Raw genomic sequence first — 230,686 nt, 5'->3', positions numbered from 1 at the left:
TTGCGCGTTACTCGATGCAATCACGACCCGCGCGCCTTCCTCCACGGCGTACTCCGCGACCGCATAGCCAATCCCTGACGAACCGCCGAGCACGACAATTTTCCTGCCCTCGAGCCGCCCGCTCACATCGATGTTCGTCATGACTCAAGCTCCCTTTTCGATCAGCGATTGCAGCACGGTATCGAGCGGAACACGGCCGCGACGCACCTCGTTTTGACCGCCTTCGAAGCAGATCCATTCTTCGTTGAACCCGTCGATCATCTGCATGCGCGGCAGCGGATTGGTCATGCCCTGCGAGCGGAAAAGGTCTTCCCAAGTATCACGCGGCACGATGTTCATGCGGACATCGCGTCCGAGCAACCGTCCAAGGCTCGCGGCGATCATGTCCGGCGATACGCGCTGCGTCCCCTCAAGCTCGATGACCCGCCGACCCGTCCACGTCTCGCGCAACAAATCTGCCGCGACCCGGCCGATATCGGCGGTGGCGACCATGGGAACGAGTTTGTCGAGCGGCTGAAGGAAGCTCGGGACGACACCCGTTTCACGGGCCGGCGCAATATCCCAGGCTGCGTTTTCGATGAACCACGCAGCACGAAGGAACGCGACCGGCATGGGCAACGTGCCGAGTTCCTGCTCCATGATCTGGAGCTGGTTGAGCAAGTTGGGCTGTGTGGCTTGCGCGCCGATGGTCGAGAGCACCACGACCTTTTTCGGCCTGGCTGCGGCAAGCGCGGCCCGCAGCGAAGCGATCGCCTTGCGCGCCTCGGGAAATCCCTGCGTCGGATCGAAGGTCGGCGGCAATAGGACGAATACGCCTTCCGTGCGTTCGAACGCGTGCTGAAGCGCGTGTTGATCGTTGACGTCGGCGACCGCTACTTCGCAGCCCTCCTTCGCCCACGCTTCTCCTTTTGCTGCATCGCGCACCACGGCGCGGACATCGTGACCCGATGCGAGCAGCAAACGTGCGACGACTCCCCCGACCTGACCCGTGATTCCGGTGATAGCGAACATGGTGTTCTCCTCAAAAGACCTGCAGCGGACGCTGCGTTGAGAAGAAGTGTGGGCGTTAGAAAGGCGTTTAGCGATGACCTACCTGTCATTTCATTAATGACACGATGTCATTTGTCATTTCTTTCATATGCTGTTACAGCAAATACGGAAAAGCCGTTCCAGCGCGAACTGGAACGGCTTTTAAGCGCTTAAAGCAATGCTTACTGGCGCACACCTTCAGCCTGGATATGCAGCGTCGTCTTCATCTTGAAGCCGTATGCCTTGCCGTAGTCCACACCGAAGTCAGCGCGATCGAACGTGCCCGTCGATTCCGTGCCGCACACTTCCTTCTTCATCATCGGGTTCGTGAAGCACTTGAACGATTCGATCTTCAGGTTCACCGGCTTCGTCACGCCATGAAACGTCAGATCGCCGATCACTTCCACCGGCACGTTGCCCTTGAACTTCATCGACGTGCCTTTGTAGGTTGCCGTCGGGAATTTTTCGGTATCGAAGAATTGCGCGCTCTTCAGTTCACCGTCGAGCTTCTCATTGCCGATGTTGATCGACGTCATGTCGATGGTCGCTTCCAGCGTGCCCTTCTTCGCTTCGCGATCGATCGTCACCGTGCCGCTGCTCTTGTCGAACTTGCCGCGCCACACCGAGATGCCGCCGAAGTGATCGGTCTCGAAGCTCGGGTACGTGTGGTTCGGATCGAGTTGGTACGTGACTTCAGCGGCCATTGCGTTAAACGATGCCGCCACGAACAACGCGCCTGCTGCCGCGATCAAAAGGTTCTTTTTCATGTGTTTTCCTGGATAGGTTTGGAAACTGGATTATTTCTTGAGCGTTATTTCTTGACCGCGACGAGATGGAACTTGATGACGACTTCATCGGCGACGACCGACGTGTCTTTCCACTCGCCCGAACCGACATCGAACTGCGTGCGTTTGATGGGCAGCGCACCATCGAAGGTCTGCGTGGCACCCTGCTGCGTGACAGTGACCGGCACCGTGACGTTCTGGGATTTGCCCTTGATGGTCAGCTTGCCGGCCACGTTGAATTTGTTGCCGCCCGCCGGCGCGATGGACGTTGACGCGAAGGTCGCGTTAGGGAAATGCGCGACGTCGAACCAGTCCTTGTCCTGCGCCTGCTTGTTGTAGCTGTCGTCGCCGAGATCGTAGCTGGCGGTATCGATGTTGATGCTCGCGTTGCCGGCAGCCGGCTTGGCAGGGTCGAAGTCGAGGGTTGCGGTGAACTTCTTGAACTTGCCATCCACTGGCACGTTCATCTGCCTGGACGTCGCCGTCACGGTGCTTTTGGCGGTGTCGACCTGGGCCTGGGCGGCGGCGGTCGTGAAAAGCGCTGCAGCGGCGGCCGCCACGAGCAGCCATCGGGAAGTAAAAATGTGCATGGCGGGTCAGAGATGAAGATTGCGTTTCGGTACGGCATGGTAGGTGAGCGGGCGCGCGACACATAGCCGCGCCGCTACAACACATTGTCCCGTCGATGACGCTAATCGAAACGCAGAGCAGGCATTCACGCCGAGCCAATCCTCAAGCTGCGCGATTGCCTTCGATACAGCGGGCTGGCCGACATCGTAGTGTCGTGCGGTCGCGGAGAACGAGCCGGAATCGACCACGCGTATGAAAATCCCGATCGCGGCCAGTCTGTCCTTCGTGATGCCGTTGGCCCTCACGCCGCGCTACGAGGCATCAGGCTATGTGCCCCCGTTAGCCGGCAAGCACGACGCATGGCTCGTTTCGCTCCCGGCAACCTATCTGCTCGATCGCGAAGGCATGATTGTCCTTGCTTTTATTGATGTCGTACCGCAGGCACTTTGAAACAGGATCGCCGCTTGCCGCATTGAGGGCGATGCAGACGAGACACGCTGCGCATCGGCGTGCGGAGCGTCCTTGAATTGCTTAAGGTCGGACACCGGCGTAATACCGGGCCGCAGCATCGATCTCATCCGGTGTCATGTTCCGCGCGACATTACGCATTTGCTCGTTGATATCGTTATGACGCGTTCCGTTCGCAAACGCCTGCAATTGCTCTTTCGAATACGCGTAAGGCATGCCCTCGAGCCAGGGCGTCCCTGCCTTGTGATCGATCCCGCCATGACACGAAGCACACGAAGCGATGTTTCGCATGGGCGAGCCGTGCGCCACGATATCGGGTGCTGACATGGACGCAATGGCATCGGTGCGCGAAGCTGCTGGCTTGGGCAGATACCCATAATACGCAGCCAGGTCACGCATTTCCTGATCGGTAAGGTTGGCGGCCATTGGCGACATGACCGCATTACGCCGCGCGCCCGACTGAAAGTCGAGCAACTGCTTATAGATCACGGACGCAAACTGGCCGGCGAGATTGGGCGAGTTGGCATCGCTCACGCCCATGGCGCCGTGGCACATCGTGCATCGCATGGCCAGGGTCGCGTCACGGCCAATGGAAGCGCTGCTCGGTACACCAAGCAATTGCGGCGTCATTGCGACAAGGCTTGTTTGCGTCAAAGGCACTGGCGTCGCGGCCGTGATGCGCAACCACTGTTGCGGTACGCCGGCTGCGCTGCAGATCGCATTCCAGACGCCCTGGAACGGCTGGTCCTTTTGTGCGGACGGCAACCAGATGAAGCCCACCGCTGCCGAAAACAGGGCCAGCGCCAGCGTACCGCCAACCGTGACAGTGAACCAGCGGTTGCGTAACGAGAACAGGCGTTCTTCGTTCATCGCTGCGGCCCTCCAATTTGAATGGCCGGCACGGACGTGTCCGAGCGCAACACCAGCGATGCAACTGGATAACCGTAATTGAAAAGCGTCAGGCCGATCATCAATGCAAGCCACAAGCCGAAGCTGTTCAGCGCAACAGGAATGGTCTTCGATTCATGCACCGCCGTACTGAAGCGGAACTCTTCCACCACTACACGCGGCCCGCGATGCGCCCGGATAAGCACGGTGAAAAACATTACCGCAGACACCACCAGGATGAACCCGCCAATGGTCGAGATGATCACCGACATGGCCTGCGCGGCAAGCTCGGGATCGGTGTAATCGAAGAAGGCCATGCGTCGCGGCATACCGAGGATGCCGGTGAAATGCCACGGGAACGTCAGCACGATCATGCCGACAAACCACAACCACAATTGCCAGCGCATGAGCCTGAGTTGCGTCATCGCGCGGCCGGTGAGATGCGGCCAGAGATCGTAGGCAATCGCGAAGTACATGATGACGATCGCGCCCGCGAAGATCAGGTGAAAGTGCCCGGTCACCCACTGCGTATTGTGGATCGTGGAGTCGAGCTGATAACTCATGTTGATGATGCCGCCCGCACCGCCAAAGCCAAGCATCACGAATGAGAATGCGAGCGCGAGCATCATCGGGTTCTGCCAGGGCAGCGCCTTGAGCCAGCCGAAGGTTCCCCGTCCGCCGCGCAAACGTGCTGCGATTTCCACAGACGCGCAGATGGTGAATACCGTCAGAAGGGTCGGCACGGCGACCAGTGCGGTGAACACCGAATGCATGAACTTGAAGCCGGAACCTACCTGTGGGTCGGCGAAAAGATGGTGAATGCCGATCGGCATGGAGACCACGAGAAACAGGATGAACGAGATGCGCGCCATGGAATCGCTGTACAAACGGCCGCCGATTGCGCGCGGCATGATGGTGTAATACGCAATGTACGCAGGCATCAGCCAGAAGTAGACGATTGCGTGCAGCGTCCACGAGAAGAACACACGGGCAAGGCCTGCATCGATAGTCGTCTTGAAGCCGAGCGCCACCGGCAGGATCTGGAACAGGATCTCGATGGCCGCGCCCACCGCAGTCCATCCCCAGAGGTATGCGCCTGCAACGCTCGCAAACATGGCGAGCGGCACGGGCACGCCGCGATTCGCACGCTTCCACGCGATCAGGTTGACCGACATGAGTCCAACCCAGATCCACGAGCCGACCACGACCAGCACGATGCCGATATAGAAGAAGGCGTTGCCGATCATCGGCGGATAAAACGTGTACAGCACGGACGCAAGTCCCATCGCGACCGGGACCATTGCGGTGACGGTACCCACTGCAACCAGAATGAAACCGGCCCATGCCCAGCGCACGCCGATCAACGGTTTCTTCAGCGCAAGCTCGGTCACCGCATAGCCGAAACCCATTGCGATCAGCGTGGGAAATACATAGCCCATCGCCGAGCCGTGCGCGGTCACCGAGCGATAGTAAAGCTCCGGATCGTGCAGCCACGGATGCAGCGGGCTGCGCACCCACATCTGCCAGGCGCCCAGCAACAACGCGCCGCCGAAGCTGATAAAGCCGAGCCAGAAATGTGCGAGAACGAGTCGCTTGCTATTTAACACAGCTTAATCTCCGCGAACCGTTAGCGTTTGCCATCTGAAGGAAAGTGGATTTGTCGATGACCTTCACATGCGCCCACATGCCCTGATGCCCTGTGCCGCAGAACTCGTGGCACGGCATCAGGTGCTCGGCCGGTTGCGTGAAGGTCGTCTTGAAGGTCGAGATATAACCAGGCTCGAGCATTGAATTGATGTTCGTGTTCGTGATCAGGAAACCATGCACCACGTCGGCGCTCGTGGCGCGAAACGTGATGGGGGTATCGGCCGGAATCAGCAGGCATTGCGGCGTGAACGAATACTGTTGCGCGACCACTCGGACCGTGACCGACCCATCCGCTTCTACCGCGCTGCCCAGATTGCTTTCGATGAACTCACCGCTTATGTTGAGCGTATCGGGACGCACGGTCTCCACGCGCGAGGGCGGCATCATTGCCCAGTGAAGGCCGGTGAAGATCGTCATGGCGACAAGCACGCACAGGATGATCGCGACAAGCAGCGCCCATTTGCGCTCGATGCGCGCGGCCATGTCCGCCGATGCATGCGACTGGTGTTCATTGCTCATTGGATAACGCCACGCGGCAGGAAGACCAGGAAATAAAACGCGAACCACAAGCCGATCACAATGGCCGTCGCCACGCCGGCAACCGCGATAGCGCCGTGCGGGCCATCGCGGACGATTTCATCGACGGCAGCATCTTCGTTTTCTGAATCAGTCATGACGTCCTCAATAAAGTGGCGCGGAGCGCAACACGTTGACATCTTTCGCGCTTACCGGCGTGCCGTGGTTGCCCCAGGCGGTACGAATGTACGTGACCACGGCCGCGACCTCGACGTCCGAGAGCGACTGCGCAAAAGGCGGCATACCGTAGGGCATGGGATTCTTCTTCGTGCCCGGCGCGTAACCGCCGTTGAGCACCATGCGGATCGGATTCACGGACGACGTCATCTGGATGGACTGATTCGCTGCGAGCGGCGGGAAATGCGGCAGCTTGCCCTCGCCCTGCGTCGCATGACAAACAGCACATTGCGCGTCGTAGATCTTCTTGCCGAGCGGCGACATGGTGTTCTTTTCTTCGGCAAGCGCCGGTGTAGGCGGCGTGATCTTTTCGCCGGCGCGTGAAGGCAGCGTCTTCAGATAGACGGCGACGGAACGAATGTCTTCGTCGGACAGATACTGGAAGCTGTCGTACACGACTTCCGCCATGGGGCCGTACACGGCGCCGCGATTCGATACCCCCGCTTGCAGCAGATCGGAAATGTCTTCGATGGTCCAGTCGCCAAGCCCCGCTTCCTTGTTCGATGTCAACGAAGGCGCATACCAGTTCTGAATCGGGATCAGGCCGCCTTCAAAACGCTTGGACGCCGAGTTGCCGCCCAGCGCGTTGATCGCGGTGTGACACATGGTGCAGTGACCGAGACCTTCAACCAGATACGCGCCACGGTTCCATTCGACCGACTGCGTGGAGTCCGGCTGGTACTCCCCCGCGCGGAAGTACAACGCACGCCAGCCGTATAGCAACGAGCGCTGATTGAACGGAAAACGCAACTCGTGCGCACGGTTAGGCTGCGCAATGGGAGGCGTCGACAAGAGATACGCATAGATCGCATCGGAATCGGTGCGCGTCACTTTCGTATAGGACGCAAACGGCATGGCAGGATAGAGCAGCTCGCCAGTACGCGACTTGCCCGTGTGCATCATGTTGTAGAACTCAGCCGAGCTCCACTTGCCGATACCGCTCTCCTTATCCGACGAAATGTTCGGTGTATAGAGCGTACCGAATGGTGTTTCCATTGGCCGGCCGCCCCCGAAGAGCTTGCCGGCAGGAACGGTATGGCACGCGATGCAATCACCGGCGCGCGCAAGGTATTCGCCACGGGCAATGACTGACGGGTCAGCCGCTTGCGCATTCGACGCCACGACAAACATGCAGAGAAGCAACAGGGTCCGGAAACTGAACACGTCGATTTCCTCGCCTTAAGGGTTAGGGACAGTGCCGCAAGCAAGCGGCATCTTGAGAGAACCGGCCGCGACCGGAACGGGATCGGCCGGAGCCGGCAACGACGCCAGATATGCTGCTATGGCGGTGATATCGCGATCGGCCAGCTTGCTGGTGATGTCATGCATGCAATCGGGCGCAAGCGTCTTGCGCGTGCCGTAACGCCAGGCGCCCAGTTGCGCGGTGATGTAGTCGGCATGCAAGCCAAGCAAGCCCGGGATGGCAGGCTCCATGCCGCTAAGCGCCGCGCCATGACATGCAGCGCACGCAGGAATCTTGCGCGACGGCGCGCCGTTAATCACGAGCGACTTGCCCAGTGCAAGTGTTGCTGCGTCGGCAGTGACAGGCGGGAGTACAGGAAAAGGCGGCCGCTCGCCGGCAAAATGTTCGGCAATCTGATGCAAATAAGCGTCCGGGAGATAAGCCAATAGATAATTCATTGGCGGGTATTGCCGGCGGCCGTCCCTGAAGGCAAGTAACTGGTTGTAGAGATAACCGGCGGGCTTGCCCGAGAGCCGCGGATAATAATCATTGCTCGTACCTTCGCCTTGCGCGCCGTGACACGCGGCGCAAGCAAGAACGCGCGCCTGCATGGTGTCGGGCGCCTTTTCAGCAGGCGGAGCGCCGGCGGCGAATGCACCCGCACTCGATACCGCGAGCAGCACTAGTGAAATGACGACGCTGCGAATGCCCACCGTTGTGTCCTCAATCGGGTTTTTGTGTCTGTAGTCATGGGCTACAGCGAATTGTTATACGACGCTATTGTGTTGACCTGGACTTTGAAGCTTGCGTGAGTGCGGCATCAGCGAAGCTTAAAGCACTTAAAGCTTTTTGCCGAGAGCCAAGATTCACATGACCCCGCGAATTATTAATCATTTAAGTAATGATTCAAAAGCCCGGAATGAAGTGCTTTGACGTTCAATGATCGAGATCAATAAATGCGCGGAATTTCGTTTGAACGAGGCCGATTTGTAAAGTAACTCGTTAGCGAAATGCCGATCAGAAACGTATGCAAACGTTCGAGCGTTGGCGGGCTCAAGCAGTTGCGTCCCTATGACCAAAGGTTTTATTTGAGTCCGAGACGCCTGGCAAGCCGGTTGAGGTTGGCCCGATCGAGCTGCAATTCACGCGCGGTGGACGCCCAGTTCTGATTGTTGCGCACCAAAGCGTTCTGCAGGACCGTTCGCTCAAACGATGTAACCGCCGTGCGGAAATCCTTGACCGGAGTTTGAAGCGTGGGAGCGTCTACCTTCGCGCTTTCCTGTTGGACATCGTCGAGTCCGAGATGAGCTGCAGTCAGGCTCAGGATACGCAGTGGCTCAGCTTGAGACGCGAGCGCTTTCAACGCGCTGCGGCCAATCAGATGTTCGAGTTCGCGCACGTTGCCGGGCCAGGCGTAGTCGAGCAATGCAGCTTGCGCATCGCTTGAAAGACGCAAACCCGACAGACCCAGCCGCGAGCGGTTTTCTTCGAGGAAACTTCCGGCCAGCATCAATACGTCGCGGCCACGCTCACGCAACGGTGGCACCCGCAGCGGATACACGCTGAGCCGATGATAAAAATCCGCTCTGAGCCGCCCCGCTCTCACCTCTTCCGCGAGGTCGCGATTGGTCGCGGCAATCACGCGGACATCGACGGTATGGTCGCGATCCGAACCTATGCGCTGAAGCTGGCCGTTCTGCAGGACGCGCAACAGCTTTGCCTGCACGCTCAGTGAGAGCTCGCCGACCTCGTCGAGGAACAGCGTCCCGCCATCGGCGAGTTCGAACTTTCCACGCCGGTCCGACGACGCGCCCGAAAACGCACCACGTACATGGCCGAACAATTCGCTCTCCACCAGCGTATCGGGTAGCGCCGCGCAATTCAGGCTGATCAGCGGTTTGTTCGCCCGCGGGGACGCCGCGTGAATCGCATTCGCAACGAGCTCCTTGCCAACGCCGGTCTCGCCGGTAATCAACACGGTCAAGTCGCTTCCGGCCACGATGCCGATCTCCTGGATCATGCGTTTGTGTGACTTGCTGTTGCCGATCATCGTGCGGCGGCTCTGGCCGTGCGCTTGCCTGTACGCGTCGGCGCGCCGGCGTTCTTCCTCGCTGGTCCTGGCCAATGTATCGATGCGTTCCACCACGCTGACTGTCGCGGCCGCAAGGCTCAGAAAAGCGCTGAGCGACGACATGTCGATGCTGTCGAAGCGCGCCGGATCCAGCGCATCGAGCGTAAGCAGGCCCCACGGCCGCCCGTTGATCACGAGCGGACACCCAAGGCAATCGTGCACTTCGAGATGACCCGATACCGCCTGGACGAGTCCGTCGTAGGGATCGGGAAGATCGGAATCCGACGCGAATCGCGTAGGCCCGGTGTTGGCGAGCAGTTGCACGAAGCGCGGATGTTCCGCGACACGAAAACGGCGTCCGAGCGTGTCCATGCTCAAACCTTCAGTTGCCAGCGGCACCAGCGTGTCGCCTTCCAGCCGCAATAAAGCGGCGGCATCGGCGGGAAAAAGCGTGCGCATGGTTTGCAGCAAGCGCCTATAACGCTCGGCATCGGAGAGGTCGCGCGACAGGTCCTGCATGAGCGGAACCAGCGCATCGAGTAAAAACCGCGAAGTCATATTGACTTCTTTCGGAGTCTTTTTGACAAGAGTCTTTCTAACCATCCAGTTTCGCAAGCCATTGATTTCAATAGAATGCAAGTGTGGCATGAAACTTGGATAAAGAGGTGGAGCGACTGCCTAAATTGTGCCGCTCAATCTACCAAAAGGAATTCCGCCATGCTGTCTGCAGAACACCGTGCCATCGTCAAGGCGACCGTCCCGCTTCTCGAAACCGGCGGCGAAGCGTTGACCACACACTTTTACGGGCTCCTGATGAACGAGCACCCGGAAGTGCGTCCGTATTTCAACCAGGCGCATCAGGCGAGCGGCGCGCAACCGCGCGCACTGGCCAACGGCGTGTTGATGTACGCCAGGCACATCGATCAGCTCGAACAACTTGGCGATCTGGTTTCCCAGATCGTGAATAAGCACGTCGCGCTCGACATCCTGCCCGAGCACTATCCGCTGGTCGGCTCTTGCCTGCTTCGCTCCGTTCGTGAAGTACTCGGCACAGAGATCGCCACCGATGCCGTGATCGAAGCATGGGCTGCCGCTTACGGCCAACTCGCGAATCTGTTGATCGGTCTTGAGGAATCGATGTACGCCGAGCGTGAAAACACGCCGGGAGGCTGGCGCGGGACGCGCTTGTTCCGCGTCGCGCAAAAGGTCGTGGAAAGCGACGAAATCACATCGTTCTATTTGCGCCCGGATGACGGCGGAGAACTGCTCGCCTTCCAGCCAGGCCAATACATTGGCGTACGACTCGTTCTCGACGGCGAAGAAGTGCGCCGCAACTATTCACTATCGGCAGCGGCAAACGGCCGCGAATATCGCATCAGCGTGAAGCGCGAGCCTTACGGCCGGGTATCGAAGCATCTGCACGAAAATCTCAAGGAGAATGACACCATCGAACTGCTTGCGCCCGCGGGTGACTTCAAGCTGAAGCACACTGAAAAACCGCTCGTGCTGATCACGGGCGGCGTTGGCATCACACCCGCGCTTGCAATGCTCGAAGCCGCGCTTGAAACCGAGCGCCCTGTGTATTTCATTCACGCTGCACGCAATAGCGGTGTTCATGCGTTCCGTGATTTCGTCGATGCACAGGCGGAAAAGCATCCGCGATTGAAGCGTTTTTATTGCTATTCCGAATCGCGTAATGGGGATGCGCCGGCCCATGGCATAGGTTATCTTGATGAAGCGCGACTCGCAAAATGGCTGCCGGAAACACGCGATGTAGACGCTTATTTCCTTGGACCGCTACCGTTCATGAAAGCGATGAAACGGACGTTGAAGGCGCTGGGTGTGCCGGAGGCGCAGACCCGTCATGAATTTTTCGGACCGGCAGCGGCGCTCGAATAAGGCATGCCGTGTAATTAGTCATTTACTGCTTGCTCGACGCTCGCTCAGGCGAATGCGATTGATTGTTTTTCATGTCTGCATTCGCTTAAGCGAGTGAGCGCCCTGCGTCGTGCCTTTGATCAACGAGGAACTGCGAATTACGAACCCGCATAGATATTGCAGAAGCTGACCGGGCCGACACACGCATTACGCCCTTGCGATCCCGTCACGGGCATGCGCGGTGCGCTCACGCTGGAGCCGGACGCAACACCGCCGTACGCGGCAGCGCTTTCCTGACGATTGGCAAACTGACTTTGAAACGCAGGACTGACGTCCGGATACGACGCATCCGTCACGTACTCCGAACCATTTTGTTGCGCTTCGACAAGCTGCTGGCGCACTTCGGCGCGCGTGAGTCCCTGGGCGAAAGCGGTCGATGAAACGAGGACAGCGGCGGACACAGCAAACAGGGCAAGTTTCTTCATTTTCTCTACTCCGGTTGATTGAGGTATCCCAACCTTGTTTCATGCGGTTGGTACAAGGGCTAACCCATTCTTCGCTGTGTTTATTCCTGCGATCTCGAAAATTTGTTCGCGATTCTCGAAGCACGAAGCACGCGCTTTCATCGTGCTGACGGATTGCGAGACTGCAAGCGTTTAAGACATACATGGGGCTTATGAAAAGCCCGCTCGAAGCTTCGGCTTTCAGCGGCTTTGAGCCTGCTTGTTGTTGAACAGATGTTGCTTAAAGGGCCTGCACTTGCACCGCTGCTCCCGGCACGCCCGAGGTCTGCGGGGCGATCACCAGATAACGCCGTTTGTCGCTGGCGGTCTTGGCGCCAGGCACGACCACTTGCCTGATCTGGCCAATAGCGTTGACGATCGCCGACCCCGCTGGATTCGTCATGAACTTCGCAAGCGATTCGATCTTGCCGCTGCCATCGGGGTTATCGGCGAGTCCCAGCACCTAGGGCGACTTGGGCTCCAGGCCCGTCGCCGACGCCTGCAACACTTGCAGCAAGCCCTGGTCGAAGAGTGCAACGCTGGTTGGCGCACCACCGCTTGCATTGCCGCCACCCACCGCCACCATGTTCAAGTGCGCGGTTTCGCCTGCAAGCCCGAGCGGTTGCGTGTTCTGCGTACCATCGCCTTCAGGCACCGCGTCAGGCACGTATGCAACCGCTTGCGGCGCCTGTCCGATTGGAACGGTCGCGATGACCTTGTTCGTCAGCGTATCGATTGCAGCCATGGCGTCGGCATTTTCCAGTCCAACGTAGACACGGGTGCCATCGCCCGATGGCCAGATGCCATGCGGCAAGTTGCCGACATCAATAGTCGCGACCTGCGAGAAGTCATCGGTGCGGAACACCTTCACCTGATTCAATCCGCCGACCGTCACGTAGGCGAACGTGCCGTTGGCGTTATGGACGATGTTCACGTGATTGGTGATCGGACCTGTATCGATCACCTTGAGCGTGGCGAACGGCGGGCGGGCATCGAACACCTGCGTCTTGCCGGTATCTTTCAGCGTGAACCAGACTTGCTTGCCATCGGGCGTCGCCGCGATGTTCGGGCAGAACGGGCTCACCTGCGTGACCTTCCCGACAATCTTGTGATCCGCCACGGAGATGACATCGACTTCCGGATTGAACGATGAACACACGTAACCGTATTTGCCATCGGGCGAGAAGATCTGCATGCCCGGACCCGCCGGCGTAATGATGCGGGTCTTCTCTTCGTAGGTATGTCCATCCAGGACGGACACATAGTTTTCGCCGCGCACTGTCACCCACACTTCGTTGCCGTCCGGCGTGAAGAACGCTTCATGCGGCGCTCGGCCGACATAGGTCACGTGCTTGACCGCGTTCGTCTGGGTATCGATGAACGAAACCGAATTCGAGCCGATGGACACCACCGCGATCGTCTTGTGATCGGGCGAAAAGCCCATGCCGTGCACAAGCACCTGCCCCTTGTACAAAGGGCTGAAATTGCCCGGCGACGGATCGCCCAGACGGATCACGCCGACCAGTTTGTTGTCGACGGGATCGGTGACCGAGACGGTATTGGAGAATTGCTCGGCGGCATAAACGCGATCGTGATGGCTGATCGCCATGTCGGGCGCGGACGCAAGTCCGGGCGCCTGGCCTGCAAACGCAAGCGATGAAACAGCGCTCAATACCGCGCAGAACACATGGGATTTTTTCATTTCGACTCCTGTTGCATGCGCATGGACGACGGCATGGGCATGGTCATTGTTGTAGGTGAAACGGTCGAAGCGGGTGCTTGCGCTTGATCCGGCGCAGGCGCCGAAGGCGGCAATGGCTGGCCCAATGCAAGGCGCATTGCGATGATTTCCTGCTGCTGCTCAACGACGATTTCCTGCGCGATGCGTCGTAGTTGCTCGTTGTGCCCATAGCGCAATTCCGCCTGCGCCATGTCGATGGCGCCCTGGTGATGCGGCAGCATCATGGCCACGAAATCGTGATCGACGTCGCCACTCGGCTTGATCGTCATGGCGTCCATCATGCGCGTCATTGCTTCATCGTTCTCGGCGAGAAATGGCGCTTCGGCGTTTGTTTGCGACGTATCAGCGGCATGCGCGGGCAGGACTCCCAGCCCCAGGGCCATCGCAGCAACAACAGGAACCGCCGCCAACGCAACACAGCGAGCGCGCAAGGCAGTAAGGCAATTGGAAGACATGATGTGCACCTCGTACGAAGGCTTGAAAGGACGGTAATGCCAGCGCTAACCCATTGGCGAAAGGTTTATTCCAGAATATTTTTGCCAAGTGACAGGCGCCATTTATGGACTTGATGTGAATTTGGCGAGATTCGTCGTAATCTTGTATAAGAAGTTGCGGTGAAGACGGACCCAAAAAAAATCCCCACGACAACTGGAGTTGTAGATGACGACCCTTTCCATAAACGGCGACTCTCATACGGTCGATGCCCCACCCGACATGCCCTTGCTCTGGGTGCTTCGCGATCTCGTGGGTCTCACAGGTACAAAATTCGGCTGCGGCATCGCGCAATGCGGCGCATGCACGGTCCATCTCGACGGCGTGGCCGTGCGCTCATGCGTGCTACCGATTGCGGCCTTGGGAAACCGCAAGGTCACGACCATTGAAGCGGTCAGCGCCACGCCCGCCGGCAAGAAAGTGCAGGACGCATGGGTTGCGCTGGATGTCGTGCAGTGCGGTTACTGCCAGTCGGGTCAGGTCATGTCGGCAGCCTCGCTGATTGCCTCGAACCCCGATCCGTCCGATGCCGAAATAGACGCCGCCATGGCCGGCAACATCTGCCGCTGTGGAACCTATAACCGCATTCGCGCCGCCGTCAAGCACGCTGCCAAGGGAGCGTGACATGTCGCGAGGACTGCTGGAAGCACAAAATCGCCGCGCGCCTGCCGGCGTGAACCGGCGTATGTTTTTAAAACTCGGCGTGTCGGTTGGCGCGGCAATGGGCGGTGGCCTGATGCTCGGTTTCAGCCTGCCGGCCGCAAGCCAGGGCGAAGCGCCCAAAGGTAAGTCGGTGATTGGTGGCGATGCCAACGAGGCGCCGCAAAGCGGTGTGTTCGAACCGAACGCATTCATCCAGATCGACGCAAGCGGCAAGGTCACGCTGGTGATTCCCAAGGTCGAGATGGGCCAGGGCATCTACACGTCGATCCCCATGTTGATCGCGGAAGAACTCGAAGTGCCGCTCGAGAACGTGGTGATCGATCACGCGCCGCCCGACGAAAAGCTTTTCACGGATCCGTTGCTCGGCGGCCAACTGACTGGCGGCTCGACGTCCATTCGCTATGCGTGGAAGCCCATGCGCCAAGCCGGCGCGACCGCACGCGTGCTGCTGATCTCCGCCGCGGCGCAACAATGGCAGGTCGAACCGGCAACCTGTCATGCCGAACGTGGCGAAGTGGTGCATGCGGCAACCAGCCGGCGCATTGGCTACGGTCAACTGGCGGATGCCGCATCGAAACTTCCGCCACCTCAAAACGTCACGCTCAAGGATCCTAAGGATTTCAAAATAATCGGCACCGCGCAAAAGCGCCTGGATTCGCCGGAGAAGGTTGACGGCACGGCGGTGTTCGGTCTCGATGTCCGCTTGCCCGGCATGGTGTATGCCGCAATCGTGAACAGCCCGGTGTTCGGCGGCAAGCTGGTTTCAGTCGACGATACCAACGCGAAAAAGATTCCCGGCGTGCGTCAGGTGATCCGGTTCGACAACGGCGTGGCCGTCATTGGCGACCATACGTGGGCTGCAAAACGCGGCGCCGCTGCGCTCGATCTGAAATGGAACGAAGGCCGCGGTGCAGACTTTTCGACAGCGAAGGTCGTTCAGCAACTCGCGGATGCATCGAAGAAAGACGGCGCCGTCGCTCGCAAGGACGGCGATACCAAGAAGGGTTTCAGCGACGCCAAAACCCGCGTCGACGCCGTGTACCAGCAGCCTTTCCTTGCCCACGCGACCATGGAGCCGGTGAATTGCACGGTGTCCGTGCGTGCCGATGGCTGCGATATCTGGGTCGGCACGCAAGTCCCCACCCGCGCCGTCGATACCGCCATGAAAATCACCGGCCTTTCCGCCGACAAGATCACCGTGCATAACCATCTGCTCGGCGGCGGTTTTGGCCGGCGGCTGGAAACAGACTTCATCGAGCAAGCGTTGAAGATCGGCAAGCAGGTCGGCACGCCCGTGAAGGTCACGTACACGCGCGAGGAGGACGTCCAGCACGACATGTATCGCCCGTATTACTACGACGTGATCTCGGCCGGCCTCGATGCAAACGGAAAACCCATCGCCTGGCAACACAGGATCGTGGGCTCGTCGGTCATGGCGCGGTTCGCACCGCCCGCCTTCAAGAACGGGCTCGACCCGGACGCAGTGGAAGTCTCCGCGGACCTGCCCTACGACTTGCCGAATCAGTTCATCGACTACGTGCGCCAGGAACCCATGGACATTCCCACCGCGTTCTGGCGCGGCGTAGGTCCGACGCGCGGTACCTTCGTAGTCGAAAGTTTCATGGACGAACTCGCGGCTCAGGCCAAGGTCGACCCTGTGAAGTACCGCCACGACCTGCTCGGCAAGACACCGCGCGCGCAGAACGTGCTCGATGTCGCCGCGCAGAAAGCCGGCTGGGGCACCGCGTCGCCGAAGGGTCAAGGCCGGGGTGTATCGGTCATGCACGCGTTCGGCAGCTTCTTCGGCATGGTGGTCGACGTAACCGTGGACGGCGACGGCGAAGTGGCCGTCAATCGCGTGGTATGCGCGGTCGATTGTGGCATGGTTGTAAATCCAAATACCGTGGAAGCGCAGATCCAGGGCGGCATCATCTTCGGCATCACGGCGGCGCTTTATAGCGAGATCACGATCAAGGACGGCCGTGTCGAGCAAGCCAACTTCACCGACTACCGCATGTTGCGGATCGACCAGACACCCCCATCGAGGTACACATAGTCAAGAGCAGCGAAGCGCCCGGAGGGATCGGCGAACCGGGGACGGCAGCACTTGCCCCCGCGCTGACCAACGCGATCTACGCCGCTACCGGCAAACGTCTGCGGCAGTTGCCCGTGGGCCGTCAACTGCTGAGCGCGTGAGGGCACACATGATGATCAAACAACTCGTTTCTGCGATCGCCCTCACCTTCAGCTTGCCCATGCTTGCGCATGCTGCTGCGCCGACAGACGACCCGCTTGTCGCCCGTGGTGCGTATCTCGCGAAAGCCGGCGATTGCGTGGCTTGCCATTCCGCGCCCAAGGGCAAACCGTTCGCCGGCGGCCTGCCCATGACCACGCCCATGGGGAAGATCTACACGACCAACATCACACCGGACCCGCAGACGGGCATAGGCAACTGGACCGAGGAGGATTTCGACAAGGCGGTGCGTCAGGGGGTATCGAAGGACGGACACAATCTTTATCCGGCGATGCCCTATCCGTCCTACACCAAGGTTCGCGATGACGACGTCAAGGCGCTCTACGCCTACTTCATGAAGGGCGTGGCGCCCGTCAACCAGGCAAATCGTGCGCCGGATATTCCGTTCCCGCTCAACATGCGCTGGCCGCTCAAATTCTGGAACATGGTGTTCCTCGATAAAGGCGTTTATCGCGACAAGGACGGGAAAGACGTTGCGTGGAATCGCGGTGCGTACCTGATCCAGGGACTCGGGCATTGCGGCTCATGCCATACGCCTCGCGGTATTGCGTTCCAGGAGAAGGCGCTCGATGAAAGCGGTGGCGCATGGCTTACGGGCGGCGTGCTGGACGGCTGGTTTGCATCGAACCTGACTGGCGAGCATAACGTCGGTCTGGGGCGCTGGTCGGATGCGGACCTGACCCAGTTCCTGAAGACCGGAGCGAACGCGCATGCAACGGCGTTCGGGTCCATGACCGACGTGATCAATCACAGCACGCAAGGCATGAACGATCAGGATCTGGCCGCCATGTCCACCTACCTGAAGTCGTTGCCGCCAGCGGGTGGCACCAACGCGACCGCTTACGCATACGATGCGAAGGCGACCACGGCGCTGCTCGCGCATCCCGCCAACGATGCCGGCGCGAAGGTCTACACCGCCTACTGCATGCATTGTCATGGCGTGGACGGCAAGGCGTTCGCCCCGCTGCTTGCACCACTTGCGGGTAATTCGAACCTGATGGAGAAGGATGCTTCGTCGTTGATCAACGTCACGCTGAACGGCACGCAGGATCTCGTGATCCAGGGCATTCCGGCCGCGTACCCAATGCCCAGGTACGCACCGGTCCTGAGCGATCAGCAAATCGCCGATGTGCTGACCTTCATTCGCGCGGGCTGGAACAACGGCGCGCCTGCCGTTGCACCGGCTGATGTTGCGAAGCTGAGAAAATCGACGCAAGCTGCGCAGTAAAAAATGGCGGCGGATGAACTATCCGCCGCCATTTTCTTATTCCGATGCCACCTTCAACAACACTGGCTGGTTCCGATAATACGTAGGATACAGACGCTTGAGATTTTCGACCTTGGGCAGATCGTTGATCGCAATGTAAGGCGCATCCGGGTGCAGCGTCAGGTAATTCTGATGGTAAGACTCGGCCGGATAAAAGCCCTTGAGCGCGTCCGTTCGCGTCACGATCGGCGCTGGAAATACATGCGCTTTGTTTAATTGCGCGATATAGCTTTGCGCCACCTGCTTTTGCATGTCGTTGGCCGGAAAGATCGCCGAACGATATTGCGTGCCGCTATCCGGGCCTTGCCGATTGAGTTCGGTCGGATCGTGCGCAACCGAGAAATAGATCTGCAGCAACTGGCCGTATGTGACTTTGGTTGGATCGTAAGTGATCTGCACCGACTCAGCATGACCGGTCTGGCCGCCGCTTACGGTCTCATACTGCGCAGTACTTGCCTGACCGCCCGCGTACCCGGAAACTACTTTCGTCACACCATTGACGTGCTGGAACACGCCCTGCACGCCCCAAAAGCAGCCGCCAGCCAAGACGGCGGTTTCCTGATGCGTGGCGCCCACGGGTTCATCGACTGCGGGAGGCGCCAACACGACCGCTGCTTCAGAAGAATGCGCAACGTGCATCGAAAGGAACAGGACGGTCGCGCCCAGGCTGATTGCGCTTAGCAAGCCAGCACCGCGCGAGCGCAGGGCGGCCAAGGTTTTTTGCTTTGGGACATTCATGGTGAGCCTCCGGGTTTGGGGCGCTTTGCGAACGGCGCAAGCCGCGCGCAAGGCACCTTTCGCATCATGTTAGCGCGACCGGCAGACGATAAATGCTTGATGACAAAGATGTAATCAAGAGGTCAGAGAAGGGTCAATTGGATGAAAGCGACTCTTGGCCCGGGTAGAGCAGATCGCCGAGCGCGATTGCAATGGTTTTGGTCGCAATCTTCAAGTCGTCGAGCGCCACCCGTTCATCCGCGCGATGTCCATTCGCGTCGAGCAGCGTGCGCGGCCCCGCGCCGTAGATAACGGTCGGCACGCCTGCCTCGCAATACAGGCGGGCATCGGTGTAAAGGGGAACGCCTTCGGTTGGAATGTCGCGCTGCAATGTAACGCGGGCCGCGCGTTGCAGAGCTTGCGACAGGCGCTCGGCGCCAACGAGTGAACGCAGCGGAGAAGTGACGAGCACTTCCTCGATATCCACGTCGATCCCCGGCAAAGCTTTCGCCGAGGCCAGGATCACTGACTTGAGCTCGCGCAGCACGTCTTGCGTATTTTCTTCGGGAACTACGCGGCGATCAAGCCGAAGTGTGACTTTGTCGGGCACTACGTTCGTATTGATCCCGCCCTTGATCAGGCCGACTACCAGCGTCGGATGTTCGATGCCCGGCGTATTCGAGCGGATATCACGCAATTGCGCGCGATGTGCATACAGCGCATTGAGCACCGCCGTCGCGGCTTCCAGCGCGTCATGCCCCGTATCAGGACGTGCGGCGTGCGCCGACTTGCCGCGCACGGTGACTTCGAGGTGGATTGCCCCATTGTGTGCTGTCGTGATCGCGTATGAAAAGCCGGCGCAAATCGCGTAATCCGGCTTGACTATGCCCTGCTTCAGAAGCCATCCGGGTCCTATCAGGCCGCCGGTTTCCTCGTCGTAAGTCAGATGCAGCTCGATGGTGCCTGCCAGCGCCGCGCCGCTGTCGATCAACGCTTTCAGCGCGAACGCATAAGTCGCAAAATCCGACTTCGATACCGCCGCACCACGCCCGTACATGAAGCCATCGCGGATCTCGGCTCCATAAGGCTCGGCGGTCCAGCCATCGCCCGGCGGGACGACATCGCCATGCGCGTTGAGCGCAATCACAGGTCCCGCGCCGAAGCGATGACGAATCACGAGGTTCGTTGCGCTGATCATGCCGGCGCGGTGGACGTCGTTTGCGGGAACTGCGTGGCGCTCGACCTTGAAGCCCATCTGCTCGAGCCATTTCGCGGCCATCTCGGCGTGGTCCGCGCAGTCGCCCGGCGGATTGTCCGATGGTTTTTGCACGAGCGCGGAAAGGAACGCGACTTCCAGGTCGAACTGGCTGTCGACGCGGGCCATCAAGGTTGCGGCAAGGGCGGAATGGGTCATATGTGCGAATGAGTGTCGGGTAAGGGCTGCAAGCCCAAAGCGATCTGGAGCTATAACCACCAGCTTAGCGGACTCGAAGCGCGACTTGCTAGCCACAGGCAAATTCCGCACATAACGGACCGCGTTGAATAACTCTCCTTTAGCAACCAATTAAATCGAACATTGTTGCGGGGCCACGCTAAGGCCGCGCTCCTTTTGCAATCATTTAAAGGCGTTTCTCGGCTAAGCTTGACCTCACTTTCAACAGATTCAATGAGCACTTCAATGAACCACCGAGACGACGCCGCAGCACTGGACCATAACGACCCGCTAGCCGCCTTGCGCGAACAATTCGCGCTGCATGACGGCGTGATCTACCTGGACGGCAATTCGCTCGGCGTGCCGCCTAAGGCCGCCGCTTCACGCGCAGCGGAAATCATCGCGAATGAATGGGGTGACGGCCTGATCCGCTCGTGGAATACGGCAGGATGGTTCGCTTTACCCAAGCGACTTGGCAACCAACTTGCGCCGCTGATCGGCGCTGCGCAAGACGAAGTGGTCGTGACCGACACCATTTCCAGCAATCTCTTCAAGGTGCTCTCGGCTGCTTTGCGCGTGGCAAACGAGCGCGATCCCATGCGTCGCGTGATCGTTTCGGAACGCTCGAATTTCCCTACGGATCTCTACATTGCGCAGGGTTTGATCGAACAACTGGATCGCGGTTACGAATTGCGACTGGTCGATCATGCGTCGGAAATACCCGGCGCCATCGATGAAAACACTGCCCTAGCAATGATCACGCACGTGAACTATCGCACCGGCGCCATGCACGACATGGCCGCGCTCACGCGCATCATTCAAGACAAAGGCGCGCTCGCCGTCTGGGATCTCGCGCATTCGGCAGGCGCCGTTCCGGTCGACCTGAACGGTGCGAACGCGGATTATGCAGTCGGCTGCACCTATAAATACCTGAACGGCGGCCCCGGATCGCCCGGCTTCATCTGGGTGCCAAAGCGTCTCCAGGATGCGTTCTCACAGCCGCTTTCCGGATGGTGGGGCCACAGGAAACCGTTCGATATGGTTCCCGAATACCGGCCGGATAATGGCATCGGCCGCTTCCTGTGCGGCACGCAACCCATCATTTCAATGGGACTCGTCGAATGCGGCCTCGACGTCTTCGCGCAAACCAGCATGGCCGCGCTGCGCCGCAAGTCGCTCGCGCTAAGCGATCTGTTTATCGATCTCGTCGAGACGCGGTGCAGCAAGTTTCCGTTGACGCTCGTGACGCCGCGCACGCATGCCGAGCGCGGATCGCAGGCGAGCTTCGAACATCCGCACGGTTATGAAGTCATGCAGGCGTTGATTGCGCGGAATGTAATCGGCGATTATCGCGAGCCGCGCATCTTGCGTTTCGGATTTACGCCTCTCTATACGCAATACGTCGATGTGTGGGACGCCGTGGAGACCTTGCGCGATGTGCTTGAAACCGAGGCCTGGCGCGCATCCGAATACGCGGAACGCGGCGCGGTAACCTGAGCACGAGGAGAACGCGCGATGACCCAGACAAACGAAAACAATACCAACGGCGCTTGCCCGATGGGCCATGGCGCCACTGCTGAAAAGACAGAAGGTTGGCACGACGCCCAGCTCGACTTCGCGCAGTCCATGAGCTACGGCGATTATCTGTCGCTTGGCACGTTGCTCTCGGCACAACATCCGTTGTCGCCGGATCACAACGAGATGTTGTTCATCGTGCAGCATCAGACGAGCGAGCTCTGGATGAAGCTCGCGCTGTATGAATTGCATGCGGCGCTTGCCGCCGTGCGCCGCGATGAACTTCCTCCGGCGTTCAAGATGCTCGCGCGGGTATCGCGAATACTCGATCAGCTCGTGCAGGCGTGGAGCGTGCTCGCGACCATGACGCCATCTGAATACACCGCCATGCGGCCTTACCTGGGGGCATCGTCGGGATTCCAGTCGCATCAGTACCGGCAAATCGAGTTCCTCCTCGGCAACAAGAACGCGCAGATGCTCAAGCCCCATGCGCACAGGCCGGAGATATTTGCAGAAGTGAAAGCGACGCTCGATGCGCCCTCTTTCTACGATGAAGTCATCCGCTTGCTTGCACGCCGTGGCTTTCCAATTGCGCCCGAACGGCTTGAACGCGACTGGACCCAGGCGACCACGCACGACGCGAGCGTCGAAGCTGCATGGCTCGAGATCTATCGCAATCCGAGTGAGCATTGGGAACTCTACGAGATGGCCGAAGAACTGGTCGATCTCGAAGATTCTTTCCGGCAATGGCGCTTCCGGCATGTGACCACGGTCGAGCGAATCATCGGTTTCAAGCAAGGCACGGGCGGCACGAGCGGCGCACCTTATTTGCGCAAGATGCTCGACGTGGTTCTGTTTCCGGAGCTTTGGCACGTCAGGACCCTGCTTTAGGATCGCACGAAATTCCGAGCGGCGATTGACGGTTCCGGCACGCGCAGCGCGTTCGCCGACTTTCCCCGATAATGACCCGCATGAAAACACTCCCACCGCCCTCCAACGTCCGGCGCCTGTTGCTCGCGCTGCCCGCAGCATGGCTGTTGGCGTCCTGCGCGATGCCCGGCGCCTCGTCGTCAACATCGACCTCCCCATCGCTCGATACCGCCATCGCCGCGCCTCACCGCGGCCAGAAAGCGCAAGCCCGCGATGTCTACCGGCACCCTAAAGAGACCCTCGAGTTCTTCGGGGTTGCGCCAACGCAAAGCGTGCTGGAGATCGCCCCGGGCGGCGGCTGGTACACGGACATCCTCGGGCCTAATCTGAAGGATCGCGGCACCTTGTACGAGGCCGAATACGTTGGCGCGGGCTCGTTGCCTGAAGCCGAAGCCCGCAACAATGCCGCGTTCGAACAAAAGCTTGCATCGAACCCGGCGATATACGGCCGAGTTCCGTTCGGCACGTTGCAGTCTGGACAGTTCGTCGGCTTGCCTGCGGGGTTGCAGGTCGATCGCGTGCTGACCTTTCGCAATATCCACAACTGGATAGAAGACGGCCAGATCGACGCGAACATGCGCGCTTTCTATTCAGTGCTGAAACCCGGGGGCGTGCTTGGTGTGGAAGAGCATCGCGCCAAGCCGGGAACCCCGCTGCAACAGATGATCGATACGGGTTACCTCACCGAAGCCTACGTGATCCAGCATGCGCAAGCCGCCGGTTTCAAGCTCGTCGCAAGCAGCGCGATCAACGACAATCCCCGCGATACGAAGGATTACCCGAACGGCGTCTGGTCACTGCCACCGACATATCGCGGCGGCGATGTGGATCGTGCACGCTTTGCGGCGATCGGCGAATCGGATCGCATGACGCTGCGCTTCGTCAAACCCTGAGCCACCGCCCGCTCATGACCCACGTCATCACATGGACGTCGCCTGCCCGCGTAAGGCGAGGGTTGCTTGCGCTCGGAGCGGTTTTGTCGATAGCGGGCTGTACGGCTAACACCCAGTCCGCTGAACCTCAAGGCACCAGCATGGCTCATCACACGGCTGACGGTTACGAGAACAATTACTCGCCACTGCCACGCGCATCGCTTTTGAAATGGCAATGGGAGCGCCTCGTCAATGGCTTGCCAAAACCGCCGGCAAATGGCTATCACTTCCCCGTGGATCACCCGGATGTTGCCTGGATCAAGGCTAACCGGACCGAGACCACGCTCACGTGGATTGGCCATGCGACCGCACTATTGCAGATGAACGGCGTGAACATCATCACCGATCCCATGTTTTCAAAGCGCGCATCGCCGTTCCAGTTCATCGGTCCGGAACGCAAGGTGCCGCCGGGACTTGCGCTGGCTGATCTGCCGCATATCGATATCGTCCTGATCTCGCACAATCATTACGATCACCTCGATACCGCGAGCGTCGAGCAATTGAACAAACAGGCAGGCGGCCCGCCGCTGTTCCTCGTGCCAATGGGCATCAAGTCATGGATGCACGACAAGGGCATCGACAACGTGCAGGAACTCGACTGGTGGAACGAGACGCACGCATCAGGACTCGAAGTATTTTTCGTTCCGAGCCGGCACTGGTCGGCTCGCGGCATCGGCGACCGGCAAAAAACCCTTTGGGGCGGCTGGGTCGTCAAAGCGCCCGAAGGCAACGCGCATCCGTTCTCGTTTTATTTCGCCGGCGACACCGGATACTCGCCGGACTTCAAGGATATCGGCAATCGGTTTGGCAGCTTTGATCTATCGCTGATTCCGATTGGCGCTTATGCGCCCGAGTGGTTCATGCGTCCGCAGCACGTTTCTTCTAAATCGTCGTAAGCCTTGATGAGTAAGGATTTAAGGGCGATTTAAGACACTTTAAAAACATCGCAAAACATCGGGATACGTCGTAATAGAATCAGTGACTTACAGACCGGTTTTGAACATGCCATTTCACGACTACTGGACACCCAAGCCCTACGACTACGACAAGGCGACGCGCGGCCTCGCCGAGAAGCTGCAGGCGTACATGGACCTTGCTGGCGAGCAGGATGATGAAGCGGTGGCCGAGGGTATCCGCGGGACCGCGCTGCAGATTTACGAGCGGTGGTACCGGTACTCGACGGATGCGGGGAAGCTGAAGGCTGAGGATGATGCGCGGTGCAGGAAGATACTGAAATTGCCGTTATCGTAATAGCGATAACGGCAACTCTTACTCGCCGCCGAACTTTAGCTTCCGCGATAGATGTCGCCTTGCGCGGGTCCGACGGTCACAGTCTGTTGGGAATCGGTTGGCGTCTGAACCGTGGTCGTCGATCCAACCGGCGACGTGACAGCCCCCGGCGCCGTTGCAAACTCAGTGATCGCCGCCTGTTGTTTGACCGCACTGCTTGACGACCCGAAATAGAACTCCTTCGAGCCGAGCACCATCGAGATCAACACACCTTCTAGCGTCGAAATCAACGACATTGCAATCGCATCTACGGCGACGCCGCGTACGATAATCACCAGGTGCGCGGCGATTACCCCGAACAGAGCCAGCGTGTAGAGGTAGGCAAGGTTTCGTGCAGTGTGATCCTTGTCAGACTCAGCAAGCGTTCGAGCGCTTTGGCGGTCGGATGCATCCGCCTGATATTGCGCTGTTTGTGCAGCAAGTGAGTTCTGCTCACGCTGCATGGCAATCTGCGCGAGTTGCGTCTGATTGTCGAGCTCTGCCGTGCGTACCTTGGCAAGCGCATCGGGATCGTTCTTCAACGCCGACATGATCGAATCAGGGTCAGGCGAAGTTCCCAAAGCTGATGCAACAATCGATGCTACGGCTCCAACACCGAGCCCTGCGACTGTGCCGACACCTGGAAGGAGATTCCCTAGAATCGGTGCTGATTTTGCGATGGCAGAAGCCACGTCGCCCCACGTAGACATATCAAACCCCCAAGGCGATCTTCGCCGTTTCCCATCGTTTCAAACGATCATCAAGCCCGTTGAGGCCACCATTTATCCGCTTCGTCAAAGTTTGGAAATCGCCCGAGTCCGCGTATTGATTCAAGTTGTGGCTATTCCAGAACCACGCCGCTGATTGCGCCGCACCGCTCGGCAGTTCAAGCAACTCAGGCGACAACACGAAGTCAATCCCAAGCGAGTCACTCACGGCCTTGTAATTGGCGCGCCCGGTGATTTGGATCAGCCCTCGCCCACGGTACTTACTTCCATCGCCTGGCTGCGTGTTGCCGAGGTCAAGACGGCCTTCATACTTGGATTGCGCGGGTGTCGGCCCCCACAGTTCTTTCGTGAAGACAAAGCTGCCCGACTCGTGACCGACCTGCGCCAAGAACGCAGCAACGCGCGCGGGCGAGTCGATCGCATAGAGCGCCATCGAGGCGGAAACAACAGGGCACCACTTGCTGGCCGTCGATGAAGAAAGCGCCGTCGCTTTCTGGAAAGTCAGAGTGTCCATCAGTGGCCTCCAAAGCCAAACCAACCCTTGCTTGGTTGTGCGGGCGGAGGCGGTGGTGCAAGTTTCTTCTCGACGTTCTGCACGGCGCTTGCGGCCGCATCGACCTTCACGGCTTGCTCGGTCAGTTTCTTGTCGACCTTATCGAGCGATTGCTTCGCCTCGACTGCCGCGGCTGCAGCAGTCCTGGATTGCTTCAGGAGCGCAGCATTGCGCGCGTCCGTAATCTCTGCCCGCTTCCCAAGGAAACGAAGTGTGTAAGCGACGATCTCGTGTGCGTCTTGCACCATTGCCTTGATGTCGCCCGCATCGTCGATCTGCTTTTGCAAACTGGCAATCTTTGTTTCGGACGAGGCGACGCCAGCGGCGTATTCCTCCTTGCGGATCACAGGGATTCGAGCCGTCATTGCTTTGCGCTCAGTGTTGGCTTGTTCGACGCTATCGCGCGCCGACCATTGACCAAGGAAATATCCCGCTGAGAGAACGCCGGCGAGTCCGCCAACCACGCAGACTCCAACGACCCACCATCGCCAATCAGTTACCTTTTGCATCTGCTGCCCTCCGGTTTCCGACTGTCGCTTCCAGTCGATCAATTCGGTTTTTCAATTCGAGTACCTCTGATTCCGCGCGCTGTGCCCGCCGACCCGCTTCGTCTGATCGAATCTCGGCGGCACGCATCAATTCTTCGGCCCGGTCAGCCCGTTGCACCGCTAGCAGCTCGCGCGCTTCGGCGCGGCCCGCGCGCTCTTCAGCCAGCGTTGCTAGGCGTTCAAACCGGGCAATAGCCTCCACCTGTCCTGCGGAGTCGGCCTTAGTAATCCGGGCATCGCCCTCACTCTCAGCCTGGCGCTTCCGGTCGATCTGCCGCCACATGCGGCCGCCGACCCAGAACGTGCCAACGCTCCCGAGAGCGGTCACGATTGACTTCACGCCCTCGTTCCAAAAATCCGACATCTGAGGCCCTCGTTTGCCGGTCATCCGGGCATAAAAAAAGCCCGCCGTAGCGGGCTCGTGCTGCTGCTGTCTTTTACGCCGAGGGCGCTGTCGGCCAAGCCGGATAAGCTTGGGCCAGATCGACCCGATTCACGAGCACGCGATATGTCTTCCATGCTTTTAACGCTGCGGTGTCTGCGTCGGTTGCCATGTCAAGGTCAACTGCGTCTTGAAGTGGAGCGATCGCACTGGTCGCTTGCGAAAGAAGCGTATCGCGAGTACTAGTGTTGCTCGAAAGGATTTCGGCTGGTGTCGGAGGAATCGTCTCTGGAAGAGGCGGTTGCTCATAGACGCCGTCGGCATAGCCAAGTCCGATGTGCGGAACATCCCCGTCTTTGACCTCAATTGCCGTTTGCCCATCAGGCGGGGTCCATGTTGCTAGGTTACCGTCCCAAACAACCACGTTGATGACGATCCCGTTTTCAATCAATGCATATGTCATTTTTATCACCATTCCAGCATTGCAAAACCGGGCATTCCAGCCGATGACGCGCCGCCTCCGCCGCCGATGCTATACGCAGAACCGCCGCCGCCGCCGCCCACACCAAAACCGTTTGCCGCCGATGCCACTACACCTCCACCAGCGCCCGCACGCCCCCCGTGCCCTTCGCCACCAAATGGGCCGCTGCCGCCATCGCCGCCAATTGCCGAGTACGCAGATGTTTGCGCACCACCATCAGGCGCAGTTCCGCCATTAGGAAACCCTACACCACCCGTAGAGCCACCGATATTTCCGGACGCGCCTTGCGCGCCACCCTGCCCGCCGCTGCCACCGCCTAATGTGATGGTGGTTAAACCACTTCCACTTAAAGTCGTTGCCCCGCCACCAACTCCGGGCGATGCAGGCGTAACGCCTTGACCGGCACCCGCGACGGCAGTCCCGCCCGCGCCGATGGTGACCGTATATGTAACGCCAGCTGTAAGCGTAACGGGTTGACGAATGGCAGGAAAACCAGCCCCGCCGCCGCCTCCGCATGTGCCCGCCGTGCCCGCTGAATTGTTACTCCCGCCGCCGCCGCCACTGCCACCCCCACCGCACCCGGAAAAATAATATGTTCCGGTGCTTGGCGCGACGAACGATCCGGTAGACGTGAACCGAGCAATACCCTTTACCGACTTGACCGCAACCAGTAGGTTCGCCAGAAGCGTCGCCGTCGTGCCGTCATCGACCGAATTTGCGCCAGTCTGGTTCGCAATGAACTGCGCAAGCACGGCCGCCATAATCGAAGACTGACGCATCGTCTTATTGATCTGCGCCGATTTCGCAATGCCCGCGGAGTATCCAGCAGCGATTGCCGGAAGCGCCGCATAATCCGATTGTGCGGATACGTTCGCCCCACTGCCTACCGCGAACGGAAGAAAGTCATTCGTTGCCATTGATGCTCCAATTGATCAGGCTGAGACGGCCCACGAGCCGACATCGAATCCAGAAATGTAAAAATTTTCAGTGTCGAAGCCAAACAGCGGCGTGTTCGTGACTGACGGCGTGTAGTAGCCATTGATGTGCACCGCTTCCGGCTTCAACGGGATATACCCGCCGCGCAGCAGCGCAAGGAACACCGCGCTTGGCAACGTGCCTGCAATACCATAGTCAATCGTCATATCGCCGTTATCGACGATGAAGACGTAGGTGCCTGTCGGATAGGCCGTGCTGTGACCGGTCCAGTTCATTACCGCGCCAGCGACCGGGGCAACCGCCAACGTCACCAACGCGGCCGACGAGATCGAATAGTCCGTGATCGTCACGGGCGCGGATGTCGTCGTGATGTAAGGCGTTGCGACTGACCCAACTTCCGCTTGTGCGCCCCACTGATAGATCGTTCCTGGCCTGTCCTGGGGCAAGGTGACAAACGAGTCGCTCGCCATTCCCGACGGCTCAGTGAACGTCACTGAGCAGCGATACCAGCCGTTGCCCATCGGAAGAATCGAGCCGGTTGCCCCTCCGGAGCTGCTGACTACGACACCCGTAAAGAGATTGAACGTAACCAGCGCGGGCGTCGCGAACTTGTCGTTGCCGACGGTGAACTGCGCGCCTACCGTTCCCGCTTTCGCATAAATCGAATACGTTTGCAGCCCTACCGCGTTGTTCAGCAACTGATACAGGTTGCCGCCGGCGCCGGACTGGTACGAGATCAGGGCTGCTGTGTTGCTTCCGTCCGGTGCTGTCCCTGCGTTAGGCGTGATGGTCGTGCCGAGGTAGGCAGAGAAGTTATTGATCGATGCCGAATTGTTCGTTCGTGGCGTCGTAACAAGCTTCTGATTTCCTTGCCAATCGTTTCGATAGATTGTCGCGTCGGTGAATGTGAAGAGCGCCGTGCCTTGATACGACAACTGAAACTGCGTTGCTGAACCGTTTCCCGTCCCAAACGGCTCATTTGTTGCCGTGATCGTTACCGGCGGCGCCGATGAAGCTGATCCACCAAATATAGCGTTGAGGATCGCTGCGGACGTTCCCAATGTTCCGTCCCAGTGATTCGCGCCGATCTTCGCGCGCAGCAGGAGTCGATAGGTATCATCGTCGAGTGACGTGACGCCGCTTGTTGGATCAAACGGTCCCTGCCATACGCCCTGATCGAACCCGAGTCCAGCAGTGTCGAGCGAGAAGTACACCCCGGCTAGCGGCGTGTTGACATTCCGACTGATGCCGACCCATAGGCCAACAGCATCGAGTTGCACGCCGACAGCGTTATCTAAATCGTATTCACTAGGTATCGCAACAAGCCCATTCTGCAGATCGACAAAGCACTGCGCGACCGCCGAGAGCGTAGCCATAAACCGAGGCTTGTCGCTGTGCTCTGACGTAACGAGACCCGTGTAATCGGAGATTGCCGCCATATCAGGAGACCGTGAGTGTGACGCCTGCCGCGGTTGCGACTGCCGATTGATTGAATGCTAGGGGTACGTCTGGCGCACCTGCTCCGCCTGGCCCGGTCAGCGTGAGGGACGTGATCTTGAACGTATTGCCGCCCGCCACACTTTTTGCAGCCGTGATACAAGAATCCCACTCAACAGCCTTCGCCGGACCACCGCCGAGCGCCACCGCATTGATGTAGGCAGCGACAGCGTTTTGCACGAGCACGCCGGTTGCCGACGTGTAGCCGGTGAGCGCCTTCATCGCAATGGCGACGGTCACCGTCTGCTGCGTCGGCCGGAAGAAATTGATCGGGTGCGGAATACCATAGACATCGGTAACTGTTACCGTCGTCGTGCCATACGTGCCGCCGCCTGGCGTCTTCTTCGTGGCGATAGCCGTTGCGATAGCGGTTGCATCACCACCCTCGACGACAAGCGAGATCGTGTGCGCCGGAATTCCGTTTGCGTCCGTGCTACCGGTGTCGTTCTCGTAAGGCGTGAGCCGCGTGACGCCAGCAACGTTCGCAACCGCGCCGTTGATGCCGTCAAGCACAGTCAGGGACGGGATAGCTGTCGAAACAGTCTGACGCTGGCGCAAAGCAGGGTCAAGCTCTACCGGGTTGCCGAGAGCAGCCGCACTAACGTTCGTGACCGTCTGCCATCCGCGCGTCGGCGTAGAAATCTGATTAACCGACCCTGCGACCGCGGCAATTGCGCCGGGTGTCTCGCAAGTCGCGGTGACGACGATAGTGCCGGCCGGCGGAATCGTGACCGACGCGGGCAAATCCCACTTCACCTGATTCGTGTCCTGCACAACGCCGTTCGCAATCGGAATGCCGACTTGTCCGACGATCGTCAGGTCTACAGTCGAGAAACTGGAAACGGCGCGCGCGATGCCGTTTATCTTCACGACGCTGGACAGATTTGCGCCCTGAGCGGTCGCTGGCGAGAACGCGTTGTAGACCGAGATGGCCACAGCGTTCGCGTCGTTGATCGCGCTTGCGATGATCGCGAGGAACTGACCATCCTGCGAGTCTGATTCCAGATAAATATCTGAACCATAGATGCTTTGATATTGCGCTTTCAAAAAAGACAACACGTCAGCATAGGAAGGTGCGGTGATGCCCGTCGCATCGATAGTCGGAGCGGTTGTCGTGATGGTCATAGCGTCGTTTCGACTACCTGCTGGCCGAACTGCGTGGTGATTGTGGCGGCGACCGAGAGAGCCCGTGAGTCGCCGTCGAAAACGCTGGTGTAACTGTCTATCGATGTCACGCCGGGCGTGCCGAGAATTCGATCCTTGATGACGACGTCATACGTGTCCTTCGTGTACTTTCCGAGCACTTCAGTGCGCCATGGGGTGCCGTCGGTCGTATCGAGGAACCACTCTCCACTAAAAAGAGCTAGTCGGGTCTTAACTGCCTGAGATGGAGCCTCCGGCACATCGCGGTAAAAATCGTTCTGCTGGTTGCCGAAGACATAATCGCCGTTCGCGTCCATCTTGCGGTAACGCATTTCTTATCTCACTGTGGTGTTCCACCCAGGCCCGAACCGCCCGAGTTGATGTGCTTATGGCTGTCGTCGATCGCGTGACCGTTCGAAGTGATCGTGCCAAAGAAGTTGACCGCGCCGCTGATACTCGACGCTACGCCGCTTACGATGCTGCCGGTCATGCCCGCGAGCCATGAGAGCAATCCTTGAATGATCACAGCACCACTGAAGTTCGATGCCGGCGCATTCACATAAAACCCGCCTGGAGCGGTGATTGTCACTCGCTGCGTCGCCGGGTTTAGATCAATGGACGTCGAGCCGTCATTGCTGCGCAACTGTGTACTCGCGGTGCTGATTCCGCCAATCTTCGTCGCCTGCGAGAAGAACCCGACGAAGGCGAATCCATCGCTCAGGTCATGCCGCACGGGTTCCATCGGAATCTGAACGCCGCCCGATTGCCACCACGAATGTATCGAACGCGCCGCGAAAACAACCAGGCATTCATCGCCCTTGCTGACGGGAAACGTCAAAGTGCAATTGCCACCACGCGGAAAATGGACCGGCACATCGACAAGTAACGGCATATTCACAAATTGAGCAGTACCATCCGGCCCGGTCACCACTCCCTTGATTGCGATCTGGACTGTCGCCGCTAAGGTCGATGGGTCGAAAGACTCGACGATTCCTGGCATTGATGTCCATAGACCCGTACTCATGCCATGCATAGCGACACGAAGCGCCTCCTCTGGGTCACTGATTCGTTGCCGGTTGTCCATCAATCACCGCGTTTGTAAAGGTAGTCGTTTTAGGAGCGTTGCTCGGGTTGAAGCAAATGATCTGTGTTTCCCACGCGTTGCCGCGCGTATCGCCAGCATGTGTCAATGAATAAACCACATACAGCCCATCGTTGCTAAGGCTCGGGATGTTGTAGTCATCAGGATTCGTCGTTTTCGGGCCGCCTGAATTTGGCGATCCGTCCGAGTTCTTCCCAGCCAATATCGTGGTTTGTGTGATGCTCGCATTGTCGATCTGCACTCGGCCGCCGGTGATGATGTTTGAGTTCATCAAGCAGCGTACGATAACGCCGTCTAGCGTCTGCACCGGGATACCGATCATTCCGGTGTCGGCGCTCAGCACAATGGCTTCGTTAGGCAGATAACCGCTCAGCGGGATAACGTTAAGCAATCCGTCCTGAATGTACCAACGCATTCCAGTCGCTGCGGCGAACTCGCGCATGTACTCGCGCGCCATGCCGAAAAATGGCTTGCCACGCGGGAACACTGTCTTCGGGAAGTCCGCACGATACCCTGCCGTCACTCCATAAGGCGCAAACGTGTCGAGCAGCGACTTGTAGTAGTCGTCGTAGGTCCAGCCCTTCGCGAGCGTGACATTCATCACCGCATAGTTGTACGCCTGGTCTGAATCCTGAGCGACGATGTCCAGATACGTGTCGGTGGCGCTTTCTCGGCCGCGGGAGTATTGAGCCACCGTCCCGCTAAAGATCAGGCCAAAATTGCCGTCATACCCGGCTTGGAGTATCACGCGCGTGAACTCGGTCTGGATACGTTGAACAGTTTCATCGCTTGCGTTGTAAATACGAATGCGTGCGTGCCGCAACGTCTGCGCAGTCGAGCTCCATACCGCGAAATTCAGGTGCAATTCCGACAGGTCTAATCCTTCGCCAGTATCTGATCCAACTAGCAGGCTAACTTTCCGGATATATTGCTGAACCATTAGAGGAGAACACCAATGAAAACCACTATCTCAATATTTTTTGCGCTTTTGTGCGCAAATGCCATCGCGCAACAACAGGTCACATACGACGGCCCGGTTACATTAAATGGGACAGTCGCTATTCTTCCTGCTACTGACATCATGTATGGAAAGGAAGTGCCAACAAAATTCCTTGCCCTTCGGTTAGACGCTGATTTGATCACAGTCTCCGATGGTGCGGTTCCAGACCAGCAACCTGAAAAAACTCGTGTGGTTCAGCTAGTTGTTACAGACTCATCAAGCTATCAGTCAATCAAAGGCTTAAAAGGTCGCCACGCAACGGTGCTGTGTTCCGACATCTCATCAGCTATAACAGCACATCATTTCGCACCCATACTTTGCACGGTAAAGCGCTTAGAGGTCGCAAAAGGAACATCTGATAACCACAGCATGCCTTACTACGATCCAGACAAAATGTGTGAGCATCTCAACAATTTCGGCGGCCATCCATCGCAGATGATGTTTCAACAGTGCATGCAGAACGAGCAAGACGCATATGACGCCATCAAACTCAGGATTGCGTCACTCCCGTCACAAAGTATTTCGACCTGTCAGCACGTTACGGAATTCGGGGGATTTCCTTCTTACGCTATGCTGGACGAGTGCCTAAAAAATGAGTCGCATAGCCAAGAGAACAACTCGTCTTTCCAATTTAATCGGTAATGAAATAGAGATGCGACGTAGAGCCCAAATTTTCGAAGGTCGGAACCTCTGCCGGATCGCCGTCGGTCTGTACCCACAGTTCGCCGCCAATGCCTAGATAAGCGTATTGCTCAAGCAAATCTGCGCCGGTGGTCAAGGGGATGCCACTGACGATCTTGTTCGCAAGCGAGTCGGCGATGTCAAGCACCCACCCGCCCTGTGGGGCGTCTCGCCACTGCAAGGTGAGTTTGTACTGCACGCCGGACAAAGCGATCAGAAACGACTCTGGCACGCCGGAAAGAGGGATTTCGAAAGTAGCCATCAAAAGCCTATCGCCGATTTGATGCTTGTCACCGATTTGTAAAGAATGCTGGCCGTCGCAGCTTGCGGCTGCTTCGTTCCCGAGTTCGCTGTTGAAGCGGTTTTTTCTGGACTTGCCTGCACATCAGTAGGCTGCAACGTCACAGTACTCGTTTGAACAATGATGATCTGCTGAAGCGTTGCGACCACCATAAGCGAATTTTCAGTCGCCGCGTCAGTCGTTACCGCAAGCGTCTTAATCAGCATGTTTTGATACATGCGCTTGCCGGTCACCATATCAAACGGAACACGGCTTTCCTGAAGCGCGAGCAATTGCTTGTACACGTCGTCAGGGCTCGGGCTGCCAATGTCAAAGAAGCCGGAACTGTTGCTCCACCCGTATCGAACCGTGACTTCCGATGGTCGCTTGAATGCATGGTCAGTGATCGCCGCGCCGCGCTCCACCGGATGACTTGTGATGGTCAACTCATCAACGTGCGTTTCTTCGACGACCAGATTCGGCACGATGCCAGCAATCGAACGCCCTTGGCGAAACAAAGCCGTAAGGACGTTCGAACCGACGAGAGCGATGCCATTTGTGATCAGACTCATTGCACCGCGCTCCGCATGTTGCGAACGAGTCGCTGATTGACGCCGTCCTGCTGACCGGCAACGGCTTGCCCAGCTGCTTCTGGATTCGACCCGCCAGCAACGTGAATCGTCGTGCTCTGGCTGATCGACACCGGATTGCTGCCCGGCGCGCCGGCCGCCCCGACACCCGATGCGGCCGCCAGTTGCTCGCGGCTATACGGGTTTCGACCGTTCTCCATCTGGATCACGGCACCCATCACATGATTCAACTGATCCGGGTTTGAAAGATCGATTTTCCCGTCAGCACCGACCCCCACGCTACTGGAAAGCCGATTAACGTAAGCATCGAACGAATCTCTGTTTTCCGACCTTGGCGCATACTTGTTGATGATCGCACTTGCGGTATTCAGCCCGCGCTCGCCGTACCGACGAAGTTGCGATGCCAGAGCTGCCAATCCTTCTTCTGGTGTCCTGAATCGAGCGAAGCGCGCATTCGGATGCGCCTCCAAGGTCGCGCCTTCCTGCCCGACGAAATTCAGATTTCCGGGATTGTTATTCCTGATGCCACGCGGTTGCGATGCATCGGGCACCTCAATAATTGTCCCGAATTCCTCATCGTTCGAAGCATTCGCCGCGTCGACGCGCGCCTGCGCACCTCGTGACAGCTTTACGCCACCATCGGTCTTGTACGCGTCAATCTGCGCTTGAGCGTTACCGCCGCCGACATCCTTGGCTGCAAGCGCGGCCTTTGCCTCTTCCCAGTCCGCAGGGAGCGCACTCCAATTCCCACGCCATGCGTCCTGCGCCATCTTGCCCAGGGCGCGGAGCATATTGCCGAGCTTGGACAGGCCGAACATCGCCTTGTCGATCTGACTCTCCCAAATCGACCAGTCGATCAGCGATTTCCCGCCTTCCTTCCAGACGCGATAGTCGTCATAGAGGGCGAGCAGTGCCGTCGCGAGCAGTGCGAGCCGACCGAGCGGCGTCGACAGAAATACTGCATTGAGCAGCTTCCACCCGCCGATAAGCAATCCGAGCCCGATCAGTACCTTCTTGGTCGAATCGTCGAAACTGTTAAACCAGTCGACGATCGTCCCAATCGCCTGCATCGCGCGAAGCGCAAGCGTGCTGATCGTATCCGCGAGCCAGAGCACGCCAGATATGACCTTGGCAATGACATCCGTGATCTTGTCGAAGTTATCGACCAGACCTTCGCGAAATTTCTTGATGCCGCCGGACAGGCGCGCACTCATCGAGTCCGCAATCTTCTGTCCGAGAATGACGAAGGCCGACCCGAGCGTGCGCGTCTGCACCATGAACTCATGGCTGCGCTTTGTCGCGCCTTCCAAGTCGAGACCCGCCGCGGCGAGCATCTGCTTGTAATCGTCGCCGAAATCGCCGAGGCCTTGACGCAATGCCATCAGCGTCTTTTCGTCGATTCCGAGCGCTTGCGCGTATGCGTTCGCACGGTAATACGGCATGTTGGCGAACTGCTTGCCGAGATCCTGAAGGATCAAGGACGTGTCGCGCAGTTGACCGTTCGCGCCTTGCGTCTGTACGCCGAGGCTTTGAATCAAGCCGTTGGCGCCGGGGCTATTTCGCATGAAGCGCGCGAGGTTCTCGATCGTGTCGAGCGCCGCGCCCGCCGACGAACCCATCTGGCTCATCGAGAAACCGAAAGCACGGATGTTCTCGGCCGATGCCTTCGTGCGCTGCGATGCAAAGTACAGCTTTTCGAGGTTGTCCTCGATCGCGGTCACGCTCGCGAATACGGCCGCCGACGCTGCGGTGATGCCCTTGACGAAAGACTCGAGACCGACCTTATCAATCTTGAACCCAAGTGAAACTAAAAACTCACGAATTATGTCCGTCTCTGCCGCCATGTCTTATCTCTCGGTGAGGGCCCGCGCTTTTTGTCGATTCTCCTCGACCACGTCCAGTGCTTCGTTCATCCGCGCGATGTCATGCATGCCGATCTTTCCGGACAACATGCTCTCGTACAGGCACATGCCCTTGACGCAAGGCCGCATGACCCAGTCCTCACCTTCGGCCATCGCCGCCCAGGTTACACCGGTGCTGGTGGGCTTCCCGCCGCTTGCTTCGCGAGAAGCCCTTGTATAAAAGCACCGAGGTTGTCCCAAATCACCTTCATCGTGATCTGGATCATCATCGGCATTTCGATGTCATCGAACATCAGCGCGCCGTTGTTCCACACGCGCGCCCAATCCTTTCCCTGCTTGCGCTGCACGACCGCCAGGCAGTTCGAGAAGATGTATTCGACGTCGGCCTCGGACATTTCTGCCATGACGTCAGCGACCGGCTGCAGCGCGCCCGCGATGAGAGCAATGTCGTTCTTGCCTTCCTTCTTCGCCGCGATGGAAGCGAATGCAGGGAGCAGCTTCGGAACGAGCGGACCGATCTTGCGCGACACGTGCAATTGCTTGAACGTGTCGAGCTTGCCGCTGCGGTATTCGATACCGCCGATTTCGAATTCGATCATTGCGCGTACTGTCCGAGCATCGAGTCAATTTTGATAACGTCGAAAACCCACTCGACGATGTCGCCGTCTTTCGCGTACTTCAGATCGGGGATCTTCTTGAACGCGCAGTTGCGACCCGTGGTGATGTCGCCCGATGCGCTTTGCGTCACGGTGATGACATTTTGCCCCCAGAGCGAAGAACTCAAGGCCTGCGCCACGGAAAGGGCCATGAGCTTTTGATTGACCGGCGAAGTCTTCAGGTAGCGAAGCGTGATCGTGCCGGATTTGTCGGCGTGCAGGCTATGCATACCTTCACCGTCCGAGCCGATGCGCATCGTGTTCTTGTCGCCGGCGCGCTGGATGTCGATACCTTCTTCTGCCGTTGCTTGACCGTAGCCGAGCTGGAATGCGCCACCCGCACCGACGAGCGATGCTTGGACGTCCATGAAACTGTACGCGTCTCTGCACGAACGGAGTGCCGAATGCCTGCTCGATGCTTTACGCAGCTGCACGACGTGTTGCGCAAGACAAGGGTTTTCGGCGTGGCCTGACGTACATCTTGGACAGCGAAGACGGAGCGAGTTTGCGGGCAGCAGGATGGAAATTACTTTGGACGGTGAAGGGTCGTTCATGGGATACGCCGTCACGCCCACGAACTGACAAGCATCCGACGTGCGACAAGCAAGCATACGGCTGGGGAAGTTGGCCAGCACCGCCCCAGAAACCAGTATGACCGCTCACGTCTCCGCCTTTCTGCAGGTTGCAGCCGTATATTTGGGAGTGAAGCATGAAGGTTCGTCTTAATACGTGGCTGATGACTCAATTCGACCCGCCGCCAGCGATAACGACTGCTCGGACATGGATCACGCAAGGGAAGATATGGCCTGCTCCGGTCAAGGTCGGGCGCGCCTATTATGTTGAAGAAGATGCGACGTTCCAAGACGGAAGCGCTCGCCCCACTCTAGCTCAACGGGTATTCGGACATGGCAGCAAGGCCAAGAATTAAGAAGCGAGCGAACTGGCCCGCTAATCTGCATGAGCCGCGCCCACAATATTACGTGTGGCGTAATCCCATCGATAAGCAGACCCACGTTCTAGGGCGCATCAGCCTGGCTCAGGCGATTCATGAAACTCAAGAGGCCAATGTGATCGCCGAGAAAAGCGTTGCTACAACCACGCTCGCGCAACGGCTGCTACGGACTGAGCGAACGATTGAGCAACTTATCAAGAAGATGAACATGACCGGCATCGCAAAGACGACTGCGGCCGCTCGAAACTCTCAGGACAAGGTCATCGCCGAGAGATTCAAGGGTCGCGCCGTCGAAACAATCACGACGCTTGAGATCTCCGATTTTCTTGAGGAATTCAAAGCGCGCGGGAAGATGCGCTGGGCACAGGTGATGAGAACCCGTCTGATTGAGATTTTCACGAAGGCAACCGCGCTTGGCTGGATTGATCGCAACCCAGCAACGGTGACGGAAAAGATTTCGGTAACGGTAAAGCGGCAGCGCCTGACGTTGGAGCAGTTCAACAAGATACTGGAAAAGGCGCCAGAGGTCGCCGAGTGGCTTCCGAACATGATGCTGCTCGCGCTGGTTTCCGGGCAAGATCGATCGACTGTCGCCTCGTGGCCCCGTAACTCTGTCAAGGATGGCGAGGCACTTGTGTTTCGGCAGAAAACAAAGAAATGGATTGCTATACCTGTCGCCCTTCGGATGGATGCCATCGGTCTTTCTCTGGCGGATGTCATCGCGCGGTGCAAGTCCAACGTGGTTAGCCCATATTTGATCCACCACAAGCGCAACAACGGAACGATCACGCGCGGATCGGCAGTCCATTTGCAGACGATCAGCATGCGCTTTGCATCGGCACGGAAGCTTGCAGGAATACCGGATGAGAATGCGCCTTCCTTCCACGAGATTCGCAGCTTGGCAAAGCGCACATACATGGATCAGGGTGGCATTGACACGAAAGCATTGCTTGCGCATTCGGATGATGCAACGGCCGATCTCTACGCTAACAATCGCGGAATAGAGCCCATAAAAGTGAAGATAAATATGGGGTAGTTTCAAAATCCGGTTAAACGAATTTTAATCAATCCCCGGAAAACCTTTCTGGTGAAGGGTTTGATTTTGAATATACATATGTCCGCAGCACGTCAACCCGTTTGAAGCGGTACAGATTCACGAAGATGTCCATTCGAAGAAATCGATAGGCATTCACTGGGGCACCTTCGAACTCGCCGATGACCCGCTCGACGAACCGCCGCGTCTGTTGAAACAGGCCGTGAAGGAAGCGGGCTTGCCGGAAGATGCGTTCGTGGTCCTGCGTCATGGGCAGATGATCAAGCTTGGCGACGCTAAAACACCGGGACCGTAGCTTGCGGGAAAGAGGGTTCAAACGAATAACACACAAGGTAACCATGATCGAAGTCCATCACCTGAACGAATCACGCTCGCGCCGCATCACCTGGCTACTCGAGGAACTCGGGCTCGACTACACCGTGCATGTGTACAAGCGTGATCCAAAGACGCGGCTCGCACCGCCGGAACTGGAAAAGATCCATCCGCTGGGCAAGGCGCCGGTGATTCGCGATGGCGATGAAGTGGTCTTCGAGTCGGGCGCGATCATCGAGTATCTGATTCGCAAGCATGGCAACGGGCGGCTCGCGCCGGCGCAGGACACGCATGCATTCAACCAGTACCTGCAATTCCTGCACTACGCGGAAGGCTCCGCCATGCTGCCGCTCATGCTCAAGCTTTACACGGGCAGGCTTGGTGAAGGCGCAGCGCCACTGCAGCCGCGCATCGAAAGTGAAATGAAGCGGCACCTGGGCTTTCTCGACAAATCGCTCGAGGGTCACGACTATTTTGTCGGCAATGAACTGACCGGCGCGGATATCCAACTGTCCTTCGCCGTTCAGATGGCCGTGAAATTTTGCGGCGACGACGCCTATCCGAACCTGACCGCGTTTGTGAAGCGCATCGAAGCGCTTCCTGCGTATCGGCGAGCGATAGAGAAATCAGGCGAATAAGCCGCGCTTAATGTGGCCGCCGATGATTCAGCGCAATGAACACGGCCATCAGAACCAGAAACGCAACCACCAGCAAGCTGGCGTTGAGCAGCACATGCGGATACCCAAGCTCGCCGACATCAATGAACGGGTAAGGGTAAAAGTCCGACGTGCTGCCGCGCCATAATGTGACGCACAAGTAGCCTAGTGGATAGATCAGCCAGAGCAGCGTCTTGTGGACGGTCAGATGAAAACGTGGCACGAACAGCACCCAGTACATCGCCGATAAAACCGGCACCACGGTATGCAGGCATTCGTTGAGCACCGCCCGGTATCCCGACGGCGTCCACAGGTATCGCAGCAAGAGGTTATATGCGAGCCCCACGAACACGATATAAACCACGACCGCTGTAACGACCGGAGGCTTGCGGAAAAAACGTCCCACCGGCGTTCCCGCCCTCGCCGCCACGCATGAAAAACAGATGGCGACCGCGAAGATCGTGAGGTTGGTCAGGTAACTGCTCAGACGTTCGATACCGTCGAATACGCCCAGGCCTCGCGACAGCATGCGGTGAACGGTGATGTCGGTTTGCGCGGCGAGCGCGAGCCACGCAATGGTCGCTATCGAGGCCGCCAGAAGCAGTGACGCGAGGCTGGGCGTATGCAATGGCAGATCGTGCTCGACAGGCTGCTGGCGGCTTTGCGAGGGGATAGGCTTCGTCATGCCACGATTTTATACGCGGCAGGTATGCGTTGCAGGCGAACGTTTAATGAGCCTTCAGGAAATCTTGAAGATGTTCTGCGCACCGCGAACGTAGAGGCTTTCGGCTTTCTGCAAAATACGTTCGCGATAAAGATCGAAGGCAGCAAGCACTGCGGATTCATCCGATCCCATCTGCGGATTGAAGCTGGAGAGCGCGGCATCGCCAATCTGGAACGAGATCTCGCGCGAGCCGTCATATCCCCAGAAGCACACACAGTGCCGGGAGGTATCGTAGGAACGGCTGGGATTGGGGAAATTGAGTTTCATGCGCCATCGTAGTCCTATTCCGTCGCGTGCTGCAATTGGAGCAACGGCGAAGTTCATAGTGATTACCCTTAGCGTGTGTTTTCTGCAAAGCCGTACGCCATTTGTAATGAAGCAGCCTGCCGCGCGCTTCAAGTAGACTTTGGTCCCACGCATTTGATCGAACCCACGACGCACTGCCTTGTGAAACCCGTCAATTTCCGCCTGACCGCCGCGATCATCGCAAGCGCCCTCTTCATGCAGAACATGGACGGCACCATCGTAGCCACGGCGTTGCCTTCCATGGCACGCGATCTCGGCGTCGACCCGGTCCATTTGAGCAGCGCGATCACGGCGTATCTCGTCGCACTGACCGTCTTCATTCCCGCAAGCGGCTGGGTCGCCGACCGTTTTGGCGCGAAGCGCGTCTTCATGTGGGCGATCGCCCTGTTCACCGTGTCTTCGGTTGCGTGCGCGGCGGCATCGAGCCTGCCCGAGCTGATCGGCGCGCGCATCGTGCAAGGACTCGGGGGCGCGATGATGGTCCCCGTCGGCCGGCTGATCCTCTTTCGCGGCGTCAAGCGCGAGGAACTTTTGCAGGCGACCACATGGCTCACGATGCCCGCGCTCATTGGCCCGCTGATGGGACCGCCGCTAGGCGGGTTTCTGACCGATGCGCTGTCGTGGCGCAGCATCTTCTGGGTCAACGTGCCGGTGGGTATTGCGGGGATCTTGCTGACGTGGAAGCTGCTGCCGGCCTCTCCGGCCGAACGTCCTGTGCCTCCGGACTTGCGCGGCATGATGATGATCGGCGGTTCGCTGACACTCTTCATGATCGGCATCGAATGCGCCGGGCGCAACGTGTTGCCGCCGTTCGCAGCACCGGCGTGCATTGCTGCGGGCGTACTGCTTTTCTGGCTCGCTGTCAGGCATTGCCGCCGCGTGCCCGACCCTGCTGTCGATTTCTCGCTGCTCGCCATTCCGACGTTCCATGCCGCCACCATAGCGGGCAGCCTGTTTCGTGCGGGCGCGGGGGCCTTGCCGTTTCTCGTGCCGCTCACGCTGCAAACCGGCTTTGGTTATAGCGCGTCCGCCAGCGGACTCGTCACGTTCGCAAGCGCCCTGGGGTCGTTTTGCATGCGGCCGATGACATCGACCGCATTGCGGCATTTCTCCGTACGCACGGTCTTGTGCGCGGGCAGCGTTTCATTTGCAGCGATGCTCGTTGCGTGCTCGTTCATGTCGCAAAGCTGGCCTGCTGCCGCCATATTCATGTTGCTGCTCTTCGGTGGGCTCTCGCGTTCGCTCGGCTTCGCGACCATGGGCGCGCTCGCCTTCGCCGATGTCCCCAAAAGTCAGCTTGCATCGGCGACATCGTTTCAGGGAACCGCGCAGCAACTCATGAAAGCGGTGGGTGTCACGGTTGCCGCCGGCACGATCCAGGTCACCATGATCCTGTCGCCGGGAACGCACGCGCAACGTTGGCAACTGGCTGCGGCGTTTGTCGTGACCGCGATGGTCGTGCTGGCGTCTTATCCGATGTTCGCACGCATGCCGCCCGAAGCGGGCGAAGGCATCTCCGCTGCGCGCGGGCGCGGACGCGGCGCGGCTGCAGAGATGAAGTAGCCCAGGCTCAGGCGCCGATCAGGACGCCCGTCCTGAACGGAACTGCACCGGTCACACGGCCGAGCGGCGCACCAGCGATCACAAAACGAATCGCGCGGCGCATATAGAAGATGCCGTCGTTCTTAGTGGTGAGCGTGGTGACTTCGTCGGTGATCGGATCGACGATATCGAAGACCGGATCGCCCGCCTTCAGGTAAGCGCCAACAGCCGCACGATGCACCAGCACGCCGCTCACGGGCGCAATGAACTGTTCGCTGCCGGCAAGCGGCGTAGCGGGATGATTGAGCGGCGGCAATGCTCGTGCCTCACCTTCTATCACGCCGCGATGCGTCAGGTAATCGATGATCCCTTCGGCGTCCTGCTCCGCGAATTCATAGGTCACATCGCGCTGTCCACGATGCTCGACCGTCAGCGCCACGTTGGGCGCGGAGAGCGGCGCGGTATCGCCCAGAAGCGCACGTACCTCGTTCCATAATTGCGTGTGGACTTCATCGAATGACTGGCCGCCTGAATCTGCTGCGAGCAACACGCCGCTGGCGCCCAGATAACGCGCGAGTGGTTCGACCGCAGGCCAGCTCGCCGGGCTCGTGTAGAGGTGCATGGTGGCTTCGAGCGAACAATGCAGGTCGATGATGAGGTCCGCATCCGCGGCCATGATCATCATCTCGCGGCGCAGCGACTCGAACTCGTTCTTCGGCTTCACTTCAGAGAGCATTTCGCATACTGCGCGCCGCAGCAAACGTGTGTTGCTGTCGGCGTCCTGCGTCCATTGCGTGCCGACGCGTTCCATGAGCGCAGCCGCAGAAGGCAACGGGAAACTGCGATTGAAGTTGTGCCCGCTATTCAACTCGAAACGTCCGAGGAATTGTCCGAGCACATGCTGCGAAAGTCCGATCGGATTTGCGACCGGCACCACGATCACTTCGCCCTTGATGCGCCCCGCATTCTCCAGCTCTTTCAAACGATGCTTCAGACGCCACGCGGTGAGCATGGCGGGCGTTTCGTCGGCATGCAGTGACGCCTGCATATAAACCTTCTCCCCCGCACCGGGCGTGCCGAAGTGAAAGCTGACGAACTCGCGATGAGTGCCGATGGAAGTGGAAACTAGCGGCGTGTGTTGAATGTGCATCGAATGCTCCTGCAGAACTTTTGAAATACAGCTTGATTGCCGCTTAGTTGCCGTACACGTCGAAGTCGAAATACTTGCGCGAGATCTTCTGATAGGTGCCATCCGCGCGCATGCTCGTGATCGCCTGATCAATCTTGGTCTTGAGTGCTGCGTCGTCCTTGCGCATGCCGATACCTGTACCGTGATCGCCCATCTCCAGCGGGCCGCCGACAAAACCAAAGCCCTGGCCTCTCGATGTCTTCAGGAAGCCGTGTTCGGCTTCGACCGATCCCAGCAACGCGGCATCGAGCCTGCCCGACGTCAAATCGTTGAACACACCCTCCTGGCTCTGGTACGCCACGACCTCGGCGCCGCCCGGCTGCCAGTTCTTTTGCGCATACGTTTCGAACTGCGTGCCGCTCTGCACGCCGATGCGCTTGCCGCGCAACCCGTCCGGGCTGACCGTCATCGGCGCGCCTGATTTGGCAATCAGCCGCGACTTGAACTGGAACAGCTTGGTCGAGAACGCGATCTGCTGCATGCGCTTTTCAGTGATCGCCATCGACGAAATGATTGCGTCGATCTTGCGTGCCTGCAGCGCCGGGATCATGCCGGAGAACTCCATTTCGACCCATTCGCAATGCATCGCGATACGGCGGCAGATTTCATCGGCGAGATCGACGTCGAACCCGGCGACGTGGCCGTCCGGCAGTTTTACGTCCATCGGCGGATACGTCGGGTCGATGCCAAGCCGCAATACATTTGCGTCCTTTGCCATGGCCGGCGCGGAAAAAACCATGACTGCGGCCATTGCGATCGCGGCAGCGGCGCGTGCGGGAAGGAAGGGTTTCATCGGCGCTCACTCAAGGGTGGTTGTCAGTCCGTACAGGGCTATTTCGGATAGTAAGAGTCCAAAATGCACTCAAACAGGGGCGATTTACTTATCATGATCACTTTCACATATCACCCGGGCGGTGGTGCGCGTGGAACTGACATTGACTCAACTTCGCGTGTTTGTCGCAGTCGCCGAGGCCGGCAGTTTGCGAGCTGCCGCGCGCCGGCTCGGCATTGCGCAAAGCGGTGTGACACAGCAATTGAGGAAACTCGAGATTACCGCGGGCGGCCCGTTGTTCGAGCGCGGTCATCGCGGGGCGCGGCTGACATCGACTGGGGAGCGTCTCAGGATTCGCGCCGATGTCATCCTCGGCGAATGCGCGAGGACCGAAGAAGAAATGCGCCAGTTGCGCGGCGAGCTGACGGGACAGGTGTCGCTCGGCGTCGCAGCGGAAGCCATGATGCGCCTCTTCCCCGCGCTGCTCGCGAGTTTTCGCGAGCGCTGTCCGCGTATCGACGTGCATCTGACGAGCGCCACGTCGCGCGTGCTGACCGCGTGGGTGCGCGACGGCAGCCTGGATTTCGCGCTCGCGCTGGTGGCGCAAGAGGCCGACATCCACGATCTCGATGCAACCACGCTGTTCGAGTCGCCGGTCGCGGTGATCGCACGGCACGATCACCCGCTGGTCAAATCGAAGTCCTTGCGTGCGTTGCGGCATTGCGACTGGGTCAGCACGCGGGCGCGTCATGCGAGCGATGTCGCCAATCGCCTGTCCACGCTCTTCGACGATGCAGGGTTCGAACCGCCGCGCATTGCCGCCACGACTGAAGCCGTATTCGACACGCTGCACTGCGTGGCGAACAGCGATTATTTATCGCTCGAACCCGTGCGCCTCGCACAACATCCGTTCTTTCGCGAGCATGTATCGGTCGTGCCGATCAGGGAACGCGTGCCGAGCACGCGCGTGTGCCTCCTGAGACGTGCCGGTGTTCCACTGACGCCGGTTGCGCAGGAACTGGCGTCGATGGCGGTATCGTTTGCACGCATGATGCCGGACTCGGGCGCCAAGGCCTGACGAAATGCCGCGCGTTTTAACGGCTATCATGTCGGTCCAGGCGACACCTCCAGCATTTGGACACTTTCATGACAGACAAGAAATCATCAGACGCGGCGCCACGCGAGACCGCGGCAATGCTGCGTCATTGGCACGACACCGTGCCGAACGATCGCCTGGCTCACCTCGTCAAGGACGCAACCCGGGCAATGGTGCGGGCAATGCAACTGCGTCTGGCAGAACATGCCGTGTCGTACGGGCACTGGACCTTCTTGCGGATCCTGTGGGAGACCGACGGCCTGACGCAGCGCGAACTGAGCGCGCAGGCAGGCGTGATGGAACCGACCACGTTCGCGGCCGTGAGGGCAATGGAAGCCATGGGATTTGTCGAGCGCCAGCAAATGCCCGATAACAAGAAGAACGTGCATGTCTTCCTGACCGAGCAAGGGCGCGCACTGAGAGACAAGCTCGTGCCGCTTGCCGAGGAAGTCAACGAGATCAGCGTGGCGGGGATGAGCGAACGCGATATCAAGACCGCGCGCAAGGTGCTGCTCGCCGTGATCGAAAACCTGGCCGGCGATGAACTGGGTTCGACAGATCCGCGCCGACGTGTGCTGTCGACGCGGGAACTCGGGCGGATGGTGGCCGAGCGTGGAGAGGCGGTCGAGGACTAGCGCCGCGACCGCCCTGTTTCAGACCGGCGCCGGGTTACGCTCGGCAAACCCGCTTTGGTGCCAGTACGGATACGGCAGCGTCGTGACGCTGGCTTTATCGAGCGCTGCAATTTGTTCCGCGCTCAACGACCATCCGATACTGCCCAGATTCTCGCGGAACTGCGCTTCATCGCGTGCGCCTACGATGACGTTCGCCACGGTCGGACGCTGCAGCAGCCAGTTCAGCGCAATCTGCGGCACGCTCTTGCCGGTTTCCTTTGCAACGGCATCGAGCGCATCGACGACGTTGTACAGGTATTCATCCGCGACCGGGGGCGCCTTGTCCGCCGTCACGTGCAGACGGCTGTTCGCGTGCAGCGGCGTGCCGCGGCGAATCTTGCCGGTAAGGCGTCCCCATCCCAATGGACTCCATACGATCGTCGAAACCTTCTGGTCGATGCCAAGCGGCATCAGCTCCTGCTCGAAATCGCGGCCAATCAGCGAGTAATAGGCCTGATGCGCCGAGTGCCGCGCAAGCCCCTCACGGTCCGACGCCGACAGTGACTTCATCAAATGCCAGCCCGAAAAATTCGAGCAGCCGATCACGCGGATCTTGCCCGCGCGCACGAAGTCATCGAGCGTACGCAGCGTTTCTTCCACGCGCGTCATCGCATCGAAACCATGAAGCTGGTACACGTCGATGTAGTCGGTGTTCAGGCGCTTCAAACTGCCGTTGATGGCTTCGGTCAGGTGATGCCGGGTCGAGCCGACATCGTTCACACCGGCGCCGGCGCGAAATGTTCCTTTGGTTGACACGATCACTTGCGAGCGGCGCCCTGCAATCGCCTTGCCGAGAATCTCTTCGGCCATGCCGTCAGAATAAACGTCGGCGCTGTCGAACATCGAAACGCCTGCGTCGAGCGCAATGTCGACAAGCCGGCGCGCGCCGTCCGCGTCCGTGCTGCCCCATGCCTTGAAGAAGTCATTGCTGCCGCCAAACGTGCCCGTGCCGAGGCTCAGCACCGGCACCTTGAATCCTGATTCGCCTAACAAGCGATATTCCATTTCCGTTGATTCCTTTCTTGATGAAGGGAGATAAAGTGCCACGGTTTGTCCGTCCGTGGCGCACTGGATTACTTCGAGGCTTCGGGGAAATCGGCGCCGATGGTCGTCTTTTCCCATGTATCGAAGTCATGCTTCAGCAGATCGACCTTCTTGCGCGCGAGTTCGAGCGCGGCCTTGCCGAGCAGCAAACGCAACGGCGGGGTGTCCGACAACGCAGCGTCGATGATCGCCTGTGCCGCGCGAACCGGATCGCCCGCCTGATTGCCGCTGCGTGCTTCGGTCTGCTTGCGGCGCTCGCCGGCGGTGGCGTCATAAGCGTCGATACGCGTGGCCGACTGCTTGATCGACGGACCCGCCCAATTGGTGCGGAACGGTCCCGGCTCGACAATCAGCACATCGATACCCAGCGGTTTCACTTCGAGCGCCAGCGACTCGGAGATGCCTTCCACCGCGTACTTGGTGCCGTGGTAATAGCCCGTCGCCGCGAAGCTGGTGATCCCGCCGATCGATGAAATATTGATTACGATTCCGCTTTTCTGCTCGCGCATGACGGGCAGCACGGCCTTCGTCATGTCGACGAGACCGAATACGTTGGTTTCGAACATCGCGCGCACGGCGTCGTCTTCGCCTTCCTCGATCGCCGCGAGATAACCGTAGCCGGCGTTGTTCACGAGCGCGTCGATCCGTCCGAACTTGTGCTTCGACTGGGCGACCACGTCCTCGATCTGCTTGCGGTTGGTGACATCGAGTTGCAGCGCGAGCGCGGTCTCCGGATACCCTTCGGTCAAGTCCTTGAGCGTCGACGGATCACGTGCGGTGACCACCGCGCGCCAGCCGCGCTCGAGCACGAGCTTCGCGAGTTCACGGCCAAAACCTGTCGAGCAGCCGGTGATCAGCCATACGGGGTTGTTGCGATTCATCATGGAAAGCTCCTGTTCATTTTTCAGAAAGTGGGTTGAATCAATGCAGGGGGTTTTCGCCGGGGCGTTTCGCCGCGAACCATGCGGCGAGAGGCGTGGCAAAGGGATGGGTGTCTGAGTTGATGCGCTGTTTGCGTCGCCAGAACCGTGCCCAGAAATGGACGCCCGGCTAAAGCTTACTCGCGATGCGAGATTGCAGCACAAGCGGCCCGAACGAGCCGGGCACAAGATGAAGGATAAAGTCGGACGCAGGGGGACGCGTTCAGGCGCTTACCAACTCCAGGTGACGCACGGGCGCACGCTTGCAGCCGGGAACGTTCGCCAGTCCGAAGGTCGGCCGCCCATAGTAGAACCCTTGTGTCAGCACGTGCGGCCATTGCGCCAGCCACTTCGCCTGCGACTGCGTTTCAACGCCTTCGACCACGACCGTGAGGCGCAAGGTCTGCAACAGGTTCAGCATCGCCGATACCACCGCGCAAGCACGCGGACACGTGGGCACTTCGACCAGCAGTTCCTTGGCGAGCTTCACCACGTCTATGTCCATTGCGCTCAGCATGGCCAGTGACGAATAGCCCGTGCCGAAGTCATCGATGGCGATGGTCACGCCAATGTCGCGCAAGCCCGCCATCAATCCCTTCGATGCCAGCACGCGCGTCGCATCTTCGGCCTCGGACAACTCGAGCTGCAGCAGTCCGGGTGAGATTCCGTTCGACCGCGCAATCCGCTCGACATGCTGCGTGAAATGCTCGCTCATGGCGACCGACGGGGGCACATTGACGGCTATCGGGAACACGGGGCGCCCCTCGCGCTGCCACTGCCCGAGCTGGCGACTGGTGCTCTTGATGACGAAGTACGTCATGTCGGCCGCAACCCGCGGGTCTTCAATCGCGCTGATGAACGCGTCGGGCAGCAAGGTGCCGTATTCCGGATGCAGCCAGCGAATCAGGGCTTCGGCGCTCGTCAACGCGCCCGTCTTCATTTGGTAGATCCCCTGGAATGCCATAGCAAACTCGCCGGCACGCAATCCTCTCCTGACCCGCTGACACAGCTGCTCTTTTTCTTCGATTTTCATTGTCGTCTCCCGTCAGCTTCGCAATGTGCGGCGCCGCCCTTCGCGCCACGTCCAGCCTGCCTTATGAAAGATTAATGGGCAGAAAATTTCGCAGACCGCCGCCTACCATGCACAAGACGTGCCAACGGATTATCCGGGCGCCAATACATGTGGCGAAGGCAACAGAACCGCATTAACCTCCACCGATTAAGCCATTAGCGGGACTTTCGCCATTGGACCCGGCGTTTGTTCAAGCCTTTCAATGGGCGATGTTACGTAGCGTTTTTCCGCTGTTACGGCGAACACCAAAACCGCGCCCATGCCGACGCACAAGGCGCGGCCGTCCGTCTTCATGGCAGGATGAACCTGCGTCCAAGGCAAATGTTTTAATTCAGTCAGCTTTACGGCATAAAGCCCGGTGATCAGTATCTCTTGCGACACGGCGCACCCGAATATCACGCCCGACTGGCGGATTAAGCAAGGTCGCTTGGCCCTATTAAACAAACCGCACAAATACATTGGTTCATGGCTCACGTGTCGGGCATTTTGGCGGACACATAGTATTTGTATCTCCCACGATGCTTATAACGCGGGCCATTTAATACGGCCCGATTCAAATCAGCAACAAATTCCCGGATTATCGATTTGGATGACAAGACAATGGAAATTTTTCCTTGTACGCTGGTTTTCGTCGATGTCGAAGCGACAGCCAGCCCCAACAGCACAAGTAAAGATCCGCTTTCCTATGCACGCCAGGCGTTGTGCCTGAACAGAAGCCTGCTGCGCGCGGGCATGCCGCGTCTTACCCTTTTCACCAACGCGCCTGATCTTGTCGAATCCTTTTGTTCTGCCGAGCCGGCAGCGCAGCGTCCACACGTGGTCGAGCTGATCACGAGCATCAACGTCCCACGGAACATTGAGTTTTACGGCGCGCATTTCAAGCTGGATCTTCTCGAGCAGGTCGCGAACATGCTCAAGCCGAACACCTTGCTGATGCTGCTGGACTCGGACATCGTTGCCATGGAACCGCTCGACCAGGAGTTACTTCAGCGTTGCTCCGACGTGGGTGTAGGCGCGTTCGACATATCCGATCAAGTCTTTCCCGCGTACGGCAGCGACTGCGTGATCCGGGACCTCGAGATCGTCGCGGGACGGCATCTGCTCAATCCGCGCTGGTTCGGCGGCGAGTTCCTGATCAGCACGCCGGCGTTTCTCACGACGCTGGTGCCGCGCGCCCGCGCGCTTTGCGAACGATATGTCGATCATATTGCGCGTCTTCAGCACCATGGCGATGAATCGTTCGTTTCAGCGGCGCTCAACACACTCGCGGACGAAGGCCAGCAGATCGTCGAACTGGGCGCGTACCAGGCAATCGGCAGGCACTGGACCGGCAACACGCATCGCGATCTCCGATGGTTCCAGCACTGCTCGTTCGTGCACTTGCCCGATGGCAAGGCGCTGATAGAACGCGAGTCGCGTTATGCGGATTTCAATCCGGCCCGGTTCTGGCGGGCGGTATCGAAGGCGCATTTGCTGAACCGCGCACGTTTTGGCATCAAGCTGTGTTTTACGGCGACGTCGGTCGTGCCCCGGCTGCGCAAGATGATCCGCCGCAGCAAGCAGCCCCCCATCGCGCGTGCAGTCCCAGTGCCGTCCGTCGAGACGTTTGCGCCACAAGGTGTGTCGCAACGCGTGGAAGAAAACAGCAAGGAGCCTGTCTCCTGATTGAGTCGGCGCACCTAAACGTCATACAGATTCATCGAATGTTTGATACGGCGAGGCACACGGGTTGCATCCGTGATGCTGCAAACACCGAGAGGAGATATCGATGAGTCAGACATTCAAGGTCAAGGATCACGTGAGCTGGAACAGCCCGCAAGGCGAAACCAGCGGACACGTCACGCGCGTGATCAAGGAGCACACGAAGGTGGACGGACACGTGGTCAACGGCTCGGCCGATGACCCGAGTTACGAAGTCGAAAGCGAGAAGAGCGGCAAACGCGCGGTTCACAAGGGCAGCGCGCTGCATAAGGTGAAAGGCTGACAGGGCTTGCAGCGGCCCGAAGTCAGGCCGCTGCGCTCGCCAGCAGGGAGGCCGCAAGTAACGCCTGCGTGTATGGATGCTCGGGCGCTTGCAGCACTTTCATGGTCTCGCCGATCTCCACAATCCTCCCCGCCTTCATGACGACTACGCGGTGCGCCATTGCGCGCATCACTGCAAGGTCGTGCGTGATGAAGAGGTAACTCAGCGTGTACTTCTTCTGCAGGCGAGTGAGAAGGTTGAGCACCTGCTGCTGTATCGATACATCCAGCGCGCTCGTCGGTTCGTCGAGCACGAGCAATTCCGGCTCGACTGCCAGCGCTCTTGCGATCGCAATACGCTGCCGCTGGCCGCCGGAAAATTCTTGCGGGTAACGCGGCAGCACGTCAGCCGGCAAACCCACTTCTTCGAGCAATTCCACAACACGCCGGCGCCGCGTCGCCGCATCCACTTCCGGGCGATGCAATGCTATTCCTTCGCCCACGATCTGCTCGATCGTCATGCGCGGCGAGAGCGAACCGTACGGGTCCTGGAACACGACCTGCAGCCGCGATGAAACCATCCGCCGCGATTTGGCGCTCTTGAGCGTGGACATGGGCTGCCCGTCGATGTGAATCGCGCCTTGCGACGGCCGCTGCAAACCGAGAATGGTCGCCGCCAGCGTCGACTTGCCCGAACCGGATTCGCCGACCACGCCGAGCGTCTCGCCGCGCCGCAAGGTGATATCGATGTCCTGCAACGCCCTGAACGATGAATGCGTGAACGCGGACCGCCAGCCTTTCGCCGGGGCGCGGTAATCGACTGCGAGACCCTGCACTTCGAGCAGCCTGCGCGCATTTGGCGCGATGGATTCGATCGCGCGCTGAGGCTCGCTGGCGAGCAGACGGCGCGTATAAGGATGTTGCGGATTCGCGAACAGCGCGGCGGTCGTGTTCGTCTCGACCAGCACGCCCCTTTCCATCACTGCGACGCGTTGCGCAAAGCGCTTCACCAGGTTCAGATCATGGGTGATGAGCAGCACTGCCATCCCGCGCTCTGCCGCTTCCTGCTCCTGCAAGCCGATCAGCAGATCCACGATTTGCTGGCGCACGGTGACATCCAGCGCGGTGGTGGGTTCATCGGCGAGAAGGAGGCGCGGACGGCACGCGAGCGCCATGGCGATCATCGCGCGTTGCCGCTGGCCGCCGGACAGTTGATGCGGATAACTGTCTATCCGGCGCTCTGGCTCGGGAATTCCCGTTCGCCTCAACAATTCGATTCCGCGTTCGCGCGCCGCATTCGGCCGCAAGCCTTCGTGAAGACGCAAGCTCTCGGCGATCTGCTTGCCGATGGTGAACAGCGGGTTGAGCGCGGTCATCGGTTCCTGGAAGACCATCGCGACATCGCTGCCACGAATGCCGCGCATCTGCTGCTCGGTCTTTTGCAGGAGGTCGTCGCCGTCTAGCAGGATGCGCCCGGTCTGGCGCGCGCTTTCTACGAGCCCGAGGATCGACAGCGCCGTCACGCTTTTGCCAGATCCCGATTCGCCGACGAGCGCGACACGTTCGCCGCGCGCAATCGAAAGGCTCAGGTCCTGGACGACGGTTTTATCGCCGAAACGGATTGAGAGGTGATCGAGTTGCAACAAGGGCGTCGTCATTTCTGCGCGCCTCCAAAGGCGGAGCCGCGCGTGCGCGTGTCGAGCGCGTTGCGCAATGCGTCGCCCATGAAGGTCAAAAGCAGCAACGTGATCACCAGCGCGCCGAATGCCGCGCCCGAGATCCACCATGCGTCGAGATTGTTCTTGCCTTCAGCGAGCAGTTCGCCAAGGCTCGGTGTTGGCGCAGGCACGCCGAGGCCCAGGAAATCGAGGCTCGTCAGAGCAAGAATGGCCGCGCTCATCCGGAACGGCAGGAATGTGATCACCGGCGTGAGGCTGTTGGGCAGCACATGACGCCACATGATCTGCCAGTTCGAAAGACCCATCGTGCGCGCCGCGCGGACATAATCGAGCGAACGGTTGCGCAGGAATTCAGCGCGGACATAATCGGACAACGTCAGCCATCCGAACGCCGACAACAGGACAAAAAGCAGCCACAGGGTCGGCTCGAATATCGATGCAAAGATGATCAGCAAATACAGGTCTGGCATGGAGCTCCAGATCTCGATCAGGCGTTGCCCGATCAGGTCGGTGCGCCCGCCGTAGAAACCCTGCACCGCGCCCGTCAGAACGCCCAGCAGGATGCCGGATACCGTCAGCGCGAGCGCCATGAGGACGGAGAGACGGAAGCCGTACAAGAGGCGCGAGAACACGTCGCGTCCGAACTGGTCGGTTCCGATCCAGTTGTTGGCGGAGGGGGGCGCGGGATTGGGTCTCGTCGCGAAGTAATCGACCGTGTCGTAGTGAAAATGGATCGGCGGATAGATCGCGAAATTACCCTTCGATTCCAGCCGGTCGCGGATATACGGATCGAGGTAGTTCGTGCGCGCGGGGAAGTCGCCGCCGAAGATCTTCTCCGAATAGTCCTTCACCACCGGAAAGTAGTAGTGCCCCTCATACCGCACGATCAGCGGCCGGTCGTTTGCGAGCACTTCGCCGAGCAGGCTGATTGCGAACAAGACCACGAACACGATTGTGCTCCAGTAGCCAAGCCGCTGGGATTTGAAACGCAGCCATACGCGCCGTCCGGGCGATATCGAACGGGCGAGTTCGGGCGAACTCACGCTCTCACCGGTCCAGCCGGTCGAACTGGATACGGGGGTCGACGAGGACATAACAGACGTCTGCAATGAGCTTGGTCACAAGACCAATCAGGGTGAAGAGGAACAGCGATCCGAGCACGACCGGGTAGTCGCGGCGGATCACCGAGTCGTAGGAAAGCTGGCCCATGCCATCGAGGGAAAAAAGCGTCTCGATCAGCAGGTTGCCATTGAGGAACGCGCCCACGAATGCGGCGGGCAAGCCGGTCAAAAGCGGAATCATCGCGTTGCGCAACACGTGTTTCCACAGCACGTCGCGTTGCGGCGCACCCTTCGCGCGTGCGGTCAGGACGTATTGCCGGCCTATTTCCTCGAGGAACGTGTTCTTCGTCAGAATGGTCACGATCGCAAAGTTCCCGACGACCGATGCGGTGACAGGCAACGCGATATGCCATAGATAATCGAGCACTTTCCCGGCGGTGCTGAGCTGGTCGAAATCATCCGATGTCAGCCCGCGCATGGGGAACACTTGCCACATCGACCCACCGCCGAAAAGCATCAGCAGCAGCACACCGAGCACGAAACCGGGGATGGCGTAACCCGCGAGGACGAGGATGCTGGTGGCGGTATCGAAGCGCGATCCATTACGTATGGCCTTCGAGATGCCGAGCGGCACCGCGATCATATAAGTCAGCAAAATGGTCCAGAGCCCGAGCGTAATGGAAACCGGCAGCTTGGAACGGATCACGGCCCCCACGCTCTGGTGCTGGTAATAGGACTGGCCGAGGTCGAACGTCGCATAGTTCTTCAACATGCTGAAGTAGCGTTCGAGCGGCGGTTTGTCGAAGCCGAATTGTTTTTTTAACTGCTCGACTTGCTGCGGGTCGACGCCCTGCCCGCCGTGATAACCACCGCCTCCGCCCGCCTCGCCGCCATGAGTCGCGCCGTGGCGCAACTGGCTCATCATCTGTTCGACCGGACCGCCCGGCACGAACTGCGTGACCACGAACGTGAGCGTGACCACGCCGATCAGCGTGGGGATCATCAGCAACAGACGTCTCAGGATATAAGCGGCCACGGCAGTCTCAATGTGTTGGGGCGCTGGTTGCCGGCACCGGCTTCACGAACCAGTAATCGAGCAGCCAGTCCTCGGCGTAGTACGACTTCGGCAGGACTGAAGGGAACCCCATGCGCGCCTTGTATCCCACGCGCGTATTCGGCGCATAGTACTCGGGCACGATGTAATAACCGTTGATCAGGATACGGTCGAGCGCGTGCGTGGCGGTCTGCAGATCGGCGAGCGTATTGGCTTTGAGCGCGGCATCGATCATCGCATCGGCGGCTTTCGATTTCACGCCGGGGAAATTTTCCGAACCGGGTTGCGCTGCCGCCGCGCTGCCAAAACGCCGCGTCAGTTCGCCGCCCGGAATGGTCACCGGCGAATAGATATAGGTGGTCATGTCGAAGTCGAACGCGTCCATGCGTTTGCCGTATAGCGCGCTGTCGAGTTCACGCATATGCGCCTGGATACCGAGCGTTTGCAACTGCTGCACGAAGGGCATGATCACGCCGTCCATGCCGGGTTGATCGTCCATGATCTCGATCGACATGGCCGTGCCGTTTGCATCGCGCAACGCACCATCGCGATAATTCCAGCCCGCCTCGTTGAGCAGCGCCTGCGCTTCGCGCAGGTTCGCACGGATTGAATGGGGCGGCGTGGTGTCGGGTTGCCTGAGCATCGGGCCGAACACGGCCGCCGGAAGTTCCGCTCGATACGGCTCGAGCAACGCCAGTTCATTCGCGTCCGGCACGCCGGTCGCACCGAACGGACTGTCCTGGAAGTAACTGCCTGTCCGCCGGTATTGCCCGTAGAACGTCAGCCGGTTCAGCCACTCGTAATCGAACGCGAGCGTGAGCGCGCGACGCACGCGAGGATCGGCGAACTGAGGTCTGCGCGTGTTCATGAAAATGCCCTGCATCTGCGCGGGGCCATCGGGAAAGAGACCTTTCTTCAGCGATTCGTTGGCGATGTTCTTGCCGACGTATTTTCGCGCCCACGTACCCGACGAATACTCCACCCGCATGTCCGTGTGCCCCGCCTTGAAGTCTTCGAGCGAGGTGTAATGGTCGGTGAAGAGGCGAAACGTGATGCGTTTGAAGTGGTACATGCCACGCCGCGCTGGCAGGTCGGCGGCCCAGTAGTCCGGATTGCGCACGTACGTGATCTGCTTGTCGTTCTTGCGCTGCTCGATCAGGTAAGCGCCACTCGCAAGCGGTGGATCGGTCGCAATCTTGTCGAACGAAGGACGCGTGCCGTCCGGCTTCATGCCCCACTTCGGCGAGAACACCCACAGGTCGCCCGCAATCAGTGGCGCGTCGCGGCGTGCTTCCTTGAAATCAAACCGCACGGTAAGACGATCGACCACCGTCGCCTTCGTGATGTTGGCGAATTGCGAGTTGAAGATGGGCGAAACATGGCTGCTCGCAAGCGTGTCGTATGAATACTTCACATCGGCGGCGGTGATCGGGTCACCGTTCGAGAAACGCGCCTTCGGGTTGATGTGAAAAGCCGCCGACTTGCCATCGGGCGCGACGTTCACGTCGTCGGCTATCAACGGATACTCCGACGCCAGCTCGTCCCAGCTTCGCTGCATCAACGTATCGAACATGAGGTTCTTGAGGTCGGGCGCAGGCGCGCCGCGAATCAGGAACGGATTCATGGAATCGTAGCTTTGCAGCTCGTCGTAATTCTGGAAGTTGATGTCGCCGTCGTTTGGCGCCTCGGGGTCCGCGTAGTCGAAGTGCGTGAAGCCCGCCGGATATTTCGGCTCGTCGTATTGCGCTATCGATGGACGCGCGAGCGCCCCCTGTGCCATGAACATCACGCCGAGCGCGAGCGTCACCAGCCTTACTGCTTTACTCATCGTCGCTCGCGGTTGTCTTGAACGAGAACTGCACTTCGCCAACATACGGCTCGGGGTTCTTTTCGCATTTATAGCCCTTGCCGGCCGCGATCACCGCATCGTTGAAGACGGACGTGGGTGGCGAAACGCGCATGATCTTGACGTCGCTGACCTGCCCGTCGGTACCTATCGACAGACGCGCCGTCACCGTCGCCGAGATGCCGTCCTGCAGCGCCTTGCGCGGAATCTGCGGCTGCACGGACTGGCAGTGGCCGCGTCCATCGACCACGCCATGCAAGCCCGGTGCAGGCGCGGGAGTCGGCGCAGCCGCTGCAGCAACAGGCGCTGCAGGCGTCGTGTTCGCCGGGGCCGTCGCGAGCGCAGGCGCGTTGGGCGAGGGATTGGCCGCGGCAGGAATGTTCGCTTCCTTCGGCGCCGGCGCGGGTTTCGCGGGCGGCGGCTTCGGTGTCGGCAACGGTTTCGGCTTGACCGGCGTCGGCTTCGGTTTTTCAACCGGCGTGGGCGCAGGCGGCGGCTCGATCTTCTTTACTTCCGGCGGCGGCGGCGGTGGCGGAGGTGGCGGTGGCGCCATGGTCACGCGCATCTCCTTGGGCGGCGCTTGCACAGGCGCAAAGTTCACATGCGTGAGGCCGTAGATCATCAACACCGTCACGACGACCGCCGCCGCGATGAACACACCCATCGGCTGATGTTTGTGTTCCGCGTGCGCGGACGCCCACAGCGCGCCCTTCAAGGGTTCATGCGAATCGTTCATGACCGGTTCGGGCTCAGTGCTTGATGATGTACAGGTCTTCGCTACGGTAGTGGTCCATCGGATTCTTCGTGGAATAACCGCCCACGTAGCTCTTCACGAGGCGCACGAGCGTGTATTGCAGGAGCGGCAGCATGGGATAGTCTTCCATTGCAACCTTGCCTGCTTCCGTTTGCAGCTTCAGGCGCGTAGCGGGATCGGTGGAGTTCGATGCTTCACGCATCAGCGCATCGGCTTTCGGATTGCAGGCCTGGTTGTCATTTTGCTCCGAGCCGCACTGAACCAGCGTCAGGAACGTGCTGGCGTCGTTGTAGTCGGCGACCCAGCCGTTGCGCGCGATCTGGTAATCGCCATCATGGCGCTTCTTCAGCAAGACCTTGAATTCCATGGCCTGGATGTCGGTATCGAGCCCGAGCTTGCTCTTCCATTCCGACGCCGCGAAGATCGCCATTTTCTTGTGATATTCGCTGGTGTTCATCGCGAACTGCAGCTTGGTGCCAGGCTTCACGCCCGCTTCGGCCAACAGTTTCTTGGCCTCCTCCACGCGCTTTGCCATGGGCCATGACGCCCAGTCGTAGGCGTTCACGTCCGCGCCCTTCACGCCCTTCACAATCACGCCATACGCCGGGATCTGGCCATCGGCCGTGACGCGTTGCGCTAGGATGTCGCGATCAATGACCATCGACAACGCCTTGCGCACGCGTACGTCTTTCAACAACGGGTCCTTGTTGTTGAACGAGTAGTAGCGCAAGCCGAGCATGGGCGCCGCGCGCATCTCGTTCGGATACTCCTGCTTGTAGCGGGCGAACGTGCCAGAGGGCAATTGGTAAACCCAGTCGTTGCCGCCCGACTCGTACTGCTTGACGTCGGTGTTCTCATCTTCGATAGGCAGGTACGTCACCTGGTTCAGTTGTACGTAGCCGGCATTCCAGTAATTCGGGTTCTTCGCGAGCACGAGCCGGTTGTTCACCTGCCAGTCTTTCAGCATGAACGCGCCGTTGCTAACGAGCTTGCCCGGCTTCGTCCAGTCCTTGCCGTTCTTCTCCATCGCGGCCTTGTTGATGGGGCCGAAGTTCGTGTTGGTCATCAGGTCAGGCAGGAACGGTACCGGGTACGGGGTCCTTATCTGCAGCGTGTTTGCGTCGATCGCCGTCACACCAAGCGATGCGACCGGCTTTTTGCCCGCGACGATTTCCGTGCCGTTCAGCAGGAACATGCCATACGTGTTCGCATATGGCGATGCGGTTTTTGGATCGACGAGCCGCTGGGCACTGAAAACGAAATCTCCCGCCGTGACTGGTTCGCCGTTCGACCACTTCGCATTCTTTCGCAGATGAAAGATCCACGTGGTCGAGTCTTTCATTTCCCACTTCTCGGCGACGCCGGGTACCGTTTCACCGTCGGAGCGAACAGCAGTCAAGCCTTCGAAGAGATCCCGCGTAACGTTATTGGCCGGCACGGATTCGGCGACGTTCGGATCGAGCGTCTCGACTTCGCTGCCATTGTTGCGCACCAGCTCCTGCTTCGCGGCGAGTTGCGTGCCGGGCGGGATGATGGCCGCGCTGGCGAGACTGGGGAGGATTGCGGCGCTGAAGAGACACGCGGCCAATAAAGTGGACGACCGGCGCGCAGGAAGAACGGATGAAGAAACGGACGAAGCGAAAAACATCAAGGAAACTCCCGGAATTCATGACTTGCCGCCAATGGCCGATGATCAGTGACCACTCGCGGTTGCAGCGGCCTTCGGCATGTCTCACACACTGAGCGGGACATGCCGAAGGTTTGGTTCAACTTTGTGATGGATCAGATCCAACGAACGCGCATGAAGACGGTCATTCGTCGTCGCTGCTCGGCGCGGTCTTGAACGAGAAGGTCACCTCGCCAACATACGGCTCGGCGTTCTTCTCGCACTTGTACGCCTTGGCTGCAGTCGTGACGGCTTCGTTGAAGACCGAAGTCGGCGGCGTCGTCTTCACGATCTTCACGGCGCCCACGCTGCCGTCCGGATTGATCGTCAGATGCGCGATCACGTCAGCCGAGATGCCGTCCTGCAGCGCCTTGCGCGGAATCTGCGGCTGCACGGACTGGCAATGTCCACGGCCATCCACCACGCCGTGCAAAGCAGGCGGCGCGACAGGCGCGGCGCCCGTTGCGGCCACTGGCGGACTTGGCGGCGAGTTGGACGGCGTGGTGGCCACGGCAGGCGCGTTGGCGGACGGATTCGTTGCAGCCGGGATCTGCGCTTCCTTCGGCGCGGGCGACGGTTTGGCCGGCGGCGGCTTGGGCGTGGGCAACGGCTTCGGCTCGACCTTCTTCGGCACCGGCTTTTGCGGCGTGGGAGCCGGCGGCGGCTCGAGCTTCTTCACCTCGGGCGGCGGCGGTGGCGGAGGCGGCGGTGGCGCCATGCGCACGCGCAGTTCTTTCGGCGGCGGCGGCGCGTCAGGGGTGAAGTTTACGTGCGAGAGACCGGCAATCAGCAACAGTTCGACGAGCAACGCGGCGCCGACCGCGACTTTCATCGATACCTTGCCGTCTTTCGATGCTCCCTTCGACGCCCACAGCGCCCCGTCCAGAGGCACGCGAGGCGTGCTGACCAGATGTACGGGAGCGTTCATGTCGTCGGATTCGTCGCCAGTGCTACAGAGCTGATACCGGCCGCGCGCACCAGGTCCATCACGTGGATGATGTTCTTGTAGCTCGTGCCTTCGTCGCCGGAGATGGCGACATCGACTTTCTTCGAATCGCTCACGAGGCCCTTCAGCCGCGTGGTGAGTTCGTCGGGCGTGATGGGCTTCGCGTCCAGGTAAAGCTCGTCGGTCTTCGTCACGCCGATCGATACCTTGATGGTCTGCTGCAACGCTTCGGCGGTACTGGATTGCGGCAGGTCCAGCTTGATGCCCGCACCCTGGATCATCTTGAGCGTGGCGAGCATAAAGAAGACCAGCAGGAACATCATGATGTCGATCATCGGGATGATCTCGATGCGTGCCTTCTCTTCCGCGCCCAGATAATGACTGCGGTGATTTCTACTCATCTCAAACCTCTTCTGTTTCCAAACGACATTGATGCATGCGGCAAACGGCTCGAGAGCCCTCTATGCAGCAACTCATGCGGCAATTTCAGGGCGCACGTCGGCGCTGCGGCGAACCGGCGCGGAGAAACGCGAGACCAGCAGCGACTTGATCAGGTCGAACTGATTGACCGTCATGCGGATGCGTTTGTTGAAGTAGTTGAGAAAGATCACGCAGATGATGGCGATAACAAGACCGCAGGCCGTGGCTGTCAGCGCATGGCCGATACCGCCCGTCACACCATTGGGATTTGCCGTGCCGCTCGCGCCCAGCACATTGAACGACTCCACCATGCCGATGATCGTGCCTAGCAGCCCGAGCAACGGTCCGAGCGTGACGGCGGTATCGAGCACCCACAGGTTACGGTCCAGACGCGGCATCTGAAACATGATCGCCTCTTCCACTTCGCGCTCGACGACTGCCTCGTCGCGGCCGCTGACCTTCATGGCCGTCTTCACGAGTTCGGCCTGCACGGTCGAGTCGTAATGCTTGACGAGCTTTGCGGCGTCTTCCGGATGATTGGCCTTCAGAAGTTTCAGATCGTGTTCGATAGTCTTGCCTGCGCGCACTGCTCTAGCGAAGAACACCAGACGCTCGATGATCACGGCCATGCCCAGCAGGAAGATGACGCCGAGAAGGGGAATGAGGCCCATCGACTGGACCGAATAATTAATGAGGGTATTCAGCACTGCGGACTCCGGTTAGGACAAAAGATGCTAATCATTTTGTGGATGACGGTATTTCTTAAAGCGGGCGGCTTCGTTTTCGACGCCACCCGCAAAAGCGCGACTCTCTAAGCAACGGCTATGCCAAGCGATAACCCGCTTTTGATCTGCTGCTCGTCCACACTCATGCGGCGCCTTGATCTTACGGCGAATTTCCCGAATTAGAGAAGTGCGTCTTTTGTCACGCAGATTTCTGTTCGGTACCGCTAGCTCAATCTTGATCCTTCGAAATACGCTTAAAGCCTGCCATCAAGCTGGCTCAACCCAATAAACCCTTTATTTGTGCACCGAATGATTACGCTGGTGCTAATGAAAGATTTGTGTAATATACATGCGCGAGTCATCTTTTAGATTATCGATGGTTCTACATACTCCCAAACCCTAGGCTGCCCCGTGCAGCTCAATCCCGCCATGGCAAAGAGTTTGCGCAGGGGTATTACATAAGCGCATTGCTTATGTTTATACTGTGCACACACGCCGTGATAACCCCTCACAATGGCTTTCAAACCGTAATGCACAGTGTGATGCAATCTGTTCCCTTTCAAGGTGCAGCGATTGCACCACATTAATTAGACTAACTCCTCTAACTCACCTTACAAACAACAGCGCGCCAAAATAAAGGGTGTTATTGCGATATGAAAAAGCCGTTTTACTTTAATCGCTAAACAGCAATTGGCAATAAAAAATAAAACGCATTCATTTCAAATTCTTACTGCAGAAATAAATGGCCGTATCCGGCTCATCTGTTTATTCCCTTTCGCAAATTGGCATAACTCGTGCTCTTGGTGCAGCCGCTTATCAACGGCGCCTTTCAACACGATTGAGATTGCGCCTTGACTGACGATGTTCAAACGACGCAACCAGCGTTTAGCGCGCCCCGCAATAAAAAGCGTCGACAAACATCGCATGACCGGTCCGTGCAACTCGCACGAGCCGGCCGGTTGGTTCGATCAAATATGCTCACTGACAAGAGGGAGAGCACGTGAAACAGAAGAGATTGGTAACGGCGATCAAGGGCATCATTGGCGCCGAACTCGTGCTGAGCGCCGCATTCATTCCGATGGCGCACGCACAGACCGTCGACCAGAGCGGCACAGGCGGCGCGTCGGGTACGACTTCCACAACGGCCACGACACCCGCTGCAGCGACGTCCGCGGCTCCGACCAAGCTTGAAAAAGTGGAAGTCACGGGCTCGCTGATCCGTACGTCGGACAAGGTAGGCAACACGGAAGTCCAGACTGTGACAGCCAAGGAGATCGAACAAAGCGGCTACACCACCGTTGCCGATTTTCTGCGCGGCGTGTCGGCAAACTCGGCCAGCAGCTGGTCGCAATCGACGATGAACAGCACCGCTCCAGGCGGCGCCGGCATTGCATTGCGTGGTCTGTCCGAGAAATACACGCTGGTGCTGGTCGACGGCCAGCGCGTCGCCAACTACGCGCAAGCGGTGAACTTCACCGACACATTCTTCGACATCAACACGATCCCGCTGAACACCATCGACCGGATCGAAATCGTGAAGACGGGCGCGGTATCGCAGTACGGTTCGGACGCCATCGCGGGCGTGGTCAACATCATCACGAAGAAGAATTTCCAGGGCTTCCAGATCGACAGCCAGCTCGGCAAGGCGCAACATCCGGGCGATGCACAAGGCAGCTTCAGCGTGCTCGGCGGCTTCGGCAATCTTGCTACGGACCGCTTCAACGTCACGGGTTCGGCGAGCTGGTTTCGCGATTCGGGCTCGACCCTCGCTGACCGCGACATGACCAGCAGCCAGGACTTCACGCGCTTCGGCGGCAACAACCTGCCCGCCGGCAACAACCAGCAGAGCTTCTGGACCCAGCCGGACGGCACCAACGTCCCGCTCAACCCCTGCCCGCCGAACACCACGACCGGCCGCACCGCCGGCAGCACGTGTACCTACAACACGGCGCATGACTACTCGCTGGTTCCGTCGACCACACGCCTGAACGCCAAGGTGCGCGGCACGTTCCAGATCAACGACGACATGCAGGCGTACGCCGAGTTCTGGGGCAGCCGCGACGAGACCGTGCAGTACGGCGGCCTGCAGTCGGCGAGCAGCTTGTCGAACGTGTACAACCCGCAGAGCAACAGCATCTCGCCGCTCAACCGCACGGTGCCGGGCGGCAATCCGTTCAACCCGTTCGGCGTCGATACCCCGATCAACTACACCTTCCCGACCGCGGGCGTGGGCGTGGACACGGTCTCGACGTTCTGGAAGGCGTCGACCGGGATCAAGGGCTCGTTCACCACGCCGAAGCTGGGCGACTGGGACTGGTCAGTCGATGCAGGCCATTCGCAAAGCACGGTGGACAGCCACTTCTACAACTCGCTGGATGTGGCGGGCTGGCAGAACGTGCTGCAAAACGGCGGGTACAACTTCCTGAACCCGGGTTCGACGCCGAACGGTCTGGACGGCGTGTTCCATGACGACTACCAGCAGGCCATCACGAAGCTCGATACGGTCAGCGCGAAGACCTCGACATCAAACCTTTTCACGCTGCCCACAGGCAACGTTGGCCTGGGTCTCGGTACCGAGTTCCGTCACGAAAGCTCGATCATCAACCCGCGCACGTATTCGTCGCTGGGTATCGTCTCGCCGGCGCAGATCCAGACGGTGGACGGTTCGCGCAACGTGGCGGCCGTGTTCTACCAGGTCGAGATTCCGATCATCCGCGCATTGACGTTCACGCAGTCGGGCCGCTATGACCACTACAGCGACTTCGGCGGCGCGTTCTCACCGAGCTTCGCATTGCGCTATCAGCCTGTGCAGGCATTCACGACCTTCGCGTCGTTCAGCCGCGGATTCCGTGCACCGACGCTGGTCGAAAACTCGCAGGCTTCATACACGGGTCACCAGAACCTGACCGACCCGTACGATCCGCGTGGTCCGACCAAAGCCTTCACGACCGAGTTCACGAACGGCAACCCGAACCTTCAGCCTGAGCACACGAAGAACTACAACATCGGCTTCCAGTTGTCGCCGGATGCTACGTCGGATGTCGGCGCAGGCTTCTACAAGGTCCGCATTGACGGTGTGATCGGCACGGAAGATCCGGTCGCGGAACTTGCAGCCAACGATCCGAGCCAGGTGATTCGCAACCCGGACGGCACGCTGCGCTACATCACGTCGCAGTTCATCAACCTGGGCTCGCTCGATACCGATGGCTTCGACTTCAACTGGCGCAAGACGGTCGGCACGCCGGTCGGTTCGTTCACGCTGTCCGGTGACTGGGCCTACGTGTGGCACTTCAAGCTCCACAGCCCGGGCGCTGCAACGGCAGATTTCGCCGGCAACAACCTGGCGCTGAACCAGCCGTTCGGTGCATCGAATCCGCGCTGGAAGGGCAACACGGACCTGACCTGGGATTACCACAAGTTCACGACCACGCTGACCTGGCAATACACGGGTCCGTACACGAACGCGATTGCGGATATCAACGGGGACACGCCGTTGTCGGTGGCGTCGTATAGCCAGTTCAACCTGTTCACGAGCTATCGCGGCTTCAAGAACTGGACGATCTATGCGGGCATCAACAACCTGTTCGACAAAAAGCCGCCGTTCGATGCCGAATGGACCTCGGGTGCAGACCTGACCGGCTACGACCAGTCGCTGTACACCGACGTGGGCCGCTTCTTCCAGATCGGGGCGACGTACCGGTTCAAATAAGTTGCTTGAGTGTTTCTCCGGCGTCATGGCCGGAATCTGTCCGGGGCACGGAAGTTTTTCGTGTCCCGGACAGTGCATTTACGGCTGCTGGTTTTCATCGCCGCCAGCCCAGACCATTCGGATGCCGTAGTAGTCGCTGTTATCCGCCACGTGAGCGTCACTATCGGCCAGGTTATGTGCGCAAGCCCACACAGCCGTTGATGCCGCCCCATGAAAGTGTCGCCGATGCGCATCAATGCGGCCTACAAAACATACCGAGGTACTAACTTCTGAACTAATTGCACTATTCTTATATGAACAATCCGGCTCGCCTGATCGCTATCGAGCCGGCATAGACACCTGCCCAGAGGGCTTCGGCATGAGCCTGTTATCTTTTCGCGCGCCAGTCCTGTATGCGGCCTGCCATCATTGCGGCAATGCGCTGACCCACGGCGAACCTGAATGCCCGCATTGCGGCACGAACCAGTCACGCGCACTGCGTACAGTGGGTGCGCCCAATTCGGTCGACTACGGCAACAACGTCGTGCTGATGCCCGGCCGCATGCTCGTTCCCTACCCGAGCGTCCCCGACGAACTCGATACCGCGATGAACATCGCGCGTGAAAGAAAACGCGTGTTGAAGCGCGTCGCGTTCTATCTGGCAAGCGCCGGGATGCTTGCGATGGCGCTGGGGCTGGCCTATGCACCGGCGCTGAGATCGCCCGTTGTGCAACGGCTGGCGGCGTTGCCCGAGCCCGCGACACGCAAGGCGGTGGTCGCCCCGATCGTGCCTGTTGCGCCTGAGGACAATGCGGACGTTGCCGCTGCGGCGAGCGCGACGGTGCTTGCGGCGGCGAGTGCGCCGGCCGTTCAAACGGTCACGCCCGCGCCTCAAGCGGTTGTATCGACGGTTGCGCAAGCGACGGTCGCGCCGCCCCAGGTCGCGCCTGCGATCGTGCCGTCGAAGCCGGCAAGCCAACCTGTTGCGCCTGTGGTTGTTAAGCAAGCCGCCGTGGACAAACCGGCGACCGTCACACAGCCTACGGTAATAGCACCCAAGCCCGTTGCGCCGCCTGTCGTTGCGGTTGCATCGCCGGAGCCGACGGCCGATACGAGCCCCTCTGTCTCTGCAATGGCAATCAGCGCGCTGGCAGCGGCGGAAGCGCAGGCTCACGCGTTCAACGACACAGTCTCGGACACTTACAGCAAGCTGCTCGCATTGGCTGAAACAACGATCCATCCGCCGCCGGCACCGGTATCGGTGCCTGAGGAAACCACGCTGGCGAGCAAGCCTGAGACCATCGTCGCGCCAAGCCCGGCGGCTCTTGAAAGCAAACCGGCTGCGGTTGCCAAGGCCGTCGCCCCCGCGCCCGTGGTCACCGCAAACACCACGACGCTCACGCCAACAGTCAGCCAGGCGCCAGCCAAAACGCCTGCTGTGATCGCGGCCGCAGCACCGGTCCGTCCCGCGCCGCCCGTCCCCAACCCGACGGCTACTGCCGATGTCCCTATCGCGAGCCACGCGCCGGAACCCTCCGCGCTGACTGAGAACGGGCTGCCGCGCATGTCGACGGCGCCCATCTCGCCCGCCATGACCGCCGAACGTCCGCCTGCCGGCAGTCCCGGCGAGACGCTGTACATCGCGCGTCTGGCGCTGCTTACGAACGACCTGAGCGCCGCGCGCAAGAATCTTGCAGAAGTGCCTTCGTCAATGGCCAACGATGTCGAAGCAAAACGCATCCGCGAAGAACTCACGCAGCGTGAAAGCGCACGCGATACCGCCATGCAACACGCCCGCGCCTGCGACGCTGCGTCGTCATGGCGCTGCGCACGCCGTTACGCGAAGGAAGCGACAACGATCGATGCCAGCTATCCGGACTCGCGCGTCCTGCTCAAGCGTGTGAATTCCAAGGCAGCACAAGCGAAGAAAGCCGCCGATGCCGCCGCGCTTCAGGCCGCAGAGAATGCAGCGCACCCGCCAGTGCATTCGGCGCCGATCCGCGAGGCTGTTGCGGTGTCCGCGGCCCCGCGGGTTGTCACGCCGAGCGCAGCGCTACAGAACACCTATATCGCGCCGTCATCGCAGTCCGCCGGCAGCAGCGCACCGCATCTGTTCGCATCGCCACCCGTGCGCGCAACGCACGAATCACACGTGATTCATGACGCACGCGAAACGCGCCCGATCGTTGAAACCCGCGAACCCATCGTGGTAGCGGCGCCCGCGAAAAGTCCGGAGCCGGCGGAACCGGAGTCACGTGTGTTCGGCGGTGGCGTACCCATCCGCCCACCTGGCCGCGGCGATGCACATTGACGCTTCACAGGGACGCTAATTCGCCGGGATCGTCACGATCGGCGTCTTGGCGTCCTGATTGGATTCCGCGAGAGCCATCAGCATCTGCACCACGGTGAACGCGTACTTCGAATCGAAATCCCCCCGGTCGATCCAGTATTGCGAAGGCCCGTACTGGATATCGATGTATGCATCCTCCGGCGGTTTCTTGCCGACATGAACCACGATCGTCGGCCGCGTCTCCACACCGATCAAGCCGATGGTCGGCTTCGTCGAGCCATGCTCCACGAGTTCCTTCGGCACATCGACCTGGGCGCCGAGGTCGGTGAGGATGCCGAGCACGGAGCGCGTGACCATTGGAATGCGTTCGCCGCGCAGGGCCGATTGCCCGTAGACGACTTCATACGTTTTGGTCTTCGGCGATAACTTCAGCAGCCGGCGCACGAGCATCAGATCCTTCGACGTCTCCTCGTTCTCGCCGCTCGTGGTCGCGCCGAGCGTGATGTACACGCGGCTCACGTGGTCTTCATCGCGCGTTTCCACGTTCAACTGACCGGCGAGCTGAAGCCGCCGGAACGCCTGGATCAACTCAAAGAAACCGACGCTGCCGTTCGCGTTCGGGCCGCCCATCGCGTTTGCATTCTGCAAACCGCCAATGGATTGCGCGGTTATACGCAACAACAAGTCGATGGGGATTGCGCTTTCAGCCAGCGGCAGCACGAGCCCAGGCGCGAGCGGACGAATGTATGCGGTGGCGAAAGCCTGGCCGGTCGTCGGTGTGAAGGTGAACGTAGGATGGTTCGAGTAAGACACGCTGCCCGTTGCGGCGGCAAAGTTCTGCGTGGTATCGCCGGCGCTGAAGGTGGAACCGGCGGTGGCGTCGAAGGTGTATGCGGCGATGATCTGGGTGACGCTCAGGAACGCTGGCGAATCAGCGAAGCGGATGCCCACGAGGGCCGCAAGTATTTCGCGTTTTTTCGCTTCGCCAAGGGCTCTTGCGTAATCGACCTGATCGGCCTTGAGCCGTTTCGGACCGATGGCGGAGCAGCCTCCAGCGGTAATGCAGACGCACAACATAGCGGACAGAAGGGCTTTTCTTCTCATTCAGCTTGGGCCACGGTAGTGCGGGCAGCACAGCGCCGCCCGGCGAACCGCTGCCGCTGCAACTTTCATTCCCCGACCCGCAATTCCTCTGCAGAAACGCTGCGGATTACTGCGGCGTGGACGGCGACATTTTCTTGCTTGAGCTAGTAGAGCCCGTCGCACCGGAGCCGTACGTTGCCTTCTCTGCACGCTGGATATCGTTCGGATAGCTGGGATCGTTCGCTGTTGGCTGGTAGCCGTGCGCTTCGAGGTTCTTCAAATCCGCCTTCTCTGATGCGCGCGTCACCGGCGCATTGTTCGGCTGCGTAGTTTGTGCCTGGGCCGACGCGACCGTTGCAATAGTCAACGTCATGGCTACAAAACTCGTACGTACAAGATGAAATTTCGACATGGTGGCCTCCGGGCTATAACCATCAAGGCGCATTGCGCGTGCCCGGCCTACTGGCCGGTCTGGCCATGTTCGGCGTTGACCTTGCTCTGCGCTTTTTGCAGATCCTCGGGGTATTCGTTGTGATCCGAACCCGGGTTATAGCCGTTCTTCTCCAGTTCGCCCAGCTCCGCCGAGTTCTTCGCGCGCACCGCTTTCCTGTCGGCCTTGCGTTGCGCTTTCTGGGCCTGTTTCGACATCGGCTGCGCAGCCGATGCGGCGTCCGCGCTCTGGGCGAAAGAATCGGGCGTGGCGCCCACGATGATTCCCAGTGACGCAAGCAGTGTGATCAATGCAATCCGGACGCGTGACATGACGGCGGTCTCCCAGTGAAAAGCACGCCGTCGTGAAGCCGGAAATTATCGATACCGGCCGTCGAGGCGTTATGGATTCAATCGCGCAGCCGCACGCTTGACGATCTCCGTGCGAATTGCGCGCCCTGCTTCACCACGATTCCACACAAGGTCGAATACTGCCTTCGGCGCGGTGTCGGGCGTGCCGGAATCGAAGGGCGGCGCGGGCGCGTATTCCAGTTGAAGCTGGATGGCTTGCGCCTCGGTCTCACCAATCAAATCGGTCAATAGCGTCAGCGCAAAATCGATGCCCGCCGTCACGCCCCCTCCGGTCATCAGGTTCCCGTCCTGCACCACGCGCGCCTTGACAGGAATCGCGCCGAACTGATCGAGCAAATGATGAAGCGCCCAGTGCGTGGTTGCACGGCGCCCGCGCAGCAATCCGGCTGCGCCGAGAACCAGTGCGCCCGTGCAGACCGACGTCACGAAACGCGCGTTCGCAGCCTGCCGCTTGATGAAGTCGAGCGCGGGCTCGTCTTCCATCAGTTCGCCAACACCAATGCCACCCGGCACGCAGATCACGTCGAGCTGCGGGCAATCGGCAAAGGTGATGGAGGGCGTGAGCCACAGTCCGCTGCTCGACTTCACGGGCTCGAGCGTCTTGTTGATCAGATAGACCTGTGTGCCGGAAACGGATGCAAAGACATCGTGGGGACCGGTCAGATCCAGTTGCTGGACCCCGGGGAAAACAAGGAAGCCGATATGCAGAGTCATGGTGAAAAGCCCTACGAAAAAGGTGGACGATCGAACTGGACGCCTTGACGATACCCCGCTACGATTTGGCGAAATAGTCAATTAACCCTCGTTTCACGCCAATGGTTACGCGGGCCACAGATGAATCGCTTGCCTCGCCGTATTGATATCTACGCATTTCCCGACGTCCAGTTACTCGATGTCTCAGGCCCGCTGCAGGTTTTTGCATCGGCGAACGAACTCTCGATTGCGGCGGGATTCAGCGCGCCTTACGTGCCACGGGTCATCGCCGCGGTTTCGGGTGAGGTCCACAGCACTGCCGGACTTGGGCTCGTTGCGCATCCATTGCCGGCGGCAGACGAACCGACCGACACGTTGATCATCGCGGGCGGCCGGGGCGTGCATGCGGCATCGAAAGATGCGGCGCAGGTCGCATGGGTAAAGGAACGCGCGTCGCAAGTGCGGCGAGTGGCGTCGGTATGTACGGGCGCGTTCCTGCTCGCCGCCGCGGGTCTGCTCGACAGACGCCGCGCCGTCACGCACTGGGCGCATTGCGAACTGCTTGGCGAACGCTACCCGAACGTGCGCGTGGACGCCGCGCCCATCTTCATCCGCGACGGCGCGGTGTGGACGTCGGCGGGCGTGACAGCGGGCATCGATCTCGCGCTTGCGCTAGTCGAGGATGACCTCGGCCGCGCACTCGCACTCGATGTCGCCCGCGAACTCGTGGTGTTTCTCAAGCGTCCCGGCGGCCAGGCGCAATTTAGCGCGACGTTGTCGCTGCAAACAGCCGGTGACCGTTTTGGCGAACTGCATGCGTGGATCGCGGAAAACATGGCGTCGGATTTATCGATCGCGACGCTCGCCGAACGCGCCGGCATGAGCGAGCGCAGTTTCGTGCGGCACTACAGGGCGCAAACCGGCGTGACGCCCGCGCGCGCGATCGACCAGTTGCGTCTTGAAGCGGCACGGCGCCTGCTCGGCGACACCGCGTTCCCCATCAAACGGGTCGCGGCGCGCTGCGGGTTTGGATCCGAGGAAACCATGCGGCGCAGCTTCTTGCGCTCGACAGGCGTATCGCCGCAGGCATACCGCGAGAGATTTTCGGCTTACGGCGGAGATCCGGATTCGGGGACGCAGTCATAACGCAACGCGGCGGTGCAACAAACTACACAAAGCCGAAATTCCGCGGGTTGCGCCGTGCCATCGCCTTGAAAAATGGGGATAATGCTGCATTGCGCGCGCTTTAACCCATATTTCCCGCCCCATGTCCATTATCGATATCCCGAACGACCCGCTGGGCCGTGTCATCGCCCCCTATGGCGCCGGTCCGGCCGAAGTTGCGCTTGCTGTCGGCGGCCTGGCAATCGGCACGGGTGAATTCGCTTCGATGACCATACTGCCGATCATCGCGCACGGCCTCGATACATCCCTGCCCACCATGGGCCACATCATCAGCGCGTATGCGCTCGGGGTGGTGATCGGCGCGCCGCTCATCACCATCTTTTTTGCCAAGATCCCGCGCCGCGCCATGCTGATCGGCCTGATGCTGATGTTCGCGTTCGGCAACCTGCTAAGCGCGCTCGCACCGAATTACACGCTGCTGCTGGTCGCGCGCTTTATTTCGGGCGTACCGCACGGCGCGTATTTCGGCGTGGCCGCGTTGACGGCGGCGTCTCTCGTCCCGCCCGACCGCCGTGCGCGGGCCGTCGGACGTGTGATGCTCGGATTGACCATCGCGAATATTTTCGGCGTGCCGCTCGCGACATGGCTCGGCCAATGGCTTGGCTGGCGCGCGGATTTCCTGCTCGTCGGCACGCTCGGCATTCTCACGATGATCGGCGTGCGCGTGTTCCTCCCGCCCATTCATGCAGGCGGCGCCACGCCCCGGCGCGAACTTGGCGTGTTCCGTCGCGCGCAGGTCTGGCTGACCCTTTCGGTGATCGCAGTGGGCTTTGGCGGACTGTTCGCCGTCTACACCTACATCACGCCCACGCTGCTCAACGTGACGCATGTCGCGCCGTGGCGGGTGCCCTTGCTGCTTGGCGCGCTGGGCGTCGGCATGACGGCCGGCAGCCTGATCGGCGGCGTGCTCGCCGACAAATCGCGCCTCTGGACCATCTTCGGCATGCTGATCTGGAATGCGGCGGCGCTGGCGGCGTTCGCGTACACATCGGCTAACGAATGGACCGCGACGCTCAACCTCTTCGCCATGGGACTCGGCATTGCGGTTGTCCCCGCCGTGCAAACGCGCCTGATGGATGTGGCCGGCGACGCGCAGACCGTGGCCGCCGCGCTCAACCATTCGGCCTTCAACATCGCCAATGCGCTTGGTGCGTGGGCCGGCGGCGTGGTCGTCGCGCTCGGTTTCGGCCTCGAAGCCACCGGCTGGACGGGCGCGATCCTCGCGTGCGGCGGCATCGTGCTGCTGGGCGTTTCTGTTGCGGTGGAGCGGCGCTCGCTGCTGCCCGGCCCGCGGACAGCGGGCGCATACGCCGAATAAGTCTCCGGCCGTATCCAACTCCTTTTGCACGTCGCATAATGCGGCTCTTGACGCTGGCCGAACAACAGGCCCGCAACGATTCCTTACGGAGTCCCTCAAGCCGAATGCCGCATTTGCCGTAAATACACCTAAGTCCGGCAATTTAAGGGGTGCTTACTCAGACACCTTGCGAGCCGGTTATTTACGTCGACATCGAACAAAAGTGAGTCAAGAGCCGGCTAACGCCGCCGGCTCGGAGCGCCGATGAACGTCCATTCCGACAAGCTGGCCACGCTCGTGGCGGATGAAAGCGGCGATGCATCCGTCGCGGCCTTCGCACGCCCTGCGCCCGATGCGCCCATGCGTGCAACGATGGATACGTGCATCGATTCGCTGTTGCGCAACGCCGCCACGCTAGCCGATACACCCTGCTGGGCCTGGTATCAGCCCGGCGCCGGCATGCACCTCGCGGCGCAGGGATCGCTCGACAATGCTTGGCCCGCCGTTCTTTCCGTCGACGAGTTTCACGCCTACTGCACGACTCATCGCCTGTGTCTCTGGCCAACCGGCAGCGGCGAAAACATTCTTGGCTGGCTGCTCGCACCGGCTGCCGAAGCCGCGAACTCCACGCTGGCCGACTTCGCGCGAAGTCTCGGCGAGGCATTGCAAACCGATGCTCTCGCGCGCGCCCGGACCACGCAGCGCGTGCTCTACGAGATCGCGTATCTCGCGAGTTCGGTGCGCGATCGTTCCGAATTCCTGCTCGGCGTGCATCGGCAACTTGCAACGCTGATCGATGCAGAAAACTTTTATCTCGCGCTCTACGACCCCTCGAACAACGAGATCACGTACCCGTATTACGTCGATGTCATCGATACCTGCGCGCTCGATCCCGCCGCCTACGACACGCTGGATCCGTCGTGCCTGTCGCTCACCGGCCAGGTTCTGACCACGGGCCAGCCGCTCCTGATCGATGCCGCCGGCATTGCCACGGCCGAAGCCGAAGGACGCTTCTTCTGCGTGGGCGACCGGCCGGAATTCTGGATGGGCGCGCCGCTCAAGAACGCATCCGACGAAGTGTTCGGCATGATCGCGATGCAGGTCTACCACGTCGCGCGAGTCTATAGCGTGGAGGATCGCGCGCTCTTCCTGGTGGTTGCGCGGCACGTGGCCATGGCGCTCGACCGGATCCTGCATCGCGCGGATCTCGAGGAGACCGTGTCGCGCCGTACGGCCGAACTGTCCGAAGTGAACCGCGCGCTGCGCCTTGAAATCGCGGAACGAAAACGCGCCGAGCATTTGCAGGGCGCGTTGTTCCAGATCGCCGAGTTGTCGAGCCGGCATGGCGACATGCTGGAGTTTTTCCGCAGCCTGCACGGGATCGTTGGCGAGTTGCTGTATGCACGAAACTTCTACGTCGCGCTGGTCGATATTGCTTCGGAGAACGTGTCGTTCCCCTATTACGTCGACGAACTCGTGAACACCATTCCGGCTCCGCGACGCGGCCGGCGCGGCCTCACCGAATACGTGATTCGCGAACGCCGTCCATGTCTCGTCGATCATGCCGAAGCCGAACGGCTCGTGGACACGGGCGAAATTGAAAGCGCGGGTGAAAGCATCAAGCTGCGTTCCTGGCTCGGCATTCCGCTGTTCGACGGCGACCAGGTGCGCGGTGTGCTCGCGGTGCAAAGTTATTCGTCTCGCGTGCGTTATTCGAAGCGCGACCAGGAGTTGCTGACCTTCGTATCGCGCCATATCGATACCGCGCTGTCGCGACGCAGCGCGGCCGAAGCGCTGCACGCGGCTAACCTCGAACTCGAGGAGCGCGTGCAGAACCGCACCCGCGAACTCGACGACGCCAACGCGCGCCTGCAACACGAGAATTCGCACGATGCGCTGACTGGACTTCCCAACCGCAGTCATATGCTGCACCGGTTGCAGCAGGCATGGCGCGATCATCATCGCGACGGCGAGCAACTGGCGGTGATGTTTATCGACCTTGACCGGTTCAAGGTGGTGAACGACAGCCTCGGCCATCATTTCGGCGACATGCTGCTGGTGCAGGCCGCGAGCCGTCTGCGCGGTTGCCTGCGCGACACCGACCTGCTCGCGCGGCTCGGCGGCGACGAGTTCGCGGTGCTGTCGCCGGGTGCATCGCTTGAGACCGCGGTCGGCATTGCCGAGAGAATCCTTGCCGCGTTCGACTTGCCGTTTCACATCGACGACCATGTGGTTTTTTCATCGTGCAGCATTGGCATCGTGAGCCCGGACGAGCAGTTTCACAAGGAACCCGCCGACCTGCTTCGCGACGCCGATACCGCCATGTATCGCGTGAAGAACGGTGGACGCGACAGCTTCGTGGTCTTCAACCATGAGCTTCGGCGTGAGGTATCGGACCAGGTCGAACGCGAGGGCGCGCTGCGCAATGCGCTCAAACGCGACGACGAACTCGTACCCTACTTCCAGCCCATCGTCTGCGCGAGGTCGGGTCAACTCGTCGCGCTCGAAGCGTTGATCCGATGGCGCCAGCCCGACGGCAGCGTCATCGCGCCCGGCGAATTCCTGCCGGCCGTAGAGGGTCTGCGCCTGATCGGGCGGCTCGACCTCTACATGCTCACGCGCGTGGCGATCATCCTCGCGCAGCCCGAGCATGCTGACTGGCCGCCGGTCCACGTGAACTGTTCGAGCTACAGCATGACGAGGGCCGAATTTGCCGACGATGTCCTCGCGCTGCTCGCGCGTCATGGCGTGGCGCCCTCGCGCATTTGCCTCGAACTGACGGAAGGCGCGCTCGTTGCCGAACCCGATCTCGCACGACGTTCCATGCAGCGTCTCGCCGATCACGGCATGTCGGTCGTGCTCGATGACTTCGGCGCCGGGTTTTCATCGCTGAGTTATGTGCATCAGTATCGCTTTAGCGGCTTGAAGATCGACCGGTCGTTCATCTTCGAGCTGACCACGAGTCCGCGCAGCCGGGCAATCGTGCGTGCCATCGTGCGGATGGCGGAGTCGCTCGACCTGACCGTGGTCGCGGAAGGCGTGGAAGACGCGGCGACGCTTGCCGTGCTGTGCGAGATGGGCGCGGCGCAGGCGCAGGGTTATTACTTCGCCCGTCCCATGCCATTGGAAGACCTCCTGCTCACCACGCTCGCGCCCCGCCTGCAGGTGCTGGCCCAGGAACCCTGACCGTATGCCAGTCGATGCGCTGCGCCGACAGCTCTTGTTGCTCGCCGCGAGCGGCACATTGCTGCCCTTCGCTGCCCGCCAGGCCTACGCACAGACATCCACGATGAACAAGCGCGCGATTCCATCGACGGGGGAAATGTTGCCCGTGGTCGGCTGCGGCACATGGCGCACCTTCGATGTGGGCAACGACCCTGCAGCCCAGGCCCGGCTCGCGGACGTGCTGCAGATTCTCTTCGATAACGGCGGCTCGGTCATCGATTCATCGCCTATGTATGGCTCTTCGGAAGCCGTTGCGGGGTCGGTGCTGACGCGCATCGACGGGCACAAGCGCGCGTTCGTTGCAACCAAGGTCTGGACCGAGGGACGCGATGCCGGCATCGCGCAGATGGAGAACTCCTTGCGTCTCTGGCAACAGCCGCGCATCGACCTGATGCAGATCCACAACCTGCTCGACTGGCAGACGCAACTCGCCACGCTGCGCGACTGGAAAGCGCGTGGACGGATTCGTTATATTGGTGTGACGCATTACACGTCGAGTGCCTTCAGTGAAGTGGAAGCAGTGATGCGCTCGGAGAAGATCGATTTCGTGCAGATCAACTACGCCGCCGATGACCGCGCGGCCGAGGAGACCTTGCTGCCGCTGGCGAAGGAACGGGGCATTGGTGTGATCGTCAACCAGCCTTTTGGCGGCGGCGGTCTGCTTGGGCGGCTGAAAGACAAACCCGTGCCCGAGTGGAGCAAGGAGATCGGATGCACGACGTGGGCGCAACTGCTCCTCAAGTTCGTGCTCGCGCATCCGGCAGTGACGTGCGTAATTCCCGGGACCGGCCGGCCAGAATATATGCGTGACAACGTGCGCGCGGGGTTCGGTAGTTATCCGGATGAAGGGATGAGAAGGCGGATCGCGGAACTGGCCGCTTGATCATGCCTACCCCGGTTCACGCGCCTTATCCGCCACCGCCCTTGCAACCGGAAGCACTTGCTCATCCGCCGGCTGCTTCGACTCCGATACCTGCTTGAGCAGATTATCCGCCGCCGGCTCGATCACGTCGGTAAGCGGTTTCGGGAAAACGCCAACTGCCAGCACGAGGATCGCCAGCGCCCCGAGCGTCACGAACTCGCGCGTGCCGAGGTCAGGCAACTCTGCAACGCGATCGTTCCCAAGCGGTCCATAGATCGTGCGCTTGTACATCCATAGCGTGTACGACGCGCTCAGCACGAGCGTGGTGCAGGCGAGCGCACCAATCCAGAAGTTGAACTTGATCGCGCCCATGATCACCATGAACTCGCCGACAAAGCCCGACGTGCCCGGCAAGCCGACGTTGGCCATCGAAAACAGCATCATGAAAACGGCGAAGCGCGGCATCACATTGGCGACCCCGCCGTAAGCATGTATGGAACGCGTGTGCATGCGCTCCCACAACATGCCGATACCCAGAAACATCGCGCCCGAAACGAAACCGTACGAGATCATCTGCACGATCGCGCCGTCGAGACCGATCTGGTTGAACAGGAAGATGCCGAGCGTGACGAGACCCATGTGCGCGATCGCGGAATATGCGAGCAGCCGGCTCATGTCGGTCTGCGCCAGCGCGACGAGACTCGCATAGATCACCGCAATCAGCGACAACACAATGATGGTCGGCGCAAAGAAATGCGCGGCGTCGGGCGTGACCGGCAATGAAAACCGGATGAACCCATAAGCGCCGAGCTTGAGCATGCCGAGCACCACGGACGCGCCCGTAGGCGCTTCCAGATGCACTTGCGGCAACCATGTGTGGATGGGCCACATCGGCACCTTGACGGCGAACGCGGCAAAAAATGCGATGAACAGCAAGACCTGCGCCGTGAAACCCAGGGGCAAAGCCTGCCATGCCGCAAGATCGAATGTATGCGAGCGATGAAACAGGTACAGCATCGCCATCAGCAACATGAGCGAGCCGCCGAGCGAAAAGAAGAAGAACCTGAACGCCGCCATCGCGCGGTCCTTGCCGCCCCACGAACCGATCAACAGGTACATCGGGATCAGCGTGGCTTCGAAGAATATGAAGAACAGCATGCCGTCGAGCGACGTGAACACACCCACCATCAGCCCGGACAAGAACATGAACGACGCGAGGTACTGGCTGCACCGTGTCCTGATTGCAGACCACGATGCAAGCACCACGATCAGCGTGGTGAATGCGGTGAGCACCGTCAGCCACATGGAGATGCCGTCGACGCCGAGATGGTACGAAATGTCGAAATCGGGCAGCCAGTTGATCCGCTCGACGAACTGCATGGAGGACGAATGCTTGTTGAACGCGGCGATCAACGGCAAGGTAATGGCAAAGCTCAGCGCAGCGCCGGCAAGTGCAAGCCAGCGGGCAGGCATGGGATTGGCGTCTGAGCCGATCGCCAGGATCGCCACGCCGAAGGCCATGGGAATCCAGATTGCGAGACTGAGCAGCGGTATGAAGTGCATCTTCTTGATCGACCTTGGGAAACTGCGGTAACTGGACACATTGCAGAACCGCTGCGCCCGTGGCATGACCCCGCGCTGCAATCGGCGGCGCAATCATAGAGACGTTAAAAAGTGCGCGCATCTCCATTGAAACTTTCATATTCCTTTCCGATCCGGCATTGAACCCGTCGTCCCGGACATCCTCCCAGATGCCGCCTTCGGACTAAATCATTGATGCACTAGGTAAAAACCCTTAATACGTTTATGGGTCAAAAGTAATGCAAATGAAACAAAGCGAATAACCGTCCATCCGGTCTTCCTATTTGGTGCGACACTATGCCGCGGTCAGTTAACGCTAATTTCAACGGGTAATATTTCGTGATAAAAAATCCACACGAAATTCACTAAAACTTGGATGTCAATAAAGCTGCGACACCGCGCCGCAGTTTTTCGAGGGCAATTCATTTTTGCGGGAATTGGCACTAATCGTATCGATTCCGAAACGTTACCCTTCGGTCCGGAATAATAAAAATAATGGCGGAGACTGGAGATCCGACCTTCGGGATTTATATAGATGAATGTAAAACTTTTAAAACCAATCTGTAATTATCTGCCTGCCCTTGCTTCGTTTCTCGTGTCTGGCTGCGATCTCGACGTTTTGAATCCCAAAGGCAGTGTTGGCGTAGCCGAGAAGTCGCTGATCGTGGATTCGACCATTGCGATGCTCATCGTGGTCGTGCCGGTGATTGCACTGACGGCGTGGTTCGCTTGGCGATATCGGGCATCGAACAAGACGGCGGCATACCTGCCGAAGTGGGCGCATTCCAACAAGATCGAAGTAGTGGTCTGGACGGTGCCGACCCTGATCATTGCGTATCTGGCCATATTGACGTGGAACAGCACTCACGCTCTCGATCCATATAAACCACTTCAATCTCAAATCAAGCCAATTAATGTGGAAGTCGTGGCGCTCGACTGGAAATGGCTGTTCATTTATCCGGATCTGGGTATTGCTTCAGTTAATCAGCTTGAGTTTCCAGTTGGCACACCGGTTAATTTCCGGATCACGTCTGACTCAGTGATGAATTCGTTCTTTATTCCGCAACTGGGCGGCCAGATTTATGCCATGGCCGGAATGCAGACTCAATTACATTTGATAGCGAATGAAGCCGGTGACTACGCGGGCGAATCCGCGAATTTCAGCGGCAGAGGATTTTCGGATATGAAATTCCGCGCCATTGCGACATCGAATGCCGACTTTGAATCCTGGGTTCGCAAGGTGAAGGCATCGCCAACGCCACTCGACGCCGACGTGTACGGCGTCCTCGCCGCGCCAAGCGAAAAGAATCCGGTCGCCTATTACTCGCATGTCGGTCCGGTTTTGTTCAACAACATCATCGCAAAGTACAACAACGGGAACGTCCGCAGCACGACCGACCCGCGATGCGACACGAAGGGGTAAGACGTGGCAATCCTATTCGGCAAGCTGACATGGGCGGCGATTCCGTTCGACCAGCCCATCATCATGGGCGCGGGCGTCATGATGGTTATCGCGGCGCTGGCCGTGCTGGTCCCGGTGACCTATTACAAGAAGTGGGGTTATCTGTGGAATGAATGGCTGACGAGCGTCGATCACAAGAAGATCGGCGTGATGTATATCGTCATTGCGTTCATCATGCTTTTGCGCGGTTTCGCCGACGCCATCATGATGCGCACGCAACTCGCGCTCGCTTATCACTCACCCGGTTATCTGCCGCCTCATCATTACGACCAGATCTTCACGGCGCATGGCGTGATCATGATTTTCTTCATGGCCATGACCTTCATGGTCGGCCTGATGAATATCGTGGTGCCGCTTCAGATCGGCGCGCGTGATGTCGCTTTCCCGTTCATCAACTCACTGAGCTTCTGGATGACCGCGGTGAGCGTGGTGCTCATCAATATGTCGCTCGTGATCGGCGAGTTCGCGCAAACCGGATGGCTCGCTTATCCGCCGTTATCCGAACTGCAATTCAGCCCGGGCGTCGGCGTGGATTATTACTTGTGGAGCCTGCAGCTTTCGGGCGTCGGCACGCTGCTGACCGGTGTCAACTTCTTCGTCACCATCGTGAAGATGCGCGCGCCCGGCATGAGCTGGATGAAGATTCCCGTCTTCACTTGGACGGCGCTCTGCACGAACGTGCTGATCATGGCGTCGTTCCCCATCCTGACGGTCACGCTTGCGTTGCTCGGCCTCGACCGCTATCTCGGCATGCACTTCTTCACGAACACGGCTGGCGGCAACCCCATGCTTTACCTCAACCTGATCTGGGCATGGGGACATCCGGAGGTGTACATCCTGATCCTGCCCGCCTTCGGCATCTTCTCGGAGGTGATTGCGACTCACGCGAAGAAGGCGTTGTTCGGCTACAAGACCATGGTCTACGCGACCTGCTCGATCATGTTCCTCTCGTTCGTGGTGTGGCTGCACCACTTCTTCACGATGGGTTCAGGCGCCAACGTGAATTCGTTCTTCGGCATCGTGACCATGATCATCGCGATTCCAACGGGCGTGAAGGTATTCAACTGGCTCTTCACCATCTACAAGGGCCGGCTCGAATACAAACCGGCGGTACTGTGGACCATCGGCTTCATGATCACGTTCACCATAGGCGGCATGACGGGCGTGATGATGGCCATTCCAGGCGCGGACTTCGTGCTGCACAACAGCCTCTTTTTGATCGCGCACTTTCATAACGTGATCATCGGCGGCGTGTTGTTCGGGTACCTCGCGGGCTTCAATTACTGGTTCCCGAAGGCCTTTGGTTTCAAGCTCAACGAAAAGCTCGGCAAACGCGCGTTCTGGTTCTGGCTGGTCGGTTTCTACGTGGCGTTCCTGCCGCTTTACGTGCTTGGATTCATGGGCATGACACGCCGCCTGAATCACTACGACAACCCGCAATGGCATCCGTGGCTACTGCTCGCGGAGGTGGGCGCGGTGCTGATCGCGATCGGGATTGCGCATCAACTGGCTCAGCTCTACGTCAGCATTCGCGACCGCAACCTGCCGGAGAATCGCGACCTGAGCGGCGATCCGTGGGATGGGCGCACGCTCGAATGGGCGACCAGTTCGCCGCCGGCGCCGTATAACTTCGCGGTCATCCCGCACGTTCACGGACTCGATGAATTCATGCATCGCAAGGAATCGGGCGAGCTGGCAACGCCGGTGCATTTCGACGATATCCATATGCCCTCCAACACGGCTGCGGGTTTGTTTATCGGCGTGTTCAGCCTGATGCTCGGCTTTGCCGGCGTCTGGCATATCTGGTGGCTTGCGATCGTCGGCCTGATCGGGATCGTGCTGAGCGTGATCGTGCATTCGAGCATTGAGGACGGTGGTTACTTCATCCCGGCGGAAACGGTTCGCCGGATTGAAGAAGGCCGCGGCCATGCGGCGCTTGCGCAGGAGGTGAAGTAATGCTTCAAAAAGTAAATACGGTGCATCTCGCCGACGAGGATCCCTCGGCGCACCATCATCCCGAGTCGCATAGCGTGTTCGGCTTCTGGTTGTATCTGATGACCGACTGCGTGATTTTCGCAGCCCTCTTTGCGGTGTTCGCGGTGATGAGCCATCAGTTCGCTGGCGGCGCGAGCGGGAAGGATCTCTTCGAGATCAAGGGTGTTGCGATCGAAACGGCAATCCTTCTGGTGAGCAGCATCACCTTCGGCTTTGGCATGATCGGTGCGCAAAAGCAGAATCGCGGAGCGTTGTTGTTCTGGCTTGCGGTGACGTTCATGCTGGGGCTGTCATTTATCGTGCTCGAGATTCGCGAGTTCTCGCATCTTGTAGCCGAGGGCAACGGGCCGGATCGCAGCGCGTTCCTGTCGTCGTTCTTTACGCTGGTCGGCACGCACGGTTTGCACGTGACCCTGGGTCTGATCTGGATGGTCGTGCTTGCGGGCCAGGTGATCTTCAAGGGGCAGCTCAGCGAAACCATGCTGCGCCGCCTGACATGCCTGAGCCTTTTCTGGCACTTCCTGGACGTAGTATGGATCTGCGTCTTTACGTTTGTCTATCTCGCGAGCGTGGCCTGAATGTCGAACTCAAATGTGCATAGTGGTGGCGAGGCGCACGGCAGCGTGCGCTCTTATCTGATTGGTTTCGCGCTGTCGGTGATCCTGACGGCGGCGTCGTTTTTCATCGTGATGGGGCACGGCATGGAGACCAGCACGGCCATCTTGCTGATCGCCACGCTCGCGCTGATCCAGGTGGTCGTGCATCTGGTTTATTTCCTGCACCTGAATGCATCGTCGGAACAATCATGGAACGTGATGGCGTTCGGATTCACCGTGATGACGGCGGTGGTCCTGATCGGCGGGTCGATCTGGATCATGCACAACGTCAGCATGAACATGATGTCGCGTTGATCACGCGTCAGGTTTGACGTGCCGCCGTGAGTTCGCTGGAACGGGTCTCGTGATTCATTGAAGACGCAGCGGCACGCCCCGAACGCAATGCAAACAACGACATCGCACCCGCCAGACGGGCGCGAATTTCATCGATCGCAGCGATGTGACTTGCGCCGCGCGCTGTAAGCCCGGTCAGTTCCCGCGCGGTCTGCACGCATGCAAAGAGTGGTCCGATAGCAAGCTCCATCTGCGTATTCCATGCAAACACACGCTGCGTGCGCAAGGGGCGCAACGCCGCTTGCAACTCGTGCCAGCGACGGTCGAGCGTGCGCATGGACGCGATGCTTGCGTGCGCATCAAATGATGCTTCGGTTAGACGCGTGATCTCATTGAGCGCGGCGAGCACGCTCTCCACTTTCGCATCGATGTGATGCGACGTCCGCAGCGGCATCATCAGTACGGCCACCGCCACGGCCACCACGCAGCCAACGAACACTTCCTCCACGCGCATTTCGACCAGTGGGCCGATCGCGAATCCCAATTCGCCATAGATCAGCCCCACCAGCACAGTGATGAAAAACACACCTTGCCCGTAGGAGGTCAGGATGAAGTACGCCCAGCCGAAGACACACAGGATCATCGCGATGACGATCAACACCGGCACGCCATGAAGCAGTTCGACCAGCATCGCGCTGACCGCAACGCCGGCCAGCGTGCCGGCTACGCGCTCCCCGGTCTTGCGGATCGTGTCGCCCCGCGAACGTGTGCCGAGGAAAACGACGAAGGTAGTGATGACCGCCCAGAACCAGCGTTCAGGCGAAACCGAATGTCCGATCAGCATGGCGATCAACGCCGCCGTCGTGGCCCGGCTTGCTGGCAGCCATGAAAGAAGCCCGCGCCACGAGGCAATGGATTTCTTCGATGCCGCTGCGCGCATGGTCGAACTTCCCGCATCCCGGCCCGCACGCGCAAGACGCCTTAGCGCGATTCGCAAGCGTTCATCGGTTTGTTCGAGCCGCGCGCCTTCCCGTGCATGCAGGGCGGCGGCGATTTCCACCTCGATCAACCTCGCGCGCAGCCGCTGTGCGCCAGCGAAATCGAGCAGATCGAGTTGCTCTTCGACGGCGAGCGCCGCTTCGTTGAGGGACGATAAATGGGCGATCGCCTGCGCTTCATCAGCGCGACGGTCAGCGAGAACGAGCGCCGCGCGCTGCGCAACCGTGCTCAGTGCGCGCTGCAGTGTGGCGCGCGGACGCGTGGGTACGAGTACGCGCCCGGTGAGCACGACAATGGCGACGCCTGCGGTCGATAACGCCAGCGTCATGCACGCATGCGCAAACGTCGGATGCAGATAAAGCCCGAGATAGAACGCGACGACAGCGGTCATCGCACTGCCGAGCGCACGCGGCCCGCACGCCTGTACCAGCATGCCGGTGAAGAGCACGGCGAGAAAGGCGGCATCGGCGGCAAGCGGCCAAGGGGCAAGCGCAGTGGCGGCCACGAAACTCGCGCATCCCGCGCCGTAGATTGCTGCAAGGGAACGCAACCAGCCGCGCCATCCGGCATCGCGCAGAAACAGCGGTGCGATCATCGCGAACAACAATGCGAATGCCGCGAGCGTCGGCGGCCGATGCGTCGCGACGGTCCAGCCGATCGTCACGAACCCGGTCAGCAAACACGCAAACGCGCTGCGCAACGCGGTATGAAAGCGCAACAGTCCGGGATCGGAGCCAAGCAGGAGGGACAGCAGGCGTGATGAGGAAACGGGAGCAACAGCGGCACAAGACGCGCCGGCAGCAGGCTGGAAGCGATGCGCACGATAAAAAACCTGCGCAATGGAAGCGATGGACATGTGTAATACCCGGGGCAAGTGCCGGTAACGGCTTGTGACCGCTTCCGATACGACGAGTCCGCCGCAGCGGACTCTCCTGTTTGCGTCGGGCAAGGGAGTCAGCCGGGATCGCCGGCGAACGTCTTGCCACGGGACGCGCACGAAACGCAAGGCGTTTCGCGTATACCCGAATACTACCGCGTCAAAATTATGATCTTCGGGGTTTACCCGATTTGTTCTGGCCGGCGCATCTCATCGACCGCCTCGCACGCTTCTGCCACCACCTGTGCAAGTTCGACGAGTTCGGTCTCCGCCGTGGTCGTGGCCTCGACAAGCGACGCCACCGCTGCATCCAGTTCGCCAGCGGTGCCCGTCTCGTTCGAAAAATACTTCAGAGGCAGACTTGCAAGCGCTTCGGCGTTCGCCGACGCCTCGTCGGTCAGCGCGCATAAACGCACGAGGTTTTCGCACAGCAGCTCGAGCGCCTTTGTCGCGTATTCGCATAGAGCCGGGTCACTCGCCGGATCGTGCGCCATGAAGTCCAGCACGCCTCGCGAGCGCTCGACCTCGCGTGCGAGTGCGTAGCTCCGATCGCGCGCCGCGCTGAGCCGCTTCGCATAGTCGCCAAGCTGCATGACCTGCTGCGCCGTGTCGATTGCCATATGTTCTCCCGTGCTCTCTGCCCGCAGCATTGTTTTATGGTCACGTCCGCGTTCGCCTGTGTCTGACCAAGGCCCCGGTGCGGAGTTGTCGCGGTGTTTGCAAGCTGCCGCTGACAACGTTTTTACGGCATGTAAGGGAGAAGCTTTAACGAATTCTTCATATACATGCGCCCCCACGTACCGGCCTTGGTGAGCAAACGTTCGCGGTTCGCGCGGGTGGGCAAGGGCGCGCTTATGCGGCAAGATCGAGTGTCCTGAAACGCGTTGGAGCTCGCTTTGAAACTGTCGCCCGCCATCCCTATCTTCCGAATTTTTTCCATCGATAAAGCCAGGGAGTTTTACGTCGATTTCCTTGGCTTCAAATGGGAATGGGAACACCGGTTTTCGGAAGACGCACCGCTTTACGCACAGATTTCGCGCGATGCAATGACGCTGCATCTGAGCGAACATTTCGGCGATGCCACGCCGGGCTCCGCACTGTTCGTCCCCATGAAAGGTATCGATGAATGGCATGCCGAGTTGACGCAAAAGAACTACCGGCATGCGCGGCCGGGCGTCGAGACCATGCCATGGGGTCGCGTGCTCTCAGTGTCCGATCCGTTCGGCAATCGCATCAGTTTCTGCGAACGCGCTGAATAAGAAACGCCCGGTCCGCATTCCGCGAACCGGGCGTTGGATTTCAACCGCCGATGATCAGTCGGGCAAGCGGTCCAGTGCCTCAGGCTCGTGCATGGGGCAGCCGTTGAACTGGCCCCGGAATCCCGCGGACATTTCATAGGCGGGTTTGCGCGAGCGCTGCACCCCGCCAATTGGCCGATGCGCACTCAGGCCATGCCACGGGCGGAAAGCGAGGCCGTCATCGACCGCTATCGAACGCGCATCGGTCCATGCCGGCTGAGAGACCACCCGGATGCGCGCGACCGTGACGAACGGACTTTCTTCCTCCGACCATTTCTTCGATGCATCTTCAACCGGCATCTTCTCTATGTCGGTTGCTAGCTGCACGCGCACTTCCCACTCGCCGCCGGTAGTCGCGAAAAATTCATTGACCGCTTCGCGCAGGCCATTGGGTTTGTCGTCGAGATCCACAGGCGCATCTTTCAGCGCGACGAGTTCCGGCGATACCGGCACGATCGCAACCTTCCCGTAATACGAGCCATACAGGACCGGCACGACCGTGGAGTAGGTCTCGCCAAGCAGGTTTGTTTTCGGGTGCCCGCCGAGGCTCTTCAGCGTGCCGCTCTCGCCGCCCAGTGCCTCGACAGCGGACTCGGTGCCGCGCAATACCGCCGATAACGCCTGCTTAAGGCCAGGCGCTTTATCGGTTGTCTTCGCTAGCGCCTTGAGCGTGGTGAGAAACGCCTTCGGCGTCGCGGCGGTAAACGCAAGCGCGTTCTGCATCACGAAGTCCTGCGTCACCTGGCCTTCGGCGCCGGGCAAACGCTCTCCTTGCACGCCGATGATTTTCAACGCGAGGCCACGCGGCGTGGAAACCTTGTCATCGAGGATATCGCCGGGGTTAGTCGAAAACCGCATGACGACAGGGAACGTTCCGGGCTTGGCAAACGCGCCTTGTGCGAGCTCGAGCGGCAAACCTTCCGGCACGGTCAGCTCGCCTTGCAGCAAGCCGTGACTTTTTGCGTGGACGCTGCGCACGGCATGACCATAGTCGGCGGAAGTGGTTTCAATGATGCCTCGCAGCGTCTTGACGAGGTCCTGCGTTGTCTCGGCTTCGTCGGCGGGGATCTGCTCGAAAGTGGAATCGAACAGCAAGGGGCGGATGCTGAGTGGCGTGGACATGTGGGGGCGTTCCGGTGGATTTCTCGGGACTAACTAGTCAATTAATGCAGAAGGCCTGCGCAATCTGTGTTCCCGGGACATGCAGCATGACGACGCCCCAAACCTTCCTTAAGCCGACGACTAAATTACGTTGTCGTTACGGCAATCGATTATTTCCTTTATTTAATAATTCCTACACGTGTAATTTCTATCCTCTCGCTAGTTCATTTGGTGTCATGCCGTGCAATGCCCTCGCAAAGCGTTCGCGCATGACAACGTTTGCCTTCCGTCCAGAGGACGCTTGTGTTCAAGAGATCCGTCACCGTCGCCTGGATGCTGTGCGCGATGCTTGGTTGCCCGATGCTCGCGGCCTGTGGCGATCACGACGCGCCATCGTCGGCCGCTCCATCCTCCTTACCGCAAACCGATACTGCCGCGCCGCTCCCGGCAAGTTCATCGGACATCCAGAACTGGGCATTGCAGCAGACGCAGCCTTCCACGGCTGTGTCGAGCCTTGGCCCGCCGAAAGAATCACCCGCCTCGCCTGCGTCCGACCCCCTGCTGCCTCCCGTGATTCACGAGGCGGAGTGATTTCGATGTACGACCTGCAATCTCCACTCTCTCCCCCCCACCCCGACCGATAAAAACCCATGACCTTAAAAAGCCGACGTGACTTCCTCAGGGCCGCTGTTCAGGCCGCCGGTTCCGCCACTGCAATGGGCGTCGTGCCCGCAGGCATTCGCAACGCACTCGCCATCCCCGCCAACAATGTGCACGGCAGCATCCAGGACGTCGAGCACATCGTCGTGCTGATGCAGGAAAATCGTTCATTCGATCATTACTTCGGCACGCTGCAAGGCGTACGCGGGTTCGGCGATACACGCGCCGTCACGCTGCCCAACGGCAAGCCGGTGTTCAATCAGCCGCTGGCTGCAGGCCTCGGCGAAGTGCTGCCCTTCCGTCCCAGCGCGCCGGATCTCGGCAACCAGTTCATCCAGGACTTGCCGCATGACTGGAAGTCGGGCAAAGGCGCTTACAACGACGGCCGCTACGACCAATGGGTGCCCTACAAGGGTACGACGACCATGGCGTATCTGACGCGCGAGGACATTCCATTTCACTACCAGCTCGCCGATGCCTTCACGATCTGCGATGCATACCACTGCTCGATCAATTCATCGACCGATCCGAATCGCTATTACATGTGGACCGGCTGGGTCGGCAACGACGGCAACGGCGGCGGACCGGTCATCGACAATGCAGAAGTCGGCTATAGCTGGGGGTCTTATCCCGAGGTGCTGGAGAAGGCAAACATCTCGTGGAAGATCTATCAGGACGCGGGCACGGGACTCGACGCCAACGGTTCGTGGGGCTGGACCAACGACCCGTACATTGGCAACTATGGCGACAACGCACTGCTTTACCTGAACCAGTATCGCAACGCGCAGCCGGGTAGCGCGCTGTATCAGAAGGCGCGTACGGGCACGAACGCCCAAGCAGGCGACGGATACTTCGATATCCTCAAGCGCGATGTCCAGAACAACGCGTTGCCGCAGGTTTCGTGGATCGTTGCGCCCGAAGCGTTCTCGGAGCATCCGAACTGGCCGGCGAACTACGGCGCGTGGTACGTCGACCAGGTGCTGCAGATCCTCACGTCGAATCCGGCGGTCTGGAGCAAGACGGTCTTGCTGATCAACTATGACGAGAACGATGGTTTCTTCGATCACGTCGTGCCGCCGTTTCCGCCCGCGTCTGCGTCCGACGGCAAGTCCACGGTCAGTATCGTCAACGAGATCTTCCCGGGCAGCTCGACCTACCAGAGCGGTGCATACGGCCTGGGGACGCGGGTGCCGATGCTGGTCGTTTCGCCATGGTCGAAAGGCGGTTTCGTGTGCTCGGAGGTCTTCGATCATACGTCCGTGATTCAATTCATCGAGAAGCGTTTTGGTTCGCGTCCGAATGTCATCGAATCGAACATCACGCCATGGCGCCGGGCGATCTGCGGTGACCTGACATCCGCGTTCAACTTCAAGAACCCGAACGCAACCCTGCCGACGTTGCCCGATACAAGCGGTTACGCCCCGGTTCAGAAAATTCGTCATCCCGACTATGTTCCGGTGCCGCCCGCCATCCAGGCCGTACCGAAACAGGAAGCCGGTGTACGTCAGGCGCGTGCGCTGCCTTATGAGTTGTTCGTTCACGCGCATGCAGGCACCACCAACGGCGTCACGTTCGATTTCATCAACACGGGCAGCGTGGGCGCGACGTTTTTGGTTTTCACCGCGAACAGCACGACAGCGCCAAGCTGCTATACGGTCGAAGCCGGAAAGCGTCTGCGTGATGATTTGCCGCTGGCGGCTTCCAACGCATACGACTACGTGATCCACGGTCCCAATGGTTTCTTGCGGCGCTTTGCCGGCAAGGCTGTGGAGCAGCATTGGTGGAGTGACAATCAGGCGATCGCCGAAGTGGTCGAAGGCTACGATGTCGCGAATGGCAACCTTCAACTGCGCCTGAAGAATCTCGGAACCGGGAAATGCAACTTTACGATCACCAGCGCTTATAAAACCGGCGCCACGATCAAGCAGCCGATTCGCGGCGGCGGGACGGAGACGGTTTATCTGGATCTGCGTGAAGCGTTCGGGTGGTATGACGTGACGATTACCATCGATACGGACAGCTCGTTCGTGCGGCGATTTGCCGGGCATGTGGAGACCGGCAAGAGCAGCATGACGGATCCTGCGCTGGGGAGTTAAGGGGTGTCGCCGGGGGCGCTGCAAGGAGTTTTTGGTGTGGCGCTTCCGGGATTGTTTTGGCGAGTGCGTCACTTGCTTGCGATGCCACGCTTTTTATTTAGTCGAATCTCGTTGTTGAGACACCTCACGCTAACGCACTTTTCCGCGCGCTCATCTGAGAATGGGCGCCCGGCGTGACCGTCGGGTAATCTCGGATTTAAAGCAACAGACGGACATAGGCGAGCACAGCGATAGACGCTAACCCGCTTTGAGGCATTACGCCCGCGGTCGCCCGATCTCCGACGCCTTGCGCATATGGCGATTCACCACACGCGTTACGCCTGCTCCGTCACGCGCCGGTGTAACCCACGGGCAACGTCGCGTTCGCCTTGGCCACGCCGGCGTTCTTCGACACCACGTACAACGGTGCTTCAGTCAAATTCAACGACACCACACCGTTGCCATAGGCAACGCTCGAAGCATTGCCCATCCAGTCCAGCACCTGCACCGTACCGCTCGTGCCCGGGGCATCGACCGCGAGCGTATAGTCCACGCTATAGGTTTGGCTAAAGCCCCCGCTTGCACTCCAGACCGCATTGTTGTGGGTCCACAAGGCCGTCACCGCATTGCCCGTCCCGCGCTGCTCGAACGCATAGGCGTAGACGCCCGAAGGCGTACCGCTCACGGGACCGAGCGTGATCGTCCCGTCGAGCACGCGTGTCATCGCCGCGACCGCCAGCGCCGCGGGCTTTGGACTGACGTTGCTAGCGCCAAACGATCCCTGTGCGTTCGATAAATCGAAGAACGTGCCGTAACCGGTCTCCCCCGGATAGTCCGCACCGTAGAACACATAGGTCTGATCCGCGCCTTCACCCAGCAGAATGATGTGGGTGCGCGCGACAATCGCGCCCTGCGCAAACAGCACGTTCGATGTCGGATAGTCAGGTCCGTACGACGTCCCGAGGTCGTAGCTGATACCCGTTTCAGTGGCAAACAGCTTCATGCCCGGCCGATAATCCGCCTGCATCTCCTGACGCAAGTTACGCATCTCGTTCATCAGCGCATTGGCGGCATTGGCCGGATCGGGATCGGTGGCAAGACGCTCCGGCGGATGCGACGGCGATGTGCCGGCATCGTAATACCCGTGGGTCGCGATGCCGTCCAGATACTGTGCGAGACCGAGCGGCGCCATGGCTTTGAGCCGATTCGTGGTCAGCGATGGAAACGCGCCTGTCGGTCCCATCACGACCGCGTTGGGGTCCGTCGCATGAAGTCCCGTGTAGGCAAGCTTGTATAGCGTCACGAAATCTGCGCTCGATCCCAGCCACGTCTGGTCCGGCTCCCACGTGACCTGATAGTAGTTGCTGGTCATCGCCGGAAAGTACTTTCTGCGCATTGCTTCGGTTTCCGAACCAACCTGGTTCAGATAAGACTGATACCCTGCCTGATCCTTCGGCAAGTACGCGCTGTCGTTGAACGCGCCGGTCGGGCTGGCCCATGCCGGGATGCCGTCCAGGCGCACGAGCCGCATGATCTGGCCGCTTGAATAACCGGTATCGGTCGTCGTGGCCGCCGCGGCGAAGCTGTTGGGGCCATTCGGCTCCGTGCTGGACAGCTGGCGGTCATCGATTGTCGAGCTGATTCCGAGCGCGCCCAGCATCGCTGTCCAGCCGTTGAATCCCTGCATGCCGAACCGGTGCTGCTCCTGATGCGCATAGGTGGGCGCCGGCAGGCTTGGAGTGACATCGGGCAGAACACCGAAGGTTGCGAAACCGGTCGGGCGCGTGCCTGCCGTCGGGACGCTGCCACCCGCTTTTGCAAGCGTCGCCGATACCGCGAAGTAACCCGCCACTGTCGACGTGCAATTGAGCGTCGTCGTACTGCCGCCCGATGGGGCCGCGAAGTTGCCGCTCGCCACAGTCTTGCCGAGCGCATCGTTGACGGTCCATGCAAGCGTGTCGGCACCCGGAGGGTTTGCCGCGATCGCGAGCTGGAAGGTCGAACCGGATGCGAACATGCGTGTGCCATCGGCGCTGGGGGTGTCGACTGCGATCAATCCGCCGCCCGATGACGCCGCGCTCGTGACCGGCGCCGCGCACGTCATTACCAAGGCCGCGTTCGACACCACCGATGGCGAGACCACTGCGGGGGTCGCGCCGGCGACTACACCCGTGTTGCCGGTTGTCCCTGCAGGGCCGCTTGCCGGGTTACCCGAAGCCGGTGCGGACGTGCCGGAAGCGGTGACTGAACCGTTCCCGCTTGCAGCGGCAGCCGCGCCGCCACCGCTGGCGGCGTTGCTGGAACCGCCGCCTCCTCCGCCGCCGCATGCGGCCAACGACAGCAGAACTGAATAAATTGAATAGCTGAGTAGCGCGTTCGTTTTCATTCGATGATCGCCTGGTCGTAGCGGTGAAGCCGGGATCGGGCACAGCAGTGCCCCCAAGCGCCCAACAAGGGAACTCGGCGAAGGATGGAATTTGGAGAAAAGGCTCGCAGCGATGGCGTATCGCAAAAACAGAATCGCTTAAGTGCAAGCACCACGCACGCTGAAATCCGAAATGATGTTACATAGACGAAACGTTTTAAACCAGTAATATCGACGTAACAATTTGTAACGCGACATGAAAAATCGGTAATTACATAATCATCAGATTATTTGGGTTAGATGCCACGCGACTTAAGCGAAATGGTCAACCGCTCCAATATCAATGCGCTGAATATTCATACTATATGAAAATAACGGGGTGTTTCAGAAGTGAACCGTTTCTGCCGTTACAGTGCCGTGCGTTGGCCCGCTGGCTCCGCACTACAAACAAGCGCTTTCAACTCGCTACGTCTACGCGTCCACCGCCCGGATATAAAGCCATGGCTCAAAGTCCTCGTAAAGATCTCGTCCGAAATTTTGCATACTGCCAATGCTGATTAACGGACGGCTTATTCAGAACTTGAGCGTTGGTTTTACTGATAGCCTCGATGTCTGCCATTGAACCGATCAGGCTCTTTTCAACGCATGTCCGAAGATTCGCTCCAGCCTCACCGAGTCGAAACGCGTTTTCCGCAAACCGGAGCCTTGCCGGACGCCGCCCGTTCTGCCCGTGCTTGTCCGCGTTGCCTTTATAATCCGCCATGATTCCAATTTCCTGCCTCCCTGCCTTCCGCCCTCTTCGCGATTCCCGCGAAGTCCTTTCCTGTGCGGCGGCCTCATGAAAACACCAAAAAGACTGCTGCCATTGCTGGAAGAAGGGCTGATCGACGAGGTCATCGGCCAGTTGATGAGCGGCAAGGAAGCGACCGTATACGTGGTACGAAGCGGCGATTCCACCCGTTGCGCGAAGGTCTATAAGGACGCGAAGCAGCGCAGCTTCCGTCAGGCGGCGTCTTATCGCGAGGGACGCACGGTGAAGAACAGCCGGCAAGCGCGTGCGATGGAAAAAGGCACGCGCTACGGCCGGCAAATGCAGGAAGAGGCGTGGCAGAACGCCGAAGTCGATGCGCTGTTCCGGCTGGCGAATGCCGGCGTTCGTGTACCGCAGCCGTACATATGCACCGACGGCGTGTTGCTGATGGAACTCGTGGTGGACGCGCAAGGCGACGTCGCGCCGCGACTGAACGACGTGGACATGAGTCACGACCGCGCGCTCGAATTGCACGCCGCGCTGCTGCGTGAAGTGGTGCGCATGCTGTGTGCGGGCATGATTCACGGCGACTTGTCCGAGTACAACATCCTGCTTGCATCGGACGGTCCGGTGATCATCGACTTGCCGCAGGCCGTCGACGCCGCCGGGAACAACGAAGCGTCCGCCATGCTGCAGCGTGACGTGGACAATCTCGCGACCTACTTCGGCCAGTTCGCGCCGGAATTGCTCAAGTCGAACTACGGCAAGGAAATGTGGACGCTCTACGAAGCGGGACTGCTCACCGTGGATACGAAGCTCACAGGCCACGTCGAAGCCGATACAACCCCGGTCGATCTCGAAGCCGTGATGCAGGAGATCGAGGACATCCGGCTTGAAGAAGAAGCGCGCATCCGGCGCGAGCAGGAACAGGGCAACTGATTACCGGTTGCCTTCGAGCGCATCGGCCAGGCCGGACAGCACCGGCCCGCATTGGGCTTCGACCTTGAACTGCAGGAGCGCATCCGCCCGGGTGTGCCCCAAATTGACCGCCGCGATGGGCTTGCCGGCACGCGCCGCCCATTCGCAAAACCGAAAACCCGAATACACCATCAGCGACGAGCCGAGCACGAGCATGGCATCGGCCTGATCGAGCGCTTTTGCTGCTGCATCCACGCGCGTGCGCGGCACGCCCTCGCCGAAAAACACGACGTCAGGCTTCAACATCCCGCCGCAGCGCGTGCAAGGCGGCACCTGGACCGCGTTGAAATCGTAGCCTTCCAGTTGCGCATCGCCGTCTGCCACCGGCAATGCTGCCAATCCAACGAAGCCCGGGTTATCCGCAATGAGCCGCTGCTGCAGCGCCGCACGCGGCGTCTCGTCACCGCATGTCATGCAGCGCACCCGGCCAATGTTGCCATGCAGTTCGATCACGTCCGTGTTGCCCGCGCTCGTATGAAGTCCGTCGACATTTTGCGTGACGAGCCGTTCGAAAACACCCAGCCGTTCCAGCCGCGCTACCGCCAGATGCGCCGCATTGGGCGCGGCGCCCGCGAGCATCGGCCAGCCGATCATGCTGCGCGCCCAGTAGCGCCTGCGCGCGAACTCGGAGCCGAGAAAATCCTTCAGCAGGATGGGCGCGCGACCCGTGCGCTGACCTTCCTTGTCGCGATAGCAAGGTATTCCGGATTCCGTACTAATACCGGCACCGGTCAGAACGAACAGTTGCGGATACCGTTCGACAAACTCCAGAAGCGGATTGGAGAGCGCGGAAGATGCGCTTGGGAAGGGAGTATTCATTGCTGAAATAGTAACGGCAATGCGTATTGTTTGCTTGGGCGGCGAGCCGACGGTATTTCATTTTCCGTGCGCCCGAAAGGGTACGTTACCAGCAAAAAGCGAGCTCACCACGGCGGCCTTTCTTTGCGTTAGCCTTGGCTTGACTGCAGAAGACAAGCGGTTGCCAACCTTTCGTTCGCAGCATCTTTTTGCCCGATAGCGAACAGTCCCTTAACAAAACACAACCCGATAAGTGAATAGTGTCCGCGTCCAGGCTCGCTAACCGAAACAGACTCGGTGGATCGTTTTGCACATCGATATTGACCGGCGCATTATCTGCGGCACTAACGTTTTCGGTTTCAACTCATGCCCAGGAACTGAATATTGTTGCCGGCCCGCTGATCAGCCGAGGCGAGAATTCCTACTCGTGGGAAGGGAGTTATCGCGAAGGACTCGGGCGCCATGCGGCATGGAGTTTCTCGTGGATCAACGAAGGACACATTCCCGACCATCATCGCGATGGACAGACCGTTCAACTCTGGGGCCGCCTGCCGCTGTGGCGCGACCGGGTGGAGTTATCGGCGGGAGCGGGACCTTACAGGTACTTCGATACCACCGCCGCGGGCGCAGGCGGCACTTATTCGAATACGCATGGCTGGGGCGTGGTGTGGAGCGCGCGGGCGGCTTATTACTTCGAGCGCAGGTGGATCGCGCAGATGCAAGTGAATCACGTGCAGGCGTTCGGCGGTCCCGATACGACCGCGCTGCTCTTCGGCGTGGGTTATCAGCTCGATGCAAACGGCGAACCCGGTCCGCGGCAGACGCCGACACCGAGAACCTCCCGCGTCACCGGCAACGAGCTGACCATCCTGCTCGGCAGATCGATACTGAACAGCTACGACTCGCAGAGCTCGTTTGCGCAGAGCGTGGAGTACCGGCGGGGGCTCGCGCGCTATATTGACGGGACCGTGTCTTACATCCATGAGGCCAGCAACACGCAACCCCGCCGCGACGGCGTTGCATTGCAGCTGTGGGCGACGCGCGGGTTCTTCGACGACCGCTTTACGCTCGCGGTCGGCGCCGGTCCATACATCGCTGTCACGCAAAACGACAACCTTCCCGGGAATCGTACGGGCGATGGCCGCGTTTCCGGATTGATATCGATGTCGGCAAGTTATCGGCTGGGAAAATACTGGCTCACACGGCTTACATGGAACCGTGTCATCACGCGCTACGACCGCGATACCGATTTGATCGAAGCGGGCATAGGCGTGAGGTTCTAGCGGTCAAACGCATACGGGTTTCAGCTTTTGCCCGGCTTTGGAAACAACGGATACGCGACCAGCGCACAGGAAGCCGCGACCAGCCAGACCACCCCCCACGATCCCGCCGCGAGCAGATGCGGGATCGACAAGGGCGTGACGAACAAACCCACGTACACGGCGGTATTCGTCATCCCAAGCGCGGTTCCCGCACGGTCTTTCCCGCTGAGCGTGGCGAGTTCGGTATAAGCCACGCCATGCCACGCCGATACGCAAATCCCCGCGAACACGATAAACCCAATCAGCCAGCCTTCGGATAACCCATACCCCGTCCCTACCGCGAGCACGATGAACGCACCAACCGCGATCAGCGTCGACACTTTTGTATAAGCGCGGCGGTTGCCGTGTTTATCGGTGAACCGGCCGCTCCAGACGCGCATGATCATTGCGCCGAGCTGGACGGCGACCATCGTGGCCGTGATGCCGGGCAGGCCGACATGCGCGAAGTCGTGCAGGAAAACCGTGGCGAACGTGAGCACGGCAAATTGCGGAATGCACAGGATGCCGATGCCCAGCACCACGCGCCAGATCATCGCGTCACGCAGCGGGCTGACGGCTGCAGCAACCGCAACGTTCGATGCGGACACTGCGGGCGCGGGTGTTTCAGGTGGCTCATGAAGCCAGCGCCATGCGAGCCACCCTGCGGCCGTGCACATGGCCGCCAGCACGCCATAGACGAGCCGGAAGCCGCCTGTGGATGCAAGCCACGGCAGGATCAGCGCGCCGAGGCCGCCGCCGAGCGGCACGGCGGTCTGGCGGATGCTCATCGCGAGGCCGCGCTCGCCTTCCTGAAACCAGCGCATGATCGCGCGTCCGCTCGATCCGTTGACGCTGCCGCCGAGCAGACCGACGCCGCACATCGATAACACCAGCCACAGCAACGAAGGCACCGACGCCGCCGATGGCACCACGAGCAGCATCATCGCGAGGAACGCAGCCGCCACGGTCGCCAGGCCGGTGAGAAGGATCGGACGGTCACCCCACCGGTCAGTCGCCACGCCCCATGGCAGTTCGGAGATCGCCACGCCCAGGCCCATCGCGCCGAGCGCCAGTCCAAGCGCCGAGTTGCCGAGGTGATAATCCGCGCGCAACCAGACGGCCGTGGTCGGAATGCCCGCGATCGCCGCCGAAAAACTGACGTTCGCCGCCACGCCAACGCCGAGCACCTTCCAGCGATGGGAGGCGCCAAGACCACGTCCCACCCCTGCCGCCAAGGGAATTGCGCATTGAGTTTGCATCGCTGTATGGCATCCGTTCAGTTTCGATGCACACAGTGTGACGCACCGCGATGGTCCTGAATATCAAGTAATATCGAACCAACACTTCGACAAAACAGGACGGTTCGACATGTCGCAAACCAATTTCGAAATCGCGTCGCTGCGCACATTCGTGGTCGGCATGGAGCTTGGGAGCTTTGCGAAGGCGGCGGACCGGATTGGGCGTTCGACTTCGGCCGTCAGTGCCCAGATCAGGAAGCTGGAAGAGCAGGCTGGCGCGCCGTTGTTCAAGAAGGCGGGCCGCAACCTTGCGTTGACCGACGCCGGCGAGACCATGCTGCGCTTTGCGCGCCGCCTCGTCGATCTCAACGACGAAGCGGCCGTCGCCGTGCGCGGCCCCGATCTGGAGGGATGGATCAGGCTCGGGCTGCAGGAGGACTTCGGCGAGATCATGCTGCCCGACGTGCTCGGCCGGTTTTCTCGCGCGCATCCGAAGGTCCGTATTGAAGCGCGCGTGGCGCGCAATACGGAACTGTTCGAGCGTATCGATTCGAACGAACTCGACCTTGCGCTGGTGTGGGGCGATCCGTCATCGGCCGCGCGGGAAAGCCGGCCCGGCGTCCAGCATGAACTGATTGCCCAGGCGCAGATGTGCTGGATCGGTTCGTCCACCCTGCCCTGGAATCCGGCCGCCGATGAACCGTTGCCGCTGGTCGCCTTCGATCGCGCATGCCTTTTTTTCAGCGCGGCAACGGCGGAACTCGATCGCGCGAACATCCGCTGGCGCGTCGCGTTCACGAGTCCGAGCCTGTCCGGTTTGTGGGCCGCTGCCGCTGCGGGACTCGGGCTGACAGTGCGGACGCAATACGGCTTGCCAAGGTCGGTTTGCGCGCTCGACGCACACGCCGCAGGGCTGCCCGATTTGCCGTCATTGCCGCTGTCGCTCATGCGGGCGTCGATCAAATCTGCGCCGCCTGTCGAACGGCTTGCATCGATCATTCTCGATTCCGTGCGCGGCGGGGCGGCATCGTTCGAGCGCATGGCGGCCTGATCACCCTTCGCGCCTTGTCCTTCGCCTTCGCCTTGTCCCGACGGCCCGCTTTTTGCTGAACCGTCGTGAACGACAGACGGGAGCGCGACATGGCAGGTCCGATGCAGCAAGCAGCACGGCTGGACGACATTCCCGAGGACCACGGCATACGGGTGACGCTGTCCGATACCCCAATCCTCCTCGTGCGGCAAGGTGACGACGTCCACGCGTTTTCGGCGGACTGCCCGCACGCCGGCGCGCCGCTCGAGGAAGGCGCCGTGTGCAACGGGCGCATCGTGTGTCCTTGGCACAAGGGCACGTTCGCAATCGATGATGGCCGCGTAATCGAGCCGCCGGCGCTGATCGGCTTGAAACGCTACCCGGTGTCGGTGGAACACGGCAACGTGCTGGTTTCGTCGGAAGCCGAAGAACCGCCCGCGAGTTTTCCATCCGCCGATACACGCATGTTTGCGATCATCGGCGCGGGCGCGGCCGGTGCTGCTGCATGCACCGCGCTACGTGAAGGCGGCTTTCACGGACGTATCGTATTGATCGGGCCAGAGTCCGGCGAGCCGTACGACCGCACGGCGTTAAGCAAATTCGTTGCCTCCGGCGATATGCCGCCCGGCGAAGTTCCGTCGCTACTGCCCGAAGGTTTCGCCACGAAGCGGCGCATCGAGCGCATTGAAGCTCAGGTCATCAAACTCGATGCCGCCGATAAACGTATCGACCTGCCCAACGAACTCACGCTGCATTACGACGCGGCGCTGATCTGCACGGGTGGTACTCCCAAACCCATGGACGTCCCCGGCGCGAACTTGAAGCGCGTGCATTTGCTGCGTTCACGCGACGACGCTGCAACGCTCGACGCATCGCTCAAGGACGCGAAAAAAGCGGTCATCGTGGGGGCGAGTTTTATCGGGCTGGAGGTGGCCTCATCGCTTAAAAAACGCGGTCTCGACGTGGCCGTGGTCGCGCCCGGCAAGATCCCGCTCGCTACGCAATTCGGCGATGAACTCGGCCTGATGTTCAAGCGGCTGCACGAGAAGAACGGCGTCGAGTTCCGGATGGAATCGAAGGTGAAGGCGTTGATTGGCGACGACGCCGTTCACGCTGTCGAGCTTGACGGCGGCGAGACGATTCCGGCGGATGTGGTGATCGTAGGAACAGGCGTAAGGCCGGCGACCGACTTCCTGCAAGGCATTGCGCTCGCGCATGACGGCGGCATCGAGGTCGACAGCGCCATGCGCGCCGCGCCCGGACTGTACGCTGCCGGAGACGTCGCGCAGTTTCCGCTGCCACGTTCTGATGCGGACCTGCGCATAGAACACTGGCGCGTCGCTCAGCAACATGCACGCGTTGCCGCGCTGAACATGGCCGGTGGCGACGAGCACTACACCGGCGTGCCTTATTTCTGGACCTATCACTTCAGCAAGCGCTTCGAATACCTCGGCCACGCAAGCGAGCATGACGATGTCCTGATCGACGGCGATCTCGACTCGCAGGCTTTCATCGCTTATCTGATAAAGGACGGCAAGGTCGCGGCAATTGTTGCGTGCGATCGGGAAGCGCCGACGGCAAAGCTCGCAGAAGCGATGCGTGCAACCCTCACGCTCGATGAAGCCCGCAGCGTTGCAGGTAACCAAAGCTGAGACGATCATGGCAACCAAGCCTATCGGCATGTTTCCGGATCAGCACCCGGAGCGGCTCGACCAGTGCCGCCGATGCATGCTGTGGGAAGCCGCAACGCAAACAGTGCCGGGCATCGGTCCGCATCATGCACCGTTGATGATGGTCGGCGAACAGCCCGGCGATCAGGAGGACCTGCAGGGCAAGCCATTCGTGGGACCGGCCGGCGCCCTGCTCGACAACGCGCTTCATGAGGCCGGCGTGCAACGCTCGCAGGTCTACGTGACCAACGCGGTGAAGCATTTCAAATGGGAACCGCGAGGCAAGCGCCGGCTGCATAAAACACCGGCGCAACGCGAAGTCGATGCATGTCATTACTGGATCGAACGCGAGCTTGCGGAACATGATCCGAAGGTGATCGTTGCGTTGGGCGCAACCGCGTTGAAGTCGGTCCTGCAGAAATCGACCGTAAAACTTCAGGCATCGATGGGCCAAGCAATCGAGCACGACGGACGTCTGGTGATTGCAACCTTTCATCCATCGTATGCGCTTCGGGCGCCCGATGCCGGGACGCGCGAAGCCGCATTTCGCGCGATCGTAGACGCGTTGAAACATGCGCATCGGCTGATCGGCGAGCACAGCAAATAAGGAGGACACAGCATGGCACCCGCTTCGAAAACTGCAGGCAAACGCAACACGACGCGCCAGAAACATGCTCGGGCAAAACCGAAACCATCGGGTTCGAAACGCTGGTCGCGTCACGTGATGGAAACCAGCGACGCGATGGACATCAAGAGGGACATCTTCAAGGAGGGCAATGCGCAGGAGATTGCGGACTCGCTGAAGAAGTCGTCCACGCGCAGCAACCGGCGCAAGGGCACGCCGTTCCAGTCGGCCATGTCGATGCTGAATTTCTATATCAATCGCGCGGGGCGCAATTTGCCGAAGTCGCGCCGAACCGTACTCGACAACGCGAAAAAGAGACTCCGCGAAGCATTCGGCCGCAAGCCTTGAGGAACGTTACTTGCTGTCGCACGTTACTTGCTGCCGTATCTAGCCGGCACCCGCAAAGCCGCCGGCTGCGACTGTATGAATCACCAAGGAGACGTCATGCCTGAAAACACGGATCTCAATCCCGGCGATGAAGCCGCCCCCGGCACACCGGGCACCGGAGAAAACATCTGCCCGGCTTGCAGCGGTTCGGGCAAGAAGGACGGGCAGACATGCGCGACATGCGACGGCACGGGCAAGGTCACGGAAGGGATCGGCGGTGCGTGATTACATGCTTCGCGCTTCGTTTTGCGGCATCGCAATGCTTACTGGTGTGCTGGCCGGGTGCGCCAATGCCGCATCGGATGGATCGATCGGCTTCGGCCCGTCCCCTACGCTGCCGCCGCCTCACACTACGCTCCTTCCCACGCTCAACGTGGCGCCTGCCAATCCGTGGCCCGAAGGCACCATGCCTACAGCGGCCAACGGATTCGCGGTGAACGCATTTGCAAGAGGGCTCGACCATCCGCGCTGGCTTACCACCTTGCCCAACGGCGATGTGCTTGTGGCAGAAAGCAACACGCCTGCGCAACACGATCCTGACAAGGGCATCAAGGGGTGGATCACGAAGCAGTTTCAAAAACGCGCGGGAGCAGGCGTTGCAAGCCCGGATCGCATCATCCTCTTGCGCGATACGAAGGGCGACGGCGTGGCCGACATGCAAAGCGTCTTCATCGACAAGCTGCACTCGCCGTTCGGCATGGTGCTGGTCGGCGACGATCTCTACGTTGCGAACACGGACGCCGTTTTGCACTTCAAGTACCACACGGGAGATACATCGATCAGCGGACCGGGTGAAAAGCTGACCGACCTGCCGGGTGGTCCTATCGATCATCACTGGACCAAGAACCTCATTGCAAGCCGTGACGGCAAACTGCTCTATGCCACCGTCGGCTCAAACAGCAATGCGGGCGAAAACGGCATCGAGGCGGAAGAAGGCCGCGCGGCCATCGTGGAGATCGACCGGGTCACAGGCAAGTCGCGGATATTTGCATCGGGCTTGCGCAATCCCAACGGCATGTCGTGGAACCCCGAAAGCGGAGCCCTCTGGACCGTGGTCAACGAGCGCGACGAATTGGGTAACGACCTGGTGCCCGACTACATGACGTCGGTGAAAGACGGGGCCTTTTATGGCTTCCCGTATAGCTACTATGGCCAGCATGTCGATACCCGCGTGAAACCGCAAAACCCGGAGATGGTCGCGAAAGCCATTCCTCCGGATTACGCGCTCGGGTCGCACACGGCGTCGCTCGGTCTCACGTTTTACGATGCAACGCTGTTTCCGCAAAAGTACCGGAACGGGGCGTTCATAGGACAGCATGGCTCGTGGAACCGCAAGCCTCGCAGCGGTTACAAAGTCATTTTTGTACCTTTTTCAGAAGGCAAACCATCGGGGGCGCCTGAAGATATCCTGACCGGATTTCTATCGCCCGATGGCGATGCGCGCGGCCGCCCCGTCTGCGTCACGCTCGACCACTCGGGCGCCTTGCTCGTCGCCGATGACGTCGGCAACTCCGTCTGGCGTGTCACGCCGGCGCAGAGCGCGGCCGGGAACTGATGGCACGGCGCGCTGCATCGGGAAATGGTTTGTTCGCCGTGGCCGAAGCCACGCTGATCAGCCTGTACGATGGCGGCGTGCTGTCGCCAGCCGTTCTCGAACGCGTGATCGCGGGCTTTGCGAACAGCGCGATCGACTGGCATTCAGCGCCTGGAAGCAAGAGCGTGGATGGAAGATCGCTGCACGAAGTTGTCGCCATTACCATGATGCCCGGGCGCGCGATCCGCAATCCATCGAAGGAGTTCTTCGCGGTGGTCGAGCACGTCGGAGGCCGCAGCATTGCAGCGCGGGATGCTAAAGAAGAACCTGAGGAATCGCCCGAAACCGAACCCGAGGATGAACCGGACGACGAACTCATGAGTCAGCTTGCAGGCGCCGGCCGCAAAGGTAGCGCCGGAGCCAAAAAAGCCGGGAAAACCGCACGAAAGTCAGCACCATCCCCCGGTTTCAATCCCCTCTTTCACGCTACTCCACCGGGCCGCGCCCGCAAGTCATAGCAATGTCCTTGACTCATGTCATGGTGGAATCACAACGCAATCCCCCTACACGCGGCACAATAGCAACTGCCAGATCGATAGCGACCCGCATCAGTGACCCGGCCCAGGCACGACCCGGCCGAACCAGAGTGACACCGCAACTTCCTTTCAATGGATATCAACGGACACGACATGGACACACAGGCAACCTCCACTTCCCCGCGCCTTTCCCCCGACGAATTACGCAAGATCGATGCATATTGGCGCGCGTGCAATTACTTGTCGGTAGGCATGATTTATCTGCGTGCCAACCCGTTGCTGCGCGAACCGCTGCAAACCGAACACATCAAACGGCGACTTCTCGGGCACTGGGGCTCCGACCCGGGCCAGTCCTTTACGTGGGTCCATTTGAACCGGCTGATCATCAAGGATGACCTGAACGTAATGTTCGTCTCGGGTCCGGGTCATGGCGCACCGGCGACGTTGTCGAACTCGTATCTGGAAGGGTATTACTCCGAGGTCTATCCGGATCGCAGCGCCGATGAAACCGGCATGCTGCGCCTCTTCAGGTTGTTTTCGTCACCGGGGGGAATCGGGTCGCATTGCACGCCCGAAACGCCCGGATCGATCCACGAAGGCGGCGAGCTGGGCTATAGCCTTTCGCATGGCTTCGGCGCGGCTTTCGATAACCCGGATCTGATCGTGGCTGTGATGGTCGGCGACGGCGAAGCTGAAACCGGACCACTTGCAACGTCATGGCATTCGAACAAATTCCTGAATCCCGTCGTTGACGGCGCGGTACTGCCGATCCTGCATCTGAACGGCTACAAGATCGCGAACCCGACCATCCTCGCGCGCATTCCGCAGGAAGAGCTCGAAGCGCTGATGACGGGTTACGGATACAAGCCGCATTTCGTCTCAGGCTCGGACCCCGCGACCATGCACGAACTGATGGCGCAGACGCTTGAGACGTGCATCGGCGAGATTCGCGCGATTCAGGCGCATGCACGTTCGACGGGCGACACCACGCGTCCGCGCTGGCCAATGATCGTCTTGCGTTCGCCCAAGGGCTGGACCGGTCCAAAGGAAGTCGATGGTCACAAGGTCGAGGATTTCTGGCGCGCGCATCAGGTGCCCGTGCTCGATCCGGCGACCAACGCAAAGAGTCTGAAGCTGGTGGAAGCGTGGATGCGCAGCTACAAGCCCGAAGAGCTCTTCGATGAAAACGGCACCCTGATAGAAGAGCTGCGCGAGATGGCGCCGAAGGGCGAGCGTCGCATCAGCGCGAATCCGCATGCAAACGGCGGACGTCTGCGCCGTTCACTCGACCTGCCGGACATCCGCGACTATGCCTACAAGGTCAAGGCCCCTGGCGGCACGTACCAATCGCCAACGGCGGTGCTTGCCACATGGCTGCGTGATGTCATCAAGCGCAACATGAATTCGTTCAAGCTGTTCGGCCCCGATGAAACCGCGAGCAACAAGCTCGACGGCGTGTACGAAGCATCGGGCAAGCGCTGGATTGCCGAGTACAAGCCTGAGGACAGCGACGGCGGCGCTTTGGCGACCGACGGCCGCGTGATGGAAATGCTCAGCGAACACACGCTTGAAGGCTGGTTCGAAGGGTATGTCCTGACTGGACGTCACGGTCTTTTCGCGACCTACGAAGCGTTCGTGCATGTGATCGATTCGATGTTCAACCAGCACGCGAAGTGGCTCGAGAAGTCGAAGCTGGAGCTCGACTGGCGCGCACCCGTGCCTTCGGTGAACCTGCTGATCACGTCGCTGGTATGGCGTCAGGATCACAACGGTTTCACACACCAGGACCCGGGTTTCCTCGATGTCGTCACGAACAAGAGTCCCGAAGTCGTGCGCATCTATTTGCCGCCCGATGCGAACTGTCTGCTGAGCGTGATGGACCATTGCCTGCGTTCGCGCGACTACGTGAACGTGATCGTCGCGGACAAGCAACCGCACTTGCAATACCTCGACACGGAAGCAGCGCTCGCGCATTGCGCGAAGGGCATTGGCATCTGGGACTGGGCATCGACGGATCAGAACAGTGAACCTGACGTGGTAATGGCGTGCGCCGGCGACATCGCGACCATGGAGTCATTGGCCGCCGTCGAGATCCTGAAGGAGCGGTTTCCCGATCTCAAGATCCGCTTTGTCAACGTGGTCGACCTGTTCCGCCTGATGCCCGATACCGATCATCCGCACGGCTTGTCGAATCGTGATTTCGATTCCATCTTTTCGCGCGAAAAACCGGTCATCTTCAACTTTCACTCGTATCCGACGCTGGTCCACAAGCTCACGTACAACCGCACGAATCACGAGAACATGCACGTGCACGGGTATCGTGAACGCGGCAACATCAATACGCCGTTCGAGCTCGCCATCATCAACCAGGTGGACCGCTTTTCGTTGTGTATCGATGTAATCGATCGTGTGCCGCGCCTGCGCGATACCGGTGCGCATACGAAGAACTGGCTGAAGGACCAGATCAACGAGAGCATTGGGTACGCGCACGCGGAAGGCATCGATCGCGATGAAATCCGCAACTGGGCGTGGAAAGGCTGACGCCATGGCACAGGACATCCTCGTGTTGAACAGCGGGTCGTCGTCGCTCAAGTTCGGCGTGTATGCGCCCGACAGCGGCGACGAAAAAGCGTGGCTGACGGGAAGCGCAAAAGGCATTGGCCGTGACGACGGGTCGTTGACCATGCGTTCGCTCGACGGCTCCATCAACGTTCAGCAAAGTCATGTGATGGAGTCGCAGCACGACGCGCTGCAACGCATGGCCGACGCCTTGCACGAGCATCTCGATCAGCCGCTGGCGGGCGTCGGTCATCGTATCGTGCATGGCGGTCCACACTTGAGAACGCACGCGCTGATCACGGACCAAGTCAAGCAAACCCTTCGCGATGCGGTGCAGTTCGCGCCTTTGCATTTGCCGCAATCGCTCGCGCTGCTCGAACAGGCACAGGACATTTTCCGGGACGTGCCGCATTACGCCTGTCTCGATACCGCGTTCCACCAGACCATGCCGGCACGCGCCACGCATCTGAGCTTGCCCAAGCACTTCGCCGGCGAAGGCGTGGTGCGCTACGGCTTTCACGGGTTGTCGTACGAATCGATCGTGGCGAGCCTCGGCAACGATCTCCCCGAGCGGCTCGTGGTCGCGCACCTGGGCAGCGGTGCAAGTCTTTGCGCGATCCACAACGGCCATTCAATCGATACCACCATGGGCCTGACGCCTACCGGCGGTATCCCCATGGCGACGCGCACCGGCGATCTCGATCCCGGTGTGTTCGTCTATCTGATGCGAACCGGCGGCATGGATGCCGACTCACTCGAACAACTGATCAACAAGGAGAGCGGCCTCAAGGGTCTTTCCGACTCGAACGACGACATGCAGTCCCTTCTGAAACGCACCGACGCGGACGCGGAACTTGCCATCGATATCTTTTGCACGGCGGTGCGCAAGACAATCGGCGCGTATGCGGCATTGATGGGTGGCCTGGACCGGGTCGTGTTCACGGGCGGTATCGGCGAACATGCCGACGCCATACGCGAACGCATTTGCCAGGGACTCGAGTTCCTCGACGTCCAGTTCGATGTCATCGAGACGCAGGAAGAGCGGCAGATCGCCCGTCATTGCCGAACGCTCCTGACTGAAAGTATTTAGTAGGGTACGTGGATTGCTCACGGCTTGATCGAGCCAGTGTCGACCGAGCCGGAGCAATCGATGCCACACCGCCACCCCTCACCGCGCACTAGCCGCAAACCGACATGCCGTTGACGGCGGCGGAGTCAGCGCACGCGGGCGACAGCGCGCCGCTGAACTATTTTCTTCACGCGGCCGGGCCGGCTGCAGCGCCTACCCTCACTCTGGACTGGATCTTCACGACAATTTGCGTGGCGGTCTGCGTGATCGTCGGCGGCTTGCTTGCTGTCGCAATCTTCCGGCGCCGTCCCGACGCACCGCTCGATCAACTGGTCCAGGGCAACAGCGGCTTGCGATGGATCGTGATCGGCGTGGCGCTTTCCGTGCCTGTGCTCGTCGCGATGCTGGTCTACGCACTTGTCACGCTCAACCGGGTTGCATCGCCCGCAGAAACTCCTGCTTTGACGATCACCGTGACCGCCTACGACTGGTGGTGGAAAGTCGCCTACGACGACGCCGCCGATTCGACGCTGCGTTTCGTCACCGCCAACGAGATCCACATTCCCGCCGGCGAACCCGTACGCATCAAGCTGAAAAGCGCTGACGTGATCCACACGTTCTGGGTTCCGAAACTTGCGGGCAAGACCCAGGCGATACCCGGCCAGACCAACGAGCAATGGATCCAGGCCGATGCGCCCGGGGTGTATCGCGGGCAATGTTCGCAGTTTTGCGGCGCGCAGCACGCACACATGGCTTTTGAAGTCGTCGCAGAAAGCCGCGCGGATTTTGCTGCGTGGAGCACGGAGCAAGCCCAGGTGGCGGCTTCATCGAACAATCTGAGCGTCGCCGCCGGCAAGACTCTCTTCCTCGACAAATGCGCGGGCTGTCATGCAATCCGTGGCTCGGACGCACAAGGCGCGCAAGCGCCCGACCTTACCCATCTCGACTCGCGCCGGCTCATAGCCGCGGGCACGCTGACGAATACTGCAGGGAATCAGCTTGCCTGGATCACGGGCGCGCAACGCATCAAGCCTGACTCGCTGATGCCGAGCATTGCGTTGGGACGCGACGAAGCGGCGAACCTCGCCGCGTATCTCGCGACACTGAAATAGGTAGAGAGGAGCGACGCTTTCATGAGCGAACTGTCATCGTCCGATGCGCGTGTCCCCGAATACGGCCGCGTGCCCGAGGGAAGTGCGCGCGAAAAACGCCTTGCCGGGATATGGGAGACGGCGCCGGGCTGGCGCGGATGGATATCGACGGTCGATCATAAAAGCATCGGCCTGCGCTATCTCGTGACGGCGTTCATCTTCCTGCTGATGGGCGGCGTGGAAGCGTTGATCATGCGCGTGCAACTCGCCCGCCCCGACGCAACAGTGCTCACGCCCGAGCAGTACAGCCAGCTCTTCACCATGCACGGCGTGACGATGATCTTCCTCTACGCCCTGCCCGTGCTCTCGGGATTTTCGAACTATCTGTGGCCGCTGATCCTCGGTGCGCGCGACATGGCATTCCCGCGCCTGAATGCGCTTTCATACTGGTTATTCCTGTTCGCGGGCATCTTTCTCTATTCGAGTTTCCCGTTCGGGCAAGCGCCGAACGCCGGATGGTTCAACTATGTGCCGCTGTCAGGACTCGAATACAACACGGGTCCGAACATCGATATCTATGCGCTCGGCATGGTGCTGCTCGGGGCATCGACCACGGTGGGTTCCGCGAATTTCGTCGTCACGCTGATCCGCATGCGTGCGCCGGGCATGTCGATCGATCGCGTGCCGGTGCTCGTATGGGGCACGCTGACTGCGTCCGGCGGCAACCTGCTGGCAGTGCCCGCGGTCAGCCTCGCGTTTTTCCTGCTGTGGCTCGACCGTCAGTTCGGCACGCACTTCTTCGATGTCCTCAACGGCGGCCGCCCCTTGCTCTGGCAGCATCTGTTCTGGATGTTCGCGCATCCGTGGGTGTACGCAATCGTGCTCCCCGCAATGGGTATCGTCTCCGATGCGTTGCCCGTCTTCTGCCGTCGCCGGCTGGTCGGTTATACGCCCGTGGCGTTGTCGACCGTTGCAACCATGGTGGTTGGTTTTATCGTGTGGATCCATCACATGTTCGCAACGGGTATTCCGGCGCTGGCGCTCGCGTTCTTCGGCTCCGCGAGCATGGTCATCGCGATCCCGAGCGCGGTCGCGACCTTCGCGTGGATCGCGACGATCTGGACTGGACGTCCCGTGTTCAAGGTTCCGTTCCTCTACTTCGCCGGTTTCGTGCTGCTGTTCGTGATCGGCGGTGTATCGGGCGTGATGACGGCCGCAGTGCCGCTCGACTGGCAACTCAACGATACCTATTTCGTCATTGCGCATCTGCATTACGTGCTCCTCGGCATCAACGTGTTTCCGGTGATCGGCGGCGTGGTGTTCTGGTTTCCTAAGTTCACTGGCCGGATGATGAGCGAACGGTTCGGCAAGATCACGTTCTGGGTGATGTTCATCGGCTTCAATCTCGGCTTCTTCCCGATGCACATTGCAGGACTTCTCGGTATGCCGCGCCGCATCTATACCTACTCCGGCGACATGGGGTGGGACACGGTGAACATGGTGACGTCCATTGGCTCGTTCGTGTTCGCGGCAGGCGTGCTGATGTTTCTCTGCGATCTTGTCTGGAGCTATAAACGCGGACCTGTGGCCGGCAAGAATCCGTGGGATGCGCCCACGCTCGAGTGGTCGGTCTCGTCGCCGCCACCGCCCTACAACTTCGCGACCATACCTGTGGTGGAGAGCGGTCACCCCTTATGGGAAGACCGCCTGGGGCAGGAGCATCCGACAGCACGCCGTAGTCAACTCGACGAGGGCATGATCCTCGATCACGGCCGCGAGGCGCTCGCGACCCGCGCGCTCGACGGCCGCCCCGACGCCATCCTGAAGATGCCCGGCGACTCCTACGCGCCCTTCTTTCTGGGCCTCGCCTCCACGCTGATGTTCGCCGCCATGCTGCTGCACATCTGGTGGCTTGCACTCGTCATGCTGGCAGGTTTCGCCGCTTCACTCGTGGCATGGATGTGGCCCGAACGTGCGCTCATGCAACGCGAACCGCAAGGAGGCGCACTTGGCTGATGTCGCCGACGACGCCGTGAATGCCGACCGTCCGCTGCCCATCGGCACGTCAGGAAGGCATTCGGGCGGATGGTGGGGCATGTGGATGCTGATCGCCACGGAAGCGGCGTTGTTCGGCTACCTGATCTTCAGTTACCTGTATCTGTTTTCGCAAGGTGGCGGCAAGTGGCCACCCGACGGCCTGCCGAAGATGGGCCCGGCGCTCTTCAATACCGCCGTGCTGCTGACCAGCAGCGTGTTTGTAGTGTTGTGCGAGCACGCAGTGAAACGTGAACGGCGTCGTCTTGCGGTGATCTGGATGAGCATCGCGATCGTGCTGGGCGCGCTTTTCGTGGGCGTGCAGTTGAAGGAGTGGCACGACCATCCTTATGGACCCGCATCGCATTTGTACGGATCGCTTTACTTCACCATCACGGGCTTTCATATGTTGCACGTGGTGGCCGGTCTGATCGTGCTTGCCGTGCTGCTCACCTGGACCGCGCTCGGTTTTTTCGATGACCGGCGTCACACCGTGCTGACCATCGGCGGGATGTACTGGCATTTCGTCGATATCGTCTGGCTCCTCATCTTCACCACGCTGTACATCAGCCCCTACGTGCTCTAGGAGATACGCCGTGACGGCACCTCGACTGCCCCTTCTCCACGCCATGCAGCAGGTCTACGCGCTGCTCGGCGCGCCGCTCGCATGGATCGTGCAGATTTGCGTTTGCGAGGCGCTTGCCGCGCAGTCGTGTTATCCCGCGCAAGACCCGTTGCCGCATCCGAAGATGCCCGCTTTGCACGCGTACATCGGCGCGGTGAGCCTGGTTGCGCTGGCTGTCGCGCTGGGTGGCCTTGCCGCCGCGTGGCGCGGGTGGCGATCAACCGGCGAGGGCAAGGAGCCGAATCCGGATCGCAGGGCCGCACGCTTTGTTTATCGCGTCGCAATGCTCGCCAGTCCGATGTTCGTGCTCGGCCTGATCGTGACGGCGATGGCAGCGCTGATCGTCTCGCCGTGCAAGCCATGGTGAACCCGATGAGATCCGCCCTCGTCATCGTCACGTGCCTGCTTTCGTTTGCAAGACAGGCGTGCGGCCAGACCGCCGATCAGGCCTTGATTGCGCGCGGCGAGTATCTGGCGAAGGCAGGCGATTGCGCCGGTTGCCATACCGCACCGAAAGGTGGCGCGCCGTTCGCGGGCGGCCTTGGCATGGCGTCGCCATTCGGAACCATAGTCAGCAGCAACATCACGCCCGACAAACAATACGGAATCGGCGAGTACACCTATGACGACTTCGCGCGGACCTTGCGTGAAGGCGTGGCGCGCGACGGCAAGCATCTTTATCCCGCGATGCCGTATCCCTCGTTCTCGAAGATCGATGACGACGACATGCACGCCCTCTACGCGTATTTCCTGCATGGCGTTCAGCCCGTCGCAAAGGCTGCAGCGCCCACGCGCCTCCCATTCCCGTTCAATCAACGCTGGGCCCTTGCGTTCTGGAACTTCGCTTTTGCACCGAAGGGACGCTATGCCGTTCGCACGGACCACGACGCGCAATGGAACCGTGGCGCGTATCTCGTGCAATCGCTGGGACATTGCGGCGCGTGCCATACGCCTCGCGGTCCTGCTTACGAGGAACGCGGCTACACGGAGTCGTCGCGGTTATACCTGACGGGCGGGACCAACGATCACTGGTTCGCCCCGAACCTCACCGGCGACCCCGGCGCGGGTCTCGGCCGCGTGCACGAAGCAGAGATCGCGGCGTTCCTGAAGTCGGGACACGGCGGCGATCTGGTCACGTTCGGCAGCATGGTGCAGGTCGTGGAAGACAGCATGCAGTACATGAACGACGATGACCTGAATGCCATCGCGCATTATCTGAAGAGCCTGCCGGCAGAACAGCCTTCCGGGGCCTACGGGCCTCGATCGCTCGGTGCGCAGCAAACAACGGCTGCGGCGCGCACGGGTAACATCGAACGGCCGGGCGCCGGGATCTACCTCTCGTATTGCGCGAAATGCCACGGCGGCGAGGCGCAAGGCATGCCGCAAAAGTATCCGAAGCTCGCAGGCAATCCGTCCGTCCTGAGCCCCGACACCACGTCGCTAATCCGGCTGATGATCGAAGGCGGCAATTCGCCCGACACGCAGCACGGGCCGCCACGAAAAAACATGCCCGCATATGCGGGCATGTTCACGGACACCGAGATCGCGCAAGTGCTGACGTTCATCCGCACGACATGGGGTAACAACGCGTCGGCGGTCACCACGCGCGATGTCATCCGGTTGCGCGACGACATCCACAAGTAGCGTTCGCCTTATGCCTTGTTATGCGCGCCGCGCCAGAAAAGGACCTGCTCGGCAGCGGCGATCAATGCATCGAGCGCGACGGGTTTCGTCAGGGACAAATCGAACCCCTTCGCCAGCGTGCGATTCTCATCCGCACTGCTCGTAAATCCTGTCAGCGCAATCGCGGGCAAGCTCGCAAGCCGTGAGTTCGACCGCACCTGATCGATGAGTTCGTAACCGTCCATGCCGGGCATGCTGATGTCGCAGAGCATCAGGTCGACGGATTCGTGATCGAGGTACGCGAGCGCCTCGCTGCCGCTGTGCGCGGTTGCCACCACAGCACCTTCGAGCTGCAGCAACGCGGCGAACGCGCTGGCGGTTTCCGAGTCGTCGTCGACCACCAGTATGCGTACACCGGCAAGCAAACCGTTGCGGTCGTGCGCAGTGTCGTTGTGCCCCGGGCCGCCGTCGACGATTGGCAGCCAGACACGCATCAGAGTTCCGCGCCCGGCGCCTTCGGATTGCGCGAGTACGCGCCCCGCATGCATTTCCGCAAGTTGCTTGACGAGTGCGAGCCCGATACCCATGCCGCCGCCCGTCTTGCGCCGCGCTTCGATTCCCTGCGAGAACATCTCGAAGATATGCGGCAACAGCGGCGCTTCGATGCCGAGGCCGGTATCGGCGACATCGATGCACAGTTCCTCACCTTCCTGCGTCAGCCGCACGGAAACCGTCCCACCGCGTGGCGTGAACTTCAGCGCGTTGGAAAGCAGGTTCCACACGATCTGATCGAAGCGTACGGGATCGACCTTGGTCCAGAGCGGCTCGGCGAGGCCATCGAATGAAAGCGTTATGCCGCGCAACGCCGCTTCGGACTCAATGGCGTCCGCAATGGTCGCAAGCATCTGCGAGACGTCGCTCATCGCGAGATTGAGCGCGAGCTTGCCGGTGCGTACGCGCGACAAATCGAGCAAGTCGTCGATGATCTTCGCCTGTCCCAGCACCGCCCGCTGAATAGCGTCCGCCGCGAGCTGGATGGCCGCCACGCCACGCGCTTCCGGAATGCGCGGCAACATCTCCGCCTTCACGTGAATCAGGTTGAGCGGATGCTTCAACTCGTGCGACAGCACAGCCAGGAAATCGTCCTTCAGCCTGTTGGCGGCCTCGGCCTGCGCCCGCACCGCACGCTCTTCAGCAAGCTGCGTCTGGCGCGCGTCCTCCTGCGTCTTGCGGTCGGTCAGGTCGCGCACGATCTTCGCGTATCCGGTGAATTTCGGATCGTTCAACGGCGTCACCACGCCGCTGCAATAAACCTTGCGGCCGCCCTTCGCGAGATGCCAGCGTTCGTCGTCGGCGCGGCCATCGTGCTGGGCGATATCACGCTCGCGCTCAGGCACGCCTTCCTCGTTATCCTTCGAGGTGTAGATCACATCGATGTTCTGCCCCACCGCCTCGTGCTCCGAGTATCCGAACACGCGCTCGGCCCCAGCGTTCCAGCTCACGATACGGCCATCCGGGTCCTGCACGATGATCGCGAAGTCGTTGGTCGTCTGGGCCGCCAGCCGCAGGCGTTCTTCGCCGGCGCGCACACTCGCTTCGGCACGGCGTCTCGCGGTGGTTTCAACGAGACTCAGCACCGCGCCGTCGATACGATCGTCCGCCGTCCGGTACGGAAGCAAGCGCGCGAGGAACCAGCGGCCGTCGTTGGTCGCCACTTCGCGTTCGATCAGACGCAGCGACTGGAAGGTGGCGCTGACGTCATCGGCGAGTTCAGGATATTTCAGCTTGTGCGTGATGTCGAAAAGCGAACGCCCCACGTCGGCGCCAATCAGGTTGAACACCGTGGTTGCGCTCGGCGTGTAGCGCTTGATGCACATCGCGCGATCCACGAAGACGGTTGCAATGTCCGTGGACGTGATCAGGTTCTGCAGGTCGTCGTTGGCCTTGCCGGTTTCCTCAATCTTGGCCTGCAGCTCCGCATTGACCGTGATGAGTTCTTCATTGACGGATTGCAGTTCTTCCTTGCTCGTCTCGAGTTCTTCCGTCGCCGATCTCAGCTCTTCGTTGATGGCCTGCAATTCTTCATTCGACGCCTTCAGTTCTTCGGTCGATGTTTCGTACTGCTCGATAGTCGTCTGCAACTGCTCCTTGCTCAGGTGCAGTTCCTGTTCGAGCTGCTGCATCACCGTGTCGTGACCCGCGTGGTGCTCCGTTGCCACCGCGTTTTCGGTCATCGCTTCCTGTACCTCGTCGAACAGCACGAGGATGAAGTCGGCGTCGGCGGCGGCATCGTGAAAGGGACGCACGGTCATGTTCACGAACGACGGATGACCATCGCGCTGCAGCTTCACGCGTCGCGCTTCCACGCTGTTGCCGGTTTGCACGGCCTGAAACAGCGCCGTGCGCAGATCGAGCCGCAACTCGGGCAGGACCACGGCAATCAGGTTGCTCGAAGGCTCGCCGCCGACGTAACGCAGGAAACGGCCGGCGTTGTCGGACATATGCACGATCTTCGAGTCGCGATTCACGATCACGCTGGGTGGCGCGTATTGCTCCAGCACGCGCTGGTGCAACGCGCTGAACGAGAAATTGCGGCGCCCTGGAATCAGCGCATACCCCTCTTCTTCGACGTTCGTGTAGCGTCCCTGGTTCGACATGCTCGGCGTAGTAAGCGCAGGCCGGTTCGGCAACTTGGCGGCCTTCGCGCGATACACGCGGTTCTTCTTGTCCACGACCGTAAACAGGTCTTCGACCGAATCGGCGGACTCGGAGCTGCCCAGGAACAGATACCCGTTGGGATAAAGCGCATAGTGAAACATCTCGAGCACCTGATGCTGCACGCTGCGATCGAGATAGATCAGCAAGTTGCGGCACGAGACCATGTCGAGCCGCGAGAACGGCGGATCGCGCAGCACGTTGTGCATGGCGAACAGGATCTTCTCGCGAATGCTTTTCACGACCTCGTAGTGCGCGCCCGTCTTGACGAAGAACTGCCGCAACGAAGACGGCGGCACGTCCGACATGATCGATTCCGGATACACGCCGGCACGCGCACGGGCGACCGCGCTTTCATCGATATCCGTGGCGAACACCTGGATGTTTGCGGTGGAGCGCAGCAACTCCCGCTGCTCCGTCAGCAGCATGGCGAGCGAATACGCTTCTTCTCCCGACGAACATCCTGCAACCCACGCCCTGACCTGATCGCCGTCGTTCTTGCCATGAAACAGCGCGGGCAGCACATTGCGCTCGACCGACTCGAAGGCTTCACGATCGCGGAAGAAACTCGTCACGCCGATCAGCATGTCCTTCAGCAACGCGCCCGTTTCCCGCGGATTTTCCCGTAGCAGGTTGCGATACTTGATCAGGTCCGGCACGCCGTTCACCTGCAGGCGGCGCTCGATACGGCGCAACATGGTCGCGCGCTTGTAGAAGCGGAAGTCGTGGCCGGTACGCGAGCGCAGCGTGGACAGGATGTCCTGCAGCGCAACCTCTGCCTCGCCACGCCGGTCGGCCCGGTCGTTCAGAGTCAACGCGGGTGCATCGATGTCCGGCAACGCGATACGTTTGGCGTTGTTCCAGATATCCAGCAGTCGTTGCGGCATTTCGACGACCGGCAGAATCAGATCGACTTGATCCGTCTGAATTGCGTTCTGTGGCATCTCACCGTATTCGGCGTCGTTCGGTTCTTGCGCGAGCGTCACGCCGCCGCGCTCCTTGACGGTGGCGATCCCAACCGCGCCGTCGCTGCCGGTACCCGACATGACAATGCACATGACATGCTGGCCATGTGCCTCCGCGAGACTGCGGAACATCCTGTCGATGCTGACCGGGCGCCCCGTCTGAGACTCGGCATCGCTCGCGTCCAGATGCCCGTCCGTCATGGTCAGGCTCTTGCCCGGCGCGATGACGTACACGTGGTTTGGTTCGATGGGAGTCGGCCCGCTGACCTGCAACACCCGCATGCGGGTCACGTTCTGCAAGACCTTGTCCGCGCTGCTGACGTGCTTGGCAGAGAGGTGCAACACGACGACGAACGCCATGCCCATATCCGCCGGCGCATTTTCGAAAAAGCGCAGCAGCGCCTGGACGCCGCCTGCGGACGCGCCTATGCCGACCACCGGAAAGCTTAGTGTACTCGACCGGTGCGCAGCTCCCGGACCGTCCCCGGTTGCGTTCTCACGGCTCGCGTCATCGCCAGGTGGCGGCGCCGTTGATGTTGGTGTCTCACTCACTCCGTGGGCCTCGGTTCATGACGCTTCAATGGTCGATAGGTGCCGGTTCGCTTGCTTGAACGCGCGCGCGGCAACGATGATCCTGGCAGGCACATCAATGCGAATACCACGGGAGGAAAACGCCCCGATGCTCGTTCTTTTACGACCTTCTTGAATCTGGAAGCGTGTTGCCCGATCAGGCAAGGACGGTGGCCATTATATTCAAACAGCATTTTTTAGGGACAGAAGCACATGATTTCAAAGGTGATTCGTACCTATGTTGCCGTCGTGTCCGCCAGGTCTGGCGGCTGCCGCGCGTCGAGTTCGCCGCCGGTGTCAGATGGCGGCTCCTGCACCAACGGTTCTACGTCCGGCGCTCCTCCGGTCAAGCTGCCTTGGCCGACCCGGGCTGTCCCGCTGTTACGTTTTCAGATCCATCGACAATTTTAACTCCTATGTGGGTTCAGCCGGCACAAACACCGAATGCAGGGCGCAATGCATGTTCTGCCGGGCGACCGCGTTGCCCCGATGCATGGAATCCGGCAGTTGTATGGACGGTCGGAAAAACCTGCATGACCCCACTTTTCTTTTTGATCCGCGCCCAATTTTTGGCGTCAACTTTTCCGTCGGGTGCCCGTTAATTCACTGGAAGCAGGTTGAAACTCCGAATCACTCGATGGAACCCGCACCATGGCATCACTCCCTCTTTTCGACCATTCCCCACAGACCAATTTTGTGGCGCCGAGCCGCCTCGAACTAAACCAACGCGAACAACGGCTCGTCGCAGACATGCGCGACAGCCTTGCCGCAACGTTTACGCTCGCCATTGCAGGGGTGCTTGCGAGCGTCATGTTGGAGGCCTGGGACCTTCCCGCTACGTTCATCCTCGGTCTCCAGGAAATCGTGGGCGTGGTTGTGTTCGCGACATGCACCTGGTTAATGTATGAACGCGGCGAGAAAAAACTCCGCCTGTACTCCTTCGAACCGGCAGACCATACGATGACCGGCGAAATCCGTGCGCTGCTAAACCGTCTGCCGGACGGCGCGGCTTATCAGCGAGCAATCGACGCCGAACAGCGTCCGTACACGACCGGCGAACTCGAAGAGATTCGCACACGCGCGAGGGCGTTCTTGCCAGCCGAATAAACCTTGGCGTCTTCGCTGCGGGATACGTCCTGTCGAACGCGGACCTGAAATCGTGGGAGAGCATCCCGGCATCAGGTCCGCGTTTTGCGTTTTCGGTCGGACCATGTCAGCCCGAAGACGCCATGCCAGAAAATATCTCGCACCCGTTGGTCGTGTCCCCGCACTTTGACGACGCCGTATTCAGTTGTGGTGCTTTCATCGCGGCGCATCCGGGGTCGGTGGTCCATACCGTCTTCTCTGGATGCCCTGCTGAAGACGTGACAACTGACTGGGACCAGCACTGCGGCTTTACTAACGCAGCAGAGGCGATGCGTGAACGCGCATGCGAAGACGATTTCGCGCTGGAAATCCTGGGTGCGGTCGCTGAGCGCGGCGACTTTCTCGATGCGCAATATGCTCCTTACGGGACGGCTCCGACCGTCGAATCAATCGCGAGCAAGCTTGGCGTAGCAGTGCGTCTTCATGCTGCTCGCACCCTTCTTGTTCCCCTGGGCCTGTTTCATTCGGATCACGAACTCGTGCACCGCGCATGCATCGATGTGTGGAATGCAAGCCCTGCGCTCATGTGCTTCGCTTACGAAGACGCCCTCTACCGCCGCATGTCGGGCCTGTTGCAGGCGCGTCTCGCGGATCTTGCCGCACGAGGGATCAGTGCGACGCCTGAGCCCGGACATTGGCGCGCGAACCAGCACGACCAGGCGCTAAAACGCGAGGCGGTCAAAGCGTACGCAAGTCAGCTCAAGGCGTTCGGACCGGAGGGCTACGACGATGTCTTTTGTACCGAACGTTGCTGGAAGCTCGAACTAGCCAAATGAAAAGCGATGCGCCTAATATTGATTTCGAGCCCGTACCCGAAACGGCAGCAAGGGCAAGGATATCGGTGGTGGTGCTCACCTACAACCGCTGCGCGCAGGTGCTCGAAACGCTCAGCCGGCTTTGCGCGCTGCCGGAGCAGCCGCGCGTGGTGGTCGTCGACAACGGCTCGACCGATGGCACCCCGCAGCAGATTGCCGAATGCTTCCCCTATGTGACGCTCATCATTGCGCAGACGAATCTCGGCGCAGCGGGGCGCAATGTCGGCGTGAGCAGCGTCACCACGGAGTACGTAGCATTTTGCGACGACGACACGTGGTGGCACGCCGGATCGCTGCAACGGGCGGTACAACTGCTGGACAGCGCGCCGCGGGTAGGCGTGCTCAATGCCCGTATTCTCGTGAATGAGGCCGGCGAAACCGACGACACGTGTCAACTCATGGCGCGCAGCCCGCTCGACGCAGCCGGCCTTCCCGGTCCTTCGTTGATCGGATATATGGCGGGAGCCTGCGTCTTCCGCACGTTGCTCTATCGGCAGATAGGGGGTTACGAACCGCGCCTGTTCATTGGCGGGGAAGAAGAGCTGGTGGCGCTCGATGTGCTCGCGAGCGGCTTTGCGATCGTGTACGCAGACGAACTTGTTCTTCACCATCATCCGTCACCGATACGCGACAGCAGCTTGCGCCGGCGCATGCTTGCCCGCAATGCGGCGTGGGTTGCGTGGATGCGTCTACCATGGCGCGAAGCGTGGAACACCACGCGCGTTGCCATCAAGATCATTCGCCGCGAAGGCACTTTTCCCCGCGACGCTTTCTCTTTGTTCGCGGCATTGCCGTGGGCGCTCGCGCGGCGTCGCGCGATTCCTGACGACGTCGCACGCATGCGCAGGGCGGTACATCTCGCCGAACGCACATACACCCGGTATTGAGCAGTCACGACACGACGCACCCTAAATGAAACGCAGGGGAAACGCACGCAAAATAAATGCGTAGGTATCGCAACGAACCAACGCTTCTTTCGTTCGCTTCACGAGTGGCACAACGAATGCTGTGTCTGGTCCAGCCGCCCAAGCTTCAGCGGGCGCGACCTGCTCCAAGCCAAGACCTTCTCCAGGGACACCATCGTGAAGATCGCACTCATCAGCGAACATGCATCGCCGCTCGCTATTGCCGGCGGCGTCGACAGTGGCGGACAAAATATCTACGTGGCGAATGTGGCGCGTCAACTTGCCCGAAAGGGACATCAAGTCGATGTCTTCACACGCTGCGACAGGTCGTTGTTGCCGCTGATCTCGAAGTTCGAGGGAGTGCGGGTCATCAATGTACCGGCGGGGCCAGCAAGGCAACTGCCCAAGGAGCAACTGCTGCCATACATGGAGGAGTTCTCGCGATTCGTGATCCAGTTTTTCCGAAACGAACCCACGCGCTACGACGCCGTACATGCGAACTTCTTCATGTCAGGCCTCGTTGGCCTTCGCGTGAAGGAAGCCTTGGGCGTACCGCTCGTCACGACCTTCCATGCGCTTGGCCGCGTGAGGCGTCTGCATCAAGGCCCGGACGACGGTTTTCCCGATGATCGCGTTGATATAGAAGACGCGCTGGTACGTCGTTCGGATTCGGTGATAGCCGAATGCCCGCAGGATACGTCGGATCTCGTGTCGCTTTACGGTGCGGACCCAGCGCGGATCGACCTGGTGCCATGCGGTTTCGACAGCGACGAATTTCATCCGTCTGATAAAGAATCAGCCCGCGCCGAATTGGGGTGGCCGCAAGACCGCTTATCGTGCTGCAGCTTGGACGGATCGTCCCGCGAAAGGGGATCGACAACGTGGTGCGCGCGATTGGTCTGTGCAATGGCAAACAGAGTGGCGCGGCGCATCTCTATGTAGTCGGAGGCAATTCCGATGAGGCGAACGAGATCGCCACGCCGGAGATAGGCCGCCTGCGAGGAATCGCACAGGAATGTGGCGTGACCGATCGTGTTCATTTTCTCGGACGGCGTTCGCGCTCCCGTTTGCGTCTCTACTACAATGCGGCAGATGTATTTGTGACAACACCGTGGTACGAACCGTTCGGGATCACACCGCTCGAGGCCATGGCGTGCAGTACGCCTGTGATTGGCGCCGACGTTGGCGGCATTCGTTACTCGGTCGCCGACGGTCAGACCGGATTGCTGGTTCCACCGAAGGATCCGGCTGCACTGGCAAATGCCCTGATCTTGTTAAAAAGTAGTCCTGATCTTGCACGAACGATGGGCGAGGCGGGTCTCGCACGCGCACGCGAGATGTTCACATGGGACGGTGTTGCGGACGCGCTAGCAAGCGTTTACGCGCGCGTTTCAGGCATTACTGCAAACGAGGGAGAAGTCGCAACCCTGCGCGCCGTCGGGGGCGCGTCGGCATGAAGTCACAGCCAATAGCGCCCGCGCCGAGGGGCCCGGACAGGGCCGTCTTTCTCGACAAGGACGGGACTTTGCTTGTCGACGTTCCGTATAACGTCAAACCTGAACTAATGCAGCTCGCGCCTGGTGCGCGTGAGGCCTTGCAGATTTTCTCGCGCCTCGAGGTTCCGCTCTACGTGATCAGCAATCAGAGCGGCGTGGCGCTGGGCAAGTTTCCTGTCGAAGCGCTGGACGCCGTTGAAGACCGTTTGCATGAACTCGTGTCGGAATGCGGCGCAACATTGTCCGGCGTCTACTGGTGCTTTCATCATCCGGAGGGCATGGTCGCGCCCTACAACCGCTCGTGTGACTGTCGCAAGCCGCTGCCAGGCATGTTGCTCAACGCGTCGGACGATCATCACATTGCGCTCGCGTCGAGTTGGTTCATCGGTGACATTTTGGACGACGTGGAAGCAGGAAACCGTTCGGGGTGCCGCACCATTCTTATCGATAACGGCAACGAGACGGTGTGGCGTCGCGGACCGTACAGAGAACCTTTGTGCCTGGCGCCCGATCTCCACGAAGCTGCGCGTGTAATCGAAAAAGCCACGCAAACCTCGGAGCTGGTCCAATGAAGCAGGGACCCATGGTCAATATCGTCATCGAGTCGCACGCGCGCGCGCCGGCTACACGGTCCGCGCAACCCTGGGGCGACAATATCAAGCGCATCCTGTGCATTCGCCTCGACAACCTCGGCGACGTGCTGATGACCACGCCCGCTTTGCATGCGTTACGGACGTCGGCGCCGGGACGGCACATCACGCTGCTGGCGTCGCGATCGGGTGCGCAGGCGGCACGTTATATCGATGACGTGGACAACGTGATCGAGTATGAAGCGCCCTGGGTCAAGAACAACCGTACCGCCAATGCCGCGACCGACCTCGACATGCGCTCGCATCTTCAGGCGGAAGGTTTCGACGCCGCCGTGATCTTCACCGTATATAGCCAGAACCCGATGCCTGCCGCCATGTTGTGCCACCTTGCAGGCATCCCGAGGCGGCTCGCGCACTGTCGTGAGAACCCGTATGCGTTGCTGACCGACTGGGTTGCGGAACCGGAGCCGCAGACCGGCACGCGTCACGAAGTCGAACGGCAACTTGCTTTGGTGCAGCACGTCGGCGCGCACTCGAACAATACGCGCATGCATTTCGACGTGCGCCCGGACGACATCGACTCATTGGCAATCAAGCTTGCTGATCGGGGCCTCTCGATCGACGAACCCTTCATCACGATGCACCCCGGCGCCACGGCAGCATCAAGACGTTATCCCGCCGAGCGGTTCGCACAGGCAGCCGCGCAACTCGCCGACACGACCGGCTGGCCTGTATTGATCACAGGCGGCCCGGATGAAGCCGAGGTTTGCACCCAGGCGGGCGGATCGCACTGGATGACGGTCAACCTTGCCGGCGTGCTCGAACTCGGAGAGCTTGCCGCGCTGATCGCACGCACGAAAGTGCTGATCTCGAATAACAGCGGGCCGGTGCACATTGCGTCTGCGCTGGGTACACCCGTCGTCGATTTATATGCGCTGACCAACCCGCAGCACACGCCTTGGCAGACACCGCACCGCGTGCTCCACCACGATGTGCCGTGCCGCTGGTGCTACCGCAGCGTCTGTCCCGAAGGACACCATGCGTGCCTGACGGGGGTACCGGTCGAACAGTTAGTGAGTGCCGCCATGCAGCTTCTGCACGACGAACCCGTATCCACAGCAACGCAAGCAACCTTCGCGACCTCGTGAACCCTTCTCCTAATCAAGGCGACTGAACCATGTACACATTGGGCATCAACGCGGTGTATCACGACAGCGCCGCTGCGCTGATCGAGGACGGCGTAGTCATTGCAGCCGCAGAGGATGAACGCTTCACGCACATCAAGCATGCGAAGCGGCCTGTGCCGTTTTCCACGTGGCAACTGCCTTTCGATGCCATCGACTATTGCCTTAAGGAAGCCGGCATCGAACTCGCGGATGTTGACCACGTTGCGTATTCGTACGATCCGAAGCTGCTTTCGTCCATGCCGACGCACGCGGGCGCGACCATCGAATTGCCGCTCGAGCCGGGGCTCAAGCCGCTGTCGAATCCTTCGGAATCGCCGTGGGACCCCTTGTTTTTAAGCTACATCATGAATGCGCGTGCGCAGTTGATCGACGGCGCACCGCATCATCTGATGAACCGCTTTCGCAGCGACGGGCGCGCGATGCGCTTCGAGTGGCATTACGTCGACCACCATCTCTCGCACGAAGCGAGCGCGTTTCTCGCGGCGCCGTTCACCGATACCGCCGTGCTGACCATGGACGGCCGCGGTGAAGGCGTGACAACGAGCCTCGGCCAATTTGTCGATGGCGAATACAAGCGGCTGAAACAGGTGGAGTTGCCGCATTCGCTTGGGCTTCTCTATGAAACGGTAACCGGCTATCTCGGCTTCCTGCACTCCTCCGATGAATACAAGGTGATGGCACTCGCCTCCTACGGCAAACCTGAGCACATCGATGCGTTCCGCGAGATCGTCAAGTACCGGCAGGACGGCACTTATACAGTAGACGCGCCACGTCTTGTAGAACGCTTCGGGCCTGCCCGCGAACGCAGCGGCCCGCTTGAACAACAACACTTCGACATTGCCCATTCATTGCAAGCCGTGCTGGAAGAAACCGTGCTGAAACTCGCTGGCTGGTTGCACGAACAAACCGGTCTCGACAAACTCTCCATGGCCGGGGGCGTGGCGCTGAACTGCGTGATGAATGCGCGCGTACGCGATCACAGCCCGTTCAAGGAAGTCTGGGTGCAGCCTGCATCGGGCGACGCAGGCACCGCATTGGGCGCCGCGCTCTGGATCGACTATCGCGAGCGTGCGGAAACGGGTGACCGCTCGCGCAAGTGGCAGATGGATCATGCGTATCTCGGCCCGGAATACGCGGATGGCGAAATCGAGCAATTGCTCAAGTGGACCAAGGCGCCGTATCGGCGGATGCATGATATAGCGGCTGAAACGGCTGACATCCTTGCGCAAAATAAGGTGATCGGCTGGTATCAGGGACGCACGGAATTTGGTCCGCGCGCACTTGGCGCACGTTCCATTCTCGCGTCGCCCATCGATCCGTCCATGCAGTCCAAGCTCAACGAGATCAAGGATCGCGAGGACTTCCGGCCGGTCGCGCCGGTCATCATGGAAGAGTACGCCAGCGAGTGGTTCGTGGACGGCGGTGTAGCGCCGTTCATGTTGTTCATCTTCGATGTACACCCCGCAAAGGAAACGCAGATCCCTGCTGTGCGGCACGTCGACGGCACCGCACGCGTGCAGACAGTGAACCGCAATCAGCATGCGCTTTACTACGATCTGATCGATGCCTTTCGCGAACGCACAGGCGTGCCCGTGCTGGTCAACACGTCCTTCAATACGCGCGGCGAACCAATGGTTAATTCTCCGCGTGACGCGCTGGAATCCTTCTGGACGTCGCCGCTCGACGCACTCGTGATCGGTTCGTTCCTGATCGAGAAGAATGGGGTCCGCGCATGAGTACGTTCGCGGCGAGCCCGACTGATGCTTTCGAAAACGTGCTGCGTAAAGGCGAGAAGTCAACGGATGATTCGCGGTTCGCCGCAACGCCCGACATCTCCGTGGTCGTGCCGACCTACAAGCGCCCGGCGATGCTCGAACGCTGCCTTGCGTCGATCCTGACGCAGGACTATGACCCGGCGCGCTTCGAGATCATTGTCTGCGACGATGGTCCGGACGATGCAACCCGCGCAACCGTTGAGCGCATCGCACACGAGCGCGCGAAGACCGGACCGCGCGTACGCTATCTGCCCGTCACCGCGACACAAGGTCCGGCTGGCGCACGCAACGCGGGCTGGCGTTTATCGCGAGCGAGCAGCATTGCGTTCACCGACGACGATACGCAACCCGACGCGCGCTGGTTGTCATCAGGTATGAACGTCCTTGCGCAAGGTTCGGGCGCCGTGGCGGGACGCATCATTGTGCCGTTGAGCGGCCGTCCGACCGACTACGAAAATGATGCGGCCGGCCTCGCACACGCAGAATTTGCAACGGCCAATACCTTTGCACAACGCTCGGCGCTGGAACGCATCGGAGGATTCGACGCCCGGTTCACCGCCGCGTGGCGTGAAGATTCCGACTTGCATTTCGCGTTCATGGAAGCAGGCATACCGATCGCCCGTGCCGATGATGCGATCGTGCTGCACCCGGTACGTCCCGCACGATGGGGCGTAAGCATGTCGCAACAAAAGAAGAGCCAGTTCGACGCGCTGCTGTACAAAAAATACCCGGCGCTGTTCAAAGCCCGCATTCGCCGCGCACCACCGATGCTGTATTACGCGATCATCATGGCGGCCATCGTTGCGGTCGTTACCGGCGCTTATGGCCACGCACAGCTTTCGGGTCTGTCCGCCATCGCTTGGCTTGCGTTGACCGCATGGTTTTGCATCACGCGTCTCACGCATACCTCGCGCGCACCATCGCACCTAATGGAAATGGCGTGCACCTCCGTCGTCATCCCTTTCCTTTCGATCTACTGGCGGCTCTATGGCGCGCTGAAGTTCAAGGTGCTCTTCTTATGACCGAGCGCATCGCGATCTTTCGTGCCTTGCAACTCGGTGACATGCTGTGCGCCGTTCCCGCGTTGCGTGCATTGCGGCAAGCGAAGCCCGGTGCGCATATCGCGTTGATTGGCCTGCCATGGGCGCAAAGTTTCGTCACACGCTATGCGCATCTCGTCGATGAGCTGATCGTTTTTCCTGGCGCAATCGGCTTCCCGGAGCAAGCGGAGACCAACGAGCATCTGGAAGGCTTCTGGCAGGACATGCACGCACGTCGCTTCGATCTCGCCATCCAGATGCACGGGAGCGGAGGCATCGCCAACGATATCGTCGGGCGGATGGACGCATCTTCAAATGCAGGCTTCGTGCAACCGGGCGAGCCGCAACGAGATGGCGTGTTTGTCGAATGGCCTGAAACGCTTAATGAAATCCTGCGCTATACGACGCTGATGCAGGCCCTGGGTTGCGGCGCGGATGATACAAATCTGGAGATTCCGCTAAATGATGAAGACCTTGCGGAATATGCCCGTCTGGCGCGTGTTTTCGGGCTAAGACCCGATCGTCTCGTGCTGATCCATCCCGGCGCTCAACTGCCTTCGCGCCGCTGGCCTGCTGAGCGCTTCGCGCAAGTTGCATCGGCACTTGCCGGCGAAGGCTGGCAAATTGCGATCACCGGCGCGGCAAGCGAGCACTTGCTGACCACGAGCGTCGCCTCTGCAATGAGGGGCCGTGCAATCAACCTCGCAGGAAAAACGTCGTTGGGCGGTCTTGCCGCGCTGGTATCGAACGCTCGGCTGGTGGTCTGCAACGATACCGGTCTTTCGCACGTCGCCGCCGCAATGAAAACGCGCAGTGTAGTAGTCGCGTCAGGCAGCGACACCCGCAGATGGGAGCCGCTCGACCGCGACCGGCATCGCGTGCTCGCCGATTATCCGTCTTGCCGCCCATGCGCGTTTCGTGAGTGTCCCTACGGACATCCGTGCGCACTCAACGTGCATGCAGAGCACGTGGTCGACGCCGCCTTGAACCAACTCTCACACTACGCGACCACTCATGCCGAATGACGCTCAACGACGCCTGCGCGTTCTTACATGGCATGTGCATGGCAACTATCTCTACTACCTGACCCAGGCGCATCATGACTTCCATCTTGTGACGAAACCCGGCAATCCGCCAGGGTATGCCGGTGCCGGTGGTGTTTTGCCATGGGGCGCGAACGTGCATGAAGTGCCTGCAGAACAAGTCGCATCGCAGGAATTCGATGTAATCCTGTTCCAGCATAAGACCCAGTGGGATGACGACCGCGTCAATCTGCTGAGCGATGCGCAACGCCGCCTACCGCGCGTCTATATTGAACATGATCCGCCACAGGAAAACCCGTTCGAGCAGCGTCATTGGGTAGACGATTCCGACACGCTCCTCGTCCATGTGACGCATTTCAACAAGCTCATGTGGGACTGCGGCGCGACACCGACACGCGTGATCGAGCACGGCGTGATCGTGCCCGATGGAGTGCGGTACACCGGCGAGAAAGAACGTGGCATTGTAGTCATCAATCATCTGCGGCAGCGCGGCCGGCGTCTGGGTAACGATGTCTACGCCGATGTTATCAAGCACGTGCCGCTGGATCTCGTCGGCATGGATGCGCAATCAGCCGGCGGTCTGGGTGAGATCGGCAATCTGGAACTTGCGGCGTTTTCGGCGCAATATCGGTTCTTCTTCAACCCTATCCGATGGACCAGCCTGGGTCTCGCCATTGTCGAAGCGATGACCATCGGCATGCCGATCATCGGGCTCGCGACAACCGAACTCGCAACGGTGATTCGCAATGGCGAAAGCGGTTACATCGACACGAACGTAGCTGCGCTGGTCGATGCGATGCAGCGTCTGATCCGCGATCCTAAAGAAGCGCGTCTATTGGGCGACGGCGCACGCAAGGTCGCCATGGAGCGATTTCATATCGACCGGTTCGTAGCGGACTGGAACGAGACCTTGCGTCATGTCACGAGCTAACTCAAGCATCCGAGGATCATCATGAAAGAACATCATCGCAGGCGCATTCTGGTGACCGGCGGCGCCGGATTCCTCGGCTCGCATTTGTGCGAACGACTCGTGGCGCTCGGGCATGACGTGCTGTGCGTCGATAACTTCTATACCGGGACGAAGGACAACATTGCGCACTTGCTCGACTGCGCGAACTTCGAGCTGATGCGTCACGACGTGACGTTTCCGCTCTATGTGGAAGTGGATGAAATCTACAACCTCGCGTGCCCTGCTTCGCCGATTCATTATCAATACGATCCGGTGCAGACAACGAAGACCAGCGTGCACGGTGCGATCAACATGCTCGGCCTCGCCAAGCGCGTGAAGGCGAGAATCTTCCAGGCATCGACAAGCGAAGTCTATGGCGACGCCCGCGTTCATCCACAACGGGAAGACTACTGGGGACACGTCAATCCGCTTGGACCTCGCGCGTGTTACGACGAAGGCAAGCGCTGCGCCGAAACGCTTTTCATGGATTATCGGCGGCAGCATGGTTTGTCGATCAAGGTCGCGCGGATCTTCAATACGTATGGTCCGCGCATGCATCCCGCAGATGGCCGCGTCATCTCTAACTTCATGATGCAGGCGCTAGCAGGAAAGCCGATCACCATTTACGGCGACGGCTCGCAGACGCGCTCGTTCTGTTATGTCGATGACATGATCGATGCCTTCATTCGCCTGATGAACAGCCCTGAAGATGTGACGGGACCCATGAACCTCGGCAATCCATACGAGTTGTCGATGCTCGCGATTGCGCGAAGAATAATCGAGTCGACGGGGTCGTCGTCGGAAATCGTGTTCGAGCCGTTACCCATGGACGATCCATGTCACCGGCAGCCGGACATCACGTTTGCGAAGAACACGCTTGGCTGGCAACCGACTACGGAACTCGATGACGGACTGAAGCGAACCGCCGATTATTTCCGTCGGCTGACGAAAGAAGCTGAACACCGTGCGAAGTTGCCCGCGCCCGTTTGACCTCGGCGGCGTGGAATTCCTTCGTAAAACGGAACACCACGCGTGCCGACCTAGCTCTTCGAAGGCAATACGCCAGCCAGCACCTGTTTGGCGGTATCGAGGATCACGCTGCCTTGTTCGGGATCGCCCTGCAGCAAGGTCGAAGCAAACGCCTTCGCCTGCTTGACCGTGATGTGCGGCGGCAGCGGCGGCACGTTCGGGTCCGTCTTCACTTCCAAAAGCACCGGCAGGTCCGAAGCCAGGGCTTCATCGAATGCGGCGCCGAGACGCTCGGGATCGTCCACATAAATCCCCTTCATGCCGATCAGTTCCGCGAACTTGTGATACGGGACGTCGGGAATCTGCTGCGACGCTTCGAACTTGGGATCGCCCTCCATCACGCGCTGCTCCCACGTCACCTGATTCAGATCCTGATTATTGAACACCACGCAGACCCACGCGGCGTCGGTCGGCTTCCGGTATTTCATCAGCGTGATCAGCTCGGCCATGTTGTTCATCTGCATCGCGCCGTCGCCGACCATCGCAACCACGGGACGATCACGATACGCAAAGCGCGCAGCGATCGCATAGGGAACCGCTGCGCCCATCGATGCAAGACCGCCTGAGAGCGAGCACATCATGCCGCTTTTCACCTGAACGTCGCGTGCGTACCAGTTCGCGCACGAACCCGAGTCACTCGTGACGATTGCGTTGTCCGGCAGACGTGATGAAAGCTCGAGCGCCACGCGTTGCGGATTGACCGGCGTCGCGCTTTGCATCGCGCGGTCGTGAAGCGTCTCGTGCCAGCTCCGGTTCCATCGCGAGATGCGGTCGCGCCAGCTACCTTGCGTCTTTTGCTCGAGCAGCGGCAACAGCGCCCGCAAGGTCTCGGCCGCGTCGCCCTGCAGGTTGACCTCCATTGGGTAACGCAGGCTCAGCATGTCGCCCTTCAGGTCGATCTGGACGCCGCGCGCCTGGCCTTCCTTCGGCAGGAATTCGGCGTATGGAAAGCCCGAGCCGATCATCAGCAACGTATCGCACTCGGCCATCAGCTTGTAGCTCGGCTCCGTGCCGAGCAACCCGATGGAACCAGTGACCCAGGGCAGGTCATCAGGCAAGGCAGCCTTGCCGAGCAACGCCTTTGCAACGCCGGCACCAAGTTTGTCCGCTATCGCGATCAATTCCTCTCTTGCGTTGAGCGTGCCTGCGCCGGCAAGAATCGCGACCCGCCGCCCATCGTTGAGCACCGCAGCCGCGCGTTCGAGATCGGCGGCATAAGGGACGACCTTTGGTGCGGTCCAGCCCACGCCCGAGTGCAACGTTCCATGTGCACGTTCCGGTTCTTCGTAGGGCATTTCCTGCAAATCGTTCGGCAGGATGATCGCCGTCACACGACGCTCGGATAACGCGATCCGTACCGCACGATCAACGAGATGGCGAACCTGCGAAGGCACCGTAGCCTGCTGCGCAAAGGAGCCGGCGACATCCTTGAACAGCGACGACAGATCCAGCTCCTGCTGATAATGGCCGCCAAGCGCGGTGCGTGCGTGCTGCCCGACAATGGCGAGCACGGGCATGTGGTCCATGCGAGCGTCGTAGAGGCCGGTAATCAGATGCGATGCACCTGGTCCCGAGGTCGCGATACACACGCCGAGTTCGCCCGTGAACTTGGCATGCGCGCATGCCATGAACGCGGCCATTTCCTCGTGCCGCGCCTGAATGAACTCGATCTGGTCTGGCGCGCGGCGCATTGCACCGAATACGCCGTTGATGCCGTCGCCGGGATAACCGAACATCTTGCGCACGCCCCACGCATGAAGCCTCGCCACGATAAAGTCGCCTACTGTCTGCGCCATTGCATGCTCCTGCACGTTATCTGCGTTTATGTGAAAAAGCGCGACTGCGAAGCCGCGCTTTTCCGGTCAGCCCTTCTTGCTTGTTACTGTCCCTTCGTGTCGCTGCTTGCGTCCGCGCCCGACATGTTGGTCGTGTCCGTCGCGGACTTGCGGGCCATCTTCTTGTGCGTCTTGCCGCTCTTGGCCATCGTGCCGGATGCAGGGTCGCCGCCGCTCGTCATACCGGCGGTCGCGGCGCTATGCGCATTGCCGCCGCCTGAGCCACCGTTACCATTTCCGCCACCGGCATTACCGCCCGCACCACCGCTTTGCGCCAATGCGATTGTCGATACGACGGCGAACAAACCTGCCAGAACAATGCGCTTTCCATCTTTCATGACGTCACTCCCGTAGTTCCGTTCGGCCGATACGTTATTGCGCCGACACGCCCTTCTTCGTTGCAAGCGCCTGCGCCATCTTGTAGTGCTCCTGGATCGTCGGCAGCGCCTTTTGCGCAGCCGTTTTCAGGTCGGCGTTCTGCCCGTCGGAGATTTCCTTCTGGAATGCATCGACCGCTTGCTTGTGTCCCTCGACGCCGACCTTCGTGATGTAAGCCGTATCGAAGTCCTTGCCCTTCAGCGGCTTGAGCGAATCCAGGATCGATGTATCGGAGTTGTCCTTCGGAACCGTCACACCCTTGGGTGCCGCCATCTTCAACTGCACGGTGAGCTTCGTGTGATCCATCATCATGTGCCGCGCGAAGGACTTCACGTCCTTGTCGCTGGAATGGGTCATCGCGAGCTTGCTTGCGTCTATCTCGGTGGACGATGACATTGAAGCTGCCTGCACGAACGCCTTGTCCGTATCGGACAGCGGGTTTGCCATTGTGGTGGACGCGGCTTCCGTCTGCGCATGGACCAGCGGGGCGCTCGTGATCAGGCAGGCGGCGAGCAACGTGGAAAAAGTCGTGGTCTTCATTCAGATCTCCGTAATTCGAAATTATCGAAATTGATCAACTGCGTACGGAAGATCAGAGCAACCTCCATACCCAAACGGCTCGGGCATGCTAATATTTACTGTACATCCATACAGTAAAAATGCCCGAACAACCCTGCTACGTCGTCGCAGTCCGCGCGCTTTGCGAATTCACTGCCAAGCAAGGTGATCTAGATCTGCGCTTCACGCCATCGCCCACGGCGCAGCAGGGCATGGCCGGGCACAAGATCGTCGCCGCGCGCCGTCACGACCTTTATCAAGCTGAAATCACGCTCTCCGATACCTTCGGCGCGCTGCACGTGCGCGGTCGCGCGGACGGCTACGATCCCGTGCTCAATCAGATTGAAGAAATCAAGACGTATCGCGGGAACCTGGATGCCATCCCCGAGAATCATCGCCATTTGCATTGGGCGCAGGCGCGCATCTACGGCTGGATGTGCTGCAAGAAGATGGCATTGCGCGAGATCGGGATTGCGCTGGTTTATTTCGATATCGCCAGCGAGAAGGAAACCGTCATCACGGAAACGCAATCCGCGGAAACCTTGCGCGAGCATTTCGAGCTGCAGTGTTCGCGCTTTCTCGATTGGGCGCAGCAGGAACTCGAACACACGGCCCGGCTTAACGACGCACTCAGCGCAATGGTTTTCCCGCACGCGTCGTTTCGTACCGGACAACGCGAACTGGCAGCCTCGATCTATCGCGCCGCCGTACAAGAACGCTGTGTGATGGCGCAGGCGCCGACGGGTATCGGCAAGACGCTCGGAAGCCTGTTTCCAATGCTGAAGGCATGGCCTGCAAAGCAACTCGACAAGATCTTTTTTCTGACCGCAAAAAGCTCCGGCCGCCAGCTCGCCCTCGATGCGCTCACCACGCTGGGCCGGGAGACACAGCTGCGAGTGCTCGAACTGGTCGCACGCGACAAGGCTTGCGAGCATCCCGACAAAGCCTGCCACGGCGAGTCTTGTCCGCTTGCGCGCGGCTTTTACGATCGTCTTCCCGCAGCGCGCGAAGCGGCATTGGAAGTGACCCGGCTCGACCGCAATGCGCTGCGCACGGTCGCTCTCGACCACGCGGTGTGTCCGTATTACCTGAGCCAGGAACTCGCGCGCTGGAGCGACGTGATCGTCGGCGACTACAACTATTATTTCGATACCAGCGCCATGCTTTTCGCGCTCGCCGAGTCAAAGGAGTGGCGCGTGAGCGTGCTCGTCGACGAAGCGCACAACCTGGTGGAACGCGCCCGAGCAATGTATTCCGCAACGCTGGACGAAGCGCGTTTTCGCAGCGTTCGCCGCGCTGCCCCCGCGCCGCTCAAGCGATCATTCGATCAGATCGGCCGTGCATGGAGAACGCTCGCAGGCCAGCAAACCGATGAATACGCCGTGCAGGAAACGCTGCCGGCGCGATTGCTGGAAACGCTTGCAAACATGATTGCAGTCGTCACGGAGTTCATTGGCGAACAACCGGCTGCACTCGATCGCGACACGCTGCGCTTTTACTTCGACGCCACGCATTTCGTGCGCATTGCGGAACGCTTCGACACCCATTCTCTCTTCGATATCACCCTCGCCGGCTCGCGCAATCAAAGTGTGCTTTGCTTGCGCAACCGCGTGCCCGCGCCGCATCTCAAGGCGCGTTTCGCACAGGCGCATTCGGTCGCGCTGTTCTCAGCCACGCTCTCGCCCGCACATTTTTATCGCGACATGCTCGGCCTCCCTGAAACCTGTACGAACGTCGACGTTGCGTCGCCTTTTCATGCGGATCAGTTGCAGGTGCGCGTGGTGGCGAACGTGTCCACGCGTTATCGCGATCGCGAGCAGTCCGTGCCGCAGATCGTCGAGCTGATCGCGGCGCAATATCGGCGCATGCCCGGCAACTACCTCAGCTTTTTCAGCAGCTTCGACTATCTGGATCAGGTTGCGAGCGCGTTGCGCCACGAGTACCCGGATATCCCGGTCTGGCAACAAACTCGTTCAATGAGCGAAGCCGATCAGCACGCCTTTCTTGCCCGCTTCACCGAAACCAGCCGCGGCGTCGGTTTCGCCGTGCTTGGCGGATCGTTTGGGGAAGGTATCGATCTCGCGGGCCAACGCCTGATCGGCGCTTTTATCGCAACGCTCGGGTTGCCGCAACTCAATCCCGTCAACCAGCAAATGAAAACGCACATGGACCGGGAGTTTGGCGCAGGATACGACTACACCTACCTGTTTCCAGGCTTGCAGAAAGTGGTGCAGGCCGCCGGCCGTGTCATCCGGGGACAGCATGATCGCGGCGTGCTTTATCTGATCGATGACCGCTTCGCCCGCACCGAAGTCCGGCGATTGTTCCCCGCGTGGTGGGAAGTCGAGATCGTGCGCCACTTGAGCACCCCTCGGGCACCCGTATTGCTCTGAGTGTGTCATCCCCACACAAGGAGCCGTCATGGCCGATACAAAGAAGCAAGACGCGTTGACCATGCTCGAAGAAGAGCATCGCGCGGTAGAAAAGCTGTTCGAAGCCTTTGAACGCGCCGATGAAAACGACCTGGAGCGCAAGGCGACATTGGTTCAGCGTGCATGCGAGCTGCTGACCATGCATGCGATCGTGGAAGAAGAAATCCTCTATCCGGCCGCGAAGGATGCGCTCGGCAAGGACGACAAGGACGATGTGAATGAAGCGTACGTGGAGCACTTTCTCGTCAAGACGTTGATCGAAAAGTTCACCACCATGCAGGCCGGCGACGAAGGTTTCGACGCCACCTTCAAGGTGCTCACCGAGAGCGTAAACCATCACGTTGAAGAAGAAGAGTCGGAACTGTTTCCGGAGCTGCGCAAGACCAAGCTCGACCTGAACGCAATGGGCGAACAGATCGCAATGCGCCATGAAGCGCTGCAGAACAAGATCACGGAAGTTGCCACTTCGCATTGAGCGTTTCAAATGTGGACAGGTGGATTTGATCGGGCCCGCAATTTTGCTAATATTCGCAAAAACTGCTGGCCCGCATCGGTTGGTTGAGAGCACCGAGCATCACGGGCACGGCTTTCTCTGGAGGGCAAATTGTGACCCTATTCGTCTATATAAACACCGGCGGCCATCAGGACATTCGGGAAAGTGACCTGATCGAGATCGACGCAGCGGGCTTTCTCGTCGATATGGGAGCCGTGCTCGTCGATCACTGCAGCAATGCCGTCGCGGCCTCGTCGCGTCCGGCGCTGCAGCAGGTCATCCGCCGCATCAAGCCTGGCGATACCCTGGTCATTTCCCGCCTGGGATATCTCGGCAGCGGCGTCGGCGACGTGGTGTCCACGCTCACCGCGCTCGCGGCCAGGCGCGCGCGCGCCATTTGCATCGACGCGGGCAGCAACGACCTGTGTGTAACGGGCAGCGACTCGCCCATACGCATGCTTCAACTCGCCGCCGAACTCGAACGCGACGCCAAACGCGCGCGGGCGCTCGACGCCGCCGCCATCGCCAAGCAGGTTGGTGCGCCGCAAGGACGTCCTGCATCGTTGTCCGAGTCGCAGCGCAAGCAGGCGCTCAGCGCGCTCGCGGCGGGCAGCACGGTGACGGCCATCGCGCGGGTTCTGAACACGTCGCGCCAGACAATCATCCGGCTACGCGACGCGGCGTCCAGACAAGCAGGGACGCACGCCGGCGCCGCAGAATCGGACGTTTCAGCGCACGAGTCACTGGCGGTTCACGGCGAATGAAAGCGCAACTTCCGGCGTGCGCGGGAAAGCGGAGTCGAGCAATATCGGTGGATTGATCTGCAAGGAGACATCGCCGATGGACCATTTGAACACTGATATCGCCGCGCGCGTCAACGCGACCGACTGGCATCGGATAGAAGACGATTTGAACCGGTACGGATGCGCGACCATCGACCAACTCCTGACCGCCGCCGAATGCAACGCGCTTTCGGCGCGCTACGCACAAGACGATTTGTACAGAAGCCGTGTGGTGATGGGCCGCCACGGATTCGGGCGCGGTGAATACAAGTATTACGGCTATCCATTGCCCGAGATGATCGGCACATTGCGCGAAACGGTTTATCCGCACCTCGTGCCGGTCGCGAACCGATGGACCGCGCTCATGGGTATCGACACGCGCTATCCGGCGGTCCACGCGGACTTTATTCGCCGATGCCACGCCGCCGGGCAAACCCGGCCCACGCCATTGATCCTTCAATACGCCGAGGGTGATTACAACTGCCTGCACCAGGATCTATACGGCGAGCACGTGTTCCCGCTGCAGATGGCGATCTTGCTGTCCGCTCCCGGGCGCGACTTTACGGGCGGCGAGTTTGTGATGACCGAGCAGCGGCCGCGCATGCAATCGCGGGCCGAAATCGTGCCGCTGGCACAAGGCGACGCGGTGATTTTTGCCGTGCACCAGAGGCCGGTGAACGGGACACGCGGGGTCTACCGGGTGAATCTGCGGCACGGGGTCAGCCGGTTGCGCTCGGGGCATCGGCACACGGCAGGCGTGATTTTCCACGATGCAACGTGATTTACCGATGCTTGCATGCCCCGAGTCCCGTCGATCAGTGCAACTATGAGATGGAAACGTCCAGTTGTTTGCCAAGTTTGGCGAACGCTGCTTCAATTGCGTCGAGTTTGGAGGAGTGCCGCGGATCAAGTAGCCGGTCGACCTGCGGCATATGAACATCCAGCCGACGGGCCAGCTCCGATTTCCTGATTCCCTGGCGGATCATTTCGTTAGCCAGCAACACCTTCGAAACCACGAGTGCCGGCAACTTGACGACGCTCTGCCCTTTCTTCGCCTTCGATGGTAGCGGAACCTCGCGTTTTTCATCGAAGTAGATCTCGATGGCGCTCTCGAGCGCGTCAAGCGCATTGAGCAAGGCTTCGTCTTCGTCGTCTCCGACGGATACTGCTTCGGGGATATCCGGGAAGGTCACGAGGTAGGTGTTGTTCGTGTCCCGCTCCATTTTCACTGGATAAGAGAACATGGTCGTTTGATTCTCCAATGAGTTCGGCCCTTCATGCGAAGGCGAATGTGCTGGAGCTAGAATACAACATATATGTTGTCATCCATCCTGGTAGAACGCAACTTATTTGTTGTATTTTGTGTTTTGCATGAGGACGGGAGGCAGAAAAGGAAAACGGCCGCTGAACGGCCGCCTGAGCTATGCAAGAAAGTGGAATGTTGCCTTCAAAGCTTCGCTATAAATCCGCCCACTGCAGGCCAAATCACCCCCCAATCACTCATTCTCATCGAAGTAATGCCCGAACTTGACCTGCTTGGTCTTGATATAACGCTCGTTTTCCTCGCGCATCGGAATGGCCAGCGCCACGCGCTCGCATACCGGAATGTCATGCTTGAGCAGCGTATCGAATTTCGACGGGTTATTACTCATCAGCCGCACTGAACGCACATCCAGCGCACGCAGGATCGCCGCAGCCGAATCGTACTCCCGTGCGTCGTCGGGAAGTCCGAGATGCAGGTTGGCATCGACCGTGTCATAGCCCTGCTCTTGCAGCGCATACGCACGGATCTTGTTCGCAAGGCCGATGCCCCGGCCTTCATGACCGCGCAGATACAGCAGAATCCCGCGATTCTCAGCTGCGATATACCGCATTGCCAGATCGAGCTGTTCGCCGCAATCGCAGCGGTAGGAGCCGAATACATCGCCAGTGACACATTCGGAATGCAGCCGGCAAAGCACGGATTCGCCGTTGGCGACATCGCCCATGATCAGCGTCAAATGTTCCGCGCCAGTGCTTTTCACGCGATACACATGGGATTCGAAGACGCCGTAACGCGTGGGAATGGTGGCCTTCGCCACGAGTTCGACGCATTCTTCGTTGACAGCCTCGGCAGTGGATGCCGTTGAATCGGAAACGTTTTTCATGTTCTCTTGTACAGCATTTAAGGGCGCGGGCCGCATGCCGGAAGGTTTTTTGCCTGCCGGCTGAACCAGTAACTGTATCAACATGCGGTGTCGCCCGGTCCGACATGTTAAAACGCCGGGGAAATATTTGCAGCCTGCAACGTGCAACCGCCGGCTCCCGCATGAAATCCGCCGGATTCGACGCGAACCAGGCATATCGAAAGAAGAACGTCTCGCTTCGATAAAAATTCCCCGGTTGGTAAAGTACATGACTACATAGACAACCCACCAGACCCATCTCCATGCCCAATCAACGTCGCCTGTCCTTCGTCCCTTCCCGCATGGCCCGCGCTGCGGGATCCATGCTGATCGCACTTGCTGCGTCCGGCGCCATGTCCGGCGCGGCTCACGCGGCGGGCAAAACGCTGGTGTTTTGCTCGGAAGGCAGCCCGGCAGGGTTCGATTCGGCGGAATACACCACCAGCACGGACTTCGATGCCGGCGCGCACGCCGTCTACGACACGCTGGTCGAATTCAAGCGCGGATCGCTCGACCTCGTCCCCGGTCTCGCGGAAAAGTGGGACGAGTCGGCCGATGCCAAGACATTTACGTTCCATCTGCGCCACGGCGTCAAGTTCCAGACCACGGACTGGTTCAAGCCCACCCGCGACTTCGACGCCGATGACGTCGTCTTCACGTTCAAGCGCATGATCGACCCGGAGAATCCATTCCAGAAGGCCCACCCGGTCAGCTTCCCGTACCTGAGCGATCTTGGTTACGACAAGAACATTGCATCGGTCGAAAAACTCGATGACTACACCGTGCGCTTCACGCTGCATACCTCCGACGTGGTCTTCGTGCGCAACATCGCGATGGAGTTCGCGTCCATTGTCTCGGCGCAGTACGCCGACCAGTTGCTCAAGGCGGGCAAGGCCGAGGACCTGAATCAGAAGCCGGTAGGGACCGGTCCGTTCGTGTTCCGCGATTATCAGAAGGACGCGACCATCCGCTATGACGCGCATCCGGACTTCTGGAACAAGAAGGACGTGCATATCTCGAAGCTGGTGTTCGCAATCACGCCGGACGCAGCCGTGCGCATGCAGAAACTTACGAGCGGCGAATGCCAGATGACGTCGTATGCACGTCCCGCCGATATCCAGAGCGCGCGCAACAATCCGAAGCTGGCAGTGCTGTCGAGCGTCGGCTTCAACGTGGCTTATGTCGGCTACAACACCACGCACAAGCCGCTCGACAACGTGCTGGTGAGGCGCGCGCTGGACATGTCCATCGATAAACAAGCGATTCTGAAGAGCGTCTATGAAGGCGCGGCGACGGTCGCCTCGAACCCGATGCCGCCGTCACAATGGTCCTATAACAAGGCGCTGAAAGACGCGCCATATGATCCCGCGAAGGCGCGTGATCTGCTAAAAGAGGCGGGTTTTCCGAACGGCTTCAGCATTTCGCTCTGGGCCATGCCCGTGCAGCGCGGCTACAACCCCAACGCACGCCTGATGGCGCAACTGATCCAGTCGGACTGGGCGAAGATTGGCGTGAAGGCGAATATCGTTTCGTATGAATGGGCCGAGTACAACAAGCGCGCGAAGCAGGCCGGCGAGCACGATGCCATCCTGTACGGCTGGATGGGCGACAACGGCGACCCGGACAACTGGCTTGGCACCACGCTCGGTTGCGATGCCGTACACGGCAGCAACATGGCGAAGTGGTGCAACAAGCAATTCGACGATCTGCTCGGCAAAGCGCGCCTGGTTACTGATCAGAACGCTCGCACGAAGCTTTATGAAGAGGCGCAGGTCGTGTTCAAGGATCAGGTCCCTTACACACCGCTTGCACATGCCAACGCGTTCCAGCTGATGACGAAGAACGTGAAAGGTTATGAACTAAGCCCGCTGGGCGGCCATCGGTTTGATGGGGTGTCGCTGGACTGATCGTTTCGAGGGTGCGGCGGCGGACACATATAAGTCTGCCGCCTGTCATCAAGCCGGCTGCTCGAAACTCCCCGGGCTTTTGTCCGTCGCGCTCCATTGCGGCGTGCGCGTCTTGTCCGCCTTCTGCAGGCCTGCCTTCAGGCCCTCCAGATCAAAGTCCTTCGTGTAGACCGGCGTGCCCGGCTGCTGGCGCCAGGAATTGTCGAGACCGCCGTTATCGAGGGCATCGAAGCCTAGTTCGTTGACCAGTTGCAGGACGACCGCCTTGGCGTCGGCGCTATCGCCCGATACCGGCAACGCAATGCGCCCCTGCGTGCCTTCCGGCTTGCCGTGATTGCGCAAATGGGCTGCGTAGATATTGTTGAAAGCCTTGATCACCGGATGCCCGATCTGCTTCGCGACCCACTCGCTTTCGAGCATGCCTGACTCGATCGCATCGATCCGGCCATCGCGCTCACGCGGATAATAATTTCCCGTATCGATGAACACCGTCGTGTCAGGTACGTCCGCGAGCAATCCTGCTGGCAGATCCAGCACCTTCTTTTCCGGGATCGTCACTACGATCACGTCTGCACCGTGCACGACATCGGCCAGTTCAGCGGGTCTTGCGCCGGTTTCAGCCGCGACATCGGCCAACGTATCCGGCCCGCGCGAATTGCCGATCAGCACCTCGTGACCATGCTCGACCCACCGCAGCGCCAGCACCTGACCAATATTTCCCGCACCAATGATGCCAATCTTCATACACCCTCCGTTCGTTTAAAGACCCATGGCATATGGCGCGCAACGCCTATGCCTGAAACCGCCGGACGCGCTAGAATGCCCGCCGCGGCGAGGCTGATAGGCAATTAACATCGGCCCCATTGAATCATTCGATTTTGCTAATCGAGGGCAAACCCGCATACTTCATCCCATTCCTTAACCACTTCAACACAAGGACTTACGCAATGCCGATCATCAACAGCCAGGTTAAACCGTTCAAGGCAACTGCCTACCACAATGGCGATTTCGTGCCGGTTACCGACGAAAGCCTGAAAGGCAAGTGGTCCGTCCTGGTGTTCTACCCGGCTGACTTCACGTTCGTTTGCCCGACGGAACTCGGCGATCTGGCCGACCGTTACGCTGAATTCAAGAAGCTCGGCGTGGAAATCTACGGCGTGTCGACTGACACCCACTTCACGCACAAGGCATGGCACGATACGTCGGACACGATCGGCAAGATCGAATACCCGATGATCGCCGATCCGACGCTGACGATCTCGCGCAACTTCGACGTGCTGATCGAGGAAGAAGGCATGGCTCTGCGCGGCACGTTTGTGATCAACCCGGAAGGCGAGATCAAGCTGTGCGAAATCCATGACAACGGCATTGGCCGTGACGCCGGCGAGTTGCTGCGCAAGGTCCAGGCGGCGCAATACATTGCGTCGCATCCGGGTGAAGTCTGCCCCGCCAAGTGGACGCCGGGCGCAGAAACGCTGACGCCGTCGCTCGACTTGATCGGCAAGATCTAAGCGGCTTCAAGCTCAAGAAATAGTTGTATAGCGCTGTATTGTCCGGGCCGTTCGCGGCCCGGATGTCTGTCAGCACGTCTCCCGAACAAAAATCATCTTTAAACGGACTCGAAACCGCCATGCTGGAAGCCAACCTCAAGACTCAGTTGAAAGCGTATCTGGAAAAGGTCAGCCGGCCGATCGAGATCGTCGCTTCCCTCGATGACTCCCCGAAGTCGGTCGAATTGAAAGACCTGCTCCAGGAAATCGCCACGCTGTCGGACCGCATTGCGGTGATCGAAACGCGTGACGACGACCAGCGCAAGCCGTCGTTTTCCATTGGCGAACCGGGCAAGCCTACGGGCATCCGCTTCGCAGGCATTCCGATGGGCCATGAATTCACCTCGCTCGTGCTGGCGCTGCTGCAAACCGGCGGCCACCCGGTCAAGCTCGACGACGCCGTGATCGAACAGATCCGCTCGCTCGACGGCGACTATCAGTTTGAAACGTATATCTCGTTGTCATGCCAGAACTGCCCGGAAGTCGTGCAGGCGCTGAACGTGATGGCGCTCATCAACCCGCGCATTCGCCAGGTCACCATCGACGGCGCGTTGTTCCAGGACGAAGTCGAGAAGCGCCAGATCATGGCCGTGCCGACCGTTTACATGAACGGCGAAGTGTTCGGCCAGGGCCGCACCGGCGTGAAGGAAATCCTCGCCAAGCTCGACAGCAACGCTGGCGCGCGGGCTGCAAAGGAAATCGAAGGTAAAGGCACGTTCGACGTGCTGATCGTCGGCGGCGGACCTGCCGGTGCGGCTGCCGCAATCTACGCGGCGCGCAAGGGCATCTCGACGGGCGTTGCGGCCGAACGCTTCGGCGGCCAGGTGCTGGATACGCTCGCCATCGAAAATTTTGTCTCGGTGAAAGAGACAGAAGGACCGCAGTTCGCGACGGCGCTGGAACAGCACGTCAAGAGCTACGAAGTGGACATCATGGACGTGCAGCGTGCCGAAGCGCTCGTGCCGGGAACGATCCACGAAGTGCGCCTCGCCAACGGAGCAGTGCTGAAAGCGAAGACGATCGTGCTGGCAACCGGTGCCCGGTGGCGCGAAATCAACGTGCCGGGTGAGAAGGAATATCGCAATCACGGCGTGGCCTATTGCCCGCATTGCGACGGTCCTCTCTTCAAGGGCAAGCGCGTAGCGGTGATCGGCGGCGGTAATTCCGGCGTGGAAGCGGCGATCGACCTGGCGGGTATTGTCAGCGCCGTGACGCTGATCGAATTCGGCGCAGAGTTGCGTGCCGATGCCGTCTTGCAGCGCAAGCTTCGCAGCATGAAGAACGTGACGATCATCACGCAAGCGCAGACCACGGAAGTCACCGGCGACGGCAAGAAGGTCAACGGTCTTTCGTACAAGGATCTGCGTTCGGGTGAAGCGAAGCACATCGAGCTGGAAGGTGTGTTCGTGCAGATCGGCCTCGTGCCGAATACCGAATGGCTCAAGGGCACGGTCGAGCTGTCGCGTCACGGTGAAATCGTGGTCGATGCGAAGGGCGCAACGTCGGTGCCGGGCGTGTTTGCTGCCGGCGACGTCACCACCGTGCCGTACAAGCAGATCGTGATTGCGGTGGGCGAAGGCGCAAAGGCGTCGCTGAGCGCATTCGATTATTTGATCCGCAATTCGGTATCGGAAGAAGTTGAAGTTGGCGCGGAAGAAGCAGTCGCTTGAATTTAATTTTCTTGCCGGCGGGAATTTAATCCGCTAGCAACACGCTTGAAAGGAACGCCCGATAATCGCGATGCAATCGACTATCGGGCGTTTTGTTTTATCCCTTTTAATCGTCTGATGAAAAGCTAAAGTTTTCTTTTTGCTTGCCGTTGATATCGGGAGCTGACAACCATCTTCCTCGAGGTCAACCGTCATGGGAATCCTGGATCACACCTTTTCCACCTTTTTTCGCGGCGGCGCGCGTTCGAATCCCGCTGTAACGCAAAGACTCGAACGCACACTCGAGCGGGAAAGCGCGTTACGCCGCGAACTGGCGCAATTGAAAACCCGGGTCTCGGCGAGCGCGCCCGAGCTTCAGGTCAAAATGGATCTCATGCAATTCGATGTCTCGCAGGAGAAAGCGGCGGTGGCGAGCCTGACCGCGGCGTTGATGCAGGCGCAGGAAGATCTGGAGCTGGAAAAAGCGAACCGGTCGGCCGCAATTCATTTGCTCAAGAAACACGGGGTGGTGGATGGCGTCGCGTATTCGAGTTTTACGCGCGAAGAACGCGTCGAATTGATTGCATCGGCGATGGATGAGGTCGTCGGCAGCGAGACCACCATTCGATGGAAAGCACGCTCGCCGGCGAGCGCGAGATCGGGTTCGGGGAAGGGGGCGAAGTGAAGTGCGGGGGTGTTGAAAGCGCGCCTCCAACCCCTCCTTTCCGATATGTTTAGCTCGTATCGATATTTAAGATCTGCATATGCCGATGTTAGCCTTCAAGGCAATCGGCAGGCGTCATGAAGCATTTCTTCGCGCACTGCCTCACAGTGTAATTAAACGAGGAGCAGCGTTCGTGAGCGTCGAATTCATCGGCATGATCCAGCAGCAGAAGGTCTCGGAAACACACTTGGCGCGTGGCCCGGCTATCGATATCGACTACACGCGCGACTTTGCCCAGGCGCACGAAAAAGCCGGCTTCGACCGCATTCTCGTGCTCTATCAATCCACAAGCCCCGACGCCATGCTGACCGTCGCCTACGCGGCCGGCGTCACGGAGCGCATCCATTTCATGCTCGCGCACCGGCCGGGTTTCGTCGCGCCGACGCTCGCCGCACGGCAACTCGCCACGCTCGACCAGTTGAGCGGCGGGCGGCTCGCGGTCCACTTCATTTCGGGTGGCAGCGATATTGAACAACGTCGCGACGGCGATTTTCTTTCGCACGACGAACGCTACGCGCGCACCGACGAATATCTCCAAATCCTGCGCCGCGTGTGGACCGAATCGGAACCGTTCGATCATGAAGGCCGCTATTACCGCTTCGAACAAGCATTCTCCGAAGTCAAGCCAAGGCAGGCGCCTTACGTGCCGATCTACTTCGGCGGTGCATCGGCGCCGGCGATCGAAGTCGCGGGCAAGCACGCAGACGTCTACGCACTTTGGGGTGAATCGAAGGAGCAGGTTCACGAACAGGTGACACGGGTTCGCGCGGAAGCGGCCAAACACGGACGCAACGTGCGCTTCTCGGTATCGTTCCGGCCGATTCTTGCAGCAACCGAAAAGGCCGCGTGGGAACGTGCGGAACATATCCTTGCGGAGACACGGCGGCTGCGTGCCGAACAAGGCCTGGGCGAAGCGACGCCTCAGCAAAGCGAAGGCGCACGGCGCCTGCTTGCGGCAGCGGGCGACGGCGTGCGTGCCGATGACCGGCTCTGGACCGGCGTGGCAAAAGAGATCGGCGGACGTTCGAATTCAACGGCGCTCGTAGGCACGCCTTCGCAAGTCGCCGAGACACTGGCCGAGTATCACGCTCTCGGCGTCACCACCTTCCTCATTCGCGGCTTCGATCCGCTCGAAGACGCGCTCGACTATGGCCGCGAACTGATTCCGCTCACGCGCGAACTGACATCGCGTGTTGCGCACGCAGCTTGAGGCGTCCCCGCTTCCGGCTACATCACCCGTTTTCGAACCTCCCGAAGGAACGACTTCATTCATGAGCGACACCCCCCTGCGCAGTTTCGACGACGTGCGCGACGCCCTGCTTTCCAAACGCGAAATCGCCTTTCTCGATGTACGCGAAGAAGATCCGCACGCACAGCGTCATCCGCTCTTTGCGGCCAACCTGCCGCTGTCGAAAATCGAACTCGATGCGCTGACCAAGCTGCCGCGCAAGAGCGTGCCGATCGTTCTTATCGATGACGGCGAAGGTCTCGCGCAACGCGCAGCAAACCGTTTTGAAGCGCTCGGGTTTTCCGAAGTTTCCGTTTTCGATGGCGGCCTGAAAGGTTGGGAACGCGCAGGGGGCGAAGTATTCCGCGACGTCAACGTGCCAAGCAAGGCATTCGGCGAATTCGTGGAAGCGAAGCAGCATACGCCGGCGTTATCGGCGGAAGCAGTCGATGCGTTGCTGAAAAGCGGCGAAGACGTGGTCGTGCTCGACGCGCGCCGCTACGACGAATACCAGACGATGAACATTCCCGGCAGCATCAGCGTGCCGGGCGCCGAACTGGTGTTGCGCGCCCGCGCGCTTGCGCCCGATCCGAATACACGCGTGATCGTGAATTGCGCGGGGCGTACGCGCAGCATCATCGGCACGCAGTCGCTCGTGAACGCAGGACTGCCGAACCCGGTATCGGCTCTGCGCAATGGCACGATCGGCTGGTTGCTTGCAGGGCAGACGCTCGCACATGGCAGCGCCAATCAGTTCGCTATCGATGATGGCCGCGCCGACGATGCATCGCGCAAATCTGCACGTTCGGTGGCAGATCGCGCAGGCGTGAAGCGCACGACTTTTGCGGACGCTCAAAGCTGGGCGGAAGATCCGACACGCACGACGTATCGCTTCGATGTGCGCACGCCCGCCGAATACGAGCATGCGCATGCTGCAGGTTTTCAGGGCGCGCCGGGCGGCCAGCTCGTGCAGGAAACCGAGATGTTCGCACCGGTTCGCGGCGCGCGCATCGTGCTCTTCGATGACGACGGCGTACGCGCCAACATGACGGCATCGTGGCTCGCGCAGATGAACAACGACGTTCATGTCATTGACGATTCAAGCAACGCTGCGCTAACTGAACGGGGTCCGTGGCGCGGCGCGAAGGCGCAACCTTCGCCGCTCCCAACGATCACCGCAAAAGACCTCGCTGCGGTGCTCGACGAGTCAGCGAGCCGGACGATCGTGCTCGACTTCACGGCGAGCGCCAATCATGTGAAGGGGCATATCCCCGGCGCATGGTGGGCCGTCCGCTCGCGCCTGCCCGAGGACCTGCCCGCATTACCCGACGCGAAGCAATATGTGGTCACGTGCGCGTCGAGCGCGCTGGCCGCGTTTGCCGGACCCGATGTCGCGGCGCTGACCGGCAAGCCCGTGTTGTTGCTCGAAGGCGGTACAGCGTCGTGGATTGCGGCCGGCTTGCCGCTCGAAAAAGGCGAGACGCATCTGGCGTCACCCCGTATCGACAGATACAGGCGGCCTTATGAAGGCACCGACGCGCCACATGACGCAATGAACGCGTACCTCGAATGGGAATACGGTCTCGTCGCCCAGTTGGAACGCGATGGCACGCACGGCTTTTTTGTGATCTAACGCCAGCGGAATGACGCGTGCGGGCCGAGCGCGCTTCATTCCAATCTCGACGATTAGCAAAGCAGAACAATGCGTTTGTCTAATGTCGCGGCGGTCCGTATCGTGAATCTTTTCTTTTGCATGGATGATTCATGAAACGACGCAGTCTCCTGTCGATCGCCGCGCTGACTGCATTCACAGCACTCTGGCCGCTTGCATCGAATGCTGAAACTGTTTTGAAAGTCGGCGACCAGCAGTTGCAAACGCGCGGCATCCTGGAAGCATCGGGTCAGTTGAAAGACGTCCCGTACAAGATCGAGTGGTTCAACTTTCCCGCTGCCCAGCCACTAGGTGAGGCTTTGAACGCAGGCGCAATCGATGTAGGCGGACTCGGCGATGCCCCCTTGATCTTCGCCTACGCCGCAGGCGCGCGCGTTCGTGCAGTGGCCGCTACCCGGTCGACGCCCGTCGATCTTGCGATCCTCGTGCCGGAAGGGTCATCCATCAAAAGCGCGGCCGACCTGAAGGGCAAGCGCATCGCGACCACGCGCGGTTCGATCGGCCATTATCTCGTTGTTGCCACGCTCGAACGCGCGGGCATCAGGCTCTCCGATGTCACCCTCCAATACACGCAACCTGCCGATGCGAAGTCGGCGCTGGAATCGGGCAACGTCGATGCGTGGTCCACATGGGACCCTTACGTTGCGCTCGGCGAATTGCGTGACAAGAATCGCAGCGTGGCGAACGGCGTGGGTCTGTCATCGGGGCTGAGTTTCCAGGCTGCAACCGATGCATCGCTCGCAACCAAACGCGCGCAGATCGATGACTTCGTGCATCGCGTGGCAGAAGGTCAGCGCTGGGCGTTGACGCATCCGGACGAAGTCGCGGCGATCCAGTCGCGTGTCACGCACCTGCCTGTCGATGTCCTCAAGGTCGTGTACCAGCGCGCGCAGTTGAAGCCCATCTCCATCGATAAAGCCGTGATCGCCGAACAGCAGCGCACTGCTGACGTGTACGTCCGCGCGGGCGTGATCAAGACGACGCTCGATGTCACCCCGAGCTTCGATCCTCAATTCACCGCGCACTAACGGATTTCCCATGACCGTACGGCACCCGGACACCCACCTTCAAGATCCAGCCGCGCTGGACGCCCTCGCCGACCTCGACAGCGCCGCCGCCGACAAATGGCTTGCCTTGCTCACGCAGGAGTTCGCGGCAACGGCCGGCACGCTCGATCACGATGCGATCTTCCCGCACGACAACCTCGCGCTCCTTCGAAGCGCGGGGCTACTTGCGTTGACCGTACCGCGTGCACTCGGTGGCCGCGAAGCAACGCTGCCGCAAGTACGCAAGGTGATCCACGCCGTGGCGCGTGGCGAGCCGTCGACCGCGCTGATCCTGGTCATGCAATCGCTTTACCATTTGCGTTTGCAGGCCAATCCGAACTGGCCTCGGACGCTCAAAGAACAGGTCGCGCGCGACGCCGTGGAGAATGGCGCGCTCATCAATTCGCTGCGCGTTGAACCGAAACTCGGTTCGCCATCGCGTGGCGGCTTGCCGGGAACCATCGGACGCCTGAATGAATCCGGCGATGCGTGGATCCTCAACGGCAGCAAGATCTATTCAACAGGAAGTCCGGGCCTGACATGGTTCGCCGTATGGGGCCGCACCGACGAACCCGCTCCGCGCGTCGGCACGTTCCTCGTGCATCGCGATACGCCGGGGATTCGTTTCGGCGAGCCGTGGAATCATCTCGGCATGCGCGCGACCGGCAGCCATGAAGTGATCTTCGAAAACGTGCGAGTTCCCGCAGCGCAGGCCGTCGATCTGAATCTGCCCGAGGCCAATGTCGCCGGCATGGATCCGCTCACTACGCTATGGATGAACGTGTTGCTTTCATCCATCTATGACGCCGTTGCCCGCTCCGCGCGCGACTGGTTCGCGCATTGGGCTGCAGATCGCACGCCGGCGAACCTCGGCGCGCCGTTGTCGAGTCTTGGCAGCTTCCAGCAGACGCTGGGACGCATCGACGCGTTGCTGCTCAACAATCGCGTGCTGCTCGATGCCGGCGCGCAAGGCCGCGTGCCACTGCACGAAGCGCCTGCCATCAAATTTCTCGTCACGCAAAACGCCATTAACGCAGTCGAGATTGCCGTGGAGGCCAGCGGCAATCCGGGTTTGAGCCGCAACAACGCGCTCGAACGGCATCATCGCGACGTGCTTTGCTCGCGCATTCATACGCCACAAAACGACGCACTGCTGGGCGCCCTCGGCCGTGCCGCATTCGCCACGCTTCCATAATTTTTTGAGGAAACACCATCATGAGCGTTGAATTCATCGGCTATGTCAGCCATCAGGAATCGAGCGAGATTCACTTGCCGCAAGGTCCCGCTGTCAATCCGCCGTACATCGCGGCGGTTGCCCAGGCGCATGAGTATGGCGGCTTCGATCGCGTGCTGATCGCGCATTCGAGCGCATCGCCCGATGGCTTCCAGATTGCATCGTTCGTGGCGCAGCAGACGAGGCGCCTTGGAATCCTGCTCGCACATCGGCCGGGCTTTGTTGCGCCGACGCTGGCGGCGCGCCAGCTTACCACGCTCGATCATTTCAGTGCGGGACGTACCGCGGTGCATATCATTTCCGGCGGCGACGACACGGAACAACAACGCGACGGCGATTTCCTCGAACATGACGACCGATACAAACGCACCGATGAATACCTCGATGTCGTCAAGCAATCGTGGACCAGCGAAAAGCCCTTCGATCACGACGGTGAGTTCTACAAAGTGCGCGGACATCGCTCGTTGATCCGCCCGGTGCAGAAGCCGCATTTGCCGGTGTATTTCGGCGGATCGTCGGACGCGGCCATTCAGGTCGCGGGCAAGCATGCCGATGTCTTTGCGCTCTGGGGCGAATCGCTTGCGCAGGTCGCGGAGACCATCGAACGCGTGCGCGCAGCGGCCCGGCCTTATGGACGCGAGCATGCAATCCGGTTCAGCTTGTCGCTGCGGCCGATCGTCGCTGCTACAGAAGATGCCGCGTGGGCACGCGCGGAATCGATTCTCGAGCGGGCGAAGCAAGTGGTGACCAGCAACCCCAATTTCACGCGCCGTCCGAGCGAGCCGAAGAACGTCGGTTCGCAACGTCTGCTCGCTGAAGCGGCAAAAGGCAGCGTCGTGGACAAGCGGTTGTGGACGGGCATTGCTGCGCTGACGAAGGCTGCGGGCAATTCGACTTCGCTGGTGGGTACGCCGGAACAAGTGACGGAAGCATTGATCGAGTATTACCGGCTCGGGATTTCGACGTTCCTGATTCGCGGCTTCGATCCGCTCGAAGATGCGCTAGCTTATGGACGTGACCTGCTGCCGGTCGTGCACGCAGTTGTGGCGAAGGAAGATAGCAAGAGCCGGGCAAGAGAACTTGAAACGGCTCAGGGCTGACCTGTAAGGGCCGATGCATCAATCGCTTGTATCTTCGGATTTTCGGCCGTCCGCCGCGTCTATCAACCTGCGTCCATGTCCGTCGGTTACCAATGCGAGCGGGCGCAGTTCCGGATATTGCGAAACAAGCGACATTAAAACAGATGCCCCGACGCGCCGCGCCGATTCGTCGTCCAGAGGAGTTTCATTGTTCACCGGGATTTCCAGAAATGGGCGCTTCTGGACGTTACTAACGTTATCGAGTGCGCTCGCCGACAACCAGAACTGCCGAAGTGTTTTCGTATCAGGGTCGTACTCGGTAAGCAGGTATTGAAATGGCATCATCTAGTAACCTCGGCAAGTTTGGTAATTCGCGAAAGCGTGTTGCTTGCACAATGCATAGCTGCGTGGATCGTTATATATCGCGCGCGTGAATTCGCATTGGTCTAATTCAAACTCGTACATCGTATGGCATTCCGCTTCGTGCGACTCACTGACGCCGCGCGCGGCTATCGATAAAAGATCGCTGCCCGACTCGCTCGGCGAGTATTTGAACGGCACGGCGTCGCTTAACGGCGTGGTGCCCGTGCCAACCTCCGACACATTGCCCAGTTCGAAAACGCCTTTATCCATCGACGGCAACGAAGCCGCAACGGCAGACGCCGCCGTCGATGCAAGCGCGGCAAGTGCATCACGCGCCGCCCACGCCGCCCGGTTTCGCGCTGCCGCCTCCGCGATGGTTTCAATGTGCCGGAACACTTGCGGCGGGCGCGCTGCGCGCTCGGCGTCCTCTACTTGTTGGTGATACTCCGCCAATTCCTCTCTATACGCTTTCGTCCGGGCTTCGAAGATCGCGCCGCGTTCGGCCATATCCGCCATTTCGCGCCGATACCTTTCGTCTTCGGTAAGCGCCTGGACAAAGCCGTCATGTGCGATATAGGCGGGCTTGGCCCGCACGATCACCACCGCGCCGTTTCGCACCTCCCAGCACAACGCTTTAATCACGTCGCGCGGGCTAGTGCCGAAGGGACTCGGACAGTAGGAGGGAACCGCATTCCGAAGAAAGATCTGGATACGCTCGACGAGCTCCGGCTGGCTCGCCCAATGTTCCAGATTCGCGGCCTTGAATAAGGCTTGGCCGGCGTCAATTGCTTCTTGCTGCTCTTCGGTTCTGCCGTGCGGCGCGTAATTCCATCGTCTATAGAGTAAGAACCGATGGCCTTCATACCGCATTAATTCGGTTGTCATCCTGTTTGATTTTGTTGTTGAAACGCCCCTACGCTAACGCACTTTTGCACGCGCCCATCTCAATAAAAGACAGGTGCACGGACGGTAACTTGCCCAGACGTTTGCTCCAAAAGTTATGCAGCAACGCTGCGGCTTTGCTTGCCACCGTGCCTCTAAAGCCCAACCGCTAAGCCTCTTCCACCCCCCTCCCCACCGCCATCTCCACAAACAGCCGCCCCATCGGCGACAACACCCCGACCCTCCTCGTCACGATCCCAAAGGTCTGCGACCTCGACTTGAAATCTATCGGCACGGTCCGCAGCATCCGATGCTTGCAAAAAAGCCTCGCCACGCCGGCCGGCAACACCGAAACCAGATCCGCACTGCATTGCAACAGCGCAACCGTCACAAACGTCGATGCCGTCGAAATCGCACTCATCGGCACTTGCGCGCCCGCAAGGTCCATCTCTCGTGCAAGCATGGCCTGCATCGGCATGGAGCTCGGATAAGTCACCCATCGGTGCCCCGCAAGATCCGCAAAACTCAGCTCATGGGGGGGAAACGGCGGGTGGTCGTAACCCACCACCACCGACAACGGCTCGTCCCCCAGCGGCTGATAGTGATACTTCGACGGCTCATCACTGACAATCGACCGACCGACCACGAGATCCAGACGGCCTTCGTCGAGCATCGACAACATGCGCGCACTTGTGTCTTCGACGATTTCTATCGATAACCCCGGGTTGCTCTCCTGCAAACCATTCAGGATCGGCACGACGAGATCCGGCACCGAGCCCATGATCGCGCCCACCGCCAGTCTGCCGCCCGTCCCGGAACGGATGTCCGCGACTTCCTGGCATAACGCGGTCAGATCGGCTGCCAGAAGCCGTGCGTAGCGGATCACGCAATGGCCGAACTGGTTCGGCACGAGCCCCTTCTTCGCGCGCTCGAACAACGGCCCTTCAAGCATGGATTCAAGCTCGGCGAGCGCCTTGCTGGCGGCGGACTGAGTCATCGACATCGCGCTGGATGCCTTGTGCAGCGACTTGTGATCGTCAAGGGCGATGAGCAACTGAAGCTGCTTCATGCGCAAGCGGCTCATCAATACGTCCAGCGTCGATTTCATGGTCTAAGTGCTGCGCTTTCGGGCGAGTCGCAAAAGCGATCACGAGATGGAAAGGTTTCACTATACATCGCCTGCAAGCTCGCCCTATAGTGGCCCCAAATCAAAATTGGAGACTTCCATGACCCAACCGATCTACCGCGGCGTGTTCCCGGTCGCGCCAACCATCTTCGACGCCGCCGGGCGCCTCGACCTGAACGGCCAGCGACGCGCGATCGATTTCATGATCGATGCCGGATCGCATGGCCTGTGCATCCTCGCCAATTTCTCCGAGCAATTCGCTCTCACCGACGACGAACGCTCGGTCGTCCAGAAAACTGTGCTGGATCACGTGGCGGGCCGCGTGCCGGTGATCGTGACGACCACGCATTTCAGCAGCGACGTGTGCGCCGCCCGCAGCCGGGCCGCGCAGGACGCGGGCGCCGCGATGGTCATGGTCATGCCGCCGTATCACGGCGCGACCGTCCGCGTGGGCGAACGCGGCGTCTATGAGTTCTTTGCCCGGGTCTCGGACGCCATCGATATCCCGATCATGATCCAGGACGCGCCGGTCGCGGGCACCCCGCTGTCCGCGCCGTTTCTCGCCAAGCTCGCGAAGGAAGTGGCGAACGTGTCGTACTTCAAGATAGAGACGGCGCAGGCAGCGTCGAAGCTGCGCGAACTGATCGAACTCGGCGGCGACGCTGTAGTCGGTCCGTGGGACGGCGAGGAAGCGATCACGTTGATTCCGGATTTCGATGCAGGTGCGACCGGCGCCATGACTGGCGGCGGTTATCCGGACGGCATCCGCAAGATCGTCGATGCCTACACCGCCGGCGACACGGAACGCGCCGCCGATCTTTACGAACACTGGCTGCCGCTGATCAATTACGAAAACCGCCAGTGCGGCCTCGCGGCTTGCAAGGCGCTGATGATGGAAGGCGGCGTGATCCGTTCGGACACGACCCGTCACCCCTTCGCGCCGATGCACCCCGCCACGCGCGAAGGCTTGCTGAAAGTGGCGCGGCGCCTCGACCCGCTCGTGCTGAGCTGGGGCAAGTAGCGCAACCCAAGTAACGCATCCCTATTCGCTTCACTACACCTGACACCATCCAAGGATTCGAACCATCATGGAAATCTCCAGCAATCTGCTGATCGGCAAACAGAGTGTTCCCGGCACCAACGGCTCGATCAAGGGCGTCGATGCAGCCACCGGCGAGCAGCTCGCCCCGGCCTTCGGCGGCGCAACGCTTGCGCAACTCGAGCAGGCATGCGCGCTCGCGTGGGCGGCATCGGATGTGTATCGCGAGCTGCCGCTTGAAACGCGCGCCAGGTTTCTCGAAACGATCGCGCAGAACATTCTCGATATCGGCGATGTGCTGATCGAGCGGTGTGTCGCCGAAAGCGGTCTGCCGCGTGGACGCATCGAAGGCGAGCGCGGCCGGACCGTCGGCCAGTTGCGCATGTTCGCAGCAGTCGTGCGCGAAGGGGATTTCCTCGGCGTGCGTATCGATCCGGCGCAGCCGCAGCGTCAGCCGCTGCCGCGCGTCGATCTGCGTCTGCGTTATGTGCCGCTCGGCCCGGTCGCCGTGTTCGGTGCGAGCAATTTTCCGCTGGCGTTTTCGGTGGCGGGTGGTGACACCGCCTCTGCGTTCGCCGCAGGTTGCCCGGTGATCGCCAAGGCGCATTCGGCGCATCCGGGTACGTCGGCGCTGGTCGGCGCAGCCGTGCAAAAAGCGGTCGCGGATTGCGGCTTGCCGGAAGGCACGTTCTCGCTCCTCTTCGATAGCGGTCGTGACGTCGGTCAGGGCCTGGTATCGGATCGGCGCATCAAGGCGGTGGGATTCACGGGTTCGCGCGGAGGCGGCACGGCGCTGATGAAGCTCGCGGCTGCGCGTCGTGAACCGATCCCCGTCTACGCGGAAATGAGCAGCATCAACCCGGTCCTGCTGTTCCCGAACGCGCTGAAGAATCGCGGTGCGGCGATCGGCAAGGCGTTCGCCAGTTCGCTGGCACTGGGTGCGGGCCAGTTCTGCACGAACCCGGGACTGGTGCTCGCAGTCGACGGCCCCGACCTCGACGCCTTCATTGCAGCGACGTCGGCCGCATTGAGCGACATTCCGGCTGCAACCATGCTGACGCCGGGCATCCACAAGGCGTATGTATCGGCGCTCAGCAAGACGGCCGAACACAGCGACGTCAAGACGCTCGCACGCGGCGCCGAAGCCAAGGGCGGGACGCAAGGTCAGGCCGCGTTGTTCTCGACGACCGCCGAGGCGTTCCGCGCCAACGCAGAGTTGCAGGAAGAGATCTTCGGCGCGGCTTCGCTGATCGTGCGCTGCCCGGATCTCGGCACGATGCTCGATCTGATCGAAGAGATGGAAGGTCAGTTGACGGCGGCGCTGCATATCGATGAAGCCGATTACACCGAGGCCCGCAAGGTGCTGCCGGCACTCGAACGCCGTACGGGACGCATCCTTGTGAACGGTTTCGGCACAGGCGTTGAAGTGGGCCACGCAATGGTCCATGGCGGCCCGTTCCCCTCTACCGCTGATGGACGTTCGACGTCGGTCGGAAGCCTCGCCATCGATCGTTTCCTGCGTCCGGTGAGTTATCAGGATCTGCCTGACGCGCTGCTGCCCGATGCACTCAAGACGGACAATCCGCTTGGGCTGAATCGTCGTATGGATGGCAAGCTGCAGTTGGGCAAGTAAAATTCCCTGTCTTGTTTCGAGGCGGCAGTCTGACGGCCGCCTCGCTATCGCTTCATACCAAACAATCCCTCCTATTGAATGCACATTGGCTGCCCGGCCAATCGCGGCATTCGTGTAAACACGCAAAAAAATTAATCACTTTTACGCCGCACAATTGCGGTTCAAGCAACGCAATGGGCCTTCTTCTAGCGGTGTATTCGGACAGAACCTAGCTCGTGGCCGACGAAACCACAGGTCGCTTTTACATGCCGCGAGGCACGTTGGCCGACAAAGCCAGTGCAGGCGATTACCTGCTTCATCTGGACATCAAAAACACGCCCGTGGCGCGGCGGACCATGTGTTGACTGCGTCGCGCAGATGTCACATATTGGTTCCGCTCCCGTCAAGCATGTCCGGCCTAGGGAGTCCGAAGCAATTCCTCATACGAGCATCGATTCGTCTGAATTAACCGGACGCGCAAGTGGTATGGACAGCCCTTGTGTCCCGGGAGGTTTTTCGCATGGCCCGTCTTTTGTTTCCATCGTCTGCCGAAACCGTGACGTGCATGCGTTGCGGCAACGCCATCCTGGGTGACGCCGATACGTGTCCGCATTGCGGCGCCGATCACGGCGGTTCGCTCGCGGGCGCAAACACCTCGGCGCTCGCAGGCGGACTGCGTCTGCCGTTCGCCGCGCGCCGCGGATCGCTGGCTGCGCCGTCGCCGTATCCGAGCCTGCCTGAAGAAGCCGAGTTCGCGGGAACCGGCGAGCAGCGCTGGGACAACTCGAAGAGCGTCACGCTCGGCGCGATCATGCTGGCGTTGATCGCCGGCGGGGTGATCTATTCGCAATCCGGCGAACATGAAGGCGCAATTTCCGGAACGCCGGCCGGTCACAGTGCGTATGGCGCCATCGATATGAAAGCCGCGCTCGGTGCCTCCGCGCCTGTCATCCACTCGGCCGCGGTGGCGCCGGAGAAGCCGGCAGTGCAGGCACCGGTCGTTGCGACGGCCATCGTCGCGGATACGACCGCCCGTGTCCCCGCTACACCGGCTGCAGTGATCGACAATCTGCAGGCTGCCCGCGATGCCATCGAGCGCGGCGATCTCACCACCGCGCGCCGCCGTTTTTCGAAGATTCCGGCCGCGCAATTGAGCGCGGGCAATATTCAGCGGACGCAGTCAGAACTCGTGGGTCTGGAGCGCACGCGCGACAACCTCCTGCAAATGGCGCGCGGCTGCGAAGCGACCGGCTCATGGGTATGCGTGCGCCAGAATGCGCGTGATGTACTCGCTATCGATGCAAGCAACGTCGAAGCGCAAACGCTCGTGGAGCATGCAATCACGCGTTCCGGCTGGTTGAACAAGACGCCGCCTGCGATGGCTCATGTCGCACCGAAGCCGAACGCCACGGCGCCTGTTGCAACGGTAACGCCGCCCGTGCGACGGATTGCATCCGTGCCCGCTGAACAGCCGCGCTCAATACCGGTCATGCCGGCGCCAACGCAACTGGCGCCGGTCGCATCCGACTCGACACGCGTGAGCACGGGATCGCACGCGCCGCTGACATCGTCGGCCATTGCAGCGCCTCAAGCGGCAACATCGACGTCGTCGTTCATTCCGATGCCCGACGGCCCCGGGACACCGGTTGTGCGCGCGGCATCGCCAGCGGCGCCTGCTGCCGTGCGCACGCCTGCGGCAGACGCATCTGCCGCAGCGCGTGATCAAACCACGCCGGTCACTGAAGCTGTTGCCGCGCACGCCGCGGTCATTCCCGCGACCGCGACCTCGATCACAGCCACGACCAACTCTGCAACCGCCCCCACGACCCGCACCGTCGCGTCAGGAGACAGCGCACAAAGCACGGCCCAGCCGAAAGCAATCGCCCGCAACACCATGGATGCCGACGCCGAAGAGCGCGCAATCCTTGAATCCGGCTGGACGAAAGGATCGTCGAAACAACGTCCGCCATCGCAATAGACAGAAAGAAAACGCGCAGCACACGATTCAGCAAGGAGACCGGAAGGAGACAACACGGCCGCGCCCGGAGACGCCGGCCACATTGATCAATGCGTGCAATAAACGTAGCCAAACACATTAAAACGATTCAAACAACATCATGCGCAAGACCGTACTCATGCTGTTCGCCCTGCTCGGGCTCGCCGGCCTGGTTGACCGCGCCCATGCGCAATCCGATTTCAAGATCGTCACCGGACCGGAACGCGGTACCTACATCCAGATCGGCCAGGACCTGGCGAAATGGGTCGCGGACCCCGCCAATATCAGCCTGGATGTGCTGGCATCGAAAGGCTCCGCCGAAAACGTGCAACGCATGCGTTATGAACCGGGCGTGAAACTCGCGCTCGTGCAGTCGGACGTGTATCAGGCCTACCTCGATATGGCGAAAGCCGGCAACGCCGAAGCGGGCAAGATCATTCAGCCGCTGCGCCTGATCATGCCGCTCTATAACGAGGAAATCTATTTCGTGGTGCGCTCGGATTCGCCGATCAACTACATCCACGAGATCAAGGACAAGAACATCAGCGTCGGGCTGATCGGCAGCGGCACCGCGCAATCGGCGACCACGCTCTACAAGCTGATGTTCAACCAGCCCATCCCCGAAGCGCAGACGCAGCACTACAGCAATGAGGACGCGCTCGCGAAGCTGATCGTTCGCAAGCTGGATGTGGCCATCATCGTTGCGGGGCAGCCTGCAAAACTTTTTCAGGACCTGAATCCGGAGCTGCTCAGCCAGATCAAGTTGCTGAAGCTCGATCCGTCTGTGCCTGAAACAGCGCGCGCCGAGCAGACGTATTTCCCGGCGACCATCCGCACGGCGAGTTATCCGAACTGGATCAAGGAAGACTCGCCCACGCTGACCGTGAAGGCGTTTCTCGTGACCTACGACTACAACCTGCGCGGCACGGTCGGCGTCATGACGCAGTTCGCGGATTCGTTATGTACGCACTTCGATGAACTGCAGGCCAACGGTCACCCGAAGTGGAAACAGGTGAAGCTCGAGTTGCCGCCGTTGAGCCGTGGCTGGAAATACTATCCGCCGATAGAAAAGCACTTGCGCGCGTGTATCAGGAAGACCGCGGCGGCGGGCTCCGCGGAACCGGCGACACAGCGCGCGCCGAAGCGCGCCTGCACCGATGCCGAAAAAGTACTGATGCTCTGCAACGAATGACTGAAGCGGTGGCGGATTATTTCGTCACCAGCTCCGCTTCCTCAGGCACCGCCGCGCCGCCGACCGGCACGTTACCCGCAACGTCGGCTACGCGCGGCTGCAGCAGCAACGCAACCAGACCGCTCCACCCGGTCTGGTGCGACGCGCCCACGCCGCGCCCTGTATCGCCATGAAAGTACTCGTGGAACAGCACGAGATCGTCCGAACGCGGATCAGCCTGTAATTGCGGGTACGCGGCCATCACAGGACGGCGACCATTCTTGTCTTTCAGGAACAGTCGCGTCAGACGTTTGCCGAGCTCATCGGCGATAGCATTCAGCGATAACTTCTGCCCCGATCCCGTTGGATACTCGACGAGAAAATCTTCGCCGTAGTACCGATGAAACTCGTAAAGAGATTCGATCAGCAAATAGTTGACCGGCATCCAGATTGGGCCGCGCCAGTTCGAGTTGCCGCCGAACACACGTGAATCCGATTCCGCCGGCAAGTACTTCACGCAAAAACGATCGCCGTTATGCTGCAGCACGAAGGGTTCGTCCCGATGCACCCGCGACAACGCGCGCACGCCATAGTCGGAGAGAAACTCGCTTTCGTCGAGCATGCGTTTGAGCAGCGCTTTCATGCGGTGACCGCGCAGCACGGAAAGCAGCAGGCTGTTGCCCTTGCCCGGCTCATTCCATCGCGATACGAGCTTCGCCAGATCTGGCCGATGTTCGAGGAACCACGTCAGCCGGTCGCGCAATCCCGGCAGATGACCATGCAGATGCTCTTCGAGCACATGGACCGCGAACAACGGAATCAGCCCGACGATCGAACGAATGCGCATGGGCACGCTGGTGCCGTCGGGCAGTTGCAGCACGTCATAGAAGAACTCGTCGCGCTCATCCCACAGACCGGTGTCGCAGGTATCGCTGCTGCTGACTGCTTCCGCGATGTACAGGAAATGCTCGAAGAACTTCACGCCGATATCCACGAACACATGATTCGCGACCGCCAGTTCCAGCGCAATGCGCATCAGGTCCAGCGCGTAAGCGGCCATCCACGCGGTGCCGTCCGACTGATCGATGCGCCCGCCCGTTGGCAACGGCGCTGACCGGTCGAAGATGCCTACATTGTCCAGCCCGAGAAAGCCGCCCTGGAAGATGTTGCGGCCATCGGCATCCTTGCGGTTCACCCACCACGAGAAATTCAGCAGCAGCTTGTGAAAGACCAGCTCGAGAAAATCACGATCCGGCTTGCCGGTAATGGCACGGTCGATCTCATAGACGCGCCACGTGGCCCACGCGTGGACCGGCGGATTGGCATCGCCAAACGCCCATTCATAGGCCGGCAATTGCCCGTTCGGATGCTGATAACGGTCTTTCACGAGCAGCAGCAATTGACGCTTTGCGAACGCCGGATCGATCAGCGCGAACGCCGCTGCATGAAACGCCAGATCCCACGATGCATACCACGGGTATTCCCACTTGTCGGGCATCGAGACGATGTCGGCGTTGCACAAGTGCCGCCAGTCGGCATCGCGGCCACGCTTGCGGCCTGCGGGCGGCGCTGGCTGCAACGGGTCGCCGTCCATCCAGCGCGTGACATCGAACATGTAGAACTGCTTCGACCACAACATGCCCGCGAGCGCCTGACGTTGCACGAGTCGTTGATCTGCGTCGTCCATTTCGTGCTGCAGGCCGGCGTAGAACGCATCGGTTTCCGCGATCCGGCGGGCGAACAGCGCGTCGGTATCGAGCGGCTGGCGATCCGTGTCGGCATCGGCTTCGGGACGCCAGCGCATTGTCACGACGCCACGGCCCAGCGCCGGCAATTCGATCCTCACATGCGCGGCGGCACGCGTGCCGGTATCGCGACGGATCGCACTCTCTTCGCCATGCACGATGTAATCGTTGAAGCCGTCCTTGAACGGCCCTGCTCCTTCCGAACCGAAGAGACGCCTGACGTTGGTCTCGTTTTCGCAGAACACCCAGTCCACGGCTGCGCCATCGCGCGCTTCAGCGGTCACGACCATGGGCGCGTGTCCGTCGCAATGGGCAACTACACGTTTGCTCTTGGCGTCGCCCTTCAAGGTCAGCGACGGCTTCTGCGACTCTTTCCATGACCACGTATTGCGCGCCCAGATTTGCGGCAACAAGTCGATGGCCGCCGCACAGTCCGCGCGGTTCTCGACTGTCACGCGCATCACGATATCTTCCGGCGTGTGCTTCGCATATTCGACGTGGATATCGAAGTACTTGTTGTCTTCGAAGACGCCTGTATCGAGCACTTCGTATTCGGGTACGTCCGCACCGCGGCGGCCGTTTTCCGCGACGAGGTCATCGTAGGGAAACGCTGCGTGCGGGTACTTGTAAAGCATGCGCATATAGGAATGCGTGGGCGCGCCGTCGACGTAGAAATAAAGCTCCTTCACGTCCTCGCCATGATTGCCCTGCGCGTTCGTCAGGCCGAACAAACGCTCCTTCAGGATGGCATCCTGACCGTTCCACATTGCAAGCGAGACGCACCAGTTGAGCTTGTCGTCGCTGAATCCGGCGATGCCGTCCTCGCCCCATCGGTATGCGCGGCTGCGCGCATGATCGTGCGGAAAATAGTCCCACGCGGTGCCGTTCTCGCTGTAATCCTCGCGCACCGTGCCCCATTGACGCTCGCTGAGATACGGGCCCCAGCGTTGCCAGCGCGAACAGTCGGTGGAATGAAGACGCGATCCTTCGATGGTGTCGAGCGACTTGGTAGCGCGCAGTGGCGGCATGGTGCGTCCTTAGGCTGGGCGTGACGGTAAGACCGATAATCTAGCGCGTTTGCACGACATCGGCATTAATCGTCATGAATCTGTGGCGAGCAGGCGCTCGAGGCGCATGAGTTCACCGAGCGACCACGCCTGGAATGGCGTACCGCCGGGGGTGTGCGGCGCATCGCCGTCCGCGACTTCGGAAACATGATCGAGACCCGCCCGATGCAGATGATCGTGCAGCGGTTGCAAAAAGCGTTCACGGGCCTGCGTTCTCGCTGCGGGATCGTCGCGATGCACCCGCAACCAAGCTTGCACGAACGCGCCGAGCAGCCACGGCCAGACGGTGCCTTGATGATAGGCGCCATCGCGTTCGAGCGGCGGCCCGGTGTATCGGCCCTTGTAGGCCGGATCACTCGGCGACAGGGTCCGCATGCCCATTGGCGTGAGCAAGAGTTGCTCGCATTGATCGACGATCGCGCGGGCGGTTGCATCGTTGTCGATCAGCGAAAACGGCAAGCCGCCGACAGCAAAAAGCTGGTTCGGCCGGATCGAACGATCGATCTCGCCGGATTCGTGATCCGCGTCCACGACGTCGTAGAGCGCGCCGCTCGCAGGGTCAGTGAAACGTTGTTGAAAGGCGTAGGTCGCCCGCGTTGCAGGTTCCGTCCAGCGCGGATTCCACACAGCGGCAATGCGCAACGCATTGATCCACAACGCCTGCACTTCAACCGGCTTGCCGATGCGCGGCGTCACCACCCAGTCGCCCACCTTCGCGTCCATCCACGTCAGTTGCACGCCGGCGACGCCCGCGCGCAGCAGTCCGTCTTTCGGATCGGCGGCGATCTGATAGCGCGTGCCGTTCGTATAGCCGTCGAGGATCGCATCGACGGCTTGCTGCAAGCGGTTCCGGGTGTGTTGCGCAGCATGTCCCGTCGCCAGATACTCGTGCACGGCGATCACGAACCACAGCGACGCATCGACCGAGTTGTACTCCGGCGCACCGCCGCTGTCGGGGAAACGGTTCGGCAGCATGCCTTCCGAGATCGTGCCGGACCATTCGAGCAGGATCGATTCAGCATCGGCGAGGCGGTCCGATGCGATCATCAAGCCGCGCATCGCGATGAACGTGTCGCGGCCCCAGTCGGTGAACCATGGAAAGCCGGCGAGGATCGTGCTGCCCTCGTTGCGCGCGACGATGTAGCTATCGGCTGAACGTTGCAGCGCAGATGGAAAGGCAGCGCGGCGCGCTTGCTCCGTGCCTGCAAGTTGCGCGGCGGATCTTGCCGCTCCTTCGTTCGCACTCAACACGAGCACCGCTTCCCCGCGCGATAAATCGAAGGAAAAGACACCCGGCGTCGCGAGGTCCTCGTTGAAGTCCATGCCGCGTTCGCGCTCGGCCGTGTAGCAGAAATTGCGATACCAGTCGGGTGCATGCACATACGTTCCGTTCGATACCGCGACCACCGCCGGCACATCGCCATACGCCTGCCAGCGGATCTGGTCACCCATCCCGGTAAAGTCGAAGTTGAACGCGGGGTTCTCGTGATGCAGCGCGTGATAATCGCGGCCCGACATCAGCGGCCGCACTTTCAGCGTCAACGTGGTGTCGTCCAGGCGCCATCGAAGCACCGTACACGCACTGTCCTTGGCGACAAAAACTTCTGCGGTGAGTACTTGCGTGTCGCTGATCTGATGACGCCAGGTCGGCCACGGTTCGGTATCGAATGAAAGCAGGCTCGCCGATATATCCGGCCACGCCGCTCCGTCGCCATAGCGTTGCATGGTGAGCGGAATGCGCGTGTTTCCCGATGCATCCTCGAGCCAGGCTTCCACGCCGTTCACGAGCACCATGCGTCCCGCAGGCGGATGGGTGGCCGTGAGCAACAGCGCTTGGTATCGGCGCGTGCGCTCGGTGCCGACGGTCCCGGAAGCGAACCCGCCGAAAGCATCGGTTTCGAGCCATTCGTCGTCGAGGCGCCCTTCGCGAGCGGGGGAATCGATGCGTGTCATGTCTTCGGTTGCTGCCGGTAAGTCCTGAGTCCCTTCGCTGCCTGCGCGCGGATCTTGTTCTGTACGAACGACGTCCAGCCGAGCAGCAGACCCTTGAGTCCAAGCGCCTGACGGCTCCAGGCCCAGAGATCGAAGTGATCGTAATGTTCGACGATCAGGCCGTCGCGAATCACGAAACGCGCGTTGATGCGGTTCACGACCATACGTCCCGTCTGCGAAAAACGATAGGTCGCGACCCAGTTTGCAGTCGCCGTTTGTCCGACCGACTTGATGTCGCCAAAGGTCAGCGAAAATTCCGATGCCCGCGCAAGCAACATGCGCCACATGTCGCCTGCTTCGCGGCCGCGCAACACGCCGAACACCGGATCGCTGAACTCGACGTCGGGCGCATAACATTTCGCCATCGCCTCGGCGTCGGAACGCTGGAAGGCTTCGTAGAAACGCTGGATCAATGCGGCGTTCGGGTCCGTCATGTTCGGTCTCTTCCAGGAGGGTCGGTTGACCGCGGCAACGAGAAGCTTAAACCATGAACATCGATACGGCATGAATGATCAGGCCAACCAGCCCGCCCACCAGCGTGCCGTTCACGCGGATGAATTGCAGGTCGCGGCCCACGCTCAGTTCCACGTCGCGCACGAGCGTGGCGTCGTCCCAGTTGCGCACGGTCGCGGCAATATGTTTCGCGATACCGTCGCGCAGTTCCGGCGCGAGCGAACGCAGCGCGTCACGCATATGCTCGTTGATCGATTCACGCAACGCAGGATCGTCGCCCAGCGCGGCCGCAAACGATGACGCCGCGCCCGTCACTTTCCGGTTCAGCGTGGAGTCCGGTTGAGATAGATCGCGGCGTAGCCAGTCCTTGAATTCGTCCCACAAGCCGTTCACATAGGTCCGCAACTCGGGACGTTCAAGCCATTCGCGTTTGTGCTGATCGATCCGTTCGCAGAACGCCGGATCGCTCTTCAGCCGTTCGATAAACCCCTCCACCGAGCGGTCGAACGCCTTGCGCCGTTCGTGTTCGGGATCGTCGCTGATGTCGTGCAGCCATTTGGTCGCGCCGCGCACCAGGCCGCCTGCGAACTTGTTACCGAGATCCTCGGCGCTCAGGCCGACAAAACCCAGCATGCCGATGAGCTTCGGATATTCCTCTCCCGCCACTTCGATGATCTTGCCTGCAAGGATCCCCTGCACTTCCTCGCGGTCGAGCCATTGCGCGAGTTCGCGCAGGCCCTCGTCCAGAAGCAGTTGATGGCGGCGGTCCGCCGTCATGGTGGACAGCAATCCGCCGACTGCGCCCGCCAGATCGAACTGTTCGGCCCGACGGCGCAGCGCTTCGTGAAGCATGGTCTTGACGCGCTCGTCGTCGATGAACTCCAGCATCTGGCCTGCCGCGGCGACCGCTTTCTTGCCGAGCAGCGCCGCGTTTGCCGGTTCGGCTAGCCAGATAGCAAGGCGACCGGCGGGATCGAAGGCGTTCACCCGGGCGACCAGGGCGTCGGTGCCGAGAAACTTGTCCCGGACGAATTCGGCAAGGTTGTCGGCAACACGAGCCTTGTTTGCCGGGAGGATGGCAGTGTGCGGAATCGGCAAGCCGAGCGGATGGCGGAACAGCGCGACGACCGCGAACCAGTCGGCCAGCGCGCCGACCATGGCGGCTTCGGCGAATGCGGCGACCCAGGCCCAGGCGCCCACTTCATGCTGACTTTTTGCGAGCACGAACAGCGCGGCTGCTGCCAGCAGAAGGCCGGCGGCGAACCACTTCATTTTCTTCAGTGCGAGAGATTTGTCCTGCGTTGCCATTGCGGTTTTGCGATCTTGTTTAGTGGGACGAGGGCGCCAGCATACCAGCGGGAACGATTCGGCTTTCTCACAAGCCATCACGTTGAAGTTGCAGCAACGCGGCCATCGCTGTGCCGGCAGACTCGATCGGTACGAACACATGATCGTGATACGCCGCCGCGACCACGTTGCAACTGACGTTTGCCTTTCCAAGCGCGGTTGCGAAGGCGGCAGTCAGGCCGACCGCCTGCAGGTCCGAATGCACGGTCAGCGTGATCCAGGCAGCGCGAAACATCGGTTCGATACCGGCTTTCAGCGCCTCGGACTCTTCCAGGATGAGCGTCAGGCCCTCGCGTTCGCGAAAGGTCGCGACGGGCGCGAGGGCGGACATATCGGTATCGAACGGGACGCTCGCGTAGACATGCACGCCCGGCTGCAACTCGGGTGACATCGATGCAAGCAAGGTGTTGAGATCGTTGACGGGTATCGACACGGTCGGTTTAGACATCAGTGGGAATCCTTTGCTATTTTTGTCCGCCAGCCAGCCGCGCAATTGGCCGATACACTCGCTTCAGGCAAACCCGAGGAGTGACACCCATGATTTCCGATCGCAGCGAAGTGACCCGCATGATTCTCGCCGCCAAGGTGAGCAAAGGGCTGAAATGGGCCGACGTGGCGGAGAAAGTCGGCCTGAGCAAGGAATGGGTAACGGCCGGCTGCCTGGGGCAGATGACATTCTCCAAGACGCAGGCCGAAGTCGTCGGCGAAGTCTTCGGTCTCTCCGATGAAGCCGTCGCCTGGTTGCAGATTGTGCCCTATAAAGGCTCGCTGCCGAGCGCAGTGCCGACCGACCCGCTGATCTACCGATGGTACGAAATCGTGAGCGTCTACGGGACCACGATCAAGGAACTGATCCACGAGGAATTCGGCGACGGGATCATGAGCGCCATCGACTTTTCGATGGACATCCGGCGCGAACCCGATCCCAAGGGGGACCGGGTCAACGTGGTTTTATCGGGCAAATTCCTGCCTTACAAGAGTTACTGAACTTCCTCGGCCGCAACCGCCGTACCGCGTTCCAGCACCGGCCGCAACGCCGCGCCGGTGTGGCTGCGCGGATTCTTCGAGAGCGTCTCCGGATCGGTCGACGCCACGATCGATCCGCCTTCCGTGCCGCCTTCCGGCCCGAGATCGACGACCCAGTCGGCTTCCGCGATCACGTCCAGATCGTGCTCGATCACGACCACGGAATGGCCGCCGTCCACCAGCCTGTGAAGCACGCGGATCAGCTTCGCCACGTCGGCCATATGCAGGCCGACCGTGGGTTCGTCGAGCACGTACAGCGTGTGCGGCGCTTTCTGCCCGCGCCGGCCGATATCGTCACGCACCTTCGACAACTCCGTCACGAGCTTGATCCGCTGCGCCTCGCCGCCCGACAAGGTTGGCGATGGCTGGCCCAATGTCAGATAACCCAGTCCGACATCCTTCATTAGTTGCAGCGGATGCGCGATGCTCTGCATGGCGGAGAAGAACTCGACGGCCTCATCGATTTCCATCGTCAGGACTTCGCCGATGTTTTTCCCGCGCCACGTCACCGCGAGCGTTTCCGGATTGAAGCGCTGGCCGTGGCAGACATCGCACGGGACCTTGACGTCAGGCAGGAAGCTCATTGCGATGGTGCGCACGCCCTGACCTTCGCACGCGGGGCAGCGTCCGTCGCCGGTGTTGAACGAGAAGCGCGACGGCGAATAACCGCGTGCGCGCGATTCGAGCGTATCGGCGAACAGCTTGCGGATGGTGTCCCACATGCCGATATACGTGGCCGGACACGAACGCGGCGTCTTGCCGATCGGCGTCTGGTCGACTTCGAGCACACGGTCGATCGTTTCGAAGCCGGTCACGTCCGTGCAGCCCTGCCAGCGATGCGTGACATCGAACTTCGGACGCGGCGCTTCCCGCGACAACACGCTCGAACGGTTACGTGCGGGCATGTCGGCTTGCGCGGTCTTGCGTGCGCGGCGCGTTGCCGGCGACGACAGCACCGAGCGGCCCACGGCGTCGAGCAGATTGGTCATCAGCACGTCGCGCGCGAGCGTCGACTTTCCGGAACCACTCACGCCGGTGATCGCAATCAGGCGTCCGAGCGGCATGCTCGCCGTGACGTTGCGCAGGTTGTGCAGCGTTGCGCCATGTACCGTGAGCCAGTTTTCCGGCGTTGCGGCGCGTTTGGCGGTGGGCGTCTTTACTTCGCGGCGCGGTTGCAGCGGATGCTGAATCGGGTTTGCCAGGAACTGACCGGTAAGCGAATCGGGTTGTGCTGCAAGGTCTGCAACACCGCCCTGCGCCACGACCGTACCGCCGCGTTTTCCCGCACCCGGACCAATGTCGATGATGTGATCCGCGCGGCGAATCGTGTCCTCGTCATGTTCCACGACGACCAGCGTGTTGCCTTTGTCGCCGAGCTTTTTGAGCGCGTCGAGCAGGATCTTGTTGTCTCGCGGATGCAGGCCGATAGTCGGTTCATCGAGCACGTAACACACACCTTGCAGGTTGCTGCCGAGTTGCGCCGCAAGCCGGATGCGCTGCGCTTCGCCGCCTGACAAAGTCGGCGCTGCGCGGTCGAGGCTCAGATAACCCAGGCCGACTTCTTCGAGAAACTGCAGACGTCCTTCTATTTCGCTCACCACGTCACGCGCGATGTCCGCATCACGTCCCTTGAGCTTCAGCCTGTTGACCCAGTTGCGCGTGGCGGTGACCGTCCATCGGCCGATTTCGGTGATCGGCTGATTGCCGAACGTCACCGCACGCGCGACTTCGTTCAGGCGCGTGCCTTCGCAATCCGGACATGGCTGATCCCCGACGTCATCAGGCTCCTGTTCCGCCGATGGAATCGTTTGTTCGCGGCCGCGAACGTCTTCGGAGAGCAAGGTGTCGTCGTAGGCTTCGCGCTGCTCGCGCGTGAGCTTGACCCCCGTTCCCACGCACGTGTGGCACCAGCCATGCTTGCTGTTGTACGAGAACATGCGCGGATCGAGTTCGGGATAACTCGTGCCGCAAACCGGACACGCGCGCTTGGTCGAGAACACGCGGATCTCGCCGACGTGCTTCGTGCCGTTCTTGCCGCCGTTCAGCGCGCCATGCAGATCGTCGAGCGGCGCGAGCAGATGCATCACGCCCTTGCCGAGTTCCAGCGTGTCTTCGAGCATCTTCCTGAGCGATGCTTCGTCGTTCACGCTGACGATCAGATCGCCAACCGGCAACTCGATGGTGTGTTCCTTGAAGCGGTCGATTTTCGGCCACGGATCGACGGAGAGAAACTCGCCGTCCACGCGCAGATGCGTATGGCCGCGCGTTTTTGCCCACTTCGCAAGGTCGGTGTAGATCCCCTTCCGGTTCACGACGAGCGGTGCAAGCAGGCCGATATGCTGGCCTTTGAAGTCACGCAGGATCTGCGCGACGATCGATTCAGGACTTTGCGCGGCGACTGGTGCGCCATCGTGGATGCAATGCTGGATGCCGAGCTTCACATACAAAAGCCGCAGGAAATGCCAGACTTCCGACGTGGTTGCGACCGTGCTTTTCCGGCCGCCGCGCGACAACCGTTGTTCGATGGCAACCGTCGGCGGAATGCCATAAACGGCGTCGACTTCGGGACGCCCGGCCGGTTGCACGATGGAACGCGCATACGCGTTCAGTGATTCAAGGTAACGGCGCTGGCCTTCGTGGAACAGGATATCGAAGGCAAGCGTCGACTTGCCCGAACCCGAGACGCCCGTGATCACGTTGAACTTGCCGTGCGGGATATCGACGTCGAGCGACTTGAGGTTGTGCTCGCGTGCATTGACGATCCGCACCACGTCCTCGCCCTGCAACGCACGGCGCGCGGCTGCCACTTCAGCCGCAAGCTGCAACGGCACGCCCGATGCACGCTTCTGCGCGGCGCCCGGCGCCATGGCTTCCTCGTAATCGAGCAAGGCCTTGCCCGTGTGCGATTGTTCACAAGCGGAGACATCGTCCGGTGTGCCTACGCAGACCACCAGGCCGCCTGCGTCACCACCTTCAGGACCCAGATCGATGATCCAGTCGGCCGCGCGGATCACGTCGAGGTTGTGCTCGATCACGATCAGCGAATGGCCGCGTTCCAGCAGACGCCGAAGCGCTTGCATGAGCTTGGCGATGTCATCGAAGTGAAGACCGGTCGTGGGTTCGTCGAACATGAACAGACGGCCCGGCTTGTTGCCGCTCGCTTGTGCCGTTTCCGCGAGGAAACCCGCCAGTTTGAGGCGTTGCGCTTCGCCGCCGGAAAGCGTCGGGACGGGCTGTCCGAGCTTCACGTATTCAAGTCCAACGTCCACGATAGGCTGCAACACCCGCAGCACTTCCTTGTCCTTGGCGAAACATGCGACGGCTTCGCTGACGGTCAGGTCGAGCACATCGGCGACGCTCAGCGAACGGCCATCGCGCTCGATCTGCACATCGAGGATTTCCGCACGATACCGCCGGCCATCGCAATCCGGGCAACGCAAATACACGTCGCTCAGGAACTGCATTTCCACGTGCTCGAAGCCCGAGCCGCCGCAGGTCGGGCAACGGCCGTCGCCAGAGTTGAAGCTGAACATGCCCGCGCTGTAACCGCGTTGCGCCGCCAGCGGCGCCTTTGCGAAGAGCTTGCGAATTTCATCGAAAGCGCCAACGTAGCTCGCCGGATTCGAACGCGCCGTGCGACCGATCGGCGACTGATCCACGAAGATCACTTCGCTCAGCGCGTCCGCGCCCTTCAGCGCGCGAAATGCGCCCGGCGTTTCCGTTGCCTTGCCGAAATGACGCAGCAAGGCTGGCGCGAGGACATCCTGGATCAGCGTCGATTTGCCCGAACCCGATACCCCCGTCACGCAGACCAGACGCTGCAGCGGAATCTCGACCGTGACATCGCGCAGATTGTGTTGCGTCGCACCTTCGAGCACGAGCCGCGGCGTCTTTGCATCGACTGCGCGGCGCTGCCAGTTCGACGCATGCGCTACGTGCTTGCGGCCGCCAAGATAAGCGCCAGTGAGCGTGTCGCTATGTTCAATGTCGTTCGGCGATCCGTCATACACGATCGAGCCGCCGCGTTCGCCGGGGCCCGGACCCATATCGATAAGACGATCCGCCGCCAGCATCACCGACGGATCGTGCTCGACGACCACCAGCGTGTTGCCCGCATCGCGCAGCCGGTGCATTGCCTCGACAATCCGGTTCAGGTCGCGCGGGTGCAAGCCGATGCTCGGTTCATCGAGCACGAACAGCGTGTTCACGAGCGACGTGCCGAGCGCGGTCGTCAGGTTGATCCGCTGCACTTCGCCGCCCGACAGCGTGCGGCTCTGGCGATCCAGCGTGAGGTAACCGAGGCCGACATCGCAAAGATACTTGAGGCGGGTGCGGACTTCGTTGTGCAGCAGCTTGACCGCGTCGTCGAGCAACGTGCTTGGCAGTGTCAGCGAATCGAAGAACCGGCGAATCCGGTCGATCGGCATCAGCATCAGGTCGTGCAGCGTGAGGCCGGGCAGCGCTTCGAGTTGCGGACGTGTCCATTCCACGCCGGCCGGCAGGAAACGATCGGCCGGACTCAACACGGCGTCCGCCTGGTCCTTCGTACCAAGACGCCACAGCAGCGCTTCGGTTTTCAGCCGCGCGCCTTCGCACACCGGACACTTCGTATAGCTGCGATATTTCGACAGCAGCACGCGGATGTGCATCTTGTACGCCTTCGATTCCAGGTAATCGAAGAAACGCTGCACGCCGTACCACTGGTTCTGCCACTTGCCCGTCCAGTCCGGCGAACCGTTGATCACCCAGTCGCGTTCCTTTTGCGTCAGGTCGCTCCAGGGCACCCCAAGCCGAATGCCGGCCTTCGCGCCGTAGCGCAACAGGTCGTCCTGATTTTCCTGCCATGCGGGCGTCTGCATCGTCTTGATCGCGCCGCCGCGCAGCGTCTTGCGTTCGTCGGGGATCACGAGACCGAGATCCACGCCGATCACGCGGCCAAATCCACGGCACGTTTCGCACGCACCGTACGCCGAGTTGAACGAGAACAACGCGGGTTGCGGATCGGCGTAGCGAATATCGCTTTCCGGGCTGTGAAGGCCGGTGGAGAAGCGCCACGTGGGAACGTCCGTTGGCTTGTCGCCGTCTTCCGCGCCCGGCTCCGGCAACACATACACATTCACACGCCCCGTGCCGCGCAGCAACGCGCCTTCGATCGCCTCGAGCGCCCGCGACCGTTCCGTGTTCTGCAAACGGAACCTGTCGGCGACCACATCGAGCATCTGCCGCCCGTCCTGATGCCGCTTGGCCTGCACGCGCGTATAACCGCTCGCGGAAAGCCATTGCGCGACTTCTTCGTCGCTCGCGGACTCGGGCAGCTCGACCGGGAACGTGATCGCAATACGCGGATCGTTCGCCTTCGTGCGCTCCAGCAACTCGACGTAGATGGTCTCCGGCGTGTCATGCCGGACCTGATGCGAGGTCTTTTTATCGAAGAGCTCGGCGGCGCGCGCATAGAACAGCTTCAGGTGATCGTTCAGCTCGGTCATCGTGCCGACGGTCGAGCGCGAACTGCGCACCGGATTCGTCTGGTCGATGGCAATCGCCGGCGGCACGCCGTCCACGCGATCCACCTGCGGACGATCCATCCGGTCGAGAAATTGCCGCGCGTAGGCGCTGAACGTTTCGACATATCGACGCTGGCCTTCGGCGTAGAGCGTGTCGAAAACAAGGCTCGATTTACCCGAGCCGGAGGGACCGGTCACCACGGTCATCTGGCCCGTGTACAGGTCCAGGTCGATATTCTTGAGATTGTGCTGGCGAGCGCCGCGAATGCGGATTGCGTTGTTGGATGCCAATTTTTCCTAACCGGTTCAATGAGTTAGATCGTCCACCGGAGCGTCGTTACCGCGTACGGCTCGTGCTGGAGCCGCTGCTGTGCAAAGCACTTCGATGAGATAACTGCGGAAGTATCCGATACTGTACACCCGTACAGTGTTTTTGGCAGACCGAACCGGCGGCCGGATTGACCTACGACACGAATGGCAGCTTTACATCACGGGCTGCATCGAGCATTGAGACGGTGATCTTCCGGACTTCCAGCTTGCTCTGCGTGATATGGGCCCGCAGCAAGATGGATGCCTCAGTCAGGCGTTTGCGTTCGATCAGATGCAGCATGGTCGAATGTTCGTCGTAAGTCGCGCTGGTCCTGTGCGGCTTCAGAAAATCGAGGCGGCGCACGATGCGGATGCGTTCTGTCACGTCGTTATGCACGCGGACCATCTCGGCATTACCCGTTGCGGACACCACTCGCCGATGAAAATCCTCGTCCATGCCAAACATTTTCACGGCGTCGGATTCACGGGCTTCGGGCTCGACGCACCAGATTGCCTTGAGCGCATCGATAGCAGCGCGCGCCGCGTCGCCGCCCGCAGTCATTCGTTCGAGCGCGGCGAGTTCGAGCACGATGCGCAGATCGTAGAGCTGGTCCATCTGATTGAAGTCGATCGTCGCGACCTTCCAGCCGCGCCGGAAACCCACTTCCAGGTAACCCTCGCGTTGCAGTCGGAACAGGCCGTCGCGCATGGGCGTGCGCGATACACCGTAATACTGCGCGATACCGTTCTCAGAAAAGCGGTCGCCCGGAAACAGCCTGAAGTTGAAGATGTCGTGCTTCAGCCGCTGATAAACCTGTTCGGCAAGCGGATTGGCCGCGTTTGGCTCAACTATTTCAATACCCGCTTCAATCGTGTCTTCCTGCATTCGCGCTCCCGTTTGTTCTTATTATCGGCGTTTCAGGGTTCGGGAATCAGGCTGACGTGCGCGGCGACGATTTTCCAGTCGCCGTCATCGCCAATGCGAGCCCAGCTTTGCATCTGCCTTCCGATCAACGGCGTGGTATCGCTCGTGAATTCAGTGCTGACGGTTGCGAAGTCCGCGCCAAAAGTCGTGACGATGGTCCGGTGCAACTTGCGCGAAGCCGGCACTGGCGCGCACGTCTCGCGCCATTGGCGGATGGCGTCGCCCCCATGCTGGATCTCGGCAATGCCATAACGCACGGTCTCGGTTGCATTCCAGAACAGTGCATTCATGGTCTCGATGTCATTGGCGACCAGCGCGCGTTCATATTCGACGAACGCCGCGCACACTTGTGCGATCACCTCGGGCTGGTTGATCGGCAACGTCATGACATACCCTTGTAGGCGCGCTCGGGTGGCGCGAAACCGCAGGACGTTCCGTCTGTTACCTTCACGCCGTCTTCCCATGGCAACCGATATTCACCATGCACCATGTCATGCATGAACGTGTACGGGCAATCCTGCGCGCCGCCCTTCACGGCAACATATCCGCGATGCCCGAACTGATAGATGTTGTTCTCGACACCCCAGTTCAAGCGCGCTTCGCGAACGAGGTCAGGCCGCATTTCACAAGTGATGATTTCGTCCGGTCGATGGCTGCCGTCCACCATCACCGTGCCATCGAAATCGCAGAACATGCCTTCGCCCATGGAATCAAAACTGCCGTCGGTGCCGCAGAGACACACGCTTGCCGTTTGCGCGAGGTTCTGGAATGCGTTCGACTGGTTCGTGATACGCCATGCGTGACGTATCGGCGCGGTATATCCCGCTGTGCGCAGAATGATTTCCGCGCCCTTGTACGCGGCTTCGCGCGCCATCTCGGGGAACATGCCGTCGTGGCAGATGATGAGCGAAAGCACCGCACCCTTCGGCCCGATGCACACCGGAACCCCTATGTTTCCAGGCTCCCACGGCTCGACCGGCACCCATGGATGCAGCTTGCGATAATAAAGTCTGACCTCGCCTGAATCGTCGATGATCAGTCCGCTGTTGTACGGATTTCCGCCCGGATTGAGTTCCATGATCGAGAAGCAGCCCCAGATCCTGTGCTCGATACACGCTGCCTTGAACGCCGCTACTTCGGGACCATCGAGCGTACACATGATGGCGTCATCCGTGCGCATGGAGAGACCGTGTAGCGCGTACTCCGGAAACACTACGAGGTCCATCGACGGATTGTTGCGTCGCGCCTTGCCGACCATTGCCACGATCTTGTGCGTCTGCGCAGCGAGTTCTTCGCGCGTCGCGACATCCGGATTCTGCAATTGCACCAGTCCGACCACGATGCCGTTTGGCGACTTGTTCAATCCGCCCAATCCACTCGAGCTCATTCAATGACCTCCTTCAAAGGTTCGGCTGCAGGCACGTTTTGCGCGACCGTATCGCCATGTCCCGCCATGTAATGACCGAGCGTTGCACGATCTGCGTGTGCGGCGGATGTCTCGAACACGAGTTCGCCTTCCGCGATCACCGCGATACGGTCCGCCAGTTCCAGCAATTCGTCGAGATCTTCGCTGACCAGCAGGACCGCTGCGCCGGCGTCGCGTGCGGCCATGATGCGTGCGTGAATGTCAGCCACCGATGCAAAGTCGAGACCAAACACCGGATTCGCGACGATCAGTACGTCGACGGGTTGACCCAGTTCGCGAGCCAGCACCGCGCGCTGCACGTTGCCGCCCGAGAGTGTGCCGATGGCGCGTTCGGGAAGCGGCGGCCGCACGTTGAATTCACCAATGAGCTGGGCTGCACGATCGCGCATCGCGCGGCGGTCGAGACGCCATCCGCCACGGCGCAGCGGCGCGCGATCAAAGTCCCGAAGCGCAAGGTTTTGCGCGACGCTCATGCTCGCCACGCACGCATTCTTGAGCGGCTCCTCGGGAATCGCGAACACCCGCCGTTGCGTCATCTCTTCACGTGTCGCCCGATACGCGCGGCCGTCGATTTCCATCTCACCGGCCTTCACGCGGCGTTGCCCGACAAGCGCTTCGACCAGTTCCTTCTGACCATTCCCCGATACTCCCGCAATGCCGAGTATCTCTCCCGCACGAACCTGCAGCGACGCATGTTTGACCGCGGCGTGGCCGCGATCGTCGTCGACGGAAAGCGTCCTGATTGCCAGGCGAATCTGCGCTGCAGCGTCCACCGGTTTGCGTGCGACCCGTTCGGCGGTGACCGCCTCCATCACGGCGTTGTCGCGGGTTTCATCGGCGCCCATCATCAGCGCGGCCAGCGCGTCGCGGTTCGTGCCCGACACCCCGCCCGTTCCAGCCTGACGCCCTTTGCGCAGCACGGTCACGTCGTCGGCGTAGGCCATCACTTCGCGGAACTTGTGCGTGATCATCAATACGGTCAGCTCGCCGCGCGTGGTCAGGTCGCGCATCAGGCCAAGCACTTCGTCGGCTTCCTGCGGCGTGAGGACGGAAGTGGGTTCATCGAGGATCAGAAAACGCTGCTTCAAATACAACTGCTTGAGGATCTCCAGCTTCTGCTTTTCCCCGGCCGCGAGGCCCGACACCGGTGCATCGAGGGGCAGGCGGAACGGCATGCTCTTCATGAACGTTTCGAGTGCCGCGCGTTCTGCTTTCCAGTCGATTTTCCAGGGCAGGCGACCGCGCGCCAGCAACAGGTTCTCTTCCACCGACAAACCCGCGGCCAGCGTGAAATGCTGGTACACCATGCCGATACCCAGTGCCTGTGCATCACGCGGCGACGTAATATGAACCTCGCGATTGCCTACCGAGATCTGCCCTTCATCGAGCACGCCGTAACCCACCAGTCCCTTCACGAGCGTGCTCTTGCCCGCACCGTTTTCGCCGAGCAACGCGTGGACCGTGCCCGCGCGGACCTTGATCGACACATTGTCGAGCGCGCGAAATGCGCCGAAGGACTTGCCGGCATTGTGTATCTCGACGTCGAGCGCATGCGATGCAGTGGACATGGTCAGCCGCCGAGCGTGGTCAGGAGCGCTCGTGAATCGGAAACCGTACCGAACACGCCGCCTTGCATCGTGATCATGTGCAGCGCCGCGTCGTGGTTGCCGGGATCGGTCGCGCCACAACAATCGGCGAGCACGGTGCATTCGAAACCGCGGTCGTTCGCTTCGCGCATGGTGGTGTGCACGCAGACGTCGGTGGTGATGCCGGTCAGCACCAGATTCACGATACCGCGCGTGCGCAGAATCAGTTCGAGATCGGTGGCGCAGAACGAGCCCTTGCCGGGTTTGTCGATGACAATTTCGCCCGGCAGCGGCGCGAGTTCATCGATGATTTCCCAACCTGGTTCGCCGCGCACGAGAATGCGGCCGCAAGGGCCATCGTCGCCGATACCCACGCCTTCCGTTCCCGCGCGACGGCTACGCCAGCGCTTGTTTGCAGGCAGATCAGACAGATCCGGCCGGTGCCCTTCGCGCGTGTGGATGATCGTGAAGCCCTGCTCGCGCATCATGTTCATCACGTGTTTTATCGGTTCGATAGGCGCGCGCGTGAGCGACAGGTCGTAGCCCATCTTGTCGACATAACCGCCATGTCCACAGAAGTCAATCTGCATGTCGATGACAACGAGCGCGGTATTGTCGGGGCGAAGGTTGCCGTCGAAGGGCCACGGATAAGGTCTGGCTTCAATGAATCGGTTCATGGTCGGAGCGCCTTCAAAAAGGGGTCAGCGTGTGAGACTCAGTTCGCCCGGCGCGCCGGCGAGCGTGCGGTCGGGACGGCAATTGATGATCATGATCGCAAGCGTGAGCACGTACGGCGCAGCGTTATAGAGGTAATAACCGCTCGTCACGCCGATAGCCTGCAATGCCGGGCCGAGCGCGCCGGCGGCGCCGAAGAGCAACGCAGCCCACAGGCATCGCAGCGGTTGCCAGCGCGCGAAGATGACGAGCGCGACCGCCATCAACCCTTGTCCGCTCGATAAACCTTCATTCCAGCTACCCGGATAAACGAGTGACAAGTACGCACCGCCCACGCCCGCAAAAAAGCCACCTACGGACGTCGCGATGATCCGAATCCGCGTCAGCGGATAACCCATTGCACGTGCAGTCTCCGCGTGATCGCCGACGAGACGCAGGGTCATGCCCCAGCGCGTGCTGCGCAATCCCCACTGCAATGCGAACGCCAGCACCACACCGATCACGAAAAGCGGATTCACGTGCAGCGCGTTATGCAATTGCGGCGAGCTGGACCATGCGCCGAAATCGAACGACTGAAGCCCGGGCGCCTGCGGTTCGATAAACGGCTTGCCCAGATAAAACGCGAGTCCCGTGCCGAGCAGCATCAACGCGATACCGAACGCGATATCGGAGACGCGGGGAAGTGAACACACCAGTCCGTGCAGGCACCCGAGCAACAAGCCGACACACCCCGCCGCGAGCACGCCGGCCCACGGCGAACCTGTCAGGTAAGACGCGGCGTAACCGCTCATCGCGCCGGAAACCAGGATGCCCTCGAGCCCGAGGTTTACACGGCCGCCCTTCTCGGTCAGGCATTCGCCAAGGCTCACGAAAAGATACGGCGTACTCACACGGATCGCGCCGGCAACCAGCGACAGCAGCAGGATCACGATGGGCGAATGTGCATCAGGCATGGGTTTGCTCCATCTGCAGCTTGACATCGGCAATGGCCGCGGCCTGCAACTGCACACGCCACGCTGCGATCCGGCCGCCCAGCGCTTCCCATGCGAGCAGGTTTGCGAACAGGAGACCTTGAAGAACCAGCGTGGTGGCATCAGGCAGATCGAGACGGCGCTGCAGCAGGCTGCCGCTCGCCTCGATGCCGCCGATCATTACCGCGCATACGATGATCGCGAGCGGATTCTGGCGCGCAGCAAATGCGACGAGGATGCCCGCATAACCGTAGCCCGCGAGCAGCGATGCATTCGCGCTGCCCTGCACCGCTGCGACTTCGAACATGCCGGCAAGGCCGGCCGCCGCGCCGCCGAGCGCGCACGCAACGAACGCAAGCACGTTCACCGGCAAGCCGACCAGACGCGCCGCGCGATTGCTGCCGCCGACGATGCGCATCGCGAAACCCTTGGTGCTGTACTTGACGAACACCCACGCCGCGATGCATGCCAGTACGCCCCACATCAGGCCCCAGTGCACTTCCAGGCCCGGCAGCGAACCTATCGACATCGACTGGGGGACCGGGAGCGTGGAGGGTTTGTTGAGGCTCGCGGGATCGCGCAATGGCCCTTCAACGAAGAACTTGAACAGCGCAATCGCGATATACGCCATCAGCAGACTGCTGATGGTTTCGTTCACGCCGCGCCATTGCCGCAACGCGCCCACTGCGCCAATCCACACAGCGCCCGCAAGCATGCCGGCAAGCGCCATTAACGGCGTCGCGATGAGCCACGGCGTATTCGCGGGCAGCATCTGCGGAACGATGGCCGCGCACATTCCGCCAAGCGCCAGCGCGCCCTCCCCGCCGATCACGATCAGCCCCACTTGCGCGGGCAAGGCCACGCAAAGCGCGGTGAGCATCAGCGGCGACGCACGCAGCAACGTGCTCTGCCACGCGAACGACGACCCAAACGCGCCCTGTACGATGAGGCCGACCGCATCGAGGACCGGCTGCCCCTGCACGAGCAGGAACAACGAAAACAACACCAGGGTTCCGGCAAGCGCGAGCACCGTCGGAATGGCCGGCAACACAGCCAGTAAAACGCGGGCGGTCGAAGCATTGGGACGCATCACGGCTCCTTCAGTTTGACAACGCCATCAGATCTGGCCCGAAACACCCGACACCAGATAGTTCATGCTTTCCAGGGTGTAGTCGGTTTGCGGATGACTCGTGCCGGCGGCTATCGCGACCCCACCCTTGTTGTCCTTGATCGGCCCCTTGAAGATCACGAACGAGCCGGCCATCATGCTGGCCTTGACCGTGTCGGCGGCCTTCTTCGCAACGGGCGTGACTTTTGCGCCGTAGGGCGACATCTTGACGAAGCCCTCCTTCAAACCGCCGCGCAATACGTTGGGCTGGGGTTTGCCTGCTTGCGCATCGGCCACGAGTTCCTTGTATGGCGTCGCCCAGTCCCATTCGGCGCCCGTGAGATAACCCTTTGGTGCGAGCGCCGCCTGGCTCGCGTGATAACCACAGCTCATCGCGCCACGCTTTTCGGCGGTTTCGACAACGACCTTCGGGCCATCGACGTGACACGTGATCACATCGCAACCCTGATCGACAAGGCTGTTCGTCGCTTCCGCTTCCTTCACGGGCATCGACCAGTCGCCGGTGAAAATCACTTGCGTCGTGATCGACGGATCGACGGACTGCGCGCCGAGCGTGAAGGCGTTGATGTTGCGCAGCACCTGCGGAATAGGCTTGGCCGCGACAAAACCCAGTTTTTTGCTTTTGCTCATGTGCCCTGCGACCACGCCGTTCAGGTACTGGCATTCATCGATATAGCCAAAGTAGCTCGCAATGTTCGGCGGATTGCCCTGCTTCCACAAACCGCCGCAATGCGCGAAGCGCACGTTCGGATACTTGGCCGCCATCTTGAGCACGTGCGGATCGAAGTAACCAAAGGAGGTCGCGAAGATGAGCGTGGCGCCGTCCTGTTCGATCATCGCCTCCATGGACTTCTGGACCGCAATGGTTTCCGGCACGTTCTCTTCTTCCACGACCTTGACGTTCGGCAGGGTCTTGATGATCGCCGCGGCCGAGGCCTGCGCCTGGTTGTAGCCGTAGTCGCCGCGCGCACCGACATAGATCACGCCGACGGTGGTTTTTCCAGCCGCGAACACCGACTGGAACGGCGCCATGGTCGCAAGCGCCAGGAGGCTCGCGTCTTTGATGAATGTGCGGCGGCTGGTCATTTTGATGGGTTCCTGTTCGATTGAATGTTATGGATTACTTGATTACTTATTGAGGCCGTCGAGGTACGCGATCCAGCCGCCGGAAGCGGTGATGTCCTGTGCGCCGCTGTCCGCCGATACCGCCCACGGTTCGCAGATAAAGCCTTTGACGAAGCGCCCATCGGCAAGCTCGACAGTGCCGATACCCATCGGCGATGAAATGTCCATCACGAACTTCCCGAACGTGCGCACCGGCACGTCCCATACTTCGACGGCGATCGAGGCGCCTTCGTGTTTCGCGTCACGAACAAGCCCGGGCTTCGGCGGCGATGTATTCGCAAGCGCGAATAGCAGATACGCAGGCGATGTCCTGGTCGCTTCGACGAAACGCGCGGCCGCTTCCTGTAGTTGCCGGTTGAGCGGCTGCCCGCGCAGGTGTGCGCCAACCACTGCGAGTGCAACGGTCGGTTCCTGGAACGGCAACGGTTGAAGATTGGGAGCGGCGTGGGTCGTATTGTCGAAAAGCGCCTGGATGCGCGCGCCCAGAACCGCCAGCCGATGATCCGCGCCGCTCGGCGCAATCAGCGTCACGCCTGCAGGCAAACCATCGCTTCGACGCGCGCACGGCACCGATAACGCGCACAGGTCCAGCAGATTCACGAAGTTGGTGTAGTAACCCAGCTCGCTGTTGCGTTCGATCGGACTCGCCTGCACATCGGCGATAAGCGGATGCGTCGGCGTGGTGGGTACGATCAGGACATCGATGGCGTCGAAACATCGCTCCGCTTGCCGCTTGAGTTCGGCAAGCGCGTACTGGCCGTTGAAGGCATCGACCGCGCTGAAGCTGTGCGCCTTGCCGATCACGGCGGCCACGGTTGCATCGATGTCCGCGAAGTTGGTGTCGAAGAACGCGCCGAGCGCCGCGCGCCGTTCGGCGACCCACGGGCCATCGTAGAGCAACGCCGAGACGCGCTTGAACAGGGCAAAGTCGATTGCGTCCGGTGTCGTTGCAAGATCAGCCGACAACACTTTGAGGCTTGCGTTAAAGGCTTGGTGCGCGGTTGTATCGTCGAAGAATTCGAGTTCTGCGGGAACGCCCAGACGCAACGGCGACGACGCCGCGCCCAATGGCGCAACCCGCCGCGAGTACGCATCACCCGCGTCGAACTTCGCCATCTGCGCAAGGACATGCCACGCATCGGCGACATCGTGCGCAAAGATCGACAGCGTATCGAGGCTTCGGCACGCGGGCACCACGCCGCTTTTGCTGACAAGGCCCAGCGATGGCTTGAGGCCAACCACTCCGTTGAATCCTGCAGGCACGCGGCCGGACCCCGCAGTGTCCGTACCGATCGAAAACGCAACGCAACCCGCCGCGACAGATACTGCCGAGCCGGAGCTCGACCCGCCCGACACGCGCTCCGGAAACTCGACCTGACGCACCGCCCCGAACGGCGAACGCGTACCGACAAGTCCCGTGGCGAACTGGTCGAGGTTGGTCTTGCCAATGAGAAGCGCGCCGGCATCGAGCAAGCGCTGAACGGCGAACGCGGTTGTGTCCGGCGTATAGCTGAAGGGTTCGCACGCGGCGGTGGTCGGCATGCCCGCGACGTCGATGTTGTCCTTGACCGCGAACGGTACACCGAAGAGCGGCAGGCGCTCGAACACCGCGTCACCCTCTTCGGCAAGCGCCTTCTCAAGCACACGCGCTTGCGCACGAACCGTCTCGGCCGGCAACAGCAGCGTCCATATCTCCGGTCGATCGATAACGCTGATCCGGTCGAATACGGCGTCTATGACTTCAGGCGGTGACCGGCGTCGCGCTGCATATGCGTCGGCGAGCGCCGATACAAGCAGGTGGCCGGTGGTGGCGGGAAAGTTGGACATGAATTCCGTCTTGCATACAAGATGGGATTCATAACGCAGGAGGCGTGCCAGTTTCCCGGAATTAATCGGCTAAACCCCACTAAGCCTTTACCAAAAAGGCTTCCGAGCGATCGGCTTGGCCCGCGACGTACGCTCACGAACGTCCTGAGCGTTTTGGTTCTGGTGCGCCGCGCACCTTCGCGAAACTTGGGCGCACAAAAACAGCGCGCGGCATAGCCGAACCTTTCTGCGAACCAACCTCGGCTTACAAACACCACCAAAAGCCGATGCATCCCGCAATAATAAGTCTGGATGCCTTACTAATTTCCTGAAGAATAAGCACATGACAAATGCATCCGCAATGAACTCATAGTCGCTAAGCAGATACATCATGGACATCGAAAAACCGAAGAGAAGCCGCTTGTGCGATGCGTTGCTCGGACTGATGGAAAGCAGGAATCGTTCGGGAGACGGTACGCTTGTGCTGCCAAGCGAATACCTGGAGTTCGTGATCACGCGCCAATGACAAAGTCGCTTCCCCGGGGGGAAGCCACAACTTAGTCCCGAATCGCGACGATCGCTTCTATTTCTACCGTGATATTGCCGGGCAGCGAGCCAACGCCGACCGCTGAACGAGAATGCCGGCCGGCGTCGCCGAATACATCGATGAAAAGGTCCGAGCAGCCGTTGATCACGCGCGGATGATCTGCGAAATCCGGCGTTGCGTTGACCATGCCAAGCAATTTCACAATGCGCGTCACGCGGTTCAGATCGCCCAGTTCGGCATGCAGCACAGAGAGCAGGTTGAGGCCCACGAGTTGCGCGTGGTCATACGCTTCGTCGGTGGTGACGTCGTCACCGACCTTGCCTTTCATCAGACGGCCGGTATTGTCGAGCGGTCCTTGCCCCGATAAAAACAGCAGGTTGCCCTCGCGCGTGCAGTGAGTGAAGTTGCCTATCGGCGCGGGCACGGCCTGAAGCTTCAATCCGCGGGCCCGCAGTCGGTCGTAGCAGTTCATCTCAGTCGAAAATACCATGTTGCGTCAGTTCTCTTTCAGGTGTTGAGGACAAGGGGACAAAAGACCGGACAACCGGCGCTCAAGCCACGAATTCAGTTGCGCGCCGATGCCAGCCGAGGCGCGTTTCAATGCGGGAGGCAACCACTTTTAGCTCATCGCCGAATTGTTCAGTACTCTGAAGCGCTTTCGCTTCGGGCATCACGATCGATATGGTGAAGACGCAATCGCCGGCCTGATCCAGCACCGGTGCAGCAAGGCATGCAACCGAAGCATCCGACTCGCCGATCTGAATGGACAGGCGCGCGTCGAGCGCTTCGCGGGCCATGCGCGCGAGTATATCGGGCCGCGTTTCGGCGCGTGCAGTCGGAGATGATTTCGCATGCCGAGCAAAATACGCGACACGTTCCGCGTCTGGCAGATGTCCGACGAGCAACCGACCGGACGCGGTCCAGTTGAGCGGCACACGGCTACCCACGCGCGATGTCACCCGGAAATGACCCGGTCCTTCGGCCATCTGCAGCACGACCATCATTCCCTCTTCGAGCCCGCAGACCTGCACCGTCTCGCCGACGTGCGCCGAAAGCCGGTTCATTTCTTCGTGCGCGACCGCGAGGTAGTCGAGCGAACTCGCATAGGTCAAGCCATAGCCATACAAGCGCGAGCCGAGCCAGATGGCGCCCTCCGGCGTGCGCGCAAGGAGATTTTTCTCGACCAGGTCGTTGATGATGGAATACACGGTGGAAAGCGGCGCACCGACAATGCGCGCGATCTCGTACGCCGTGGTCGGCCTGTTGGCTTCCTGCAACGCGTCGAGGATCTGCACTGCACGATCGATCGCGCTCATGCGGGTGCGCGGGGCGGCGCCATCCGTACCGGCTGATGCCACATCCGCGTCAGGTTCACGGGGCTTGCGGGTCATTGCGCTCCTTCAGGCTGATTGTTTTTGTCTAGTTGGACGCAGGCAGATCGTATGCTAATCTAATACACAATTACAACATATGTTCCATAATAAAGGAACATCAGGAGCCGCACGATGGATTTTTATTCTCGCCTGGGTCTGCGCCCGGTCATCAACGTGAACGGCACGATGACAAGTCTTGGCGCGTCCATCGTGGCGCAGCCGGTCAGTGAAGCCGTGGCTTCGATCCTGCCGCAGTTCGTCGAGATCGATGATTTGCAGCGCAAGGCATCGGCCGCGATCGCCCACGCTTGCGGCAGCGAAAGCGGCTACGTGACGGCGTCGTGTTCAGCGGCGATCACCCTCACCATTGCCGCGACCATGACCGGCGACAACGTCGGCCTGATCGAGCGTCTGCCCGACACGAGCGGTCTGCGCAACGAGGTCGTCATCCAGACGGGCCACCTCGTCAATTATGGCGCACCCATCGATCAGGCGATCCGCCTGGCCGGCGCCCGCGTCGTGCCCGTGGGCGCCGCCACCGAAGCGCATGGGTACCAGCTCGCATCGGCCATCACCGAACGCACTACCGCAGCGCTTTACGTGGTCTCGCACCACACCGTGCAGTTCGGGCTGATCCAGCTCGAAGAGTTTATCGCCGAAGCGCATGCGAAGGGCGTGCCGGTCGTTGTCGATGCAGCTTCCGAGTACGACCTCACGCGCTTCATTGCGGCCGGCGCCGATCTCGTGCTGTATTCGGCGCACAAGTTCCTCGGCGGTTTGACTGCCGGGATTGTGGCAGGCAAGAAAACGCTGGTACGCGCCGCGTATTTCCAGAATGGCGGCATAGGCCGCGGCATGAAGGTTGGCAAGGAAGGCATCGCGGGCGCGATCGCCGCGCTTGAACAATGGCAGCATCGCGATCATGCGGCGGTGCGCGCACGCGAGCGCAGTTACCTCGATCTGTGGATCACCGGCCTCGCCGGACGTCCCGGCATCCGCGCTGAAATCGATGCCGATCCGACCGGCAATCCGCTCGACCGGCTGAAGCTTTCCATCGATTCACGCGACGCGCGTATCAGTGCATGGGATCTCGCCGATGCCCTGTCGCATCCTCCGGCGGGCAGCATTCCCGTGATCGTTCGCGACCATGAAGCCGAGCTGAATTTCTTTTTCATCGATCCGTGCAATCTGCATCCTGGACAGGAACGTATCGTTCTTGAACGCCTGCTTGCAGAGCTCGAGCGCGCACAACGCGCAGCGCAACCTTTGATCACACCGTTCCATCAACGCGATGCACGGCGTCTTTCCGGACGCAACTGGCCGGACTGAGCTTTTTTTTCACGCTTTCTTTGTATGACCGCTGCGCCGGATTGATTTCCGGCGTTGTTTCACTTTGCACGCTTAGTAATCCTTACGCCGTCCGAAGATAACAAAAATTCATCGGCGGGCGCCTTCTTTCGACCAGAGGAAACCCAGATGCACAAGCAGATTCTTCGCACGGCGATCGCCGTCGCCGTGACCGGAAGCTTCGCGCATGCCGCTTTTGCGCAAAGCGGTGTGACGCTCTACGGTATCGTGGATGCAGGCTTCACCTACACCAACAATCAAAAAGGCAGCAGCGCCTATCAGGCGACGCAAGGCAACGTCCAGGGTTCACGCTGGGGTCTGCTGGGCACTGAAGACCTGGGCGGCGGCAACAAGGCTTCGTTCAAACTCGAAAATGGTTTCAGTCTCGAATCCGGTGCATCGGGTCAGGGCGGACGCATGTTCGGCCGCAGCGCATGGGTGGCGCTGAGCAACAACAAAGCGGGATCGATCACGCTTGGGCGCCAGTACAACAGCGCGCAGGATTACCTGTCGAACCTGCAGATCAATGGCGTCGGCGCGCTGAGCCAGTATGGAAACGCCATCTATGACAATGACGACCTGAACAACACGTATCGCACGAGCAACGCAGTCAAGTACACCACGCCCACGATTGCCGGTTTGACGGCGAATGCCATGTACGCGTTCTCGAACACCGCCGGCGACTTCGCGAACAACCGTGCATGGAGCGTAGGCGCCGACTATGCTGCCGGCCCCGTTCGTCTCGATGCCGCTTACTCGCTCGTGAATCGTCCTGCATCGAACACGGCCGGTGCGGCGCCGTCCGACAACTACTACAGCACCAGCTCGTCGATCATCAGCAACGTCGCGCGCAACCAGGTGTGGGGCGCGGGCGGCGCGTATGCATTCGGACCGGCGACGGTCGCGCTGCTCTATACGAACTCGCACTTCGACCTGCTGACGGGCGGCAGCCTGCGCTTCGCGAACTACGAAGCAAGCGTGCGTTATCAGTTCACGCCGGCCACGTTGCTGTCACTCGGCTATATCTATACGAGCCAGAACAGCAGTTCGGCCACGGCGGCGAATGCGCACTACAACCAGCTCGCACTGGGCGGCGAATATTTCCTGTCGAAGACCACCGATGTTTATCTGAACGGCATCTACCAGCGTTCGTCCGGCGCGAAGGCTTGGGTTGAAGGCGTCACGAATCCGTCGAGTAATAACGGCCAGATCGTGGCCGTCGCAGGCATTCGCCACAAGTTCTAATCCAGCACGCCGGGCCATGCATTCCGCTTGGCCCGGCCTTCCTCCGATCGATATCTTGGAGCCTCCATGGCGACTGTCCAGGGAAGTCTGTTACTTGTCTACGCGTTGATCGCGATCATCGCGCTGGTCGTGCTGATTGCGCGTTTCAAGCTCAACCCGTTTATTACGCTGATGGTGGTGTCGGTTGCGCTCGCGCTTGCCGTCGGGATGCCGATGACGTCGATTCTCAAGTCATTCGAGACCGGCGTTGGCGGGACGCTCGGACACATTGCGATTGTCGTTGGCCTGGGCACCATGCTCGGCAAGATGATGGCCGAGTCCGGTGGCGCTGAACGCATTGCCCGCACGCTGATCGATTTGTTCGGCCCGAAGAATGTGCACTGGGCGATGATGTGTATCGCGTTTCTCGTCGGCTTGCCCGTGTTCTTCGAAGTCGGCTTCGTGCTGCTGATTCCAATTGCGTTCAACGTCGCGCAACGCACCGGCACGTCGATGATCCGCGTCGGTATTCCGATGGTCGCGGGCCTCTCGGTCGTGCACGGCCTGATTCCGCCGCACCCCGCCGCGCTGCTTGCAGTGACCGCGTATAACGCGGACATCGGGCATACGATTTTCTACGCGCTGATCGTCGGCATTCCCACGGCCATCATTGCGGGTCCGTTGTTCTCCAAACTGATCGCGAAGTTCGTCGTGCTGGAAGGCGTCAACCCGATGGCGAAGCAGTTCATCGAACAGGACGCGGCACGTGCCACGCAGAAATTGCCCAGCTTCGGCATCACGCTGTTGACGGTTCTGTTGCCTGTGTTGCTGATGCTGATCGGCAGTTGGGCGGATTTGATCGCACCGGCCAAGTCGACACTGAACAACGTGTTGCGTTTGATCGGTCATCCCGACATGGCGCTGCTGCTCGCAGTGCTGTTGAGCTTTTATACGTTCGGCTCCGCACGCGGCTTCAATCGCGACTCGATTCTGAAATTCACTAACGAGTGTCTCGCACCTACGGCAAGCATCACGCTTGTAGTGGGCGCAGGTGCGGGCTTCGGTCGCATCCTGATCGACAGCGGTGCCTCAAAGGCAATCGTGGATGTCGCGACCGGTGCGCACGTGCCGCTCCTGATCCTTGCATGGCTCGTGGCCGCGCTGATTCGCGTAGCGACCGGTTCTGCCACCGTCGCCATGGCCACCGCGGCGGGCATCATTGCGCCGATAGCGGCAGCGGCCGCAACGACCGCGACCGGCGTACGCCCTGAACTGCTGGTGCTTGCCACGGGCGCAGGTTCGCTGATCCTGTCGCATGTCAACGACGGTGGCTTCTGGCTGGTAAAGGAATACTTCGGCATGACGGTGACGCAGACCTTCAAGACGTGGACCGTCTGTGAGACGATCATTTCCGTGACCGCGCTGGTATTCACGCTGGGGCTGGCGGCAGTGGTTTGAACAAGTTGCTTCAGGCGGGTCCCGCTAAATAAAGCGCGATCCGCTGTTGCAAGAAATCGCGCAATGCGTTGATCGTGGGAGAAAGCATCAGCCGATGCGCACACACAAGGCTCAGCGGCGCGCTCTCGCCTTCTAGCTCGGTCAACAAAGCCTGAAGCGCGCCGCTGCGCAGATCGGCAAGCACATCGATTCTCGATTTATACGCGAGACCCTGTCCGGCGACCGCCCATCGACGGACCAGTTCTCCGTCATCGCTGCTGCGATTGCCGCGTACATTCACCGACACCGGTTCGCCATCGGAATAAAACATCCAATGGTCATGAACGGTATCGCTCAGCGAAAAGCGCAGGCAATTATGCTTGAGCAAGTCCTCGGGGACGAGCGGGTAAGCATGCTTCGATAAATACGCGGGCGACGCGCACAACACCCGCCTGTTCTCCGGCGCCAACGGCAATGCAATCAGCGTTGAATCCTCGGGCGTCCCATATCGGACCGCAAGGTCGACGGGGCTGCTGAACATGTTGGTGACACGATCGCCAATCCGCACCTGCAGCGTGACGTCGGGATGTTTTTCCTGGAATTCATCGAGCCAGGGCGCCAGCTTGTGGCGTCCAAGGTCGGATGGAATCGATAACGATACCGTCCCTCCTATCGCCTTGCGGCCTCGCGCCACCGCATGCCGCCCCGCCTCCACTTCGCCCATGACGTTGCGGGCGTATTGCAGATAGCGCTCGCCGTCCGGTGTAAGCCGCAAGCTGCGCGTCGAACGCGCGAGCAGCCTGACGCCCAGTTCCGTTTCCAGCCGCTTGAGCCCGACACTTGCCACCGACGGCGTCAAATTGAGTTGACGCGCGGCCGCCGACAGGCTGCCGCTGTCTGCGGCCGTCACGAAGATAAGCAGGTCATCGAGTTTGATCATTGGGCCAAGACAACTGAAAGTACACAGCTTTATTGCAAAGACTGCTTAAGCGATTTTCGTGATTATGACGAAAATGTTTTCGGCTCGCGCGACTGATTTTGCAAGCGGCACCCAACGAGAATGGGTTTTCTACTTAAAGCGTTCGGCTATGAAACCGTCCGTGCGCAGAGGAAGGACCGGCACCGCTTCTCGATGCGCCCTACGGATATTTCGTGGCTTGAGGAAGTTGCGCCGAGCCCTGACAGGCAGGCTTCAAGGGCTCGGCGAAATTTGCAGATCGCTTCGTTGCGGACCTTGATGATCTCGCCTTTAGATACGAACATATCGGCGACGGCCGCCTCTGGTATTTTCCGAGGCTAATGCAACGCGCTTGCTAACTGAATCACCAAACTCGAAACTGTGTTCAAGTCGATCTCCTGGACCACGGACCCGAACAATGAAGCTCAAGCAAACATCGCGGCCAATCTGGCTGACCTTCGACTGCTACGGCACGCTGATCCAATGGGACGAGGGCCTGCGCGCCGCAGTTTCGACGATCCTCGCGAAACAGGGTGAAAGCGGAACGGACGTCGATGAACTGATCGAAGTATATGACCGGCACGAGCATCACCTGGAGCAGTTGACACCGCATCGCTCGTTTCGTGAAGTCGCAGGCGACGGGTTGCGGCTTGCGATGACCGAACTGGGATTGCCGGCGCAAGCATCGGATATCGAAGTGCTTACGGGAGGCATCTCTGCCATGCCGCCGTTTCCGGAAGTGGTCGCGACGCTCCGGGCGCTGAAGGATGCAGGCTTCAATTTGTGCATCGTCTCCAATACGGACGACGACATTATCGCCGGCAATGTGGCGCAACTGGACGAGTGCATCGACCGGGTCATCACGGCGCAGCAGGCGGGCGCGTACAAGCCCTCGCCTGTCATTTTCAATCATGCGTACCGGGCGCTGGGAGTCGGCAAGGACGACGCGGTTCATATCTGCGCGAGTCCGCATCTGGACCACGCGGCCGCGCGTGAAATCGGCTTCCGATGCATCTGGATCAACCGGCGAACCGGCCGGACGCTGTTGCCCGATTACGTCCCCGATGCAATCGTTCCCACGCTCGACAAGGTGCTTGACGTATTCAGGGAAAGCGGCTGGATTTAAGGTGTTTTTCTGCGGGCGCGCACGGCCAACCGTATGCGAGTCCGCTCGAATCGCAAGCAGGTTGCCAAGGTCGGCCCGTCTACCTACACTGGTCTGCACAGCCGGAACCGAAGCGCTTATCCCGACCGCCCGGACGCTTTATCTCTCGTATTCTTGAAATATTCATCCGGCAAGCTACGGTATTACGTACACCGCCTTCAACATTGCCATAAAAGCCCGATCCAGGCGTAACTGGTATAACGACATACTCAGCGTCGTAAAAGGCCGCTCTTACAGAGCGCAAATTTGACTGCATCAACCTGCGATTCCCCTACGCGCCATGACCACTCAAACTCCTTCAGCTGCGCCCGACCTGCCCGTCGACATGATCATCTTCGGCGGCGCCGGCGACCTGTCCGCACGCAAGCTTCTGCCTGCGCTGTATATGGCGCACTTGCATGACAACCTGCCCCCGCAAACACGCATCATCGCCATTGGCCGCCGTGACTGGTCGCGCGAGCAGTACGTACAGTTCGTGCAGGAACAATCGAAACCGTTCGTCGACGCCAAAGCGCTCGACCCGCAGTCGTGGGACACGTTCCTGAGCCTCTTCGAGTACGTGCGCATCAACATCGATCAGCCGGGCGACTATCTGAACCTCGCTGAAGTGGCGCGCAAGGACGTGTGCCGCGTGTTTTACCTCGCGACGTCACCGGAACTCTTCACGACCATCTGCGACAACCTCGCGGCGTCCGGTCTCGTCGACGCAAACTCGCGCGTCGTGCTGGAAAAACCGCTGGGCCATGATCTCGCGTCGGCACAGGCGATCAATTCATCCGTGGGACGTCATTTCGCCGAAGCGCAGATTTATCGCATCGACCATTATCTCGGCAAGGAAACGGTGCAGAACCTGATGGTGCTGCGCTTCGGCAATGCGATCTTCGGACCATTGTGGCAAGCGCCGTACATCAAGAGCGTGCAGATCACCGTGGCCGAAACAGTGGGCGTCGGCAGCCGTGCGGGCTTCTATGACCAGACCGGCGCGTTGCGCGACATGGTGCAGAACCACTTGCTGCAACTGTTGTGCATCGTGGCCATGGAGCCGCCGGTATCGCTCGATCCGGACGCCGTTCGCGATGAAAAGCTCAAGGTGCTGCGCTCGCTGCGCAAGATGACGGTCGCCGATATTGCCCGCGACACCGTGCGCGGCCAGTACAGCCCGGGCGCGATCGGCGGCGAGCCGGTGAAGGGATACATGGAAGAGGACAACGTGCCGGCGGACAGCCGCGCGGAAACCTTCGTGGCCATTCGCGCGCATATCAACAACTGGCGCTGGGCGAACGTGCCCTTCTTCCTGCGCACCGGCAAGCGGTTGCAGAAGAAACAATCGGAAATCGTGATCGAATTCGCCGACCTGCCGTTTTCGATCATCCCGAGCGGTCCGCGTAATTATGGCAACCGTCTGATCATCCAGTTGCAACCCGAGGAATCGATCCAGCTGCAAATGCTCGCGAAGGAACCCGGCAGCGGCATGCATATGCTGCCCGTGAACCTGAACCTCGATTTGCAACAGGCGTTCACCGAGCGTCGCGCGGAAGCGTACGAGCGTTTGCTTATCGATGTGATGCGCGGCCGCCTGACGCACTTCATGCGCCGTGACGAACTCGAAGCGGCGTGGGCGTGGGTCGAACCCATTCTGGATGGCTGGAAAGAACTGAACGATCGTCCGCGTACTTATACGGCGGGGACGTTTGGACCGGCGGCATCGTCGGCATTGATGGCGCGGGAAAACATGGCGTGGGCTGAAGAAAGCTGACGCGCTGAAAAGCCTTCGCCTGGTACAACGAACGCGCGGCCATCGAGTCCGCGCGTTTTTTCTTGTGCGACTTCCTGCCCCTCACGCTGAAAATGCGATGTGCACGGCAAGTCCCTTCCCGCCAGGACCATCGTCCATGCGAATTTGCGCACGATGCGCCCGCACGATCTCCCGCACGATGGCAAGACCCAGTCCACTGCCCTCCTCGGCAGACGCTCTGAAGAAAGGCTCGAATACACGGTCGCGAACATCGGCTGGAATGCCCGGGCCATCGTCGGTCACGAGCAGCAGGATCGACTTTTCACGCCGCTCGATCAGAAGCGACACGTGTCCTGATGGCGGCGTGTATCGAATGGCGTTATCGATGAGATTGAAAACCAGCACGGACAGCAGGCGCGCATTGCCCAGCAGGAACGTGTTGTCGGCGAGCTGCGCCGAGAGCTCGATCTCGCGACGCTCCGCAAGCAGCGCCAAATCTTCGATGACCGTCGTCGCGACCTCGCGCAGATCGACTCGTTCACCTTCGAAATGACTGTAGTCTGCGGTCTCGGCCTGCGCCAGCAGAAGCAACTGGTTGGTCAACGAAACCAGTGCGCCGTTGCTCTTGTGCATGGCCGACAAGGTCTCCTTGACCGTCGCAAGATCGTCATGCCGGCGCGCATATTGCAACTGTGCGCCGAGCAGCGTCAGCGGCGTTCGCAACTGATGTGCGGCATGGGAAATGAAACGGCGCTGCATGGCCGTCTGACGCTCGATGCGCGCAATGCATTGATTGATGGCATCGACGATAGGCCGCAATTCACTTTGCAGATGCGCCGAACGCAAGGGGACGAGCTCGCTCGGCGCGCGATCGCGCACGTCCTTGGTCAAGGCCATCAAATGCCTTAATTCGAAGGTCAGGCCCACACACACCAGCACGACGGCAATCCCGATGATCTCCGCGAAATGCAGCAATTGCGGCCGCCACAGGTCGGCCGCGAGCGCGTCGCGTTCCAGCTCGGTCCTGCCGACCGACACCAGGATGCGCTTGCTCTCGCCCGAGTCATACATGGGGCGAATGATCGATACCGCGCGCACCGGCTGGCCATCGACTTGCGTGTCGTACCATCCCGGCGACGTGGCCGGCTCGACTTGCTCGAGATCGGACGTTCCCGCAATCGGAGGACCGTCGATGACCCTGATACGAAAAAACACGCGGTCGCCATAGGGCGAACTCAGGATTTCGATGGCGCTCGGCGAGATGTCGGCGTGCAGGTCGCTGTCATCCCATTTGACATCGCCTGCCATGACGCGGGCGGACGCAAGGAGCGCGTTGTCCTGAATCAGGCTCGCCGTTTTCTGCGCGCTTTCACGCGCCATGAACCCGGCCGCGAACACGTACACCGTGAGCGGCAACAGCAGCCACAGCAGCAAGCGCAAACGCAGGCTATTCGTCATCGTCGCCGGCTTGCAAGAGGTAACCCAGGCCTCTCAGGGTGATGATCGTCGCGGTGCTTTTTTCGAGCTTCTTGCGCAGCCTTGACACGTAGATTTCAATCGCGTCTTCGCTGGTATGAGTGGTCGAACTGCCGAGGGAGTCCGCCAGCATCGGTTTCGATACCGTCTTCCTGGCCTTGAGGATCAATGTTTCGAGGACGGCGTGTTCGCGTGGCGTCAGGTTCAGCGTCTCGCCGGAAACCGAAAATTGCCGCCGGTCGATATCGTAGGAAAGATCGCCGCAACGCACGCTGTTCGAGCGCGACGGCAGTTGGCGCCGCACCAGCACCTTGACGCGCGCAACCAGCTCGCGTGCATCGAATGGCTTGACCACGTAGTCGTCCGCGCCGGCGCTCAGGCAGATCACTTTTTCATCGACGGAACCGCTTGCCGTGAGGATCAGCACAGGCGTGTCGTCGCCGCGTTCGCGCAAGCGCCGCAACACGCCTTTGCCCGACAGGTTCGGCAGGTTCAGATCCAGCAGCACGACGTCGTAGCGCGTGGTGCGCAGGAACCGGTCTGCGGCATCGCCGTCGCTCACGCGATCGAGCACGAAACCATCGTCTTCCAGGATTTTAGCGAGCCAGTGAGCGAGTTGCTCGTTGTCCTCGACCAGCAGTAGCTTCATTACGGTCACCGCGTTATTCGTGAATTTTTGCCCCGAGGCGCGGCATGCGCCTCCAGGGGAAAAAACACATTACGCGAGTTTATATTGCCTGCGCGCCTGCGCCGTCCGGTAGAGCACCAACGTCGCCACCAGCCCGCAAGCCGCCGCGAGCCCCATCCAGATGCCGGGCGCGGCCTTGTTCCCCGTCACGTGAATCAGGTAGGTGGAGATCGCCGGCGTGAATCCGCCAACCGTCGATGCAAGGCTGTATGCAATCGAGAACCCCGTGGTCCTGACTTCGGCCGGCATGATCTCGGTCAGCGCCACGATCATCGCGCCGTTGTACCAGGCGTAAAGAAACGACAGCCACAACTCGACCCCGAGCAAGCGTCCGAACGAAGGTTCGGCGACCAGCCACTGCACCGCCGGATAAGCCGTCAGAACCGCGAGGACAGTAAAGGTCAGCAACACCGGACGCCGTCCGATTCGATCCGACACAGCGCCGGAGATCGGCAACCATAAAAAGTTCGACAAACCCACACACACTGTCACGAGCAGCGCGTCGCGCGACGACAGCTTGAGCACTTCTTTGCCGAACGTCGGCGTGTAAGCGGCGATCATGTAGAACGAGACGGTCGTCATGATCACGAGACCCATGCCCGCGAGCACCAGGCCGCGATGCTGCACCATCGACTTCATGATTTCGCTGATCGCCGGATGATGCTTGCGGGCGATGAACTCATCGGTTTCCTTCAGCGACCGGCGGATATACACAACGAATGGAACGATCAGGCAACCGATCAGGAACGGCACGCGCCATCCCCATGTGCTCATGTGTTCGGCCGAGACCACCTGATTCAGGATCACGCCGAGCAACGCCGCGACCACCACCGCGACTTGCTGGCTGGCCGACTGCCACGCGCAGAAAAAGCCCTTGTTCCCTTTCGTCGCGATCTCGGACAGATACACCGATACCCCGCCCAGTTCCACGCCCGCCGAGAACCCTTGGAGCAAGCGCCCCGTGAGCACGAGAACCGGCGCCAGCATGCCGATGGTGGCATACCCGGGCACGAAGGCAACGCAGGCCGTACCTATCGCCATGAGGGTCAGCGTGAGGATCAAGCCCTTGCGGCGACCGTGATGATCGATATACGCGCCGAGCACGATGGCGCCGATCGGCCGCATCAGGAAACCGGCGCCGAACACCGAAAGCGCGAGCATCAATGATGCAAATTCGCTGCCGCCCGGGAAGTAGGTTCTGGCGATGGCCGAGGCGTAATACCCGTAGACCGTGAAGTCGTACATTTCGAGAAAGTTACCGCTGACGACGCGGAAAACCGCCTTGGCTTTCGACTCGCCGGCAGACATTGCGTGTGAGGACATGGAGGAGCCTTCTTTAGGGATGCATCGCGCCGAGCTACGTAGCGCCGATAAAAAATGTCAAACGCGTGCGGCTATCCGATCATCACTACGGACTTGCCAAGCTGGCGTCGTTCTTCCAGTTGCGCATGCGCCTCTTCGACGTTGTCGAGCGTATAGCGGCCACTGATGCCGATCGTGAGGGAACCATCGGCAAGCGCCGCAAAGACGTCGCTCGCGCGGCGCTGGACGGTTTCGGCATCGGCGAGATGATCGGCCAGCCGTGGACGCGTCAGGAACAACGATCCGGCTTCGCCTAGCTCGATAGGATCGAGGTCCGTCAGCGACCCCGCCACCGACCCATAATTGACAACGAGACCGCGAACGCGCGTCGCACGAAAGCTGTCGCGCAGCGTGGTGCGGCCTACCGCGTCGTACACCACGTCCACGCCTTTGCCGTCCGTTGCTTCACGCACGCGATCGGCGAAGCGTCCGTTGTCGTAGAGCATCACGTGATCGGCGCCGTGCTTGCGCGCGACCTCGGCCTTGGACTCGCTGCTGGTTGTCGCGAAAACGGTCGCGCCGCGACGCTTCGCGAGCTGCACCAGCAACTGGCCGATACCACCCGATGCCGCATGGATCAGGCACGTGCTGCCTGCCTTGATCTGCCCCACATCGTCGATCAGATAATGCGCCGTCGACCCCTGGAAGATCGCGGCAGCGGCCAGATCGTAGGCAATGGAATCCGGGATATGCGCTAGACGCGAGGCGGGAACGATGGCGTATTCTGCGTATGCGCCCCACGAAATGCACCAGGCCACGCGGTCACCAAGATCGAGCGATGTAACGCCCGCACCCAGCTTCGCCACGTCGCCGGAGCCTTCCATGCCGAGCGTGCACGGAAGACGCACCGGATACGTCCGTGACGTCTTGTACTTGCCCTGCCGCGTATGAATGTCCATGAAATTGATGCCGGCGCACCTGACCTTCACGAGCACCTCGCCTTCTTTTGGTTGAGGTACTTCGATATCCTTACGAATAAGGACTTCGGGACCGCCGTACTGTTCAATACCTATCGCTTTCATCTTCGTCTCCGGGAATTACTTCGCGCTGAGCTTCACACGATCCACGAACTCATTGGTGTACGTCCTCGACAAGTCGATATGGCGCGGATCGAGCGTTGAATTGACGCGCGTGAGAACGTTGAGCACTGCAGCGGGCGACTCGTCGGGCATGCGTCCGTCTCGCGTAAAGGTTGGAATCGCGGTCTTGAGCGCGCTGATATAGAGCGCTTTGTCCTGTCCGTAGAAATCCGGCGGTAACCGGGCCGTGATGTCTTCTGCGCTATGCGACGCTATGAAAGCAAGCGAGCGCACCAGCGCACGCACGAGCTTTTGCGCCTGATCGCGATGCGTGTTGACCCACGAGCGCTGAGCGTAGAAGCACGAACCTGCGTAGGCGCCGCCGAGCGCGGACATGGTGCCTTCGACGCTGCGCATATCCACCAGCACGGTTGCGCGTCCGCTTGCCAGCAAGCGGCTGGCGCTGGGCTCTTCGACCATGCCCGCATCGATGCGTCCCTGCTCCATCGCCGCGATAAAACTGTCGTCCGATCCAACTGGCAATACGGAATAATCCTTCGGTGACAACCCGGCGCGCGCTGCGAGAAAACGTGTCAGGAAATAAGTGGACGATCCAAGTCCGGTCACGCCGAGCGTCGCGCCTTTTGCATCGGCCATGCTGCGAAATCCCGAAGCTGATCTCTTCGATACCAGCTCGACAAGTCCCGCGCTCTTGTTGAATACGACCAGCGCTTCGACTTCCTTGCCGCGGCTCTGCAGGTCGATGGTGTGATCGTAAAAACCCACCGCGCCCTGGATCGCGCCCGCCAGCAGTTCCGTCGCGGTATCGACGCCGGCCGGTTGCGAGATGATTTCGAAATCGAGGCCTTCGTCCTTGAAGTAGCCGAGTTGCGAGGCAAGAACCAGCGGCAGATAGACGATCTTGGAGGTGCCGCCCGCCATGAGCGTCAGCTTTTCCGCGTGCGTGGACGTCGCGGCGCAAAGCAGCGCAGCCATGCAAGCTGACGTGAACAGGCGGCGAAACAACATCATGCGAAGCGTCTCCTTCTTCAGTACCAAGCCGGTATCTTGTTCTAATGTGCGGCCAGTATAAGAAGTCCAAGCCTTCTGCCTGCTTTCTGACGGCCTCGAAAAATCTCGGCGTTTACCCTCGGAGCGACCCAGAAGTACAACGCGCCCTGACCCTTTCGGGAGAGAGCGCGCTTTTTTCCACGACGGAATGTCCAGTTACCAGGCAGCGATCACCGCACCGGCATACTTCCCTTCGATAAACTGCTTGACTGCCGCCGAGTGATACGCGGCAACCAGCTTCGCAACCCAAGGCTTGTCCTTGTCGGCGGCGCGAATGGCGATGATGTTCGAATAGGGGCCGTTCGGATCTTCAATCGCAATCGCGTCCTGCTTCGGCTTCAAACCGGCTTCCATCGCGAAGTTCGTGTTGATCGCGGCCGCGTCCACGTCGGCGAGCGAACGCGGGATCTGCGCGGCATCGAGTTCGACGATCTTCAGCTTCCTGGGATTCTCGACAATATCGAGCGGCGTTGCTTTCAGACCCGCATCGGCGCGCAATTTCAGCAGGCCGTTTTTCTGCAGCAGCAACAACGCGCGGCCGCCGTTGGTCGGATCGTTCGGCACCGCGATGCGCGCGCCTGCAGGCAACGCCGCCAGCGACTTGTACTTCTTCGAATAGATGCCCATCGGGAACGTGACGGTATCGGCGATCTTGATGATCTTGTAACCGCGGTCCTTCACTTGCGCGTCGAGATACGGCGCGTGCTGATAGCTGTTGGCATCGAGATCGCCCGAAGCCAGCGCGGCGTTCGGCTGCACGTAGTCCGCGAACTCCACGATCTTGATGTTCAAGCCGTTCTTCGCGGCGACTTGCTTGACCACTTCCATGACCTGCGCATGCGGGCCGCCGGTTACACCGACCTTGATGGTTTCGTCGGCCTGGGCGACATTGGTGAACAGTGCCGCTGCGCCGATCACGGCGGCCAGCTTGAAAATGAATCGACGTTGCATGACTAACCCCTGAGCTTTCTATAAAAATTTATTTATGACTGAGACGACGCACAAGCCAGTCGCCAAATGACTGCACCAGTTGCACGAACACGATCAGGATTACGACGACGGTCAGCATCACTTCCGGCAGGAAGCGCTGATAACCATAACGAATCCCGAGGTCGCCGAGACCGCCGCCACCAATCGCGCCGGCCATCGCCGAATAGCCGACCAGTGACACGAACGTGATGGTCAAACCCGCGACCACGCCCGGCAACGATTCCGGCAACAACACCTTGAACACGATCTGGCTCGTCGTGGCGCCCATGGCCTGTGCTGCTTCGATCAGGCCGCGATCGACTTCGCGCAGCGCGGTTTCAACGAGACGGGCAACGAACGGTGCAGCCGCGATGGTCAGCGGCACAACCGCCGCCATGGTGCCGATGGACGACCCCACCACCAGCCGCGTGAACGGAATCACCGCAACAAGCAGGATGATAAACGGTGTCGAACGCACTGCATTCACAACGCCGCCCATGACGCGATTCACGCCGAGATTGCGCAGCACGCCGTCGCGGTCAGTAAGGTAAAGCAGCACGCCGAGCGGCAAGCCCAGCGCTGCGCCGACCAGCCCGGAAATGCCCACCATCACGAGCGTTTCCCAGAATGACTGGACGAACATATCGAACATTTCACTCAACATGAGACATCTCCTCCACCACCACACCCTGTTCACGCAAGTATGCTATCGCCTCGGCGACGTTCACCGGCTCGCCGCCCGCGAGCACGGCCAGCGAACCGAACGCCTGGCCCTGGATCTCATCGATCTGCCCGTGCAGGATGTTGAAATCCAGCTCGAAGCGGCGGATGGTCTCGGAGAGGATCGGCTGATCCACGCCGGAGCCCGTGAACGCCAGGCGCAGCAAATGACCGCCGGTCTTCAGGCGCTCGGTTACACGCGCTTTCAACGCGGGCGGCAATTCGTGCGCGATGACATCGCCGATCAATGCACGTGTGACTTCGTGATGCGGCTGCATGAAGACTTCGACCACGTTGCCTTCTTCGACCACACGGCCGGCATCGAGCACGGCGACGCGATCGCAGACCTGCTTGATCACATCCATCTGGTGCGTGATCAGGACAATGGTGAGACCAAGTTCCTTGTTGATCTTGCGCAGCAGATCGAGAATCGAGCGGGTTGTTTCAGGGTCGAGCGCGGAAGTGGCTTCATCCGAGAGCAGCACCTTGGGCTTGCTCGCCAGCGCCCGGGCGATACCCACGCGCTGCTTCTGGCCGCCGCTGATCTGCGACGGATAGCGGTCCTTCTGTGTGGTCAGGCCGACCAGATCCAGCAACGGCAGCACGGTCGCCTCGATCTCGACGCGCTTCATGCCGGCCAGTTCGAGCGGCAGCGCGACGTTATCGAACACGGTCCGCGACGACAGCAAGTTGAAGTGCTGGAAAATCATGCCGATGTCGCGGCGAGCCGTGCGCAACTGCGCGGCCGAAAGCGTAGTGAGGTCGTGACCGTCCACGATCACGCTGCCTTCGCTAGGCCGCGTCAGCAGGTTGATGGTGCGTACGAGCGTACTTTTACCGGCGCCGCTGCGCCCGATGATGCCGAACACTTCGCCCGGCGGTATCGTCAGATTGACGTTATGCAACGCTTCGATCCAGCCTCGTGGGCCCGCGAAACGCTGCGACAGATTGCGAATTTCGATCATGTAAACGAAAAAAAGCGACGAACTCCCCGTTGAGCAACATCGCTCGGGCAAGCCGGCCGCCGTTCATCCCTGGTTCTGGAGAGGCGAAAGTTTAACGTAACCTGCGCCGACGCCTTAATAATCAATTGCGAAGGGCTAATTACTTAAGCATATGAGCGCCTTGCGGCGCGGCTTTCCGGGCGAGAAATGTGCGCCGAAATACGTAAAACGGATATCGATTCAAGCAAAGCTCGGTTCCATCAGCGAAAATCGGTCGTTAAAATGTTTTAATAATCTGCTGCGTTCGTATGCACAGGCGCAGTCCCGCCGCACTACTGGGAGTATTTCGTTGAAGAGCTTCGAATTTCGCCGCCCGCTCGTGGTTGGCATTGGCGGCACGACCCGCGCGGCTTCATCGACCGAACGCGCCCTTCGCGTTGCCTTGAACGGCGCCGAAGCCGAGGGCGCGCGCACGCGCCTCTTCGGCGGCACGTTCCTGCATAGCCTTCCTCACTATGCGCCCGAACACAAGGAACGCACCGAAGCGCAGATTGAACTGATCGAAGCCGTGCGCGAAGCGGACGCGGTGATCATCGGGACGCCGGGATACCACGGCGGCGTCTCGGGACTCGTCAAGAACGCGCTGGACACGCTGGAAGAACTGCGCGACGACAGACGCCCCTATCTCGACGGCCGGGCGGTCGGCTGCGTGGTGACGGCTTATGGATGGCAAGGCGGCGGCGCAGTGCTGACGTCGCTGCGTTCAATCGTGCATGCGCTGCGTGGCTGGCCGACGCCGTATGGCGCGGCCGTCAATTCGCTGGAAACGCGGTTCGAAACCATCGATACCTGCTCCGATCCGAAAGTCGCCGATCAGCTCGCAACCGTCGGCCGGCAAGCTGCGCAGTTCGCGCTGGCGTTCAATGCGCGCGAGGCTATTGCGGAACTTGATACTGCGCGTTGATTTTTTGGTTTGCCTGTAGCAATTCAACGCCGAATACTTTCTCGAGACTCTGGATGCGGCGTGTGACCGCTGGCTGAGTTGTGTCGAGCAGTCGAAAAAGCGTGTGCGACTGGCAGCGCACGACCGCAGCAACTGCCTCGATGCCATCTGACTTCAATAAAACCGTTCCGCTCAGGGCACATGAATGTCTGATCATTATTGAAGTTGCACACCGTTTGCGTCAGTCCTTGAACGGCAACTCCGGGGTGAATACGAAAGAATCCACCACATACCCCATATGGAAATAGCCGCTGCATGCACATGAGGCAATGCGTTCAAGGTGATACGGCTCACGCGCGGTTTCCCTGGCCTGACTTGCAGCAGCCAATCGCCGTGCATGCCACTTGCGCAGCACGTCGCTGCCCCAGCTCCTGAAAAGGGCTTTCTGTTCTGACATCGCAGTTCTCCTTGAACGCTGGCCGGCGCGGGGCAACGGGCCACCGCTTTTATAAGGTAGGCGAAACTTAATCGCGCGGATACCATCTTTTATTCATTTCCATATCTGCCGATCATTCGGTAGCCACGACCGCAAACCCGCGCAAGACCTACGCCACATTTGCTTCTTTCCTATTCCCCTTGGGAGCGGCTTTGCTTCTGCCAATTGCTTGGTTCCGTTGGCAGGCGCAGCTGGCTAATCTGGGCACATGCGTTCCATTGCATCGAGTACCGGAGGTCAAACAGACATGCATTACAAGGGTTATGAAGTCGCTCCCGCCGCACAGCCGCTGCCCAGCGGATTGTTCGCCGCCAACCTCGTCATTCAGGACGAAGCGTCGCTGCAAAAACGCGCCTACGTATTCGATGCCCTCGACTACTTCTTCGAATCCGATCTTGCCGTGGCCTACGCGGCGCGCTGGGCGCGCATGTGGATCGATAACCGGCGCCTGCCGCGGGCGTGAAGCAGGTTCTGAAGCATCCTTTCGAATTTGCATAACCACATGAAAACAGATTCGTTCCAACACCGCGCAAGTCGTGAGACGATGCGGCCCTGCTAACCAGAAAGAGTTTCAATATGCATCGTAGAACTATCATTGCAAGCGTCGCGTTCGCCGCGCTTGGCGCCGTATTCGGCACCGCCCACGCTGAAGATGCGCCGCTGCGCATCGGCACCATGAGCGGCCCCGACGCGCAGATCTGGACCGAAGTATCGAAGGTTGCGGCACGCGAAGGCCTAAAGATCAAGGTGATCGAATTCAACGATTACATCCAGCCCAATGCAGCACTCGATGCGGGCGACCTGGACGCCAACGGCTTTCAGCACCAGCCGTTCCTCGACAGCCAGGTCAAGCAGCGCGGCTACAAGATCGTCAACGTGGGCCTGACGTACGTGGCGCCCATGGGTTTCTACTCGAAGAAGATCAAGTCACTGAAGGATTTGCCGCAAGGCGCGAAGGTCGGCATTCAGAACGACCCGTCCAATGGCAATCGCGCACTGTTGCTGCTGCAAAAGAATGGCGTGATCAAGTTGAAGGCGGGCGTGGGCAAGGACGGCGTGAACGCAACGCCGCTCGACGTAGTTGAAAATCCGAAGGGCATCAAACTGGTCGAACTCGATTCGGCTCAGTTGCCGCGCTCGCTGGATGACCTCACCGCTGCGTCCATCAACACGGACTACGCCGTGAAGGCCGGGTTGTCGCCGACCAGGGATGCGATCGCCATTGAAGATCTGAAGGGCCCGTATGCCAACCTGATCGCCGTGCGCGAGAAGGATCGCAATGCGCCCTGGGTCAAGAAGCTGGTGTCGGCGTATGAGTCGCCGGATGTGAAGAACTATATCGACACGCAGTTCAAAGGCTCGATCATTCCGGCGTTCTAGTCAAAGCTGGCGCTGAATAAAAAGGGGCGAACCTTGGTTCGCCCCTTTTGCATTTGGATCCTTTAGAGCCGAGCAATCGATACTTCGGTAGACTTCACGAATGCGATGACTTCACTGCCGACCTTCAATTCGAGTTCATCGACTGAACGAGTCGTGATCACTGACGTCACGATGCCGTGTGGCGTCTCTACATCCACCTCGGATACCACCGACCCGCGGATGATCTCCTTGATATGACCTTTGAACTGGTTGCGTACGTTGATTGCTGTGATGCCCATGTGATGCTCCCTGTTTGAGTGAGTCATGCCGGGGCCGGTCGACATCGGCAAAGTGTGATGATTACGGTGTCTAGCTGACCTGCGCGCCGTGCTTCAGCACCCGCGAAAGAACCTGCTCTTCCAGCTCCGCGAAGCCTTCTGCCGTGCGCGAACGAGGACGCGCGAGCGAGATGGCGGCATCGAAGGAAATCTTGCCCTCTTCGATCAGCACGATGCGCTCGCCCAATGCCACAGCCTCCTGCACATCGTGCGTAACCAGCAACGCAGTAAAGCCATGCTCGCGCCACAGACGCTCGATCAACGCGTGCATTTCAATGCGCGTCAAGGCGTCCAGCGCGCCAAGCGGTTCATCCAGCAACAGCAGGTCCGGCCGATGCACCAGCGCGCGAGCAAGCGCCACACGCTGGCGCTGACCGCCCGAAAGTTGCGCAGGCCAGTCGCCTTCACGCGCGCTTAAACCGACTTCGGCCAGCGTCGCGCGTGCGTCCTCACGCGACGATTTCGGCAAGCCGAGCATCACGTTTTGCAGCACGCTTTTCCACGGCAGCAGGCGCGCGTCCTGGAACATGATGCGGGTCTGCAATTCGCTCGCACCCTCTGCCGCGTTACGGCTCACCACGCCGCCGGTCGCTTTCTCGAGCCCGGCGATAAGGCGCAGCAGCGTGGACTTGCCGCAGCCGCTGCGTCCGACTATCGATACAAAGCTGCCACGCTCGATAGCAAAATCAAAATTGGAGAGAACTTTGCGCGCGCCGAAATGTTTGTCGACGCCCTGAAGCGCGACGGCCATGTCCGCAGGATTCGGACGCGGCGAAGGCGACGGCGGTGTGCGTTCACGCGTGATGACGCGCGGTTCGAACGCAACGCTATCCGATGACAGCGATGAAAGAACTGATGTCACGATTTTGCTCCCTTCTGATACGCAGGATGCCAGCGCAGCGTGGCGCGCTCGATGGATTTGGCGAGCATGTCGGCAAGCTTGCCGAGCAGCGCGTAGAGCAGGATGCCGACCACCACCACGTCCGTCTGCAGGAACTCGCGGGCGTTCATCGTCATATAGCCGATACCCGATTGCGCCGAGATGGTTTCCGCCACGATCAGCATCACCCACATGAGGCCGAACGCAAAACGCACGCCGACGAGAATGGACGGCAACGCCCCCGGTAATATCACGTCGCGATACAACGCGAAACCTGTAAGCCCGTAGCTGCGCGCCATTTCGATCAGGTCGGCATCGACGGAACGAATACCGTGATACGTATTCGTGTAGACCGGAAAGAACACGCCTAGCGCAACCAGAAACAGCTTGGCTTCCTCGCCAATGCCGAACCACAGGATCACCAGCGGAATCATTGCAAGCGCGGGGATGTTGCGGATCATCTGCACGGTCGAGTCGAGCGCAACCTCAGCCGGTTTGAAGAGACCTGTCCCCAGTCCGAGCACGAAACCAATACCGCCGCCGATCGCAAAACCGGTCAATGCACGCCATGCGCTGACCTTCACGTTCGCCCACATGTCGCCCGACTGGATCAGCTCCCACGCGGCCCTAACGACTGCCAGCGGCTCGGGCAAGACACGCGACGACAAGCCGCCGGTTCGCGCTGCAAGCTCCCATGCAACCAGGATCAGGAGAGGCACGAGCCAGGGCGCTGCCTGCATGCCTGCGCGTCGAAGAAATGATCCGTTCATTGTGATTCCCCGATTCAGCTCTGCGATGCACGCGGCAAATACGACGTGCCCACGATTTCGCCAAAGGGTCCCGACAATGGGCCCGACGCGGGCTCTTTCTGCTCGCGCGGCAACAGCGGGAACACGAGTTCTGCAAAGCGATACGACTCCTCCAGATGCGGATAGCCGGACAAGATGAACGTATCGATACCCAGCGCCGCGTATTCTTTCATCAGGCCCGCAACCTGCTCCGGATTGCCGACGAGCGCCGTGCCCGCGCCACCGCGCACGAGTCCGACGCCGGCCCACAAGTGCGGATAGACTTCGAGCTTGTCGCGCTGGCCGCCATGCAACGCAGCCATGCGACGCTGGCCTTCGGAATCCATCTTTGCAAACGATGCCTGCGCGCGCTGGATGGTTTCATCGTCGAGCTTGCTGATGAGCTTGTCCGCGTCCGCCCACGCTTCTTGTTCCGTCTCGCGCACGATCACATGCAGGCGAATGCCGAACTTGATCTTGCGGCCTTTGTCGGCTGCGCGGCGGCGAATATCGTTGATCTTCTTTTCGACTTCGGCCGGCGGTTCGCCCCACGTCAGGTACGTGTCGATATGATCGGCCGCAATCTCGTGCGCGGCAGGCGACGAGCCGCCGAACCACAGCGGCGGGTGCGCTTTCTGCACCGGCGGATAAAGCACCTTGCCGCCCTTCGACGACAAATGCTTGCCTTCGTAATCGATTGAACCGCCTTCATGCGACGACTCGAGCAAACCGCGCCAGATGCTCAGGAATTCGTCCGTGACTTCATAGCGCGTGTCGTGGTCGTTGAACACGCCGTCGCCGGCCAGCTCGACCGGATCGCCGCCCGTCACCACGTTGATCAGCAACCGTCCATGCGACAGCCGATCGAACGTCGACGCCATGCGTGCCGACAGCCCAGGCGAACTCAGGCCCGGGCGGATCGCCACCAGAAATTTGAGGCGCTTGGTCGCGGGAATCAGGCTCGACGCCACGACCCATGCGTCTTCGCATGAGCGGCCCGTGGGCAGCAGGACGCCCTCGTAGCCGAGCGTGTCGGCGGCTACCGCGATCTGGCGGAAGTAGTCATAGTCCGCGGCGCGAGCGCCTTGCGTCGTACCGAGATAACGGCTGTCGCCGTGCGTCGGAATGAACCAGAAAACATTCATAGTCGTGCTCCTGCCTTGCGAGTTGAGTCGAGCTTCAGCGCCCGTTCCGATAAATCATCTTATCGACGCACACTTTTCCCATGAACGATTTATTTGAGCTAAGGTTCTCGCCAATTCTGCTTATGCGTCTCAAGTGATGCCGCAGCGATGGGTTGCCTGGCGACGGACGCGAACTGAATGGCACGTTCACTTGAAGCGAAACCGCCGGCGGATGCGGGCGGTTTCGGTTTCTGGAAACTCGCATTGACGATCAGTGATGCGCTAAGGCTGCTTGGCGGTATCCCCACCGGCGACCGTATTGGCCGAAGTCGCGGTATTCGCTGCAACGGCCTTGCGCGATGCAAAGTCCCAGACGAGTGCGCTCATGGTATCGACGGGTTTCGGCAAGAGCTTCGCCTGATAGAAGCTGTCGGATATAGCTTGCTGCTCGCCGAAGTTCTTCGCGACCACTGCGCGGACCGCATAGGTACGTCGCGAGTTGGCGCGTTCGACCGTCGCCTGATCGAGTCCCCACACCGGCGAGAGGATCTTCGCTGCGTCTTGCGGATGCGCCTTCGTCCAGACACCGGCCTCGACCAGTTGCTTGAAGACGATATTGACGATCTGCGGATACTTCTGCGCGAATGGCGCCGATGCCAGGTAATAGCGCTGATAAGACGCGAGGCCATCGCCACGCATCAAAATGCGTGCGCCCGCATCGAGTTCCACCGAAGCCACATACGGGTCCCATGCAAACCATGCGTCCACGTCGTTGCGCTCGAAAGCGGCACGTGCATCGGCGGGCGCGAGGTAACTGATCTTGACGTCGGCAGGGGTCAGCTTTGCCCGTGAGAGCGCGGACAGCAGCAGATAGTGAACGCCGGCTGCCTTGGTGACGGCGATGCGTTTGCCTTTCAGGTCGGCGAGCGAATGAATGGGTGCATCGCGATGAACGATCACTGCCTGCGCCGAGGGCGACGGCGTTTCCTGCGCGACATAGACGAAGTTGGCATTTGCAGCTTGCGCGAAGACTGGAACCGTGTCGGCGACGTCGGCGCTGTAGTCCACAGCGTCTGCATTAAGCGCTTCCGTCAGCGGCAACCCGCTTGCAAACTCGCTCCACTCTATGCGCACATTCAGCGGCGCGACCGCCTTTTCGAGGGTCCCGCGCGCCTTGAGGATTGCGATCAGCGTGGAGGATTTCTGGTAGCCGATCCGCAGTTTTACCGGCGTTCCCGACGGCGTTTGCGCAACCGCGTTGATGGCAGTGGAAGCCAGTAACGCCATCGCAGAACAGGCGACAAGGCGATGAAGGATTTTCATGGAAATGGAAGCGGAGCAAGGGAGAGAAGCCAGCCAACCATGTTAGCAACGCACCCGCGCGCGCTTAAACGATCATTCCTGATATCGATTGCATTGAAAGTGCTGATGGGACGAGTCAAGCGCACCCGCTTTGGCGCCGCTTGAAATCAGCAGCGTTACCCCGCATCTGAAGGTCCATTTATCCGGAGCACGATCATGGGAAGCCGTCCCCAATTTATCGATGATCTCTCGCGCGGCACCGCCGAGGCCGCCGCCCTCTCGACTCCCCTTGGCGACGAAGCGCTGCTCGACGCCTACTCGCGCACGGTCATCGGCGCGCTGGGGCGCGTGCAGCAAGCAGTGGCATTCATCTCGGTCGAACGGCGCATGCCCGGGAGCGCCAACGCACGCAACCCGCGCGGCTCACAGGGTGGAACGGGTTCAGGCTTTATTTTCACGCCCGACGGTTATCTGCTGACGAATAGCCATGTCGTGCACGGCGCCACGCAGATTCGCGTCACGCTCGCCGACGGCGGAACGTTCGATGCCGACCTCGTCGGCGACGATCCCGACAGCGACCTCGCCGTGCTGCGCATCGGTTCTGCCGAAGCATTGCCGCACGTGGAACTCGGCGAATCGGGCAAGCTCCGCGTCGGGCAAATCGCGATTGCCGTGGGCAACCCGCTCGGCCTCGCGCAGACGGTGACGACCGGCGTTGTCTCGGCGCTCGGACGTTCCTTGCGATCCAACTCCGGACGCATGATCTACGACGTGATCCAGACCGATGCAGCGCTGAATCCCGGCAATTCGGGCGGCCCGCTGATCAACTCGGCCGGTCAGGTGATCGGCGTGAATACGGCGATCATTGCGGGCGCGCAGGCAATCTCGTTCGCCACGGCAATCGATACCGCCAAGTGGGTCATCATGCAGCTCTTCGCGCACGGACGCGTACGGCGCGCGTATATCGGCGTGGCGGGTACGACGTCGCCCATCTCTCGGCGCGTGCAACGCTATTTCGAATTGCCGTCGGCGAGCGGCGTGCACGTGATGGAAGTCGTGAAGGCGAGTCCTGCCGCCATAGGGGGATTGCGCACCGGCGACAGGATCGTTGCTATCGACACGCTGCCTGTGGACAGCGTCGACAGCTTGCAGCGGACGCTGGATGCAACGCGGATCGACCGCGTGGTGAATGTCACTGTGCTGCGCGGCACGCAGAAGCTCGAACTGGAGGTGACGCCGGTCGAACAGGCGGCGTGATCTATTGGTGTGAGGCCGCGCTCAACGAGGTCCCCTCGCGCGGCCTCTTGCCATGCTCGAAAACACGCCATCGCGCTTGATCAAGCCGTGGAACATGGCAGCACCCAGATGCGCGAGGAAGGTCGCGAACAACAGGAGCGCCAAGACCGTGTGCGCGGAACGCAAGAACGCATAGAGACGCACGCCCTGCGGCGCGATCGGCGGCAGATAAACCGGTCCGAACAGGTGAATCGGAAACCCTCCGGCTGACAGCATCGACCAGCCGACCAGCGGCATTGCGAACAGCAATGCATAAAAGACCCAGTGCGAAAGATGGGCAATATGCTGCTGCCAATGTGGCACGTCATTGGGCAAAGGCGGCGTGCGATGTGTCAATCGAACGATGAACCGCAGGATCACAAGCACGAGAATCGCAATGCCAAGCGGCTTATGGATTGCCAGCAGCGTCTGATGCCACGATGACAACGTGGCGACCATCCCCACGCCGATAAACAACATCGCTATCACGAGCGGCGCCATCAGCCAGTGCAGGAACCGGGCGGCGGGGCTGAAATGTCTATGTGCGACGCTCATTGAATGTTCCGTGTCGATGCTTGAGCGGATGCCGGGCCATGCGCTTCCTCACGCGTGCGGCGATTATAAGAGACGGCATAAGCCGACGAGCGCACGGCCGACAGCGGACTGTCGGACGGCTGGAGACCGGCGGAAAGGATGGTCGGATGGTGATTGATATCGCGGCAGTCGCCATGGGCCTATGGTGTCTCGCGCTCGATCACCAGCATGCCTGCATCGATATGCGGCCGGACGTCGGGCCGAGCTTGCGTTGCGTCGTTGGTCGCGTCACCCGGCCTGGCGACGGTCAATACCGGATGCCAGCGCAACAATGCGCCGGCACCTTCGGAAGCGTTTTATTGCGTGGAGGTCTGCGGCTTTACATCGCCCATCTGGGTCAGTTGAGAATAGACGTCGTGCGAAAGCTCGAGCAATACCTTCCGGTCGATCGCGCCTGATACCGCATAACCGAAGTCGCCATCGATCCAGTAGAACACGTTCACCGAGCCGTCCTGGTAAAGCTTGAACGCAGTCGTATCCGAACTGATCTTCCTGTGCGAGATGCACAGCGTGATGCGTTCGCCCTTTGCGTCGTGGTACATGAACTGCGCGACCGGACCATCGTCGCCGGGCAAAAGACGCCCGCCCATCAGTTCGAAGCCGACGCGCGTCAGGATCGGCGGACGCACATCCGTACCAAGCCGCTTCGATACCCACGTCACCAGTTCCTGCTCGCGATCCGCGCCGACTTCGACCGGCCGCATCACTTCGGGTGCATACATCACGTGCGCAACGGCGGATTGACGCGCGAACTGCTCACCCGGCGTAAAGCTCGCGCGCTCCACGTGAACGCCACCACCGCTGCCGGGCATCAGCGCACGGCCTCCGACGTTGCCCATCATGCCGCCCACGCCAATGCCCACGCCTATGACAAGCGCCGCCGCCATGCCGGCGAATTGCGGCCAGTTGGCGGCATCGCGCCAGCGTTTGCGTTCGGGCGGCAACAGCCGTTGCGGCACGGACTCGCTCAACACGCGGTCATAGCGGTCATGGAACATGCTGTTCAGCGAGAAGTAATCGCTGATCTTGGTGGCGAGCGCTTCGTCGTGTTCCAGCAGCCGATCGATTTCCTCGCGACGGTGCTCCGCCAGCGACCCGTCCACATATGCGTGGATTTCGTCTTCGGTAATCGGTGTTTGTTGTTCGCTCATCGCACCACCTGTAATTTTGCGCCGGGTTGGGCGCCTGCCATCAGTGCGCGCAATCTCTCACGCCCGCGCGATAAACGCGACATGACGGTCCCGATCGGGATTTCCAGCGCTTGCGCAACATCCGCATAGCTCATCTCTTCCAGTCCCACGAGCAGCACGACCTGACGCTGATCGAGCGGCAAGCGCTGCAATGCAAAGTCCAGATCGCGCATTTCGAGCGACTGCGTCTGCGTGCCGGCGACCGCGAATTCACGCTCGTTTATGTTCTCGTCATCGACTGAGACATGCACCGCTTTTACCCCGGCGCGACGGGCCTGATTCGCGAACACGTTATGCATGATCGTGAAAAGCCACGCGCGCATGTCCGTGCCGGTCTGGAACTTCTCCGTATGGCGGAGCGCGCGTTCAAGCGTGTCCTGTACCAGATCGTCGGCGAGATCGCGATTGTTGATCAGCGCCCGCGCGTAGCGGCGTAATCGCGGCACATGTTCCATTAACTCGTCACGGACGCCCATGGGCCTTCCTCATTTTGTAAGCTTATGCGGACGCTGGACCTGAAACGCCGCTGCGAATAACGGGCTAACACCGCGGGTTGCGGGTTATTCCCGTCATCCGGCTTTTTTATGCGTTGAGTTCAATTGCCCGTCATCAGATCCGCAGCGCGCATCAGCCCGCGCGTGTTTGCACGACCCGCCAGCACGTAGCGCCTGCCGCCCGCAGTCCATGCCAGCAAACGCGTCTCGCCTACCCGATTTGCTTTCCACTGCGGTTGCGGTTTTGCCATGATGCCGGGCGCGATCAGCATGACAGCGGCCTCGCCCATCGCGTTCCGATACACATATTCGGTTGCCGATGCCAACGGGCCCACCGGCATTTCGCGTCTCGCAGTCGGGTGAAAGCCTACGACGTACAAGTTCGGCGCATCCGCCAAAGCCTTCGCCGAGCTTACATAACCGCTCGCGCCGGTCGCCATGTCCTGCACCGCGACCGCCTGTTCGAGCGCCATGATCGATGCATTATCGAGCGCAGAATCGGAGATGTCGAACGCGAATAGTCCGCCCGCTACCAGCACCAGCGCAGCGAAGGCGGCTATCAAATACGCGCTGATACGGCGCTTCGATACGCGCGGTGCGGATCTGGGCAGCGACGCTTCGTCCGTGGGTTCATGAAAGGCGCTCTGCATTTGCTGGTTGATCCGCCCATAGAACGCGACCCGCTGCGCCTCGTCGGGACGGTCTTTCAAATAGCTTTGAACGCTGGCAGCGCGCACCGGATCGAGCATGCCGTCGGCGTAAGCCTGGACGTCGGACTCTGAGAGCCGGGGTTCCGAAGGTGGTTTTACTATGGACATGATCGATTCGAGTTGCTGTCGGTATGGAGGCGAACACCGTTTCATGCGCTTTATTCCGTCTGCACATTGTTTCAGGTTTCGCGCCAAAACAGCCGCCTAACTGAAAACAAAAGCGTCCCTGACCGCGTAAACACCATCCATTGCAGCTTATTCCACTCGTATTCAATTTTTTTTCCGGCAAAAAATAATCCGCTTTATCGGGAATATCCCTGCCCCTTCCGGGGTTCTCTCCAGTACACACCGCACGAAACACATCTACTGGAGAAAAACATGAAAGCCCTCGCCATCACCCTCGTAGCTATCGCGACAATCGCTTCAGCCAATGCATTTGCGCAAACCAAGACCCGCGCCGAGGTCTATCAGGAACTGATCCAGGCACAGAAAGACGGCCGCGACTTCGTGACGGATACCTCGTACCCCGATGTCAATCCGATCTTCGCGCACCAGCTAGAACAACAGCAGACGCGTCTTGCTCAAGAGCAATCGAACACCACAGTGGCAAGCACGCCCCCGGTAAACGCAAGCGAAGCAAACTGAAAGTCCCGCAACGAAGTACCACGCAACATCCGTAGCAACCTGGCAAATACATCGGATCACTAATTATTTATTGAGGTCATCATGAACAAATTCCTTATCTCCGCATTGGTTCTTTCATCGGCATTGGCTGCACCGGCTTTCGCGTTTGCCCAGAGCAACGCTCCAGTGACGCGCGCAGAGGTCAAGGCCGAACTCGTTCAGCTCGAAAAGGCCGGCTACAGCCCCGGCGGCGAAAACGTCAATTACCCGCAGGATATCCAGGCCGCCGAACAGAAAGTCTGGTCGCAACAAGGGGCGGCGGCAACGTCGTATGGATCGTCCACCGGCAGCATGTCGGCATCGGGCGCACGCGCTGACCATGCGCCGGATCAAGCAACGCAATCGATCTACTTCGGCCATTGAGCGAATGAGCGGCCTCGCCTGTGCCACTCTGCATGAGCCGGTAAACTCCGGAGGCAAGCGCGACGACTTTCTTGCGTTGCGCACTTTCCTCTGGAGACATCCGCATGAAACAGGCGCTCCACCATCTGGGCGTGACCACGCGCACGCGCGGTCTGCACGAAATTACCCGCGACATTCGCAGCTGGATCGACCAGCAAGGCATCCAGACCGGGCTGCTGACAGTGTTCCTCAGACATACATCGGCGTCGCTGCTGATACAGGAAAATGCCGATCCCGACGTGCGCACCGACCTCGAACAATTCTTCGCGGACATTGCGCCGGAAGAGCCGGGCCGTTATGTACACGACGCGGAAGGCCCTGACGACATGCCCGCGCATCTAAGAACGGCGCTCACTCAAGTCCAGCTTTCCATACCGGTGAGCGCGGGCCGCATGGTTCTCGGCACGTGGCAGGGCATCTACCTGTTCGAACACCGCCGCGTTTCACATAGACGCGAGGTCGTGTTGCACCTTTTCGGCGAGTGATTTAATATACGCAGCGCGTATATAACCCCCGGGAGCGTCCGACATGCATCTGCAACAACAAACTCTGCTTCGGGACGCCATGCGGCGGCTCAACATGACGCGCGATGCCTTTGCAAACCGGATTGGCGTGGCGCGACGGGCACTGGATACATGGCTGCTTCCGGACGAATCCGCTGAATCGCGCGCCATGCCGGAGATCGCCAGCCGCTACGTCATGGAGATCCTGGAGCGAACGCCCACTGACGATGAGTATACGCAACGCGTACAGTCACCTTCCATTTTGCACGAGGGACGACCGCACCTGCTTTCCGTCGATCAGTTTTCGCGCGATTCCGTCGAAGCGCTGTTTCGGGTCGCGGACACCATGCAACCCATCGCGCGGCGTCAAAAAATCACGCGCGTCCTGGAAGGCGCAGTGCTCGCGAACCTGTTTTTCGAAGCCAGCACCCGCACACGTGTGAGTTTCGGCGCGGCGTTCTGCCGGCTGGGCGGTTCGGTATGCGACACGACGGGCTTCACGTTTTCATCGATGGCAAAAGGCGAGTCCATCTATGACACCAGCCGCGTGATCAGCGGCTACGCGGACGCGCTCGTCGTACGCCATCCCGAGAAGGGATCGGTGGCCGAGTTCGCACGCGCGACCAATGTTCCCGTCATCAACGCAGGCGACGGACCCGGCGAGCATCCTAGCCAGGCGCTGCTCGATCTCTACACGGTCCAGCGCGAGTTTTCACGCGTGGGGAAAATCGTCGATGGCTCGCATATCGCAATGGTCGGCGACCTCAAATACGGCCGTACCGTGCATTCGCTCGCGAAGCTTCTGGCGCTGTATCGCGGACTGAAATTTACGTTGATCTCGCCGGCATCGCTTGAAATGCCCACGTCCATCCTCGATCAGATCACGCGCGGCGATCATGTGGTCGAGCAGACGAGCGACCTGCACGCAGGTCTCAAAGGCGCGGACGTGGTGTATGCAACGCGCATTCAGAAAGAGCGCTTCGCCGATGAATCCATCGAAGGTTACACGCCTGATTTCCAGATCAATCAGGCCCTGGTCGAAAGCGTGTGCGGGCCTGACACGTTGATCATGCATCCGCTGCCGCGTGACGGCCGCCCCGGCGCCAACGATCTCAGCGTCGACCTCAACCACGATCCGAGGCTTGCGATCTTCCGTCAAACCGATAACGGCATCCCCGTGCGCATGGCGATTTTCGCGGTGTTGCTCGGCGTGGAAGGACAGGTCCAGCACTCGATGCGCGATGCTGCTTGGCGAGCACCCGCGTATATCGGTCCTGACGATGCGGTCTTCAACGGCATCGACTAAGCAATTTATACGGCGACGCCGGAAATCTTGACGCGTTGTTTACGCGCAAAAAGATACGCTGCAAGTCACCCCGAACAGAGGAGCTTGCAGCGTCATGAACCTTGTACTCGAAAGAATCGTTGGCCCGGCGAACAACAATAATTCGGCGGAACGCGAAGGCACTGCCGCGCCCTGTGTTTCGCGCGTTCATCTGTCGGCGGTACTGCGCAGCAAGCAGGATGAGGCGGCGCGTGAGCGCATTCGCCGCCTCTTTCATTCGCCGCTCGGCGTGTACGTGAGCCAGGCTTCGCGCGATCACGACGACCTCCGCCTTGTATTCGACGTCGCCATGGAAGACCTCGACTTCACCGTGCGCACCTTGCATCAGGTTCTGCCCGAGGCCGTGATCGAGGCTGTCCGGCCGCGCATATATACGCATAGGCGCGAGCACTGAGTCAGGCTCTACGCCAGCGAAAAGTCCACGGCAGCGCGGGCGTGAAGTGCAGTGGTATCGAGCAGAGGCACAGGGCTGTCCTCGGCTTTTACCAGCAGCATGATTTCCGTACATCCTAGTACGATTGCTTCGGCGCCGCGTGCTGCCAGCCCGTGAATGACATCGCGATAAAGCTTGCGGGATTCTTCCGTCACGATCCCGAGACACAACTCGCGGTAAATAATGTCGTGAACGATCGCCTGCCCGGTGGCATCAGGGACGATCGTCGCAATGCCGTGCCGTTCTTCGAGCCGGTCACGGAAAAAACTTTCGCGCATCGAAAATGCCGTGCCGATAAACCCGACTTTGCGAATGCCGCGCCGTTGCGCTTCAATACCCGTCGGGTCCACGATATGCAAAAACGGCACGGACACCGCAGCGCCAACCTGCTGCGCGACGAGATGCATGGTGTTCGTGCAAAGCACGATGCAATGCGCCCCGCCCGCTTCCAGATGGCGCGCGGCCTCGCTGAGCCGGATGCCTGCAATGTTCCATTGTCCGTCGCGTTGAAGGCGTTCAATAGGCGCGAAATTCACGCTATGGAGCAGCACTTGCGCCGAGTTTAGTCCGCCGAGCCGGGTGCGCACGTCCTGGTTGATCAGCCGATAATATTCAGTGGTCGATTCCCAACTCATCCCGCCGATCATGCCAATGGTTCGCATCGTCGTCATGCTGCTGCCCTGTCGTCCTGGTTTGTCGAACCGACATAGTGCAGCGAAGCGCGGTGCGCGGCTAGGGCAAAATTTCGAGACATATCGCGGGTTCAGGCTAGGGCGTGTTGCGAATCAGCAGGTCCAGATGAAAGCAGCGGAGAGCGCTACGAATGATGAGAAGCGTTCGGAGAGCTTGTCGTAGCGAGTAGCCATGCGGCGGAATTGTTTGATGCGACAAAAAACAGTTCGACCAGATTTCGAGAGGCATACAAATGTCCATCCAAAGGACGGTGTTCAAGACGATTCGTGCGACTGGGGTAACAGCTTGAATGCCTGCCGATTTTAGATGCTGCAGGATTGCGTTCGAATCGTAGGCTTTGTCGGCAGCCGGACTGTCGTACTGTCGTACTGTCGATGAAGACTTCTTCAAGGTCAGCGGTGCCTGCAAGCTTGGCGAGTACCGCATGCCATATTTGCGCCCGAGACCATCTTGCAAAACGTTGGTACACGCATTCCACGGTCTGAAATCAGGCGGGAAATCACTCCATGGGCTGCCAGTGCGTGCGATTCATAGCACGGCCTCAACAGACAGCCGATTAGCTCCTGCGGTCCGACCAGGATCGGTAGGCCTGCTTGGCAGCAAAGGGGCGATCCGCTCGTGTTGGTCATCGCTGAGCATCAGTCTTGCCATCCTGTTTTCCGCAAAAGACAGGATATAAACAACTTCCCTTACAAGTTAACAGCCCTCTCCCCGATGATTGTCCACACGCCCTAGTATCACTGGTATCACGTTGCCTCATTACTGGAATTGGGCGTTTCTAACACCGACCAGCGCCGTTTGCGTTTTACGATGACCGGCTTGGCTGTTTCACGTAGTTCGTACTTCACGGGGTGCTCGTGATTGGGATTAGTCGCTTCACCACAGTGCCTGTCTTCTTTTCGTTCGCCCTCCAGACCGTGAAGATCTGCTACGCGTTCGCTCATCTTAGTTGTGACCGGATCAAGCCTAACGCGCAGGTATCGGCGTCTGTATGGATGATTCACCATATCGAATTTTCTTAGAATTGGGCGATGGCCTGCATGCCGACCGTCACACGCGAGGTAGGGAATCCGCTGGGCTTGTAGAGCGGTGTTCCGACAAACAGGTCATACGAGAGGCCGACGACGCGTGCAGGCAGGCCACCTCGAATGCCGATCACCGCACCCGCCAGTTGTGTTCCTGCGAGAAATGCCGTATTCGGTCCGAACACGCGCCCGTAGTCGATCCCCGCATATAGCATTTGGCCTGTCTTGAACACCGGCCATTGCAGTTCGTTGCGCCAGAAAAATCCCCTTTCTGCCGCCAGCATCGTTTCACCGTCAAACCCGCGCACTGTGTAGCGACTGCCGATGCTCAAGTCATCGAGGTAGAACAGCGCGTCATTGGTGAACTGCGCGTGTAGCGTCGTGACATAGCGGATTGTTTGGTTGGCAATGGTGAGCGGCACGGACAGGTTCCCATCGAGCACGGCCATGTGAAAACGGTATGTTGGACCGCTGGGAAACGGATCATCTGTCGCGCCGAGGCCACCGATACCGTGACGATACGCAAGGGTTCCATCGAACTGCGATGTGCCAAAGTAGTGGCGGTCGGTCAGCCCCGCCTCGATGAACGTGTTGTTGCGGCGTTGCTGCGGTATGTCCGTGTCGTCGATGAAACTCTGACCAAAGCGCCTTGATAACTGAAACTCCATGCCGAATACATCGCTCTGACTGCGGCTTAAGACGCGGGCCAGCCTAAGCGCGGCGGTTTGCGAATTGCCGCTCGATACGAACGTCTGGTTCACGCCCGCGATCTGCTGATAGTAGGTGTTGGCGTTACCGGACAGCGTTGCCATCCAATAGCCCCATGGAACGGAATACGAACCGTTGAAACCATGCGAGCCGAGCGACTTGTTGCTGAACGACAAGTCTTGGTTCGCGCCGAGCGTGAACACGTCGTTCAACCCGAGCGGGTTATCGATGCCGAGGCTCACGTTGCCTTGCCATTTGCCGGTCGCGTCCGTGCCAGAATTATCGATGGATGCGACGAAGCTCCATGGCTTCGAACGCTTGACGGTCACGACGACGTCGCTTTCGCCAGGATTGCCGGTCGGCTCGATCTTCATGTCCACGTCCTGCGATGCAACGCGCTTCATCTGCTCCAGACCTTGTTCGAGGTCGCGCAAGTCCAGGAGGTCGCCGTCGCGTGCGGGGAATGCGGATCTCAGGGTGCCGCGCGTGTTGGGATCGGCGAAGCGGATCTGGCGCACGACGCCGGGAACGAGGGCGAGTGTGAGCGTGCGTTTCGAGAGGTCCTGCTCGGGCAGCAGAAGCCGCGTGGTCACGTAGCCTCGCGAAAGGATCGTCTGCTGCAGCGCCTTTGTCAGTGTGTCGATACCGGCCTTGCCAATGCATTCGCCCTTGTAGTGGTCGAGCCACTCGCGAGCGAAGGCGAAGGGGTCCAAGGGCAGGGCCGAAGCTCCCTTGCTGTGGATGGTGTCGGGCAGTGTTGTGGGGACATCGAGCCTGAACGTATCGATGCGAAAGCACGGATCTTCCTTTGGCAGAAGCGGGAATCCTTGAGACGTCGGAAGGGTGGAACGTACCGCTGGCGCTTGAACGGCTGCGTCGCGCTGCTGTGCGGCGCGTTGCTGCTGAATCTGTTGATTCTGCTCGGCGTTGGCACGGGCGGCTGCGGCCTCGTCTGCGGACGTGGGCGCGTGCTGTGCGTTCGACGCAAGCGATACCAGGGCTGTGAGCGGCAGCGCCGCCAGCCTCTTTCGAATTTTCATGTTGTGCTTTAAGTCAGGAGCCTGCGAGTTACAGTTCGGTGGTTTCGCCGTTCGTTCGTCAGGTGCTTATCACCCAATTTCCCTTTTTTCTCGAGACCGACGAACACATTCAGAAACGCTACCTAATATCAACATCATGCCGAGGCCTGGAACGAGGCTTGCATAATCCTGGGAGGTCGCAGTCGCTGCACCGAACAAAAAATTAACGAGGAACACGACGCCGATCCAAGGACGCAGAGCATATCTCACTGCTATATGCGGCGCTCTTGGCCTTGAAACAAGACACGCGATAACCGTAAAAAACAACGATAGGCCAGCAAAAAATTCGGCCCTCACCTGATCGAGAAAAAATGCAATCGCGAAATAGACTGCGTACATAATAAGCAGCTCTGCAACATAGATAGAAGCGACTCGAATCATGTCTTTAGAAAAGTTCATTTCAGCCCACGCACGAATGAATTTAACGGAGGCACCACAATGGTAGATGTCGTTGATAAGCCAGCCCCGAACCCAGCGCCGAAGCCGACTCCAGGGAATGCCGAGATAGGTAAAGCACCACCCATTCCCCCAATGGTCGTATCACCGCTAATCGAGAAATTAAGTCCAGCCGCTGGGCCAAAGCCTCCGTCCAGCTCTGCATATCCGCCTGTACTTACACCACTGACCAACGGTCCGTCAGTCGTGCTACGGCCCAGGCTTCCGCCTATCCCGGCGTATGCCCCCGCACTCACCATACTGTTCGCTTGAAACTGGATATACGGCGACGTTCCGCCTATTGTTCCGTCGGTTGATATTCCTACATTCATACCGCCTCCGCCACCAACGAACGGAAGCATGATAGTTCCGCTGACACTCGCCGAATATTGCGTATAGGGTTTGGTGGTCGAATCGTAGGCGAGGCCACTCGCATTTTTCACGATGTAAGTTTGAATATTCGCATCACCTGACGGTAACGATTGTGCCCACACCTGCTGCCCAGCTTGATTGATACCATATGACGTCCAGGTCGTTCCGTCGTCGGGCTTACTTCCAACCGAAATACGGACACCTCCAAGCTCTGTTTGACCGCCCGTAGTCAAGTTCATTTGCGCCATTTGCTGTTCAATCTGTGCTTGCGTATACCCGCGTGCTGAATGTTGCCCTTGTCATTCGTAATGGTTTGGCCGTCGATGCGCAGATTGTTCCCGTTCGATGCAATCGCGCCACTCGTGTTATCGAGCGTGCCGCCTGCCTGAATCGCCTAATCGGCGGTGCCGAACTGCGTGAGCTTGCCGCCTTGATTGGCGATATTGCCAGTTGCCGAAACTGCGAGTGCATCGCCTTCGATGTCCCCGTTGGTGTTGTCAATCGATGAACCGGCGACAGTCGTGGTCGAGCCGGAGAGCGTGCCGCTCCGGTTATTCACCGCACCGGGCGAGGCGACATTAAGCGCGCCGCCCGCAGTGATTGTGCCCGCGTGATTATCGATGCTTTGCGCATTCACCGCCGCATTGCCCGCTGCAGTAAGTTGTCCCTGATTCGACAACGTGCCCGCGTGTACATTCAGTGCACCGTTCGTGCCGATGGTGCCATTGGTCCCATTGTTAAGCGCGTCGCTTGCGATGTTCAATCCGTCCCCGTTGAGCGAAACGATACGGCCGGCCGTGTTATCGAGCGATCCGCCGTTGACAGCCAGCGCGCCGGCTGACTGCATCGTGCCGCCTTGATTCGACACGCCACTCGCAGCCGAGACGTTCAGCGTGCTGCCCGAAACAAGCTGGCCGCTTCGGTTCGACACATTCGCGGCCGTCGCCTGCACCGATGCGCCCGACATCTTGCCGCTGTCATTGATCAGCGTGCCCGCCGCGTTCGCCATGAGGGCGCCGCCTGCGGTTGTAGTTGCGCCCGACACGTTCAGATCGCCGCGGCTCGCGGCGAGCGCCAGGGTGCCGTTGGCTGACGTATTGCTCCCTGCCAGATTGACCGACGCGCCGCTGATGTTCGTATTACCGCCGGCTTCGTTTTGTCCGGTTGCCATGAGTGCGCCGCTGGCGCTTATCGACAGGTCACCTGCATTGGCAATCGTGCCGTCGCTGTTCACCCCCGCGCCGAGTGTCCCGGTCGAAGCAGCGCTTCCCGCATTAACCGTCGTATTCTGCTGCGCGGCAAGCACGCCGCTATTCGTGAGCGTACCCGATGTGGTCGCCGAGACATTCTGCTGCGCGTAGGTCGTGCCGCTGTTCTCGATGCCATCGCGCGCGGAGACATTGATACTGCCGCTCGCGTTGGTCTTTCCGGCAAGGACGAGCTTGCCCTCAGTGGTGAGGATCAAATCGCCGGCTTGTGCAGCGAGCACGCCTTTAGTCGATACCCCCACACCATTTTCCGTCCCAACTAAAACAATACGATTGCTGTACATTCCACCCAGATTGCTCACGTCGATGGAGACGCCCGGCGTCGGGCCTTCACCTGCAATCGGCGTCGCATTGAGCGTGTCATGGTTGACGCTGTTCGCACCCGTCACGACGTTCAGGTTCTTTGCATAGATTGCCGCGTTCGCCTGCACAGCACGCGCGATCAGATCCACCTGATCGATATCCGCCGCATTCAGTCCCGCGCCTTGCACACTGATGTTGCCGCGCGTCACGTTAAAGCCCGAGAGCGAGCCGTCGGGTGCGAAGTTCGGTGAACCGGTCGTGAGGATTGCGCGCGACGTGTTGATGAATCCGCCACCGTTCACGCTGATGCCCGAGCCGTTCGCGATCACCACTTCGGCACGTCGCCCGGCGACCTCAAGACGCCCGTTGATCTGGCTCGCGGCGCTGCTGTTCACCTGATTGACAATGACCCGCGCAGACTGACCGGGACCGAAGTTCGGGTTGCCGTTGATCATGCCCGCCTGCTGCGTCTGCACGATGGTCGGCGAGTTGTTCAGGATGGCGCCGTTCTTTTGAACATCGAACTGGCCATACGTGTTCATCGAAACACCGGCGCCCGATGGCCGGTTGATGTTGACCTGCGGCAATCCGTTTTGCGTGGCGATGACGCCAGGCGCGTTCGGGCCAGCGGGAACGATTTGCGCGCTCGACCACGAAGGGAGCACGCCAAGTAACATAAGAGCGGCAAACGCGATCTGACGCAGCGTGAAGATCACACCCTGTATTTCTTTTCGGCGTTGCGAACTCTGTCCCGCTTCCTTGCCCGTGGCGGTTTCCTCGACAGCCACCAGCATGTTTCTCAGTCCGCTGAAGACCAGCCGGTAGTTGTTTTTGTTCATCCGGTCGATTTATGTCGCTTATTTTTAACGACCGACAACATAACGCCGGGTGAACCATCCGAGTTAGAACTTGCTATCAGCCGGAGCCGAAAACAACGGTTTTAACTAAATCGGATTTGTCTTATTGGGTGTTGATCGCACTGCGAAGTAGCGAGAGCGGGTAGAGAAGTGGAGGACTCTTCCGCAAAAGCTTGGGAGATGGCTGAGGGCGATAATTACGGTTGGCAGCGGGGATACCCAGCAATTCCCGCGAAGTGTGACTATATCTGCTGATTGTTAACACGCCCTAGCGTTTGCGTGCAATCGCGCAACTGTGGTCCTGCAGCTCTTCCGACGATGCAAAGTCACCCTGCGCCAACCGGACATGATCATTGAGCAGGAAAAACGCGGGCTTGCCGTCGGGCGTGGTCGTGCCGGTCAGCAGCAGCGTCTGGTCCGCCATGCGTCCCCCTTCCTTTGCCACATCGGCTGCGAGCAACTTGAAGGGATCGACCGAGGCGAGCGCCGGGTCATCGATACGCCTGATCCTGTACGCATGGCCGCGCAGCGAGGTAGGGAACGCGGTCCATTGCGTACCGATCTTCGGTCCTTGTTCGCGCAGTGCGTTCACGACATCGGGCGCCAGGCAATCGATATGAATATGCAACTGGTTCTGCGAACGCCCGCTGGTCGAATTGATCGCGAGCGAAAGTTCATCGCGCGGCAATTCCTTGCCGAGTTTTGCGTTCACGAAGCGCCGGGCGTCCCATGCAGCGCGCCAATAGTTCGGCGTATCCGCCGCCAGCAACTCGGGACTTTCAACCCCGCCAATGCGTTTTGTCGGGATCAACAAGTACTGCGTGGCCCCGTTCAGGTCCTTCAGTACGGCATAGCCCTGAGTTGCATCGACATCGATACACTTTTGCGGCACGTCCGCCCCCTGCGCGGCCGGTTCACATGAGTTATGAACGATCTGCCATAACGCATTGGGATTGCCGGCGCATGCTGACGTCAGGATGACAGCCGCGAGCGCGGCCGCGAAAAAGCGAAGAAACCAAAGGTTCCGCATGGGGCGAATAGTCGAGACGAAAAGCTGCATCGTAGCAAGGGCGCTTTACGTCTGCATGACCTCTGCCTGGCAAGCCTCGTCCCAAATCACATGACGGGCAGATGCAAATGGTGCGGATGCTCGACTGTATCGGCAATCAGCCTCAGCGCGTCTTCGCATTCTTCGGGATTTTTTGGACCGCCGAGGCAGACGCGAATGGCTTCGGGCGGATTGCCATCGGTAGCAAACGCAGTTGCCGATACCGCTCCGATCCCTTGCGAACGCAACTGCAACGCAAGCTCCGACGCTTGCCATCCGCATGCAAGATCGATCGGCATCCAGAAATGGAAGCCGGCGGGATCGGCGTCGAACTTCCACTTCGATAACACGCGCGCCGCGATTGCCTGCCGCGCGGCGGACTCGGTCCGGATGGCGTCGAGCATCAGGTCGGCGGTGCCGTCCACGACCCATTGCGTAGCGAGCAACATGGTGAACGGGCTCGCCATTACCGTCGTGGCGCGCAATGCGCCCGCGAGATGCTGCGCGCGCCGTGAAGAAGGCGCGCGAATGTAGGCCACGCGAAGCCCCGCGCCGAAGCTCTTCGAAAACCCCGTCACGTAGTAGGTCAGGTCCGGTGCGAACGACACCATTGCGTCGGGCGCGTTCGCGGGCAGCATGCCGTAGGCATCGTCTTCGATGATCGGCACGCTGTATCTCAACGCGACGTCGGCCAGCGCCTCCCGGCGCTTCGATGAAAGCGTGACCGTGCTCGGGTTCTGGATGGTCGGGTTGCAATAGAACGCGCTGGGCTTGTCGCTCTTGCAGAGCGCTTCGAAGGCATGCGCGAGGGGACCGTCGTCGTCGCGTGCAAGTGCCTGCAGACGCACGCCAAGCTGCGCTGCAATCGCCTTGATGCCGGGATACGCCAGCGTATCGAGACAGATGGTGCCGCCCGGCCGCGCGAGCTGCGACACCATCGCCACGAGCGCGCTGTGGATGCCCGGACATACGAGCACCTTGTCTTCATCGCAGTCATCGAAACGCCGCTTGAGCCACCGGGTTCCCGCCGCGCGGTCGTCGGGCGTGCCGCCAAAATCCTGGTACCGCAATAGACGATAAGGATCGGTTGACGCGAAGAGCCGCGCCGCCGACTCGCGCAACCGTACGGCAAGCTCGGCGGGTTCCGGCGGCATGTTCATGGTCATCTCGACACTGCTGCCGCCCGAGAGCGGCAACGTTGCCGTTCTCCCGCGCACGAACGTTCCGCTGCCTGCGCGCGAATCCAGCAGACCGCGTTTGCGCGCTTCTGCATAGGCACGCGCGACGGTCGTGTAATTGAGTTGCAATTCGTCGGCGAGATCGCGCAAACCCGGCAGCCGGTCGCGCGGGCGCAGTCGTCCGCTCGCCAGGTCTTCTTCGATTAGTTCTGGAATCAGCAAATAAGCCGGCTTGCGGCTTTCCGTGAGTTTTCTGATCCAGTGATGAGTAAGACTGGCCATGAAACGTTCTCTGATTAAAGGCGGTCAAAAAACGATAGCACGAAAAACGCAAACATAAAAAATTGATCGCATTGAATGATCGTACGGAGAATCGTTTTGCAGGCGATCAATGCACGTAATGAGTGTTTATTGCACCAGTAGCGAGCGATTGCACCAACAAAACATCGCCCTGTTGGTGCGTGGGCGAATTTGACGTGGCGCCAAAGTTAGGCCCCGCAAGGCTCTCGGCGAGCCGATTCAAAATATTTCCTACTCGCCCAAGTGCTGATCGGTTGAATGATCGGGTATTGATCGCATTAACATTGCGTTTAAATGGCACGGCGGTTGCATTATCTGATTTGCAAGCAGCGTGGCGGGAACCGAATAAAAAACCGGATTCTCACTATTATCGATGTTTTAAATCGTGTATTTAATGGAGATTAGAATGCCTGCCGTCAATATCCCGATGCACAAGAAAGGCGATTATCTTGTCGACTATGAAGAGAAGGTCTTTGAGGACGTCAAGGCCGCCCCGGGCGAAAAGGCGCTGGTGACGTTTCATACAGTCGCGTTCGAAGGTTCCATCGGCTTCGTGAACCTGCTGCAAGCCACGCGGCTCCTGCGCAAGGGCTTCGAAACATCGGTGCTGCTTTATGGTCCCGGCGTGACGCTCGGTTTGCAGCGCGGTTTCCCAACGCTCGGCGACGAAGCCTTTCCTGGCCACCTGAACTTCAACAAGCAGATCCAGAAGTTCATGGAAGAAGGCGGCAAGGTCTACGCGTGCCGCTTCGCATTGCAGGCGCTTTATGGGCAGGGCGAAGCATCGTTGATCGAAGGCATCAAGCCGATCAGCCCGCTCGACGTGCTCGACATCCAGCTGCTGCATCGGAAGGACGGCGCGCTGATGATCAACACGTGGACCGTCTGACATTGCCGACACTCTCGACCACGGAATGACCATGCCCGACAAGAGAATCGTCCGTGCTGCCGCGGTCCAGATTTCGCCGGACCTCGAACGCCCCGGCGGCACGCTCGAAAAGGTCCTCGCGACCATTGACGACGCCGCGCGCCAGGGCGTGCAGCTGATCGTCTTTCCCGAGACCTTCCTGCCCTACTACCCGTACTTTTCATTCGTGCGGGCACCGGTTGCATCGGGCGCGGAACACATGCGTCTTTACGACGAAGCCGTCGTCGTGCCTGGCCCGGTGACCCATGCGGTATCTGAACGGGCGCGGCGGCACGGCATGGTCGTGGTGCTGGGCGTGAACGAGCGCGATCACGGCAGCCTTTACAACGCGCAACTCATCTTCGATACCACCGGTGAGCTGCTTCTCAAGCGCCGCAAGATCACGCCCACGTTTCATGAGCGAATGATCTGGGGCATGGGGGACGCAGCGGGCCTGAAAGTGGCGCAAACGAGCATCGGCAAAGTGGGGGCGCTTGCGTGCTGGGAGCATTACAACCCGCTCGCGCGCTACGCGCTGATGACGCATCACGAAGAGATCCATTGCAGCCAGTTCCCCGGTTCGCTCGTCGGTCCCATTTTCGGTGAGCAGATCGAAGTGACGATCCGGCATCACGCGCTGGAATCCGGCTGCTTCGTGGTCAATTCCACGGGGTGGCTGACCGAGGCGCAGATCGAATCCATCACGAAGGAACCCGGCCTGCAGAATGCGCTTCGTGGCGGCTGCAATACCGCGATCATTTCGCCCGAAGGCCAGCACCTGGCGCCGCCGTTGCGCGAAGGCGAAGGCATGGTGATCGCGGATCTGGACATGTCGCTGATCACCAAACGCAAGCGCATGATGGATTCGGTCGGCCATTATGCGCGGCCCGAATTGCTGAGCCTCGCAATCAACGACCGCCCTGCCGTCACGTCGGCGCCCATGAATCCTTTCTCACCTTCAACCGGGGAAAAGCATGTTGAACGCGAACGCGAGCGGGACGATGTCGGCCGCGAGCCGGCAATTGATGACTGAACTGCAATCGACGGGCTTGCGTCTCGCCGACCCCGGCGCAGGCGTCAGCGTGGCGAGCCGTCGCGGCGGTGCGGGTCCGTCGGATCACAAGGCGGTGACCATCGACGGCGTGACCATCATGGTTCCGGTGCATACCAACACGGCATGGCACTCGCCGTTCGTTGCTTCCGCGCCCGATGCAAGCGGCAGCAGCGCATTGCTGCGCGGCTCCATTCCCATCGCGAATATCAGCTTCCCGAAGGCGCCACGCTTTTACGCGATGCAAACCTTCGACGGCGTGCCGTACTCGCACATCGCGACCTTGCACGGGTCCGACGTGCTCGCAACAACGGTGCTGCAAACCTGCATTCGATACGAAAGCCGCAAGAAGACCTGCAAGTTCTGCGCAATCGGTCAATCTCTTGCGGCAGGCCGGACGATCGCGCGCAAGACGCCCGAGCAACTCGCGGAAGTCGCACGTGCCGCTGTTCTGCTCGATGGTGTCAAGCATATGGTCCTGACCACCGGTACGCCGCCGACGAAAGACCGTGGCGCGCAGATCCTGTGCGAAAGCGCGTTTGCAATCAAGGCCGCCGTCGACTTGCCAATCCAGGCGCAATGTGAACCGCCCGACGACGACAAGTGGTTCGAGCGCATGCGGGCAAGCGGTATCGATACATTGGGGATGCATCTGGAAGTGGTCACGCCCGCCCTGCGCGAGCAGATCATGCCGGGCAAGGCGAGCGTCCCCATCTCGCGCTACATGGAATCGTTCAAGGCGGCCGTCGCCGTGTTCGGTCGCGGGCAGGTCAGCACCTACATCCTCGCGGGACTGGGGGACACGGCCGAAGCAATTCTCTCGATCTCGCGCGAACTGGTGGACATCGGCGTGTACCCGTTCGTGGTTCCGTTCGTGCCGATCAGCGGAACACCGCTCGAGGATCATCCGGCGCCTTCCCCCGAGTTCATGAAGTCGGTGCTGCAGCCGCTCGGCGCGATGGTATCGGCGGGCGGCATGCGGTCCGGCGATATCAAGGCCGGTTGCGGAAAATGCGGCGCGTGTTCGTCGTTGTCTTCCTACGAGGTCTGAACCATGCTCGCCGATACCGAGGATCTCGCCCGCCTCTACACGCCCGCCAGCTTTACGATCAAGTGGACCACGCTGCAATGGGAAGCCGACGAGGCGTACAAGCTGCGGCGCGCGGTCTTCTGCATCGAGCAGGGGATTTTTATCGGCGATGACCGCGACGAGACCGATGACCGCTCGCAACTCCTCGTGGCGGTGAGTTGCATTGGTGGAATGCATGAGCAAGTGGTCGGCACCGTGCGCATTCACGAGGACGAACCCGGTGTGTGGACCGGTTCGCGGCTTGCCGTGCATGCGGCGTTTCGGCGCCACGGGAAGATTGGCGCAACGCTGATCAGGCTCGCTGTCAGCAGTGCGCACGCACTGGGCTGCAAGGAATTTCTCGCGCACGTGCAAAGCCAAAATGCGCCCTTGTTTCATGCGCTGCACTGGACCACTCTGTCGGAGGAACTCATGCATGGACGGCCGCATCATCTGATGCGGGCCGACCTCGATTTTTATCCGCCGTGCGCGACGCCTCATGGCGGCTTCGTGACGCACTATGCGTCGGCGCGGAGTGCGGCATGAACGTGGCCGATCTTGTCGCCGCGTTGAGGGAGACGCGCGGCTTTCGCCATAAAACGGACATTGCGGGCGTGATGTCTTCGCTCGCACGTCACGCTCCTGCCTCGCTCGAAACCGTTGCCAATGGCGATGATTGCGCCGCCATTCCCGACGGCGACGGCTACCTGCTGTTCGCCATCGAAGGCATGGTCAGCGACTTCGTGCGCGACATGCCGTGGTTCGCCGGCTATAGCAGCGTAATGGTCAATGTCAGCGATATCTACGCGATGGGCGGCCGGCCCATCGCCGTAGTGGATGCGCTCTGGAGCGACGGCCTGCAGCGCGCTGAAGAGGTGCTGGCCGGGATGGCGGCGGCATCGGCGGCGTACGGCGTGCCGATCGTGGGCGGCCACAGCAATGCGCGCAGCGATCAGCCGCAACTGGCGGTATCGATCATTGGACGCGCGAAGAAGTTGCTGTCCAGTTTCAGCGCCAGGCCCGGCGACCGGTTGATGATGGCCGTCGATTTGCGCGGGCGCTTCGAAGATCCGTATCCGTTCTGGAATGCATCGGTCGGCGCACCTGTTGAACGTCTGCGCGCTGATCTCGAAGTCCTGCCGATGCTTGCCGAAACCGGTCTCTGCAATGCCGCCAAGGACATCAGCATGGCCGGCGCGCTGGGCACCGCGCTGATGCTGCTGGAATGCTCCGGCGTGGGCGCGAGCATCGATCTGTCCCGCTTGCCGGCGCCGGCGCAGGTCGACCGTGTGCGATGGCTCACCGCATTCCCCAGCTTCGGCTTCGTGATGTCCGTGCGTGAAGAAAACGTCGCACGGGTCGAACAGATGTTCGTTGAACGTGGTCTCGCTTGCGCATCGATCGGCACGGTCAACGAATCGCGCAAGGTCACGCTTCACGATGGCGACGACTACGCCGAACTGTGGAACTTCGAGCACGACGCGTTCATAACGTCAGGGAGCGTGACGTAATGCGCGTCGCCCTCACCACGCATTCGGTCAATCCGCGCGGTGGCGTGGTGCATACGCTCGAACTCGCTGCTGCGCTGGTGGATGACGGTCACGATGTCACGATCTTCGCACCCGCTGCACCTGGCGAATCGTTATTCCGTGAACCGCCATGCCGGGTGATTCTTGCGACTACTGAAGGCTCACAGCAGAACACGGTTGCAATGGTGGAAGCACGTCTTCGCGCTTTGAAAGCGAGCTTGAGAGCCTGCGACGCCGGAGGTTTCGACGTGCTGCACGCTCAGGACAGCATCAGCGGAAACGCGCTCGCGGAACTCAAGGAAGACGGCACAATCAAGGGCTTCATCCGCACCGTTCACCACCTGGATCATTTCGACAACCCGCGCCTTGCGGCCTGGCAAACGCGTGCGTGGCGCGACGCGGATCGTGTGTTGTGCGTGAGCGAAATGTGGACTCGCGTGATGCATGAGAAATACGGAGTCGATGCAACCACAGTATCGAACGGTGTCGACCTGACGCGTTATTCGACACAACGCACGCATCAAGACGAAGCGTCCGGCATCGATGGCTCGCCGGTTGTGCTGGCTGTTGGCGGTATCGAAGCGCGCAAGAACACGGCCGCTTTGCTCGAAGCATTCGCGGTATTGATCCAACGCCGCCCCGAAGCGCGGCTCGTGGTTGCAGGAGGCGCGAGCCTGCTCGATCACAACGCATACACGCTCGCTTTCATGCAACGCGTAGCCGAGCTGAACCTCACGCATGCGGTGACGGTCACCGGCCCCCTGGACGACGCCGCAATGCCCGCATTATTTCGCCGCGCCGATGTCCTCGCGATGGTATCCCTGAGCGAAGGTTTCGGCCTGGTCGTGCTCGAAGCGCTTGCAAGCGGTACGCCGGTGGTGGCATCGAACATTGCGCCCTTCACCGAATATCTCGACGACACTACCTGCTGCTGGGCCACGCCAACCGATCACGAATCGATCACGAACGCGCTTGAACAAGTCATCAGCGGGCGTCACAGAACCGATTTTGACAACGCCGTCCCCGCGTTGCTCGCGCGAATGAGCTGGCAGGCATCGGCGAAGAAACATCTCGACATTTACAGCGGCTTGCTCGCAAGCCGTGCCCTCAAATCTCTCCAGGAAGCCGCCATGCCTGTCATGCATTTTCGAATCCAGTGGCCTGATGACAGCGAAGACAACTGCTATTCGCCATCGCAGGTCGTCAGTGATTTCTTTACGCCGGGCCAGGACTATCCCGTCGATGACTTCGTTTCGCGCGCCCGCGAGGCATTGAACATTGCATCCGAACGCGTGCGCGAGAAGTACGGCTTCGCGTGCTCGGCGGCGATGGACCAGCTCGCGAAGATCGAGGTCGACGCCGAACGTTTCATGGACGAACCCGACGCACGGGTCAAGGTCATCGCGCTCGTCTGAGCGCCGCCATTTTTCAGCGAGGACGCATCATGTCGCATATATCAGCGGACACGACGCACTACAGCGTGATCGTGGTCGGCGGTGGACAGGCGGGTTTGTCCGCGAGCTACCACCTTAAACAGGCAGGTATCGATCATCTCGTGCTGGAGAAAAACACCGTCACGCATACGTGGCGATCGCAACGTTGGGATGCGTTCTGCCTCGTGACGCCGAACTGGCAATGCGCGCTGCCGGGTTATCCATACGCGGGTGACGATCCGCACGGCTTCATGGTGAAAGACGAGATCATTGCGTATCTCGACGGCTTCATCAAGGCGGTCGATGCACCCGTGATCGAGCATGCCGAAGTCAGGCGTGTCGCACGAAATGGCGAAGGCGGGTTCAGCGTATCGACCAGCCAGGGCGCATTCACGGCGGATCAGATCGTGATTGCATCGGGCGGATATCACACGCCCATCGTGCCGCGCATGGCCGAGCGCCTGCCGCGTTCCATCACGCAGATACAGTCGTCGGAATACCGCAATCCGCAGGAGTTGCCCGAAGGCGCCGTGCTCGTGGTCGGCTCGGGGCAGTCGGGCGCGCAGATCGCCGAGGACCTGCATCTCGCTGGACGCAAGGTCATTCTCGCGGTAGGCGAAGCGCCACGTTGCGCACGTTTCTACAGAGGCCGCGACGTGGTCGACTGGCTCGCCGACATGAAGTACTACGACATGCCCGTCGAACAACATCCGTTGCGTGAAGGCGTACGCGACAACACCAACCACTACGTGACCGGCCGCGATGGCGGACGCGATATCGACTTGCGCAAGTTCGCCGCCGAAGGCATGGAATTGTACGGGCGCCTGCAGGACCTGCAGGATGGCGTGCTGCACTTCGCACCGAACCTTGCCGATAACCTGGACAGCGCCGACAAGACGTTCAACGGCATCAACGCGGGGATTGATGCGTTCATCGAGAAGAACGGCATTGAAGCGCCGCCGGGATCGCGCTACGAGCCGGTATGGTCGCCTGCAGAGGAACGCACCACGCTGGATCTGCAGACAAGCGGCATAGGGTCGATTGTGTGGTGTATCGGCTTTACGCCCGACTTCAGTTGGCTCGATGCCCCTGTCTTCAACGGCCGCGGTTATCCGGCGCACACGCGCGGGGTGACGCCTGTCGATGGAATCTATTTCGTCGGCTTGCCGTGGTTGCACACATGGGGCTCGGGACGATTCTCGGGCGTGGCGCGCGACGCCGAGTATGTCGTGAATAAAGTCTGCGTTTATCGGGAAGCTAAAGCGCGCGATGAGGTCGCCGTTTGAAAAGACGAAGAAAAAAAATGCCGGCGCATGAAGCGCCGGCATTCGAAAAGATTTCGTGATCCTCAAGCCGCTTTCACAACCTTGTCACCCACGCGATGAATCGGATGCGGCTCCTTCAGGTGATTGGCGATGCGGGTTGCGTCGAAGTACGCACCATTCGGCGGACGCTTCAGATATTGCCCCGCACCCTTGACGGCGCGCAAGTCGCCATCCGCCCATGCATGCGCGCCGCGCGTGAGCGTATGCGTCGCCTGACCCTGCACGGCCAAGCCTTCGAACACGTTGAAGTCCACCTTCTGATGATGCGTCTTCACCGAGATCGTCTTGCTCGCAGCCGGGTCCCACACGACCAGATCGGCATCCGCACCCGCCTGCACGGCACCCTTGCGCGGGAACAGATTGAAAATGTGCGCCGCATTGGTTGACGTCACGCGCACAAACTCATTGGGCGTGAGACGTCCCTGGTTCACGCCGTAATGCCAGAGGATCGCCATGCGGTCTTCCACGCCGCCGCAACCGTTAGGGATGCGCGTGAAATCCTCGCGCCCCATCGCTTTCTGCGATGCGCAAAAAACACAATGATCCGTCGCCGTGGTGTGCAGTTGCCCGGATTGCAAACCGCGCCATAGTGCCTCGCGATGTTCACTCGTGCGAAACGGCGGGCTCATCACGTGCGCTGCGGCACGGTTCCAGTCGGGATCGCTATACACCGATTCATCGATAACAAGATGCCCCGGCAGCACTTCCGCGAACACCCGCTGGCCTTCGCTGCGCGCACGCGTGATGACGTCGACGGCATCTTTCGATGAAACATGCACGATGTAGATCGGCACGCCCAGTACTTGCGCAATCCGTATTGCACGATTGGCCGCCTCGCCTTCGACTTCGGG

The 230,686-nt window shown here is 60.2% G+C and carries 214 protein-coding genes and 8 pseudogenes (2 of these 222 cut by a window edge); 103 read left to right on the top strand and 119 right to left on the bottom strand.

The genetic code is table 11. The annotated features are described in order from the left end of the window. From AX768_RS25450 to AX768_RS32215, 5 genes and pseudogenes are all read right to left on the bottom strand, one after another. Window positions 1–141 carry the 5' portion of an SDR family oxidoreductase gene (locus tag AX768_RS25450; RefSeq protein WP_062002877.1) on the bottom strand. It extends 600 nt beyond the left edge of the window, so only the first 141 of its 741 coding nucleotides appear in the window; it begins with the start codon at window positions 139–141; the stop codon falls past the left edge of the window. A gap of 3 nt (window positions 142–144) precedes the next feature. Next, a complete protein-coding gene (locus AX768_RS25445) occupies window positions 145–1,011 on the bottom strand; it encodes an NmrA family NAD(P)-binding protein (RefSeq protein ID WP_062002876.1) in 867 nt (288 codons plus the stop codon). Between the two features lie 200 nt (window positions 1,012–1,211). Continuing rightward, window positions 1,212–1,796, bottom strand: a complete 585-nt coding sequence (locus AX768_RS25440; RefSeq protein WP_062002875.1) for a YceI family protein — start codon at window positions 1,794–1,796, stop codon at window positions 1,212–1,214. Between the two features lie 44 nt (window positions 1,797–1,840). Beyond that, the gene (locus tag AX768_RS25435) at window positions 1,841–2,404 is read right to left on the bottom strand and encodes a YceI family protein (protein ID WP_062002874.1); all 564 of its coding nucleotides are present in this window, start codon (window positions 2,402–2,404) and stop codon (window positions 1,841–1,843) included. A 126-nt stretch (window positions 2,405–2,530) separates the two neighbouring features. Next, window positions 2,531–2,674: pseudogene (locus AX768_RS32215) on the bottom strand (helix-turn-helix domain-containing protein); the annotation flags it as partial. Here AX768_RS32215 and AX768_RS33350 point away from each other — a divergent pair. Next, window positions 2,637–2,834, top strand: coding sequence for a hypothetical protein (locus AX768_RS33350; protein WP_062002873.1), 198 nt, complete (start codon window positions 2,637–2,639; stop codon window positions 2,832–2,834). The pseudogene AX768_RS32215 and the gene AX768_RS33350 overlap by 38 nt on opposite strands. A gap of 81 nt (window positions 2,835–2,915) precedes the next feature. On the opposite strand, the gene AX768_RS25425 is transcribed toward AX768_RS33350, so the two are convergent. The 7 genes from AX768_RS25425 to norR all read right to left on the bottom strand — a co-directional run bounded on the left by AX768_RS25425 (window position 2,916) and on the right by norR (window position 9,997). Then, window positions 2,916–3,722, bottom strand: a complete 807-nt coding sequence (locus AX768_RS25425) for a c-type cytochrome (protein ID WP_062002872.1) — start codon at window positions 3,720–3,722, stop codon at window positions 2,916–2,918. Further along, window positions 3,719–5,347, bottom strand: coding sequence for a b(o/a)3-type cytochrome-c oxidase subunit 1 (locus AX768_RS25420; RefSeq protein WP_062002871.1), 1,629 nt, complete (start codon window positions 5,345–5,347; stop codon window positions 3,719–3,721). Before AX768_RS25420 ends, AX768_RS25425 begins: the two co-directional genes overlap by 4 nt. Further along, a complete protein-coding gene (locus AX768_RS25415) occupies window positions 5,337–5,906 on the bottom strand; it encodes a cytochrome C oxidase subunit II (protein WP_062002870.1) in 570 nt (189 codons plus the stop codon). Before AX768_RS25415 ends, AX768_RS25420 begins: the two co-directional genes overlap by 11 nt. After that, window positions 5,903–6,061 carry a hypothetical protein gene (locus AX768_RS32985; protein WP_086386331.1) on the bottom strand — a complete coding sequence of 53 codons (159 nt, stop codon included), beginning with the start codon at window positions 6,059–6,061 and terminating at the stop codon, window positions 5,903–5,905. The genes AX768_RS25415 and AX768_RS32985 overlap by 4 nt, the downstream gene beginning before the upstream one ends. 7 nt (window positions 6,062–6,068) lie before the next feature. Beyond that, window positions 6,069–7,271 carry a c-type cytochrome gene (locus tag AX768_RS25410; RefSeq protein WP_082779080.1) on the bottom strand — a complete coding sequence of 401 codons (1,203 nt, stop codon included), beginning with the start codon at window positions 7,269–7,271 and terminating at the stop codon, window positions 6,069–6,071. A gap of 48 nt (window positions 7,272–7,319) precedes the next feature. Continuing rightward, a complete protein-coding gene (locus AX768_RS25405; RefSeq protein ID WP_082779140.1) occupies window positions 7,320–7,934 on the bottom strand; it encodes a c-type cytochrome in 615 nt (204 codons plus the stop codon). A gap of 473 nt (window positions 7,935–8,407) precedes the next feature. Next, window positions 8,408–9,997 carry a nitric oxide reductase transcriptional regulator NorR gene (gene norR, locus AX768_RS25400; RefSeq protein ID WP_062002868.1) on the bottom strand — a complete coding sequence of 530 codons (1,590 nt, stop codon included), beginning with the start codon at window positions 9,995–9,997 and terminating at the stop codon, window positions 8,408–8,410. Between the two features lie 114 nt (window positions 9,998–10,111). Here norR and hmpA point away from each other — a divergent pair, with 114 nt between their 5' ends. Beyond that, entirely contained in the window at window positions 10,112–11,293 is a 1,182-nt protein-coding gene (hmpA, locus tag AX768_RS25395; protein ID WP_062002867.1) for an NO-inducible flavohemoprotein, read from the top strand. Window positions 11,294–11,430: 137 nt separating this feature from the next. On the opposite strand, the gene AX768_RS25390 is transcribed toward hmpA, so the two are convergent. The 3 genes and pseudogenes from AX768_RS25390 to AX768_RS25380 all read right to left on the bottom strand — a co-directional run bounded on the left by AX768_RS25390 (window position 11,431) and on the right by AX768_RS25380 (window position 13,899). Then, the gene (locus AX768_RS25390) at window positions 11,431–11,757 is read right to left on the bottom strand and encodes a DUF4148 domain-containing protein (protein WP_062002866.1); all 327 of its coding nucleotides are present in this window, start codon (window positions 11,755–11,757) and stop codon (window positions 11,431–11,433) included. A gap of 259 nt (window positions 11,758–12,016) precedes the next feature. Further along, window positions 12,017–13,477 (bottom strand): annotated as a pseudogene (locus AX768_RS25385) (YncE family protein). Then, window positions 13,474–13,899 carry a DUF305 domain-containing protein gene (locus tag AX768_RS25380; RefSeq protein ID WP_155524367.1) on the bottom strand — a complete coding sequence of 142 codons (426 nt, stop codon included), beginning with the start codon at window positions 13,897–13,899 and terminating at the stop codon, window positions 13,474–13,476. The pseudogene AX768_RS25385 and the gene AX768_RS25380 overlap by 4 nt, the downstream one beginning before the upstream one ends. A 277-nt stretch (window positions 13,900–14,176) precedes the next feature. Here AX768_RS25380 and AX768_RS25375 point away from each other — a divergent pair, with 277 nt between their 5' ends. The 3 genes and pseudogenes from AX768_RS25375 to AX768_RS25365 all read left to right on the top strand — a co-directional run bounded on the left by AX768_RS25375 (window position 14,177) and on the right by AX768_RS25365 (window position 18,153). Next, window positions 14,177–14,632 carry a (2Fe-2S)-binding protein gene (locus AX768_RS25375; protein ID WP_062002864.1) on the top strand — a complete coding sequence of 152 codons (456 nt, stop codon included), beginning with the start codon at window positions 14,177–14,179 and terminating at the stop codon, window positions 14,630–14,632. 1 nt (window position 14,633) lies between these two features. Beyond that, a pseudogene (locus AX768_RS25370) lies at window positions 14,634–16,867 on the top strand (molybdopterin cofactor-binding domain-containing protein). 8 nt (window positions 16,868–16,875) lie between these two features. After that, a complete protein-coding gene (locus AX768_RS25365; protein ID WP_062002863.1) occupies window positions 16,876–18,153 on the top strand; it encodes a c-type cytochrome in 1,278 nt (425 codons plus the stop codon). Between the two features lie 36 nt (window positions 18,154–18,189). Here the strand turns inward: AX768_RS25365 and msrA are convergent, their stop codons facing one another. Together msrA and AX768_RS25355 are read right to left on the bottom strand one after the other, a co-directional pair. Beyond that, on the bottom strand, window positions 18,190–18,930 hold the full coding sequence (gene msrA / locus AX768_RS25360; protein WP_062002862.1) for a peptide-methionine (S)-S-oxide reductase MsrA: 741 nt from the start codon (window positions 18,928–18,930) through the stop codon (window positions 18,190–18,192). Between the two features lie 133 nt (window positions 18,931–19,063). After that, a complete protein-coding gene (locus AX768_RS25355; protein WP_062002861.1) occupies window positions 19,064–20,323 on the bottom strand; it encodes an ArgE/DapE family deacylase in 1,260 nt (419 codons plus the stop codon). A 264-nt stretch (window positions 20,324–20,587) separates the two neighbouring features. Between AX768_RS25355 and kynU the strand changes: the two genes are divergently transcribed. From kynU to AX768_RS25330, 5 genes are all read left to right on the top strand, one after another. Then, entirely contained in the window at window positions 20,588–21,838 is a 1,251-nt protein-coding gene (gene kynU, locus AX768_RS25350; protein WP_062002860.1) for a kynureninase, read from the top strand. Window positions 21,839–21,856: 18 nt separating this feature from the next. Further along, on the top strand, window positions 21,857–22,747 hold the full coding sequence (gene kynA, locus AX768_RS25345) for a tryptophan 2,3-dioxygenase (protein ID WP_062002859.1): 891 nt from the start codon (window positions 21,857–21,859) through the stop codon (window positions 22,745–22,747). Between the two features lie 71 nt (window positions 22,748–22,818). Continuing rightward, window positions 22,819–23,679 (top strand): class I SAM-dependent methyltransferase, encoded by an 861-nt coding sequence (locus tag AX768_RS25340; protein WP_172812025.1) that lies wholly within the window; start codon window positions 22,819–22,821, stop codon window positions 23,677–23,679. 140 nt (window positions 23,680–23,819) lie between these two features. Beyond that, window positions 23,820–24,614: an MBL fold metallo-hydrolase gene (locus AX768_RS25335; RefSeq protein WP_062002858.1), complete on the top strand. Its 795-nt coding sequence runs from the start codon at window positions 23,820–23,822 to the stop codon at window positions 24,612–24,614. A gap of 106 nt (window positions 24,615–24,720) precedes the next feature. After that, window positions 24,721–24,969, top strand: coding sequence for a hypothetical protein (locus tag AX768_RS25330; protein ID WP_062002857.1), 249 nt, complete (start codon window positions 24,721–24,723; stop codon window positions 24,967–24,969). Between the two features lie 35 nt (window positions 24,970–25,004). Here AX768_RS25330 and AX768_RS25325 read toward each other — a convergent pair whose 3' ends face one another. The 12 genes and pseudogenes from AX768_RS25325 to AX768_RS25275 form a co-directional block, all read right to left on the bottom strand. Beyond that, on the bottom strand, window positions 25,005–25,538 hold the full coding sequence (locus AX768_RS25325; protein WP_062002856.1) for a hypothetical protein: 534 nt from the start codon (window positions 25,536–25,538) through the stop codon (window positions 25,005–25,007). A gap of 160 nt (window positions 25,539–25,698) precedes the next feature. After that, the gene (locus AX768_RS25320) at window positions 25,699–26,229 is read right to left on the bottom strand and encodes a glycoside hydrolase family 19 protein (RefSeq protein ID WP_062002855.1); all 531 of its coding nucleotides are present in this window, start codon (window positions 26,227–26,229) and stop codon (window positions 25,699–25,701) included. Next, on the bottom strand, window positions 26,229–26,819 hold the full coding sequence (locus AX768_RS25315) for a hypothetical protein (protein ID WP_155524341.1): 591 nt from the start codon (window positions 26,817–26,819) through the stop codon (window positions 26,229–26,231). Before AX768_RS25315 ends, AX768_RS25320 begins: the two co-directional genes overlap by 1 nt. Beyond that, window positions 26,761–27,180, bottom strand: coding sequence for a hypothetical protein (locus AX768_RS25310; protein WP_062002853.1), 420 nt, complete (start codon window positions 27,178–27,180; stop codon window positions 26,761–26,763). The genes AX768_RS25315 and AX768_RS25310 overlap by 59 nt, the downstream gene beginning before the upstream one ends. Window positions 27,181–27,253: 73 nt before the next feature. After that, on the bottom strand, window positions 27,254–27,661 hold the full coding sequence (locus AX768_RS34205; protein ID WP_082779139.1) for a tail fiber assembly protein: 408 nt from the start codon (window positions 27,659–27,661) through the stop codon (window positions 27,254–27,256). Between the two features lie 5 nt (window positions 27,662–27,666). Next, window positions 27,667–28,596, bottom strand: a complete 930-nt coding sequence (locus AX768_RS34190; protein ID WP_062002851.1) for a hypothetical protein — start codon at window positions 28,594–28,596, stop codon at window positions 27,667–27,669. A 15-nt stretch (window positions 28,597–28,611) separates the two neighbouring features. Beyond that, on the bottom strand, window positions 28,612–29,658 hold the full coding sequence (locus AX768_RS34540) for a phage head spike fiber domain-containing protein (RefSeq protein WP_442857281.1): 1,047 nt from the start codon (window positions 29,656–29,658) through the stop codon (window positions 28,612–28,614). Next, a pseudogene (locus AX768_RS33890) lies at window positions 29,641–30,054 on the bottom strand (DUF2612 domain-containing protein); the annotation flags it as partial. The gene AX768_RS34540 and the pseudogene AX768_RS33890, both read right to left, overlap by 18 nt. 1 nt (window position 30,055) lies before the next feature. After that, window positions 30,056–31,237: a baseplate J/gp47 family protein gene (locus AX768_RS25290; RefSeq protein ID WP_062002850.1), complete on the bottom strand. Its 1,182-nt coding sequence runs from the start codon at window positions 31,235–31,237 to the stop codon at window positions 30,056–30,058. Continuing rightward, a complete protein-coding gene (locus tag AX768_RS25285; RefSeq protein WP_062002849.1) occupies window positions 31,234–31,587 on the bottom strand; it encodes a hypothetical protein in 354 nt (117 codons plus the stop codon). Before AX768_RS25285 ends, AX768_RS25290 begins: the two co-directional genes overlap by 4 nt. An 8-nt stretch (window positions 31,588–31,595) precedes the next feature. Then, on the bottom strand, window positions 31,596–32,255 hold the full coding sequence (locus tag AX768_RS25280) for a Gp138 family membrane-puncturing spike protein (RefSeq protein ID WP_335340492.1): 660 nt from the start codon (window positions 32,253–32,255) through the stop codon (window positions 31,596–31,598). 58 nt (window positions 32,256–32,313) lie between these two features. Continuing rightward, window positions 32,314–33,297 (bottom strand): phage protein, encoded by a 984-nt coding sequence (locus AX768_RS25275; protein ID WP_062002847.1) that lies wholly within the window; start codon window positions 33,295–33,297, stop codon window positions 32,314–32,316. 15 nt (window positions 33,298–33,312) lie between these two features. On the opposite strand from AX768_RS25275, the gene AX768_RS25270 reads away from it, so the two are divergent. Next, on the top strand, window positions 33,313–33,999 hold the full coding sequence (locus AX768_RS25270; RefSeq protein WP_062002846.1) for a DUF4431 domain-containing protein: 687 nt from the start codon (window positions 33,313–33,315) through the stop codon (window positions 33,997–33,999). Here the strand turns inward: AX768_RS25270 and AX768_RS25265 are convergent. From AX768_RS25265 to AX768_RS25245, 6 genes are all read right to left on the bottom strand, one after another. Further along, entirely contained in the window at window positions 33,989–34,300 is a 312-nt protein-coding gene (locus AX768_RS25265; protein ID WP_062002845.1) for a phage baseplate plug family protein, read from the bottom strand. The genes AX768_RS25270 and AX768_RS25265 overlap by 11 nt on opposite strands. Then, the gene (locus tag AX768_RS25260) at window positions 34,300–34,803 is read right to left on the bottom strand and encodes a phage baseplate protein (protein ID WP_197672692.1); all 504 of its coding nucleotides are present in this window, start codon (window positions 34,801–34,803) and stop codon (window positions 34,300–34,302) included. Before AX768_RS25260 ends, AX768_RS25265 begins: the two co-directional genes overlap by 1 nt. Window positions 34,804–34,886: 83 nt before the next feature. Next, window positions 34,887–36,752, bottom strand: coding sequence for a hypothetical protein (locus AX768_RS25255; protein WP_062002843.1), 1,866 nt, complete (start codon window positions 36,750–36,752; stop codon window positions 34,887–34,889). Between the two features lie 3 nt (window positions 36,753–36,755). Beyond that, window positions 36,756–36,923 (bottom strand): DUF6889 family protein, encoded by a 168-nt coding sequence (locus tag AX768_RS32980; protein ID WP_155524340.1) that lies wholly within the window; start codon window positions 36,921–36,923, stop codon window positions 36,756–36,758. A gap of 11 nt (window positions 36,924–36,934) precedes the next feature. After that, on the bottom strand, window positions 36,935–37,369 hold the full coding sequence (locus tag AX768_RS25250; RefSeq protein ID WP_062002842.1) for a phage tail assembly chaperone: 435 nt from the start codon (window positions 37,367–37,369) through the stop codon (window positions 36,935–36,937). Then, a complete protein-coding gene (locus tag AX768_RS25245; RefSeq protein WP_062002841.1) occupies window positions 37,366–37,794 on the bottom strand; it encodes a phage structural protein in 429 nt (142 codons plus the stop codon). Before AX768_RS25245 ends, AX768_RS25250 begins: the two co-directional genes overlap by 4 nt. Window positions 37,795–37,841: 47 nt before the next feature. Here AX768_RS25245 and AX768_RS34305 point away from each other — a divergent pair, with 47 nt between their 5' ends. The 5 genes and pseudogenes from AX768_RS34305 (at window position 37,842) to AX768_RS25230 (ending at window position 40,382) form a co-directional block, all read left to right on the top strand. After that, window positions 37,842–38,081, top strand: coding sequence for an XF1762 family protein (locus AX768_RS34305; protein WP_335340491.1), 240 nt, complete (start codon window positions 37,842–37,844; stop codon window positions 38,079–38,081). A 54-nt stretch (window positions 38,082–38,135) separates the two neighbouring features. Beyond that, entirely contained in the window at window positions 38,136–38,354 is a 219-nt protein-coding gene (locus AX768_RS32200; RefSeq protein WP_082779076.1) for an excisionase, read from the top strand. Beyond that, the gene (locus AX768_RS25240; protein ID WP_082779075.1) at window positions 38,332–39,414 is read left to right on the top strand and encodes a phage integrase central domain-containing protein; all 1,083 of its coding nucleotides are present in this window, start codon (window positions 38,332–38,334) and stop codon (window positions 39,412–39,414) included. The genes AX768_RS32200 and AX768_RS25240 overlap by 23 nt, the downstream gene beginning before the upstream one ends. Before the next feature lie 85 nt (window positions 39,415–39,499). Further along, window positions 39,500–39,727 (top strand): annotated as a pseudogene (locus AX768_RS34535) (MBL fold metallo-hydrolase); the annotation flags it as partial. 43 nt (window positions 39,728–39,770) lie between these two features. Further along, window positions 39,771–40,382: a glutathione S-transferase family protein gene (locus tag AX768_RS25230; protein ID WP_062002838.1), complete on the top strand. Its 612-nt coding sequence runs from the start codon at window positions 39,771–39,773 to the stop codon at window positions 40,380–40,382. Window positions 40,383–40,389: 7 nt separating this feature from the next. Here the strand turns inward: AX768_RS25230 and AX768_RS25225 are convergent, their stop codons facing one another. Further along, window positions 40,390–41,085, bottom strand: a complete 696-nt coding sequence (locus AX768_RS25225; protein WP_062002837.1) for a Pr6Pr family membrane protein — start codon at window positions 41,083–41,085, stop codon at window positions 40,390–40,392. Window positions 41,086–41,139: 54 nt separating this feature from the next. Beyond that, a complete protein-coding gene (locus AX768_RS25220; protein ID WP_062002836.1) occupies window positions 41,140–41,391 on the bottom strand; it encodes a DUF1488 domain-containing protein in 252 nt (83 codons plus the stop codon). Window positions 41,392–41,571: 180 nt separating this feature from the next. On the opposite strand from AX768_RS25220, the gene AX768_RS25215 reads away from it, so the two are divergent. Next, entirely contained in the window at window positions 41,572–42,993 is a 1,422-nt protein-coding gene (locus AX768_RS25215; RefSeq protein ID WP_062003662.1) for an MFS transporter, read from the top strand. Between the two features lie 7 nt (window positions 42,994–43,000). On the opposite strand, the gene AX768_RS25210 is transcribed toward AX768_RS25215, so the two are convergent. Further along, a complete protein-coding gene (locus AX768_RS25210) occupies window positions 43,001–44,122 on the bottom strand; it encodes a succinylglutamate desuccinylase/aspartoacylase family protein (RefSeq protein ID WP_062002835.1) in 1,122 nt (373 codons plus the stop codon). 43 nt (window positions 44,123–44,165) lie between these two features. Then, window positions 44,166–44,954, bottom strand: coding sequence for a transporter substrate-binding domain-containing protein (locus AX768_RS25205; RefSeq protein ID WP_062002834.1), 789 nt, complete (start codon window positions 44,952–44,954; stop codon window positions 44,166–44,168). 130 nt (window positions 44,955–45,084) lie between these two features. On the opposite strand from AX768_RS25205, the gene AX768_RS25200 reads away from it, so the two are divergent. After that, window positions 45,085–46,011: a LysR substrate-binding domain-containing protein gene (locus tag AX768_RS25200; RefSeq protein WP_062003661.1), complete on the top strand. Its 927-nt coding sequence runs from the start codon at window positions 45,085–45,087 to the stop codon at window positions 46,009–46,011. A 68-nt stretch (window positions 46,012–46,079) separates the two neighbouring features. Continuing rightward, the gene (locus AX768_RS25195; protein ID WP_062002833.1) at window positions 46,080–46,664 is read left to right on the top strand and encodes a MarR family winged helix-turn-helix transcriptional regulator; all 585 of its coding nucleotides are present in this window, start codon (window positions 46,080–46,082) and stop codon (window positions 46,662–46,664) included. An 18-nt stretch (window positions 46,665–46,682) separates the two neighbouring features. Here AX768_RS25195 and AX768_RS25190 read toward each other — a convergent pair whose 3' ends face one another. From AX768_RS25190 to AX768_RS25175, 4 genes are all read right to left on the bottom strand, one after another. Next, on the bottom strand, window positions 46,683–47,708 hold the full coding sequence (locus AX768_RS25190) for an aldo/keto reductase (RefSeq protein ID WP_062002832.1): 1,026 nt from the start codon (window positions 47,706–47,708) through the stop codon (window positions 46,683–46,685). 68 nt (window positions 47,709–47,776) lie between these two features. Beyond that, complete coding sequence (locus tag AX768_RS25185; RefSeq protein WP_062002831.1) at window positions 47,777–48,631, bottom strand: oxidoreductase; 855 nt, start codon at window positions 48,629–48,631, stop codon at window positions 47,777–47,779. A gap of 259 nt (window positions 48,632–48,890) precedes the next feature. Next, window positions 48,891–49,700 carry an EAL domain-containing protein gene (locus AX768_RS25180; protein WP_082779074.1) on the bottom strand — a complete coding sequence of 270 codons (810 nt, stop codon included), beginning with the start codon at window positions 49,698–49,700 and terminating at the stop codon, window positions 48,891–48,893. A 186-nt stretch (window positions 49,701–49,886) separates the two neighbouring features. Further along, window positions 49,887–50,120 carry a hypothetical protein gene (locus AX768_RS25175; protein ID WP_155524338.1) on the bottom strand — a complete coding sequence of 78 codons (234 nt, stop codon included), beginning with the start codon at window positions 50,118–50,120 and terminating at the stop codon, window positions 49,887–49,889. A 219-nt stretch (window positions 50,121–50,339) separates the two neighbouring features. On the opposite strand from AX768_RS25175, the gene AX768_RS25170 reads away from it, so the two are divergent. Both AX768_RS25170 and AX768_RS25165 read left to right on the top strand, forming a co-directional pair. After that, entirely contained in the window at window positions 50,340–51,404 is a 1,065-nt protein-coding gene (locus AX768_RS25170) for a hypothetical protein (RefSeq protein ID WP_155524337.1), read from the top strand. Window positions 51,405–51,507: 103 nt separating this feature from the next. Next, on the top strand, window positions 51,508–51,723 hold the full coding sequence (locus AX768_RS25165; RefSeq protein WP_056365551.1) for a DUF2945 domain-containing protein: 216 nt from the start codon (window positions 51,508–51,510) through the stop codon (window positions 51,721–51,723). 22 nt (window positions 51,724–51,745) lie between these two features. Here AX768_RS25165 and AX768_RS25160 read toward each other — a convergent pair whose 3' ends face one another. From AX768_RS25160 to AX768_RS25120, 9 genes are all read right to left on the bottom strand, one after another. Then, complete coding sequence (locus AX768_RS25160) at window positions 51,746–53,359, bottom strand: ABC transporter ATP-binding protein (RefSeq protein ID WP_062002828.1); 1,614 nt, start codon at window positions 53,357–53,359, stop codon at window positions 51,746–51,748. Beyond that, window positions 53,356–54,474, bottom strand: a complete 1,119-nt coding sequence (locus AX768_RS25155; protein ID WP_062002827.1) for an ABC transporter permease — start codon at window positions 54,472–54,474, stop codon at window positions 53,356–53,358. The genes AX768_RS25160 and AX768_RS25155 overlap by 4 nt, the downstream gene beginning before the upstream one ends. After that, complete coding sequence (locus AX768_RS25150) at window positions 54,428–55,477, bottom strand: microcin C ABC transporter permease YejB (protein ID WP_062002826.1); 1,050 nt, start codon at window positions 55,475–55,477, stop codon at window positions 54,428–54,430. The genes AX768_RS25155 and AX768_RS25150 overlap by 47 nt, the downstream gene beginning before the upstream one ends. Window positions 55,478–55,484: 7 nt before the next feature. After that, on the bottom strand, window positions 55,485–57,323 hold the full coding sequence (locus AX768_RS25145; protein ID WP_172812024.1) for an extracellular solute-binding protein: 1,839 nt from the start codon (window positions 57,321–57,323) through the stop codon (window positions 55,485–55,487). After that, window positions 57,316–58,077 (bottom strand): TonB family protein, encoded by a 762-nt coding sequence (locus AX768_RS25140; protein WP_062002824.1) that lies wholly within the window; start codon window positions 58,075–58,077, stop codon window positions 57,316–57,318. Before AX768_RS25140 ends, AX768_RS25145 begins: the two co-directional genes overlap by 8 nt. A 13-nt stretch (window positions 58,078–58,090) precedes the next feature. Then, a complete protein-coding gene (locus tag AX768_RS25135; RefSeq protein ID WP_069638408.1) occupies window positions 58,091–59,743 on the bottom strand; it encodes a peptide ABC transporter substrate-binding protein in 1,653 nt (550 codons plus the stop codon). A gap of 163 nt (window positions 59,744–59,906) precedes the next feature. Continuing rightward, window positions 59,907–60,689, bottom strand: a complete 783-nt coding sequence (locus AX768_RS25130) for an energy transducer TonB (protein ID WP_062002822.1) — start codon at window positions 60,687–60,689, stop codon at window positions 59,907–59,909. Further along, window positions 60,686–61,108, bottom strand: a complete 423-nt coding sequence (locus AX768_RS25125; RefSeq protein WP_062002821.1) for an ExbD/TolR family protein — start codon at window positions 61,106–61,108, stop codon at window positions 60,686–60,688. The genes AX768_RS25130 and AX768_RS25125 overlap by 4 nt, the downstream gene beginning before the upstream one ends. Before the next feature lie 72 nt (window positions 61,109–61,180). Beyond that, the gene (locus tag AX768_RS25120) at window positions 61,181–61,834 is read right to left on the bottom strand and encodes a MotA/TolQ/ExbB proton channel family protein (protein ID WP_062002820.1); all 654 of its coding nucleotides are present in this window, start codon (window positions 61,832–61,834) and stop codon (window positions 61,181–61,183) included. A gap of 1,018 nt (window positions 61,835–62,852) precedes the next feature. Between AX768_RS25120 and AX768_RS25115 the strand changes: the two genes are divergently transcribed. Then, window positions 62,853–65,561, top strand: a complete 2,709-nt coding sequence (locus AX768_RS25115; protein WP_062002819.1) for a TonB-dependent receptor plug domain-containing protein — start codon at window positions 62,853–62,855, stop codon at window positions 65,559–65,561. Window positions 65,562–65,919: 358 nt separating this feature from the next. Continuing rightward, window positions 65,920–67,851, top strand: coding sequence for a zinc ribbon domain-containing protein (locus tag AX768_RS32975; protein WP_062002818.1), 1,932 nt, complete (start codon window positions 65,920–65,922; stop codon window positions 67,849–67,851). A gap of 15 nt (window positions 67,852–67,866) precedes the next feature. Here the strand turns inward: AX768_RS32975 and AX768_RS25105 are convergent, their stop codons facing one another. From AX768_RS25105 to AX768_RS25090, 4 genes are all read right to left on the bottom strand, one after another. Beyond that, window positions 67,867–68,934 (bottom strand): hypothetical protein, encoded by a 1,068-nt coding sequence (locus AX768_RS25105; protein WP_062002817.1) that lies wholly within the window; start codon window positions 68,932–68,934, stop codon window positions 67,867–67,869. A gap of 106 nt (window positions 68,935–69,040) precedes the next feature. Beyond that, window positions 69,041–69,325: a DUF4148 domain-containing protein gene (locus AX768_RS25100; RefSeq protein ID WP_172812023.1), complete on the bottom strand. Its 285-nt coding sequence runs from the start codon at window positions 69,323–69,325 to the stop codon at window positions 69,041–69,043. A 47-nt stretch (window positions 69,326–69,372) separates the two neighbouring features. Next, window positions 69,373–69,675 carry a DUF4148 domain-containing protein gene (locus AX768_RS25095; protein WP_062002815.1) on the bottom strand — a complete coding sequence of 101 codons (303 nt, stop codon included), beginning with the start codon at window positions 69,673–69,675 and terminating at the stop codon, window positions 69,373–69,375. Window positions 69,676–69,744: 69 nt separating this feature from the next. Further along, a complete protein-coding gene (locus tag AX768_RS25090; protein WP_062002814.1) occupies window positions 69,745–70,428 on the bottom strand; it encodes a DJ-1/PfpI family protein in 684 nt (227 codons plus the stop codon). A gap of 120 nt (window positions 70,429–70,548) precedes the next feature. Here AX768_RS25090 and AX768_RS25085 point away from each other — a divergent pair, with 120 nt between their 5' ends. The 4 genes from AX768_RS25085 to AX768_RS25070 all read left to right on the top strand — a co-directional run bounded on the left by AX768_RS25085 (window position 70,549) and on the right by AX768_RS25070 (window position 76,997). Further along, window positions 70,549–71,553 carry a GlxA family transcriptional regulator gene (locus AX768_RS25085; RefSeq protein ID WP_062002813.1) on the top strand — a complete coding sequence of 335 codons (1,005 nt, stop codon included), beginning with the start codon at window positions 70,549–70,551 and terminating at the stop codon, window positions 71,551–71,553. A gap of 121 nt (window positions 71,554–71,674) precedes the next feature. Then, window positions 71,675–72,910, top strand: a complete 1,236-nt coding sequence (locus AX768_RS25080; RefSeq protein WP_062002812.1) for an MFS transporter — start codon at window positions 71,675–71,677, stop codon at window positions 72,908–72,910. Between the two features lie 243 nt (window positions 72,911–73,153). After that, on the top strand, window positions 73,154–76,075 hold the full coding sequence (locus AX768_RS25075; protein WP_062002811.1) for a sensor domain-containing phosphodiesterase: 2,922 nt from the start codon (window positions 73,154–73,156) through the stop codon (window positions 76,073–76,075). 4 nt (window positions 76,076–76,079) lie between these two features. Further along, window positions 76,080–76,997 carry an aldo/keto reductase gene (locus AX768_RS25070; RefSeq protein WP_231941603.1) on the top strand — a complete coding sequence of 306 codons (918 nt, stop codon included), beginning with the start codon at window positions 76,080–76,082 and terminating at the stop codon, window positions 76,995–76,997. A gap of 6 nt (window positions 76,998–77,003) precedes the next feature. On the opposite strand, the gene AX768_RS25065 is transcribed toward AX768_RS25070, so the two are convergent. Beyond that, entirely contained in the window at window positions 77,004–78,539 is a 1,536-nt protein-coding gene (locus tag AX768_RS25065; RefSeq protein ID WP_082779070.1) for a complex I subunit 4 family protein, read from the bottom strand. Window positions 78,540–79,092: 553 nt separating this feature from the next. Here AX768_RS25065 and cyoA point away from each other — a divergent pair. The 4 genes from cyoA to cyoD all read left to right on the top strand — a co-directional run bounded on the left by cyoA (window position 79,093) and on the right by cyoD (window position 82,925). Further along, entirely contained in the window at window positions 79,093–79,980 is an 888-nt protein-coding gene (gene cyoA, locus AX768_RS25060; protein WP_062002810.1) for a ubiquinol oxidase subunit II, read from the top strand. A gap of 63 nt (window positions 79,981–80,043) precedes the next feature. Then, window positions 80,044–81,975, top strand: a complete 1,932-nt coding sequence (gene cyoB / locus AX768_RS25055) for a cytochrome o ubiquinol oxidase subunit I (RefSeq protein WP_062003659.1) — start codon at window positions 80,044–80,046, stop codon at window positions 81,973–81,975. Beyond that, entirely contained in the window at window positions 81,975–82,592 is a 618-nt protein-coding gene (gene cyoC / locus AX768_RS25050; RefSeq protein WP_062002809.1) for a cytochrome o ubiquinol oxidase subunit III, read from the top strand. The genes cyoB and cyoC overlap by 1 nt, the downstream gene beginning before the upstream one ends. Further along, on the top strand, window positions 82,593–82,925 hold the full coding sequence (cyoD, locus tag AX768_RS25045) for a cytochrome o ubiquinol oxidase subunit IV (protein ID WP_062002808.1): 333 nt from the start codon (window positions 82,593–82,595) through the stop codon (window positions 82,923–82,925). It abuts the gene before it with no gap. A gap of 7 nt (window positions 82,926–82,932) precedes the next feature. Here cyoD and AX768_RS25040 read toward each other — a convergent pair whose 3' ends face one another. Together AX768_RS25040 and AX768_RS25035 are read right to left on the bottom strand one after the other, a co-directional pair. Beyond that, complete coding sequence (locus tag AX768_RS25040; protein ID WP_062002807.1) at window positions 82,933–84,759, bottom strand: FUSC family protein; 1,827 nt, start codon at window positions 84,757–84,759, stop codon at window positions 82,933–82,935. 203 nt (window positions 84,760–84,962) lie between these two features. Beyond that, window positions 84,963–85,400: a hypothetical protein gene (locus AX768_RS25035; RefSeq protein WP_062002806.1), complete on the bottom strand. Its 438-nt coding sequence runs from the start codon at window positions 85,398–85,400 to the stop codon at window positions 84,963–84,965. A gap of 276 nt (window positions 85,401–85,676) precedes the next feature. Here AX768_RS25035 and AX768_RS25030 point away from each other — a divergent pair, with 276 nt between their 5' ends. Beyond that, window positions 85,677–86,039 carry a glyoxalase superfamily protein gene (locus AX768_RS25030; RefSeq protein ID WP_062003658.1) on the top strand — a complete coding sequence of 121 codons (363 nt, stop codon included), beginning with the start codon at window positions 85,677–85,679 and terminating at the stop codon, window positions 86,037–86,039. 54 nt (window positions 86,040–86,093) lie between these two features. On the opposite strand, the gene AX768_RS25025 is transcribed toward AX768_RS25030, so the two are convergent. After that, window positions 86,094–87,200 (bottom strand): catalase family protein, encoded by a 1,107-nt coding sequence (locus AX768_RS25025; RefSeq protein WP_062002805.1) that lies wholly within the window; start codon window positions 87,198–87,200, stop codon window positions 86,094–86,096. A gap of 282 nt (window positions 87,201–87,482) precedes the next feature. Between AX768_RS25025 and AX768_RS25020 the strand changes: the two genes are divergently transcribed. Next, on the top strand, window positions 87,483–87,770 hold the full coding sequence (locus AX768_RS25020; RefSeq protein ID WP_155524336.1) for a hypothetical protein: 288 nt from the start codon (window positions 87,483–87,485) through the stop codon (window positions 87,768–87,770). A gap of 59 nt (window positions 87,771–87,829) precedes the next feature. Continuing rightward, window positions 87,830–89,935 carry a phosphocholine-specific phospholipase C gene (locus AX768_RS25015; protein WP_062002803.1) on the top strand — a complete coding sequence of 702 codons (2,106 nt, stop codon included), beginning with the start codon at window positions 87,830–87,832 and terminating at the stop codon, window positions 89,933–89,935. 328 nt (window positions 89,936–90,263) lie between these two features. On the opposite strand, the gene AX768_RS25010 is transcribed toward AX768_RS25015, so the two are convergent. Beyond that, window positions 90,264–91,931 carry a hypothetical protein gene (locus tag AX768_RS25010; RefSeq protein WP_231941601.1) on the bottom strand — a complete coding sequence of 556 codons (1,668 nt, stop codon included), beginning with the start codon at window positions 91,929–91,931 and terminating at the stop codon, window positions 90,264–90,266. Between AX768_RS25010 and AX768_RS33880 the strand changes: the two genes are divergently transcribed. Next, a complete protein-coding gene (locus AX768_RS33880; protein ID WP_231941600.1) occupies window positions 91,930–92,268 on the top strand; it encodes a hypothetical protein in 339 nt (112 codons plus the stop codon). The two genes, AX768_RS25010 and AX768_RS33880, sit on opposite strands and share 2 nt — an antisense overlap. 849 nt (window positions 92,269–93,117) lie before the next feature. Next, window positions 93,118–93,969 (top strand): PA4780 family RIO1-like protein kinase, encoded by an 852-nt coding sequence (locus AX768_RS25005; RefSeq protein WP_062002801.1) that lies wholly within the window; start codon window positions 93,118–93,120, stop codon window positions 93,967–93,969. Here the strand turns inward: AX768_RS25005 and AX768_RS25000 are convergent, their stop codons facing one another. After that, window positions 93,970–94,827 (bottom strand): NAD-dependent protein deacetylase, encoded by an 858-nt coding sequence (locus AX768_RS25000; RefSeq protein WP_062002800.1) that lies wholly within the window; start codon window positions 94,825–94,827, stop codon window positions 93,970–93,972. Between the two features lie 299 nt (window positions 94,828–95,126). On the opposite strand from AX768_RS25000, the gene AX768_RS24995 reads away from it, so the two are divergent. Further along, window positions 95,127–96,089, top strand: coding sequence for a hypothetical protein (locus AX768_RS24995; RefSeq protein WP_062002799.1), 963 nt, complete (start codon window positions 95,127–95,129; stop codon window positions 96,087–96,089). A 20-nt stretch (window positions 96,090–96,109) separates the two neighbouring features. On the opposite strand, the gene AX768_RS24990 is transcribed toward AX768_RS24995, so the two are convergent. Continuing rightward, window positions 96,110–97,366 (bottom strand): MFS transporter, encoded by a 1,257-nt coding sequence (locus tag AX768_RS24990; protein WP_062002798.1) that lies wholly within the window; start codon window positions 97,364–97,366, stop codon window positions 96,110–96,112. Between the two features lie 109 nt (window positions 97,367–97,475). Between AX768_RS24990 and AX768_RS24985 the strand changes: the two genes are divergently transcribed. The 14 genes from AX768_RS24985 (at window position 97,476) to AX768_RS24925 (ending at window position 112,149) form a co-directional block, all read left to right on the top strand. After that, complete coding sequence (locus AX768_RS24985; RefSeq protein WP_062003657.1) at window positions 97,476–98,396, top strand: LysR substrate-binding domain-containing protein; 921 nt, start codon at window positions 97,476–97,478, stop codon at window positions 98,394–98,396. 89 nt (window positions 98,397–98,485) lie between these two features. Continuing rightward, complete coding sequence (locus tag AX768_RS24980) at window positions 98,486–100,027, top strand: FAD-dependent oxidoreductase (RefSeq protein ID WP_062002797.1); 1,542 nt, start codon at window positions 98,486–98,488, stop codon at window positions 100,025–100,027. A gap of 7 nt (window positions 100,028–100,034) precedes the next feature. Continuing rightward, a complete protein-coding gene (locus tag AX768_RS24975) occupies window positions 100,035–100,652 on the top strand; it encodes a UdgX family uracil-DNA binding protein (RefSeq protein WP_062003656.1) in 618 nt (205 codons plus the stop codon). Window positions 100,653–100,664: 12 nt separating this feature from the next. Further along, entirely contained in the window at window positions 100,665–101,018 is a 354-nt protein-coding gene (locus AX768_RS24970; RefSeq protein ID WP_062002796.1) for a DUF3175 domain-containing protein, read from the top strand. Between the two features lie 96 nt (window positions 101,019–101,114). Beyond that, window positions 101,115–101,282: a hypothetical protein gene (locus AX768_RS33335; RefSeq protein ID WP_162916102.1), complete on the top strand. Its 168-nt coding sequence runs from the start codon at window positions 101,115–101,117 to the stop codon at window positions 101,280–101,282. A gap of 4 nt (window positions 101,283–101,286) precedes the next feature. Beyond that, window positions 101,287–102,612, top strand: a complete 1,326-nt coding sequence (locus AX768_RS24965; RefSeq protein ID WP_062002795.1) for a PQQ-dependent sugar dehydrogenase — start codon at window positions 101,287–101,289, stop codon at window positions 102,610–102,612. Beyond that, a complete protein-coding gene (locus AX768_RS24960) occupies window positions 102,612–103,109 on the top strand; it encodes a hypothetical protein (RefSeq protein WP_062002794.1) in 498 nt (165 codons plus the stop codon). The genes AX768_RS24965 and AX768_RS24960 overlap by 1 nt, the downstream gene beginning before the upstream one ends. Window positions 103,110–103,280: 171 nt before the next feature. Then, window positions 103,281–105,668, top strand: a complete 2,388-nt coding sequence (locus AX768_RS24955; protein WP_062003655.1) for a phosphoketolase family protein — start codon at window positions 103,281–103,283, stop codon at window positions 105,666–105,668. Then, the gene (locus AX768_RS24950; RefSeq protein WP_231941599.1) at window positions 105,637–106,776 is read left to right on the top strand and encodes an acetate/propionate family kinase; all 1,140 of its coding nucleotides are present in this window, start codon (window positions 105,637–105,639) and stop codon (window positions 106,774–106,776) included. Before AX768_RS24955 ends, AX768_RS24950 begins: the two co-directional genes overlap by 32 nt. 104 nt (window positions 106,777–106,880) lie before the next feature. Continuing rightward, window positions 106,881–107,867 (top strand): cytochrome c oxidase subunit II, encoded by a 987-nt coding sequence (coxB, locus tag AX768_RS24945; RefSeq protein WP_062002792.1) that lies wholly within the window; start codon window positions 106,881–106,883, stop codon window positions 107,865–107,867. 21 nt (window positions 107,868–107,888) lie between these two features. Continuing rightward, the gene (ctaD, locus tag AX768_RS24940) at window positions 107,889–109,862 is read left to right on the top strand and encodes a cytochrome c oxidase subunit I (RefSeq protein ID WP_062002791.1); all 1,974 of its coding nucleotides are present in this window, start codon (window positions 107,889–107,891) and stop codon (window positions 109,860–109,862) included. Further along, on the top strand, window positions 109,855–110,466 hold the full coding sequence (locus AX768_RS24935) for a cytochrome c oxidase subunit 3 (protein ID WP_062003654.1): 612 nt from the start codon (window positions 109,855–109,857) through the stop codon (window positions 110,464–110,466). Before ctaD ends, AX768_RS24935 begins: the two co-directional genes overlap by 8 nt. Window positions 110,467–110,476: 10 nt before the next feature. Next, window positions 110,477–110,872, top strand: coding sequence for a hypothetical protein (locus tag AX768_RS24930; RefSeq protein ID WP_143325614.1), 396 nt, complete (start codon window positions 110,477–110,479; stop codon window positions 110,870–110,872). Between the two features lie 5 nt (window positions 110,873–110,877). Beyond that, entirely contained in the window at window positions 110,878–112,149 is a 1,272-nt protein-coding gene (locus AX768_RS24925; RefSeq protein WP_231941597.1) for a c-type cytochrome, read from the top strand. 8 nt (window positions 112,150–112,157) lie between these two features. Here the strand turns inward: AX768_RS24925 and AX768_RS24920 are convergent, their stop codons facing one another. Beyond that, entirely contained in the window at window positions 112,158–116,246 is a 4,089-nt protein-coding gene (locus tag AX768_RS24920) for a CheR family methyltransferase (protein WP_062002788.1), read from the bottom strand. A gap of 783 nt (window positions 116,247–117,029) precedes the next feature. On the opposite strand from AX768_RS24920, the gene AX768_RS24915 reads away from it, so the two are divergent. The 11 genes and pseudogenes from AX768_RS24915 (at window position 117,030) to AX768_RS24865 (ending at window position 128,314) form a co-directional block, all read left to right on the top strand. Continuing rightward, window positions 117,030–117,485, top strand: coding sequence for a hypothetical protein (locus AX768_RS24915; protein WP_062002787.1), 456 nt, complete (start codon window positions 117,030–117,032; stop codon window positions 117,483–117,485). A gap of 122 nt (window positions 117,486–117,607) precedes the next feature. Further along, on the top strand, window positions 117,608–118,300 hold the full coding sequence (locus AX768_RS24910; RefSeq protein WP_062002786.1) for a PIG-L deacetylase family protein: 693 nt from the start codon (window positions 117,608–117,610) through the stop codon (window positions 118,298–118,300). After that, window positions 118,297–119,226 (top strand): glycosyltransferase family 2 protein, encoded by a 930-nt coding sequence (locus AX768_RS24905; protein ID WP_062002785.1) that lies wholly within the window; start codon window positions 118,297–118,299, stop codon window positions 119,224–119,226. Before AX768_RS24910 ends, AX768_RS24905 begins: the two co-directional genes overlap by 4 nt. 195 nt (window positions 119,227–119,421) lie before the next feature. Beyond that, a pseudogene (locus tag AX768_RS24900) lies at window positions 119,422–120,701 on the top strand (glycosyltransferase family 4 protein). Next, window positions 120,698–121,312 carry a D-glycero-alpha-D-manno-heptose-1,7-bisphosphate 7-phosphatase gene (locus tag AX768_RS24895; protein WP_062002784.1) on the top strand — a complete coding sequence of 205 codons (615 nt, stop codon included), beginning with the start codon at window positions 120,698–120,700 and terminating at the stop codon, window positions 121,310–121,312. The pseudogene AX768_RS24900 and the gene AX768_RS24895 overlap by 4 nt, the downstream one beginning before the upstream one ends. Next, the gene (waaF, locus tag AX768_RS24890; RefSeq protein ID WP_062002783.1) at window positions 121,309–122,478 is read left to right on the top strand and encodes a lipopolysaccharide heptosyltransferase II; all 1,170 of its coding nucleotides are present in this window, start codon (window positions 121,309–121,311) and stop codon (window positions 122,476–122,478) included. Before AX768_RS24895 ends, waaF begins: the two co-directional genes overlap by 4 nt. A gap of 29 nt (window positions 122,479–122,507) precedes the next feature. Next, window positions 122,508–124,253, top strand: a complete 1,746-nt coding sequence (locus AX768_RS24885; RefSeq protein ID WP_062002782.1) for a carbamoyltransferase family protein — start codon at window positions 122,508–122,510, stop codon at window positions 124,251–124,253. Next, window positions 124,250–125,314 carry a glycosyltransferase gene (locus tag AX768_RS24880; RefSeq protein ID WP_082779066.1) on the top strand — a complete coding sequence of 355 codons (1,065 nt, stop codon included), beginning with the start codon at window positions 124,250–124,252 and terminating at the stop codon, window positions 125,312–125,314. The genes AX768_RS24885 and AX768_RS24880 overlap by 4 nt, the downstream gene beginning before the upstream one ends. Next, window positions 125,311–126,357, top strand: a complete 1,047-nt coding sequence (locus tag AX768_RS24875; RefSeq protein WP_062002781.1) for a glycosyltransferase family 9 protein — start codon at window positions 125,311–125,313, stop codon at window positions 126,355–126,357. The genes AX768_RS24880 and AX768_RS24875 overlap by 4 nt, the downstream gene beginning before the upstream one ends. Next, window positions 126,347–127,306: a glycosyltransferase family 4 protein gene (locus AX768_RS24870; protein ID WP_062002780.1), complete on the top strand. Its 960-nt coding sequence runs from the start codon at window positions 126,347–126,349 to the stop codon at window positions 127,304–127,306. Before AX768_RS24875 ends, AX768_RS24870 begins: the two co-directional genes overlap by 11 nt. Before the next feature lie 21 nt (window positions 127,307–127,327). Beyond that, window positions 127,328–128,314, top strand: a complete 987-nt coding sequence (locus AX768_RS24865; protein ID WP_062002779.1) for a UDP-glucuronic acid decarboxylase family protein — start codon at window positions 127,328–127,330, stop codon at window positions 128,312–128,314. A 50-nt stretch (window positions 128,315–128,364) separates the two neighbouring features. Here the strand turns inward: AX768_RS24865 and AX768_RS24860 are convergent, their stop codons facing one another. From AX768_RS24860 to AX768_RS24850, 3 genes are all read right to left on the bottom strand, one after another. Beyond that, window positions 128,365–130,149 (bottom strand): thiamine pyrophosphate-requiring protein, encoded by a 1,785-nt coding sequence (locus AX768_RS24860; RefSeq protein ID WP_062002778.1) that lies wholly within the window; start codon window positions 130,147–130,149, stop codon window positions 128,365–128,367. Between the two features lie 83 nt (window positions 130,150–130,232). Beyond that, entirely contained in the window at window positions 130,233–130,526 is a 294-nt protein-coding gene (locus tag AX768_RS24855; protein WP_062002777.1) for a hypothetical protein, read from the bottom strand. Window positions 130,527–130,560: 34 nt separating this feature from the next. Next, a complete protein-coding gene (locus AX768_RS24850; protein WP_082779065.1) occupies window positions 130,561–131,106 on the bottom strand; it encodes a DUF4142 domain-containing protein in 546 nt (181 codons plus the stop codon). A 119-nt stretch (window positions 131,107–131,225) separates the two neighbouring features. Between AX768_RS24850 and AX768_RS24845 the strand changes: the two genes are divergently transcribed. The 4 genes from AX768_RS24845 to AX768_RS24830 all read left to right on the top strand — a co-directional run bounded on the left by AX768_RS24845 (window position 131,226) and on the right by AX768_RS24830 (window position 135,612). Further along, on the top strand, window positions 131,226–133,517 hold the full coding sequence (locus AX768_RS24845; protein WP_062002776.1) for an ATP-dependent DNA helicase: 2,292 nt from the start codon (window positions 131,226–131,228) through the stop codon (window positions 133,515–133,517). Window positions 133,518–133,545: 28 nt separating this feature from the next. Continuing rightward, window positions 133,546–134,031: a hemerythrin domain-containing protein gene (locus AX768_RS24840; protein ID WP_062002775.1), complete on the top strand. Its 486-nt coding sequence runs from the start codon at window positions 133,546–133,548 to the stop codon at window positions 134,029–134,031. Window positions 134,032–134,162: 131 nt separating this feature from the next. Continuing rightward, window positions 134,163–134,813, top strand: a complete 651-nt coding sequence (locus AX768_RS24835; protein ID WP_062002774.1) for a recombinase family protein — start codon at window positions 134,163–134,165, stop codon at window positions 134,811–134,813. A 76-nt stretch (window positions 134,814–134,889) separates the two neighbouring features. Beyond that, window positions 134,890–135,612 (top strand): 2OG-Fe(II) oxygenase, encoded by a 723-nt coding sequence (locus AX768_RS24830; protein WP_062003651.1) that lies wholly within the window; start codon window positions 134,890–134,892, stop codon window positions 135,610–135,612. Window positions 135,613–135,655: 43 nt separating this feature from the next. On the opposite strand, the gene AX768_RS24825 is transcribed toward AX768_RS24830, so the two are convergent. Further along, window positions 135,656–136,075 carry a type II toxin-antitoxin system HicB family antitoxin gene (locus AX768_RS24825; protein WP_062002773.1) on the bottom strand — a complete coding sequence of 140 codons (420 nt, stop codon included), beginning with the start codon at window positions 136,073–136,075 and terminating at the stop codon, window positions 135,656–135,658. Window positions 136,076–136,327: 252 nt separating this feature from the next. Further along, window positions 136,328–136,978, bottom strand: a complete 651-nt coding sequence (gene ribA / locus AX768_RS24820; RefSeq protein WP_062003650.1) for a GTP cyclohydrolase II — start codon at window positions 136,976–136,978, stop codon at window positions 136,328–136,330. A gap of 281 nt (window positions 136,979–137,259) precedes the next feature. Between ribA and AX768_RS24815 the strand changes: the two genes are divergently transcribed. After that, window positions 137,260–138,903, top strand: coding sequence for an ABC transporter substrate-binding protein (locus tag AX768_RS24815; RefSeq protein WP_082779064.1), 1,644 nt, complete (start codon window positions 137,260–137,262; stop codon window positions 138,901–138,903). Window positions 138,904–138,951: 48 nt separating this feature from the next. Here AX768_RS24815 and AX768_RS24810 read toward each other — a convergent pair whose 3' ends face one another. After that, window positions 138,952–139,647: an NADPH-dependent F420 reductase gene (locus AX768_RS24810; protein WP_062002771.1), complete on the bottom strand. Its 696-nt coding sequence runs from the start codon at window positions 139,645–139,647 to the stop codon at window positions 138,952–138,954. 203 nt (window positions 139,648–139,850) lie between these two features. On the opposite strand from AX768_RS24810, the gene ahpC reads away from it, so the two are divergent. The 8 genes from ahpC (at window position 139,851) to AX768_RS24770 (ending at window position 149,106) form a co-directional block, all read left to right on the top strand. Next, window positions 139,851–140,414 (top strand): alkyl hydroperoxide reductase subunit C, encoded by a 564-nt coding sequence (gene ahpC / locus AX768_RS24805; RefSeq protein ID WP_062002770.1) that lies wholly within the window; start codon window positions 139,851–139,853, stop codon window positions 140,412–140,414. A gap of 119 nt (window positions 140,415–140,533) precedes the next feature. Beyond that, window positions 140,534–142,123: an alkyl hydroperoxide reductase subunit F gene (gene ahpF, locus AX768_RS24800; RefSeq protein ID WP_062002769.1), complete on the top strand. Its 1,590-nt coding sequence runs from the start codon at window positions 140,534–140,536 to the stop codon at window positions 142,121–142,123. Window positions 142,124–142,316: 193 nt separating this feature from the next. Next, a complete protein-coding gene (locus tag AX768_RS24795; protein WP_062002768.1) occupies window positions 142,317–142,787 on the top strand; it encodes a hypothetical protein in 471 nt (156 codons plus the stop codon). Window positions 142,788–142,959: 172 nt separating this feature from the next. After that, window positions 142,960–144,036, top strand: a complete 1,077-nt coding sequence (locus AX768_RS24790) for an LLM class flavin-dependent oxidoreductase (protein ID WP_062002767.1) — start codon at window positions 142,960–142,962, stop codon at window positions 144,034–144,036. A gap of 61 nt (window positions 144,037–144,097) precedes the next feature. Continuing rightward, a complete protein-coding gene (locus tag AX768_RS24785; protein ID WP_062002766.1) occupies window positions 144,098–145,687 on the top strand; it encodes a rhodanese homology domain-containing protein in 1,590 nt (529 codons plus the stop codon). Window positions 145,688–145,818: 131 nt separating this feature from the next. Next, a complete protein-coding gene (locus AX768_RS24780; RefSeq protein WP_062002765.1) occupies window positions 145,819–146,754 on the top strand; it encodes an ABC transporter substrate-binding protein in 936 nt (311 codons plus the stop codon). A gap of 10 nt (window positions 146,755–146,764) precedes the next feature. After that, a complete protein-coding gene (locus tag AX768_RS24775; protein WP_062002764.1) occupies window positions 146,765–147,967 on the top strand; it encodes an acyl-CoA dehydrogenase family protein in 1,203 nt (400 codons plus the stop codon). A 20-nt stretch (window positions 147,968–147,987) separates the two neighbouring features. Further along, entirely contained in the window at window positions 147,988–149,106 is a 1,119-nt protein-coding gene (locus AX768_RS24770) for an LLM class flavin-dependent oxidoreductase (RefSeq protein WP_062002763.1), read from the top strand. 18 nt (window positions 149,107–149,124) lie between these two features. Here AX768_RS24770 and AX768_RS24765 read toward each other — a convergent pair whose 3' ends face one another. The 3 genes from AX768_RS24765 to AX768_RS24755 form a co-directional block, all read right to left on the bottom strand. Then, window positions 149,125–149,430, bottom strand: a complete 306-nt coding sequence (locus tag AX768_RS24765) for a hypothetical protein (protein ID WP_062002762.1) — start codon at window positions 149,428–149,430, stop codon at window positions 149,125–149,127. Further along, window positions 149,431–150,333 carry a hypothetical protein gene (locus AX768_RS24760; RefSeq protein WP_155524335.1) on the bottom strand — a complete coding sequence of 301 codons (903 nt, stop codon included), beginning with the start codon at window positions 150,331–150,333 and terminating at the stop codon, window positions 149,431–149,433. A 166-nt stretch (window positions 150,334–150,499) separates the two neighbouring features. After that, on the bottom strand, window positions 150,500–151,438 hold the full coding sequence (locus tag AX768_RS24755; RefSeq protein ID WP_062002760.1) for a LysR family transcriptional regulator: 939 nt from the start codon (window positions 151,436–151,438) through the stop codon (window positions 150,500–150,502). Window positions 151,439–151,556: 118 nt separating this feature from the next. Here AX768_RS24755 and AX768_RS24750 point away from each other — a divergent pair, with 118 nt between their 5' ends. The 4 genes from AX768_RS24750 to AX768_RS24735 all read left to right on the top strand — a co-directional run bounded on the left by AX768_RS24750 (window position 151,557) and on the right by AX768_RS24735 (window position 157,295). After that, window positions 151,557–152,477 (top strand): dihydrodipicolinate synthase family protein, encoded by a 921-nt coding sequence (locus tag AX768_RS24750; protein ID WP_062002759.1) that lies wholly within the window; start codon window positions 151,557–151,559, stop codon window positions 152,475–152,477. 67 nt (window positions 152,478–152,544) lie between these two features. Continuing rightward, on the top strand, window positions 152,545–154,128 hold the full coding sequence (locus AX768_RS24745; RefSeq protein ID WP_062002758.1) for an aldehyde dehydrogenase (NADP(+)): 1,584 nt from the start codon (window positions 152,545–152,547) through the stop codon (window positions 154,126–154,128). 499 nt (window positions 154,129–154,627) lie between these two features. Then, entirely contained in the window at window positions 154,628–156,085 is a 1,458-nt protein-coding gene (locus AX768_RS24740; RefSeq protein WP_062002757.1) for a zinc ribbon domain-containing protein, read from the top strand. A 139-nt stretch (window positions 156,086–156,224) separates the two neighbouring features. Continuing rightward, window positions 156,225–157,295 carry a TAXI family TRAP transporter solute-binding subunit gene (locus tag AX768_RS24735; protein WP_062002756.1) on the top strand — a complete coding sequence of 357 codons (1,071 nt, stop codon included), beginning with the start codon at window positions 156,225–156,227 and terminating at the stop codon, window positions 157,293–157,295. A 16-nt stretch (window positions 157,296–157,311) separates the two neighbouring features. Here AX768_RS24735 and AX768_RS24730 read toward each other — a convergent pair whose 3' ends face one another. The 5 genes from AX768_RS24730 to AX768_RS24710 form a co-directional block, all read right to left on the bottom strand. After that, a complete protein-coding gene (locus AX768_RS24730; protein ID WP_062002755.1) occupies window positions 157,312–160,047 on the bottom strand; it encodes an MGH1-like glycoside hydrolase domain-containing protein in 2,736 nt (911 codons plus the stop codon). Between the two features lie 72 nt (window positions 160,048–160,119). Continuing rightward, window positions 160,120–162,039 carry an amylo-alpha-1,6-glucosidase gene (locus AX768_RS24725; RefSeq protein WP_062002754.1) on the bottom strand — a complete coding sequence of 640 codons (1,920 nt, stop codon included), beginning with the start codon at window positions 162,037–162,039 and terminating at the stop codon, window positions 160,120–160,122. Beyond that, window positions 162,036–162,512 (bottom strand): nuclear transport factor 2 family protein, encoded by a 477-nt coding sequence (locus AX768_RS24720; protein ID WP_062002753.1) that lies wholly within the window; start codon window positions 162,510–162,512, stop codon window positions 162,036–162,038. The genes AX768_RS24725 and AX768_RS24720 overlap by 4 nt, the downstream gene beginning before the upstream one ends. Before the next feature lie 46 nt (window positions 162,513–162,558). Continuing rightward, the gene (locus AX768_RS24715; protein ID WP_062002752.1) at window positions 162,559–163,839 is read right to left on the bottom strand and encodes a DUF445 domain-containing protein; all 1,281 of its coding nucleotides are present in this window, start codon (window positions 163,837–163,839) and stop codon (window positions 162,559–162,561) included. A 67-nt stretch (window positions 163,840–163,906) separates the two neighbouring features. Then, on the bottom strand, window positions 163,907–164,326 hold the full coding sequence (locus AX768_RS24710; protein WP_155524334.1) for an ACT domain-containing protein: 420 nt from the start codon (window positions 164,324–164,326) through the stop codon (window positions 163,907–163,909). Between the two features lie 89 nt (window positions 164,327–164,415). On the opposite strand from AX768_RS24710, the gene cynS reads away from it, so the two are divergent. Further along, window positions 164,416–164,865 (top strand): cyanase, encoded by a 450-nt coding sequence (cynS, locus tag AX768_RS24705; protein WP_062002751.1) that lies wholly within the window; start codon window positions 164,416–164,418, stop codon window positions 164,863–164,865. On the opposite strand, the gene uvrA is transcribed toward cynS, so the two are convergent. From uvrA to atzF, 10 genes are all read right to left on the bottom strand, one after another. Then, the gene (uvrA, locus tag AX768_RS24700; protein WP_062002750.1) at window positions 164,859–170,699 is read right to left on the bottom strand and encodes an excinuclease ABC subunit UvrA; all 5,841 of its coding nucleotides are present in this window, start codon (window positions 170,697–170,699) and stop codon (window positions 164,859–164,861) included. The genes cynS and uvrA overlap by 7 nt on opposite strands. A 172-nt stretch (window positions 170,700–170,871) precedes the next feature. Beyond that, the gene (locus AX768_RS24695) at window positions 170,872–171,603 is read right to left on the bottom strand and encodes a GntR family transcriptional regulator (protein ID WP_062002749.1); all 732 of its coding nucleotides are present in this window, start codon (window positions 171,601–171,603) and stop codon (window positions 170,872–170,874) included. 32 nt (window positions 171,604–171,635) lie between these two features. After that, window positions 171,636–172,028 (bottom strand): oxalurate catabolism protein HpxZ, encoded by a 393-nt coding sequence (gene hpxZ / locus AX768_RS24690; RefSeq protein ID WP_062002748.1) that lies wholly within the window; start codon window positions 172,026–172,028, stop codon window positions 171,636–171,638. Beyond that, window positions 172,025–173,029 carry a formamidase gene (locus AX768_RS24685; protein WP_062002747.1) on the bottom strand — a complete coding sequence of 335 codons (1,005 nt, stop codon included), beginning with the start codon at window positions 173,027–173,029 and terminating at the stop codon, window positions 172,025–172,027. Before AX768_RS24685 ends, hpxZ begins: the two co-directional genes overlap by 4 nt. Beyond that, entirely contained in the window at window positions 173,026–174,636 is a 1,611-nt protein-coding gene (locus AX768_RS24680) for an ABC transporter ATP-binding protein (RefSeq protein ID WP_062002746.1), read from the bottom strand. The genes AX768_RS24685 and AX768_RS24680 overlap by 4 nt, the downstream gene beginning before the upstream one ends. Window positions 174,637–174,638: 2 nt before the next feature. After that, entirely contained in the window at window positions 174,639–175,331 is a 693-nt protein-coding gene (gene biuH, locus AX768_RS24675) for a biuret amidohydrolase (protein WP_062002745.1), read from the bottom strand. Window positions 175,332–175,355: 24 nt separating this feature from the next. Beyond that, complete coding sequence (locus AX768_RS24670) at window positions 175,356–176,282, bottom strand: ABC transporter permease (RefSeq protein ID WP_062002744.1); 927 nt, start codon at window positions 176,280–176,282, stop codon at window positions 175,356–175,358. Then, a complete protein-coding gene (locus AX768_RS24665; protein WP_062002743.1) occupies window positions 176,275–177,390 on the bottom strand; it encodes an ABC transporter permease in 1,116 nt (371 codons plus the stop codon). Before AX768_RS24665 ends, AX768_RS24670 begins: the two co-directional genes overlap by 8 nt. Before the next feature lie 27 nt (window positions 177,391–177,417). Continuing rightward, the gene (locus AX768_RS24660) at window positions 177,418–178,515 is read right to left on the bottom strand and encodes a BMP family ABC transporter substrate-binding protein (protein WP_062002742.1); all 1,098 of its coding nucleotides are present in this window, start codon (window positions 178,513–178,515) and stop codon (window positions 177,418–177,420) included. A gap of 42 nt (window positions 178,516–178,557) precedes the next feature. Then, a complete protein-coding gene (gene atzF / locus AX768_RS24655; protein ID WP_062002741.1) occupies window positions 178,558–180,381 on the bottom strand; it encodes an allophanate hydrolase in 1,824 nt (607 codons plus the stop codon). Between the two features lie 370 nt (window positions 180,382–180,751). Between atzF and AX768_RS34140 the strand changes: the two genes are divergently transcribed. After that, on the top strand, window positions 180,752–180,886 hold the full coding sequence (locus tag AX768_RS34140; protein WP_256927540.1) for a hypothetical protein: 135 nt from the start codon (window positions 180,752–180,754) through the stop codon (window positions 180,884–180,886). Window positions 180,887–180,917: 31 nt separating this feature from the next. Here AX768_RS34140 and AX768_RS24645 read toward each other — a convergent pair whose 3' ends face one another. After that, on the bottom strand, window positions 180,918–181,379 hold the full coding sequence (locus tag AX768_RS24645) for a RidA family protein (protein ID WP_062002739.1): 462 nt from the start codon (window positions 181,377–181,379) through the stop codon (window positions 180,918–180,920). A 79-nt stretch (window positions 181,380–181,458) separates the two neighbouring features. Further along, a complete protein-coding gene (locus AX768_RS24640) occupies window positions 181,459–182,298 on the bottom strand; it encodes an IclR family transcriptional regulator (RefSeq protein WP_062002738.1) in 840 nt (279 codons plus the stop codon). 114 nt (window positions 182,299–182,412) lie between these two features. Between AX768_RS24640 and AX768_RS24635 the strand changes: the two genes are divergently transcribed. From AX768_RS24635 to AX768_RS24625, 3 genes are all read left to right on the top strand, one after another. Next, window positions 182,413–183,609 carry an aminotransferase class V-fold PLP-dependent enzyme gene (locus tag AX768_RS24635; protein WP_062002737.1) on the top strand — a complete coding sequence of 399 codons (1,197 nt, stop codon included), beginning with the start codon at window positions 182,413–182,415 and terminating at the stop codon, window positions 183,607–183,609. Between the two features lie 147 nt (window positions 183,610–183,756). Next, complete coding sequence (locus tag AX768_RS24630) at window positions 183,757–184,872, top strand: porin (RefSeq protein ID WP_062002736.1); 1,116 nt, start codon at window positions 183,757–183,759, stop codon at window positions 184,870–184,872. A gap of 66 nt (window positions 184,873–184,938) precedes the next feature. Beyond that, complete coding sequence (locus AX768_RS24625) at window positions 184,939–186,309, top strand: GntT/GntP/DsdX family permease (RefSeq protein WP_062002735.1); 1,371 nt, start codon at window positions 184,939–184,941, stop codon at window positions 186,307–186,309. Window positions 186,310–186,319: 10 nt separating this feature from the next. Here AX768_RS24625 and AX768_RS24620 read toward each other — a convergent pair whose 3' ends face one another. Beyond that, window positions 186,320–187,228, bottom strand: coding sequence for a LysR family transcriptional regulator (locus tag AX768_RS24620; protein WP_062002734.1), 909 nt, complete (start codon window positions 187,226–187,228; stop codon window positions 186,320–186,322). Window positions 187,229–187,664: 436 nt separating this feature from the next. On the opposite strand from AX768_RS24620, the gene AX768_RS24610 reads away from it, so the two are divergent. Both AX768_RS24610 and zwf read left to right on the top strand, forming a co-directional pair. Continuing rightward, window positions 187,665–188,372: a haloacid dehalogenase type II gene (locus tag AX768_RS24610; protein ID WP_062002732.1), complete on the top strand. Its 708-nt coding sequence runs from the start codon at window positions 187,665–187,667 to the stop codon at window positions 188,370–188,372. Between the two features lie 319 nt (window positions 188,373–188,691). Further along, complete coding sequence (gene zwf, locus AX768_RS24605; protein WP_062002731.1) at window positions 188,692–190,167, top strand: glucose-6-phosphate dehydrogenase; 1,476 nt, start codon at window positions 188,692–188,694, stop codon at window positions 190,165–190,167. 81 nt (window positions 190,168–190,248) lie between these two features. Here zwf and AX768_RS24600 read toward each other — a convergent pair whose 3' ends face one another. From AX768_RS24600 to AX768_RS24565, 8 genes are all read right to left on the bottom strand, one after another. After that, window positions 190,249–191,604: a sensor histidine kinase gene (locus tag AX768_RS24600; RefSeq protein WP_062002730.1), complete on the bottom strand. Its 1,356-nt coding sequence runs from the start codon at window positions 191,602–191,604 to the stop codon at window positions 190,249–190,251. Next, entirely contained in the window at window positions 191,594–192,271 is a 678-nt protein-coding gene (locus tag AX768_RS24595) for a response regulator transcription factor (RefSeq protein WP_062002729.1), read from the bottom strand. Before AX768_RS24595 ends, AX768_RS24600 begins: the two co-directional genes overlap by 11 nt. Window positions 192,272–192,340: 69 nt before the next feature. After that, complete coding sequence (locus AX768_RS24590) at window positions 192,341–193,633, bottom strand: MFS transporter (protein ID WP_062002728.1); 1,293 nt, start codon at window positions 193,631–193,633, stop codon at window positions 192,341–192,343. Between the two features lie 71 nt (window positions 193,634–193,704). Then, complete coding sequence (locus AX768_RS24585) at window positions 193,705–194,694, bottom strand: quinone oxidoreductase family protein (RefSeq protein ID WP_062002727.1); 990 nt, start codon at window positions 194,692–194,694, stop codon at window positions 193,705–193,707. A gap of 15 nt (window positions 194,695–194,709) precedes the next feature. Continuing rightward, window positions 194,710–195,723, bottom strand: a complete 1,014-nt coding sequence (locus AX768_RS24580) for an ABC transporter substrate-binding protein (RefSeq protein WP_062002726.1) — start codon at window positions 195,721–195,723, stop codon at window positions 194,710–194,712. A 195-nt stretch (window positions 195,724–195,918) separates the two neighbouring features. Continuing rightward, window positions 195,919–196,713: a MetQ/NlpA family ABC transporter substrate-binding protein gene (locus AX768_RS24575; protein ID WP_062002725.1), complete on the bottom strand. Its 795-nt coding sequence runs from the start codon at window positions 196,711–196,713 to the stop codon at window positions 195,919–195,921. A 28-nt stretch (window positions 196,714–196,741) separates the two neighbouring features. Then, complete coding sequence (locus AX768_RS24570) at window positions 196,742–197,395, bottom strand: methionine ABC transporter permease (RefSeq protein WP_062002724.1); 654 nt, start codon at window positions 197,393–197,395, stop codon at window positions 196,742–196,744. Then, window positions 197,385–198,416: a methionine ABC transporter ATP-binding protein gene (locus AX768_RS24565; protein ID WP_062002723.1), complete on the bottom strand. Its 1,032-nt coding sequence runs from the start codon at window positions 198,414–198,416 to the stop codon at window positions 197,385–197,387. The genes AX768_RS24570 and AX768_RS24565 overlap by 11 nt, the downstream gene beginning before the upstream one ends. A 328-nt stretch (window positions 198,417–198,744) precedes the next feature. On the opposite strand from AX768_RS24565, the gene AX768_RS24560 reads away from it, so the two are divergent. Further along, the gene (locus AX768_RS24560; RefSeq protein WP_062003648.1) at window positions 198,745–199,359 is read left to right on the top strand and encodes an NADPH-dependent FMN reductase; all 615 of its coding nucleotides are present in this window, start codon (window positions 198,745–198,747) and stop codon (window positions 199,357–199,359) included. Here the strand turns inward: AX768_RS24560 and AX768_RS32965 are convergent. Continuing rightward, window positions 199,331–199,555 carry a helix-turn-helix domain-containing protein gene (locus AX768_RS32965; RefSeq protein ID WP_231941596.1) on the bottom strand — a complete coding sequence of 75 codons (225 nt, stop codon included), beginning with the start codon at window positions 199,553–199,555 and terminating at the stop codon, window positions 199,331–199,333. The two genes, AX768_RS24560 and AX768_RS32965, sit on opposite strands and share 29 nt — an antisense overlap. Window positions 199,556–199,579: 24 nt before the next feature. Further along, complete coding sequence (locus AX768_RS24555) at window positions 199,580–199,795, bottom strand: hypothetical protein (RefSeq protein ID WP_062002722.1); 216 nt, start codon at window positions 199,793–199,795, stop codon at window positions 199,580–199,582. 286 nt (window positions 199,796–200,081) lie between these two features. On the opposite strand from AX768_RS24555, the gene AX768_RS24550 reads away from it, so the two are divergent. Further along, window positions 200,082–200,297 (top strand): hypothetical protein, encoded by a 216-nt coding sequence (locus AX768_RS24550; protein WP_062002721.1) that lies wholly within the window; start codon window positions 200,082–200,084, stop codon window positions 200,295–200,297. A gap of 113 nt (window positions 200,298–200,410) precedes the next feature. Then, on the top strand, window positions 200,411–201,214 hold the full coding sequence (locus AX768_RS24545; RefSeq protein ID WP_062002720.1) for a MetQ/NlpA family ABC transporter substrate-binding protein: 804 nt from the start codon (window positions 200,411–200,413) through the stop codon (window positions 201,212–201,214). A gap of 62 nt (window positions 201,215–201,276) precedes the next feature. On the opposite strand, the gene AX768_RS24540 is transcribed toward AX768_RS24545, so the two are convergent. From AX768_RS24540 to AX768_RS24520, 5 genes are all read right to left on the bottom strand, one after another. After that, the gene (locus AX768_RS24540; RefSeq protein WP_056365821.1) at window positions 201,277–201,492 is read right to left on the bottom strand and encodes a TOBE domain-containing protein; all 216 of its coding nucleotides are present in this window, start codon (window positions 201,490–201,492) and stop codon (window positions 201,277–201,279) included. A gap of 70 nt (window positions 201,493–201,562) precedes the next feature. After that, window positions 201,563–202,336 carry an ATP-binding cassette domain-containing protein gene (locus AX768_RS24535; RefSeq protein WP_062003647.1) on the bottom strand — a complete coding sequence of 258 codons (774 nt, stop codon included), beginning with the start codon at window positions 202,334–202,336 and terminating at the stop codon, window positions 201,563–201,565. 53 nt (window positions 202,337–202,389) lie between these two features. Next, complete coding sequence (gene ssuC, locus AX768_RS24530) at window positions 202,390–203,181, bottom strand: aliphatic sulfonate ABC transporter permease SsuC (protein ID WP_062002719.1); 792 nt, start codon at window positions 203,179–203,181, stop codon at window positions 202,390–202,392. Between the two features lie 14 nt (window positions 203,182–203,195). Continuing rightward, window positions 203,196–204,344, bottom strand: coding sequence for an FMNH2-dependent alkanesulfonate monooxygenase (gene ssuD / locus AX768_RS24525; protein ID WP_062002718.1), 1,149 nt, complete (start codon window positions 204,342–204,344; stop codon window positions 203,196–203,198). Between the two features lie 261 nt (window positions 204,345–204,605). Beyond that, window positions 204,606–205,646: an aliphatic sulfonate ABC transporter substrate-binding protein gene (locus AX768_RS24520; RefSeq protein ID WP_062002717.1), complete on the bottom strand. Its 1,041-nt coding sequence runs from the start codon at window positions 205,644–205,646 to the stop codon at window positions 204,606–204,608. A gap of 195 nt (window positions 205,647–205,841) precedes the next feature. On the opposite strand from AX768_RS24520, the gene AX768_RS24515 reads away from it, so the two are divergent. Then, the gene (locus tag AX768_RS24515; protein ID WP_062002716.1) at window positions 205,842–206,882 is read left to right on the top strand and encodes a S1C family serine protease; all 1,041 of its coding nucleotides are present in this window, start codon (window positions 205,842–205,844) and stop codon (window positions 206,880–206,882) included. Between the two features lie 21 nt (window positions 206,883–206,903). On the opposite strand, the gene AX768_RS24510 is transcribed toward AX768_RS24515, so the two are convergent. The 5 genes from AX768_RS24510 to AX768_RS24495 all read right to left on the bottom strand — a co-directional run bounded on the left by AX768_RS24510 (window position 206,904) and on the right by AX768_RS24495 (window position 209,996). Beyond that, a complete protein-coding gene (locus tag AX768_RS24510) occupies window positions 206,904–207,455 on the bottom strand; it encodes a cytochrome b (protein WP_062002715.1) in 552 nt (183 codons plus the stop codon). A gap of 179 nt (window positions 207,456–207,634) precedes the next feature. After that, entirely contained in the window at window positions 207,635–207,766 is a 132-nt protein-coding gene (locus AX768_RS34135; protein ID WP_256927542.1) for a hypothetical protein, read from the bottom strand. Between the two features lie 24 nt (window positions 207,767–207,790). Next, window positions 207,791–208,645 (bottom strand): anti-sigma factor family protein, encoded by an 855-nt coding sequence (locus AX768_RS24505; protein WP_062002714.1) that lies wholly within the window; start codon window positions 208,643–208,645, stop codon window positions 207,791–207,793. Further along, window positions 208,642–209,160, bottom strand: coding sequence for an RNA polymerase sigma factor (locus AX768_RS24500; protein WP_062002713.1), 519 nt, complete (start codon window positions 209,158–209,160; stop codon window positions 208,642–208,644). Before AX768_RS24500 ends, AX768_RS24505 begins: the two co-directional genes overlap by 4 nt. Window positions 209,161–209,279: 119 nt before the next feature. Then, window positions 209,280–209,996, bottom strand: coding sequence for an anti-sigma factor family protein (locus tag AX768_RS24495; protein ID WP_144022003.1), 717 nt, complete (start codon window positions 209,994–209,996; stop codon window positions 209,280–209,282). A gap of 270 nt (window positions 209,997–210,266) precedes the next feature. On the opposite strand from AX768_RS24495, the gene AX768_RS24490 reads away from it, so the two are divergent. From AX768_RS24490 to AX768_RS24470, 5 genes are all read left to right on the top strand, one after another. Beyond that, window positions 210,267–210,533, top strand: a complete 267-nt coding sequence (locus tag AX768_RS24490; RefSeq protein WP_062002711.1) for a DUF4148 domain-containing protein — start codon at window positions 210,267–210,269, stop codon at window positions 210,531–210,533. Between the two features lie 81 nt (window positions 210,534–210,614). Further along, a complete protein-coding gene (locus tag AX768_RS24485) occupies window positions 210,615–210,935 on the top strand; it encodes a DUF4148 domain-containing protein (protein ID WP_062002710.1) in 321 nt (106 codons plus the stop codon). 104 nt (window positions 210,936–211,039) lie between these two features. Then, entirely contained in the window at window positions 211,040–211,459 is a 420-nt protein-coding gene (locus AX768_RS24480) for a secondary thiamine-phosphate synthase enzyme YjbQ (RefSeq protein ID WP_062002709.1), read from the top strand. Window positions 211,460–211,502: 43 nt separating this feature from the next. Next, a complete protein-coding gene (locus AX768_RS24475; RefSeq protein ID WP_062002708.1) occupies window positions 211,503–212,783 on the top strand; it encodes an aspartate carbamoyltransferase in 1,281 nt (426 codons plus the stop codon). Window positions 212,784–212,877: 94 nt separating this feature from the next. Further along, the gene (locus tag AX768_RS24470; protein WP_062002707.1) at window positions 212,878–213,216 is read left to right on the top strand and encodes a hypothetical protein; all 339 of its coding nucleotides are present in this window, start codon (window positions 212,878–212,880) and stop codon (window positions 213,214–213,216) included. 8 nt (window positions 213,217–213,224) lie between these two features. Here AX768_RS24470 and AX768_RS24465 read toward each other — a convergent pair whose 3' ends face one another. The 7 genes and pseudogenes from AX768_RS24465 to AX768_RS24440 form a co-directional block, all read right to left on the bottom strand. Next, a complete protein-coding gene (locus AX768_RS24465) occupies window positions 213,225–213,926 on the bottom strand; it encodes an aspartate/glutamate racemase family protein (protein WP_335340490.1) in 702 nt (233 codons plus the stop codon). 768 nt (window positions 213,927–214,694) lie between these two features. After that, window positions 214,695–214,892 carry a hypothetical protein gene (locus tag AX768_RS32955; protein WP_143325618.1) on the bottom strand — a complete coding sequence of 66 codons (198 nt, stop codon included), beginning with the start codon at window positions 214,890–214,892 and terminating at the stop codon, window positions 214,695–214,697. Window positions 214,893–214,966: 74 nt separating this feature from the next. After that, entirely contained in the window at window positions 214,967–216,721 is a 1,755-nt protein-coding gene (locus AX768_RS24460; RefSeq protein WP_062002706.1) for a ShlB/FhaC/HecB family hemolysin secretion/activation protein, read from the bottom strand. 434 nt (window positions 216,722–217,155) lie between these two features. Then, window positions 217,156–217,815, bottom strand: a complete 660-nt coding sequence (locus AX768_RS32950) for a hypothetical protein (protein ID WP_155524332.1) — start codon at window positions 217,813–217,815, stop codon at window positions 217,156–217,158. A 26-nt stretch (window positions 217,816–217,841) separates the two neighbouring features. Then, a pseudogene (locus AX768_RS24450) lies at window positions 217,842–219,977 on the bottom strand (two-partner secretion domain-containing protein); the annotation flags it as partial. A gap of 286 nt (window positions 219,978–220,263) precedes the next feature. Beyond that, window positions 220,264–221,025 carry a CDP-diacylglycerol diphosphatase gene (locus AX768_RS24445; protein WP_062002703.1) on the bottom strand — a complete coding sequence of 254 codons (762 nt, stop codon included), beginning with the start codon at window positions 221,023–221,025 and terminating at the stop codon, window positions 220,264–220,266. Between the two features lie 86 nt (window positions 221,026–221,111). Then, window positions 221,112–222,503, bottom strand: coding sequence for an aminotransferase-like domain-containing protein (locus tag AX768_RS24440; protein ID WP_062002702.1), 1,392 nt, complete (start codon window positions 222,501–222,503; stop codon window positions 221,112–221,114). A 424-nt stretch (window positions 222,504–222,927) separates the two neighbouring features. Between AX768_RS24440 and AX768_RS24435 the strand changes: the two genes are divergently transcribed. The 8 genes and pseudogenes from AX768_RS24435 (at window position 222,928) to AX768_RS24405 (ending at window position 229,796) form a co-directional block, all read left to right on the top strand. Further along, window positions 222,928–223,410, top strand: a complete 483-nt coding sequence (locus AX768_RS24435; protein ID WP_062002701.1) for an MSMEG_0572/Sll0783 family nitrogen starvation response protein — start codon at window positions 222,928–222,930, stop codon at window positions 223,408–223,410. A gap of 31 nt (window positions 223,411–223,441) precedes the next feature. Beyond that, the gene (locus AX768_RS24430) at window positions 223,442–224,461 is read left to right on the top strand and encodes a Nit6803 family nitrilase (RefSeq protein WP_062003645.1); all 1,020 of its coding nucleotides are present in this window, start codon (window positions 223,442–223,444) and stop codon (window positions 224,459–224,461) included. Further along, complete coding sequence (locus AX768_RS24425) at window positions 224,454–225,530, top strand: MSMEG_0568 family radical SAM protein (RefSeq protein ID WP_062172647.1); 1,077 nt, start codon at window positions 224,454–224,456, stop codon at window positions 225,528–225,530. Before AX768_RS24430 ends, AX768_RS24425 begins: the two co-directional genes overlap by 8 nt. Window positions 225,531–225,533: 3 nt before the next feature. Beyond that, complete coding sequence (locus tag AX768_RS24420; protein ID WP_062002699.1) at window positions 225,534–226,094, top strand: MSMEG_0567/Sll0786 family nitrogen starvation N-acetyltransferase; 561 nt, start codon at window positions 225,534–225,536, stop codon at window positions 226,092–226,094. Then, complete coding sequence (locus AX768_RS24415) at window positions 226,091–227,059, top strand: sll0787 family AIR synthase-like protein (RefSeq protein ID WP_062002698.1); 969 nt, start codon at window positions 226,091–226,093, stop codon at window positions 227,057–227,059. The genes AX768_RS24420 and AX768_RS24415 overlap by 4 nt, the downstream gene beginning before the upstream one ends. After that, window positions 227,059–228,183, top strand: a pseudogene (locus tag AX768_RS24410) (MSMEG_0565 family glycosyltransferase); the annotation flags it as partial. The gene AX768_RS24415 and the pseudogene AX768_RS24410, both read left to right, overlap by 1 nt. A gap of 24 nt (window positions 228,184–228,207) precedes the next feature. Further along, the gene (locus AX768_RS33330) at window positions 228,208–228,492 is read left to right on the top strand and encodes an MSMEG_0570 family nitrogen starvation response protein (protein ID WP_172812042.1); all 285 of its coding nucleotides are present in this window, start codon (window positions 228,208–228,210) and stop codon (window positions 228,490–228,492) included. Window positions 228,493–228,521: 29 nt separating this feature from the next. Beyond that, entirely contained in the window at window positions 228,522–229,796 is a 1,275-nt protein-coding gene (locus AX768_RS24405; protein ID WP_062002697.1) for an MSMEG_0569 family flavin-dependent oxidoreductase, read from the top strand. Window positions 229,797–229,858: 62 nt separating this feature from the next. Here the strand turns inward: AX768_RS24405 and hydA are convergent, their stop codons facing one another. Beyond that, window positions 229,859–230,686 carry the 3' portion of a dihydropyrimidinase gene (hydA, locus tag AX768_RS24400; RefSeq protein WP_062002696.1) on the bottom strand. The gene runs 651 nt beyond the window's last position, so the window shows 828 of its 1,479 coding nt (coding positions 652–1,479); the start codon falls outside the window, past its right edge; the stop codon is at window positions 229,859–229,861.

This window comes from Burkholderia sp. PAMC 28687, from assembly GCF_001577465.1.
Classification (GTDB): domain Bacteria; phylum Pseudomonadota; class Gammaproteobacteria; order Burkholderiales; family Burkholderiaceae; genus Caballeronia.
Note: the sequence above shows the minus strand (reverse complement) of the source record. Positions and strands in the feature narration are given on the sequence as shown.

Coding starts and splice junctions, on each gene's coding strand:
- AX768_RS25445 (WP_062002876.1), bottom strand. CDS start 1,011: ATGTTCGCTATCACCGGAATCACGGGTCAGGTCGGGGGAGTCGTCGCA.
- AX768_RS25440 (WP_062002875.1), bottom strand. CDS start 1,796: ATGAAAAAGAACCTTTTGATCGCGGCAGCAGGCGCGTTGTTCGTGGCG.
- AX768_RS25435 (WP_062002874.1), bottom strand. CDS start 2,404: ATGCACATTTTTACTTCCCGATGGCTGCTCGTGGCGGCCGCCGCTGCA.
- AX768_RS33350 (WP_062002873.1), top strand. CDS start 2,637: ATGAAAATCCCGATCGCGGCCAGTCTGTCCTTCGTGATGCCGTTGGCC.
- AX768_RS25425 (WP_062002872.1), bottom strand. CDS start 3,722: ATGAACGAAGAACGCCTGTTCTCGTTACGCAACCGCTGGTTCACTGTC.
- AX768_RS25415 (WP_062002870.1), bottom strand. CDS start 5,906: ATGAGCAATGAACACCAGTCGCATGCATCGGCGGACATGGCCGCGCGC.
- AX768_RS32985 (WP_086386331.1), bottom strand. CDS start 6,061: ATGACTGATTCAGAAAACGAAGATGCTGCCGTCGATGAAATCGTCCGC.
- AX768_RS25410 (WP_082779080.1), bottom strand. CDS start 7,271: ATGTTTGTCGTGGCGTCGAATGCGCAAGCGGCTGACCCGTCAGTCATT.
- AX768_RS25405 (WP_082779140.1), bottom strand. CDS start 7,934: ATGCAGGCGCGCGTTCTTGCTTGCGCCGCGTGTCACGGCGCGCAAGGC.
- norR (WP_062002868.1), bottom strand. CDS start 9,997: ATGGTTAGAAAGACTCTTGTCAAAAAGACTCCGAAAGAAGTCAATATG.
- hmpA (WP_062002867.1), top strand. CDS start 10,112: ATGCTGTCTGCAGAACACCGTGCCATCGTCAAGGCGACCGTCCCGCTT.
- AX768_RS25390 (WP_062002866.1), bottom strand. CDS start 11,757: ATGAAGAAACTTGCCCTGTTTGCTGTGTCCGCCGCTGTCCTCGTTTCA.
- AX768_RS25380 (WP_155524367.1), bottom strand. CDS start 13,899: ATGGCCCTGGGGCTGGGAGTCCTGCCCGCGCATGCCGCTGATACGTCG.
- AX768_RS25375 (WP_062002864.1), top strand. CDS start 14,177: ATGACGACCCTTTCCATAAACGGCGACTCTCATACGGTCGATGCCCCA.
- AX768_RS25365 (WP_062002863.1), top strand. CDS start 16,876: ATGATGATCAAACAACTCGTTTCTGCGATCGCCCTCACCTTCAGCTTG.
- msrA (WP_062002862.1), bottom strand. CDS start 18,930: ATGAATGTCCCAAAGCAAAAAACCTTGGCCGCCCTGCGCTCGCGCGGT.
- AX768_RS25355 (WP_062002861.1), bottom strand. CDS start 20,323: ATGACCCATTCCGCCCTTGCCGCAACCTTGATGGCCCGCGTCGACAGC.
- kynU (WP_062002860.1), top strand. CDS start 20,588: ATGAACCACCGAGACGACGCCGCAGCACTGGACCATAACGACCCGCTA.
- kynA (WP_062002859.1), top strand. CDS start 21,857: ATGACCCAGACAAACGAAAACAATACCAACGGCGCTTGCCCGATGGGC.
- AX768_RS25340 (WP_172812025.1), top strand. CDS start 22,819: ATGACCCGCATGAAAACACTCCCACCGCCCTCCAACGTCCGGCGCCTG.
- AX768_RS25335 (WP_062002858.1), top strand. CDS start 23,820: ATGGCTCATCACACGGCTGACGGTTACGAGAACAATTACTCGCCACTG.
- AX768_RS25330 (WP_062002857.1), top strand. CDS start 24,721: ATGCCATTTCACGACTACTGGACACCCAAGCCCTACGACTACGACAAG.
- AX768_RS25325 (WP_062002856.1), bottom strand. CDS start 25,538: ATGTCGGCGTTGAAGAACGATCCCGATGCGCTTGCCAAGGTACGCACG.
- AX768_RS25320 (WP_062002855.1), bottom strand. CDS start 26,229: ATGGACACTCTGACTTTCCAGAAAGCGACGGCGCTTTCTTCATCGACG.
- AX768_RS25310 (WP_062002853.1), bottom strand. CDS start 27,180: ATGTCGGATTTTTGGAACGAGGGCGTGAAGTCAATCGTGACCGCTCTC.
- AX768_RS34205 (WP_082779139.1), bottom strand. CDS start 27,661: ATGACATATGCATTGATTGAAAACGGGATCGTCATCAACGTGGTTGTT.
- AX768_RS34190 (WP_062002851.1), bottom strand. CDS start 28,596: ATGGCAACGAATGACTTTCTTCCGTTCGCGGTAGGCAGTGGGGCGAAC.
- AX768_RS25290 (WP_062002850.1), bottom strand. CDS start 31,237: ATGACCATCACGACAACCGCTCCGACTATCGATGCGACGGGCATCACC.
- AX768_RS25285 (WP_062002849.1), bottom strand. CDS start 31,587: ATGCGTTACCGCAAGATGGACGCGAACGGCGATTATGTCTTCGGCAAC.
- AX768_RS25280 (WP_335340492.1), bottom strand. CDS start 32,255: ATGCCAGGAATCGTCGAGTCTTTCGACCCATCGACCTTAGCGGCGACA.
- AX768_RS25275 (WP_062002847.1), bottom strand. CDS start 33,297: ATGGTTCAGCAATATATCCGGAAAGTTAGCCTGCTAGTTGGATCAGAT.
- AX768_RS25270 (WP_062002846.1), top strand. CDS start 33,313: ATGAAAACCACTATCTCAATATTTTTTGCGCTTTTGTGCGCAAATGCC.
- AX768_RS25265 (WP_062002845.1), bottom strand. CDS start 34,300: ATGGCTACTTTCGAAATCCCTCTTTCCGGCGTGCCAGAGTCGTTTCTG.
- AX768_RS25255 (WP_062002843.1), bottom strand. CDS start 36,752: ATGGCGGCAGAGACGGACATAATTCGTGAGTTTTTAGTTTCACTTGGG.
- AX768_RS32980 (WP_155524340.1), bottom strand. CDS start 36,923: ATGGCCGAAGGTGAGGACTGGGTCATGCGGCCTTGCGTCAAGGGCATG.
- AX768_RS25250 (WP_062002842.1), bottom strand. CDS start 37,369: ATGATCGAATTCGAAATCGGCGGTATCGAATACCGCAGCGGCAAGCTC.
- AX768_RS25245 (WP_062002841.1), bottom strand. CDS start 37,794: ATGGACGTCCAAGCATCGCTCGTCGGTGCGGGTGGCGCATTCCAGCTC.
- AX768_RS34305 (WP_335340491.1), top strand. CDS start 37,842: ATGCTTTACGCAGCTGCACGACGTGTTGCGCAAGACAAGGGTTTTCGG.
- AX768_RS32200 (WP_082779076.1), top strand. CDS start 38,136: ATGAAGGTTCGTCTTAATACGTGGCTGATGACTCAATTCGACCCGCCG.
- AX768_RS25240 (WP_082779075.1), top strand. CDS start 38,332: ATGGCAGCAAGGCCAAGAATTAAGAAGCGAGCGAACTGGCCCGCTAAT.
- AX768_RS25230 (WP_062002838.1), top strand. CDS start 39,771: ATGATCGAAGTCCATCACCTGAACGAATCACGCTCGCGCCGCATCACC.
- AX768_RS25225 (WP_062002837.1), bottom strand. CDS start 41,085: ATGACGAAGCCTATCCCCTCGCAAAGCCGCCAGCAGCCTGTCGAGCAC.
- AX768_RS25220 (WP_062002836.1), bottom strand. CDS start 41,391: ATGAAACTCAATTTCCCCAATCCCAGCCGTTCCTACGATACCTCCCGG.
- AX768_RS25210 (WP_062002835.1), bottom strand. CDS start 44,122: ATGCACATTCAACACACGCCGCTAGTTTCCACTTCCATCGGCACTCAT.
- AX768_RS25205 (WP_062002834.1), bottom strand. CDS start 44,954: ATGAAACCCTTCCTTCCCGCACGCGCCGCTGCCGCGATCGCAATGGCC.
- AX768_RS25195 (WP_062002833.1), top strand. CDS start 46,080: ATGACAGACAAGAAATCATCAGACGCGGCGCCACGCGAGACCGCGGCA.
- AX768_RS25190 (WP_062002832.1), bottom strand. CDS start 47,708: ATGGAATATCGCTTGTTAGGCGAATCAGGATTCAAGGTGCCGGTGCTG.
- AX768_RS25185 (WP_062002831.1), bottom strand. CDS start 48,631: ATGATGAATCGCAACAACCCCGTATGGCTGATCACCGGCTGCTCGACA.
- AX768_RS25180 (WP_082779074.1), bottom strand. CDS start 49,700: ATGAAAATCGAAGAAAAAGAGCAGCTGTGTCAGCGGGTCAGGAGAGGA.
- AX768_RS25170 (WP_155524337.1), top strand. CDS start 50,340: ATGGAAATTTTTCCTTGTACGCTGGTTTTCGTCGATGTCGAAGCGACA.
- AX768_RS25165 (WP_056365551.1), top strand. CDS start 51,508: ATGAGTCAGACATTCAAGGTCAAGGATCACGTGAGCTGGAACAGCCCG.
- AX768_RS25160 (WP_062002828.1), bottom strand. CDS start 53,359: ATGACGACGCCCTTGTTGCAACTCGATCACCTCTCAATCCGTTTCGGC.
- AX768_RS25155 (WP_062002827.1), bottom strand. CDS start 54,474: ATGTCCTCGTCGACCCCCGTATCCAGTTCGACCGGCTGGACCGGTGAG.
- AX768_RS25145 (WP_172812024.1), bottom strand. CDS start 57,323: ATGAGTAAAGCAGTAAGGCTGGTGACGCTCGCGCTCGGCGTGATGTTC.
- AX768_RS25140 (WP_062002824.1), bottom strand. CDS start 58,077: ATGAACGATTCGCATGAACCCTTGAAGGGCGCGCTGTGGGCGTCCGCG.
- AX768_RS25135 (WP_069638408.1), bottom strand. CDS start 59,743: ATGTTTTTCGCTTCGTCCGTTTCTTCATCCGTTCTTCCTGCGCGCCGG.
- AX768_RS25130 (WP_062002822.1), bottom strand. CDS start 60,689: ATGAACGCTCCCGTACATCTGGTCAGCACGCCTCGCGTGCCTCTGGAC.
- AX768_RS25125 (WP_062002821.1), bottom strand. CDS start 61,108: ATGAGTAGAAATCACCGCAGTCATTATCTGGGCGCGGAAGAGAAGGCA.
- AX768_RS32975 (WP_062002818.1), top strand. CDS start 65,920: ATGAGCCTGTTATCTTTTCGCGCGCCAGTCCTGTATGCGGCCTGCCAT.
- AX768_RS25105 (WP_062002817.1), bottom strand. CDS start 68,934: ATGAGAAGAAAAGCCCTTCTGTCCGCTATGTTGTGCGTCTGCATTACC.
- AX768_RS25100 (WP_172812023.1), bottom strand. CDS start 69,325: ATGTCGAAATTTCATCTTGTACGTACGAGTTTTGTAGCCATGACGTTG.
- AX768_RS25095 (WP_062002815.1), bottom strand. CDS start 69,675: ATGTCACGCGTCCGGATTGCATTGATCACACTGCTTGCGTCACTGGGA.
- AX768_RS25090 (WP_062002814.1), bottom strand. CDS start 70,428: ATGACTCTGCATATCGGCTTCCTTGTTTTCCCCGGGGTCCAGCAACTG.
- AX768_RS25085 (WP_062002813.1), top strand. CDS start 70,549: ATGAATCGCTTGCCTCGCCGTATTGATATCTACGCATTTCCCGACGTC.
- AX768_RS25080 (WP_062002812.1), top strand. CDS start 71,675: ATGTCCATTATCGATATCCCGAACGACCCGCTGGGCCGTGTCATCGCC.
- AX768_RS25075 (WP_062002811.1), top strand. CDS start 73,154: ATGAACGTCCATTCCGACAAGCTGGCCACGCTCGTGGCGGATGAAAGC.
- AX768_RS25070 (WP_231941603.1), top strand. CDS start 76,080: ATGCCAGTCGATGCGCTGCGCCGACAGCTCTTGTTGCTCGCCGCGAGC.
- AX768_RS25065 (WP_082779070.1), bottom strand. CDS start 78,539: ATGCACTTCATACCGCTGCTCAGTCTCGCAATCTGGATTCCCATGGCC.
- cyoA (WP_062002810.1), top strand. CDS start 79,093: ATGAATGTAAAACTTTTAAAACCAATCTGTAATTATCTGCCTGCCCTT.
- cyoB (WP_062003659.1), top strand. CDS start 80,044: ATGGGCGCGGGCGTCATGATGGTTATCGCGGCGCTGGCCGTGCTGGTC.
- cyoC (WP_062002809.1), top strand. CDS start 81,975: ATGCTTCAAAAAGTAAATACGGTGCATCTCGCCGACGAGGATCCCTCG.
- cyoD (WP_062002808.1), top strand. CDS start 82,593: ATGTCGAACTCAAATGTGCATAGTGGTGGCGAGGCGCACGGCAGCGTG.
- AX768_RS25040 (WP_062002807.1), bottom strand. CDS start 84,759: ATGTCCATCGCTTCCATTGCGCAGGTTTTTTATCGTGCGCATCGCTTC.
- AX768_RS25035 (WP_062002806.1), bottom strand. CDS start 85,400: ATGGCAATCGACACGGCGCAGCAGGTCATGCAGCTTGGCGACTATGCG.
- AX768_RS25025 (WP_062002805.1), bottom strand. CDS start 87,200: ATGTCCACGCCACTCAGCATCCGCCCCTTGCTGTTCGATTCCACTTTC.
- AX768_RS25015 (WP_062002803.1), top strand. CDS start 87,830: ATGACCTTAAAAAGCCGACGTGACTTCCTCAGGGCCGCTGTTCAGGCC.
- AX768_RS33880 (WP_231941600.1), top strand. CDS start 91,930: ATGCGTGTGCCATCGGCGCTGGGGGTGTCGACTGCGATCAATCCGCCG.
- AX768_RS25010 (WP_231941601.1), bottom strand. CDS start 91,931: ATGTTCGCATCCGGTTCGACCTTCCAGCTCGCGATCGCGGCAAACCCT.
- AX768_RS25005 (WP_062002801.1), top strand. CDS start 93,118: ATGAAAACACCAAAAAGACTGCTGCCATTGCTGGAAGAAGGGCTGATC.
- AX768_RS25000 (WP_062002800.1), bottom strand. CDS start 94,827: ATGAATACTCCCTTCCCAAGCGCATCTTCCGCGCTCTCCAATCCGCTT.
- AX768_RS24990 (WP_062002798.1), bottom strand. CDS start 97,366: ATGCAAACTCAATGCGCAATTCCCTTGGCGGCAGGGGTGGGACGTGGT.
- AX768_RS24985 (WP_062003657.1), top strand. CDS start 97,476: ATGTCGCAAACCAATTTCGAAATCGCGTCGCTGCGCACATTCGTGGTC.
- AX768_RS24980 (WP_062002797.1), top strand. CDS start 98,486: ATGGCAGGTCCGATGCAGCAAGCAGCACGGCTGGACGACATTCCCGAG.
- AX768_RS24975 (WP_062003656.1), top strand. CDS start 100,035: ATGGCAACCAAGCCTATCGGCATGTTTCCGGATCAGCACCCGGAGCGG.
- AX768_RS24970 (WP_062002796.1), top strand. CDS start 100,665: ATGGCACCCGCTTCGAAAACTGCAGGCAAACGCAACACGACGCGCCAG.
- AX768_RS33335 (WP_162916102.1), top strand. CDS start 101,115: ATGCCTGAAAACACGGATCTCAATCCCGGCGATGAAGCCGCCCCCGGC.
- AX768_RS24965 (WP_062002795.1), top strand. CDS start 101,287: ATGCTTCGCGCTTCGTTTTGCGGCATCGCAATGCTTACTGGTGTGCTG.
- AX768_RS24960 (WP_062002794.1), top strand. CDS start 102,612: ATGGCACGGCGCGCTGCATCGGGAAATGGTTTGTTCGCCGTGGCCGAA.
- AX768_RS24955 (WP_062003655.1), top strand. CDS start 103,281: ATGGACACACAGGCAACCTCCACTTCCCCGCGCCTTTCCCCCGACGAA.
- AX768_RS24950 (WP_231941599.1), top strand. CDS start 105,637: ATGAAATCCGCAACTGGGCGTGGAAAGGCTGACGCCATGGCACAGGAC.
- coxB (WP_062002792.1), top strand. CDS start 106,881: ATGCCGTTGACGGCGGCGGAGTCAGCGCACGCGGGCGACAGCGCGCCG.
- ctaD (WP_062002791.1), top strand. CDS start 107,889: ATGAGCGAACTGTCATCGTCCGATGCGCGTGTCCCCGAATACGGCCGC.
- AX768_RS24925 (WP_231941597.1), top strand. CDS start 110,878: ATGAGATCCGCCCTCGTCATCGTCACGTGCCTGCTTTCGTTTGCAAGA.
- AX768_RS24915 (WP_062002787.1), top strand. CDS start 117,030: ATGGCATCACTCCCTCTTTTCGACCATTCCCCACAGACCAATTTTGTG.
- AX768_RS24910 (WP_062002786.1), top strand. CDS start 117,608: ATGCCAGAAAATATCTCGCACCCGTTGGTCGTGTCCCCGCACTTTGAC.
- AX768_RS24905 (WP_062002785.1), top strand. CDS start 118,297: ATGAAAAGCGATGCGCCTAATATTGATTTCGAGCCCGTACCCGAAACG.
- AX768_RS24895 (WP_062002784.1), top strand. CDS start 120,698: ATGAAGTCACAGCCAATAGCGCCCGCGCCGAGGGGCCCGGACAGGGCC.
- waaF (WP_062002783.1), top strand. CDS start 121,309: ATGAAGCAGGGACCCATGGTCAATATCGTCATCGAGTCGCACGCGCGC.
- AX768_RS24885 (WP_062002782.1), top strand. CDS start 122,508: ATGTACACATTGGGCATCAACGCGGTGTATCACGACAGCGCCGCTGCG.
- AX768_RS24880 (WP_082779066.1), top strand. CDS start 124,250: ATGAGTACGTTCGCGGCGAGCCCGACTGATGCTTTCGAAAACGTGCTG.
- AX768_RS24875 (WP_062002781.1), top strand. CDS start 125,311: ATGACCGAGCGCATCGCGATCTTTCGTGCCTTGCAACTCGGTGACATG.
- AX768_RS24870 (WP_062002780.1), top strand. CDS start 126,347: ATGCCGAATGACGCTCAACGACGCCTGCGCGTTCTTACATGGCATGTG.
- AX768_RS24865 (WP_062002779.1), top strand. CDS start 127,328: ATGAAAGAACATCATCGCAGGCGCATTCTGGTGACCGGCGGCGCCGGA.
- AX768_RS24860 (WP_062002778.1), bottom strand. CDS start 130,149: ATGGCGCAGACAGTAGGCGACTTTATCGTGGCGAGGCTTCATGCGTGG.
- AX768_RS24855 (WP_062002777.1), bottom strand. CDS start 130,526: ATGAAAGATGGAAAGCGCATTGTTCTGGCAGGTTTGTTCGCCGTCGTA.
- AX768_RS24850 (WP_082779065.1), bottom strand. CDS start 131,106: ATGAAGACCACGACTTTTTCCACGTTGCTCGCCGCCTGCCTGATCACG.
- AX768_RS24845 (WP_062002776.1), top strand. CDS start 131,226: ATGCCCGAACAACCCTGCTACGTCGTCGCAGTCCGCGCGCTTTGCGAA.
- AX768_RS24840 (WP_062002775.1), top strand. CDS start 133,546: ATGGCCGATACAAAGAAGCAAGACGCGTTGACCATGCTCGAAGAAGAG.
- AX768_RS24830 (WP_062003651.1), top strand. CDS start 134,890: ATGGACCATTTGAACACTGATATCGCCGCGCGCGTCAACGCGACCGAC.
- AX768_RS24825 (WP_062002773.1), bottom strand. CDS start 136,075: ATGTTCTCTTATCCAGTGAAAATGGAGCGGGACACGAACAACACCTAC.
- ribA (WP_062003650.1), bottom strand. CDS start 136,978: ATGAAAAACGTTTCCGATTCAACGGCATCCACTGCCGAGGCTGTCAAC.
- AX768_RS24815 (WP_082779064.1), top strand. CDS start 137,260: ATGCCCAATCAACGTCGCCTGTCCTTCGTCCCTTCCCGCATGGCCCGC.
- AX768_RS24810 (WP_062002771.1), bottom strand. CDS start 139,647: ATGAAGATTGGCATCATTGGTGCGGGAAATATTGGTCAGGTGCTGGCG.
- ahpC (WP_062002770.1), top strand. CDS start 139,851: ATGCCGATCATCAACAGCCAGGTTAAACCGTTCAAGGCAACTGCCTAC.
- ahpF (WP_062002769.1), top strand. CDS start 140,534: ATGCTGGAAGCCAACCTCAAGACTCAGTTGAAAGCGTATCTGGAAAAG.
- AX768_RS24795 (WP_062002768.1), top strand. CDS start 142,317: ATGGGAATCCTGGATCACACCTTTTCCACCTTTTTTCGCGGCGGCGCG.
- AX768_RS24785 (WP_062002766.1), top strand. CDS start 144,098: ATGAGCGACACCCCCCTGCGCAGTTTCGACGACGTGCGCGACGCCCTG.
- AX768_RS24780 (WP_062002765.1), top strand. CDS start 145,819: ATGAAACGACGCAGTCTCCTGTCGATCGCCGCGCTGACTGCATTCACA.
- AX768_RS24775 (WP_062002764.1), top strand. CDS start 146,765: ATGACCGTACGGCACCCGGACACCCACCTTCAAGATCCAGCCGCGCTG.
- AX768_RS24770 (WP_062002763.1), top strand. CDS start 147,988: ATGAGCGTTGAATTCATCGGCTATGTCAGCCATCAGGAATCGAGCGAG.
- AX768_RS24765 (WP_062002762.1), bottom strand. CDS start 149,430: ATGATGCCATTTCAATACCTGCTTACCGAGTACGACCCTGATACGAAA.
- AX768_RS24760 (WP_155524335.1), bottom strand. CDS start 150,333: ATGACAACCGAATTAATGCGGTATGAAGGCCATCGGTTCTTACTCTAT.
- AX768_RS24755 (WP_062002760.1), bottom strand. CDS start 151,438: ATGAAATCGACGCTGGACGTATTGATGAGCCGCTTGCGCATGAAGCAG.
- AX768_RS24750 (WP_062002759.1), top strand. CDS start 151,557: ATGACCCAACCGATCTACCGCGGCGTGTTCCCGGTCGCGCCAACCATC.
- AX768_RS24745 (WP_062002758.1), top strand. CDS start 152,545: ATGGAAATCTCCAGCAATCTGCTGATCGGCAAACAGAGTGTTCCCGGC.
- AX768_RS24740 (WP_062002757.1), top strand. CDS start 154,628: ATGGCCCGTCTTTTGTTTCCATCGTCTGCCGAAACCGTGACGTGCATG.
- AX768_RS24735 (WP_062002756.1), top strand. CDS start 156,225: ATGCGCAAGACCGTACTCATGCTGTTCGCCCTGCTCGGGCTCGCCGGC.
- AX768_RS24730 (WP_062002755.1), bottom strand. CDS start 160,047: ATGCCGCCACTGCGCGCTACCAAGTCGCTCGACACCATCGAAGGATCG.
- AX768_RS24725 (WP_062002754.1), bottom strand. CDS start 162,039: ATGACACGCATCGATTCCCCCGCTCGCGAAGGGCGCCTCGACGACGAA.
- AX768_RS24720 (WP_062002753.1), bottom strand. CDS start 162,512: ATGACGGACCCGAACGCCGCATTGATCCAGCGTTTCTACGAAGCCTTC.
- AX768_RS24715 (WP_062002752.1), bottom strand. CDS start 163,839: ATGGCAACGCAGGACAAATCTCTCGCACTGAAGAAAATGAAGTGGTTC.
- AX768_RS24710 (WP_155524334.1), bottom strand. CDS start 164,326: ATGTCTAAACCGACCGTGTCGATACCCGTCAACGATCTCAACACCTTG.
- cynS (WP_062002751.1), top strand. CDS start 164,416: ATGATTTCCGATCGCAGCGAAGTGACCCGCATGATTCTCGCCGCCAAG.
- AX768_RS24695 (WP_062002749.1), bottom strand. CDS start 171,603: ATGCAGGAAGACACGATTGAAGCGGGTATTGAAATAGTTGAGCCAAAC.
- hpxZ (WP_062002748.1), bottom strand. CDS start 172,028: ATGACGTTGCCGATCAACCAGCCCGAGGTGATCGCACAAGTGTGCGCG.
- AX768_RS24685 (WP_062002747.1), bottom strand. CDS start 173,029: ATGAGCTCGAGTGGATTGGGCGGATTGAACAAGTCGCCAAACGGCATC.
- AX768_RS24680 (WP_062002746.1), bottom strand. CDS start 174,636: ATGTCCACTGCATCGCATGCGCTCGACGTCGAGATACACAATGCCGGC.
- biuH (WP_062002745.1), bottom strand. CDS start 175,331: ATGAACCGATTCATTGAAGCCAGACCTTATCCGTGGCCCTTCGACGGC.
- AX768_RS24670 (WP_062002744.1), bottom strand. CDS start 176,282: ATGCCTGATGCACATTCGCCCATCGTGATCCTGCTGCTGTCGCTGGTT.
- AX768_RS24665 (WP_062002743.1), bottom strand. CDS start 177,390: ATGCGTCCCAATGCTTCGACCGCCCGCGTTTTACTGGCTGTGTTGCCG.
- AX768_RS24660 (WP_062002742.1), bottom strand. CDS start 178,515: ATGACCAGCCGCCGCACATTCATCAAAGACGCGAGCCTCCTGGCGCTT.
- atzF (WP_062002741.1), bottom strand. CDS start 180,381: ATGTCCAACTTTCCCGCCACCACCGGCCACCTGCTTGTATCGGCGCTC.
- AX768_RS34140 (WP_256927540.1), top strand. CDS start 180,752: ATGGACATCGAAAAACCGAAGAGAAGCCGCTTGTGCGATGCGTTGCTC.
- AX768_RS24645 (WP_062002739.1), bottom strand. CDS start 181,379: ATGAACTGCTACGACCGACTGCGGGCCCGCGGATTGAAGCTTCAGGCC.
- AX768_RS24640 (WP_062002738.1), bottom strand. CDS start 182,298: ATGACCCGCAAGCCCCGTGAACCTGACGCGGATGTGGCATCAGCCGGT.
- AX768_RS24635 (WP_062002737.1), top strand. CDS start 182,413: ATGGATTTTTATTCTCGCCTGGGTCTGCGCCCGGTCATCAACGTGAAC.
- AX768_RS24630 (WP_062002736.1), top strand. CDS start 183,757: ATGCACAAGCAGATTCTTCGCACGGCGATCGCCGTCGCCGTGACCGGA.
- AX768_RS24625 (WP_062002735.1), top strand. CDS start 184,939: ATGGCGACTGTCCAGGGAAGTCTGTTACTTGTCTACGCGTTGATCGCG.
- AX768_RS24620 (WP_062002734.1), bottom strand. CDS start 187,228: ATGATCAAACTCGATGACCTGCTTATCTTCGTGACGGCCGCAGACAGC.
- AX768_RS24610 (WP_062002732.1), top strand. CDS start 187,665: ATGAAGCTCAAGCAAACATCGCGGCCAATCTGGCTGACCTTCGACTGC.
- zwf (WP_062002731.1), top strand. CDS start 188,692: ATGACCACTCAAACTCCTTCAGCTGCGCCCGACCTGCCCGTCGACATG.
- AX768_RS24600 (WP_062002730.1), bottom strand. CDS start 191,604: ATGACGAATAGCCTGCGTTTGCGCTTGCTGCTGTGGCTGCTGTTGCCG.
- AX768_RS24595 (WP_062002729.1), bottom strand. CDS start 192,271: ATGAAGCTACTGCTGGTCGAGGACAACGAGCAACTCGCTCACTGGCTC.
- AX768_RS24590 (WP_062002728.1), bottom strand. CDS start 193,633: ATGTCCTCACACGCAATGTCTGCCGGCGAGTCGAAAGCCAAGGCGGTT.
- AX768_RS24585 (WP_062002727.1), bottom strand. CDS start 194,694: ATGAAAGCGATAGGTATTGAACAGTACGGCGGTCCCGAAGTCCTTATT.
- AX768_RS24580 (WP_062002726.1), bottom strand. CDS start 195,723: ATGATGTTGTTTCGCCGCCTGTTCACGTCAGCTTGCATGGCTGCGCTG.
- AX768_RS24575 (WP_062002725.1), bottom strand. CDS start 196,713: ATGCAACGTCGATTCATTTTCAAGCTGGCCGCCGTGATCGGCGCAGCG.
- AX768_RS24570 (WP_062002724.1), bottom strand. CDS start 197,395: ATGTTGAGTGAAATGTTCGATATGTTCGTCCAGTCATTCTGGGAAACG.
- AX768_RS24565 (WP_062002723.1), bottom strand. CDS start 198,416: ATGATCGAAATTCGCAATCTGTCGCAGCGTTTCGCGGGCCCACGAGGC.
- AX768_RS32965 (WP_231941596.1), bottom strand. CDS start 199,555: ATGATCAGACATTCATGTGCCCTGAGCGGAACGGTTTTATTGAAGTCA.
- AX768_RS24555 (WP_062002722.1), bottom strand. CDS start 199,795: ATGTCAGAACAGAAAGCCCTTTTCAGGAGCTGGGGCAGCGACGTGCTG.
- AX768_RS24550 (WP_062002721.1), top strand. CDS start 200,082: ATGCATTACAAGGGTTATGAAGTCGCTCCCGCCGCACAGCCGCTGCCC.
- AX768_RS24545 (WP_062002720.1), top strand. CDS start 200,411: ATGCATCGTAGAACTATCATTGCAAGCGTCGCGTTCGCCGCGCTTGGC.
- AX768_RS24540 (WP_056365821.1), bottom strand. CDS start 201,492: ATGGGCATCACAGCAATCAACGTACGCAACCAGTTCAAAGGTCATATC.
- ssuC (WP_062002719.1), bottom strand. CDS start 203,181: ATGAACGGATCATTTCTTCGACGCGCAGGCATGCAGGCAGCGCCCTGG.
- ssuD (WP_062002718.1), bottom strand. CDS start 204,344: ATGAATGTTTTCTGGTTCATTCCGACGCACGGCGACAGCCGTTATCTC.
- AX768_RS24520 (WP_062002717.1), bottom strand. CDS start 205,646: ATGAAAATCCTTCATCGCCTTGTCGCCTGTTCTGCGATGGCGTTACTG.
- AX768_RS24515 (WP_062002716.1), top strand. CDS start 205,842: ATGGGAAGCCGTCCCCAATTTATCGATGATCTCTCGCGCGGCACCGCC.
- AX768_RS24510 (WP_062002715.1), bottom strand. CDS start 207,455: ATGAGCGTCGCACATAGACATTTCAGCCCCGCCGCCCGGTTCCTGCAC.
- AX768_RS24505 (WP_062002714.1), bottom strand. CDS start 208,645: ATGAGCGAACAACAAACACCGATTACCGAAGACGAAATCCACGCATAT.
- AX768_RS24500 (WP_062002713.1), bottom strand. CDS start 209,160: ATGGGCGTCCGTGACGAGTTAATGGAACATGTGCCGCGATTACGCCGC.
- AX768_RS24495 (WP_144022003.1), bottom strand. CDS start 209,996: ATGTCCATAGTAAAACCACCTTCGGAACCCCGGCTCTCAGAGTCCGAC.
- AX768_RS24490 (WP_062002711.1), top strand. CDS start 210,267: ATGAAAGCCCTCGCCATCACCCTCGTAGCTATCGCGACAATCGCTTCA.
- AX768_RS24485 (WP_062002710.1), top strand. CDS start 210,615: ATGAACAAATTCCTTATCTCCGCATTGGTTCTTTCATCGGCATTGGCT.
- AX768_RS24480 (WP_062002709.1), top strand. CDS start 211,040: ATGAAACAGGCGCTCCACCATCTGGGCGTGACCACGCGCACGCGCGGT.
- AX768_RS24475 (WP_062002708.1), top strand. CDS start 211,503: ATGCATCTGCAACAACAAACTCTGCTTCGGGACGCCATGCGGCGGCTC.
- AX768_RS24470 (WP_062002707.1), top strand. CDS start 212,878: ATGAACCTTGTACTCGAAAGAATCGTTGGCCCGGCGAACAACAATAAT.
- AX768_RS24465 (WP_335340490.1), bottom strand. CDS start 213,926: ATGACGACGATGCGAACCATTGGCATGATCGGCGGGATGAGTTGGGAA.
- AX768_RS32955 (WP_143325618.1), bottom strand. CDS start 214,892: ATGAGCGAACGCGTAGCAGATCTTCACGGTCTGGAGGGCGAACGAAAA.
- AX768_RS24460 (WP_062002706.1), bottom strand. CDS start 216,721: ATGAAAATTCGAAAGAGGCTGGCGGCGCTGCCGCTCACAGCCCTGGTA.
- AX768_RS32950 (WP_155524332.1), bottom strand. CDS start 217,815: ATGGCGCAAATGAACTTGACTACGGGCGGTCAAACAGAGCTTGGAGGT.
- AX768_RS24445 (WP_062002703.1), bottom strand. CDS start 221,025: ATGCGGAACCTTTGGTTTCTTCGCTTTTTCGCGGCCGCGCTCGCGGCT.
- AX768_RS24440 (WP_062002702.1), bottom strand. CDS start 222,503: ATGGCCAGTCTTACTCATCACTGGATCAGAAAACTCACGGAAAGCCGC.
- AX768_RS24435 (WP_062002701.1), top strand. CDS start 222,928: ATGCCTGCCGTCAATATCCCGATGCACAAGAAAGGCGATTATCTTGTC.
- AX768_RS24430 (WP_062003645.1), top strand. CDS start 223,442: ATGCCCGACAAGAGAATCGTCCGTGCTGCCGCGGTCCAGATTTCGCCG.
- AX768_RS24425 (WP_062172647.1), top strand. CDS start 224,454: ATGACTGAACTGCAATCGACGGGCTTGCGTCTCGCCGACCCCGGCGCA.
- AX768_RS24420 (WP_062002699.1), top strand. CDS start 225,534: ATGCTCGCCGATACCGAGGATCTCGCCCGCCTCTACACGCCCGCCAGC.
- AX768_RS24415 (WP_062002698.1), top strand. CDS start 226,091: ATGAACGTGGCCGATCTTGTCGCCGCGTTGAGGGAGACGCGCGGCTTT.
- AX768_RS33330 (WP_172812042.1), top strand. CDS start 228,208: ATGCCTGTCATGCATTTTCGAATCCAGTGGCCTGATGACAGCGAAGAC.
- AX768_RS24405 (WP_062002697.1), top strand. CDS start 228,522: ATGTCGCATATATCAGCGGACACGACGCACTACAGCGTGATCGTGGTC.